We start from the raw sequence: 163,297 nt of genomic DNA, 5'->3' as shown, positions 1-163,297 counted from the left end.
TAGCTATAAAAGGAATCCGTCACCGAAATGACGGGGTTGTGCATCATGCACTGGCTTTTAACACACTGTTGAGTTCTCAAGAAACGGACGCGTACTCCCCAGAACCTCAGGAAGGCGCACACTTCACGTTCCGATCTTACCAGGCTTGCGATCCCGTGTCAATCTCGATCTCGCTGGTCCTGGCGCCCCGTCTCCGGGGCAACCCTCGTAACTTACCGTGGCATCATGGCCGTGTCGAATCAACCGATTTTCCGGTGATTCGAACGCGCCCACGACGACTCGAACCTGGGCACGACGAGGCGCCTTGGCCGAGTGTTGTTCTCAAGGGGCTTGCCCGAGGCCCGTCCGCCTGTCCGGCGTCCGGCTCACTCCCGGGCGATGTGAAAGATTAGGTCGCCATCCGCGACTCGTCAAATCGCCCTGGAGCGGGCAGGTCAACGGGTAGGTCAACGGGCAGCCGCGAGTGCGCGCACCTGGGCCGCCGAGGTGAACAGCTCCGCCGCCATCCCCGCCTCACGCGCCGCCGCCACGTTCGCCGCGTTGTCGTCGATGAACAGCACCCGCGACGGTTCGACCCCCATCCGCGCCGCGCAGATCTCGTACGCCCGCGGGTCCGGCTTGGCCACCCCGATCCGGCAGGAGAACGTCAGCGCCGCGAACCTCGCGAGCCACCGCCCGTGCCCGGACTCCCACACCGGCACCAGGTCCTCGACGATGTTGGACAGCAGCCCCAGCGTGCGCCCCTCGTCTGCCAGCTCGCACACCACCTCCACCATCTCCTCGTCCACCACGCTCCAACTGGCCACGTCCGCCCGCACGAGCGCCGGCACGTCGGCGAGCCGGACGCCGAGGCGGGCGGCGACCGCGGCCCAGTAGCCGGCCGCGTCCTGGCCGGCGTCGTAGGGGGGCCGACAGGCCCAGTACGCCTCCCAGAACCCCTTTTCCGGCACCCCGGCCAGTTCCACGAGGCGCCGCCGCGCCTCCTCCGTCTGGTTACGGGCGATGACTCCGTACAAATCGAAAACGATCACATCGGGCATACCGCCGAGCCTATGCGCGTATCCTGCCCCGGTGTCCCAAGTCGCCACCCTCGCCCCTCCTGTCCCACCGGCGGTGCGTTCGCGCCGGTGGAGCCCCTGGTTGGCGGCGCCCGCCGTCTTTCTGGCCACCCTCACCGGGTCCGGCTCGGCGTCACTGAACGGCGACGAGCTCGCGACGCTGAGCGCCGCGTCACGATCCGTGCCGGGCCTTTGGGCGCTGGCTCACAACATCGACGGGCACTTCCTGCCGTACTACCTGTTCATGCAGCTGTGGGTGCAGGCGGGCACGGCGGAGCTGTGGCTCAGGCTGCCGTCCGCGCTGGCGATCGGGGTGGCCGCGTGGTTCCTCGCCGACCTGGGGCGCCGGCTGCACGGCGTCCCGGCCGGGCTGACGGCCGCGACGGTCTTCGCGGTGCTGCCGACGGTGTCCTTCTACGGCGCGTACGCCCGGTCGTACGCCTTCGCCGCGGCGGCGGTGACGCTCTCGTTCTGGGCGCTGCACCGGGCGGCGCGGGGGCACGGCTGGGTGCTGTACGGGGTGTCGGTGGCGCTGGTGTCGTGCACCCACCTGTTCGCGGTGCTGGCCCTGCCCGCGCACCTGCCGGTGCTGCTCTCGCTGGTCCCCCGCCGCACGCTGCTGCTGCGGGCGGCTCCCGCGCTGGCCGCGGGAGCGGTGCCGGCGCTCGTGCTGGGGCTGGTGGGGTACGGCGCGCGGCACGCGATCAGCTGGATCCCGCAGAAGGGTCCGGAGGTGCTGCTGAAGTTCCCGCTGATGACGACGGGCGTGACGGCCACAGGCGTGATCCTGCTCGCGGTGGCGACGGCCGGCGCGGCGCTGCTGTTCGCCCGGGACACGGACGGCCGGCCGTGGGCCGGGGCGCTGGCGGGCTGGGTGGTGCTGCCGCCGCTGCTGCTGCTCGCCGTGTCGCACCTCGTCACACCGGCCTACGTGGACCGCTACCTGTTCGTGACCACGCCGGGTGCGGCGCTGCTCGCCGGGATCGCCGCGGCGAGCGTGCCGGGGACCGTGGCGCGGGCCGCGGCGGGCTGTCTGCTCGTGGTCGCCACGCTCGTCCCCGGGCTCACCCGGCACGCCGAGCTGCGGGCGCACAACGGGCGGTTCGAGGACTTCCCCGGCGCGGTGCGGCAGGTACGCGCGCAGGCCGGCGACGCGATCGTGTTCGGGCAGAGCTCGGTTCGGGCGGGCTTCCACTACTACGCCCCGGCCGGCGGGCCGGACGACGTGCTGCTGCTGGACCGTGCTCCGCAGCCGCGCGGATTCGGATTCGCGGAACGCACCGACGTCGCGGCGATGCTGGCCGACCGTCGACGGGTCTGGCTGGTGTGGCGCGGCACCAAGGCGACGGGGTCGCGCCTGCCGCGGGTGCGGGCCGTCAGGGAGGCCGGGTTCGAGCAGGTCAGGTCGTGGCACTCGGCCGAGCTGCCCGGCCTCACCGTCGCATTGTACGCCCGGCCCTGATCGGTCGTCGGCCCGCCGGGGCCTCAGCCCGGCCCGGGCCTCGGCCCGCCGTGACATGCCGGCGTGGGCGGACCGAAGGAGCCGCCCACGCCGCCGCCGGGCAAGGTCAGCCGATCTCGACGCCGCCGATCGCCTTCTTGCCGCGCCTCAGCACCATGAACCGGCCGTGCAGCAGGTCGTCGGCCGTCGGCACGTAGGCCTCGTCGGTGATCTTGACGTTGTTGAGGTAGGCGCCGCCCTCCTTGACCGCGCGGCGGGCCGCCGACTTGGACTCCACCAGCCCGCTGTCGGCCAGCAGGTCGACGTACGGGACGCCCAGCGCGGGCACCGTCGCCCTGGGCACCTCGGCGAGGGCGGCCTCCAGCGTCGCGGCGGGCAGCTCTTCCAGCGAGCCCTGCCCGAACAGCGCCTTGGACGCCGCCACCACCGCCGCCAGCTCGGCCTCGCCGTGCACCAGGGTGGTCATGTCCTCGGCCAGCGCCCGCTGCGCCTCGCGGGCGAACGGCCGGTCGGCGACGGCCTTCTCCAGCGCCTCGACTTCCTCGCGCGAGCGGAACGTGAAGACCTTGAGGAAGCGCACCACATCGCGGTCGTCAGCGTTCAGCCAGTACTGGTAGAACGCGTACGGCGAGGTCAACGAGCCGTCGAGCCACACCGCGCCGCCGGCGGTCTTGCCGAACTTGGTGCCGTCGGCCTTGGTGATCAGCTTGCCGGTGAGGGCGTGCACGTGGGCGCCCTCGACGCGGCGGATCAGGTCGACGCCCGCGGTGATGTTGCCCCACTGGTCGCTGCCACCGAGCTGCAGCGTGCACCCGTGGCGCCGGTAGAGCTCGAGGTAGTCGTTGGCCTGCAGGATCTGGTAGCTGAACTCCGTGTAGCTCAGCCCCTCACCGCCCAGGCGGGCCGAGACTGACTCGCGGGCCAGCATCCGGTTGACCGGGAAGTGCTTGCCGACGTCGCGCAGGAAGTCGATGGCGGTCAGCTCGGCGGTCCAGTCGAGGTTGCTGACCAGCGTCGCGGAGGTGGGACCGGCCTCGAAGGACAGGAACTTCTCCACCTGCACCCGGATCCTGGCCACCCACTCGGCGACGACGTCGGAGGTGTTGAGCACCCGCTCGGTGCTGCGGCCGCTCGGATCGCCGATGAGCCCGGTGGCGCCGCCGACGAGCCCGATCGGCCGGTGGCCGGCGCGCTGGAAGCGGGTCAGGATCAGCAACGTGGCGAGGTTTCCGACATGCAGCGACGGCGCCGTCGGGTCGAAGCCCGCATAGACCGTGATCGGGCCCTCCGACAGCGCCTTGCGCAGGGCGTCGACGTCGGTGGTCTGCGCGAGGACGTCGCGCCATTCGAGCTCATCGAGAATGTCGGTCACGGTGCCGGCTTTCCAGTAGGTGTCGGATGTTCACAGCGTGCCCGATCGCGCAGGAAGACCGCCACTTGGATAGTCTCGATCCCCATGTGGAGGGTCCGTCGCGAGCCGGCCGTTTTCAAGATTTTAGGGGCTCTGGTCTGTGCGGGTCTCGCCGTCCACTGGTACGTCGGCGGTGACGTGCGCGGCGTCATCCTGGCGGTCCCCGCAGCGGTGCTGGTCGGCGCGATGGGGCTGCGCGACCTGCTCGTGCCGGTGCGGCTGACGGCCGACGAGAGCGGCATCACCGTGGTGCACGGCTACGCCGGCCGGCGGCACGTCCCGTGGGAGCGGATCGAGGACGTCAAGGTGGACGTCCGCAGGCGGTGGGGGCTGCGCAGCGAGATGCTGGAGATCGACACGGGCGACCACCTGCACATCTTCAGCGCTCACGACCTGGGTGCATCGCCCACGGAGGTGGCCGCCGAGCTGCGCCGGCGCGGCACGTGAGGCCGGTACGGCGAGACGGTCGGGTCGCCGTCGATCCAGAACCGCCAGGGGATCTCCTTGGCCGCCGAGATGCCGGTGCGCGGGCCCGACCTGATCAGCTCGGGTTCGGGCGGGCTGCCCGCCAGCACGACGGCCCCGGCCGACCAGGCGGCCCCCGCTGACAGACGGCTCTCCACCGTGAAAGCAGGCGGGTCGTCCATGGCGACGGCGTCGATGCCGTTGTGCTCGCGGGCCAGGCCGAGCGCCGTCGCCAGCCGGGCGGGACCGCGGGCGAGGTCACGGTCGGCCATCCGCCGGGGAGCCCGCGCCGCCGAGCCGCCGGAGCCCTGACCGTCACCCGACCCGGCGTTCGGTTCAGCGTCCGGTTCAGCGTCCGACCCGGCGGGGGCGGCGCCGGCGGAGCGGCGCAGGCGGGCGAGGTCGTGGCCGCCGACGATCTCGCCGGCGCGCAGCAGCACCGCCGACCCGTGGTCCTCGGGCAGGCACACCAGGTTGGCGCAGAAGTGCATGCCGTAGGTGAAGTACACGTACAGGTGACCCGGCGGCCCGAACATCACCGCGTTGCGCGGTGTCCGGCCGCGGTAGGTGTGGGCGGCCGGGTCCTCGCCCGGCCCGCCGTACGCCTCGACCTCCGTGAGCCGCACCGCCACGGCGCCGTCCGGGCCACCGTGCACGAGGACGCGCCCGAGCAGGTCGGGCGCCACCTCGTGGGACGGCCGGTCAAAGAACGAGCGCGGCAGCGGCGCGGTGGTCAGGAGCCCGCCGCCCATGCCGCCTGGGCGTCGACGGACTCGCGCAGCGCGGCGAGCTGGTCGCGCACCCGGTCGGGGGCGGTGCCGCCGTGCGCCTTGCGCGCGGCGAGCGCGCCGGCCACGTTGAGCACGTCGCGGACGTCGGGCGTGAGGTGCTCCGACACCTTGGCGAGCTCATCGTCGGTCAGCTCGCCGAGGTCGCGTTCGTTGACCTGGCACCACACCACCAGGTGGCCGACGGCCTCGTGCGCCTCGCGGAACGGCACGCCCCGCCGGACCAGCAGCTCGGCCAGGTCGGTGGCGAGCGCGAACCCGTCGGGGGCCGACGCCTCCAGCCGGGCGGTGTTGACCCGCATGGTCGCGACCAGCCCGGCCATCGCGGGCAGGACGAGCAGCAGCGTGTCGACGGCGTCGAACACCGGCTCCTTGTCCTCCTGCAGGTCGCGGTTGTAGGTGAGCGGCAGGCCCTTCAGCGTCGTCAGCAGCGCCATCAGGTTGCCGATGAGCCGCCCGGACTTGCCGCGGGCCAGCTCGGCCACGTCGGGGTTCTTCTTCTGCGGCATGATCGACGAGCCGGTGGAGTAGGCGTCGTCCATCTCGATCCAGCGGAACTCCTGCGAGGCCCAGAGCACGATCTCCTCGCCGAGCCGCGACAGGTGCACCCCGATCATCGCCGCGTCGAACAGGAACTCGGCGGCGAAGTCGCGGTCGGCGACGGCGTCCATCGAGTTGGGGGCCGCGCTGTCGAAGCCCAGCTCCGCGGCCACGGCCTGCGGGTCGAGCGGCAGCGACGAGCCGGCCAGCGCGCCGGAGCCGAGCGGTGAGACGGCGGCGCGCCTGTCCCAGTCGGTGAGCCGGTCGATGTCGCGGGCGAAGGCGTGCACGTGGGCGAGGAGCTGGTGGCCGAAGGACACCGGCTGCGCGTGCTGCAGGTGGGTCATGCCGGGCGCGGCCGTGTCGGCGTGCCGCTCGGCCTGCTCCATCAGCGCCGTCTCCAGCTCGACCAGCCGGGAGACGATCGTGCGCGCGTGGTCGCGCAGGTAGAGGCGCAGGTCGGTGGCGATCTGGTCGTTGCGGCTGCGCCCGGCGCGCAACTTGCCGCCGAGCGAGCCGAGCCGCTCCAGCAGGCCGCGCTCCAGCGCCGTGTGCACGTCCTCGTCGGCGACCGTCGGCCGGAACTCGCCCGCCTTGCAGGCCCGCTCCAGGTCGTCCAGCGCGCCGATCATGCGCTCCAGTTCGCCGGGCGTCAGCAGGCCGGCCCGGTGCAGCACGCGGGCGTGCGCCCGGGAGGCCGCCAGGTCGTACGGCACCAGCCGCCAGTCGAAGTGCACGCTCACCGACAGCCTCGTCAGCGCGTCGGACGGGCCTCCCTCGAAACGTGCGCCCCACAACCGCATCGGCTTGCCCTCACTCACCGTTCATCTCCTTTTCGTCAAGATCTCGTAACCGCGTGCGCGACCCTGGTGCACCTCACCCGTGCTTCGCGTCCCGGGCAGCAGCGATCTTGGAAGGAAGGCTGAAGAGCTGGACGAAGCCCCTGGCCAGGGACTGGTCGAAGGTGTCGCCGGTGTCGTAGGTGGCCAGCGAGAAATCGTACAGGGACTCCTGGGACCGCCGCCCGGTGACCACGGCGCGGCCGCCGTGCAGCGTCATCCGGATGTCGCCGGACACGTGCCGCTGGGCGTCGTCGATGAAGGCGTCGAGCGCGTCCTTCAGCGGCGAGAACCACAGGCCGTCGTAGACCAGTTCGCTCCAGCGCTGGTCGACGCCGCGCTTGAAGCGGGCCAGGTCGCGTTCGACGGTGACGTTCTCCAGCTCCATGTGGGCGGTGATCAGGGCGATGGCGGCGGGCGCCTCGTACACCTCGCGCGACTTGATGCCGACCAGCCGGTCCTCGACCAGGTCGATCCGGCCGACGCCCTGCGCGCCGGCGCGCCGGTTGAGCTCGGCGATCATCTGGTACGGGGTGAGCGACCGGCCGTCGATCCCGACGGGGACGCCCCGCTCGAAGGTGATGACGAGCTCGTCGGGGTCGCGCGGCACGGCCGGGTCGGCGGTGTAGGCGTAGACGTCCTCGGAGGGCCCGTTCCAGATGTCCTCCAGGAAGCCGGTCTCGACGGCGCGGCCCCACAGGTTCTGGTCGATGGAGAACGGGTTCTGCTTGCTGGTCTCGATGGGCAGCCCGGTCCGCTCGGCGAAGTCGATGGCCTTGTCGCGGGTCCAGGCGAAGTCGCGGGCCGGCGCTACGACGCGCAGGTCGGGTGCGAGCGCGGCCAGGCCGGCCTCGAAGCGGACCTGGTCGTTGCCCTTGCCGGTGCAGCCGTGGGAGACGACCGTGCCGCCGAACCGCTTGGCCGCGGAGACGAGGTGCCTGGCGATGAGCGGCCGCGACAGCGACGACAGCAGCGGGTAGCGGTCCATGTAGAGGGCGTTGGCGCGCAGCGCGGGCACGCAGAAGTCGGCGGCGAACTCCTCCTTGGCGTCCACGACGACCGACTCGACCGCGCCGCAGTCCAGGGCGCGCTTCCGGATGGCTTCCAGGTCCTCGCCGCCCTGGCCGAGGTCCACCGCGACGGCGATGACCTCGGCGTCCATCTGCTCGGCCAGGAACGGGATGGCGACGGAGGTGTCGAGGCCCCCGGAGAACGCGAGGACTACTCTCTCGGACATCGTGCTGGACCTTTCCTTGGCGGCTCGTGTCAGCTTCGCCGGTCGGCGGCCTTCAGCAGGGCTTCGGCGAGCGCCTGGCCGCCCTGCGGGTCGCGGCTGATCACGAGGATCGTGTCGTCCCCGGCGACGGTGCCGAGGATGGCCTCCCAGTCGGCGTGGTCGATGGCGGAGGCGAGGAACTGGGCGGCGCCCGGCGGGGTGCGGACGATGACCAGGTTGGCCGAGGCCTCGGCGGAGACGAGGAGTTCTTCGGCGATGCGGTGCAGTCGTGCCGCGGGCGTCTCGCCGGTGCCGAGGCGGGCCAGCGGGATGCGGCCGCCGCCCTCGCCGGGCAGGGCGTAGACGAGGGAGCCGTCCTCGGCGCGCAGCTTGAGCGCGCCGAGCTCGTCGAGGTCACGTGACAGGGTGGCCTGGGTGACCTCGACGCCGCTCTCGGCCAGGAGCTTGGCCAGCTCGGGCTGGGAGCGCACGGGCTGGCGCTGCAGCAGATCGGTGATCTTCGCCTGGCGCGCGACCTTGGTCATCGGGATCGTCATGCCGTGCCCACCAGCCAGTGCAGGAGCGCCTTCTGGGCGTGCAGGCGGTTCTCCGCCTGGTCCCACACGGCGCTGGCGGGCCCGTCGAGCACGTCGGCGGTGATCTCGTAGCCGCGGTAGGCGGGCAGGCAGTGCAGCACGATCGCGTCGTCGGCGGCCAGGCCGAGCAGCTCGGCGTTGACCTGGTAGGGCATGAGGGCGGCGACGCGCTCCTCCTTGCCGTCCTGGCCCATCGACACCCAGGTGTCCGTGGCGACGACGTGCGCGCCGGCGACGGCGGCGGCCGGGTCGGACACCGCCACGACGGACCCGCCGGTCTCGGCGGCGATGGCGGCGGCCCGGTCGAGGACGACGGCGTCCGGCTGGTAGCCGGCGGGCGCGCCGATGCGCACGTGCATGCCGGCGGTGGCGCAGCCGAGCAGGTAGGAGTGGGCCATGTTGTTGGCGCCGTCGCCGAGGTAGGCCAGCGTCAGCCCGGCGGTGCGGCCGAGGCGTTCGCGGACGGTCTGCAGGTCGGCGAGGATCTGGCAGGGGTGGAACTCGTCGGTGAGCGCGTTGACGACGGGCACGTGGGACGCCGAGGCCATCGCCTCGATGCGCGCCTGGCCGGAGGTGCGCCAGACGATCGCGGCGACCTGGCGTTCGAGGACGCGGGCGGTGTCCTCGATCGGTTCGCCGCGGCCCATCTGGGAGGAGCCACCGTCGATGACGAGCGGCAGCCCGCCGAGCTCGCCCACACCGACGGCGAAGGACACGCGGGTACGGGTGGACGGCTTGTCGAACAGCAGGGCGACGGTCCGCGGCCCGGCGAGGGGGCGGTAGCCGAACCGGTCCTTCTTCATGGCCTCGGCCAGGTCGAGGACCTCCGTCTGCTCGGCGGGAGTGAGGTCGTCGTCCCTCAGGAAGTGTCTCACCGGCTCGCCTCCGTCAGGATCGCGGGGAACGCGGCCACCAGCGCGTCGATCTCCTCGTCCGTCACCACGAGCGGCGGGGCCAGCCGGACGGCGTCGGGTTGCAGGGCGTTGACCAGGAAGCCCGCGCGGGCGGCGGCCTCCTGGACGCGGCCGGAGACCGGCTGGGTCAGCACGGTGGCGAGCCACAGGCCGCGGCCGCGCACGCCCTTGAGCAGCGGGTGGTCCACCGCTTGCAGGCCGGTGCGCAGCCGGTGGGCGACCCGCTTGACGTGGTCGAGGTCGACGTGGTCGAGGACGGCCAGGGCGGCGGCGCAGGAGATCGGGTTGCCGCCGAAGGTGGAGCCGTGGTCACCCTTGGCGAACAGGGTGCCTGCCTCGCCGAAGCCGACGCAGGCGCCGATCGGCAGGCCGCCGCCGAGCCCCTTGGCGAGGGTGAGGATGTCGGGGACGAAGCCGTCGGCCTGGTGGGCGAACCAGTGGCCGGTCCGGCCGATCGCCGACTGGATCTCGTCGGCGACGAGCAGCGCGCCGGTGGCGTCGCAGATCTCGCGGGCGGCGGCCAGGTAGCCGTCGGGCGGCGGGACGACGCCGGCCTCGCCCTGGGTGGGCTCCAGGAACACCGCGATGCAGTCGCCGGTGACGGCCTCCTTGAGCGCGCCCGCGTCGCCGTACGGGACGAAGCGGACATCCACCGGGAAGGGCCCGAACTTGTCGCGGATGGACTGCTTGCCGGTCAGCGACAGGGCGCCGATGGTGCGGCCGTGGAAGCCGTTCTCGGCGGCGACGAAGTAGCTGCGGCCCTCGCGCCGACCGTAGGTGAGCGCGAGCTTGTAGGCGGCCTCGTTGGCCTCGGTGCCGGAGTTGGCGAAGAAGACGCGGCCGGGGGCGCCGAGCAGGCCGAGCAGGCGCTCGGCGAGCAGCACCTCGGGCTCGTGCAGGAACAGGTTGCTGGTGTGGGCGATCGTGGCGGCCTGGCGGGAGACCGCCTCGACCAGCGCGGGGTGGGCGTGGCCGAGGGAGCTGACGGCGATGCCGCCGATGAAGTCGAGGTAGGCGTTGCCGTCGACGTCCCACACGCGGGTGCCCTCGCCGCGGGCCAGCGCGACCGGGGGCACTCCGTAGTTGGGCATGAAGGCCCGCTCGAACCTGTCGTACAGGCTCGGCTGGTCACTCATCGGGCATCACCATGGTTCCGATTCCTTCGTCGGTGAAGATCTCCAGCAGCAGCGCGTGGCGCACCCGCCCGTCGAGCACGTGGGCCCGCGGAACGCCGCCGCGCACCGCTGTCAGGCATGCCCCCATTTTGGGGACCATACCGCTGGACAGGGTGGGCATGAGGGTTTCGAGCTCGGTGGCGGCCAGTTCGTCGATCACGTCGGTGTCGTCGGGCCAGTTGGCGTACAGGCCCTCGACGTCGGTGAGGATGACGAGCTTGTGGGCGCGCAGCGCGACGGCCAGCGCGGCGGCCGCGGTGTCGGCGTTCACGTTGTAGATCTCTCCGTCGGCGCCGCGGGCGACGCTGGAGACGACGGGGATGCGGCCGTCGCCGAGCAGGGCCTCGACGGCGCCGGGCTCGACCTTGACGATCTCGCCGACCTGGCCGATGTCGACGGGCTCGCCGTCGACGACCGCGTGCGTGCGCTCGGCGGTGAACAGGTGGGCGTCCTCGCCGGACAGGCCGACGGCGAACGGGCCGTGCCGGTTGATCAGGCCGACGACGTCGCGGTTGACCTGGCCGACGAGCACCATCCTGACGATCCGCATGGCCTCGGGCGTGGTGACCCGCAGGCCGGCGGTGAAGGTGGACTCGATGCCCAGCCGGTCGAGGTGCTCGCTGATCTGCGGGCCGCCGCCGTGCACGACGACCGGGCGCAGGCCGGCGTGGCGCAGGAAGACGACGTCCTCGGCGAAGCCCTCCTTCAGGGACTCCTCGGTCATCGCGTTGCCGCCGTACTTGATGACGACGGTCGCGCCGTGGAAGCGGGTCAGCCAGGGCAGCGCCTCGATGAGAGTGCTCGCCTTGGCGTGCGCGCCGTTGGCCCTCATGACGAGTACGCCGAGTTCTCGTGCACGTAGGCGGCGGTCAGGTCGGTCGTGTGGACCGTCGCGGTGTGGGTGCCGGCCGCCAGGTCGATGGTGATCGTGACGTCGCGGGGACGCATGTCGACCTTGTCGCGGTCGTCGCCGACCGCGCCGCCGCGGCAGACCCAGATGCCGTTGATGGCGACGTTGAGCCGGTCGGGCTCGAAGACGGCGTCGGTGGTGCCGGCGGCGGCCAGCACGCGGCCCCAGTTGGGGTCCTCGCCGTGGATGGCGCACTTGAGCAGGTTGGACCGGGAGACGGCGCGGCCCACGGTGACCGCGTCGTCCTCGCTGGCGGCGCCGACCACCTCGATCGCGATGGCCTTGCTGGCGCCCTCGGCGTCGACGAGCAGCTGGCGGGCCAGGTCGGCGCAGACCTCGGTGACCTTCTGCTCGAACTCGGCCAGGTCGGGCGTGACGCCGGCGGCGCCGCTGGCGAGCAGCAGCACGGTGTCGTTGGTGGACATGCAGCCGTCGGTGTCGAGCCGGTCGAAGGTCACGGCGGTGGCCCGGCGCAGCACGGTGTCGAGCTGCTCGGCGGTCAGGTCGGCGTCGGTGGTGACCACGCAGAGCATGGTGGCCAGCCCCGGGGCGAGCATGCCGGCGCCCTTGGCCATGCCGCCCACCATGTAGCCGTCGGCCCGCTTGAAGGAGATCTTGGAGACGGTGTCGGTGGTGCGGATGGCGTCGGCGGCGGCGAGGCCGCCGTCGCGGGAGAGCTGCGCGGCGGCCTGCTCGACGCCGGGCAGCAGGGCGTCCATCGGCAGTCGCTCGCCGATCAGGCCGGTGGAGCAGACGGCGACCTCGCCGGCGGAGTCGTCGATGACCTCGGCGACCTTCTCGGCGGTGGCGTGAGTGTCCTGGAAGCCTTCGGGGCCGGTGCAGGCGTTGGCACCGCCGGAGTTGAGGACGACGGCCCGCACGCGGCCGCCACGCAGCACCTGCTGCGACCACAGGACGGGCGCGGCCTTGACGCGGTTGGCGGTGAAGACGCCGGCCGCGGCGCGGCTCGGCCCGTCGTTGACGACGAGGGCCAGGTCGCGGGCGGCGCCGGGCTTGATGCCGGCGGCGATGCCCGCGGCCCGGAAGCCGAGGGGGGCGGTCACACTCATGGGGCCACTCCAGTCGTGGGAAGTCCGAGCTCTTCCGGCAGGCCGAGGGCGAGGTTGGCGCTCTGGATCGCGCCTCCGGCCGTGCCCTTGGTGAGGTTGTCGATGGCGATGACGGCGACCAGGCGGCCGGCGCGCTCGTCGAGCGTCACCTGCAGCGCGGCGGTGTTGGCGCCGTAGGTCATCGCGGTGGCGGGCCAGACGCCCTCGGGCAGCAGCCGCGCGAACGGCTCGGTGGCCAGCGCGCTCTCGTACGCCTCGCGGACGGCGGCCCTGGTCAGGCCGGGGGCGGCGGGGGCCGTGCAGGTGGCGAGGATGCCGCGGCTCATCGGGGCGAGCGTGGGGGTGAACGACACCCGCACCGGCGTGCCGGCGGCGGCCGTGAGTCCCTGCTCCATCTCGGGGGTGTGCCGGTGGACGCCGCCGACGCCGTAGGCGCCGACCGAGCCCATGACCTCGCTGCCGAGCAGGCTGGTCTTGGGCGACTTGCCGGCGCCGCTGGTGCCGCTGGCGGCGACCACGACCACGTCGGGCTCGGCCAGGCCGGCGGCGAACGCGGGGGCGAGGGCGAGCAGGACGGAGGTCGGGTAGCAGCCGGGGACGGCGATCCGCCGGGCGGACTTGAGCAGCTCGCGCTGGCCGGGCAGCTCGGGCAGGCCGTACGGCCAGGTGCCGGCGTGCTCGCCGCCGTAGAACTCCTGCCAGGCGGCGGGGTCGGCGAGCCGGTGGTCGGCGCCGCAGTCGACGACGAGCGTGTCGTCGCCGAGGGCGGCGGCGACCGCCGCGGAGTGGCCGTGCGGCAGGGCGAGGAAGACGACGTCGTGCCCGGCGAGCGTCTCGGGGGTGGTCTCCTGGATGCGGCGGCCGGCCAGGGCGGGCAGGTGGGGCTGGTGGGCGCCGAGCGGGCTGCCGGCGCTGGAGGCCGCGGTCAGCGCGCCGATCTCGAACTCGGGGTGGGCGAGCAGCAGCCTGAGCAGCTCCCCTCCCGCGTAGCCGCTGGCTCCGGCGACCGCCGCCCTCATCACAGGACCCCCTGTATGTTCATGCACGATAACTCATGGTTTTGCTATGAAGAGATGATGCACGGCCCGGGATGGATATGCAAGCCGGGCACGCCCAGGTGTGGTCTGGCGCACATACTTACCGGTCGGTACTGTGAGGAGCCGGATCAGCCGTCCACCTGCGGGAGTCTGCGCATGACCGTGACGCATGCCGAGGTACAGGCCCGGCTCACCGGGCCCGGTGAGCTGTTCGAGATGGAGGAGATCGGCGACACCGGGATCCGCACCTGGAAGCACGCCCCCGTCCACTTCCGGGCCCTGCTGGAGATGAGCCGGTACCACGGGGAGAAGGTCTTCCTCGTCTACGAGGACGAGCACATCACGTTCGAGGAACACTTCCGGCGGGCGGCGACGCTGGCCCGCCGGCTGGTGGAGGACTACGGCGTGGCCAAGGGCGACCGGGTCGTGGTGGCGATGCGCAACTACCCCGAATGGGTGGTCGCCTTCTCTGCCGCGCTCGCGGCGGGCGCCGTGGCCGTGCCGCTGAACGCCTGGTGGACCGAGCCGGAACTGGCCTACGGCGTCACCGACTCGGGGGCCAAGGTGCTGATCGCGGACGGCGAGCGGGCCGCGAAGCTGGCGGCCACCGGCGTCCCGCTGATCGTGACCAGGGGCGAGCCGCCCGCGGGCGCGCGCTCGCTCGACGAGGTGCTGGGCGAGGTGCGCGCCGACGTGACGTTGCCCGAGGTGGAGCTGCTGCCCGAGGACCCGGCCACGATCTTCTACACCTCCGGCACCACCGGCCGGCCCAAGGGCGCGCTGGGCAGCCACCGCAACGCCGGACAGTCGCCCATGACGGTGGCCTACGGGCTGCTGCGGGCGGTGGCGCTGGCGGGCCGGGACGTCGCCGCGGCGGTCGGCGTGCGGCGGGTGACGCTGCTGGCCGTGCCGCTGTTCCACGTGACGGGCTGCTTCTCCGCGCTGACCACGACGATGTTCACCGGCGGCGGGCTGGTGCTCATGTACAAGTGGGACCCGGAGCGGGCGCTGCGGCTGATCGAGCGCGAGAAGGTCACCACGATGATCGGCGTGCCGACCAACGCCTGGCAGCTCATGTCGCACCCGGACTTCGGCCGGTACGACCTGTCGTCGTTGACCACGCTCGGCTACGGCGGCGCGCCGGCCCCGCCGAGACTGCTGGAGCGGATCAACGAGAACCTGCCGAACCGGGCGCCGTCCAACGGCTACGGCATGACCGAGACGACCGCGCTGGCCATCGGCAACGGCGGCCCCGACTACGACGCCAGGCCGGACAGCATCGGGCTGCCGTCGGCCGTGGTGGACGTGCGGGTGGTGGACCCGGCCGGCGACGAGCTGCCGGCGGGCGAGGTGGGCGAGCTGTGCGTACGCGGCCCGAACGTCATCCTCGGCTACTGGAACCGGCCGGAGGAGACGGCGCAGACGTTCGTGGGCGGCTGGCTGCACACCGGCGACCTGGCGCGGATCGACGAGGACGGGTTCGTCTACATCGTCGACCGAGCCAAGGACATGGTGATCAGGGGCGGCGAGAACGTCTACTGCGCCGAGGTCGAGGCCGCGCTGTTCGAGCATCCGGCGGTGGACGACGCCGCGGTGATCGGCGTGCCGCACGACGAGCTCGGCGAGGAGGTGGGGGCGGTCCTGTGCCTGGCGCCGGGGTCGTCGGTGACGGCCGGTGAGCTGCGGGAGTTCCTGTCGGGTCGGATCGCGGCGTTCAAGATCCCGGCGCACGTGTGGTTCCGGGAGGGCGAGCTGCCGCGCAACCCGGGAGGCAAGATCCTCAAGACGCGGCTGCGGCGGGAGATCCTCGGCCCCTGAGCGCGAAGAGGCCGCCGGTCCCCCGGCGGCCTCTCTTCTGACCTCTATATGGAATATATCGTTCCGTTCCGCTATGCTTTTCTTGAACAGAGCGATCCGTTCCGTATCTGGAGGAACCCGTGACCGCAGTACTCGAGGCGCCCGCCCCGGCCGCCGCCCCCGTCCGGCGCCGCTGGCTGGGCCTGGCCGCCGTGCTGGCCGCGACGCTGATGAACCTGCTCGACTCCACCGTCGTGAGCGTCGGCGGCCCCGCCATCCAGGCCGACCTCGGCGGCGGCTACGCCAGCCTGCAGTGGATCGCGGCCGGCTACACTCTCGCCCTGGCCATCGGCCTGCTGGTCGGCGGCCGGCTCGGCGACATGTACGGGCGGCGCCGCATGCTGCTCCTGGGCACCGCCGCCTTCGTCGCCGCCTCGCTGGCCTGCGCGCTGTCGCCCACGCCGGAGGCGCTCATCGTGGCAAGGGTCCTGCAGGGACTGGCCGGGGCGGTGATGATCCCGCAGGGGTTCGGGCTGATCCGTGACCTGTTCCCGCCGGCCGAGGTCGGCAAGGCGTTCGGCGCGTTCGGCCCCGCCATCGGGCTGGCCACGATCCTCGGGCCGATCGTGGCGGGGCTGCTGGTCGAGGCCGACCTGTTCGGCACCGGCTGGCGCATGATCTTCCTGATCAACCTGCCGCTGGGCGCGTTCGCGCTGCTCGCGGGGGTCAAGGCGCTGCCCGCCGTACCGGCTGCCGTGCCCTCCTCCCGGCTCGACCTGGGCGGCGGCCTGCTGGCCGGGGTGGCGATCCTGCTGCTGGTCCACCCGCTGGTGCAGGGCCGCGAGCTGGGCTGGCCCACGTGGTCGCTGATGATGGCCGCCGCGTCGCTGCCGATGTTCGCCGGCTTCGCCCTGCACCAGGTGCGGCGCGCCCGCCGCGGCGCGGCCACGCTGGTCGAGCCGAGCGTGTTCGGCAAGCGCTCCTACACCTCGGGGACCGTGCTGGTGGTCGTGTTCTTCGCCGCGGTCTGCGGATTCTCGCTGGCGATCGGGATGTTCCTCCAGCTCGGGCTGGGCTACGGGGCGCTGCGGGCCAGCCTGACGATGACGGCCTTCGCGGTGGGCGCGTTCCTCGGCACCGGATTCGCCGCGGCCAGGACGGCCGCGCTCGGCCGGACCATCCTGCACCTCGGCCTGGGGCTCCTGGCGGCCGGCGTGCTGGCCTTCCACCTCGTCCTCGGCTGGACGGGCAGCGCGGTCGGCCCGTGGGACCTGGTGCTCCCGCTGCTGCTGGGCGGGGCCGGCATGGGCATGATCTTCGTGCCGCTGTTCGGCATCATCATGGGCGACGTGGAGGAGCACGAGGTGGGCTCGGCGGCAGGCGTGCTGGAGAGCATCCAGCAGCTCGGCGCCTCGCTCGGCTTCGCCGTCCTCGGCACGGTGTTCTTCGGCCGGCTCGGCTCCCCCGTCCCGGGGGCGGCCGTGGCGCGGGCGGTGGACGCCGCCCAGGCCGTCTCACTGATCACGCTGGGGCTGGTCGCGGTGGCGTTCGCGCTCGGCTTCCTGCTCCCGAGGCGGGGCCGCCACTGAGCTCCTCCCCCTCGTGTCCCCGGCGGGTTCCGTCCCGCCGGGGACACGCCCGTCTCATCCGGGATGCAGGGTCGCCTCGCCGGTGACGGACACGGCGGCCTCCTCGCCCGGCCGGACCCCGGCGGGCCCCGGCACCCGGACCGCCACCGGCTCGTCCAGGCCGGGCACGGCCACGCGGACCATCGCGTCATGCCCGTAGAAGCGGACGTCCACCACCCTGCCGGGCGTGCCCGCGCCGCCCAGCACGAGCTGCTCGGGCCGCAGCACGACGACGCCACCGCGCCCCCGGCGGTCGCCGACCAGGGGAACGCGGCCGAGGGGGGTGGCGGCCGCGCCGTCCTCGACCGTGGCCGGCAGGAACACCGCCTCGCCGACGAACCCCGCCACCCACAGGTCGGCCGGCCGCCGGTAGACCTCCTCGGGCGTGCCGCACTGGGCGACCCGGCCCTGCCTGAGCACGGCGACCAGGTCGGCCGTCGACAGCGCCTCCTGCTGGTCGTGGGTCACCAGCAGGCCGGTTGCGCCCGTGGCGCGCAGCGCGGCGCGCACGTCGGCCCGCACCTCCGCCCGCAGGGCGCTGTCGAGGGCGTTGAACGGTTCGTCGAGCAGCACCAGGTCCGGGGCGGGCGCCAGCGCGCGGGCGACGGCGACGCGCTGCTGCTGGCCGCCGGACAGCTCGTGCGGCATCCGCTCGCCGTAGCCGGGCAGCCCGACCAGCTCCAGCAGCTCCCCGGTACGGCGGCGCCGCTCCGCGCGTGCCGTACCGGTGAGGCCGAACGCCACGTTGCCCGCGACGCTCAGGTGCGGGAACAGTGCCCCCTCCTGCGGGACGACGCCGACCCGGCGCCGCTCCGGCGGCAGGTGCGCCCCCGGCCGGCACAGGACGCGCCCGCCGAGCTCCACGGTGCCGGCGTCGGCGCGCAGGAACCCCGCCACCACGCGCAGCAACGTGGTCTTGCCGCAGCCCGACGGGCCCAGCACGGCGGCCAGCAGGCCGGACGGCACGGCGAGGTCCAGGCCGTCGAGCACCCGCACCGGCGGCTCGTAGCAGACGACCAGCCCGCCGATCCTCAGGTCGGTCATGCGCGCCGCCTTCCGAGCAGGTACGCCGGGACGGCCGCGATGAGGATCAGCACGGCCGCGTACGGGGCGGCCGCGGCGTAGGAGGCCGTGGTCGTCTCGGCCCACAGCCGGGTGGCCAGCGTGTCCACGCCGGTGGGCCGCAGGAGCAGCGTGGCGGGCAGTTCCTTCATGCACACCACGAACGTCAGGGCGGCCCCGGCCGCGATGCCGGGCGCGGCGAGCGGCACGGTGACCCGGCGCAGCGCCCGCAACGGGGAGTCGCCGAGCGAGCGGGCCACGTCCTCCAGGACCGGCGGCGACTGGAGGACGGCGGCGCGGGTGGCGGCCACGGCGACCGGCAGGAACAGCACCGCGTAGCAGAGCACCAACAGCGGCGGCTCCTGGTAGAGCGGGCCGGCGTAGCGCACCGCGAGGAACACCATGGCCAGCGCCACGGTGATGCCGGGCACCGCGTGCCCCGCGTACGCGGCCTGCTCCAGCAGGTGCGCGACGCGGCCGCGGTGGCGGGCGGCGAGGATGCCGACGGGCAGCGCGCAGGCCACGGTCAGCGCCGCGCCCGCGGCTGCCACGGCGACGGTCGCGCCGGCCGTCTCCAGCAGCCGGCCGGGCTCCCAGGCCCCCGACCTGCCGGCGGTCAGCCAGTAGCCGAGCGTGGCCAGCGGGAAGCCGACGCCCGCCGCGGCCACCGCCGAGCACCAGCCGAGCGCCGCCCAGCGCAGGCCGCCGAGCCGGGCCGCGGAGGCGGGCCTGGCGCTGCCCCCTCCGGTGCGGGCATGGCCGGCCCGGCCGCGGGTGCGGGCCTCGGCCCACACCAGCAGCACGGTCATCGCCACCAGCACGCAGCCGAGCGCGGCGGCCGGGGTCCGGTCGAAGCTCGCCCGGTAGGAGGTGAAGATCGCCCCGGTGAACGTCTCGTACCGCATGATGGAGACGGCGCCGAAGTCCGACAGCACGTAGAGCGCCACGAGCAGCCCGCCGCCCGCCGCCGCGGGCCGCAGCTGCGGCAGCGTGACCCGCCGGAACGTGCCCAGCGGGCCGTGCCCGAGCGAGCGGGCCGCCTCCTCCTGCGCGGGGTCGGCTCCGCGCAGGGCCGCCGCCACCGGCAGGTAGACGTACGGGTAGCTGACCAGCGTCAGGGCGAGCGCGGCGCCGGCGAACCCGGCGAGGCCCGGCTCGGTGGAGATCCAGGCGAACGCGGCGACGTAGCTGGGCACGGCGAGCGGCAGCGTGGCGAGCACGGACCAGGCCGGGGCGCCCGGCAGCGCGGTCCGCACGGTCAGCCAGGCCAGCGAGACCCCGATCAGCAGGCAGGCGGCGACGACCACGGCGGCCAGGCCCAGGCTGCGGGCGAGCAGTTCGAGGGTGCGGCCGGTGGCGACGATCCGCCAGGCGTGGGCGGGGCCGTGCTCGAGCGCCCGGACGCCGAGGTAGACCAGCGGCAGCAGGGCGAGGGCCGCCGCGGCGGCGGCCCAGCCGACCAGGAGCGGCGACGGCCGGCCCGTGGCCGCGGGAGAGGATCTGGTGACGGACACCTCGGGTCAGACCATCCCGGTTTCCTGGAGCATCGCCAGCGTCTCCCGGAGTGAGCTGAGCTTGCCGAGGTCGATCTTCGGCGCGCCGAGGGACTCCAGCGGCGGCAGCCCCTCGACTTTGCTGGTCACGCCGGCGGCCAGCGGGTACTCCTTGGTCTGGTCGGCGAAGTAGGTCTGCGCCTCGGCCGAGAGCAGGTAGTCGACCGCCTTGCGGGCGGCGGCCGACTGGTCGGAGCCCTTGACGACGCCGACGCCGGCGACGTTGACGAGCGCGCCGGGGTCGCCCTTGGCCGGGAAGTGCAGCTTGGCGGTCATGTTGGCGGCGCCGACCTCGGCGGCCTTCTCGAACCAGTAGTAGTGGTTGATCAGGCCGAGGGCGATCTCGCCGGAGTCGACGGCGTCGAGGATCGCGCCGTTCTTCTCGTACGCCTTCGGCTCGTTGGCCTTGAAGTCCTCCAGCCACCGGCGGGTGGCCTCGTCTCCGTCCAGGACCCGCATGCCGGTGACGAACGCCTGGAAGGAGGCGTTCGTCGGGGCGTAGCCCACCTTGCCGCGCCACTGCGGCCCGGTCAGGTCACGCACGCTGTCGGGCGCCTTCGTGGTCAGGTCGGGGTTGTAGGCGATGACGCGGGCCCGGCCCGACAGCCCGACCCAGGTGCCGTCCTCGGCGCGGTAGGGCCGGGCGACCCGGTCGAGGGACTCCTGCGGCAGCGGCTCCAGGCGGCCCTGCTGGGCGAGGGCGCCGAGCGCCCCGGCGTCCTGCGACAGGAACAGGTCGGCCCGGGTGCTGTCGCCCTCTTCCAGCAGTTGGGCGGCCAGTTCGGCGCTGTCGCCGTAGCGGACCTCGACCTCGCCGCCTGTGGACCGTTCCAGGTTTCGCAGCAGCGGGGCGATGAGCGTTTCGTCGCGTCCGGAGTAGACGACGAGCGGGGATTCCCGCCGGGCGGCCGCGGCCGCCGAGCCGGGAGCGGCCGCACGATCCTGGTCGCCGCACGCGGCCAGGACGGGGGCGAGGAGCGTGGCGACGGCGATCGCGGCGAAGCGGCTGGCGGTGGTACCCATGACGTGCCTTTCCGGGCTCTGCGAACACTCGAAGATTAGGTGTGCCTTACCTAAGCTTATGGATGATGCCCGACGTGAAGCTTCAGACACTTTGTAACGATTTGCCGGATTTTCGCTGGAGCTTCGCCCGTAGTGAAGTGCCTTGCCACCCGGCGTGCCGATCGGGCTCACTGGACGCATGCGGATCTTGGTGTTGGGCGGCACCCGGTTCATCGGCCGGCGGGTGGTGGAGGCGCTCACCGCGCGGGGCGACGAGGTGCTCGTGGTGCACCGCGGGCAGAGCGAGCCCGACGACGGCCCCGCCTGCGCCCACCTGCACGCCGACCGGCGCCACTTCGCCGCGGTGGCCGGGCGGGTCCGCGCGTTCGCCCCCGACGCGGTGGTCGACACCTACGCGCTCACCAGTCGCGACGTGGAGTCGGTGCTGCCCCACCTGCCCGACGTCCATCTCGTGGTGCTGTCCAGCGTGGACGTCTACCAGGCCTTCGAGGCGCTGCTCACAGGTGACCGCACGCCCGTGCCGGTGCCGTTCACCGAGGTCGCGCCGCTGCGCCGGTCCCGCCACCTCTACCGGGGCAAGGGCATCGGCCTCGACGACTACGACAAGCTGGACGTCGAGCCCGGCTACCTGGCGCGCGGCGGCACCGCGCTCCGGCTCGCGATGATCTACGGCCCGCACGACCCGCAGCGGCGCGAGGAGCCCGTGCTGCGGCGCGTGCGAGCCGGCCGCGAGCGGATCCCCGTCGGGCCGGGGGCCGCGCTGGTGACCCGGCTGCACGTGGACGACACGGCCGCCGCCGTGCTCGCCGCGCTCGACCGGCCCGAGGCGGCCGCCGGCCAGGCGTTCAACATCGGCGAGACCACGACCTACAGCCTGCACGGGTGGATGCGGCTGATCCTTGACGCGGCGGGGCACGCCGCCGAGCTCGTCCCGGTGGCCGACGAGGTGCTGCCCGCCGACCTGGCCCTGACCGGCGCGACCGTCCCGCACGTGCTGGCGAGCAGCCGCAAGGCGGCTGACCTGCTCGGCTTCCGGCCCCGCGACCCGGCGGCCGCCATCGCCGACTCGGTCCGCTGGCACCTGGCCCATCCCCCGGCCGGCGCCGTCCCCGACTTCGCCGAGGACGACCGCGCCCTCGGCGAAGTCGCCGGCTGAAGGACCGGCCGCTCAGCCGGCCGTGAAGAGCGCGTTGACCTGCTGGTTGGCGGTGGTCAGCGCGGTCCGGGCGTCCTTGCGGCCCAGCCAGACCTCCTCCAGCGCGCTGCCCACGATCTGGTTGATCTCGTCGCCGTGGTCGCTGACCGGCAGCAGGAACGTTCCGTCCGGCGCCTCCGCCTCCTCGACGAAGACCTTCGCGTCCCAGCCCTTGTCCGCGTACGCCTTCAGCGCGCGCTCGGAGGAGGACGCCACCGCGGGGAAGACGACCGCGTTGTCCGCCACGATGTCCTGGCAGGCCGGCGAGCCCAGGTACTTCACCCACTGCCACGCGGCCTCGGGGTGCTTGGTGCCGGAGTAGATGACGTCGGCCAGGCCGTTGAAGGCGGACTTGCGGCCCTGCGGCCCCGCGGGCAGCGGCGCGAACGCGAACTTCTGCTCCGTGGAGCCCAGGTACGTCCTGATCATCCAGGAGCCGGTCATGCCGAGCGCGCCCTTCCCCGAGTTCAGCACCGCGTCGATGCCGAGCGAGCCGGCCTTGTCGTACGGCGGTGCGTAGCCCTTGTCGATGAGCCGGCGGAACCAGGCCACGGTCTCGGCCAGCTTGGGGCTGTCGTAGGAGTAGCGGGTGCCGAACGGGTTCTTGTCGATGTAGCCGAACCCGTTGGAGACGGCGAGGTTGCCCCAGCTGTTCTGGCCCAGCGAGCCGTCGTTCAGCTCCGGCACGATGCCGTGCACGGCGACCCTGGTCTTGTCGAAGCCGGGCTCGTCGCCGCGCCTGCCTTCGCGGTCGACGGTGAGGCGGGCGATGGCCTTCTCGAAGGTGCCGCCGTCGGCGGGGTTCCAGGTCAGCTTCGACAGGTCCACGCCGGCCTTCTCGGCCAGCTCGGTGTTGTAGACGACGGCCATGGTGTCCCAGTCCTTGGGCAAGCCGTACCGTTTGCCGTCCTTGACCCACGGCTCGGCCAGGCCGGGCCGGTAGCCGGACAGGTCGACCTTGTCGGCCCTCACCATGGGGTCGATGTCGAGGAGCTGGCCGTTCTTGACGAACTGCGGGTAGTAGGAGGCCTGCATGGTGATCACGTCGGGGGCCTCGCCGGAGACCATCTGCGTGGTGAGGTTCTGCCAGTACTGGTCCCAGGCGTTCTGCGTGATCTTGATGGTCACGCCGGGGTTGGCCTGCTGGAAGGCGTCGGCGCACTGCTGGTAGGCGCCCTGCTGGACGTCGTCCCACAGCGCGTAGGTGAGCGTGACCGCGCCGTCACCCGGCCGGTCGCCGCCGTTGCCGCACGCCGTGGCCAGCAGCGCGAGAGCCAGGGCCGCACATGCCGTTGTTCTCATCGTCAACCCTTCATGCCGGAGAACTGGATGGAGTCCACGAGGCGGCGGCCGAAGAAGACCACCAGCAGCAGGACCGGGAGGACCGACAGCGCCGAGCCGGCCATCAGCCCGGTCCAGTCGGGAGCGGTGTTGGGCGACTGCTTGAGGAAGATGCCGAGCGCCGCGGTCAGCACCCGGGTCTCCTCGCCCGGGGCCACGAGCAGCGGCCACAGGTAGTCGTTCCACGTCCACACCGCGGTGGTCAGGGCCAGCGTCAGCAGCGGCCCCTTGGTCATGGGGAGCACCACGCGCCAGAAGACGGTCCCCTTGCCGGCGCCGTCGATGAGCGCGGCCTGCTCCACCTCGCGCGGGACGCCCAGGAAGAACTGCCGCAGGAAGAAGACCGCGAACGGCGACATGAGCAGGCTCGGCGCGACCAGGCCGGGGATGGTGTTGAGCCAGCCGAGCTCCTTGACCAGGACGAAGTTGGGCAGCAGCGTGAAGATGGGCGGGACCATCAGCGCGGCGACGAACAGCCCGAACAGCATGTCCCGGCCTCGGAAACGCAGCCGGGCGAAGGCGTAGCCGGCCATCGCGCAGCACAGCGTCTGCACGACCGTGACGAGCCCGGTGTAGATGACGGAGTTGCCCAGGTAGCGGAAGAAGTCGAGGTCGGCTCCCGAGCCGCCGGCCGCCCGCGCCTCCTCGCGGGTGGTCAGGCCGAGGACCCGCTCGAAGTTGACCAGGGTGGGGTTCGTCGGCACCAGCGCGGCGCTGTCGCCGACCAGTTCACGGCCCGGGGTGGCGGCCGTGCGCAGCATCCAGTAGAGCGGGAACAGGGAGATCACGAGGGCCAGGGCGAGGCCCAGCCAGGCGAGCTTTCTCATGCGGGTCCTCTCATGCGAGGTCCGAGGCCGAGGCGCGCAGCAGGCGCATCTGGACGAAGGTCAGCACGCCGAGGATGAGCAGCAGGCTCAGCGCCAGCGCCGAGGCGTAGCCCATCTTGAAATGGGTGAACGCCTGCTCGTAGATGTAGTAGTAGACGACCCGGGTGGCGTTGGCGGGGCGTCCCATGGTGGTGACGGCGACGGTGTCGAAGAGCTGGAACGAGCCGATCAGCGACACCACCAGGACGAACGCCAGGATGGGACGCATCAGGGGCAGCGTGATGCGGAAGAAGGTGCGGACCTCGCCCGAGCCGTCCAGCGCGGCCGCCTCGTAGACCTGCGGCGGCACCAGCAGCATCCCCGCGTACAGCAGCAGGGCCGTGTAGCCGGTTCCGCTCCACGACGTGATCGCCGCCACGCTGGGCAGGGCCAGGTCGGGCGAGGTGAGGAAGCCCTGGTTGTCGAGACCGGCGGCGACCAGCAGGTGGTTGACGAATCCGAGGTTGGCGTCCAGCAACCACATCCACAGCAGGCCGGTGGTCACGCTGGGCACCAGCCAGGGCACCAGCAGCAGCGACCGGATCACCAGCGAACGGGTGAGCCGGTGCAGCAGCGCCGCGAGGCCGAGGCCGAGGATCATCTGCATGCCGATGTTCATGACCACGTACCCGCCGGTGACCTTGAGCGAGTTCCAGAACAGCGGGTCGCGGGCCAGCTTGGCGTAGTTGTCCAGGCCGACGAACGACGGCTCCGACAGCAGGTTCCAGTCGGTCAGCGAGTACCAGGCGCCGCGCAGCGCCGGATACAGGTAGAACACGGCGAAGCCGAGCAGCACGGGCGCGAGGAACGCCAGCGCGATCCGGCCGTCTCCGCGCGGCCTGGCGCCGACCTCGCGGCTGACCGCCGGCCGGGTGAGCGTCACCGTCATGGGCTGATCCGTTCGGCCGAACGTGGCAGCATCGCCGGACCTCCTGGGCCACTGGTGCGGAATGTTGGAGCCCATCATGGCGACTTACGAAAGCTTGTCAATACCTTCGAAGCACTTCCCGTCTGGGCCTGGGGATTGTCCAAGATCCCTGGGCCACCTGGGGAGATAAACGAAAGTATTGACAAGTTATTGAAGGTGCTGGGACCGTCCTTCCCATGGCCTTCACAGACCTCGACCTGCTCGTCGTGGGCGACGCCAACCCGGACGTGATCCTGGCGGGTGCGCCCCGGGCGCCCGCCTTCGGACAGCGCGAAGAGCTCGTGGACGCGGGACACCTGGTGCTCGGCGGCTCCGGGGCGATCACCGCCCACGGAGCGGCCCGGCTCGGGCTGCGCACCGCCTTCGTCGGACGGGTGGGCGACGACGCGGCCGGCAGGTTCGTGCTCGACGCGCTCACCCGCGCCGGCGTGGACGTGTCCGCCTGCGTGACCGACCCCGGCGCGCCGACCGCGCTCACCGTCATCCTCACCACGGGGCACGACACCGCGCAGGGCGGCGGCGGCCCCGGCCGGGCGATCCTCACCGCGCCCGGGTGCCTGGACCGGCTCGTCGCCGGGGACGTGCCGCCGGCGCTCCTGCGGAGGGCGCGGCACGTCCACGTCTCGTCGTACTTCCTGCAGCCGCTGCTCGCCGCGGAACTGCCCGGCCTGTACGCGGCTGCGCGGTCGGCCGGGGCGACCACGTCCCTGGACACCAACGACGACCCGTCGGGCCGCTGGCAGGGCCTGGACGAGGTGCTGCCGCTGACCGACGTCCTGCTCCCCAACGACCGGGAGGCCCTCGCCCTGGCCGGGACCGACGACCTGGAGCGCGCGGTCCGCGACCTGGCCGCCCGCGGCACCACCCCGGTGGTGAAGTGCGGCCGGGACGGCGCGCTCACCGTGGAGGGCGGCACGCCGGTCCGCGTGCCCGCCGTCCCCGCCCGGGTCGCCGACACCGTCGGCGCGGGCGACAGCTTCAACGCCGGCCTGCTGGCGGCCCGCCTGCGCGGGCTGGGGACACGGCGCAGCCTGGAGATCGCCGTGGCCTGCGGCACGCTCTCCACCCGAGCCGCGGGGGGTACAGCGGCACAGCCGACCTGGGAGGAAGCCACCGCATGAGACCACCGAAGATCACCTTCATCGGCGCGGGAAGCGTCGTGTTCACCCAGGGCCTGCTCGCCGACCTGCTGGCCTATCCCGAGCTGGGCGCGGTCCGCGTCGCCCTGCACGACATCGACCCCGAACGGCTGGAGGTCGCCGAGGCGGCCGCCCACCGGATCGCCGCCGCCCGCGGCGCGCGGCCCGAGATCACCGCGACCCTCGACCGCAGGGCCGCCCTGGACGGCGCCGACTTCGTCATCAACATGATCCAGGTCGGCGGGCACGACTCCACCGTCACCGACTTCGCCATCCCCGCCCGCTACGGCCTGCGCCAGACGATCGCCGACACCATCGGCGTGGGCGGCGTCTTCCGGGCGCTGCGCACCTTCCCCGCGCTGGACGCGCTGGCCGCCGACATGGCCGCCGTCTGCCCGGACGCGCTGCTGCTCAACTACACCAACCCGATGGCCATGAACGTCTGGTACCTGGCCGGCAAGGTGCGCAACGTGGTGGGGCTGTGCCACTCGGTCTACTGGACCATGCGCGGGCTGGCCGACCTGGTGGGCGTGCCGTACCAGGAGGTCACCTACCTCGCCGCGGGGGTCAACCACCAGGCGTGGGTGCTGCGCTTCGAACGTGACGGCGAGAACCTCTACCCCCGGCTCGACGCGGCCATCGCCCGCGAGCCGGAGCTGCGCCGCCGGGTGCGGGTGGAGATGTACCGGCGGCTGGGCAGCTACCCGACCGAGACCAGCGAGCACTCGGCCGAATACCTCCCCTGGCTGCTGCGCCACGACGCCGAGATCGACCGGCTGCGGATCCCCGTCGACGCCTACGTGGGCATCAGCGCGGACAACGTGCGCGCCTACGAGCGGACCCGGCAGGCCGTGCGCGACAGCGCCGAGCTGGCCATCGCCGGCACCGACGAGTACGCCCCCCAGATCATCCACAGCATGGTCACCGGCACGCCCCGCGTCGTCTACGGCAACGTCGTCAACGACGGGCTGATCGCCGGCCTGCCCGCCGGATGCGTGGTCGAGGTGCCCTGCGCGGTGGACTCCTCAGGCGTCCGGCCCACCCGCGTCGGGGCGCTGCCGCCCCAGCTCGCCGGGTTGAACCGGGCCTACGTCAACGTCAACGAGCTGGTCGTGCGCGCCGCCGTCGAGGGGCGGCCCGAGCACGTGCGGCACGCGCTCATGCTGGACCCCAACACCTCCGCCACGCTGTCGCTCGACTCCATCTGGCGGCTGTGCGACGACCTGGTGCGCGCCCACGGGGACCTCCTCCCCGAGCCGCTCCGCGTCACGCTGGCCGGCTGACCCGCGCGCCGCCGCCCGCCCGCTGCCTGGCGGCGATCTCCACCCGCAGCCCCCGCTCGCGCAGCAGCCGCACCGTCTCCGGATCGGCCGACTCGCCGGTGATGAGCAGGTCCACCTCCGGCAGCCCGCAGACGGGCGCCATCTCGATCCTGCCGAGCTTGGAGGAGTCGGCCACCACGATCCGCCGCGCGGCGGCGCGCAGCATGCGCTGCTTCATCTCGGCGTCGGGCAGGTTGACGTTCGTGACGCCCGCCTCGGGGTGGACGCCGCCGCAGCCGAGGAAGACCGTGTGGGCCCGGATGCCCTCCAGCATCCGGCCGCCCAGCGGGTCGACCAGCGAGTGCTGCTGGCGGCGCAGGCTGCCCCCGGTCACCACCACGGCGAACCTCGGCAGGGCCGGCTCCAGCTCCAGCGCCGTGCGCAGGCCGTTGGTGAACACCGTCACCTCCGTCAGCTCGGGGCGGGCCACGAGCTCCCTGGCCACGTACGCGGTCGTCGTGCCCGCCCCCATCAGCACGCTCTCCCCGGAGCCGACCAGCCGCGCGGCGGCCCGGGCGATGAGCGCCTTCTCCACCGCCGCCGCGCCCAGCGACAGCTCGAACGACGGCTCGCCCTTCGGCGGCGGTCCCGCCGCCACCGCGCCGCCGCGCACCCGGCGGACCTTGCCCTGCTCCTCCAGCGCGTCCAGGTCGGCCCGGACCGTCACCGTCGAGACGCCGAACACCTCGGCCAGCTCCGCCACCCGGGCGAACTCCTGCTCCACGAGGACGCCGAGCATCCGCTCCCGCCGCACCTCGGTCGGCATGGACTCACTCATCCGCGGATCGCCTCCGGCAGCAACTCGCCGTGCGCCTCGATCAGCTCGTCGCAGAGCGCCTCGATCGCGGGCAGCGGCAGAGTCGCCGCCGTGTTCGGGTCGAGCATCGCCGCATGGTAGACGTGCCTGCGGTCGCCGTCGAGCACCGCCCGCACGGTCAGCTCGACGACGTTGAGGAACGTCCGGTTCAGCGCCGCGAGCTGGATCGGCAGCTCGCCGACCGGCCGTGGATGGATGCCGTCGGCGTCGACGAGGGCCGGGACCTCCACGCAGCAGCCGGCCGGGAGGTTGCCGATCAGGCCGTCGTTGCGGACGTTGACGTAGACCTCCTTCTCCTGGCCGGTCAGGACGGCGAGGATGGCCGCCGCGGCGGGCTCCTGGTGCTGCCAGCGCACCAGCAGCGACCGCCCGGCCGACAGCGCGCGACGGGTCTCCTCGTAGTGGTGCATGCTCTTGCCGACCCGGCGCAGATACTCCTCCACCGGCACGCCCAGGCGCGTGGTCTCCTCGGCGTGCGGCAGGAACCACGGGACGTACTCCGCCGCGTGCTCGCTCGACTGGGTCGGGAAGTAGCCGAACCGGCGGTACATCTCCACGCGCACGTGCCGCGCCAGGTCCGGATCGGCCGCCAGGAGCGCGTCCAGCTCCGGGTACAGGGACCGCCCGTCGGCCTCGAACCGCAGCACGAACGACTGGTGGTTGAGCCCGGCGCTGAGGAAGCCGATCTCGTCCACCCCGCGGCCCACCAGGTCGGCGAGGTAGGTGTGCGTGTCGCACACGGCATGACACACCCCGACGAACCGGTCGAAGCCGGTGGCCTCCTGCACGGCCCAGCCCGTCATCGCCATGGGGTCGCTGCAGTTGAGCAGCCAGGCCCCCGGGCACAGCTCGGCCAGCTCGCGGCCCAGCTCGACGAAGTAGGGGATGGTCCGCAGGCCCCGGAAGATGCCCCCGATGCCGATCGTGTCGCCGATCGTCTGGCGCAGGCCGTACCGGTGCGGGATCTCGAAGTCGCGCAGGGTCGCCTGGAACCCGCCCACGTCCACCTGGCTGACCACGAAGTCGGCGCCGTCGAGCGCGCGCCGCCGGTCCAGGCACACCGTGATCGCCGCCGCGGAGCCCGCCTCGGCGTCGAGCGACCGCACCAGCGCCTCGACCGTCGCGAGCACGGCCGGGTCGGTGTCGTGCAGCACGATCTCCAGGCCGCCGCGCAGCCCGGGTTCGAGCAGCAGGTCGGACGCCACCCTGCGGGTCAGGTCGACGTCGCCGGCCCCGATGAAGACGATCCGCGACATCCCACCTCCAGCCTCGTCCGCGCACGAGGCGCGCGGGCATCATAACCCTTCACCGGCGAGAACCCCTCTCCCGTACGACGGGCCCGGCGGCTCGGCATTACCTGGCGCGTAATCGCGCGCCCTATGCCCGCGCTGGCATCGTTCGAGGTGTCGGAACACGACCTCGAAGGAGCCGAACATGACCGCCTTGACCGTCACCGCAGATCGGACCAAGTTCCTGCGCCTCGCGCTTGCCGCCGACGCCGTCGTCACGGGGGTCAACGGGCTGGCCTACCTTGCCGCCGCCGGGCTGCTCAGCGACCTGCTCGGGCCCGGCACGGGCCTGCTGCGGGGAGTCGGCGTCTTCCTCCTCGGTTACGGGCTGGCGGTCGGGTTCCTGGCGAGCCGGCCCGTCATCAGCGCCGCCGGCACCAAGGCGGTGATCGCGCTGAACGTCGTCTGGGCCGTGGCCAGCGTCGCCGTCGTGGTGACGGGGGCCGCCGCGTTCACGACGGTCGGCGCGGTGTGGGCGATCCTCCAGGCGCTGGTGGTCCTCGTGTTCGCCGAGCTGCAGGTCATGGGCCTGCGCAGGGCCCGCTGAACCGGCCGCCGGGCACACCTGGCTCGCCCGGCGGGTGCCCGCTCACCGTCGAAGTGGCCCCCGGGATCCCGGGGGCCGCTCTCATGCGGGCAGCTCGGTCACGGCGCCCGCACACCCCGCCGGTACGTCAGCGGCCCTCACGGCGGGCGAACGCCCGCAGGGCCTGCGCGTCCGAGTAGGTGTGGCGCACGTACTCGGTCACCCACTCCTCGATCCCGTCGAAGCCGCTCTCGGCGATCAGCCGCCCCGCGACCAGGTCAGCGTCCAGCGGGGTGCGGCGCAGGGTGACCGCCCCCGTGCCGCCGTCCAGCAGCGCCCAGTGCGCGCCCGCCGTGCCGTACGGCATCCCGACCGAACCCGGGTTGACCACCAGGACCCGGTCCGCCAGCCGTACGAACGGCATGTGCGTGTTGCCCAGCACGACCGTGTCGGCCCGCTCTCCGGCCAGCACCTCGGCCCAGCGCTCCAGCGAGCTGTCCACGAGCACCATCTCGTCGTCGGAACGCGGCGTGGCGTGCACGAACAGGGCCGTGCCCAGCCGGCCGAGCTCCAGCTCGCGCCGCTGCGGCAGCCCGCCGAGCAGCTCCACCTGGTCGGGGCGCAGCCGCTCCGCCGCCCACGCCGACACCGCGATCTCCCCCTGCTTGCCCGCGGCCAGCTCCACGAGCTCCCGGTCGGCGTTGCCGTTGACCCACAGCGCCCGCTCCCCCAGCGACACCAGCAGGTCGAGCGTCTCGACCGGCTGCGGCCCGGCCGCCATGTCACCGGTGAGCACGATCAGGTCGGCGGCGGCCACGTCGGGCTCGGCCAGGACAGCCTCCAGGGCGGGCAGGACTCCGTGGATGTCGGACAGCACGGCGATGCGCATGCCACCACCCTGCCCCCGGCCGCCTGCCGACGGGCCCGTGTTCGCGGGGGACGAACAGGACCTACTCGCTCTCCCGCCACCCGTCGTACCGCTCCACCAGCGCGTCCACCTCGGCCAGCCGCCCCAGGTCGAGCCCCTCGGCCACGACGAGCCACTGGGCGTCCTCGGCGTCGTCCTCCCCCGCCAGCGTCTCCCGCACCACGCGCGGCACCCCGGCCTCCGGGAACAACTCGCCCAGGACCTCCGCCACCTCCTCGGCGTCGTCCCGCTCGGCGAACACGAGTAGCTGCCTCATGACATGGCATTCTGCCGCACCCGGCACGAACTGAACGTGCTGAGCGGTTCACCGGCCGTGAACGCGGTAGGTTGCTAGCGTTGGACCATGACGGCAGAAGCGGTGAGTCTAGAGATGGCGACACCTTCGCTCCCCGACTGGGTCTTCCCGCCCCCCGAGGGCTTCCGGGCCGAAGACCTCGATCACATTCCGGATCTGCCTGCGCACACAGAGTTGATTGATGGAAGCTTGGTCTTCGTGAGCCCTCAGCGAGACTTCCACACCTCGATGCTGTTCCTCCTGCACACCGAGCTACGCCGCTCGGTTCCCGAGGGGTATCGGGTCCGCAGGGAGATGAGCGTCAGGCTCGGTCCCAAACAGCGGCCTGAGCCGGATCTCATCATCGTCCCGCAGGCCGTCGTCCGGCTCGACGCCACCTACTACGAGGGCGAGGACGTGCTGCTCGCTGTGGAAGTCGTCTCCCCCGACTCGGAGGAGCGCGACCGCAGGCGCAAGCCGTCGCTCTACGCCGAAGCCGGCATCCGCCACTACTGGCGAGTGGAGACCGAGTCCGGCAGGCCGGTCGTCTACGTCTACGAACTCGACCCGGCCACCCGCGGGTACGCACCCACCGGCATCTACCACGACCGGCTCAAGGTGAGCGTGCCGTTCGACATCGACATCGACCTCACCGAGATCGACGAGGTGTGATCCACAGCAAGGGCCCCGGTACGCCGTATCGGGGCCCTGCTCATGGCAGGGCTTCTGCCGCACCCGGCACGAACCGAACGTGCTGAGCGGTTCACCGGCCGTGAACGCGGTAGGTTGCTAGCGTTGGACCATGACGGCAGAAGCGGTGAGTCTAGAGATGGCGACACCTTCGCTCCCCGACTGGGTCTTCCCGCCCCCCGAGGGCTTCAGGGCCGAAGACCTCGATCACATTCCGGATCTGCCTGCGCACACAGAGTTGATTGATGGAAGCTTGGTCTTCGTGAGCCCCCAAGCCTCCTTCCACACCCTCGCCGTGGATCTCCTCGTGGCCGGTCTCCGCCGGATCATCCCCGGCAGCCTGCGCGTCCGCCGGGAGATGAGCGTCATCCTCGACACCGACCAGCGGCCCGAACCTGACATCTGCGTCATCGCCGGCGGCGCGGACCGCGGACCGGAGCAGACGTTCTACCGGGCGCAGGAGGTCGTGCTCCTTGTCGAGGTCGTGTCACCGGAGTCCAGGATCCGCGATCGGGAGCGCAAGCCCACTCTCTACGCCAGAGCCGGGATCCCGCACTTCTGGCGAGTGGAGAACGAGGCCGGCAGGCCGGTCGTCTACGTCTACGAACTCGACCCGGCCACCCGCGGGTACGCACCCACCGGCATCTACCACGACCGGCTCAAGGTGAGCGTGCCGTTCGACATCGACATCGACCTCACCGAGATCGACGCCCTCTGAGGCACGACGAAGGCCCGGTACGGCGTACCGGGCCTTCGTCGTGCGTGGTCAGGCGCCGCGCAGGTGCGCCCCCACCCGGTCGGCCGCCATCGCCACGGCGGCGTCGCGGGCGGCGGTGGTCTCCTCCACCGTCAGCGTCCGGTCCTGGGCGCGGAAGCGCAGCGTGTAGGCGAGCGACTTGTTGCCCTCGCCCGCCTGCTCGCCCGCGTACACGTCGAACAGCCGCACCGACTCCAGCAGGCCGCCCGCCCCGTCGCGCAGCGCCGCCTCCACGTCGGCCACCGGCGTGAAGTCGGGCACGATCAGCGCCACGTCCTGCGTCGCCACCGGGTAGGCCGACACCTGCGGCGCCTGGACCGGGCCCGGCACGGCCGGCTCCAACCGGGACAGCTCCAGCTCCATCGCCGAGGTGCGCGGCGGCAGCCCGTACGCCTCGACGACGCGGGGGTGCAACTCACCGGCGTGGCCGACCAGCGTGTCACCGGCGTAGAGGGCCGCGCAGCGGCCCGGATGCCACGGCTCGTGCTGGTCGGCGACGACCGACAGCTCGACCCCGGCCTCGTCGGCGACGATCCGGGCCGCCTGCACGGCGTCGGCCCAGCACTCCTGGCGTCCGCCGCCCCACCAGCCGGACCGGTCGAACTCGCCGGCCAGCACGACCGCCACGCGGTGCGGCTGGTCGGGCAGCGCCGCCGCGACCGAGGCCAGTTCGTCGGCGGTCGGCCTGCGCTGCACGCCGAGCACCGGAGCGGTGGGGGGCGCGCCCTCGCGCGGGCGGTAGACGGCGCCCGACTCGAACACCGCCACGTCGGTGAAGCCGCGCCCGACGTTGCGCACCAGGGTCTTGAGCAGCCCCGGCAGCAGCGTGGTGCGCATCAGCGGCTCGTCGTCGGCCAGCGGGTTGACCAGCCGGACGGCGCGGCGGCGCGCGTCGTCCGCGGGCAGCTGCAGGTGGTCGAAGTCGGTGTCGCTGACGAACGGGTAGGCCAGCACCTCGACGTAGCCGGCCGCGGCCAGCGCCCGGCCGACCCGCCGGCGCAGCCGCTGCCCCTCGGTCAGCCCTGCTCCGGCCGGCGCCGCGGGCAGGATCGACGGCAGCCGGTCGTAGCCCTCCAGCCGGATGACCTCCTCGGCGAGGTCGTTGGGGTCGGTGAGGTCGGGCCGCCAGGACGGCGGCGTCACCGTGATCATGTCGTCGCCGGTGACGGCCAGCTTGGCCGCCAGTTCGCCGCCGGTCACCACGCCGGTCGGGTCGACGCCGCCGCGGCGCACGGCCGGGTCGTCGCCGTCGGTGACGGTGCAGCCGATCTGCTCCAGCCGCCGTACGACGCTCTCCTTGGCGTAGGTGACGCCGGCGACGGCGCCGGGGTGACCGGCCGGCATCGCGATGCGGGCCGGCCGCACGTCGGTCTCGGCGTGGGTGACGCCCGGCTGGACGCTCGCGCCGCCCAGCTCGGCCAGCAGTTGCACGGCCCGCCAGGAGGCGACGAGCGGCAGCTCGCGGTCGACGCCGCGCTCGAACCGCTTGGACGCCTCCGACACGAGCCGGTGCCGGCGGGACTCGCGGGAGATGCCGGTGGCCGAGAAGTGGGCCGCCTCGATGACGATGTCGGTCGAGGCGTCGGAGATCTCGGTCTCCAGGCCGCCCATGGTGCCCGCCATGGAGATGGGCCCCGACTCGTCGGTGATGAGGATGTCGTCGGGGTCGAGGTCGCGTACGACGTGGTCGAGCGTCTCCAGCCGCTCGCCCGGCCGCGCCCGGCGCACGACGATCTCTCCGGTCAGCTTGGCCCGGTCGAAGGCGTGCAGCGGCTGGCCGAGCTCCAGCATCAGGTAGTTGGTGACGTCGACGGCCAGTGACACCGGCCGCATGCCGGCCCTGGCCAGCCGTACGCGCATCCACAGCGGGCTCTGCGCGGCCGGGTCGAAGCCGCGGACCTCGCGCAGCACGAACCGGTCGCACGCGGTCGGGTCGGCGATCGACGCCGGCCACGCCTGCTCGGTCTCGGCGGGCAGCTCGACGTCGGCGGGGTCGCGGAACGGCACGCCGAACGCGACGGCCGCCTCGCGGGCCACGCCCCGGATGGACAGGGCGTAGCCGACGTCGGGCGTGATCTCGAGTTCGAGGACGTCGTCGCGCAGCCCGAGCAGGTCGGCGACGTCGGCGCCGATCGGGGTGTCGGGCGGCAGCACCATGATGCCGGCGTGCTCGTCGGTCAGCCCCAGCTCGCGCTCGGAGCAGATCATGCCCTCGGACATGCGCCCGTACGTCTTGCGGGCGCCCACCTCGAAACCGCCGGGCAGCACGCCGCCCGGCAGCACGACCGGCACCCGGTCGCCGACGGCGAAGTTTGTGGCGCCGCAGACGATCTCACGTGGCGTAGCCTCGCCCACCTCGACCTTGCAGTGCCTGATCGGCTTCTTGAAGCCGGTGAGCTCCTCGATCTCGAGCACTTCGCCGACGACGACGTTCTTGACGTCGTGACCGTAGGAAGTGATCGACTCCAGCTTGAGCCGGGCGGCCGTGAGCTTGTCGGCCACCTCCTGCGCCGTGACCGCGGGGAGATCGACGTACTCCCGCAGCCAGGAGAGCGGGACCTTCATCAGATCTCCATTCCGAACGGAAGGGTGAAGCGGATGTCACCCTCGACCATGTCGCGCATGTCCTCGACGTTGTGGCGGAACATCAGCGTCCGCTCGATGCCCATGCCGAACGCGAACCCGGAGTACTTCGACGGGTCCACCCCGCAGGCGACGAGCACGCGCGGGTTGACCATGCCGCAGCCGCCCCACTCGATCCAGCCCTCGGACTTGCAGGTGCGGCACGGCGGGTTGCCCGGCACGGCGGAGGAGCCGCGGCAGACGAAGCACTTGAGGTCCATCTCGGCCGACGGCTCGGTGAAGGGGAAGTAGTTGGGCCGGAACCGGGTGGTGATGCCCTCGCCGAACATCACCTCGGCGAACCGGTCGAGCGTGCCCTTGAGGTGGGCCATCGTCAGGCCCTCGTCGATGGCCAGCCCCTCGACCTGGTGGAAGACCGGGGTGTGGGTGGCGTCGAGCTCGTCGGTGCGGAAGACCTTGCCGGGCGAGATGACGTAGCAGGGCACGCCGCGCTCCAGCAGGGCCCGCACCTGAACGGGCGAGGTCTGGGTGCGCAGCACCATGCCCGAGTCGGCCGAGCCGACGAAGAAGGTGTCGTGGTCGGAGCGGGCCGGGTGGTCGGTGGCGATGTTGAGCGCGTCGAAGTTGAACCATTCGCCTTCGAGCTCGGGCCCTTCCGCCACCTCGTAGCCCATCGCGACGAAGGTGTCGGCGATGCGCTCCTGCATGGTCGTCAGCGGGTGGCGCGCGCCGCGCGGCCGGCGGTCCCACGGCAGGGTGACGTCGACGGTCTCCTCGACGAGGACGCGCGCGTCACGCTCGGCCTCCAGTTCGGCCTGCCTGGCGGTGAGGGCCTCGTTGATGGCCTTGCGGGTCGCGCCGACCCGTTTGCCGGCCTCGGCGCGGGCCGCGGGGGGCAGCGCGCCGATCTCGCGGTTGGCCAGCGCGATGGGCGAGCGGTCGCCGGCGTGGGCCAGGCGGGCCTGCTTGAGTGCGTCGAGGCTGCCGGCCGACTTGATCGCATCGAGGGCTTCGGCCTCCATGCGGGACACCTCGTCGGCTTGCAACGGTGTGACCTCGACGGGGTCGTAGTCAGACAAGAGTGAGCTCCGTATCCAGGGCTTGAGCGGTCAAGAGTCTAACGGGGGCGCCCACCGGCCGACTCGCTCGTGATGCCGCGGGCGTCAGGCGAAGTCGGGCGTGCCGGTGGGCACGGTAAATCGGAACTCCGCGCCGCCCTCGGGCGCCCGCTGCACGGCGATCGTGCCGCCGTGCGCCTCGACCAGGCCCTTGACGATGAACAGGCCCAGCCCGGTGCCGCCGCGCCTGCGGCTGTTGCCCCGCCAGAACTGCCGGAAGACGCGCGGGGCCAGCTCGGGCGCGATGCCCTCGCCCTCGTCGCGCACCGACACGGCTAACCCCCACCCGACGGACTCGATGTCGATCGTCACGGTGCCGCGCCCGTGCCGCACCGCGTTCTCCACCAGGTTACCGAGAATCTGGTCGATCTTGTCCTGGTCGAGCCACATCTCGGGCAGATCGTCGCCGGCGAGGAGCCGGAAGCGGTCCTCGGGCTCGCCCGCGGCGACCCGGCCGGCGATGATCCTGCGGGTCCTGGCGGGCACGTCGACGACCTGGCGGTGCAGCTCCAGCCGCCCGGACTCGATGCGTGAGACGTCGAGCAGCTCGGTGATCAGCCGGGTGACCCGGTCGGCGTCGTTGTTGACCGTCTCCAGCATGACACGCTTCTGCTCGTCGGTGAAGCGGGTCCACTTGGCGAGCAGCGTCGCGGTGAAGCCCTTGACGCTGGTCAGCGGCGAGCGCAGCTCGTGGGCGACGGTGGAGACCAGGTCGGCGCGGCTGCGCTCCAGCCGGGCGCGGGCGCCGCCGTCGCGCAGCGTGATGGCGACCCGGACGACGTCGCCGCACCGGGCGGGCTCGCGCACCAGGCGGGCGGCGACATGCAACTCCTGGCCCGCGGGCAGGTGGAGCGGCCGCTCGGGCACCCTGCTGCGGGTGCGCAGGCCGCCCCGCGGGTCGAGGCCCTTCCACCATTCGCGGCCGTCGTGGTCGCGGAAGGGGAACACCTCGTCCATGTCGCCGCCGACGGCACGCTCGGGGGTGACGCCGGTCAGCCGGGCGGCGGCCCGGTTGACGGCGAGCACCCGGCCGTGGCCGTCGGTCACGATGAGCCCGTCGGGAAGGTCGTCGATGGCGATCGTGCACGCGGGCGAGACCGCTGGACCACCCGTGTCTGCGCCCTGCACGACCTCGCCTCCTCCGCCTACAAGGCCGACAATAGCGGGTTTCCCGGCGCCTGGGGGACTCGCCGAACGCCTCCCTATGGGTCCTGACGGGTCCCACCTGCGGGCGCGGCCGATCATGACGGGCGGGCGTGGACTCAGGGCAGCCGCTGTGCTCTGGCGGAGGAGTAGAGGCACACGGCGGCGGCGGTCGCCAGGTTGAGGCTCTCGGCCTGCCCGTAGATAGGGACCCGGACCACGTCGTCGGCCTCCGCGAGGACGTCCTCCGGCAGGCCCCACGCCTCGTTGCCGAAGATCCACGCGGTGGGCCCGGACAGGTCGACGTCGTCGAGCGTGTGCTTGCCCGCGCCGTCGGCGGCCAGCACGCGCAGCCCGCGTTCCCTGAGGTGGCGCACCGTCGCGCTCACCGGCGCGCCGATGACGACAGGCAGGTGGAAGAGGCTGCCGGCGCTGGCGCGCACGCACTTGCCGTTGTACGGGTCGACGGAGGCGTCGGTGAACACCACGGCGTCCGCGCCGGCGGCGTCGGCGGTGCGCAGGACGGTGCCGGCGTTGCCCGGGTCGCGCACGTGGGCGAGGATCGCGACCAGGCGCGGCTCGGCGGGCAGGGCCTCCTGCAGCGGCACGTGGACGAGCCGGCAGACGGCCAGCAGGCCCTGTGGGGTGACGGTCTGCGACAGCTCGGCCATCACCTCGCCGCTGACCCGGTGCACGGGCAGGTCGCGGGCGGCGGCCTCGCCGACGATCTCGGGGTGCCGCTGTTCGGCCTCGGCGGTGGCGAACAGCTCCACCATCACGCGGTCGAGCCGGAGCGCCTCACGCACCGCCTGCGGGCCCTCGGCCAGGAACTTGCGGTCCTGCTCGCGGAAGGCGCGCTTGGTCAGCCGCCGGGCGGCCTTGACCCTCGGCGACCTGACGTTGGTCAGCTCGGATCCCGCCATGCGTCCCCCTGCCTGCCGTACCGACTGGAAAAGCCCTGTTAGATGAAAAAAGGGCCCACCCTGAGGTGGGCCCTCCGTCTAGAGCCCTGCCGGGCCCGTCACACGCCTCAGCTCGCGGCCGGGGCGTTCACGTTCGCCGGCAGCGCCTTCTTGGCGGCCTCGACGAGCGTGGCGAAGGTCTGGCTGTCGTTGACCGCCAGATCGGCGAGGATCTTGCGGTCGACCTCGACGCCCGCCAGGCGCAGACCCTGGATCAGGCGGTTGTAGGTCATGCCGTTCTGGCGGGCCGCAGCGTTGATGCGCTGGATCCACAGACGGCGGAACGCGCCCTTACGGTCCTTGCGGTCCCGATAGGCGTACGTCATCGAGTGGAGCATCTGCTCCTTGGCCTTGCGGTAGAGCCGTGACCGCTGGCCACGGTAACCGGTTGCCCGCTCGAGGACGACCTTGCGCTTCTTCTTGGCGTTGAGCGCCCGCTTCACGCGTGCCATGTTTCTTCTCCCCGGGGGTTCGCGCTACTTGGCGAGCAGCTTCTTGATCTTCTTGGTGTCGGCGTCGGAAAGGACGACCTCGTTCTTGAGACGGCGCGTCAGCGTGGACGACTTCCACTCGTTGTAGTGCGCGCGGTTGGCACGGCGACGCTTGATCTTGCCAGAACCGGTCAGCCGGAACCGCTTCTTCGCACCGCTGTGCGTCTTCATCTTCGGCATGTCCGCCGTCTCTCCTCAATTCGGTCGTGCCGGTGGCCGGGCCGGTGCTGGCCGACCCGGTCGCGGCGTCTTCGTCTGCTGGTGGCCGTTCGGGGTGCGCTGTAAGGCTAACCCCTACGGGGGGTCACGCTTCCTGTGTGGAAGGTTCCTCGCTGCCACGCTGGGCCTTGGCCGCTGCCTTCTCGGCCTTGGCCTCCGCCTTCTTCTTGTGCGGACCGATCACCATGATCATGTTACGGCCGTCCTGCTTGGGCTGGGACTCCACGAAGCCGAGCTCCTGGACGTCCTCGGCCAGCCGCTGCAGCAGCCGGAAGCCGAGCTCCGGACGGGACTGCTCGCGGCCACGGAACATGATCGTGACTTTGACCTTGTCCCCCGCCTTGAGGAACCGCACCACGTGACCCTTCTTGGTCTCGTAGTCGTGCGGGTCGATCTTCGGCCGGAGCTTGATCTCCTTGATGATCGTGTGCGCCTGATTCTTGCGCGCCTCGCGCGCCTTCATCGCGGACTCGTACTTGAACTTGCCGTAGTCCATGAGCTTGCACACGGGCGGTCGAGCCGTGGCCGCGACCTCGACGAGGTCGAGGTCGGCCTCCTGGGCCAGCTTGAGGGCATCGTGAATCGAGACGATGCCGACCTGCTCGCCGTTCGGGCCCACGAGGCGAACCTCGGGAACTCGGATACGCTCGTTGATGCGGGGCTCAGTGCTGATGGGGCCTCCTAGGTTTGCGATCCCTACGTGCTCGTCGTGCCGGGGAACTTTACGCGAAACGCGAAAAGCCCCGCACGTCGCGCATGCGGGGCCACTGAGCTCTTCGGCGTCGTGGCCTCAAGCTCCCCGGAGTAGTCCGGCGTGATCCTGGACCCGGCCACCTCGCGGCGACCCGGGTGGGAGGGAGACCTCCGCTTGCGCGTCCAGCAAACATGCCGGACCGATCAGAGAGCTACATTACCACAACCACGAACGATGCTCGAATCTTCCCTCCCGGCCCTCGCCTGGGCGACTAGACTGTGGACGATCCAGCCTAGTCTGTCTAGACAGGAGAGTGCCGAGTGACGACGTGGCAGTTGCAGGAAGCCAAGCAGCGCTTCAGCGAAGTGGTGCGCCGGGCCCACGACGAGGGCCCCCAGATCGTGACGCGCCATGGCGAGGACGTCGCGGTGATCCTCGACATGGCGGAGTATCGCCGGATCAAGGGACAGGAACCCGACTTCAAGGAGTTCCTCCTCAGCGCGCCCGATTGGGACGACGACCTCGAGTTTCCCCGGAGCAAGGACCTGCCCCGCGAAGTGGACCTGGGCTGGTGAGCGTCGGCTACCTTCTCGACACCAACGTCGTCTCCGAGGTCCGCAAGCGGAACGGCGATCTCCGGGTGAAGGCCTGGATCGACGCCTCGCTCGGCCCGACCCTGCACGTGAGTGCGATGACCATCGGCGAGATCCGGTACGGCATCGAGCTGCGCAGACAACGTGATCCCCGTCAGGCACTCGTCCTCGAGCGGTGGCTGGCCAGGCTCTACGAGTCGTTCCGGGACCACATCGTCCCGATCTCCTCCGAGATCGCGGAGGAGTGGGGGCGGCTCAACGTCATCCGTCCGATGCCCGCCGTCGACGGGCTGCTGGCCGCCACGGCGAAGGTGCACGGCTGGAGCGTGGTCACCCGCAACGTCAAGGACTTCGCCGGAACCGGCGCCACCGTGATCAACCCGTTCGAGTGGCCCGGGTGAGCAGCTCGGCCTCGCCGGCCGCGCGCATGGCCGCCACCGGCACGTCGGCGCGGCCCGTCATGAGCTCCACCTGCCGGACCGCCTGGTGGAGCAGCATCGCGAAGCCGCTCACGACCGTGCCCCCGGCTTCCCGTACGGCCGAGGCGGCCCGGGTGGGCCAGGGCGAGTAGACCACGTCGAACAGTGCGGGAACCCCCGCCAGCAGGTCCGCGTGGGCGTCGGCCGCGCCGCCGGGCAGCGTGGAGACGACCAGGTCCACCTGGAGCCGGGCGGTGAGCTTGTCGAGCGTCTCCACCTCGAGCGCCACGCCGAGCCGTTCGGCCACCGCCACCGTCTCCCCCGCGCGGGCCGGGTCGCGGACGAGCAGCGTGGCTCCGTGCACTCCGAGGCCGCGCAGCGCGGCGAGCGTGGAGGCGGCGGTGGCGCCGCCGCCGAGCACGGTCGCCGTCCGGGGCGCGGGCACCCCCGCCTCGGTGAGCGCCTGCTCGATGCCGTAAACGTCGGTGTTGTGGCCGTGCGCGGCGCCGTCGCGGAACACCACCGTGTTGGCGCCGCCCACCTCCAGCGCCAGGTCGGAGACCGTGTCGAGGAGCGGCAGGACGGCCCGCTTGAGCGGCATCGTCAGTGACAGGCCCGCCCAGGCGTCGTCCGGCTCGCCGTCGTCGCCCGGCCGCCCGCGCCGGACCGGCCGCAGAGCGCGCAGCGTGCCGGGCAGCGACGCCTCGTCGCACTCGACGGCCTCGTAACTCCACCCGGCCAGGCCCATCGCCGCGTAGGCGGCGCGGTGCAGGCAGGGTGACAGCGAATGCCCGATCGGCGCCCCCATGACCGCGGCCCGCATGATCACCTGCTCCCTTCGACTGGCAGCACCCTACCGCCGCCGGCTCCCGGACCGGCCACCCGGCCGCCGGTCGCGGTCACCGACCGTCCCGCACCCCGGCCGCGGCAAGGCCACCCGGGACTCCGCCCCACGGTCGCGAGCCGGGGCCGCCCTCCGGAGCCCCGGCCGCCTCGCTCAGCCGCCGTTCTTGCGGTACTCCGCCAGCAGGGCCTGCCGTTCGGCCTCGGTGGTGGCGAACTTGGTGACGTTGCTGTTGGGGTCGGTGGCGACGAAGTACAGCCAGGGCCCCCTGGCGGGCTTGAGCGCCGCCTCCAGCGCGTGCTGGCCCGGGTTGGTGATGGGCCCCGGCGGCAGACCCGGCCACTTGTACGTGTTGTACTTCGACGGCGTCTCAAGCTCCTCGTGGGTCGCCGCCGTGCCGTACTTGCCGAGCGCGTACATGACCGTGCTGTCCATCTCCAGCTTCATCGCCGGCTCGCGGTTGAGCCGGTTGTAGATGACCCGGGCGATCTTCGGCATGTCCTCGTGCCGGCCGGCCTCGGCCTGGATGATGCTCGCGATGATCACCATCTCGCGGGCCGTGTAGCCGAGCTTCTTCGCGCCCTCCTCGAGCTCGACCTTGTCGGCCGTCTCGTGGAACCGCTCCACCATCGAGGCCAGGATGTCGGCCGGCGTGGTCTTCGGCTGCACGTCGTACGTGGACGGGAACGCGTACCCCTCCAGCCTGTTCCCGGCGTAGCGGGGCAGGTCGAGCGCGCGGACGTTCTTCGCGGCCGCCTCGAACTCCTTGACCGGCTTGCCCGTCTCCTCGGCGAGCTTGGCGAGGGTGTCGGACAGGCGTAGCCCCTCCTGGAGAGTCACCCGGCTCAGCATCCGGTTGTTCGCGTCGAGCCGGGTCACGGCGGCGGCGGCTGACATGCGCTTGCGCATCGTGTACTGGCCGGGCTGCAGGCTGTTGCTCTTGCCCGCGCTCTCCAGCGCGTTGGTGAACGCCCTGGCGCTGGCCACGACCCCCTGCCGTTCGAGCTCGACCGCCACCTCGGAGGCGATCTGGCCGTCCTTGATCTCTATGATCACCTCGCCCTCGCCCTGACCGGTGAAGTCGTCGGGGACGAGGGCGCCGCTGAGCCACTGGTAGCCGAAGTAGCCACCGCCGCCCAGGATGCCGACGAGGATGATCAGGGCGAGGACCGGCGCGATGAAGCCGCCCCGGTTGCGCCGCTTGCGCCGCCTGCGGCTGCCGCGTCTGCCGGAACCTCTGGAGCGCCTACCACGACCCTCGTCGTCTTCGGCGCCGAGCAGGAAATCCATATCGAGCTCGCTCATGGGTGCGCTGGCCAATCTCCCGGCGCCGGCCGTCCGGCGTCAAGCGGACGGACCGAACCGTTCGGGATCACCGGGGGGAACGGGGGGATCCGCCGGACATGCTCGCACGTCCGGGGAAGTTCACTCGGGGTAGCCATGTTCGGGGACGGCGAGGGGAGGGCCGGCGCCCCGGCGCGCGGGCCGGGGCGCGGGCCGGGGCCGGGGATCTCGCGGATCCCCCGCGGGGTGGAGGGCGTCCCAGCGAGCATCAGTTCGTCCCGAGGTTCTGGTGCGACTCTTCCCGGTATCTCACGAACTCGCTCTCTTTGTCGGTGAATTTGGTGATTCTATGCGCGGGATCAGTTGTGACAAACCAGCACCAATCCCCCTTCGCCGGTCGTAGTGCCGCCATCAGTGCCTTCCGGCCGGGGTTCGAGATCGGCGCCGGCGGCAGACCCGCGCGCGCATAGGTGTTGTACGGCGAGCGGACCCGCAGATCCCTCGCGGTGATCCGTGGGGTCCGCCTGCCGACCGCGTAGGCGACGGTCGCGTCCATCTGCAGGGGCATCCCGCGCCTGAGCCTGTTGTAGACCACTCTGGCGATCTTCGGGTAATCGGCGTCCCGGCCGCCCTCCACCTGCGCGATGCTGGCCACGGTGACGGCCTCCAGCGGCGTCAGGCGCACCCGCGCCGCGCGGGCCTCCAGGTCCAGTCGCCGGGCGACCTCGCCGTACCGCTCCACCATCGCGGCGAGCACGTCCACGGCCGTGGCGTCGGGCTCCACCTCGTACGTGGCGGGGAAGAGGAATCCCTCGATCCCGCGGGCGTACGCAGGAAGCCCGACGAGTTCGGGTTCGACCGCCCGCAGCGCTCTGAGCGGCAGGCCGGCCTGGGCGGCGATGCGCCGCAGCACCTCGTCCGCGCGCATCCCCTCGGCCACCGTGACCCGTCTGACGACCCGGGACGCCGGAGCGAGCAGCAGGTCGAGCGCGGCCTCGGCGGCCATGCCGGCGCGCAGCCGGTAGTGGCCCGGCCTGAGCTCGTGCGACACGGCCCGCGCCTCGGCGGCGTCGACGAACGAGCGGGCGCTCGCCACCACGCCGCTGCCGGCCAGGATCTCGCCGATGTCACCCGCGGTGGCGCCGGGCCGGATCCGGACGGTCACGGCGCCGGTGCCGGGGCCCTCGTGGTCCTCCGGGTCGAGGCGGGGCTTGAGCACGGCGTACGCGCCGGTGCCGAGCGCGAGCGCCGAGGCGGCGATGCCCGCCGTGAGGGCCACGCCTCTGCGGGTCGGCACGGGCGTCGCCCGGTCGGACCGGGCCCTCCCGGACTCGGCGCCGCCGCGGTCGAGGTCTCCGGATGCGCGCGCCGCCGGTGCGGGCGCGGCGGGACCAGGGTGGCGCGGCGTCATGAGGCCGGTCCGCCGGCCGCCGCGGAGGGCGGGTCGACGGGCCTGCCTGGAGGTCTGTCCGTGGCGCGTTCGGCGTCGAGCGCGTCCTGGAGCAGGACGACCGCGGCCGCCTGGTCGACGACCCCGCGCTGCTTCCTGGCGCGTACGCCGCTGGCCCGCAAGCTCTGCTGGGCGGCGACCGTGGTCAGCCGTTCGTCGAACAGCCGGACCGGGGTGGGGTCGAGCCGGGCGGCCAGCTCGGTGGCGAAGGCGCGAGCCAGCGCGGCGGCCTGCCCCTCGCGGCCCGACAGCGAGGTGGGCAGCCCCACCACGACCTCGATCGCCTCGTGCTCCGCCACGATCGCGGCGATGCGGTCGAGGTCGCCCTTGCCGCGCCTGACGGTCTCGACCGGCGTGGCCAGCAGCCCGGAAGGGTCACTGCGGGCCACGCCGACACGTACGGAACCGACGTCCACGCCGATCCGTGAACCGAACCGCATGTCAGCCGAGCTGTCCCTCGATGGCCTGCTCGACGAGCCGCAGCGCGTCGCCGATCGCCTCGGGCCGGCTGCCGCCGCCCTGCGCGACGTCGTCCTTGCCGCCACCGCCACCCCCCAGCGCCTTGGCGGCGACGCCGACCAGTCGCCCGGCCTTGAGCCCCCGCTCGCGTCCCGCCTCGTTGACCGCGGCAACGACCACGGGTCGGTCGGAGGGGACGCCGGCGATCACGATGACCGCAGGCCGGTCGGCCGGGAACCTGCCACGCACATCCAGGGCGAGCTTACGCAGGTCGTCGGCTCCGGTGCCATCAGGCGCGCGGTGTGTCACCACGGAGACGCCCTGCAGGTCACGAGCCTGCGAGGCCAGCTCGCCGGCCACCTGGAGCACCTGGGCGGAGCGGAGCTTCTCCAGGTCCTTCTCGGCGGTGCGCAGCCGGGTGACGATGCCCTCGATGCGCTCGGGCAGCTCCTCGCGGCGGGCCTTGAGCTGCTCGGTGAGCTGGGCGACGAGCACGCTCTCCCGCGCCAGGAAGCGGAAGGCGTCGATGCCGACCAGCGCCTCGACGCGGCGCACGCCCGCGCCGACCGACTGCTCACCGAGCACCTTGACCAGGCCGAGCTGGCCGGAGCTGTGGACGTGGGTGCCGCCGCACAGCTCGCGGGAGTAGTCGCCGATCTCCACGACGCGGACCTCGTCGCCGTACTTCTCGCCGAACATGGCCAGCGCGCCCATCGCCCGGGCCTCCGCCTGGGAGGTGTGGAAGGCGTTGACCTTCAGGTCGTTGATGAGCACGGCGTTGACCTCGTCCTCGACGTCGCGCAGCACGCTCGGCGGGACCGCTCCCGCCGAGGTGAAGTCGAAGCGGAAGCGGCCGGGCGAGTTCTCGGAGCCCGCCTGCGCGGCCGTCTCGCCGAGGGCGTTCTTGAAGCCGCGGTGCACGAGGTGGGTGGCGCTGTGGCTGCGCGAGATGGCGCGGCGGCGCTCCACGTCGATCTCCGCCTGCGCCTCGTCGCCGACCCGCACCTCGCCGGTGCGGACCTTGCCGCGGTGCACGACCAGGCCGGCGATCGGCGACTGCACGTCGACGATCTCGACCTCGGCGCCGGCGGTGCGGACGACGCCCTGGTCGGCGAGCTGGCCGCCGCCCTCGGCGTAGAAGGGGGTGCGGCCGAGCACGATCTCGACGGTCGAGCCGGCGCCCGCGGCCGGGACGGTCGCGCCGTCGACGAGGATGCCGACGACCGTGGTCTCGGCCTCGGTCTGGTCGTAGCCGAGGAACTCGACCCTGCCGGCCTTCTCGAGCAGCTGCCCGAAGACGGACACGTCGGCGTTGCCGGTCTTCTTCGCCGCGGCGTCGGCCTTGGCCCGCTCCCGCTGCTCCTTCATCAGCCGGCGGAAGCCCTCCTCGTCGACCTGCAGCCCCTGCTCGGCGGCCATCTCCAGGGTCAGGTCGATGGGGAAGCCGTAGGTGTCGTGCAGCTGGAACGCCTGGTCGCCGGAGATCGACGTGCCGGACCTGCGCTTGGTCTCCTCGACGGCCACGTCGAAGATCGCGGTGCCGGTGCGCAGCGTGCCGAGGAACGACGCCTCCTCGGCGTCGATGACCGCGTGGATCTGCGGGGCGTCCGTCTTCAGCTCGGGGTACTGCTCCCCCATGACGTCGATCGCGACACCGGTCAGCTCGTGCATGTAGCGCTCGTCGCCGGAGCCGAGCAGGCGCAGGTTGCGGACGCTGCGGCGCAGGATACGGCGCAGGACGTAGCCGCGGCCCTCGTTGCCGGGCATGACGCCGTCGGCCACCAGCATGGTGCCGGTGCGGACGTGGTCGGCGACGACGCGCAGGCTCACGTCGGCGCGGGCGTCGCGGCCGTAACGGGTCTTGGTGAGCTCGGCCGCCCGGTCGAGGATCTTGTAGGTGGTGTCGATCTCGTAGATGTTGTCGACGCCCTGCAGGATGGCCGCCATGCGCTCCAGGCCCATGCCGGTGTCGATGTTCTTGCTGGGCAGCTCGCCCGCGATGTCGAAATCGACCTTGCTGCGGACCGCGCTGAGCTGGTACTGCATGAACACGAGGTTCCAGACCTCGAGGTAGCGGTCCTCGTCGGCGACCGGACCGCCCTCCTTGCCGTACTCGGGGCCGCGGTCGTAGTAGATCTCCGAGCAGGGGCCGCCGGGGCCGGGCACGCCCATGTGCCAGTAGTTGTCCTCCAGGCCGCGGCGCTGGATGCGCTCGGCGGGCAGACCGACCTTGTCGTGCCAGATGCCGAACGCCTCGTCGTCGTCGTGGTAGACGGTCGCCCAGAGCCGGTCCTCGGGGAAGCCGAAACCTCCGTCGGCCTCGGACCTGGTGAGCAGCTCCCAGGCGAACGGGATCACCTCGGCCTTGAAGTAGTCGCCGATGGAGAAGTTGCCGAGCATCTGGAAGAACGTGGCGTGCCGGGTGGTCTTGCCCACCTCGTCGATGTCGGGGGTGCGCACGCACTTCTGGGCGGTGGCCAGCCGGGACGCCGGAGGCTTGCGCTGCCCCAGGAAGTACGGCTTGAACGGCACCATACCCGCGTTGACCAGGAGTAGCGTGGGGTCCTCAGCGATCAGGCTGGCCGAGGGCACTACTTTGTGCCCACGCTCCTCGAAGAAGCGCAGGAAGCGGCGGGCGATCTCTGCCGACTCCATGGCGGCCATCCTTTGCGTTAGTCGTTGTGGTCAGAGTCGCCGAGCCCGAAGCGGGCCCGCAACTCGATTTCGCGATCGGCCGCTTCGCCGAGCGCGTCGGAAGTAAAGTCTCTCACCTGCGCGAGCATGCCCGCCGCGCCGCTGACGGTCCGGCGCGCCATGTGGTTGGGGTGCAGGGCCTGCAGCCTGCGCATCACCCACAGGGTGATGCACGCGCCGAGCGACAGGTAGAACAGGCGTCTGATCACGGCCGCCGCCCGATGCCGGGCGTCGGGCGGGTGCGGCGGGCCTCGATGGCCCGGCGTACGCCGTAGCCGAGGGACGACACCTTGATCAGCGGCCCGGTGAAGATCGTCTGGGTGACGGCGCTCAGCTTGGCCGCGTGGCCGCTGATCTGCTTGACGTCCTTGGTGATGGCCTCGACGGCGACGAGTTGCCTGTTGGTCTCGTTGACCGTGACGCTCACGTCGTCGAGCAGCGGCGCCACGCGGCTGCTTAGGTCGGAGACCGCCTTGGTGGTCTCGGTCAGCAGCCTGGTGAGCCTGACGAGAACCATGACCAGCACGCAGACCAGGACTATCCAGCCCGTGGCCGCGATCAGCCCGGCGACCTCTCCAGCGGTAAGCATGCGCTCATCTCCCTCGTACGCTGCGCCGGAACGGCATGAACCCTATCGTGTCCGGGGACTCAGGTTAGTGGGGACGAAGATCTTGATCTGGCCGCCACGTCGGGGCGGCCTTGTTTCGCCGGGTCGAAGTGCCCCCAGCGGGCCCCCTCGAACCTCGATCCGGCCTCATCGGTCCGACGCCGTCGATCGGCCTGCCGGCCTTGCGGGTCAGCCGGCCGGGAGGCGGGCGAAGGCGCGTACGGGAGCCCGCCGGGCCCCCGCCAGGCGTGGCGGCACGGCGGTGAGCAGCGCGCCGGTCGGCGGCAGCCGGTCGAGCCCCGTGAGCCCCTCCACGACGGGGATGCCCGCGTTCAGGAGGATCCGCCGGGCAGGCCGGGCGCCCTCGGGTGCACCGTCGGGTGCGCCGTCGGAGGCGTTCTCGGGTGCGCCGTCGGGTGCGCCGTCGGAGGCGTTCTCGGGTGCGCCGTCGAGTGCGTCCGCGTCGGTGCCGGCCAGGGCGGCGCCGCGTTCCACCAGCCAGGTCGCGGCCTCGGGCGTGAGCGGGTTGCCGTGCCGCGCCCCCGTGTGCAGCAGGACGGCGGCACCGCGCACGTCGAAGGCGGCCAGCGCGCCGACGCCGACCGGCAGCGGCCCGGCGCCCGCCACCCGCACCACCACGACGGGCAGATCGGCGACGCCGGCCAGGCTCAGCGCGGCCACATCCGCGGGCGTCTCGATCGAGGTGGTGCCCGCGGAGGGCGCCCGGTCGAGTTCGACCAGCGGCCCGGTCCGGCCGGGCGGCGGGACGCTGCGGTCGGACGGGCCGCCCCTGGTGCCCTTGTGCGGCTCGGCGAAGACGCGGACGCCGGACAGGCGGACCTCGTCGGTCATCAGCAGGCCCAGCGAGGCGACGAAGAGGGCGGCGATCTCGTCCTCGCCGCAGTCGGGTGACGGCAGGTCGACGCGGAACCCGTGGACGATCAGGTCGCCGCCGTTGCCGAAGGTGATGGCCGCGTCGAACGAGGCGCGGTAGGCGACGGCCGCGTCGGGCGGTGCCGTGGCAGGAGTGTCGCCCGCGGCGTCTCGTCCGGGGTGATCGGAGGGTGGCCGGGCGGCGTTCATGGAGCGCTCCTTCGCGTGGGGTCGAGGCCCCGTGGTGTGCCGGTCACGTGCCGCGCAGGAAGTCGCGGATGCGGGCCCAGCGGTCGGCGACCGGGGCCTCGGCGCCGTGAGTGGTCGGCTCGTAGTAGCGACGCTGCCGGATCTGGTCGGGGGCGTAGTCCTGGCGGACCAGTCCGTGGTCGAAGTCGTGCGGGTACTTGTAGCCCTCGCCGTGACCGAGCTTGGCCGCGCCCGGGTAGTGGGCGTCGCGCAGGTGGCCGGGCACCTGGCCGATGAGGCCGCGCCGTACGTCGCCGACGGCCGCGCCGATGGCCTTGACGACGGCGTTGGACTTGGGGGCCAGGGCGCAGTGGATGACGGCGTGGGCGAGGTTGATCTGGGCTTCGGGCAGGCCGATGAGCTGCACCGCCTGGGCGACGGCCACGGCCGTCTGCAGGCAGGTGGGGTCGGCGAGGCCGACGTCCTCGGAGGCGAAGATGACGATGCGGCGCGCGATGAAGCGCGGGTCCTCGCCGGCTTCGATCATGCGGGCGAGGTAGTGCAGGGCGGCGTCGGCGTCGGAGCCGCGCATCGCCTTGATGAACGCGCTGATCACGTCGTAGTGCTGGTCGCCCTGCCGGTCGTAGCGGACGGCCGCCTTGTCGACGGCCTTCTCCACCACCTCGACGGTGATGTCGTCGGCCAGCAGCGCCGCGGCCTCCAGGTAGGTCAGGGAACGGCGCGCGTCGCCGCCGGCGAGCCGGACGAGGTGGTCGAGGGCCTGCGGGGCCAGGGTGGCGCGGCCGCCGAGCCCGCGCTCGTCGCCGACGGCGCGCTGCAGCACCTCGCGGATGTCGTCGTCGGACAGCGACTCCAGCGTCAGCAGCAGCGAGCGTGACAGCAGCGGCGAGATGACCGAGAAGAACGGGTTTTCCGTCGTGGCGCCGATGAAGGTGACCCAGCGGTTCTCGACGGCCGGCAGCAGCGCGTCCTGCTGCGCCTTGTTGAAGCGGTGCACCTCGTCGACGAACAGCACGGTCTGGCGGCCGGTCATGCCAAGCTCGCGGCGGGCGGCGTCGATGGCGGCGCGCACGTCCTTGACCCCGGCGGAGACGGCCGAGACCTCGACGAAGCGCCGTTTGGTGACGCCGGCGACGACGTAGGCGAGCGTGGTCTTGCCGGTGCCCGGCGGTCCCCACAGGAAGAGCGACATCGGCGCCTCGCTCTCCACGAGGCGCCGCAGCGGCGTGCCGGGGCCGAGCAGGTGTCGCTGGCCGACGACCTCGTCGAGGCCGCGGGGACGCATCCGCACGGCGAGGGGTTGCGGCGTGGCCTCCTGCGCCGCCGAATCGAACAGGCTCTCCACAACGCGAGATTACAGGGTGGGCCGCGCCGGGCGGTCCACCGCGGGCGGGGGCACCCGTCTGTGGTGCTGCCGGACGGCTACTCCCACACGGCTCTGGCTCCCGAGTCGCCGGCCTGGAAGACGTAGTAGGCGGCCACGAGCGCCAGGACCACGGTGAGCGCCGACAGGGCGACGGTGGTCGCGCGGCCGAACCGGTCGCCGCCCGAACCACCCGAACCACCCGAACCGCCCGAACCGCCTGTGCCGTCCGAGCCGCCGGTGCCGGGTGTGACGGCGGTGCGGCCTTCCGCGGCGCGGGCCGGGGTGGTGGCGAGAACCAGCAGCAGCGCGCTGACGCCGAGCCCGAGGGTGGACAGCAGCAGCGGGTTGGCGAAGCCCTGGTGGGCGGCGATCATCGTGGCCAGTTCGCCCTCGGCGGTGGCGAAGCGGGCCGCCTTGAGGCTCTCGCCGCTCTGTCTGGCGGCGAAGACGGCGGCCGGGCTGCCCACCGCGAGCAGCGCCACGGCCCAGCCGAGCCGCGGGCGCAGGCGTGGCAGTGCCGCGTACGCCACGGACAGCAGGGCGAGCAGCGGCGTCAGGACGACGGCGAAGTGCACGATCAGGGGGTGGGCGGGCAGGCCGAGGACTTGGTCGAACACCGGGGAACTCCTTAGTACGTCTTTCAACTACAAGTTCCAGCACCCTATGATTCCCGCGTCGCCCGCAACAGTGACCGTTTCCCGTCACTTACGTCTTCCACATTCCAGGGCCGGTAGCATTCGCGGAGTTGTTCGGTCATGTGTAGGCAAAACTGGAGGACATACCGGTGAGCGGCGAGGACCGCCAGAGCCAGCTGGCGCGGGAGCACAAGGAGCGGCAGGCGCGGCGCGCGGCTGAGCAGTCCGCCAAGGCGAAGCGGAACACCTTCATCGGCGCCGGCGTGGCCGTCGTCGTGGTGGCGGGGGGCATCTACGCCGCCACCACGCTGGTGGGCGGGGAGACGAAGGCGCCCGTGGCGGCCAAGAGCACGCCGTCGGCCTCCCCTTCGACGTCGGCCCCGGCGGTGCTGCCGACGGAGACGCCGACGAAGAAGGCGGGCCCGGTGACCTGCACGTACAAGCGGGGTCCCCAGGACGTGCCGATCAAGTACGTGGGCATGCCGGGCCGCAAGCCCAACATGAAGCTGTCGAAGATGACGATCACCACGAACCACGGTGACATCGTCATCGACGTGGACCCCGCCGCCACGCCGTGCTCGGTCAACTCGATGGCGTTCCTGGCCAAGAAGGGCTTCTACGAGAACACCAAGTGTCACCGGCTGGCGATGCCCGAGACCGAGGGCGTCCACATCCTGCAGTGCGGCGACCCGAAGGCCAAGGCCGACGGCAAGAACCCGACCGACGGCCAGGGCACCGCCGGCTACGCCATCCCCGACGAGAATATCGGCGTCATCCCCTACTCCCGGGGCGTGGTGATGCTGACCCAGCCGGCGGGCGCGACGAACCAGAGCAGCAGCCAGTTCGCCATCTCGCTGTCGGACGAGAACGCGCAGATCCAGGACCCGTACACGGTGCTCGGCGTCGTCACCTCCGGGCTGGAGATCATCGACAAGGTGGCCGCCGACGGCGTCATCGTCAACAAGGACGACGCCATGACCGGCCAGGGCGCCACCGCGCCGAAGAACCCCATCATCATCAAGAAGGTCACGCTGCGCTGAGCGTGTCCCCAGCGGCGCGGCCGCCCTCCGGTAGGCAACCGGGGAGGCGGCCGCGCCGTTTCGCGTCCCGTACGGCCGACGCCCCGCCTCTCCGGGCCGGAGGGACGGGGCGTCGGCGTGCGGCGGGGAGGGCTACTCCTTGGGCTGGGCGTCGACGCCCGCCTCCTTGCGCTGCTCTCCGGTGATCGGCGTCGGCGCGCCGGTCAGCGGGTCGAAGCCGGAGGCCGTCTTCGGGAAGGCGATGACGTCGCGGATGGAGTCGCCGCCGGACAGCAGCATGCAGATGCGGTCCCAGCCGTAGGCGATGCCGCCGTGCGGGGGCGGCCCGTACTTGAACGCCTCCAGCAGGAAGCCGAACTTGCTCTCGGCCTCCTCCTTGGAGATGCCGAGCACGTCGAAGACGCGCTGCTGCATCTCGGCCCGGTGGATACGGATGGAGCCGCCGCCGATCTCCATGCCGTTGCAGACCATGTCGTAGGCGTAGGCCAGCGCCTCGCCGGGGTGGTCCTGGAAGTTCTCGGCCCACTCGGGCTTGGGGCCGGTGAACGGGTGGTGCACGGCCGTCCAGCCGCCCTCGCCGTCCTCCTCGAACATCGGCGCGTCGACCACCCACAGGAACGACCACTGCGACTCGTCGATGAGCCCGCAGCGGCGGCCGATCTCCAGCCGGGCCGCGCCCAGCAGGTCACGGGCGGCGCTGCGGCCGCCGGCCGCGAAGAAGACGGCGTCGCCCGGCTCGGCCTTGACGGCCTCGGCCAGGCCGGCCAGCTCCCGCTCCGACAGGTTCTTGGCGACCGGGCCGCCGAGCGTGCCGTCGGGCTGCACGAGCACGTACGCCAGACCCTTGGCGCCGCGCGAGCGGGCCCACTCCTGCCAGCCGTCGAGCTCCTTGCGGGTCTGCGACGCGCCGCCCGGCATGACGACCGCGCCCACGTAGTCGGCCTGGAAGACGCGGAAGGAGGTGCCGGCGAAGTAGTCGGTCATCTCGACGAGCTCCTGGCCGAAGCGCAGGTCGGGCTTGTCGGAGCCGTAGCGGGCCATCGCCTCGGCGTAGGTCATGCGCGGCAGCGGCATCGGGATCTCGTAGCCGAGGATCTCGCGCCAGAGCCGGCCCACGAGCTTCTCGCCGACCGCGATGACGTCCTCCTGATCGACGAAGGACATCTCGACGTCGATCTGGGTGAACTCGGGCTGCCGGTCGGCCCGCAGGTCCTCGTCGCGGTAGCACTTGGCGAGCTGGTAGTAGCGCTCCAGCCCGGCCACCTGCAGGAGCTGCTTGAACAGCTGCGGCGACTGGGGCAGGGCGTACCAGTTGCCGGGCTGCAGCCGCACCGGCACGAGGAAGTCGCGGGCGCCCTCGGGCGTGGAGCGGGTCAGCGTCGGCGTCTCGACGTAGACGAAGCCGAGCTCGTTCATCGTCTCGTTGGCCAGGTAGGTGGCCTTGGAGCGGACGCGCATCGCGTGGGCCACCTGCTGGCGGCGGATGTCGAGGTAGCGGTACTTCAGCCGGGCCTCCTCGGAGACGCCGACGTTGCCCTCGATCGGGAACGGCAGCGGCGCCGACTCGCTGAGCACCTCGACCTGCTCGGCGACGACCTCGATGGCGCCGGTCGGCAGGTCGGGGTTCTCGTTGCCCTCGGGGCGCACCCGCACCTGGCCGACGACCTTCACGCAGTATTCGGCGCGCAGGTCGTGGGCGTGGTCCTCCTCGCGGAAGACCACCTGCGCCGAGCCGGAGGCGTCGCGCAGGTCGATGAAGACGACGCCGCCGTGGTCACGGCGCCGTGCCACCCATCCCGCGAGCGTCACCTGCTGCCCGGCGTGCTCCTCGCGGAGCGACCCGGCCGTATGCGTGCGAATCACTGCACTTTCCCTTTCAGAACGTCGACGACCTGGGCCAGCGGCACCTCGGTCTGCTCAGCGGTGGTCAGGTCTTTCAGCTGGACGGCACGCGCGGCCAGGTCGCGCTCGCCGAGGATGAGCGCGAAGCGGGCGCCGGAGCGGTCGGCCCCCTTCATCGCGCCTTTGAGCCCCTTGCCGCCGAAGGCCATGTCGGCGGCGACGCCGGCCGCCCGCAGCTCGCTCAGGAGCTTGAACATGGCCCGCGCCGCCTCCTCGCCCAGCGCCACACCGTACACCTCGCAGCGGGGCGGGATCTCCAGGGCGATGCTCTCCCGTTCCAGGGCGATGACGGTGCGGTCGAGCCCGAGCCCGAAGCCGATGCCCGGGAGCGGCGGCCCGCCGATGGCCTCGGAGAGCCCGTCGTAGCGGCCGCCGCCGCCGATGCCGGACTGCGCGCCCAGGAGCGGGTGGTCGAACTCGAAGGTGGTGCGGGTGTAGTAGTCGAGCCCCCGTACGAGCCGGGGGGCGTCCTCCCAGGGGATGCCGAGGTCGGCCAGGAACTGCTTGACCCGGTCGTGGTAGGCCTTGCAGTCGGCGCAGAGGTGGTCGCCGATGAGCGGCGCCCCGTCGAGCTGCGCGCGCACCTCGGGACGCTTGTCGTCGAGCACGCGCAGCGGGTTGACCTCGATGCGGGCCCTGGTGGCCGCGTCGAGGTCGAGCGCGCGCAGGAACTCCTGCAGGCGGGTCCGGTAGATCGGGCGGCACTCCGTGCAGCCGAGCGAGTTGAGCAGCAGCCGCACCTGGGTGAGGCCGATCGTGGCGTACCACTGCCAGGCCAGCGCGATGGTCTCGGCGTCGACCGCTGGGTCCTCGCTGCCGACGGCTTCCAGATCGAGCTGGTAGAACTGCCGGTAACGGCCTTCCTGCGGCGCCTCGGCGCGGAACACCGGCCCGTCGGTCCAGACCTTCACCGGCAGCTGGCCGCGGTGCAGGCCGTACTCCAGGACCGCGCGCAGCACGCCGGCGGTGAACTCCGGGCGCAGGGTCAGCGACCGGCCGCCCCGGTCGGTGAAGGTGTACATCTCCTTGCTCACGACGTCGGTGGACTCACCCACCCCGCGGGCGAAGAGCTGGGTGTCCTCGAAGACCGCGGTCTCCAGGCGGGCGTATCCCGCGCGCCTGGCCGTCTCGGCGAACGCCCCGCGTATCGCGGAGAACGTCGAGGCCTGCGGCGGCACGTATTCCTTGACGCCTTTGGGTGCTTGGAAGTTCATCAGATTCCTCGTGTGGGACCGGCGTGCGGCGCGGCCTCCTTGAGATAGGGATTGGTGGCGCGCTCGTGGCCGATCGTGGTCTGCGGTCCGTGGCCGGGCAGGACGACCGTATCGTCCGGCAGCGGCAGGCACTTGGAGGCGAGGCTGCGCAGGATCGTCGGGTAGTCGCCGCCCGGCAGGTCGGTGCGGCCGATGGAGCCGGCGAACAGCAGGTCGCCCGCGAACATGATCTGCTCGCCGGGCAGCCGGAAGCTCACCGACCCCCTGGTATGCCCCGGTGTGTGGTCGACCACGAGGTCCAGGCCGGCGAGCGGCAGCGCCGCCCCGTCGGCCAGCTCCCTGACGTCGTCGGGCTCGCTGAGCGTGATGCCGCCGAACAGCTCGGCGCCCGTGGCCCCCCAGCCGGCCGCCGGGTCGGACAGCAGATGGCGGTCGTCGGGGTGGATCCAGGCCGGGATGTCACGCGCGCCGCACACGGGCGCCACCGACCAGACGTGGTCGAGGTGGCCGTGCGTGAGCAGGACCGCGACGGGCTTGAGCCGGTGCTCGCGCAGCAGCTCGTCGACCCCGGCTGCGGCGTCCTGACCAGGGTCGACGATCACGCACTCCTCGCCCGCCGCGGGCGCGATGACGTAACAATTGGTCTGGAAGGCCCCTGCGGGGAAGCCTGCGATGAGCATCTGCCTCAGCTGATCTCGTCAAAAAAGCCAATGGGAATGTAACCGAAGGGTACCGGTGCGGGTCGCCGGGCTGCGAATCATTACCCATGGGCCGATACGATTCGCCCACCTCAGTCGATTCACTATGGGAGGCAAAGCGGTGGCCACGGGGAAGGACCGGCAGAAGCAGCTGGCACGCGAGCACCACGAGCGGCAGTTGCAGCGCCGCCTGGAGCGCGAGCAGCAGGCGAGGCGCACCGCGATCATCGGCTCCACGGTGGGGGTCGTGGTCGTGGTGGGTGGCATCGTGGCCGCGGTCGCGCTGCTCGGCGGCGACCCGCAGACCGACGCCGCGGCCTCGCCGTCCGCGTCGGCGTCGGCGCAGGACACCTCGGCCCCCTCGGCCTCGCCCGCCGCGGGCCCCAAGCCGTACGACGCCAAGACCGGCACGTGCGACTACGTCGCCGACCCGACGGGCGGCACGGTCAAGGACGTGGGCATGCCGCCGAAGAAGGCCGACACGAAGCCCGCGACGAAGACCATGACGCTGTCCACCAACCTGGGCGACATCGAGGTCGAGCTCGACAACGCCAAGGCGCCGTGCACCGTCAACTCCCTGCAGTTCCTGGCCAAGAAGGACTACTACGACGGCAGCAAGTGCCACCGGCTGGGCAGCGACCAGTTCCCGATGCTGCAGTGCGGCGACCCGACGGCCAAGGCCGACGGCAAGAACCCGACCGACGGGCAGGGCGGCCCCGGCTACGTGATGGCCGAGGAGAACCTCCAGGGCGCCACCTACAAGCGCGGCGTGATGGCGATGGCCAAGACGCAGGCCCCGGGCAGCACCGGCAGCCAGTTCTTCCTGGTGTACGGCGACATCGGTCTCACGCCCGACTACACACCGGTGGGTACGATCACGAAGGGACTCGACATCCTGGACAAGGTGAACAAGGCGGGCGTCATGGCAGGCTCGGGCGGGGACGGCACCGGGGCTCCCAAGGAGACGGTCGAAATCAAAGACGTGACAATCGCTGGCAAGAGCTGACGTAATTCAACTAGGGACGCCACGTCCCGAAGGGTCTGATGGAAAGTGCAGGAGGACACGGTGAGCACCGACCCGTGGGGCCGGGTAGACGACGACGGCACCGTCTACGTGCGTACGGCTGAGGGAGAGCGCGCCGTCGGCTCCTGGCAGGCCGGTGAACCCGAGGAAGCGCTGGCATACTTCCATCGCAAGTACGACGAGCTGGCCGGCCAGGTGCAGTTGCTGGAGCAGCGGGTCAGGGGCACCGACCTGGCCCCGGCGCAGGCCGAGGCCGGCATCGTCAAGCTGCGCGAGGCCGTCGCCGACGCCCACGCCGTCGGTGACCTGGCCGCGCTGACGGCCCGCCTCGACGGGCTGTCGGAGCTGGTCGCGCACCGCCGCGAGGAGGTCAAGGCCGCCCGCGAGCAGGCCCGCGCCGAGGCCAAGGCCGTCAAGGAGCGCATCGTCGCCGAGGCCGAGCGCATCGCCGACGAGACCACGCACTGGAAGTCCGGCGGCGAGCGGCTGCGCCAGCTCGTCGAGGAGTGGAAGGCCGCCGACCGCATCGACCGGGTCACCGAGGCGCAGCTGTGGAAGCGGCTGTCGGCCGCCCGCACCGCGTTCGCCAAGCGGCGCAAGGTCTACTTCGCCGGCCTGGACGAGCAGCGCGAGGGGGTGCGGGCCGCCAAGGAGCAGATCGTCGCCGAGGCGGAGGCCATCGCCGACTCCACCGACTGGGGCGGCACGGCCGCCGTCTACCGCGAGCTCATGCAGCGCTGGAAGAGCGCCGGGCGGGCCTCGCGCGAGGTCGAGGACGCGCTGTGGACACGTTTCAAGGCCGCCCAGGACCAGTTCTTCCAGGCGAGGTCGGCGGTGTTCGCCGAGCGTGACGCCTCGCTCGCGGCCAACGCCGACGTCAAGGAGCAGTTGCTGGCCGAGGCCGAGAAGATCCTGCCGGTCACCGACGTGCGTGCCGCCCGTGCCGCGCTGCGCCACCTCGTGGAGCGGTGGGAGGCGGCCGGGCCGGTGCCTCGCGAGCAGCGCGACCGCCTGGAGGGCGGGCTGCGGCGGGTGGACGACGCCGTCCGCAAGGCCGAGGAGGCCGAGTGGAAGCGCTCCAACCCGGAGGCGCGCGCCCGGGCGCAGAGCACGGTCGACCAGCTCCGCACCTCGATCGAGCAGTTGGAGAAGCGGCTGGCCAAGGCGCAGGCGGCCGGCCGGGCCAAGGACGTCAAGGAGGCCGAGGAGGCGCTGACCGCGCGCCGCTCGTGGCTGGAGGAGGCCGAGCGCACGCTCGCCGAGTTCAGCCCACGCCAGGGCCGCTGAGGGCTCGCGCGGGCGACGGGGGGCGCCCGCGGACGCGCTCGGCCGCTCACGTGCCGCGCGGGCCGGGCGAGGGTGCGGCAGACGGCCGTGCCGTCCGTGACGGCGGCCCGCCCTGCGCGGGTCAGCGGGCGTCTTCCTGGAAGCCCCCGGCCTCGTACGGCGGGTGGCGCATTCCCCGGCCGTGCCGTGACACGCCGTGACATGTGACAGGCCGTGCCGTGACAGGGGGAAGCAGGATCAGGTGGCGCCGCTGACGCGGTAGACGTCGAAGACGCCCTGGATGTTGCGAACGGCCTTCAGCACGTGGCCGAGGTGCTTGGGGTCACCCATCTCGAAGGTGAACCTGCTGATCGCGACCCGGTCGCGGGAGGTGGTGACCGACGCGCTCAGGATGTTGACGTGCTGGTCGGACAGCGTCCGCGTGACGTCGGACAGCAGGCGGGGCCGGTCGAGCGCCTCGACCTGGATGGCCACGAGGAACACCGAGTCGTCGCCGGGCGACCAGCTCACCTCCACCAGCCGGTCGGGCTGCGACTTGAGCTGCTGGACGTTGGTGCAGTCGGCGCGGTGCACCGACACGCCGTGGCCGCGGGTCACGAAGCCGACGATCTCGTCGCCCGGGACCGGCGTGCAGCACTTGGACAGGCGCACCCACACGTCGGCGTCGCCCGCAACGACCACGCCCGGCCCGCCGCCCCGGGGACGGCCCTGCAGGCGCGTCGGGACCGACGTCTCGGCGATGTCCTCCTCGGCGCTCTCGACGCCGCCGATGGAGGCCACGAGCTTCTGCACGACCGTCTGCGCGGCGACGTGCCCCTCCCCCACGGCCGCGTACAGGGCCGACACGTCGGGGTAGTGCAGGTCGCGGGCGAGCGCCAGCAGCGACTCGCCGGACATCAGCCGCTGCAGCGGCAGGCCCTGCTTGCGCATGGCGCGGCCGATGGCCTCCTTGCCCGCCTCGATCGCGGTCTCGCGGCGCTCCTTGGAGAACCACTGCCGGATCTTGTTGCGGGCCCGGCCGGACTTGACGAACTTGAGCCAGTCGCGGGACGGCCCGGCGTCGGGCGACTTGGAGGTGAAGATCTCGACCGTGTCGCCGTTGCCGAGCCGCGACTCCAGCGGCACCAGCCGGCCGTTGACCCGGGCGCCGATGCAGCGGTGACCGACCTCGGTGTGCACGGCGTAGGCGAAGTCGACCGGCGTCGCGCCCTCGGGCAGCGCCACGACCTGACCGCGCGGGGTGAAGACGTAGACCTCCGACACCGACAGGTCGAAGCGCAGCGACTCCAGGAACTCGCCCGGGTCGGACGTCTCCTTCTGCCAGTCGAGCAGCTGGCGCAGCCAGGCCATGTCGCTGCCCGGCTTGACCTTGCCCTGCGGGCCCGGGGAGCCGACCTCCTCCTTGTACTTCCAGTGGGCGGCCACGCCGTACTCGGCCCGGTGGTGCATCGCGTGCGTGCGGATCTGCAGCTCCACCGGCTTGCCCTCGGGGCCGATGACCGTGGTGTGCAGCGACTGGTACATGTTGAACTTGGGCATCGCGATGTAGTCCTTGAACCTGCCGGGCACGGGGTTCCATCGCGCGTGGATCGTTCCGAGGGCCGCGTAGCAGTCGCGCACGCTGTCGACGAGGACCCGGATGCCCACCAGGTCGTAGATGTCGTCGAAGGCCACGTCGCGGGCGATCATCTTCTGGTAGACGGAGTAGTAGTGCTTGGGCCGGCCCTTGACCACGGCGCGGATCTTCGCCTCGCGCAGGTCGCCGGAGACCTTCTCGATGACCTCCTGCAGGAACAGGTCGCGGCGGGGGGCCCGCTCCGACACCATGCGCGCGATCTCGTCGTAGCGCTTGGGGTAGAGCATGGCGAAGGCCAGGTCCTCGAGCTCCCACTTGATGGTGTTCATGCCCAGGCGGTGGGCGAGCGGCGCGAAGATCTCCAGCGTCTCGCGGGACTTCTGGTGCCGCTTGTGCTCGGGCAGGTAGCGCATCGTGCGCATGTTGTGCAGCCGGTCGGCCAGCTTGATGATCAGCACCCGGATGTCGCGCGACATCGCGACGACCATCTTGCGCACGGTCTCGGCCTGCGCGGCGTCGCCGAACTTGACCTTGTCGAGCTTGGTGACGCCGTCGACCAGCGAGCCGATCGTGTCGCCGAAGTCGGCGCGCAGCTCGTCGAGGCCGTAGGAGGTGTCCTCGACGGTGTCGTGCAGCAGCGCCGCGCACAGCGTCTCGTCGTCGGTGCCCAGCTCGGCCAGGATCGTCGCCACGGCCAGCGGGTGGGTGATGTAGGGGTCGCCGGACTTGCGCTTCTGGTCGCGGTGGTGGTGCGCGGCGACCTCGTACGCGCGCTCGATCAGGCGCAGGTCGGCCTTGGGGTGGGTGGCGCGAACGGTCCGGAACAGCGGTTCCAGCACCGGGTTCATGGCCCCACCCCCAAATCGCCGTCGACGCGCCGTGGGAGCGCCGCCGGCAGGCTCGGCGCCGCCGGCGTCGGTCACGTCGGGCACGACCACTTCACGGGGCACACAGACTCCTCATGTTCGAGTCCAGGTCCCCCAGTGTATCCAGGTGCGAAACCTGGCCCGCCGTGGGTCCGGCTCAGACGATCACAAGGGAGCGGACGTCCACTCCCGGCAGGCGCTCGCGTCCCTTGAGGAAGGCCAGCTCCATCAGGATGCCGAGGCCGATCACCTCGGCTCCGGCCCTGCGGACGAGCTCCACGGTCGCCTCGGCCGTGCCGCCCGTGGCCAGGACGTCGTCGACGATGAGCACCCGGTCGCCCTCGGCGAAGGCGTCGCGGTGCACCTCGATGGTCGCGGAGCCGTACTCCAGATCGTAGGACTCCGCGAACGTTTCGGAGGGCAGTTTGCCCTTTTTCCGTACCGGCACGAATCCGGCGCCGGCCCGGTAGGCCACGGGGGCGGCCAGGATGAAGCCGCGCGCCTCGATGCCGACGATCTTGTCGACGGGTTCGCTGCCGGCCAGCGCGTCCACCACGGCCGCGAACGCCGTGTGGTCGGCCAGCAGCGGGCTGATGTCCTTGAACAGCACGCCGGGCTTGGGGTAGTCGGGCACGTCCCTGATCCGGTCGAGGATCAGGGCGCTGAGGTCACTGCTTGTCACGGCACTCCTTCGGGGAGGTTGCGGGGCGCGGACGCGCGGCGGGGGCGGCCCGGCCCGGACCGCCCCCGCCCTGCGACGCGCTGGTGGCCGGTGTCAGCCCTTGGCCACGGCGGCGCTCTTGGCGCCCTTGCCGCTCTGCGAGGCCAGGCGCTTGGCGATGGCCTGGTACTTCGGCTCCCGCTCCTTGAGGGTGACCAGCAGCGGCGTGGCCACGCACAGCGAGGAGTAGGTGCCGACGATCATGCCGACGAACAGCGACAGCGACAGGTCCTTCAGCGTGCCCGCGCCGAGCACGGTCGTGCCGATGAACAGGATCGCCGCCACGGGCAGGATCGCGACCAGCGAGGTGTTGAGCGACCGGATCAGCGTGTGGTTGAGCGCGTTGTTGGCCGCCATCGAGTAGGTCTGCTTGGACGTCGTGCCCAGCTTGGCCGTCACTTCCTTGATCATGTCGAACACCACGACCGCGTCGTAGAGCGAGTAGCCGAGGATGGTCAGGAAGCCCAGCAGGGTCGCCGGGGTGACCTCGAACCCGGACCAGGCGTAGACGCCCGCGGTGATGACGAGGTCGTGGAGCAGCGCGACGATCGCGGCCAGCGCCATCTTCGGCTCGAACGCCATCGACAGGTAGAGGATGATCGCGAGCATGAAGACGCCCAGGCCGATCCACGCCTTCTGCGACACCTCACCGCCCCAGGACGCGCCGATCGACTGGACGTCGACCTGGCTGACCGGGACGTTGTAGTCCTTGGCGATGGAGTTCTGGACGGCGAGGCTGGTGCTCTCGGGCAGGGTCTCGGTGGTGACCCGCCAGCGGTCACCGGCCGTCTGCACGATCGGCTGGTGCACGCCCTGGTCGCGGAAGCCCTCACGGACCTGCTCGATGGTGGCGGTCGGCGCCTTGAACGAGAAGACCGACCCGCCCTTGAACTCGACGCCGAGGTTGAGCCCGTTGATCAACAGGCCGGCGAGGGAGATGACCAGCAGGAAGCCGGACAGGCCGTACCAGAGCTTCCACTTGCCGACGAAGTCGACGTCGATCTCGCCTCGGTAGAGGCGACGCCCCAGTCCCATGTCAGGCCTCCTGCGGGGTGGTCGGGCGGCTCGGGCCGGTCGGCTGGACGCTCATGCGTTCGGCGTCGATGCCGGACAGCGGGTGTCCCTTGGCGAAGAACTTCAGCCTCGCCAGCAGCGCGATGAACGGCTTGGTGAACATGAACACCACCACGATGTCGATCAGCGTGGTCAGGCCCATGGCGAACGCGAACCCGGCCACACCGCCCACCGCGAGGGCGTACAGCACGACCGCGGCGATGAACATGACGGCGTCGGCGATCAGGATGGTGCGCCGGGCGCGAACCCAGGCCACCTCGACGGCCGCACGGAGCGTGCGCCGTCCCTCCTTCATCTCGTCACGGATGCGCTCGAAGTACACGATGAAGGAGTCGGCGGTGATGCCGATCGAGACCACCAGGCCGATGATGTGCGGCAGCGACAGCCGGAAGCCGGCGTTGTGACCGAGCACGACGACGGCCAGGTAGGTCAGGATCGAGGCGACGACGAGGCTCAGCACGGCCACGACACCCAGGCCGCGGTAGTAGAGCAGGCAGTAGACGACCACGAGCGCGAGGCCGATGACGCCGGAGATCAGACCGCCCATGAGCTGGTCCTGGCCCAGCGTGGAGGAGACGGTGTCGATCGAGCTGCGCTCGAACTTCAGCGGCAGCGCGCCGTACTTGAGCTGCTCGGCCAGGTCGGTGGCGCTCTTCTGGTTGAAGCCGCCGGTGATCTCGGCCCGGCCGCCCGGGATCGGGCTGATGATGTTGGGAGCGGTGATCACGACGCCGTCGAGGACGACGGCGACCTTGTTGCGCGGCTCCGGCGAGTTGAAGGCGGCCGAGGTGAGCTTGCTCCACTCGCCCGCGCCCTTGCTCTTGAAGTCGAGCTGGACGACCCACTCGGTGCTGCCCTGGCGCACGCCGGCCGAGGCGGTGTCGATGTCGGTGCCGACGACCTTGGCGACGTCGAGGACGTACTTGAAGCTGCCGTCGCTCTCGCACCCGGCGAACTGCTTGTTGGGGTCGTCCTGGACGCCCTGGCCGCGGTTCTTCGGGTCGGCGCAGTCGAGGCTGTTGAACTGCTTGAGCACCGCCGGGTCGATGCCCTGGGTGTTGATGCCGGAGTCCTGCTGCGGCTGCGTGGCCGTCGGGCTCGGGGCGGGGGTCGCCTTGGCGTCCTGGCCCCGCTTCTGGCCCGTCGGCTGGTCCTCGGGCTGCTGCTTGGGATCCTGCTGCTTGGGGTCCTGCTGCTTGGGGTCCTGCTGCTGGGCGTCCTGCCGGGCGCGGGTGGCCGTCGGCGTGGGGTCGGGCGCCTGCGCGGTCAGCGCCGACGACAGGGCCTTGCCCGTCGGAGAGGCGCTGGGAGTGCCCGCGGCGGGTGATCGGGGGCTTGAGGGCTCCGACCTGGCCGACTTCGACGGCGAGGCCGTCGGCTCAGGTGACGCCGAAGCCGACGGAGCCGCGCTGGGCGTCGCGGGCTGCGTGGTGAGCTCCTGCGGGAGCTGCGTGGCCTCCATGGCGAGCACCTGGCGGAAGCGCAGCTCCGCCGTGGTCGCGACCAGCTTGATGGCCTCGCTCTGCCCGACGCCCGGGATGGAGATGATGATGTTGTCGCCGGACTTGGCGACCTCCGCGTCGGAGATGCCGGTGCCGTTGACCCGGTCGCGGATGATGTTGACCGCGCGGTCCAGGATCTCCTCGGGGGGAGCCGCACCGTTCTGGGTCACGGGTGAGAGTGTCACCGTCGTGCCGCCGGCGAGGTCGAGTCCCAGCTTCGGCGTGAACGCCTTCTGCAGGAACATCGTCCCGCCCAGGGCGAGGATGAGCGCCAGGAGCAGCAGGAGCGTGCGCCCCGGCTTACTGTGGCTGCTGGTCGGTCGGGCCACTGGTCGTCTGTTCTTTCGGATAGAGGTTGGTCGCGGAGTCTGGTCAGGGCTTCCTGGTGTCGTGTCCGTCGTTGCGCTCCGCGGTGTCGTCGTCCTTGCTCGCGTCCGCGGTCTCGTCGGCGTCGGCGTCGGCCACGGAGTCGGCCACGGAGTCGGCCACGGAGTCGGCCACGGGGTCGGCCACGGGGTCGGCCACGGGGTCGGCCACGGGGTCGGCCACGGGGTCGGCCACGGGGTCGGCCACGGGGTCGGCCACGGCGTCGCCGGGCGTCACCACGCGGCCGATGGCGGCCTTCACCCAGCGGGTCTCGACGCCGGGGGCGACCTCGAGGACCACGTCCTCGTTGTCGACGGCGACCACGGTGGCGAACAGGCCGGTCGTGGTCATCACCCGGGCGCCGGGAGAGAGGCTGTTCTGCATCTTGACCGCCTCCTGCTGCCGCTTGCGCTGCGGGCGAATCAGCAGGAAGTAGAACACCACCACCAGAAGAATCAGCGGCAGGATACTTCCGAGTTGCTCCATGAGAGGCGACCTTCCATAGTCGTTCAAGAGGTTGACACCGGCCTCGCGCCGGAAATTCCACGCGTAGCGTCGGGGCCGCGCCGCTCAGCCCATCAGCCTACACAGCCAGCCAAGCCACGGAGTGTAGGCGCTTGTTGCGAAACGCGGCAACGAGGCAGCGTTTCGGCGCGCGGAGAAGTTCCCTATTCGAAACGGTTGCAACCGATCTGTAATCAGTCGAAAAGCGCGGCTCCGAACGCGTCGGGGGGCGGGGTCATCCCGAGGTGGTGCCAGGCCGCCGCCGTGGCGACCCGGCCGCGCGGGGTCCTGGCCAGCAGTCCCTGCCTGACCAGGAACGGCTCGGCGACCACCTCGACCGTCTCCGGCTCCTCCCCCACGGCCACCGCGAGCGTCGACAGGCCCACCGGCCCGCCCCCGAACTTGCGCAGCAGCACGCCGAGCACCGCCCGGTCGAGCCGGTCCAGCCCTTCGGCGTCCACCTCGTACAGGTCGAGGGCCGCGGAGGCGATGTCGTGGTCGATGACGCCGTCGGCGCGGACGTCGGCGAAGTCGCGTACGCGGCGCAGCAGCCGGTTGGCGATGCGCGGGGTGCCGCGCGAACGCCGGGCGATCTCGTGGCCGCCCTCGGCCGGCAGTGTCAGGCCGAGCAGCCTGGCCGACCGCTGCAGCACCTGCTCCAGCTCCGCCACCTCGTAGAAGTCCATGTGGGCGGTGAAGCCGAACCGGTCGCGCAGCGGCGCGGGCAGCAGCCCGGCGCGCGTGGTGGCGCCGACGAGGGTGAACGGCGCGATGTCGAGCGGGATGGCGGTGGCGCCGGGGCCCTTGCCGACGACGATGTCGACCCGGAAGTCCTCCATGGCGAGGTACAGCATCTCCTCGGCCGGACGCGCCATCCGGTGGATCTCGTCGATGAACAGCACCTCGCCCTCGGCGAGGGTGGACAGGATGGCCGCGAGGTCGCCGGCCCGTTCGAGCGCGGGACCCGAGGTGATGCGCAGCGGGGCGTTCAGCTCGGCTGCGATGATCATGGCCAGGGTGGTCTTGCCGAGCCCGGGCGAGCCGCTCATCAGCACGTGGTCGGGCGGGCGGTTGCGCCGCACGGCGCTCTCCAGCACCAGCGACAGCTGCTCGCGCACCCGGCCCTGGCCGATGAAGTCGCTCAGCCGCTTGGGCCGCAGCGCCGCCTCGATCTGCAGCTCGTCGCCCTCGGCGTCGGGGGACACCAGGTCCCGCTCCAGGCTCACGTCTCGTCCTTCCGCGTCGTCCTGCCGGCGTCTTGCGCAGGGTCTGTCGGGGCGCCTGTCCGGCTGTCGGTCCGGGCACGTGTCGGGGCGCGTGTGGGAGCGCCCGGCGGGGCGGTCATCGGACGCTGAGTGAGCGCAGGGCCGACTTGAGGAGGGCGGCCACCCGCAGGGGCCGGCCGGCCGCCAGGTCGGCCTCGGCCTCGTGCTCCACGGCGGCGACGGCCTCGTCGGCGTCCTTGGCGGAGTAGCCGAGGCCCACGAGGCCCGAGTGCACCTGGTCGCGCCAGAGCGCCGTCCCGCGGTCGCCGTTGAGCGCGGCGTCGACGGCCTCGGCGGGGGTGCCGAGGCGGTCCTTGAGCTCCAGGACGATGCGCTGGGCGCCTTTCTGGCCGATGCCGGGCACCTTGGTGAGTGCCTTGAGGTCTGCGGCGGCCACGGCGACGCGCAGCGCGTGGGGGGTGTGCACGGCGAGCATGGCCAGCGCCAGCTTGGGGCCCACCCCGCTGGCGGTCTGCAGCAGTTCGAAGACGGCCCGCTCGTCGTCGGTGGCGAACCCGTACAGGGTGAGGGACTCCTCGCGGACCACGAGCGACGTGGCCAGGCGCGTCTCCTCGCCGACCTTGAGCGTGGCGAGCGTGCCGGGGGTGCAGTGGGTGAGGATGCCGACCCCGCCGACCTCGATCACCGCGCCGTCGGGGGCGACGGCCGCGACCCTCCCGGCCACCGAAGCGATCACAGCGTCATGTCCTTCCGGGTGAGCGGTGCTGCCACAGTGTCACGTCCCTTCGGTGCGATGCCGTCGCGGCGTGGCCGTCCCAGCCTGGCACGACTCCGGCGGGCGATGCGACCACGGCGTCACGGGCTTCCGGGAGTCCGGGCCCCGTCGCCGGGCGGTCCCGCCGCGTCCCGGGGGGTGCGGGCCGGGCCGCCGGGCGCGACGGTCCGGGAGCGCGCCTTCGCGGCGGCGACGGCCTGGGCGAGGCGGTGCTGCGGGCCGCCCCGCCAGACGTGGCAGATGGCCAGCGCGAGGGCGTCGGCGGCGTCGGCGGGCCTGGGCATCTCGGTGAGGCGCAGCAGGCGCGTCACCATGGCGCCGATCTGCTTCTTGTCGGCGGTGCCGCTGCCGGTGATGGCGGCCTTGACCTCCGACGGGGTGTGCAGGGCGACGGGCAGGCCGCGCCTGGCGGCGCACAGGACGGCGATGCCGGCGGCCTGCGCGGTGCCCATGACGGTGCGGACGTTGTGCTGGCTGAAGACCCGTTCGACGGCCACGGCGTCGGGGCGCACCTCGTCGAGCCAGTGTTCGATGCCGGCCTCGATGCCCACCAGCCGGGCGCCCAGCTCCTCGTCGGCCCCCGTGCGGACCACGCCGACGGCTACCAGCGACAGCGGCGCGCCCGGGCGGCCCTCGACCGCGCCCACTCCGCACCGGGTCAGCCCCGGATCGACGCCCAGCACCCGCACTCGCCCGCCTCCGCCCCGGCATACAGCCACGCCGAACATGTGTTCGGCACGAGACTCTACCCCTGCCGATGGGGCCCGCGCATCGCGAAACGCCCGCCGCCGTGCCGGCCGGCCGTACCGCCGGTGCTAGAAGCCGTACCGCCGGTGCTAGAAGTAGTCCAGCATGTACGGCCGGGCGGTGAAGGCCGAGTCGAGGGCCTCGTCGTGGCGGTCGTCCCCCGACAGGAGGCCGCTGAGGCGCAGGGTGGCCGTGGGGATGCCGGCGTACAGGGCCGACAAGCCGTTGATCGCGAGCCTGGGGCCTTCGGAGGGGCCGGCCGTCGGCAGGGCCCCGACATCGGCCCCCGGGCCGTCAGCGGCCGGTGTGACGGCCTCCAGAAGGGTCGCGGCACCCTCTCCGCCGGAGACCCGGAGTCGCCAGCGGCCGGTGTTGCCGGGCCGCAGGGGGTCATCCACCGTGACCGTCGCGTCGAGGGCGACCCCCGCCGGGTAGCCCCTGCGCGCCACGGCCGCGGCCAGGTCCACCACCCGGAACATCCAGCGGACGTCGGTGGCCTTCTCCTTGGAACGTTCGCGGGTCAGCCAGAGCACCGGGTCGTCGGGCGCGACGGGGGCGGTGACGTGCTGGGCGATCGAGGAGGAGGAGCCGACCAGCGACCACAGCGCGCGGGCGGTCGGCGCGGAGCCGGCGACGAGGTTGACGACGCGGATGTCCTCGCCGTCCCACCGGTAGACGACGTAGCCGTCCTCGGCCAGGTAGAGGAAGTCGTCCTCCTCGGCCAGCCACAGCGCCCAGGTGCGCTCGTCCCACGAGACGGGGCCGCTGGCGCGGGCCGCGCCGTGCGCGCGGTGCAGGACGGAGACGACCTCGGCGGCGTCGGCGGGGCCCATCCGGCGCAGCTTCACCGGCTCGGAGGGGCGGATGGAGCGCAGCGCCTCGGCGCGCAGGGTCATCAGTCGCTGGGCGCCCGCGTGCTCGTAGCCCGCCGCGCGGTAGATGGGGGTGGTGGCCGGGTACAGCGCCGAGACGGCGTCACCCAGCTCGGCGGCCCGGTCGACGACGGCGCGCATGAGCCGGCTGCCGACGCCCTTGCCGCGGTCCTCGGGGTTGACCGTGACCCCGGCGATCCCGGCCATCGGCTGCGGCCTGCCGTGCCACCACTGGGTGAACGCCCGGACGCGGGCGCTGGCGGCCAGGCGGTCGCCGTCGAGGACGCCGAGGTAGCGGCCCTCGGCCATCACCGGGGGCACCGCCCGTCGCCATCTGTCGGCGTCCGCGGCGGAGACGGGGCCGAACGACCGCCTGCGCAGGTCGAGGACGGCGTCGATGTCGTCGGGGTTCAGGTCGCGAATCTCCACAGTCGGACAACCCTACGCGGGCGTCGTCGGGATCGGCGAACGACCCTCGTCCCCCACCGTGAGCGTCAGCCGGTCGAGGTAGCGGAACTGGGCGGCGACCACGGCGAGCAGGGCGATCGCCATGACGGGCAGCGGGGTGGTCAGGGCGACGTCGGCCGCGGCCCTGCCGAACTGGGTGAGCTGGAGCAGCTGGGCGACGGGGGCGGTGGCCAGTCCGCGGTCGTGGGTGACCAGCAGGGGCCACAGCACGTCCTGGGCGTTCACCAGGGTGACCGCGCCGGTCAGGACTCCGGCCATGGGCAGCGACGGCAGGACCACCCCGCCGAGGAGGTCGCGGTCGGTCCGTTCGGCCAGCCCCTTGCACAGCAGGGTGAGCACGAACAGCGCCGGGACGCTGAGGAGGAACGGCTGGACGAGCACGAGGAAGGTGTCGAGGAGGCGCATGCCTCGGAAGTTGCTCCAGCCGGCGACGCTGAGCGGGCCGACGCCCACGAACAGCCAGGGGGCGAACGGCAGCAGCAGCCACTCGCTGCGGCGGCCGAGCGGGCGCAGGGCTCCGATGCCGAGGGCGGCGAGGTAGGCGGTGCCCACGGAGACCACGGCGCCGGCGAGGGCGGGCACCCACGTGTTGACCTGGGTGCGCGGCCCGGTGCCCGCGGGCGCGGCGGGCTCGGTGAGGGCGGACAGCCATGGCCAGGTGAGCACCAGGGTGACCGCGACGGCGGCCACCAGGGCGGCCACGCCCGCCGCGACCGCCACCGGCGAGCCGCCCTTCGCGCCGCCGCCGGGCCGCGGAGTGATCGACAGGCGCATGCGGCTCGTCACCGCGACGACCGTGGCGGCGACTCCGAGGACTCCGAGGAGGAGCCCGGTGACCGTGGCCGCCGCGGCGCCCAGGCCGGGCTGGGCGGCGACGAACCCGTAGTCGTACTGCAGGCCGGCCGCCGTCCGGGTGGCGCCGCGCGGGCCGCCGCGGGTCAGCGCGACACCGAGGGTGAACGCCTGCAGCCCCGCGGCCGGCATCGCGAGCACGACGACGCCCGCCACCGCCAGGACGGCCCGGCCGGGGGTGCCGCCGCGCAGCGCCGGCAGGAACGCCGTCACAGCCAGCGCGCACACCACGCCGAACGTCGCCGCGGCGACGATGAGCCGCAGCGCGCCGGGCGCCGTGGCGGGGTCGTCCAGCGATCTGACCAGCGAGACCACGCCCGACTCGGCGGGCCGCAGCCCGCGCAGCCACGAGGCGGCCACGGCCGTGGGCGAGAACACGATCAGCGACAGCCACAGGACGACGACGCCCGTCCGGCGGACGAGCCCGCCCGCCCGGTCGAGGGCCAGGGCCAGCAGCGGGCCGGCGACCAGCGCCACGAGCAGCGGGAGGAGCACCAGGGACAGCGAGAAGCCCAGCGCGGCCCCGTACGGGCCGCCCGCGCCGAGGAGGCGGTCGTAGTTGTCGAGACCCGCGGGGGTGCTGGGCGTCAGGGCCCCGCCCGATTCGAAGCTGAGCAGGACCGTCTGGACGCTGGGAAGCACCAGGGAGATCAGCATGCCCACGAAGGCGGGCATGAGGAGCAGCCAGCCGAGCGCGGGGGACGGGGGTCGAGGAGGGATGGGGGAGATCACGTCGCCCGACCCTACGCGGCCCGCCGCCGCCCTGCCACGGAACAACCGTCTGTCGCCGCGGCGTGTCGCGTCAGGCGTCGAGCTTCTCCATGATCTCGTCGGAGACGTCGAAGTTGGCGTAGACGTTCTGCACGTCGTCGCTGTCCTCCAGGGCCTCGACGAGCCGGAACACCTTGCGGGCGCCCTCCTCGTCGAGCGCCACGCTCATCGTGGGCAGGAAGCTGGACTCGGCGGAGTCGTAGTCGATGCCCGCCTCCTGCAGCGCCTTGCGCACCGGCACCAGGTCGCCGGCCTCGCAGACGACCTCGAAGCCGTCGCCGAGGTCGTTGACCTCCTCGGCGCCCGCGTCGAGGACGGCCATGAGCACGGTGTCCTCGTCGAGGCCGTTCTTCGGCACGATGACGACGCCCTTGCGGTTGAACATGTAGGACACCGAGCCGGGGTCGGCCAGCGAGCCGCCGTTGCGGGTCAGCGCGACGCGCACCTCTGAGGCGGCGCGGTTGCGGTTGTCGGTGAGGCACTCGATGAGCACGGCGACGCCGCCGGGCCCGTAGCCCTCGTACATGATGGTCTGGTATTCGGCGCCGCCGGCCTCCAGGCCGCCGCCCCGCTTGCGCGCCCGCTCGATGTTGTCGTTGGGCACGGAGTTCTTCTTGGCCTTGTAGATGGCGTCGAAGAGGGTCGGGTTGGCATCGGGGTCGGGGCCACCGGTCCTGGCCGCCACTTCGATGTTCTTGATGAGCTTCGCGAACAACTTGCCGCGCTTGGCGTCGAGCGCGGCCTTCTTGTGCTTCGTCGTCGCCCATTTGGAGTGGCCGGACATTACCTAGAGCTCCCTCAGCATGTCTACGAAGTAACGGTGCACGCGCGTGTCCCCGGTCAGCTCGGGGTGGAACGACGTCGCGAGCAGTGGCCCCTGGCGGACCGCGACGATCCTATCCCCCGGCTCGGCCCTGCCCAGCACGTCGACGTCCGCGCCGACGGACTCGACCCACGGGGCGCGGATGAACACGGCGTGCACCCGCTCTCCGGCGAAGTCGAGGTCGGCCTCGAAGGAGTCGACCTGGCGGCCGAAGGCGTTGCGCCTGACGACCATGTCGATGCCGCCGATGGTCTGCTGGCCCTCGATGCCGTCCTCGATCCGGTCGGCCAGCATGATCATGCCGGCGCAGGAGCCGTAGGCGGGCATGCCCTCCTTGACGCGCATGCGCAGCGGCTGGAGCAGCTCGAAGGTCTCGGCGAGCTTCCACATGGTGGTCGACTCGCCGCCGGGGACGACCAGCCCGTCGACCGCCTCCAGCTCGGCCGGGCGGCGCACGGGGATGGCCGTCGCGCCCGCCTCCCGGAGCATGCGCACGTGCTCGCGCACGTCTCCCTGGAGTGCGAGTACACCGATCGTGGGCACGGTGGTCCTTCCGTTCTGGTGCCGGGGTCGCCGACCATTCAACACCAGAACGGCGTGGTGTCTTCCGTCAGGTGCCCGCGTGCCTCGGAAGCGGACGTCAGGGGCGTTCGGTCTCCAGGCGGACGGTGTCCTCGGCCGTGACGCCGGGCAGGGCGCGCAGCGCGGGGTCGAGCGGGCGCAGGTAGGTCTGCTGGACGCCCGGCACGCGGTCCTCGACCACGTACGTGGCCCGGGTGTGGACGCCGGAGCCGGGCACGCGCACCTGGGGCACCACCTTGAAGTCGGCGGTGAGCCGGTCACGGTCGATGGTCGTCAGGACGTAGCCGCGCTGGTTGTTGTAGAACCTCAGGTGCGGGTTGATCTTGAGGAAGGGGTGTGTCGCCGGGTCGGAGTCGGCGCCGTCGCCGCCCGTCGAGATGGACGTGGTGACCAGCTCGGAGCCGACCGTGGGGCCCGTCGGGTCGTCGTAGTCGAGCTTGAGGTCGGCCGCCCAGTGGGCGTGCACGTCGCCGGTGAGCACGACGGGGTTGCGCACGCCGGCGTCGAGCCAGCCCTGGGTGATGCGGCGGCGGGAGGCGGCGTAGCCGTCCCAGGCGTCCTGGCTGGTGACCTTGGCGGGTCCGGCGTTGTTGTCGCGCTGGGCGAAGAACACCTGCTGGCCGAGGATGTCCCACTGGGCGCGGGAGTGGCGGAAGCCGTCGAGCAGCCACGCCTCCTGCTCGGCGCCGGTGATCGAGCGGGCCGGGTCGACGGCGGCGGGGCAGTCGCGGTAGCCGTCGCCGCAGCCCTGGTCGTCGCGGTACTGGCGGGTGTCGAGCATGTGGAAGGTGGCCATCCTGCCCCACCGGACGCGCCGGTAGAGCTGCATGTCGATGCCGCGCGGGATGGAGGTGCGACGCAGCGGCATGTTCTCGTAGTAGGCGCGGAAGGCGGCCTCGCGGCGGGACAGGAAGCCTGGCTGCGGCACCTCGGGCTTCTCGGGCACCTCGTCGGCCCAGTTGTTGTCGAGTTCGTGGTCGTCCCAGACGACCAGCCACGGCGCGGCGGCGTGCGCGGCCTGCAGGTCGGGGTCGGTCTTGTACTGGGCGTGGCGCTGGCGGTAGCCGGCGAGGGTCTCGGTCTCGGGACCTTCGTGGTGGCGGACGTTGCCGCCGGGGATGGTGTAGGTGTCCCGGGTGTACTCGTACTGGTAGTCGCCGAGGTGGAGCACCAGGTCGGGGTGGTCCTCGGCGAGCCTGCGGTAGGAGGTGAAGTGGCCGTGCTCGTACTGGGCGCAGGAGACGAAGGCCATCGACAGCGCCCCGCCGTACGACAGGGGGTGCGGCGCGGTCCTGGCGCGGCCGAGGGGCGACAGGTACGGGCCGACGCGGAAGCGGTACCAGTAGTCGCGGTCGGAGCTGAGGTCGTCCACCTCGACGTGCACGCTGTGGCCCCACTCGGGGGCGGCGACGGCCATGCCGGCGCGGACCACGCGGCGGGCGCGCTCGTCGGCGTACACCTGCCACTGGACGGCGAACGGGTGCCGCGGCATGCCGCCGAGGCCGTCCTCGGCGAGGGGTTGCTGGGCGAGCCGCGTCCACAGCACGAAGCCGCCGTGGTCGGGGTCGCCGGAGGCGACGCCGAGGGTGAAGGGGTCGGCGCGCAGGCCGCGCGAGGCGAGGTCGCGCGCGGTCTCGGTGGTGGTGGCGTCGGGGGTGGGATCGGCGTGTGCCGCGGTGGCGGGCAGGGCCGCGGCGGCGCCGGCGGTCAGCCCGGTGACGAGGAAGTGCCGCCGGTTCAACTGGGACATGGGGGGCTCCTGGGGCGAGGGGTTCGTCCCGTAGCTTGACGGAGCTCCATGACAGATCGGTGAACATCATTCGACACGAAAAAGGCGACATCCTTGGTGGATGTCGCCCTTGTCGGTGTTTCTCGCCAGAAGGCGGGGTGCCGGCCAGGAGGCGGGCCGGCTACCAGCCGCGCTCGGCCAGGCGGTGCGGCTGCGGGATCTCGTCGACGTTGATGCCGACCATGGCCTCGCCCAGGCCGCGGGAGACCTTGGCGATGACGTCGGGGTCGTCGTGGAACGTGGTGGCCTTGACGATGGCGGCGGCCCGCTTGGCCGGGTCGCCCGACTTGAAGATGCCCGAGCCGACGAAGACGCCCTCGGCGCCGAGCTGCATCATCATCGCGGCGTCGGCCGGGGTGGCGATGCCGCCGGCGGTGAAGAGCACGACGGGCAGCTTGCCGGTCCTGGCGACCTCGGCCACCAGCTCGTACGGCGCCTGCAGCTCCTTGGCCGCGACGTACAGCTCGTCCTCGGGCAGGGAGGCGAGGCGCTTGAGCTCGCCGCGGATGGTGCGCATGTGCGTGACGGCGTTGGAGACGTCGCCGGTGCCGGCCTCGCCCTTGGAGCGGATCATGGCCGCGCCCTCGGTGATGCGGCGCAGGGCCTCGCCGAGGTTGGTGGCGCCGCACACGAACGGCACGGTGAACTGCCACTTGTCGATGTGGTTGGCGTAGTCGGCCGGGGTGAGCACCTCGGACTCGTCGACGTAGTCGACGCCGAGCGACTGCAGCACCCGGGCCTCGACGAAGTGGCCGATGCGGGCCTTGGCCATGACGGGGATCGAGACGGCGTTGACGATCCCGTCGATCATGTCGGGGTCGCTCATCCGGGAGACGCCGCCCTGCGCGCGGATGTCCGCGGGGACGCGCTCCAGCGCCATGACGGCGACGGCGCCGGCGTCTTCGGCGATCTTGGCCTGCTCGGGGGTGACGACGTCCATGATGACGCCGCCCTTGAGCATCTCGGCCATGCCGCGCTTGACACGGGCCGTTCCGGTGACGGCGCCCGGCGCGGGGGCGGTGGTGGACGGGGCTTCGGGCGTGCTGCTGGACACGGTCTTCCTCACGAACTCATCGGTCGAGTCCGCCGCACCCGCGCACCGTCCCGTGGCGGACGCCGTCGCGTCGCACGAGCGGGTGGCCGGTCCGGCTGCCTCTCCTCCGGCATGCTGTCAGTTACCAACCCCATGGTAGGTCCTGAGCGACCTCGTCCCTGACATACCACGATGTCATGATTTCCTGGGGTTTTTGTACGTCACGGTGTGACGGGCGTACGGCTGGCGAGCGCCACCCAGACCTGGCCGGGCGCGAAGTTCATCGGTTCGCCGCCCGCGGTGGTGAACGTCGTGCCGCCCTCCTCCGACTTGCGCTCCCAGCGGGCCTTGTAGGCCTTGCCGTCGCGCAGCACGATCGCCGAGCCCTTGCCGACGGTGCGCACGAGCGGCGTGTAGCTCTGGTTCTTGTCGTGGAACTGGGACCGCTCGGTCCTGGTGTACTGCACCACGATGGTGGGCGCGCCGAGCTGGCCGCCCTCGGCCGCCATGTTCTTCTTGCCGTCCTGCCAGATGAGCCACTGCTTCTTCGCCTCCGACCAGGCGAAGGTGAAGCGCGCGGCGGGCCACCTGACCGTGTACGACCTGCGCTCGACGCCGCCCTCGGCCGGGGCCTCACCGAAGGTGAAGCCGATGTCCTTGGCCTTGCTCGCCTTGGGCGCCTTGGCCAGGAGCTGCTTGGTGTCGGCGAACAGGTTGTACGGGGCGACACGGCCCGGCTGGCGGAAGTAGGCGCCCGGCGCCCGGCTGTCGGAGACGTCGAACAGCGACGCCTGCGCGATGAACGGCAGCATCTTGGTCTGCGCGCCGGAGTAGGCGAAGGCCGGCTTGCCGAACTGGGGGGCGAGGTGCAGGTCGGAGATGCGGGCGCTGCGGACCGGGCCGATCTTGGCCGGGATCCTGGACGAGAAGACCGCGATCAGCCGGGTCAGGCCGGCCTCGACCTGGGTGACGTAGACGATGTCCGCGCTCTTGAGGCCGAGCTGCGGCTTGCCCGCCGCGGTGTTCTCGATCTTGGCGGTGAGCACCGGCCTGAGCGGCGCCCCCGGCTTGCCGGTGAACGGGTGGGGCTCGCCCGCCGGCGTCTCCTCGGCCGGCGGGGTGGGCGCCGCGGTCGCGGCCTGCGGAGCCTGGCCGGCGGCCGGCTCGTCCGACGAGCACGCCGCCGCGGGCAGCAGCACGGACGCTCCGGCCAGCGTCACGGCGATCATCCGGGGTAGGCGCACCTGCACAACTCCTCCGCATTTAGCCCAGAAACGGAAGAAGCTTACCGGCCTGACCAAATCAGGTCATTCAGATGCCATGGCCGCCGGTGGATCGTCGTCGATCTCGAAGAAGCTCGGGAACTCCGTGTGACCGGCCAGCCGAAGCGTGCGGGCCAGCCAGCGCCGCTGCGCCGTCCGGGTGACCCCGACGGCGTTGTTGTAGAAGCGGCGGGAGTAGACGACCTTGGCCACCGCCGTGTCCAGCTCCTCCAGCAGGTCCTCGCCGCCCGGCGCCTCGGCCAGCTTCTCGCGGAAGCGCTCCTGGTCCACGGCGGCGCGCAGGGCGCGCGACAGGTCGCTCTCGGCGTGCTCGCGCTCCTCCGGCCCGGCCATCCTCGCCTCGTGGGCCGCCGCGGCGAGGAACAGGGAGGTCGCCGGGTCGAGCAGGCGGGAGCCGGCCAGTTCGAGGACCACGGCCCTGCGCCGCATCAGGGCGGCCTCCAGCGACTCGCGGGCCAGCTCCAGCCGGATGTGCAGCCGGTCCAGCCGGCCGGCGCGCCACGAGACGTACACGGCCAGGAGCACCATGACGATGCCCACGACCAGGATGATCAGGGTGGACGTCACCGAGCCCCCTCCGGCCGCGCCCTGCCACCGTGCGTCACAGGTCCTCCTCCACCCGGCCGGCGCCGCCGGCGGTCACCGTCTCGTAGACCCGGACCACGTCGCGCGCCACCGTCGACCAGTCGTACTTGCGGACCGCCACCAGCGCCTCCTCGGCCAGCTTGGCCCGCCGGTCGGGCGCGTCGAGCAGCGCGGCCGCCTCGCGCGCCAGCGAGGCGGCGTCGCCGTTGGCGAACAGCGCGCCGGCCTGGCCGTCGCCGAGCACCTTGCGGAAGGCGGGGATGTCGCTGGCCAGCACGGTCGCGCCGGAGGCCATGGCCTCGGCGAGCACGATGCCGAAGCTCTCGCCGCGGGTGTTGGGCGCGCAGAAGACGTCGACCGAGTGGTAGGCGCGGATCTTGTCGGCCTCGCTCACCATGCCGAGCACGGTGACCCGGTCGTGCAGCTCCCTGGGCACCCGGTCGTAGACGTCCTTGGCGTCACCGGGACCGGCGATCAGCAGTTTGAGGCCGGGCCGGTCGGGGCCGAGCCGGGCGAAGGCGTCGAGCAGGATGGGCAGGCCCTTGCGCTCCTCGTCCATGCGGCCGAGGAAGCCGAGCGTCGCGCCGTCGGGCCCCCAGCCGTCGAGCGGCTCGGCCTCGGTGTAACGGGCCACGGTCACCCCGTTGGGGATGAGCACGGTGTCGCCGCCGAACTGCTCGACCAGGCTCTTGCGCGCGGCGTCGGAGACGGCGATGCGCCCGCTCAGCTTCTCCAGGGCGCTGCGCAGCAGCGGCTCGGCGACGGCGATGGCCCGCGAGCGCACCCACGAGGCGTGGAAGGTCGCCACGATCGGGCCCCTGGCCGCCCAGCAGGCGAGCACGCCCAGGCTCGGCACCAGCGGCTCGTGGATGTGCAGCACCTCGAAGTGGCCGTCGCGCACCCAGCGCCGCACGCGGGCCGCCGACAGGAAGCCGAACGACATGCGCGCCACCGACCCGTTGTACGGCACGGGCACGGCCCGGCCGGCCCCCACCACGTACGGGGGCAGCTCGTCGTCGTCGGCCGCCGGCGCGATCACGGACACGTCGTGGCCCTGGGCCATCAGCGCCTGGGCCAGGTCGTCGATGTGCTGCTTGACCCCGCCGGGCATGTCCCAGGAGTAGGGGCAGACGATGCCGACCTTCATCGGGGCAGGTCCTCCAGCCACAGCCGCTGCAGCATGTGCCAGTCGTCGGGGTGCTCGGTGATGCCCTTCTCGAAGACGCGGCTCAGGCTCTGCGCCATGGCGGCCACCTTCTCCTGCCGGCTGCCCGCCTCGGGCACCGGGATCTCCTCGTGGATCTCGATGCCCCAGTCGTCGCCCGCGAAGTAGACGGTCGCGGGCAGCAGGGCCGCGCCGGTCTGCACGGCGAGCAGCGGGGGGCCGGCCGGCATCTTCGTCCGGGCGCCGAAGAAGTCGACCTCGACGCCGCCGCGGGTCAGGTCGCGCTCGGCGGGCAGGCAGACGACCCCGCCCCGCCGTACGCGCATGGCGAGGGCGGCGAAGGTGTGCCCGTCGCCGCCGGTGAGCGGCAGCACCTCCATGCCGAGCCCTTGGCGGAAGGCGACGTAGCGGCGGAAGAGCGCCTCCGGCCGCAGGCGCTCGGCGACGGTGGCGAACGGGTGGCCGACGGCGACCAGCCAGGCGCCGGCGGCGTCCCAGTTGCCCATGTGCGGCAGGGCCAGCACCACTCCCCTGCCTGCGGCGACGGTGTCGTGGATCAGCTCGGCGCCGCGCACCCGGGTGCGTCGGACGATCTCTTCCGGCTGCAGCGACGGCAGCCGGAATACCTCCTCGAAGTAGCGGAAGTAGGACCGCATGCCCGCCCTGGACAGCGCGCGCAGCTCCGCCGAGCCGGGGTCGAGGCCGGTCACCCGGGCCAGGTTGGACTCCAGGCGGCGCACCGACTTGCCGCGCCGGGCCCACACCCGGTCGGCGCCCAGGCGGAAGGCCCCGCGGGTGAGCCGGGGCGGCAGCAGGGGCACCAGCTTCCAGCCCGCCGCGAAACCCGCGGCGACCACGCGATCGGTGACGGACGGCTTGTCGCTCATCGCTCCCTCGTCTGCCGGTGGACATGGACCACGCGTTGCACCACCGTGACGGCGCTGGCCGCCGCGAGCAGCCACATGCCCGCCGGCAGCACGTACGGCACGCCGAGCCCGGCGAGGAAGGTGGCCACCAGCACCACGACCAGCCGCTCGGGCCGCTCGGCCAGGCCCACGTCGCAGGTGAGCCCGAGCCCCTCGGCCCTGGCCTTGGCGTAGGACACCACGGCGCCCGCCACCAGGCAGAACATCGCGACCGCGGCCATCAGCACATCGTCACGGGAGATGAAGTAAAGGATAAGCCCGGCGAAGATCGCCGCGTCGGCGACCCGGTCGAGCGTGGAGTCGAGGAACGCCCCCCAGGTGCTGCCGCCCTTGCCGCCGAGGCGGGCGACCACCCCGTCGAGCAGGTCGAACAGCACGAACACCGTGATGACGACGACGCCCGTGGTCAGCAGCCCGAGAGGGAAGAAGATCAGGGCCGACACGACGGTGCCGAGGGTGCCGACGGCCGTGACGGCGTTGGGGCCGATTCCGTGGCGGACCAGGGCCCTGCCAAGCGGGGTGAGTATCCGGGTCATGGCCGGGCGCAGGAGTTTGAGCATCGCGGTCCGATCGTAGGCCATCCCGCGCCCGGCGACTTTCTTTGCCTCCGCCCCCTTGTGATATCCGCCACACGGGTATTTGGTGAACACACCGCGTCCATGCGGTGTCCACGTGGACCTGTGCACTTTTGTACGGATTCGTGTGGGTTCATCTGGGTCCTGTGCGGGCCTGTGCACCCTCCGCGCGGGCGCGGCGCTGGAACCTCAACCTGTCCCACGAGGAGCGGAGGCGTTGTGGCGGAGAAGAACCCCGGTGGGGCCTTGGGAGCCGCGGGCAGGGCGCCGGCGGCCGACAGGGCGGATGCGATACGCAATGTCGTGCTGGTCGGCCATTCGGGAGCGGGCAAGACCACCCTCGTCGAGCACCTGCTGGCCGCCACCGGAACCGTCCAGCGGCCGGGGCGGGTGGAGGACGGCAACACGGTCAGTGACTTCGACGAGGTCGAGGTACGCCAGCAGCGGTCGGTCAACCTCGCGCTGGCCCCCCTGACGTACAACGACATCAAGATCAACCTTCTGGACACCCCCGGTTACGCCGACTTCGTGGGCGACCTGCGCGCCGGGCTGCGCGCCGCCGACGCCGCCCTGTTCGTCGTGTCGGCCGTGGAGGGCGTCGACGGGCTCACCCAGTTGCTCTGGGAGGAGTGCGCCCAGGTCGGCATGCCCCGCGCCGTCGTCATCACGAAGATCGACCACCAGCGGGCCGACTTCGACGAGGTGCTCGACGCCTGCCAGGCCGCCTTCGGCGACGGCGTGGCCCCCCTCTACCTGCCCGTCGTCACCAACGGCAACGTCAACGGCCTCATCGGGCTGCTGTCGCAGAAGTTCTTCAACTACGCCACCGGCACCCGGACGGAGAAGGAGCCGGGAGCCGAGTACGAGGCGCGCATCGAGGAGTACCGCGGAACCCTCATCGAGGGGATCATCCAGGAGAGCGAGGACGAGTCGCTCATGGACCGCTACCTCCAGGGCGACCCGATCGACACCAAGGTGCTCATCGACGACCTGGAGAAGGCGGTGGCGCGCGGCAGCTTCTACCCGGTGCTGTGCACCAGCACCGGCCACGGCCACGGCATCGGCATGCTGGAGCTGCTGGAGCTGGTCACCCAGGGCTTCCCGTCGCCGCTCGAACACCCCATGCCCGAGATCACCACCCTCGACGGCAAGCCCGTCGGCGGCATCGCCTGCGACCCCGACGGCCCGCTGGTCGCCGAGGTCGTCAAGACCACCAGCGACCCCTACGTGGGCCGCATCAGCCTGGTCCGCGTGTTCTCCGGGACACTGCGCCCCGACATGACCGTGCACGTCTCCGGGCACGGTCTGGCCGACCGCGGCCACGAGGACCACGACGTCGACGAGCGCATCGGCACCCTCACCTGCCCGCTCGGCAAGCAGCAGCGGCCCATCGCCAAGGGCGTTGCGGGCGACATCCTGGCGGTGGCCAAGCTGTCGCGCGCCGAGACGGGCGACACCCTGTCGGAGGTGGACCGGCCGCTGCTGATGACGTCCTGGACCATGCCCGACCCGCTGCTGCCGGTGGCGATCCGGGCCAGGTCCAAGGCCGACGAGGACAAGCTGTCGCAGGCGCTGGCCCGGCTGGTGGCCGAGGACCCGACGCTGCGCCTGGAGAACAACGCCGAGACCCGCCAGCTCGTCCTGTGGTGCATGGGCGAGGCCCACACCGACGTGCTGCTCGACCGGCTCGCCAAGCGCCACGGCGTCGAGGTCGAACGGATCGAGCTGCGGGTGCCGCTGCGGGAGACGTTCGGCGGCACGTGCCAGGCGATGGGCCGCAACGTCAAGCAGACCGGCGGGCACGGCCAGTACGCCATCTGCCACATCGAGGTCGAGCCGCTGCCGTCCGGCGGCGGCTTCGAGTTCGTGGACAAGATCGTCGGCGGGGTGGTGCCCCGCCAGTTCATCCCGTCCGTCGAGAAGGGCGTGCGGGCCCAGATGGAGCGCGGCGTGGTCGCCGGCTACCCGATGGTCGACGTCCGGGTGACGCTCTACGACGGCAAGGCCCACTCGGTCGACTCCTCCGACATGGCCTTCCAGATCGCCGGCCAGCTCGCGCTCAAGGAGGCCGCGGGCAAGGTGCCCACGTTGCTGCTGGAGCCGGTGGACGAGCTGTCGGTGCTGGTGGCCGACGAGTACGTGGGCTCGGTGATGTCCGACCTTTCGTCGCGGCGCGGGCGAGTGCTCGGCACCGAGCCGGTGGGCACCGGCCGCACCCTGGTCAAGGCCGAGGCCCCCCAACTGGAGCTCACGAGGTACGCCATCGACCTGCGGTCCATGTCGCACGGCACCGGCTCCTTCCAGCGCTCGTTCCTGCGCTACGAGCCGCTGCCGCCGCACCTGGCGGGCAAGCTGGCGGGCAAGCTGGCGGCCGCCGGATGACATCCCGGGGTGCCGGGGGCCACCCCCGGCACCCCGGTCAACTTCCCGCAAAGGATCACGAACCGATTTCTTTCTTCTGGTCAGAGCACGTCAGGGGCGGTGTCACACTGGGGGCACTATGCGAACCGGACGCCCTCTGATCGCCGCCGCCACCCTGGCCGTCCTCACCACCGGTGCCGCCTTCCTGTTCGGCCCCGGAGGCGCTGAGACGCCCGCCTCGGGATCCACGACCACGAAGTCCGCCACACCCGCGGCCGCCCCCGCGGAGTGCGTCGCCGACGCGCGCTACCCCAAGCGGCAGCTACGCGGTGTCTGGATCGCCACGGTCAAGAACATCGACTGGCCCTCGCGCACCGGCCTCGCCGTCGAGCGGCAGCGGGCCGAGTACGTCAAGATCCTCGACGCGGCCGTCAAGCGGCGGCTCAACGCCGTCTTCGTGCAGGTCCGCCCGGCCTCCGACGCGCTCTACAAGTCGTCGCTGGAGCCGTGGTCGGAGTATCTGACCGGCACGCCGGGCAAGGACCCCGGCTGGGACCCGCTGCCGTTCCTCGTCGCCGAGGCGCACAAGCGGGGGCTGGAGTTCCACGCCTGGTTCAACCCCTACCGCGCCGCCCACGACACCGACCTGTCGCGGCTGCCCGCCTCCCACCCGGCGCGGCGCAACCCGGGCTGGATCGTCCGCTACGGCGACCGGATCTACTACAACCCGGGCCTGCCGCAGGTGCGCGAGCACGTCACCAAGGTGGTCACCGACGTGGTGCAGCGCTACGACGTCGACGGCGTCCACTTCGACGACTACTTCTACCCCTACCCCGAGCCCGGCCGCACGTTCGACGACCGGGCCGCCTTCGCCAGATACGGCAAGGGCAAGAGCCTGGCCGCCTGGCGGCGCTCCAACGTCAACACGCTGATCGCCCAGGTCGACAAGGCCGTCCACGCGGCCAAGGGGCACGTCAAGTTCGGCGTCAGCCCGTTCGGCATCTGGCGCAACGAGGCCCAGGACCCGACCGGCTCGGCCACCTCGGGCATGTCCGCCTACGACGCCATCCACGCCGACGCCCGCGCCTGGATCAAGGCCGGCACGGTCGACTACGTGATGCCGCAGCTCTACTGGCCGCGCGGGTTCCGGGCCGCCGACTACCGCGCGCTGGCGCCGTGGTGGGCCCGCGAGGTCAAGGGCAGCGACGTCCACCTCTACATCGGCCAGGCCCTCTACCGGGTCGGCGCCACCGACGACCGGGCGTGGACCAAGGCGGGCGAGCTGTCCGCCCACCTGACGCTCAACCGCAGGCACGACCAGATCGACGGTGACGTCTACTTCAGCGCCAAGAACCTGGTGGCCAACCCGCTGGGCTCCATGGACCGCGTCGTCAAGGAGCACTACTCCCGTCCGGCGCTCCTTCCGCTGATGAAGGACCTCGGCGGCTCCGCCCCGCCCGTGCCCGCCGGGGTGAAGGCCGACGGCACGAAGCTGACCTGGAACGCCACGCCGGGCGCCCGCTCGTACGCGGTCTACCGGCTGCCGAAGGCGGGCGCGGACGACTGCCACACCACGGACGCCCGCGACCTGGTGGCGGTCGTCTCCAGCCCGTCGTTCGGCGCCGCGTCGCCGGGCACCTACCTGGTGACCGCCCTCGACCGACTGCACCACGAGAGCAAGGCCGCCACCGTCAAGGTCGGCTGACCGCCCGGCCGGTCCAGGCAGGCGGAGCGGTCAGTCCCAGGCGTCGGCGAGCAGGGCGCGGGTGTCGCGCAGGAGCTGCGGCAGCACCTTCGTCCGCGCCACCACCGGCATGAAGTTGGTGTCGCCTCCCCACCGGGGCACCACGTGCTGGTGCCCCGGTGGGGAGGCGATGCCGGCGCCGGCCACCTGGCCGAGGTTCATGCCGACGTTGAAGCCCTGCGCGCCGCTCGCCTTGCGCAGCGCCCGCAGCGAGCGCTGGGTGAACTCACCCAGCTCCGTCAGCTCGGCCTGGTCGAGCTCGTCGTAGCCGGACACGTGCCGGTAGGGGACGACCATGAGGTGGCCGGAGTTGTAGGGATAGAGGTTGAGCACGGCGTAGACGTGCTCGCCCCGGGCCACGATCAGGCCGTCCTCGTCGCTCATGCGGGGGATGGCGTCGAACGGGCAACCGTCGTCGGGTCCGGTGCCGGTCGGCTTGCCCTCACCCTTGATGTAGGCCATGCGATGCGGGGTCCACAGCCGCTGGAAGTCGTCGGGCTCCCCTGCTCCTGCCTGATCGTGCATATCTAGCAGCATAGAGCCGGGTGCCGGCCGGGACGACGGCGAGCGCGGGCCGCTCCCCACGGTCGCCTGGGTGGAAAACCTGCCCCAACTTTCACCCGGCACGGCCCGGCGAGATCCCGGCCCCGCGCCGCCTGCGGTGCAGCATGGCAGCGAGGTCTGCGGCACCGGGGGGCGCGATGGCAGCGGTTCAGGGGGAGACGGCGGCCCTGCTGGAGGAGGCGGCCGCGCGCCGCGCCGGGCCAGGCCGGGCGCTCGTGGCGGACGCCCGCCTGGTCGTGGACGCGGCGCTCGACATGGCGGCGCGGTTCCGGCGCGGCGGCAGGCTGCTCGCCTTCGGAGCCGGCTCGTCCGCGGCGGACGCGGGCCACCTGGCGGTCGAGTTCACCCATCCGGTGATCGTCGGCAAGCGGGCCCTACCGGCGATCTCGCTGGCCAACGACGCCTCGGCGGTGAGCGGCATCGCGGTGTCCCGCGGCTATGGCGCCGTCTTCAGCACGCAACTGCGGATGCTCGGCCGGGCGGAGGACATCGCCGTCGGGTTCGCCGTCGGGGGCCGGTGCGGCGACGTGCTGGGCGCGTTCGCGGCGGCCCGGCAGCTCGGCATGCTGACGGTCGCCCTGGTGGACGGAGCTCCGATGGACGGCGCTCCGGTGGACGGCGCCCCGCCGGACGAGACGCTCATGGACGGCGCCCTGCCGGACGAGACGCTCGTGGACGGGACGCTCGTGGACGGGACGCTCGTGGACCATGTGCTCGACGCGCGGTCCGGCGACCCCCGGATCGCCGGCGAGGCGCACATGACGACTTACCACCTGCTGTGGGAGCTGGTCCACGTCTTCCTCGACGACCCCGGCCCGCTCGACCGGCCGGGGTCGCCGGGCGGGCCGGCCGCGGCCGGTTGCGCGGCCGACGCCACCTGCGTCACCTGCGCGGACACGGCGGTCCCGGTGTACGTCACCGAGCTGCGGCCGGGCGGTCTCGCCCTGGTCGACACGGGCGGCGGCACCGAGGAGATCAGCGTGGCGCTGGTCGAGGCGCGGGTCGGCGACACCGTCCTGGCGCACGCCGGGGAGGCCATCGCGGTGCTCGGCGGTGACGCCTCGTGACCGGCGTCCGCTACCCGTTCGCGGCGCCGGACGGAGACACGACCCGCGAGGAGCTCGTCCGCTCCACCGCGGCGAAGGCCGCGGAGAGCGCCGAGCTGCGGCTGCGGGTGCTCGACGGGCTGGGCCCGGCGCTGGCCGCCTGCGCGCGGGCGATGGCGGCCGCGTTCCGGGCCGGCGGCACGCTGCTGACGTTCGGCAACGGCGGCAGCAGCACCGACGCGCAGGCGGTGGCCCAGCTCTTCCTGACGCCCGGCCGGGGCGGACGGCGGCTGCCGGCGATCTCGCTGACCGGCGACTCGGCGCTGCTGACGGCCCTGGCCAACGACGTGCACTTCGACGTGGTCTTCGCCCGGCAGCTGGCCGCCCTCGGCCGGCGCGGCGACATCGCCGTGGCCCTGTCGACGAGCGGCGGCTCGGCCAACGTCCTGCTGGGACTGGAAGCGGCCCGGCGCGCGGGCATGGTGACCGTGGGGTTCGCCGGTTCGGGCGGCGGGCGGATGGCCGCGGACGCGCTGGCCGACCACCTCTTCGTCGTCCCGTCGTCGTCGGTGCACCGGGTCCAGGAGGCGCAGGCCACGCTCTGCCACGTGCTGTGGGAGCTGGTGCAGCGCGCCATGGACGGGGCGGCATCTGACGGGGCGGCACCGGGCGGGGCGGGACCGAGGGGAACGGGCGGGGTATGATCGGGCCGGTCCGGTCGCTGATCCGGGTCGAGGGGATCGTCCAGGGCGTCGGCTTCCGTCCGTTCGTGCACGCGCTGGCCGCCCGGTACGGCCTGACCGGGCTGGTCGGCAACGACGCCGGCGGGGTGTTCATCGAGGCGGAGGGCCCGGCGGCCGCGGTCGGCGCGCTGGTGGAGGCGGTCCGGCACCGGGCGCCCGCGCTGGCCGTCGTCGAACGGGTCAGCGTGACGCCGGTGCCGCCGACGGGCGCCCGCGGGTTCGAGATCGTGCCCAGCGTGGCCGGCCCGGCGACGCGGGCCCTGGTCCCCGCCGACGTCGCGACGTGCGCGGACTGCCTGGCGGAGCTGTTCGACCCGGCCGACCGCCGCCACCTGTACCCGTTCGTCAACTGTACGAACTGCGGGCCCCGGTTCACCATCGTCACGGCCGTGCCGTACGACAGGGCCGTGACCACGATGGCCGGGTTCGCCATGTGCGCCGCGTGCGAGCGGGAGTACCGCGACCCGCGCGACCGGCGCTTCCACGCCCAGCCGACCTGCTGCCCGGACTGCGGCCCGGCGCTCTCGCTGACCACGGCGGCGGGCGCGAGAGTGCCCGGTGATCCCGTCACGGAGGCGGCCGCGCTGCTCGCGGGCGGGGCCGTGCTGGCGGTCAAGGGCCTCGGCGGCTACCACCTGGCCGTCGACGCGGCCGACGAGACGGCCGTCGCCACGCTGCGGGCCCGCAAGGGGCGGCCGGACAAGGCGTTCGCCGTGCTGGCCGCGGACCTGCCGGCCGTCCGGGAGCTGTGCGAGGCCGGCGAGGCCGCGGCCCGGCTGCTGACCGGCCCGCGCGCGCCCATCGTGCTGCTGCCCCGTCGCGCCGGCGCGCCGGTCGCGCCGTCGGTGGCGCCCGGCAGCGGCGAGCTGGGCGTGCTGCTGCCGTACACGCCGCTGCACCACCTGCTCGCCCGCCGCCTCGCCCGGCCGTACGTGCTGACCAGCGGCAACGTGTCCGACGAGCCGATCGTGTACGAGGACGCCGACGCGCCGGCGCGGCTGGGCGGCATCGCCGACGCCTTCCTGTCCCACGACCGGCCGATCCGGGCGCCCGCCGACGACTCCGTGGTGCGGATGTTCCGCGGCGCGGCGCTGCCCGTCCGGCGGGCCCGCGGGTACGCGCCCGAGCCGTTCACGCTGCCGTGGCCCGTCCCCCGCCCGGTGCTCGCCTGCGGCGCGGCGCAGAAGAGCACGTTCTGCCTGGCCGGGGGACGGCACGCCGTCGTCTCGCAGCACTTCGGCGACCTGGAGAGCTACCGGACGCTACGCGCGTTCACCACGGAGATCGACCGCTGGCGGCGGCTGTTCGGCATCGACCCCGTCGTCGTCGCGCACGACCCGCATCCGGAGTACCTGTCGACGAAGTACGCCCTCGCGCTCGACGGCGTGGAGCCGGTCGCCGTGCAGCACCACCACGCCCACCTCGCCTCGTGCCTGGCCGACAACGGGGAGCCGGGGCCGGTCATCGGGGTCGCGTTCGACGGGACGGGCTACGGCGCCGACGGCACGATCTGGGGCGGCGAGCTGCTGGTGGCGGACCTGGCGGGGTTCGACCGGGCCGGGCATCTGGAACAGGTGCGGATGCCGGGCGGCGGCACGGCCATCCGCCAGCCGTGGCGGATGGCGGCCGCCTACCTGCACGCCGCGTCGGTGCCCGCCGACGGGCTCGGCGTGGCCCGCCGCAACGCCGCCGCCTGGGCGGCCGTGTCCGCGCTCGCCGCGGCCGGCGGCCCGGCCGCGCCCGTCACGTCGAGTGCCGGGCGGCTGTTCGACGCGGTGGCGGCGCTGCTCGGCGTCCGCGACACGGTGACGTACGAGGGGCAGGCCGCGATGGGGCTGGAGCTGCTGGCGGACCGGGACGTCGGCGACGGCTACCCGGTGGCCGTGACCGGGCCGTGGCCGGTCGTGATCCGGGGCACCGACCTGGTGCGGGCCGTGGCCGACGACCTGCGGCGGGGTGTGCGGCGCGGGGTGGTCGCCGCGCGGTTCCACCACGGGCTGGCCGGTGCGGTCGCGGCGGCGGTCCGCCTGGCCGCCGAGGCCACGGGGCTCGGCACGGTGGCCCTGTCCGGCGGCGTGTTCGTCAACACGGTGCTGCTGGGCGGGGTGACCGACCGGCTGGTCCGTGACGGGTTCCGGGTGCTGACGCACCGGCGCGTCCCGTGCAACGACGGCGGGATCAGCCTCGGTCAGGCGGTCGTCGCGGCCGCCCGGGGCTGATCCCGCGGGAGCGGGATCAGCAGAAGGGGGTCAGCAGATGCGCGGCAACGGGTCGCCGACGAGCACGTCGACGATGCGGGTGCCGCCGAACGCGGTGCGCAGCAGGACGAGTCCCGGGGGGTCGTCGCGTACCGTGCCGATGATGGACGCGCCCGTGCCGAGCGGGTGCCGGCGCAGCGCCTCCAGCGCCCGGCCGGCGTGCGCGCCGTCCACGACCGCGACGAACCGGCCCTCGCAGGCCACGTACAGCGGGTCGATGCCGAGCAGCTCGCACACGCCCGTCACCTCGGGTCGCACCGGCAGGGCCTTCTCCTCGACCACCACGGCCACGCGGGAGGCCGCCGCGACCTCGTTGAGTATGGTCGCCACCCCGCCCCGCGTGGCGTCGCGCAGCGCCCTGACGTGTCCGGGCAGGGCGTCCAGCAGGGCGGAGACGATGCCGTGCAGCGGGGCCGTGTCGGACACGACGGGGCATTCGAGGTCGAACTCGCCGCGCGCCACCATGATCGCGGCCCCGTGGTCACCGATCGGGCCGGACACGATGACGGCGTCCCCGGGCCGCGCGCCGGAGGCGGACAGCTCCACGTGCCGCTCCACGACACCGACCCCCGTGGTGGTGACGTAGCAGCCGTCGGCCTTGCCGCGTTGCACCACCTTGGTGTCGCCGGTGACGATCGACACGCCGGCGGCGGCCGCCGCCGTGGCCATCGAGGCGGCGATCCGCCGCAGGTCGGCGACGGGGAACCCCTCCTCCAGGATGAATCCGGCGGCCAGGAACGCGGGCCGCGCGCCGCACATCGCCAGGTCGTTGACGGTCCCGTTGACGGCCAGGTCGCCGATGTCCCCGCCGGGGAAGAACAGCGGGGAGACCACGAACGAGTCGGTGGTGAACGCCGCCCGCGTGTCGCCGAGCGGCAGCGTCGCCCCGTCCTCCAGCGGGGCGAGCAGCGGGTTGCCGAACGCCTCCAGGAAGACCGCCTGGATCAGCGTCTGCGTGGCCCTGCCGCCCGAGCCGTGCGCGAGCGTGATCCGCTCCTCCTTGACGACCGCCCTGCGGCGCCGGGCCCGGTCGATGCGGTCGAGGACCTGCTCCTCGCGGGTGCGGTGCGGGCTGCCCGGAGCGCCCCGGTCCGCCTGGTCCGCCGCGGGTTCGGACGTCATGATCGGGTCGCCTCCTTCACGCGTTCGCGGCTGAACCGGCCGAAGTTGTAGTAGGCGGCGCAGGCCCCTTCGGAGGAGACCATGCAGGTGCCGATCGGCGTCTCCGGCGTGCAGGCCGTGCCGAACACCTTGCACTCCCACGGCTTGAGCACGCCCTTGAGCACCTCGCCGCACTGGCACGCCTTGGGGTCGGCGACCCGGACCCCCGGCAGGTCGAAGATCCGCTCAGCGTCGAACTCCGCGTACGCCTCGGCCAGGCCGAGCGCCGAGCGGGAGATGAAGCCGAGGCCGCGCCACTCGAAGTGCGCCCGCAGCCGCATGACCGTGCCGATGGCCGTCATGGCCGTGCGGTTGCCGTGCCACGGCACCACCCGCGCGTACTGGTTGGCGACCTCGGCGCGGCCCTCGGCGAGCTGGCAGAGCAGCATGTGGACCGACTGGAGGACGTCCAGCGGCTCGAACCCGGCGACCACGAGCGGTTTGCCGTAGTCGCGGGCGATGAACGCGTACGGTTCGCAGCCGATCACGGCCGAGACGTGGCCGGGGCCGATGAAGCCGTCCAGCCGCTGGTCGGGCGAGTCAAGGATGGCCTTGATCGCCGGGATGATGAGGACGTGGTTGCAGAAGACGGAGAAGTTCCGGACGCCTTCGGCGGCCGCGCGCAGCACGGTCATCGCCGTGGAGGGGGCGGTGGTCTCGAAGCCGATGGCCATGAACACCACCCGGCGCTCCGGGTTCGCCTTGGCGATCTTCAGCGCGTCGAGCGGCGAGTACACCATCCGGATGTCGGCTCCCGCGGCCTTGGCGTCGAGGAACGACCCCTGCCCGCCGGGCACGCGCATCATGTCGCCGAACGACGTCATGATCACGTCGGGCTGGGAGGCGATGTAGATCGCGTCGTCCACCCGGCCCATCGGGATCACGCACACCGGGCATCCCGGGCCGTGGACGAGGGTCACCGCCTCGGGGAGATGGTCCTCCAGCCCGTGCTTGTAGATGGTGTGGGTGTGCCCCCCGCACACTTCCATGAACGTGTAGCGGCGGCCCGGCTCGCACCGGGCGGCGATGTCGGCGGCCAGCGCGCGGGCCCTGCCGCCGTCGCGGTACTCATCGACGAACCGCACGGGTCCCCCTCATGTGATGTCCGATCCCCTGAGCGCGTCGAGCTCGTCGTCGTAGGCGGTGCCGAGCCCCTCCAGGTAGTCGAGGACGGCCTGCGCCTCCGACTCGGAGATCTTCGACAGGGCGAATCCCACGTGGACCAGCACCCAGTCGCCGACTCCGAGGTCCTCCTCCGTCAGCAGCGCCACGTTGATCCTGCGGCGTACGCCGCCGACGTCGACGACCGCCAGGTCGGGGTTGTCCGCGTCGGCCGCGACCAGCTCACCGGGGATGCCCAGGCACATCGGCCTGCTCCTGCCCGAAGTCGATCGATTCGAGGACCAGTTCGTCGCCGCCGGAGACGTCCACGTCCGCGCTGCCGCACCGCTGGCAGACGGCGAGCAGGTCCAGGGACTCGCTGCGGCCGCCGCAGGAGTGGCAGGCGACGGTGAGGGGTGTGACGACCAGCTCGACTGCGGCGTCCTGTGCCGGGGTGCCCGCCGCGGCGAGCGCGAAGGCCTGCTCGAACGCCTCGCCGACGACGGCGTGGCGGGTGCCGACGCGCACCCGCGCGCCGGTGATCTTCCGGCCGGCGGCTCGCTGCCCGATCAGCTCGACCAGGCCTTCGCACATTCCGATCTCATGCATGCGGTGCTACATCCGTTTCATCGTCAGGTACCGGCGGATCTCCGGCCACTGGTGGACAATGACCGCTACCAGTCCGCAGGTCACGATCAGCCCTGCCACGTGCGACTTCCTCATGCCATGTCACCTCATTCCGTCTTCCGGGGCGGTGCGCCTGGCCCGGCGCTTTCCGCAATCATGTCCATCACCAGGCGGACGGCTTGGGCGGTCGCGGCGCGGACGGGTTCGCTCAGCTCGACCAGGACGTCCTCGTCGGCGCCGCCGGTCAGCACCGTGGCCGGCTCGCAGCACACGACGATCACCCGGTCCGGGACCCGGCCCAGTTCCCTGGCCAGCCGCAGCACCCGAACCGGGTCCATGCCGTGGGTCTCCACGGTGGGGACGCCGAGGCCGGCGGCGCCGTCCGGGGTGTCGGCCTCCAGCACGGTGAGCGTGCCGGGCGGCTCCCCCCGCGGCGCGGCGTCGACGAGGATGGCCAGGTCGTAGTCGCGCTGCAGGGCGTAGACGAGGTCCATGCCGCGGATGCCGAAGTCGGTCACGTCCACCCCGGCGGGCTGCCGCGTCTCGGCGAGCCGGCGGACCACCTCGACGCCGAAGCCGTCGTCGCCGAGGAAGATGTTGCCGAGCCCGGCTACGAGGACGCGGGGGCCGGCGGCCGGGTCCAGCGGTTCGATCTCCTCCGCCGTGTAGAAGAACCGGTGTCCGGGCATGCGGGCCTCGCCCAGGTCGCGGCCCGGGTCCTCGTCGAGGATGACCGCGACGTGCAAGGCCCCCTCGTCGTCCTGCTCGATCGACTCGACGACGGCGGTCCGTCCGTCGAGGAGGAGGTCCAGGGCGTCGGCCCGGCCGGCGGACGGGCGCAGCCGGACCCGGCTGCCCGCGCGCACCGGCACGCCGCCCGCGACCACCTCCTCGGGGCCACGCGCCTCCATCCGCGTCCAGAAGTCCGCTCCCGCGGGTCCGAGCTGGTGCACAGGTGTCCAGGGGGCCCACGCGTCGGAGCCGGGTCGTTCCATCGGAGGGCTGAGCTCCATCATGTCGTCAGCCTTCGTGTCGTCAGCCTTCGTGTCGTCAGCCTTCGTGTCGTCGGCCTGCTCCATGCGGTGGGCCTCGTTCATCCGGCGGGACTCCTTCATGCGGTCGGCTCGGTGCGGGCCGGCGGCCGCGCGCGGGCCGGCTCCGGGCGTAGGACGCCGTGCAGGCGCATGAGCTGCTCGGCGGTGAGCGCGTCGCAGCGGTCGAGGATCTCCCGGCCGCGCGGGTCGCCGTCGCGGATCTCGCGCTTCTCCTCGTCGCTCAGCGCGAGCACGCTCAGGGTGAGCAACTGGTCGATCTCCGTCGCGTCGAAGAGGTCGCCGGGGCTCTCCGGCGAGACGCGCGGGTGGTCGTACAGGATGATCGGCGCTGACAGCATCGTGTGCCGCTCGCCCTCCGGTCCGGCCAGCACCGGCCAGGTGCCCACGTTGCGGCAGCCGGCCGCGGCGGCGCGCAGCCGCTCCGGCGGGTCCATGAGCGAGACGAACCGGCCGCCCGTCGTGTGCAGCACGCTGTGCGCGGCGACGAACGTGCGCCGCATCGCCTCGGCGCGGACGTCGCCGTGCCAGGGGGTGGTGTTGACCACCCGCACCGTGAGCCGCAGGACGCCCGGCTCCGCCTCCTCCGCCCGCACGTCGACGTGGCCGCGCAGCGCCTGCCGGGAGCGGAGCACGGCGCCGGCCGGCCGCCCGGCGGCGTCGGCCAGCCGTTCGGTCTCCTCCTCGGCGGGGACGTCCACCGGGATCCGGTGCGCCGGCCCGAGCAGCGCGCCGAGGCGGAGGCCGCACGCGGCCACCTCCCGTTCGACGGCCTCCTCGCGCGGCAGGAAGCGCCGCTCCCCCACCGTCAGCTCGGGCACCTTGTCGAGGCGGTCTCCGTCACGGCGGGCGATCTCGCTCGTGACGAGGTGCAGGAAGCGCACGCGCACGTCCACGGTGTCGGCCGGGCCCGCCTCGACGAGGCACTGGGTCTGCATGACCCACGGGTTGCCCTCGTGGGCCCTGCCGTAGGGTTCGGGGTGCACGCCGCCGATCGTCCAGCGGTGCTGGTTCTTGAGTGCGGACCGGCGGTACGGCCACAGCAGGTAGCCCTCGTACAGCACGGCCCGCGCGATCCGGCGCAGCTCGTCCATCAGCCGCCGGCCTCCTTCAGCAGTCTGTCCACCACGTCGTCCCAGCCGAGCAGGACGTGGCGGGTCCGGTAGGCGTGCAGCCGGTCGAACGTGGCGCGGTCCAGCCGCAGCCACGCGCCGCCCGGGAAGTGCCGGTCCATCAGGTCCTTCCACACCGCCACCGGCATGCGGAAGTCCGCCTCGGTGTCCCACGGGATGCGGGTGACGCGCAGCCGGCCGTCGGCCAGGTACCAGGTGGTGCCGCTGAAGAGGAACTCCAGCGGCACCTCGCCGCCGGTGAGACCGTGGAAGTACGAGGCCACCGCCACCTCGAAGTCGTAGGTGCACGGCACCCGGACGGTCGCCGCGGCCTGCTCGCCGAAGGCGGGCACCTGCGTGACGGTCTGCGCCCACAGCAGGCTGCGCAGGTTCCTGTCCCACGCCTCGGGCCCGCCGAACAGCCCGGCGAGCCGCAGCCGGCTCCGCTCGTCGTAGGCGCGGCGGGCGGCCGAGACGCGGATCTGGGTGTCGAGGGTGAGCGAACGCACCTCGGGACCGTCCGGGTTGGCGATGTTGAGCGTGAACTCCAGGGTCGGCACGGCCGCGTACTCCGCCGCCCGCGCCTCCTCGACCGTGATCCGCAGGGCCGGCGGGCCGGCCGTCGTCGAGTCGTCCACGGGATCAGGCCGGTGACAGGTTGGGCATGTCGGGGTCGATCGGGTCGCGGTCGGCGGCGTTGACGCCGGTGGAGCGCGCGGCGGTCGACCGCGCATCGGGCAGGTGACCGGCCTGCTTGTCGTAGTTGCCACACGCGTTGCCCTCGTTGACGCCTTTGACGTGGGAGGGCGCGTCCGGGCGCACGTGGCGTCTGCCGGTCTTGATGTGGTCGCCGTCCTTCTTGGCCATGGTGGATCCCCTCAGGTGCGCAACGGGTGGTCGGCCGAGGTCGCGGTGGTGGACCTGCGGCGCAGCTCGGTGAAGAAGCCGGTGATGTCGTTCCAGACGTCGGGCCCGCCGGCGAGTCCCTTCCAGCGGGTCCGCAGCAGGCCGACGAGCGTGTAGCAGTCGTCGACGGGGACGATCCAGTGCTCGCGGGCGGCGCCGGTCCGGTTCACCAGGAGGGCCTCGACGTCCGGGGCGAGCCCCCGCAGCACCGGGTTGTCCTGTTCCAGGCGCCGCCAGGTCTCCTCCGCGAGCGGCGACTCGACGGGCCCGGCCGGGCTGGGGTAGAACAGCGCCGTCCGGCCCGCCGCCGAGTCGCGCAGCGCGAACGCCATCCGGACCGGGATGTGCAGGTCCGCCCAGGTGGCGTCGTCGAGGACGAAGTCCTTCAGGAACCACCGGTCGTCGGGCACCAGGCGGTGGCGTCCGCCGCCCGCGGCGGCGTGGTCGAACAGCAGGGCGCAGGCGCGGCAGGCGCAGCGCAGCTCGCGGTCTGCCAGGTCGAGCAGGTGCCGGTGCGCCGCGCCGGCGGGCGCGCCGCACAGCTCGCACGCCTCGCCGGCCGCGTCCGCTGTGCCGGGACCTGCCGGGCCTCCCGGGCGTTCGCGGCGGGCGATGAGCCTGCGCAGCGTGCTGCCGGCGATCCCGTCCCTGCCCCCGCCCGTGCGGACCGGTCTCACGCCGGTGTCCCGGGACGGTCACCGGTGGGGGCCCGGAGCAGGCTCTCGACCGGGATCACGACCGGCGGCGGCGTCTGCTCCACCACGTCGATCTCGACCCGTTCGATCTCCGGCGCGGCACGCCGTACCGCCTCCTCCAGGACCGAGGACAGCGCCGCCGCCGAGGAGCCGCAGCCCCCGCGACGGAGCCGCAGCCGCAGCCGGGCCAGGTCGCCCTCGACGGCCACGAGCTCCGCGACCGCCCCGCCGAGCCGCGCCCGCAGGGCCGGCAGCGCGCGTTCGATCCGGGTGGGCGCGTCCAGCGGGTGCAGGTCGTGCAGCAACAGCAGGTGCGCGACCAGATCGTCGGCGGCGATCCGCTCGGCCAGCCGTTCGCCGCCCGCCGGGTCCGCCGCCGAGACCTGGGCCATGATCCTCGCCAGCACCTCCCCGTACAGGTCGAGCAGCGCCTCGGCGAGCTCCACGGCGTGGCCGTCGGCGGCCCCGTCGAGCAGGGCCTCGACCCTGCGCACCCGTTCGGTCACATCACGGTCGTCCATGGCCGCCTACCCCGAGACGCTCGTGCCGAGGGTGGGCGAGTGCACCTGCTTGAGCACCTTCCCGCCGCCGAGGTACATGTGGACGCCGCACGGCAGGCACGGGTCGAAGCTGCGCACGGTGCGCATGATGTCGATGCCCTTGAACGTCTCGGGGCCGTTCTCCTCGAAGATGGGCAGGCCCTGCACGGCGTCCTCGTACGGCCCCGGCGTGCCGTAGGCGTCGCGCGGGCTCGCGTTCCACGGGGTCGGCGGGTACGGGTGATAGTTGGCGATCTTGCCTTTGCGGATCACCAGGTGGTGCGACAGGACGCCGCGGACCGCCTCGTGGAAGCCGACCCCGATCGCCTCGTCGGGCACCTCGAAGTCGGTGAAGACCTTGGTGCGCCCGGCCCGGACCTCGCCGAGCGCCTGCTCGACGAAGTGGAAGGCCATCGCCGCCGCGTAGGCGACGAAGTACATGCGCGCCCGGTTGCGCTCGATCGTGTTGGCCCACCTGGGGATCTGCCACTCGAACTGCATGTCGGGGAAGGCGGCGCTCTTGGGCAGGTTGATCTGGACGCTGTGCCCGGTGGACCGGACGGTGCCGGTGTCGACGAGCCCGGCCAGCGCCGTGGTCCAGAGCCGGGCCAGCGGCCCGCCGCCCGTGTCGAGGGCGAGGTAGTCGGCGGTGCGCTCGTCGTACCAGCGGGGGCTCATCACCCAGCTGTAGTTGCCGCCGTCCAGGTCGCGCTTCTGTGGTCTGGGCAGCGTCGTCTGGTTCCACGGGTGGCGCTGGTCGACCGGGTTGCCGAGCGGGTCGTGCGTGACGAAGGTCTCCTCACCCTGCCAGTCGTCGTAGTAGGAGCTGCCCAGCAGGATGCGGATGCCGAGGTTGATGTCCACCAGGCTCGTGGTGCGCAGCTCGCCGTCCAGGACGATGCCCGGCGTGACGAACATCCGCCGGCCCCACTCGTTCATCGTGCGGTAGTCGTAGTCGACCACGCCCGGGTCCTGGAACGCCCCCCAGCAGCCCAGCATCACCCGCCGCCGGCCGACCTCCTCGTAGCCGGGCAGCGCCTCGTAGAAGAAGTCGAACACGTCGTCGTTCATCGGCACGGCGCGCTTGATGAAGTCGACGGTGCGCAGCAGGCGGACCAGGTAGTCGGTGAACACCTGGGGGGTGGCCACGGTGCCGACTCCGCCCGGGTAGAGGGTGGACGGGTGCACATGCCGGCCCTCCATCAGGCAGCACATCTCCCGGGTGAGCCGGCTGACCTGCAGGGCCTCGCGGTAGACCGCGCCGGTGAACGGGTTGAAGGCGCGCATGATGTCGGCGATGGTCCGGTAGCCGTGGATGTCTCCCCGCGGCGCCTCGGTCGTCTCGGCGCGGCGCAGCAGGCTGGGGTTGGTCTCCTTGACCATCTGCTCGCAGTAGTCGACGAAGACGAGATTGTCCTGGAAGAGCGTGTGGTCGAACATGTACTCGGCGGCCTCGCCGAGGTTGATGATCCACTCGCCCAGCGGCGGCGTCTTGACCCCGTAGGCCATGTTCTGCGCGTAGATGGAGCAGACGGCGTGGTTGTCACCGCAGATGCCGCAGATCCGGCTGGTGATGAAGTGGGAGTCGCGCGGGTCCTTGCCCTTCATGAACACGCTGTAGCCGCGGAACAGCGACGAGGTGCTCTTGCACTCCACGACCTCGTTGTTCTTAAAATCGATCTTGGTGTAGATGCCCAGGTTGCCGATGATCCTGGTGATCGGGTCCCAGGACATCTCGACGAGCTGGCGCGTCTCCTGCTCCTGCGGTGATCGGATGGTCACGTCGGCGATCCCCCTTCTAGGCCCGCCAGCGGGGGTCGTATCCGCTGGTGAGTTTCGCGCCCCGGTGGCGCCACTTCGGCTCGGTGTTGACCGTCTTGTTGGTGATGGCGCGCAGGCGCCGGACGAGCCCGCCGTAGACGGACGTCATGCCCGCGGACAGGGACCCGCCGGGCGGCTCGTCCATGAACGGCATGAACTTGTCGGGGAAGCCGGGCATCGTGCAGCCGATGCAGATGCCGCCCACGTTGGGGCAGCCGCCGATGCCGGCCATCCAGCCGCGCTTGGTGACGTTGCAGTTGACGACCGGCCCCCAGCAGCCGATCTTGACCTGGCACTTCGGGGAGTTGTAGTCGTGGGCGAAGTCGCCCTGCTCGTAGTAGCCGGCCCGGTCGCATCCCTCGTGCACGGTCTTGCCGAACAGCCAGGTGGGTCGCAGTTGCCTGTCGAGCGGGATCATCGGGGCGAGGCCGGCCGCCTGGTAGAGCAGCCAGGTCAGCGTCTCCATGAAGTTGTCGGGCTGGACGGGGCAGCCGGGCACGTTGACGATGGGCAGGCCGCCGGCGGAGCGGAAGTCCGCGCCGAGGTAGTCGGCCAGTCCCATGCAGCCGGTCGGGTTGCCGGCCATGGCGTGGATGCCGCCGTAGGTGGCGCAGGTGCCCGCCGCGACGACCGCCCACGCGCCGGGCGCGAGCCGGTCGATCCACTGGTTGACCGTGATGGGCTGGCCGGTCGCCGGGTCGTTGCCCATCGACGTCCAGAAGCCCTCGCCGTTGATGTTCTCGTTGGGGATGGACCCCTCCACGACGAAGATGTACGGTCCCAGGCTGCCCTCGGCCGCCCGGTGGAAGGCCGCCATGAACTCGCCGCCCACCTCGGTGGCCAGGACCTTGTTGTGCAGGTGCACCTTCGGCAGGCCCGGCACGAGCCCGAGCAGGACCTCCTCGATGCTCGGCAGCATGGCGGCCGTGACGGAGACGGTGTCGCCGTCGCAGCTCATGCCTTCGGACGTCCACAGGATGTGCACCTCGTCCAGCCCGGTTTCCGGCTTGGCTGTGCTCATGGCCTTCGCCCCCTTGTCGGCCTGGCATCGCCTCGGCGTCACCACGGCGGGACGGACGGACCCGTCACTCGGTAGTGAGCCGACTACTCTCCGTAAGAGGTACCGCCTTCGCGAAGGCCGCAAACCACCCGAACGACACCGTGGGAGATCGCCGGCGCCGTCTAGGGTGGGGGCATGCTCGAACCCATGCCCGAGGACTGGCGGCGGGCCCTCGCCGTCGTCGCACACCCCGACGATCTGGAGTACGGCTGCGCGGCGGCCGTGGCCGCGTGGACCGACGCGGGACGGGAGGTGTCCTACCTGCTCGCCACGCGCGGAGAGGCGGGGATCGACACCCTGCATCCCGAGAAGGCGGCGCCGGTGCGCGAGCGCGAACAGCGGGCCAGTGCCGCCGCGGTGGGCGTGTCGAGCGTGGAGTTCCTCGACCACGCCGACGGAGTGATCGAGTACGGCCCGCGGCTGCGGCGGGAGATCGCCGCGGCCGTCCGCAGGCACCGGCCGGAGCTGCTGATCACCCTGAACTTCGACGACACCTGGCCCGGCGGCGTCGCCTGGAACACCCCCGACCACAAGGCCGTCGGCCGGGCCACGCTCGACGCCGCGGCCGACGCGGGCAACCGGTGGATCTTCCCCGGCGTCGGCGGCGAGCCGTGGGACGGGGTGCGCTGGGTGGCCGTGGCCGCCGCCCCCTCCCCCACCCACGCGGTGGACGTCACCGCGGGGCTGGAACGGGGGGTGCGCTCACTGCTGGAGCACCGCGCCTACATCGAGGCCCTCACCGACGAGGACCCGGAGGCGTACGCGCGGTCGTTCGTCGAGAGCTCGGTCCGCCAGGAGGAGGGCCCGTTCGGCGACCGCCCGACCGTCACCTTCCGCCTCTACACCCGCTGACGCGGCTCTCCCGGCCGCGCCGCCGGCCCGCGGCGGGCCGGCGGCGCTCAGCCGGGACGGTCAGACCTGGATGCGGCGTTCGACCGCGTCGACGATCTCGGCGACGGCCTCGTCCACCGGGACGCCGTTCTTCTGCTCGCCGCTGCGGTAGCGGAACGACACCGCGCCGCCCGCGATGTCGTCGTCTCCCGCCAGCAGCATGAACGGCACCTTGGCCCGCTGGGCGTTGCGGATCTTCTTCTGCATCCTGTCGTCGGCCGTGTCGACCTCGACCCGGATGCCCCGCTCGCGCAGCCGCTTGGCGACGTCCAGCAGGTAGGGCGCGTGGGCGTCGGCGATCGGGATGCCGACGACCTGCACCGGGGCCAGCCACGGAGGGAAGGCGCCGGCGTAGTGCTCGGTGAGCACGCCGAGGAACCGCTCGATCGAGCCGAACAGCGCCCGGTGGATCATGACGGGCGTCTGACGGCTGCCGTCGGCGGCCTGGTACTCGAGCTCGAACCGCTTGGGCTGGTTGAGGTCGAGCTGGATGGTGGACAGCTGCCAGGTGCGGCCGATCGCGTCCTTGGCCTGCACCGAGATCTTGGGGCCGTAGAAGGCGGCGCCGCCCGGGTCGTCGACCAGTTCGAGCCCCGACTCCTCGGCCGTCTGGCGCAGCGCCTCGGTGGCCTCGTCCCAGTCGGCCGGGTCGCCGATGAACTTGTCGGAGTCGTCACGGGTGGACAGCTCCAGGTAGAACTCCGACAGGCCGAAGTCGCGCAGCACGCTGAGCACGAACGTGAGCAGGCTCTTGATCTCGCCGGCCATCTGCTCGCGGGTGCAGTAGATGTGGGAGTCGTCCTGCGTCATGCCGCGCACCCGGGTCAGGCCGTGCACGACGCCCGACTTCTCGTAGCGGTAGACGGAGCCGAACTCGCACAGCCGCAGCGGCAGCTCCCGGTAGGACCGCCCCCGCGCCCGGAAGATCAGGTTGTGCATCGGGCAGTTCATCGGCTTGACGCGGTATTCGACGCCCTCCAGCTCGAAGGGCGGGAACATGTCGTCGGCGTACCACGGCAGGTGGCCGGAGGTCTCGAACAGCTGCGACTTGGTGATGTGCGGGGTGTTGACGAACTCGTAGCCCGCCTCGCCCTGCCGCCTGCGCATGTAGTCTTCCATCTCCTTGCGGATGATCCCGCCCTTGGGATGGAAGACCGGCAGCCCGCTGCCCAGCTCGGGCGGGAAGCTGAACAGGTCCAGCTCCGCGCCGAGCTTGCGGTGGTCGCGCTTCTCCGCCTCCTCCAGCAGCTTGAGGTATTCGTCCTGCTTGTCGCGTGACTCCCACGCGGTGCCGTAGATGCGCTGGAGCTGCGGGTTCTTCTCGCTGCCGCGCCAGTAGGCGCCGCCGGAGCGCATGAGCTTGAACGCGGGGATGGACCGGGTGGACGGCACGTGCGGGCCGCGGCACAGGTCCTTCCACCGCAGCTCCCCGCTCTTGGGGTCGAGGTTGTCGTAGATGGTCAGCTCGCCCGCGCCGACCTCGACCGACTCCTCGGCGGCGGCGCCGCCCTTGAGCCCGATCAGCTCCAGCTTGTACGGCTCGCCGGCCAGCTCCGCACGGGCCTGCTCGTCGGTGACGGGACGGCGGGCGAACAGTTGCCCCTGCTTGACGATCTCGCGCATGCGCTTCTCGACGCGCTTGAGGTCGTCGGGCTGGAACGCCTGGGCGACGTCGAAGTCGTAGTAGAAGCCGTTGTGGACGGGCGGGCCGATGCCCAGCTTCGCCTCCGGGAACAGCTCCTGCACCGCCTGGGCCATGACGTGGGCGGTGGAGTGGCGGACGATCGCGCGCCCCTCCTCGCTGGAGATGTCGATCGGCTCGACCACGTCGCCGTCGGCGAGCGGGTGGGCCAGGTCGCGCGGCTCGCCGTTGACCCGGGCGGCGATGACGGTGCGGCCGTCGGCCTCAAGCGCGTCACCGGCCGTCGTGCCGGCCGCGACCACACGCTCGGCTCCGGCGAGGGTGATGCGTAGCTCGGCTGACACGGTTGCTCCCTGTGGGTCGGTGTGGCGGGTGTGGTGGATGCGCCGGCCGGTGGCCGCCCCTGCGGCCCGTTCGCCGGTGAACATCGATGCTATCGCGGGTCGAAGCCCAGCCTCGTCAGCCCTTGACGACTGCCGAGAAAGATGTTCCGGTCGAGCGGTTTGTGATCGTACTGGTGGATCGTCCACTCGCGCCACGGGCCGGGGGTCGCCGGGCTCCCCCGGGGCCGGTCCGGGTCGGCGATCCACAGCGGATGGTCGCCGAGCCCGGCGCAGTGACCGCCGCGCGCGAACGCCGGGAAGGTGTAGATGATCGGCCGGATGCCGGCGTGCCGCTCGACGTGGCGGCACCACCGGCGGGCGTGCCGGGCGACCCTCTCCGGACGCAGCCCGTCGTTGGTCTCCAGGTCGAGCGCGACCAGATCGCCGCGGCGCAACCCGCCCGCCTCCTTGAGCACGCGCAGGAAGTGGTGGGCCTGCTCGGCCGCGTCGCCCTTGGGACGGGCGAAGTGGTAGGCGCCGCAGACGATCCAGTTCTCCCGCATGCCCTCCCAGTTGCGGGCGAAGTACTTGTCGGTGAAGTCGCCGCCCTCGGTCGCCTTGGCGAACGCGAAGGCGACCCCGGCGCGGGCGTGCCCGGCCCAGTCGACCTTGCCCTGCCAGTTGGACACGTCGATGCCTTGCAGCAAGCGTTTCACCTTGCGGGAGTTTATTCGGATGTCTCCCGATCAGGCCCCCGACGCGCCGGGCCGCCCCAGGTCAGAGCAGGGTGCGGAGAAGGTCCCTGGTGCGGTCGCGGCCGGAGTAGAGGGCGGCCCCGAAGTCGGTCACACCGGTCTCGGCCAGCTCCTCGATCTGCGCGCGGACGCTCGCCTCGTCGCCGACGATCGCCACGTCGCCGGGCCCGGCCGCGCCCTCCCGGTCGAGCATCGCCCGGTAGGAGGGGAGCTGGCCGTACACGGCGAAGATCTCCTCGGCGCGGGCCCGGGCGGCGCCGGGGTCGTCGGTGACGCACACCGGCAGCATGCAGACGATGCGCGGCCGGTCACGGCCGGCCTCCTCGGCCGCGGCGGCGAGGGCGGGCGCGACGTGCTCGGCGACGGTCCTGGGGCCGGTCATCCAGAGCACGGTGCCGGCGGCGCGGGAGCCGGCCAGCTTCAGCATGCGCGGGGCCAGCGCGGCGACGAGCACGGGCAGGCCGGCGCCGGGCGTGGTCAGCCGGATGTCGGCCTTGAGCGTCTCGCCCTGGTAGCTGACCTGCTCGCCGCGCACCGCGGGCAGCAGGATGTCGAGGTACTCGGCCATGTGCCGCGCGGGACGCTCGAAGCTGTAGCCGTACATGTCCTCGATGACGAGCCGGTGCGACAGGCCGATGCCGAGCGCCAGCCGGCCGTCGAGGGCGGCGTTGGCGGTCATGGCCTGCTGGGCGAGCGCGGCGGGGTGGCGCGGGTAGGTGGGCACGACGGCGGTGCCCAGCTCGATGCCCGGCGTCGCGGCGCCGGCGACGGCCAGGGCGGTGATGGCGTCGAGGCCGAAGATGTGGGACAGCCAGGCGGAGGCGAAGCCGTCCGCGTGCGCGGAGGCGATCGCGTCGGCCAGATCGCGCAGTGGCTCGGGACCGGAGGGTTCGTTGAGCAGCAATCCGATGCGCATGTATACCGAACTCCATTCTGGTTCGTGTCGGCGCGAGTCTAGCCGGAGGCGGCGTTTGCGGCGTTTGTAAGGTGGATTCCATGAGCCACGACCGCGCAGGACAGCCCGCCCAGCCCGCCGACCTGGTGGACGTCGCCCGGCTGGTGACGGCCTACTACAGCCTGCACCCGGATCCGGACGAGGTGGCGCAACGCGTGGCGTTCGGCACGTCGGGGCATCGCGGCTCGTCCCTGGCGACGGCGTTCAACGAGGACCACATCCTGGCCACCACCCAGGCGATCTGCGAGTACCGCGCGCAGCAGGGCGTCGACGGGCCGCTGTTCCTGGGCATCGACACGCACGCGCTGTCCGAGCCGGCCCGCGTGTCGGCGCTGGAGGTGCTGGCGGCCAACGAGGTGGCCGTGCTGATCGACTCCCGCGACGGCTACACGCCGACGCCGGCCGTCTCGCACGCGATCCTCGGCCACAACCGGGGCCGCTCCGCGGGCCTGGCCGACGGCGTCGTGATCACACCGTCGCACAATTCTCCGGGCGACGGCGGTTTCAAGTACAACCCGCCGCACGGCGGCCCCGCCGGCACCGACGCCACGTCCTGGATCCAGGACCGGGCCAACGCGCTGCTGGCCGCCGGGCTGAAGGGCGTGCGCCGGGTGCCCTACGCGAGGGCCGTGCGGGAGGCGGGCCGCCACGACTTCCTCGGCTCGTACGTGGACGACCTGCCGAACGTGGTGGACCTCGACGCCGTCCGCGCGGCCGGGGTGCGCATCGGGGCCGACCCGCTGGGCGGGGCCAGCGTGGCCTACTGGGGGGAGATCGCCGAGCGTCACCGGCTCGACCTCACCGTGGTCAACCCGCTGGTGGACCCGACGTGGCGGTTCATGACACTCGACTGGGACGGCAGGATCCGGATGGACTGCTCGTCGCCGTACGCGATGGCCTCCCTGGTCGCGGGCCGCGACCGCTTCGACGTCTCCACCGGCAACGACGCCGACGCCGACCGGCATGGCATCGTCACGCCCGACGGCGGGCTGATGAACCCCAACCACTACCTCGCCGTGGCCATCTCCTACCTCTACGCCCACCGCGACGGCTGGCCGGCCGACGCCGGGGTGGGCAAGACGATGGTGAGCAGCGGCGTGATCGACCGGGTCGCCGGGGCGCTGGGGAGGCGGCTGTACGAGGTGCCGGTCGGGTTCAAGTGGTTCGTGCCGGGGCTGCTCGACGGGTCGCTCGGCTTTGGCGGCGAGGAGAGCGCCGGGGCGTCGTTCCTGCGCCGCGACGGCTCGGTGTGGACGACCGACAAGGACGGCATCATCCTGGCGCTGCTCGCCTCGGAGATCCTCGCCGTCACGGGCAGGTCGCCGAGCGCCCATTACCGCGAGCTGACCGAGCGGTTCGGCGAGCCCGCCTACGCCCGGGTGGACGCCCCGGCCACGCGCGAGGAGAAGGCGGTGCTCGGCAGGCTGGCGGCCGACCAGGTGACGGCGACCAGCCTGGCCGGCGAGCCGATCACGTCGGTACTGACGGCCGCGCCCGGCAACGGCGCCAAGCTGGGCGGGGTGAAGGTCTCGACCGAGAGCGCGTGGTTCGCGGCCCGCCCGTCGGGCACCGAGGACGTCTACAAGATCTACGCAGAGTCGTTCCGGGGCCCCGACCATCTGGCCAAGGTGCAGGAGGAGGCCCGAGCGCTGGTGTCGTCGGCTCTGGGGTGACACCTGCGGAAATTGGGGCTGGAGCGGCTGTTTGGCGTACAAGCTGGCGACATTCTGCGATGATCTGTCGAATCCCCCTGGAGTTTGAGCCTCACGGATAGTGACAGATGCCGACATTCGAGGAAATCGCCACCTTCGTCACGGACAAGCCGGCCGCCACGGCGGTCATCGCGCTGCTCGGCCTGGTCGCGCTCGCCCTGGCGTTCCTGCTGCTCAGGATCGTCTGGCGGGCCGTCTGCTTCCTGTGGCGCCGCTACGTCACCCCCCGCCCCGTCGAGGACGTCCTGACCATCGTGGCCGCGTCCATCGCGACCGCCGTCTCGGCCCAGGGCATGTGGCTGTTCTCCGGTGACGTGCTCGGCCTGGATGGGCCGCTGCGGCTGCTGCTGTTCGCCTTCATCGAGGTCGCCATCATCACCTCGGCCGTACGGGCCCGCCGCAACATGCGGGAGAACTTCTCCGCCGGCATCGACGGCATCGCCGTGTGGGCGCTGACCTGCCTGACGGCGGTCCTGTCCAGCATGGACGCGCGCAGCCTGCCCGAGGCCGTCTTCCGGCTCGCGGCCCCGCTGGTCGCCGCCTGGCTGTGGGAGCGCGGCATGGCCATCGAACGGCACCGCATCCGCGGCACCGGCCGGATCAACTGGCGGCTCACCCCCGAGCGGCTGCTCGTCCGGGTGGGCCTCGCCGAGGTGAGCGACCGCACCGCCAGCGAGGTCGACGCGCACCGCAGGCTGACCCGCGTGGCGCTGGCCGCCAAGAAGGCCAAGGCGCTTCGCGAGCAGGGCGCGCCCGAGCGGAAGGTGCGGGCCGCGCTCGCCAAGCTGGACAAGGCCATGGACCAGGCCGTGGAGCACACCGGCCTGGCCGTCGACCCGGCCCGCCAGGAGGCGCTGCTGGCGCAGATCGCCGCGCTGTACAACACCTCCGCGCTCATCGACGCCGACCCGCGCGTGCCGTGGGAGCCGCACGCCGACCACCACCCCGTCCCGGCGCGCCCGGAACTGCCGCCCGCGCTGGCCGAACTGGTGGCCGAGGACGACGACGACGCCGAGGTGCTCGACACCACCCCGCAGGTCGTCGACACCGCCCAGCGGGCCGCGCTGATGCGGGCCGCCCGCGCCTACTGGGACCGGCAGATCTCCAGAGGCATCGTGCCGCGCACCGTGGACATCGCCCAGGAGATCGGCATCTCGCTGGCCACGGCCCGCCAGTATCGTGCCCTGTGGAAGCTGGAGCCCGAGGCGCACGCGCTCATCGAGGCCCTGTTCCAGCAGCACGGCATCGTCGACACCGGCGCCTTCCCCGCCATCAACGCCGACGGGCGGGTGCTGACCAAGTCCTAGGCGCGGGCGGAGGGCCGCAGGTGAAAGAGCGCACACTCGAACGGGTCAGGAAACTGCTGGCCAAGGCCGAACGCACCGACAACGACCACGAGCGGACGACGTTCATGGCGGCGGCCTCGGCGTTGATGGCCAAGCACGGCATCGACTCCCTCGACCCGGCCGGCCCCCGCCACCAGCCCGGTGACCGGGTCGTGACCCTGCCGCCGCCCTGGGCGCGGGAGAAGGCCCGCCTGGTGAGCCTGGTCGCGCAGGCGCTGCGCTGCCGCCCACTGCTGCTCGGGCGCGGCGACGGGGGACAGCGGGTGCACGTCTTCGGGTTCGCCGCCGACCTGGAACGTGCCGACGTGCTGGCGACGTCCCTGCTGCTGCAGATGGCCTCCGGGCTCGCCCGGGTGCGTCCGCCGTTAGAGGCGGGCGGCGGCGCGGCGCGGGCCTACCGGCGCTCGTGGCTGCTCGGGTTCACCGACGAGGTGTACCGGCTGCTGCGCGAGGCCGAGGAGCGGGCCGTGGCCGAGGCTCCCGTGACGGGCACCGCGCTCGTGCTGGCCGACCGGCGGGCCGAGGTGGACCAGGCGGTGGCGGCCCGCTACCCGCGCATCCGGCTCAGCGTGCCCCGCACCAGCGGCACCGGCTACCACGACGGCGCCGAGGCGGGCCGGCGCGCCGACCTCGGCCGCACCGGCGTCCCCGGAGGCCCCGCCGCGCAGTTGTCCCCCATCGGCGGCGGCCCGCCCCGGTGAGCTTCCGCCGGGCACGGCGCCCGTCCAGCGCCACGCCCGTCCAGAGCCACGCCCTCCCAGTCACGGCGTCCAGCCACGCCCGTCCAGAGCCACGGCGTCCAGAGCGGCGTCTGGCCGGCCTCCAGCTAGGGTGGCGGCATGCAGACGCGCTGGCTCGCCCTGGTGGGCCACTCCCCGGCCACCGCGGCCGTGGGCGCCGAACTGGTGGCCCGCTGGTCGGAGCCGCACCGCCGCTACCACACGATCACCCACCTGACCGCCGTCCTGGACGCCATCGACGAGCTGTACACCGGCACCCCCGTCCTGGCGGACGGAGGACCCGGAGCGGGCGGGCAGGCACAGGTGGGTGGCGGCGACCCGGTGGCGGTGCGGTTGGCGGCCTGGTTCCACGACGCCGTCTACGACGGGAGGCCGGGGTGGGACGAGGAACGCAGCGCGTGGCTGGCGCTCGCCCGGCTGCCCCGCTGCGGGGTGCCGCCGGTGCGGGTCGCCGAGGTGGCCCGGCTCGTCCGGCTGACGGCCGCGCACGACGGGCTGGCCTCCGGCGACGCCGGCGGGGCGGTGCTGTGCGACGCCGACCTGGCGGTGCTGGGCGGCGACGGGTACGCCGACTACGCCGCCCGGGTGCGCGAGGAGTACGCGCACGTCCCCGACCACCTGTTCCGCCAGGGCCGGGCCGCCGTGTTGCGCAGGCTGTTGGCCACGCCGCGCCTGTACCGGACCTCGCGGGCGTACGAGCTGTGGGAGGCACGGGCACGGGCCAGCATGAGCGCCGAGCTGGCCCTCCTCACGGCGCCCGCGCCGGGTCCCGCCGGCTGACACCCGTTCGCCTCAACCACCGGCTGATCCCCGTCCGCCCCGGCCGAAGGCGCGAGGCCGGCGGCGCCCCGCGGCAACACAGATCAGCGCGACTTGCGATGGCGGAGGCCGGCGGCGATGAGGCGGCGCAGAAGCTCTCGTGAGCCGACCGCCTGCGCTCCCAGGGAGACGGCCAGCGCGTGGACGGTCTCCGGGACGTCGTAGTGGTCGCGGTCGAACGCCCGCCCCGGCACGCCGAGCCGCCCGGCGAAGGAGTGCAGCTCGTCCAGGGAGTGGTCGCTGACCAGGTGCGACCACATGAGGCCGCGCGGCCCGGGCCAGTTCGGAGGGTCGATGAGCACCGTCACGGGCTCCAGGGTAGGACCCTGCCGCGCACCTCCAGCTCGCCGAGGTCGGACACCACCACGTCGGCGCCCCGTTCGCCCAGCTCGCCGGCGCGCAGGGCAGGGCCGGACGGTCCGGGCCGGGCGACGGCGATGACCAGCCCGAACCCGCCCTTGCGGCCCGCCTCGACCCCGGGCAGCGCGGCGTCGATCACGGCCGATTCGGCGGCCGGGGTGTTCAGCCGGCGGGCCGCCTCCAGGAACAGGGCGGGGTCGGGTCTGCCGGGCAGGTTCATCAGGGCGGCGTCGCCACCGTCGACCACCAGGTCGAACAGGTGGATCACGCCCGCCGAGGCGACGAGCTTGCGGCCGTGCAGACTGGCGGAGACGGCGGCGGTGCGCGCGCCCCGGCGGCGCAGCTCGTGCAGCAGCGCGACAGTCGACGGGAAGGCGGCCACGCCGTACTTGTCCACCTGCGCGACGAACAGCCGGTCCTTCGCGGCGCCCAGCCCGTGAACGGTGGGCGAGCCTGGTTCGTCGTCGGGCGCGCCTTCGGGCAACTGGATGCCGCGCGAGGCCAGGAACGTGCGGACGCCGTCGAGACGAGGCCGCCCCTCGACGTGGCACAGGTAGTCGGCTTCGATGTCGAAGGGGGCCGAGCGGCCGCGCAGGAACACGTCGAAGACGTGCTTCCAGGCGGCCGCGTGGCCGCGAGCGGTGTCGGTGACCACACCGTCGGTGTCGAACACGACGGCGCTGATCGTGGTCAGGTCGATGACGGGTGAGTTCACACTTGTGAACGTAACCCCATCACCACGCGACGGGTAGCTTCTCCACGCCGTAGACGATGGCGAGCTTCCGGAACGGCACCTCCCCCGCCACGCGCAGGCCGGGGAAGCGGCGCAGCAGCGCCGGGAAGGCGATGCGCATCTCCATCTGGGCCAGCGGCGCGCCGATGCACCGGTGGATGCCGTGGCCGAACGCCAAATGGGAGCCGGCCGTGTCGCGGTAGGGCTTGACCTCGTTCATGTCGCCGCCGAGGTGGGGGTCGCGGTTGGCGGCGGACAGCGAGCAGAGGACCATCTCGCCCTTCTTGACAGGCTGGCCCTGCAGCTCCATGTCCTCGCGAGCGAAGCGGGGGAAAGCCACCTGCACGACCGACATGTAGCGCAGCAGCTCCTCGACGACCTGCACGACGTAGCCGTCGACCTCACGCACCTTGGCGGCCTGCTCGGGGTTTTCCAGCAGCCACAGCGTGCCGAGGGCGAGCATGCTGGTGCTGGTGTCGTGGCCGCCGGTCAGCATGCCGTCGGCCATGCTGGCCAGGGTGCGGTCGTCGAGCTCGTCGCCGTGCTCGCGCAGGAGCTGCCCGAGCAGGCCCTCGCCGGGGTCGAGGCGCTCGCGGGCGACGAGGTCGGTGAGGTAGGTCATGGCGTCGTTGATGGCCTGCAGCGACGCCTCGGGCCCGGCGGTGAAGTCGAACCGGTCGGTGCTCATCTTGAGGAAGCCGGCACGCTCCTCGTACGGCACGCCGAGCAGTTCGCAGACGACGAGCGACGGGATGGGCAGCGCGAACGACTCCACCAGGTCGGCCGGGGAGCCCTGGGCCTCCATCCTGTCGAGGTGCTCCTCGACCATGGCCTCGATGCGGGGCTCCAGCCGGCGCAGGCGGCGCATGGTGAACTCCGGCGTCAGGTACTTGCGCAGCCGGGTGTGCTCCGGCGGATCGCGGAAGCCCAGCCCGCCGGGGTCTTCCTGGGTGGAGCCCAGGCCGATCACGTTGCCGAAGTCGTTGCTGAAACGATCGTGGTCGCCGAGCACGTTGCGCACGTCGTTGTAGCGCGTCACGAGGTAGACCGTCTGACCCCCGGGGATCTCCATGGGGAAGACCGGCTGCTCGGTCTGGATGCGGGCCAGCTCCGCGACCGGGTCGAAGCCCTCACGCATGAACTGGACGAGGGGGAACTCTGAGTCTGACATCGAAATCCGTCCTGCTGGGATGCTCGGGGTTGTATCCCTGATCGATCGTCCCATCTCGAGGGGTCGGTCTTCATCAGACCTCGGGCCGACTTTCCGCCTCGTACCTGAGGACCCCCTTGGCAGGGCGACGGCGCCCTCCTAGAGTTCCAATGCAATGGCACATACTACTGAGGGCTTGGAGGCCGCCGGGTGATCACCGCAACCTACACGATCCCGGGCATGCGGGTACGCGACCACGTCGAGGAGGTGCCGCTCGACTGGTCACGGCCCGGCGGCGAGACCATCTCGGTGTTCGCCCGCGAGCTGGTGGACCCCGTACGCGACCGGGAGGACCTGCCGTGCCTGCTCTACCTGCAGGGCGGACCCGGCGGCAAAGGACCGAGGCCGGTCGGCACGACCGGCTGGCTCGGCCAGGCACTGCGCACCCACCGGGTGGTCCTGCTGGACCAGCGCGGCACCGGCCGCAGTTCGCGCGTCGACGGGCGCCGGATGGCGGCGCTCGGGGCGCGGGAAGGGGCCGAACTGCTGGCGCACTTCCGCGCCGACTCCATCGTGGCCGACGCCGAGCACCTGCGCCGAACCGTCTTCGGCGGGCGCCGCTGGGCGACGCTCGGGCAGAGCTTCGGCGGGTTCATCACGCTGACGTACCTGTCGCGGGCGCCGGAGGGGCTCAGCGAGTGCTACGTCACCGGCGGCCTGCCCGCGCTGGAGCCGGACGCCGCGGAGGTCTACCGGCGGACGTACCCGCGGGTCGCCGCCAAGAACGCGGCGTTCTACCGCCGCTACCCGCACCACGAGGAGGGGGTCGCCCGGCTGGCCGACCGGCTGGCCGCAGGCGACGTGCTGCTCCCGGACGGCGACCCGCTGACCGTGCGGCGGCTGCAGACGCTCGGCATCGACTTCGGCATGAAGCCCGGCTACGAGCGCATGCACTGGCTGCTCGACGAGGCGATGGACGGTGGGCAGGTCACGGAGACGTTCCTGCACCAGGTGCTGGCCCGCACCTCCTTCGCCGACAACCCGCTCTTCGCGGCGCTGCAGGAGAGCATCTACGGCTCCGGGCCCGGCGCCACCGGCTGGGCGGCCCAGCGGGAGCACGTTCGCCATCCGCGCTTCGTCGAGACGGCCCGGCCGCTGCTGTTCACCGGGGAGATGATGTACCCGTGGATGTTCGAGGAGATCCGCGCGCTGCGCCCCTTCCGGCCGGCCGTGGAGCTGCTCGCCGAGCGGGTCGACTGGCCGCCGCTGTACGACCCGGAGCGGCTGGCCGGCAACGAGGTGCCGCTGGCGGCGGCCGTCTACTTCGACGACATGTACGTCGACTCCGGCTTGCAGCTCGACACGGCGGCCCGGGTCGGCAACGCCCAGGCGTGGGTGACCAACGAGTACGAGCACGACGGCGTCGGGGATGACCGCGTCTTCACCCGGCTGACCGAGATGGTCCGCGAGCTCGGCGGCGGCGTGCGCGACTAGGTTCCGCGCACGGCCGGCGGCGGAGTACGGGGGACAAGCGGATTCTTCCGATCACGCAGGGGCGTGGATCAAGGAAATAGCATCTTGAGCCAAGATCGACAAGATATCCATCCGATGTCTGGGCGGGGCTGAGGTGTCAGCCCACCGGGCACATGCCGGCCAGCGCGTCGTCCATGGCGGCGCGGGGCGTCTCGGTCGCCAGCTCGCGGAGCTGGTCGGCGAAGGCGACGGCCTGCTCGGGCGTGAGCCGCGGCTCGGGGCCGACGTAGAAGACGACGATCTCGCCGAGCGGCGAGCGGATCGCGGTGAACGGTAGTGACGGGGAGATGACCATGATGGTCATCATCATGCCGTGCCGCACCGACAAAATCCCGGGGTTTTCCCCTGTCGGCCGGCGCGGCGCCGGCGATCCGGCGAGGCCGTAGCCGGGAACGCGGGATGTTCCGGACGTTACGGGCTGGACGAGCGGCCGGGCGCCACCCCGGCCGGACGAATGGCCGGGCGCCGCCCCGGTCGGACGGGACAACCGGGATCACCATCGGGCCGAGACGGAAGAAGGCCGCCCCTCGCATGGAGGGACGGCCTGTGAGCTGGTGGGCGATACTGGGATCGAACCAGTGACCTCTTCGGTGTGAACGAAGCGCTCTCCCGCTGAGCTAATCGCCCGCCCTGTGCGGCTCCTTGCGGCGCCGACGGGAAAACCATACCGCACTCTGGCACCTGCTGGCGAAGTGAGCGGCGTCGAGGGAACGATTCGGGGGAATGGATGTGGTTGCCCGTCGGCATGACGGGTCGGTGGCATACCATCGTCGTGTTCCGGAAGGGGCCGATCGTGATCCTTTCTCCAGAAACGTTCATGGCGGCTTCCCCGAGACCGGTTCCGGAGCACGCAAAACCCTCGCAAATACGACCCAATTGATCCCCGTTTGACCAGATAGATGCCCGAATGTCCATCTGTGATGTGTGTTACAGAAGGCCTCGAGGGCGGAATCTTTCCTACAGGTTTCTTCGTTCCGCGTGATAGCTCAGGACGAAGTCCGTACCGAGCAGCGAAAGCCCCGAAGAGGGGACCTACGACGAAAAGGTTTGGCTGACGATGCACAGCACCACCGTCTCCGCCGAGCTTGGCCTTCGGCTTGTGGTCCCCGACCGTACGACCGTCCCCCTGCTCGCCGGGCTGAGTTTCACGGCCGACGACCCGTACGCCATCCGCATGGCCTTCCACGTGGGGAACGACGAGCCGGTCGAGTGGATCTTCGCCCGCGAGCTCCTGACCGTGGGCATCGTGCGGCGCGTCGGTGACGGCGACGTGCAGGTGTGGCCGGCCCGCGCCGACGGCGAGCGCACGCTCCACATCAGCCTGACGTCCCCGTTCGGTCAGGCCTTGTTCGAGGTCCCGCTGGCCCCGCTCACCGAGTTCCTGCACCGGACGTACGAGAAGGTGCCCGCCGGACGCGAGACCGACTTCATGGACCTCGACGCCGAGCTGACCAACATGCTCTGGCCGTCCTGACGGCCGTTCAGGACGGGACCCTCTCCAACGCCCGGCGCATCCGGGCGATTTCGATGCTCTGCCCCGCGTAGACGTCGCGCGCCATGCGGCGCATGGATTCGTCACGGCCGGCGGCGAGCTGCTCCCGGGCCATCTTCAGGGCGCCCTCGTGATGTCTGATCATGAGAGTGAGGAAGCTCCGGTCGAACGCCGCCCCCCGGGTCGCGCGCAGCGTGTTCATCTCCGCCTGCGTGGCCATCCCATAGCCGCCGGAGCCGTGCTCGTGACCACCCGGCACCGGGCGCCCCACGGCCGACAGCCACGACGACATCAGCCTGATCTCGGGCCGCTGCGCCACCGCGATCTGCTCGGCGAACCTCCTGACCGCGGGTGTGGTCGTCCGCCCGGCGACCAGCCCGGTCATCTCCAGGGCCTGGCGGTGGTGCGGGATCATGCCCTCGGCGAAGCGCACGTCGGCCGCCGCGGGCTCGGGTGACGGCCGCCCGATGCGCTCACCCGGCGTGGCCGTGCGGGCCGGAGCCCCGGGCCCGTCAGGGACGAGCACCGGCGCGTCACCCGTGATCGCGGACGGCTCCTCGGCCTTCTCGGAGCAGCCGGCCAGCGCGAAAATCACCGCAACTGTGACAAAGAGCGTGCACGGTCGGGATCGTACTGGCATAGCTTCCATACTGGGCCCACGAGAAGAGAGGTGCGCGCGTGATCTCTGCCAAGGTACGGGGGGTGGTGTTGTGCGCGGCTCTCCTGCTGGTGTCCGCGTGCGGAGGCGGCGGGGCGCCCGCGACGTCGTCGCCGCGGGCCGCCGGGACGCCCAGCGGCCCGGCGAGCGGCCCGGCGAGCGGCACAGCCGCCGGCACGGCCGGCCCCGGCGACTCCGGGGACGTGCGGACCAGCGACAACGTCAGGCTCGTCACGAACGTGCCCCGGGCGGCCCCGCTCGACGGCAACGACGACTGGAACACCGACCTGGCGTTCCAGGGCGACTACGCGTTCGTGGGCAACTTCGGCGGGTTCACGATCTACGACATCAGCGACCCCACCCGCCCCCGAACGGTCAGCCAGGTCTCCTGCCCCGCGCAGCAGAACGACGTCTCCGTCCACGGCGACCTGCTGATCCTGTCGATCGACGAGCCGCGCAGCGATGAGAAGTGCTCCTCGACCACCGGCCGGCGGGCCTGGGAGGGGCTGCGCATCTTCGACATCAGCGACAAGAAGAGCCCGAAGTACGTGTCGGCGGTGCGGACGGAGTGCGGCTCGCACACCCACACGATGGTGCCCAAGGGCGACAGCCTGTACGTGTACGTCTCCTCCCCCGGCCCCGAGCCCGACTCGGCGACGTGCCCGGCGCCGCACGAGGTCATCCAGGTCGTCGAGATCCCGGTCAAGGACCCCGAGTCCGCGAAGGTGGTGTCCAGCCCGGACATCTTCCCCGAGCGGCAGAAGGACACCGGCGGCTGCCACGACGTGACCGCCTACCCGGAGAAGAACCTCGCAGCGGCGGCCTGCTTCGGCGACGGCGTGCTGCTCGACATCGCCGACCCGGTCAGGCCCAAGGTCCTGCAGCAGATCCGTGACGAGGAGAACTTCCAGATCTGGCACTCGGCGACGTTCAACAACGACGCCACGAAGGTCGTCTTCGGCGACGAGCTGGGCGGCGGCATGATGCCGACCTGCAACAGCCAGACGCCCGCCACCAAGGGCGCGAACGCGATCTACGACATCGTGGACGGCAAGCTGGAGCGCCGCGGCTACTTCAAGATCTCGCGCAAGCAGGAGCAGAGCGAGAACTGCGTCGCCCACAACGGCTCGCTGATCCCGGTCGCGGGCAAGGACGTCATGGTCCAGGCCTGGTACCAGGGCGGCGTGTCGGTCTGGGACTTCACCGACTCGTCGGCGCCCGAGGAGATCGGCTACTTCGAGCGCGGGCCGTTCGAGCGGGAGGGCATCGCCGGGTCCTGGTCGGCGTACTACTACAACGGCTACATCTACTCCAGCGACATCCAGAAGGGGCTGGACGTCATCGCCATCGACGACCCGCTGACGGATCCCGCGAAGCGGGTGCGGATGGACGAGTTCAACGTGCAGACGCAGCGGGCCTACTGAGGCGGCCGCTACCGGGCCGCGGAGATCGTCCCGTCGCGCCAGGCCCGGTAGCGGGTCTGCCAGGTGGAGGTCAGCACGGTGCCCTCGATGGGGTACTTCCAGCTCAGCAGGAACATCGTCGGCCGGCCGTCGGCGTCCAGTTCGGTCTTCCAGGTGAGCGTGGTCCTGGCCAGCTCCTCCTCCGTCCACCCTCCCGCGATCTTCATGAGCTCGTCGCGCATCGCCTGATGGCTCTCCGTGGCCCGCAGCGCGCCGCTGTAGGTCCTTTTCGAGCGGCGGGGCACCGGGGTGAGTGCGACGAGTTCGGTGAGCGTCGCCACCGACGCCATGAGGGCGATATGCCCGGCGTGGTCGAGGAGTTCGCCCGGCTCCCCGCTGATCTTCCTGCCCCGCTGGTAGTAGCCGGGGTTCTCGCCGTTCTGGATGACGGTGACCTCGCCCTGCCGGCCGCTGACGCGCGGCGCGCTGATCGACAGTTCGAGGTTCACGGCCGATGCGGCCGTGGGTGTGCTCGCGTCGTAGGCGAGCCGGCCGGTGGCCTCGGCGGTGAACTCGCTCTGGTCGAGGCCGCCCTCGTAGTCGAGGTCGGCCATCGGCGTGGCGGCGAGCGCGCTCTGGATCGCCGCCATGAGCGCCAGCCGCTCGGCGGCGGGGGGTGACGTCCCGGTCTCCGGCGCGGGGCCGGTGGCCGGTGTCCCGGTGGCGGGTGTTCCGGTGGAGGGCCGGGCCGTGCCGGGTTCCCCGGTAGGAGCGGCGTCCGAGGGGGGGCCGGTGCGTCCGGCAGGGGTGCCGTGGGCCGACCGCCAGAGCAGGGTGCCGCCCGCGGCCGCCACGGCGAGGGTCGCCGCGGCGCCGCCGATCAGCATCCGCCTGCGGGACAGGGGCCGCGTCGGTACCTCGGCCAGCGCACCGTCCGCGCGCAGCACAGGGTCCACGCCGAGCGCAGGAGCCTCGCCGAGGAGTTCGAGCAGCACGTCGCGGGCAGTCGGCCGGGCCGCCGGGGCCTTGGCCAGGCAGCGCGCGACGACGCCGCGCAACGGCCCGGGCAGCGCTCCCAGGTCGGGTTCGGCGTGGATGATCCGGTGGATCACCGCCCCGATCGTGTCGCCGCCGAACGGGGCCCGCCCGGTGGCGGCGAACACCATCGTCGACCCCCAGGCGAACACGTCGGCCGGCGGGCCGGACGGGCCGTCGCCGAACTGCTCGGGCGCCATGTACGGCGGCGTGCCGGCCAGGCCGCTGCGGGTGGTGACGTCGGCGAGCCGGGCGATGCCGAAGTCGATGACGCGCGGCCCGTCGGGGCCCATCAGCACGTTGCCGGGTTTGAAGTCGCGGTGCACGACCCCGGCGCGGTGGATGGCGGTGAGCGCGGTCGCCGTGCCGACGGCCAGCCTCGTCAGCGCCGCGCCGCCCAGCGGGGCGATCGCCGCCAGCGGCGGGCCGTCGATGAACTCGCTCACCACGTACGGCGGGTCGTGGTCGAGGTCGGCGGCGATCAGCCGGGCGGTGCAGAACTCGTCCACCTGGCGGGCTGCGGCCAGCTCACGGTCGAACGACCGGTCGATGACGCCTGTCATGACCTTGATGGCGACCCGCTCCCCGGCGGGGGTCTCCCCGAGGTAGACGATCCCCTGGCCGCCCTGCCCGAGCCTGCCGACGACCCGGTGGACGCCTAACCGCTCCGGGTCTCCCTTCCGGAGCGCGCCCGTGACCACCCGACCTCACCTCACACAAAACGTACGGAAACATCCGGGACGTACGGAAACATCCGGGACGTCTGGAAGAAGCCGGAGCGGCTCAGGGGTCGAGGTCGGCGGCCGAGCGCTCGGCGAAGACCCGCATGGCCTCGGCGGTGACGGGGCCGGGTGCGGCCGGCAGTTCGCGGTCGTCGACGAGCCGGATCGGCTGGACGTCGCGGGTGGTGGAGGTGAGGAACGCCTCCTCGGCCTCGTACAGGGCCGACAGGGGGACGTCGGCCTCCTCGCCGCCGCACCACTCCAGCACCAGCGCCCGCGTGACGCCGGCCAGGCAGCCGGAGGCCAGCGTCGGGGTGATCAGCCGACCGTCGCGCACGATGAACACGTTGGAGCCGGTGCCCTCGCACAGGTCGCCGGCGAGGTTGCCGAAGAGGGCCTCGCCGCCGCCGCGCGCCTTGGCGTAGGCGAGGGCCTTGGCGTTGTCTCCGTAGGAGGTGCTCTTGACGCCGGCCAGCGCGCCGCGCTCGTTGCGCGGCCACGGGACGACGGTGACGGCGGCGGCGGCGGGGAACGGCTTCTGCTCGTCCACGATCACGACGGAGGTCGTCCCCTGGTCGCCGCGGTCGGAGCCGAGCGGGCCCGGGCCGCTGGTGTAGGTGATGCGGATGCGGCCGAGCGGCCAGTCCGGCGCGGCGGCCAGCAGCTTCTCGACGCCCTCGGCGATGGCGCCGACGTCCGGCTCGGGCAGGTCCATGCGCCGGGCGGAGAGCCTGAGCCGGTCGAGGTGGCGGGTGAGGGCGAACGAGCGGCCGCGCACGATCTTGACGGTCTCGAACACGCCGTCGCCGACCATCAACCCGTGGTCGAACACCGAGACCACGGCCTGCGGGGGGTCGAGCAGCTCCCCGTTGACCCAGACAGGGATGTTCATTCAGATGCCTCCTGTGGATGCCAGTGAGATGAGCCTGGACGCTTTCAGCTCGGTCTCGAGCCACTCACGCCGCGGGTCGCTGCCCCAGGTGATGCCCGCTCCCGTGCCGAACCGGATCTCCTCGGCGGAGATCTGGAATGTACGGATGCCCACGGCCAGCGCCGCCCTGCGACGGTCGGCGTCGACCCAGCCCACAGCCCCACAGTAAGGCCCGCGGGGCTCGGGTTCGAGTTCGTTGATGATGCGCAGCGCCGACGACTTGGGGGCGCCGGTGACCGATCCCGGGGGGAACGTCGCCGCGAACAGCTCGGCCCAGCCCGCCTCGGGCAGCAGCCTGGCGCGCACGGTGGACACGAGGTGCACCAGGCCGGGGTGCTCCTCGACGGCGCACAGCGCGGGCACCTCGACGGAGCCGACCTCGGCGACCCGGCCGAGGTCGTTGCGGACCAGGTCGACGATCATGACGTTCTCGGCGTAGTCCTTCTCCAGCAGGTCGGCGGCGGTGACGCCGGTGCCCTTGATGGGCCGGGACTCGATCACGTCGCCGTCGCGCGACAGGTAGAGCTCGGGCGACGCCGACACCACGGCCATGCCGGGCACCCGGACGACGGCGGCGTACGGGGCGGGGTTGCCCTCGGCCAGCCGGGCGGCCAGGGCGAGCGGGTCGGCGTCGGGCGGCACGGGCGCGGACAGCACCCGGCACAGGTTGGCCTGGTAGACCTCGCCCTGCTCGATGTAGGCGCGGATGGCGCGCACGCCCCGCTCGTAGGCGGGCCGGTCGAGGGAGCTGCGCCACTCGTGCGGGCGGGGGCCCCGCCACGGTCCGGCCGGGGCGGGCAGGGGGGCGGGCCGTACGTGCTCGAAGCGCGCGCACGTCACCTTGCCCTCGAAGTCGACGACCACGGCCCACCAGCCCTGTCCGTCGAGGGCGGACAGGTCGGTGGTGAGGTCGCGCAGGCCCGTGGCGAGAAGCCGGCCTACGTGGGCGTAGCCGTCGTGCACGCCTGCCATTCTCCCAGCAGCCGGACGAGCTCCAGCGCGGCGGGCAGCGGGGTGGGCGGCAGGGCCGCGTACACGGTGCGTGCGGGCGCGGTCCCGCGCAGCGGCCGCAGCACCACTCCGGCGGGCACGGCCCGCGCCGCCAGCCCGGGCACGAGCGTCACTCCGAGCCCGGCGGCGACGAAGCCGAACTTGCCCGACCACTCCGCCACGCGCAGCCCGCCGCGCGGGGTGAACCCGGCGGCGGCGCAGGCGGCGGACAGCAGTGTCGGCTGCCCGCGCGGCGCGGCCTCGATCCAGCTCTCCGCCGCCAGGTCGCGCAGCCGGACGCTCTCCTCTGCGGCCAGCCGGTGGGCGGCGGGCAGCGCCACCAGCAGCCGGTCCTCGCCGAGCCGGACCAGATGGTCGGCCTCGGCGGGCAGGCCGGCCGGGTAGTCGCTGATCACGGCGACGTCCAGCGCGCCGGCGCGGAGCCGTTCGACCAGGTGGCCGGTCAGCCCTTCGACCAGCCGCAGCCCGACGTCCGGCCGCGCCGCGGCGAACCTGCTGAGCGCGCCGGGCACCAGGTCCACGTTGGCGGTGGCGAACGCGCCGACGCGCAGCGTGCCGCCGCTGCCGCGGTGGATGGCGGCCAGCTCCTCCCCTGCGCGGTCGAGCCGGTCGAGCACGGCGACGGCGTGCCGGTGCAGTGCCAGCCCGGCGGGGGTCAGCCGCACCCCGCGGGCCAGCCGCTCGAACAGCGGTCCGCCGGCGGCGCGCTCCAGGGCGGCGACGCGCCGGGAGACTGCCGACTGGGTGTAGCCGAGCAGTTCGGCGGCGGCGGTGAAGGAGCCGCTCCTGGCGACCTCGTCGAACAGGCGGAGCGCACCGGTGTCGAGGGCATGCGTGTCAGTCATGGCTGGTATGTAATCTAGTCGGTGGTGGAATCTCTCGGGGTGGGCTTCACTGCTCGCATGACGACATACGAGGGACAGATCGCATTTCTCGGGCAGGGCCGCATGGGCGTGCCCATGGCCCGGCGGCTGGCGGAGAGCGGGCACCGGGTGACGGTGTGGCGGCGTGGCGCGGGCCTTTCGGTGGCCGAGGCGGTGGCCGGGGCCGACCTGGTGATCACCATGCTGCGCGACCCGGCCGCGGTGCGCGAGGTGCTGGCGGCGGCGCTGCCCGGGCTGCGCGCCGGGGCGACGGTGGTGGAGATGTCCACCGTCGGGCCGGAGGCCGTGGCGGGGCTGCGCGCGCTGCTGCCCGGCTCCGTCGGCCTGGTGGACGCCCCCGTGCTGGGCAGTGTGGGGCCGGCCGCCGAGGGCACGCTCACCGTCCTGGCGGGGGGCCTGTCCGGTCCCGGCGTCGACGGCGCGGGGTGCCGGGCGGTGCTCGGGGTGTTCGGCGCCGTCCGGGAGGCGGGGCCGCTGGGCGCGGGCGCGGCGCTGAAACTCGCCGTCATGAGCGCGCTCGTCCCGGCCCAGGTGCTGCTGGCGGAGACGTTCGCGTACGGCGAGGCGCACGGCGTGCCGCGTGCCGCGCTGGCGGACGTGCTGGCGGCCACCCCGCTGGGCGGGCTCGCCGAGCGGCTGCGGGTCCCCGCCGGGCGGACCGGGTACGCGCTCGGCCTGGCCGCCAAGGACCTGTCCCTGGCCGCCTGGGACGGCGCGTCACTGGCCACGGCCGCCCGCAGGCGGCTGCAGGAGGCGGAGGCGGCCGGTCTCGGCGACCGGGACCTGACGGCGATCGCCGCGCACCTGTCCGCCGAGCCGCCGGTCCGCCGTGGGCGGGCGGTGCCGCTGAACCTGCCGACCGTGCCCGCCACGAACGGCATGTACTCGCACGCGGTGCGGGCCGGCGACACGCTGTACGTCTCCGGTCAGGCCGCCCTCGACGAGCGGGGCGCCGTGGTGGGCGAGGGCGACATGACGGCGCAGGCAGAGCACGTCTTCCGGTGCCTGTCGCGCATCCTCGCCGACCAGGGCGCCGGGTTCGAGGACGTCACGTTCGTCAGGACGTACCTGACGGACATGGACCTGCGCGCGGAGTACGGCGCGGTGCGCCGCGCGTACATCACCGGCACGCCGCCGGCCAGCACCACCGTGGAGGTGCCCCGGCTGTTCATGCCGGGGCTGCTGCTGGAGGTGGACCTCGTCGTCGCCCTGCCCTGACCGGCGACCGCGCTGATCAGGCGAGCGGGCCGGTGACGGCCTCCACGGCGGCCACCACGGAGCCGTCCGCCACCAGGCGGACCGCCGACTCGATCTCCGGCGCCAGGAAGCGGTCGGGGCCGGGCCCCGGCACCGTCTCGCGCAGCGCCCGCACCACCGCGGCCGTGGCCGGGGCGGGGGTGAGCGGCGCGCGCAGGTCGATCGCGCGGGCCGCGGTGAGGACCTCGACGGCGAGCACGCGGGTGAGCCCGTCGACGGACCTGCGCAGCTTGCGCGCCGCCGACCAGCCCATCGAGACGTGGTCCTCCTGCATGGCGGAGCTGGGGATCGAGTCGACGCTGGCGGGCACGGCCAGGCGCTTCAGCTCGGAGACGACGGCCGCCTGGGTGTACTGAGCGATCATGTGGCCGGAGTCGACGCCCGGGTCGTCGGCCAGGAACGCGGGCAGGCCGTGGTTGCGGGCCACGTCGAGGAAGCGGTCGGTGCGGCGCTCCGACATCGAGGCCAGGTCCGCGGCCACGATCGCGAGGAAGTCGAGCACGTACGCCACGGGCGCGCCGTGGAAGTTGCCGTTGGACTCCACGCGGCCGTCGGCGAGGACGGCCGGGTTGTCGACGGCGCTGGCCAGCTCCCAGGTGGCGACGTTGGCGGCGTGCGCGATCGTGTCGCGCGCCGCCCCTGCCACCTGCGGGGCGCAGCGCAGGGAGTAGGCGTCCTGGACCCGGGTGCAGGAGCCCGGGTCGCGGTGACTGTCCATGATCCCGGAGCCGGCCAGGATTCTCGTCATGTTGGCCGCGGCGAGGGCCTGGCCGGGCTGCGGGCGCAGCGCCTGCAGCTCGGGGGCGAAGACGCGGTCGGTGCCGAGGAGCGCCTCGACGCTCATCGCGGCGCTGATGTCGGCCGTGCGGACGAGCCTCGTCAGGTCGGCGATGGCGAGGATCAGCATGCCGAGCATGCCGTCGGTGCCGTTGATGAGCGCCAGGCCCTCCTTGGCGGCCAGTTCGACGGGCTCGACGCCGGCCTGCTTGAGCGCCTCGGCGGCCGAGGTGAGCCGGCCCGAGCCGTCGCGGACGACACCCTCGCCCATGAGGGTGAGCGCGACGTGCGCGAGCGGCGCGAGGTCGCCGGAGCAGCCGAGGCTGCCGAACTCGTGCACCACCGGCGTGATCCCGGCGCTGATGAGCGCGGCGAGGGTCTTGGCCGTGGTCGGCCGGATGCCGGTGTGGCCGGTGGCGAGCGTGTGCAGGCGCAGCAGCATGAGGGCGCGCACGACCTCCTGCTCCACCTCCGGGCCGCTGCCCGCCGCGTGGGATCGGACGAGGGAGCGCTGGAGCTGGGCGCGCAGCGCGGGGTCGATGTGCCGGGTGGCGAGCGCGCCGAACCCGGTGGAGACGCCGTAGGCGGGGGTGGGGCTCTCGGCCAGCTCGTCCACCCGCTGCCGGGCGGCCGCGATCGCCGCGACGGCGTCGTCGGTGAGCTGGACGGCGGCGCCGAGCCGGGCCACCCGGATGACGTCGTCGAAGGTCAGGGGCTCGGGGCCGACGTTCACGACTCCGTTGTCGCGCATGGTGCTCTCTCTCGCTAAGTAACCGGCGTATGCGATGTTAGCTCCTTACCGGAGAACAGCGTGGCCAGCCCTCCCCTGCCCTCCTCGGTCAGGGTCACCGCCCTCGGCACCGGTCCTTCGACGTACCAGCCGAGGTCCAGCAGGGCGCCCGTCACCGCCGCGCCGAGCGCCCCGCCGAGGTGGGCCCTGCGCTCGGTCCAGTCGAGGCACTCGGGGGCGAAGCGCCGCCTGGCGCGCCGCGCCGCCGCCACGTCGACGCCGAGCCGCGCCAGCAGCCGCTCCCCCGCGGGCGTGACCTCCTCGCCGTCGAGGTGGCCTTCCCCGCGCAGCCGGTCCAGCAGGCCGACGCCGGCCCGCCCGGCCAGGTGGTCGTAGCAGGTGCGGGCCTCCTCCAGCAGGCGCGCCTGCCGGGACTGGCGCAGCGACCGTACGGGCGGGCGGGTGCCGACCCTGGCCAGCACCTCCAGCACCTCGGCGACCTCGTGCCCGGCCAGCCGGTAGTAGCGGTGCCTGCCCTGCCGTACGACGTCGACGAGCCGCCCGTCGAGCAGGCGGGACAGGTGGGCGCTGGCGGTGGCGGCGCTGACCCCGGCCAGCCTGGCGAGCTCGCCCGCGGCGAGCGCCCGGCCGCCGAGCAGGGCCGTCAGGATCGCGGCTCTGGTGGGGTCGGCGATCAGCGCCGCCACCGGTGCGATGTCGGCGTCGCGTGCGACGTGCTCGGCTGCCATGGCTCCGACCCTAACCCGTGGACGTTTCGGGCCGTGTCGAAGCGTGCCGCCCTGACCCGCGCTCCTCCGGTTTGGGGACTCGGCCGAGATTCGCTAGAGTTCTCTCGTCACCGCATCAAGCGGCGGCGACGCGGAAGTGGCTCAGTGGTAGAGCATCACCTTGCCAAGGTGAGGGTCGCGGGTTCGAATCCCGTCTTCCGCTCGGAGCTTCCGGCTCGGTGGAGTGGCCGAGAGGCGAGGCAGCGGCCTGCAAAGCCGTCTACACGGGTTCGAATCCCGTCTCCACCTCGGCGAGGACGATTAGCTCAGCGGGAGAGCGCTTCCCTGACACGGAAGAGGTCACTGGTTCAATCCCAGTATCGTCCACCATCCGAAAGGCCCCGGCCCCTGGCCGGGGCCTTTCGTCGTTCCCGGGCGGGCGATAATCGTTGGCTTTCTGTCGGTGGCGAATGCTAGAAAACGAGTTCGACAAGCATTCGACCCGACGTCAGGGAGCCCGCCTGTGACCGCCAGCAGTTCGGAGTTCTCCGTGTCCGGGCAGCGCCATGATCGGCGGGGCCCGGTGCGCTGGCTCTGGTCGCACATGCGCCGCCATCCCGTGCATCTGGCGGGCTTCCTCGGCGGGTCGCTGGTGATGGTCGTGCTCAACGCCATGGTGCCCGATCTGACCGGCGACGCGTTCGACGCCGTCCTGGGTGAGCGCGGCGACCCGGTCGCGGCGCTCGGGCTCGTCGCGCTCGCGCTGCTGGCCATCGTGCTGGCGCGAGGTGTCTTCGACCTGGTCGCCCGCCTGTCCAGCGAGGTCCTGGCCAAGCGGCTGGAGCGCGACGCCCGCGACGAGCTCTACGTGAGCCTGCTCGGCAAGAGCCAGACCTTCCACAACCGCCAGCGGGTCGGCGACCTGATGGCCCGGGCCGCCAACGACATCCGGCAGCTCTCCATCATGATCACTCCTGGGATCGACCTGATCGTCGACTCGGGGCTGACCGGGCTCGTGCCGCTGTTCTTCATCGGCGCGATCGACCCGCGGCTGCTGCTCGTGCCCGGCGTGTTCGCGGTCGTGTTCGCCGCCGCCCTGTGGCAGTACATGCGCCGGCTCAACCCGGTGGCGAGCCGGATGCGCGAGGAGTTCGGCGACCTCAATGCCGGCCTCAACCAGGCCGTGCGCGGCATCGAAGTGATCAAGGTGACCGCGCAGGAGGCGCAGGAGCGGCAGCGGTTCCGCACCCTGGCCCGCCGCTACCGCGACTCCTTCGCCCGCAACGGCCTGGTCCAGGCCCGCTACCTGCCCACGCTGCTGTTCTCCCTCACCATGGCGGCGGCGCTGTGGCACGGCCTCCACCTGCACGGCACGGGCGTGATCACCGTGGGCGAGCTGGTGTCGTTCATGGGCCTCATGGGCATGCTCGGGTTCCCGGCCCAGATGTCCATCTTCACGTTCTCACTGGTGCAGATCGGCATCGTCTCCTCGCGCCGCATCCTCGCCCTCATGACGTCCGACGACGAGTTGGAGCAGCGGCCGGACGGCCGCACCGCCCCGATCAGGGGCGAGATCGTCTTCGACGACGTCACGTTCGGCTACGAGGGCGGCGAGCCGGTGCTCCGCGGCGTGTCGTTCACCGTGCGCCCCGGTGAGACCGTCGCGATCGTCGGCGAGACGGGCTCCGGCAAGAGCACGCTGACCAAGCTGGTCCCCCGCATCTACGACGTCACCTCGGGCCGGATCCTGGTCGACGGCGTCGACGTGCGCGAGTGGCGGCTCGACTCACTGCGCTCGCAGATCTCCACCATCGAGCAGGACATCGTGCTGTTCTCCCGCACGGTGGCCGAGAACATCGCGTTCAGCCTCGGCCAGCGGGCCGACCGCGAGGCCGTGGTGCGGGCGGCGGAGGACGCGCAGGCGGCCGAGTTCATCGCCGAGCTGGCAGACGGCTACGACACCGTCATCGGCGAGCGGGGCGTCACCCTGTCGGGTGGGCAGCGCCAGCGGCTGGCCATCGCACGGGCGCTGCTGACCGACCCGGCGATCCTCGTGCTGGACGACTCCACCAGCGCCATCGACTCGGCCACCGAGGACCTCATCCAGCAGGCGATCGGCCGCATCCTCGACGGGCGCACCACGCTGCTGATCACCCACCGGCTGTCGCAGATCCGGTGGGCGGACAAGGTGCTGCTGCTGCGGCGCGGCGAGCTGGTCGACTGCGGCACGCACGACGAGCTGATCGCGCGCAGCCCCCTCTACCGGCGGATCTTCTCCCACTACGACGAGGTGGACCTGGACGGCTCGGACGGCGATCCAGGGGGCGACGGCAGGATCGCGGCCGCGGCGGGCGGGCGCGCGGGCGAGCAGGGAGGGGTGGCCTGATGGGCTTCATCATGGACGGTCTCGACGCCGAGGACTACGACCGCACCTACAGCGACCGTGCCCTGCTGCGCCGGATCATGTCCTACTTCCGGCCCAAGCTCCGCGTCATGGCCCTGGTCGCCGTCATGATCGTGCTGGGCTCCGTCAGCCAGGCCGCCCTGCCGTTCCTGGGCAGCCTGGCGGTCGACGCCCTCCAGCAGGGCACGATCGCCGACGTGGGCCCGCAGGTCACCCTGGGGATGCTGCTGGCCGGGGCGCTCGGGTGGGGCTTCAACTTCATCCGGCAGTGGCAGAGCGCGCGCGTCACCGGAGACGTCGTCCTCCGGCTCCGGGAGGACGCGTTCGACGCGGTCCTGGAGCGTGACCTGTCGTTCTACGACGAGACGCCCTCCGGCAAGATCGTCAGCCGGGTGACGTCCGACACCGACGACTTCGCCACGGTGTCCACGCTCACGATGGACCTGATCAGCCAGGTGCTGATGGTGGGCCTCGTGACCGGGCTGCTCTTCCTGCGCAGCGCCGAGCTGGCCCTGCTCACCCTGCTCATGGTGCCCGTCATCGTGGGCATCGCGCTGCTGTTCCGGCGGATCGCCCGCACCAGCACGCGCCGGGCCCAGCGGTCGCTCAGCCGGGTCAACGCCAACCTGCAGGAGACCATGGGCGGCATCACCGTGGCCAAGAACTTCCGCCAGGAGCGGCAGGTGTACGACGAGTTCCGGCCGATCAACCAGCAGAGCTACCGGGTGACACTCGGGCAGGGCTTCGTCTTCTCGTCCATCTTCCCCGTGCTCTTCCTGGTGGCGGGGCTGGCGACCGTGGCGCTGGTGCAGCTCGGCGGCGCGCGGGTGCTCGGCGGCAGCCTGTCGGCCGGCGACTGGTTCCTCTTCCTGCAGGGCGTGGCGCTCTTCTGGTTCCCGCTGACGTCCATCGCCGCGTTCTGGTCGCAGTTCCAGCAGGGTCTGTCGGCCTCCGAGCGAGTCTTCGCGCTGATCGACGCCCCGCCCAGGGTCGTGCAGACCGACCCGCAGCCGGTGGGCAGGCTGGCGGGACGGATCGAGTTCCGGCAGGTGACCTTCGGCTACGTCCCGGGCAGTCCCGTGCTGCGCGACTTCGACCTGGTCATCGAGGCCGGCGAGACCGTGGCGCTGGTCGGCCACACCGGGGCCGGCAAGTCGACGCTCAGCAAGTTGATCACCCGGTTCTACGAGTTCCAGGAAGGCCGGCTGCTCATCGACGGCTGCGACATCCGCACCCTCGACCTGTCCGGCTACCGCCGGCAGATCGGCGCCGTGCCGCAGGTGCCGTTCCTGTTCAGCGGCACGGTCGCCGACAACATCCGCTACCCCCGGCCGGAGGCCACCCACGAGGAGGTGCTCGCCGCGGCCGCGGCGGTCGGCGGCGGCGACTGGGTCGACGCCCTGCCCGACGGCCTGCGCACCGACGTGGGCGAGCACGGCCGCGCCCTGTCCATGGGCCAGCGTCAGCTCGTGGCGCTGGCCCGGCTGCTCGTCCAGGACCCGGCGATCGTGGTGCTGGACGAGGCCACCGCCAGCGTCGACCCGCTGACCGAGGCGCAGATCCAGGAAGGGCTCGACGTGGTGCTGGCGGGCCGCACCTCGATCGTCATCGCCCACCGCCTGTCCACGATCGAGCACGTCGACCGCATTCTCGTGCTCGACCACGGCCGTGTCGTCGAGGAAGGCGACCATCCGACCCTGCTGGCCCGCGGAGGCCGCTACTGCCAGGTGTACAACACCTACTTCCGCCACCAGTCCCCGCACTACCGCGCCGGCTCCGGCTTCGTCGCCGTCGGCGGAACCTGACCGCTTCCGCAGCCTGGCGAAGGGCAAGCCCTGCCCTGAGTCCGACCGGTTTTCCACCGCATGAGTCCCAGGGAAGGCGCACAGGTGAACGACCTGCTGGACATAGCCGACGCGCTCGATCGCCGACGAGGGTCGCCGGTTCGGTGCCGGCAGCCGGAGAGGTGGTCATCCTGTATCCAGTTCGGCGCGGAAGCGGCGGGCCCGGGTGCGCAGGGCCGCGAGGTCACCGCCGTGGGGAGCGTCACCCGTCAAGGGGGAGCCGACGCCCACCGCCAGCGCCCCCGCGTCGAGGTAGGCGCGCACCTGGTGCGCGGCGACACCGCCGACCGGCACCAGCGGCACGGAGGGAAACGGGTCGCGGAGCGCGGCCAGATAGGGCGGGCCGCCGAGGGAGGCCGGGAAGACCTTCACCGCCGCCGCGCCCGCCTGGGCGGCGTTCCACAGCTCGGTGGGCGTCAGCGCGCCGATCAGGGCGGGCACGCCGCGGGACACCGCCCGCGTGGCCCCCTCGCTCAACGCGGGCGTCACCACGAACGCCGCCCCGGCCGCCACGGCCTCGTCCGCGTCAACGGCTGTCAGGACGGTCCCCGCGCCGAGGACGACGTCGGAGCCCAGCTCCGCGTGAATCCTGGCGATGACCGCCGGCGCGTCGGCACCGCTCAGCGACACCTCCAGGACGTCGATCCCTTCCTCCACGAGCACGTGCGCGGTGCGCACCGCCGCCTCCGGGTCGCGGCCGCGCACGATGGCCAGCAGCCGCCTGCCGCCGAGCACCTCGATCAGGTCCATGCTCAACACCTCGTCTCACCTGCTGTCCGGGACGGAATCACCGCACTACCCCCGGCGCCACCGGTGGGTCTCGCGGTGTCCGGGCCGCTCCTCGCTTCGTGGTCACCATTCGGCCATGGAGCCGTCCTCGTGGCGCCATACCGGGTTGCGCCACGCGTGCGGGTGACGGTCGGCCCTCCGTACGGCCTGCTCGTCGACCTCGACGCCGAGGCCCGGTGCGGACGTGCGGTGGGCGTGGCCCGCGGCGAAGGTGAACGGGGCAGGGTCGATCACGTAGTCGAGGAACTCGGTGTCGCCGTTGTAGTGGATGCCGATGCTCTGCTCCTGGATGAGGAAGTTGGGCGTGGCGAAGCCGACCTGCAGGCTGGCGGCCAGGGCGATGGGACCGAGTGGGCAGTGCGGGGCGAGCTGCACGTCGAACGTCTCGGCCAGCGAGGCGATCCGCCGCACCTCGGAGATGCCGCCGGCGTGTGAGAGGTCGGGCTGCGCCACGGCCAGGCCGGAGGTGAGGGCGGGCAGGAAGTCGCCGCGGGAGTAGAGACGTTCGCCGAGCGCGATCGGCACCTCCGTCGCGGCGGTGAGGTCGGGGAGCCGGTGCAGAAAGCCGGGTGCCAGCGGCTCCTCGACGAACATGGGGTGCAGCTCCGCCACCGCCGCCACGATCCGCCGGGCGTCGGCGACGCCGGCCCGGCCGTGCAGGTCGATCGCGAAGTCTCGGCCTGGCCCGAGGACGGACCGGGCGACCTCGGCCCGGGCGACCACGGCCGCCAGGTCGGAGCTGGTGAGCGAGCGGGGCAGCAGTCCTGAGCCGTTCATCTTGACCGCGGTGAACCCGGCCTCGACCTGCTTGCCGATCTCTTCGCGCAGCTCGCCCGGGTCGTCGCCGCCGACCCAGGCGTAGACCCGGATCCGGTCGCGTACGGGGCCGCCGAGCAGTTCGTGCACCGGGGCCCCGTAGTGCTTTCCCGCGATGTCCCACAGGGCTTGGTCCAGTCCGGCGACCGCACTCGACAGGACGGGGCCGCCCCGGTAGAACCCGCCCTTGGTGAGCACCTGCCAGTGGTCCTCGATGCGGAGGGCGTCCTGGCCGATGAGGTATTCGGCCAACACCTCGACGGCCGTGCGGACGACCTCGGCCCGCCCTTCGACGACGGGCTCGCCCCACCCGACCACCCCGTCGTCCGTCTCCACGCGGCAGAACAGCCACCGCGGTGGGACCAGGAACGTCTCGATCCTGGCGATCTTCACAGCAGGCCCGCCACGTCACGCCAGGCCTTCTCCAGCAGCTCCCGCATGGCCGACTCGGCGGCCCCGGCGTCGCCCCGGGCGATGGCCTCCAGGACCGCGAGATGGCTGGGCACCGGGTCGTCGCTGCCGCTGGAGGCATGGACGAGCCTGTCGCGTCCGGCGAGCCCCGCCCCCATGACGACGTCCATGCGGACGAGCAGCTCGTTGCCCCCCGCCGCCAGCAGCGCGCGGTGGAAGTCGAGGTCGGCCGCGACCGGGTCGCTGCCCTCCCTCATCCGGTCGAGTGCGCGGCGCAGGTCGTCGAGCTGCCGCGGGGTGCGGCGCCGGGCGGCCAGCCGGGCGACGGACGGCTCCACGATGGACCTCAGTTCGTGCAGGTCGTGCAGGAAACCGGGGTCGGGGTGGCCGGCGAACTTCCACCTGATGACGTCGCCGTCGAGGAGGTTCCAGTCGGCGCGGGGGCGTACGTGGGTGCCGAGCTTCGGCCGGGCCTCGATGAGGCCCTTGGCGGTCAGCACCTTCATCGCCTCGCGGAGGGCGGTGGAGCTGACGCCGAGCCGTTCCTGCAGGGCGACGACGTCGAGGGCGTCGCCCTCCTCGTACTCACCACCGAAGATCATCGCGGCGATCGCCTCGACCGTCTGCCCGTGCAGGCCGCGTCCGCTGTAGGCCGCCATCACGCCGAGTCCTTCACGACACTCCAGCCGCCGTCGACCACCAGGCAGGCGCCCGTGATGTACGACGCCTCGGGGGAGGCGAGGAACGCGATGGCCGAGGCCACCTCGTCGGGGGTGCCGAACCGGTCGAGCACGGTCGCCCGGACGCTGTCCGCGCGGCCCTCTTCGTCGACCCGGTCCCAGGCCGGCGTCATGATCGGACCAGGGATGACGCAGTTGACGCGTACGGCGGGACCGTACTCGACGGCGAGCTGCCGGGTGAGGGCGGTCAGCCCGCCCTTGGCCGCCGCATAGGCGGGGTGGCCGGGCAGGCCCACGAGGGCGTGGACCGACGAGGTGACCACCATGGCGCCGCCGGTGACGGCCAGCGCGGGCAGCAGCTTGCGGGCGGCCAGGAAGGTGGCGGTGAGGTTGACCCCGAGCTGCCGGTTCCACGACTCGACCGTCGTCTCGTGGGCGGGCGCCACCTGCGCGAGGGCGGCGTTGCTCACGATCACGTCGATGGGTCCCCAGGCGGCCACCCGGTCCCAGGTCTCCTCGGCCGAGACGTCGCCCTGGAGGTGGTCGATGCGCGCCGCGACCCCTCCGGGGGACGGCACGGGTGCATCGCCCTGGAGGTGGCCGACGCGCGCCACCGCCCCTCCGGCGGATGGCTCCGCTACGTCGCCCGCCCGCCCCGAGGACGGATCGGGTGGGGCGGTGGTGCGGCTGTCGGCGGCGGGTGACGGCGGGGCGAGGTCGACGACCAGGACGGTGGCGCCCTCGGCGGCCAGGCGGCGGGCCGTGGCCGCGCCGATGCCCGACGCGCCGCCCGTCACGACGGCGCGCATGCCGGTGAAGCGGCCGCTCACGCGCCCTCCACGGGGTCGTGGCGGAGCGGCAGGACCGCGACGTCGAGCGGTGCGAGGTCGGCGCCGGCCGCGTGGACGGGGTGGTCGTTGTGGTTGAGCAGGAACAGGTGGGAGCCGCGGCGGACGGCCTCCACCCCGGCGGGCAGGCCCGCGGCGACGGGGGCGACGCCCGCCAGCCGGAGGGTGTCGGCGACGAGGTCGCGCATGGCCCGCTCGTCGGGCCGGGTGCCGAGGTAGGTGGCGGTGCCGGCGCCGAACGCGTGCCGGGTCACGGCGGGCAGGCCCGCCAGCGGCCCGCCGGTGTAGGCGGCGAGCACCTCGGCGCCCTCGGGCACGATGTGGTCGGCCCACAGGTCGGCGTCGCCGCCGGAGCTGAGCCCGGCCCGCTCGCCGTCGCTGAGCGGCCAGAACTCCTCCACCCGCAGCCCGAGCAGCTCGCGGAAGGCGCCCGGGTAGCCGCCGAGCCTGATCCGGTCGCACTCGTCGGCGATGCCGCTGAAGAACGACATGAGCAGGTGGCCGCCGCCCGCGACGTAGCGCCGCAGGCCGTCGGCGGCCGCGTCGGTGCACAGGTAGAGGTTGGGGACGACGACCAGCTTGTACGCCGACAGGTCGGCCTCGGGCGGGACCACGTCGACGGTGACGTTGGCGTGCCACAGCGGCGCGTAGTGGGCGCGCACCCGCTCGGGGATCTTCAGCTCGCCCGGCCGGGCGTCCAGTTCGAGGGCCCACCAGTTGGCGTAGTCGTGGACGATGGCCACCTCGGCGGGCACCCGGCCGCCGGCCACGCCGGACAGGGTGGCCAGTTCGGCGCCGAGCGCGGCGGCCTCGCGGAAGATCCGGTTGTCGGAGCCGCCGTGGGAGACGACGGCGGAGTGGAACTTCTCCGCCCCGCCGGCCGAGGCCCGCCACTGGAAGTACATGACCGCGTCGGCGCCGCGCGCCACCGCCTGGTGGCTCCACAGCCGGTTGAGGCCGGACCGCTTGGGACGGTTGGGCGGGCGGTAGCTGATGGCGCTGGTGGCGGTCTCCATCATCATGTAGGGCCGGCCGCCGCCGAGGGAACGCATCTGGTCGTGGAAGAAGGCGGCGTCGATGTGGGCCGCGGGGTCCTTCGGCTCGGGGTAGATGTCGAGTGCCACGATGTCGAAGTCGCCGGCCCAGGAGGCGTAGTCGGCGACCGGCTCCCACATGCCCATGATGTTGGTGGTGATGGGCACGTCGGGGGTGAGCTCCTGGAGCGCGGCGCGTTCGGCGCGGTAGCAGGCCAGCAGCGCGTCGGAGCTGAAGCGGCGCCAGTCGAGCTCCTGGGCGGGGTTGCGCAGGGTGGGCGCGGTGCGTGGCGGCAGCACGTCGGCCCAGTCGGTGACGCGCTGGCTCCAGAACGTGGTGGACCAGGCGGCGTTGAGGGCGTCGAGGTCGCCGTAGCGGTCGCGCAGCCAGTCGCGGAAGTCGTCCGCGGAGATGTCGCAGTAGCACTCCTGGACATGGCAGCCGTACTCGTTGCCGACGTGCCACAGTTTGAGCGCCGGGTGGGCGCCGTAGCGCTTGGCCATCTGGACGGCCAGGCTCACGGCCGCCTCGCGGTAGACGGGCGAGCTGGGGCAGTAGTGCTGGCGGGAGCCGGGTGACAGGCGCACGCCGTCGCGGTTGACCGGGAGCGTCTCGGGGTGGCGGCGGGACAGCCACGACGGCGGGGAGGCGGTGCCGGTGGCCAGGGAGACGTCGATGCCGGCTTCGCCGAGCAGGTCCATGACCTCGTCGAGCCAGCCGAAGTCGTGCCGGCCCGGCTCCGGCTCGACGGTGGCCCAGGAGAAGATGCCCAGCGTGACGATGGTGACCCCGGCCTCGCGCATGAGGCGGATGTCGTCGCGCCAGACTTCGGGCGACCACTGTTCGGGGTTGTAGTCGGCGCCGAAGCCGAGCCGGCTGCTCAGGACGTTCATCCTTTGACGCTCCCTGCGGTGAGCCCCGCTCGCCAGAAACGCTGGAGCGAGGCCATGGTGAGGACGAGGAGGAGTGCGGACACCGCCGCGCCCGTGACCGTCAGCTCGAAGAAGGCCGGGTCACGGAACGTCTGGGAGTTCCACAGCGCCAGGCCGAGCGTGACGGGGTAGAGCTGTTGGTCCGACAGCATGACCAGGGGCAGGAAGTAATTGTTCCAGATGCCGATGAACTGGAACAGGAAGATCGTCACCAGTGCCGGGCTCATGATTTTCAGGGCGATGGCGAAGAAGATGCGGTACTCGCCCGCCCCGTCGAGCCGGGCCGACTCGAGCAGCGCGTCGGGGATGGCGGCGTGGGCCTGGATGCGGGCGAGGTAGACGCCGAACGGGCTGACCATGCTGGGCAGCAGCACCGACCAGAAGGTGCCGGTCATGCCCACCTCGCTGAAGATCAGGTAGGTGGGCAGGGCGAGCACCGTGGACGGCACGAGCACCCCGGCGAGCACGAGGTTGAACAGCGCCTCCCGGCCGCGGAAGGGGTACTTCGCCATCGCGTAGCCCGCGCCCGCCGACAGCAGGGTGGCCACCAGCGCGCCGAGCCCGGCGTACAGGAAGCTGTTGAGTATCCAGCGGCCGAACAGGCCGTCACCGGTGCCGAACAGGCGGTCGAGGTTGGCGCCGAGCTGCGGGTCGGGCGACCAGAGGCCGAACGTGCCGAACAGGTCGGAGGTGCTCTTGGTGGCGGCGATGAGCACCCAGACGACCGGCAGCAGGAAGTAGCCGGCGGCCGCGAACAGCAGCGCGAGCACCACCACCGTGGCCGGACGGATGCGGTTCACCACGCCCTGTTCCCCTTCCGGTTGACCAGCCGCAGGAAGCCGAACGAGATCACGAACGCCATGATCGCGATGAGCGTTGCCTCGGCCGAGGCGAGATGGATGTTGGCCTGACCGAAGGCCTGGTTGTAGGCCGCGAGGTTGGGCGTGTAGTCGCTGTTGATGGCCGTGGTGAGCGGTTTGAGGATGAGCGGCTCGACGAACAGTTGCAGCGTGCCGATGAGGGTGAAGACCGTGATGAGGATGAGCGGCGCCCGCACCAGCGGGATCTTGACGTGCCAGGCGATGCGTGTCTCGCTCGCCCCGTCGACCCGGGCGGCCTCGTACAGCTCCTGCGGGATGGCCTGCAGCCCGGCGATGAGGACCAGCATGTTGTAGCCGGCGAACTGCCAGGTGGAGATGTTGGCGATGGCCAGCAGGATCGTGTCGGGGCCGAGGAAGTCGTGCGGCAGCCCGGCCGCGGCGAGCACGTCGATGAGGGGGCTGGTCTGCGGCACGTAGAGGAAGCCCCACAGCAGCGAGGCGATCACGCCGGGCACGCCGTACGGCAGGAAGAACGAGACGCGGAAGAACGCCCGGAAGCGGGCCCGCGCCGAGTCGAGCAGCAGCGCCAGCGCCAGGGCGCAGACCACCATGGTCGGCACCTCGATGAGGCTGAACAGCAGCACCCGGCCGATGCTCGTCAGGAAGGCGGCGTCGGTCAGCGCGGTGACGTAGTTGTCGAGGCCGGCGAACTCCAGCACCGGCTCGGTCAGGCCGAGGCCGCTGCTGGTGAGCCGGAAGAAGCTCTGGTGGATCGCGTAGCCGATCGGCGCGAGGAAGAACAGCGCGAAGGCCACGAAGAACGGCGCGACGAAGACGGCCACGTGCGCGCGGGGCCGGCGGGGGCGCCGCGGGGCGGCGCCCGCCCTGGCCGGTGTCGTCGGGGTCCGCTGCAGCACCCCCGCCATCGTCAGCCTCCCGTCACGACGTTGAGGCCCTTGGCCTTGAGCTGCTCGACCATGGCCTGCTGGGTCTTGGCGAAGGCGTCGGCGAGCGTGCCCTGGCCCTGGACGGCGGCCTTGGCGTTGTCGGTCAGCGTGGCGTAGAGGGCGTCGCTCACCGGCGGCCAGCGCCAGTCCATGGTCACGGCCGCGTCTGACTCCTTGAAGACGTCCCAGATGTTCTGGCCACCGTAGAAGGGGAAGACGGTGTCGTCCTTCTGCAGGTTGGGGATCTGGCTGGTGTCCTTGATGGACGGCCAGCCGTAGCCCGCCGACAGCAGTGTGTTGACGCTTCGCGGGTCGCTGTTGAGCCAGACGGCGAACTCGGTGGCCGCCGCGGGGTGCTCGGTGCCCTTGAGTATCGCCGAGGCCGAGCCGCCGCCCCAGCTCGCCGAGGTGAACGTCGCGGCGCCGGGCCACTGCGGCATCGGCGCGACCGCCCACTTGCCGGAGGTGTCGGGGGCGTTGCCGCGGATGATCGCATCACCCCAGGAGCCGCCGATCCAGCCTGCGATGCTGCCGGTCTGCAGGTCCTTGTACCAGGCGTTGGACATGTCCGCCTCGGTCTTGAGCAGCTTGTCGTCCAGCAACTTCTGCCAGAAGCCGGCCATCCTGCGGGTGTCGGGGTTGTCGATCGTCACCTTCCAGGCGTCGCCCTCGGTGCCGAACCACTGCTGGCCGGCCTGCTGGGCCAGCGAGATCATCCACGGCGCCTGGTTGGCGGCGAAGGTGGAGATGTAGGCGTCCTTGTCCTTCTTGCGGATGGTGGCGGCGGCCGCGGCGAAGTCGTCCCACGTCTTGGGCGCCTCGATGCCCCACTTGTCGAACAGGTCCTTGCGGTAGTAGAAACCCATCGGGCCGCTGGCCTGCGGGATCGAGTAGACCTTGCCGCCGAAGACGCCGGTCTGCCACTGCCAGTCGACGAACGTGGCCGCGTCGTCGCGGGCGTGCTCGGTCACGTCCTCCAGGGCGCCGTTGACGAGGAACGAGGGCAGCGAGTCGTAGCCGACCTGGGCCACGTCGGGCGCGTTGCCGGCCTTGACCGCGGCGAGCATCTTGGCGTAGCCGCCGTCGGGGCCGGGGGTGATGGTCTCCAGCTTGACCTTGATGCCGGGGTGGGCGGCGTTGAACTGGTCGACGGCCTTCTGGATGTCGGGCACCCACGACCAGAACGTGAGCTCGACCGGCTGGGCCGGGTCACCGCCCGCCGCGGGGCCGGACTGGCCGCCGCCTCCGCCGCACGCCGCGGCGAGGCCGATCGCGGCGGCCGCGGCCACCGCCCTGGCCACCCGGGGAAGCTTGGATCCCATGCTGACTCCCTTCCGACGGAACGCACGACCTCGCGTTCCGGCTGGTGAGAGACATTATTGGTATTTTATTAATATTGCAATGCCGTTACCCGAGCGTTGCGGGGCGGGGGCTCCAGGCGCGCGACACGCCCGATTGGGCCTCCTGGCGATCCAAGATCGCGCTTACGCTGACGGCAGCCCCGTTCCCCTCCACGGACGTCCCCGAGGAGCAGCCCATGACCGCGCTCGACCGACGATCCTTCCTCGGCGGCACCCTGGCGACCGGCCTGGCGAGCAGCCTGGCGACCGGCCTGGCCGTGCAGACGCTGGGCGCCCACGCCGCCTGGGCCGACGCCGGCCGCAGGCCGTCCCGCCCGGGAGAGGCGGGCTACGGCGCGCTGCGCCGCGTCGCGTCGCGCAACACCGGTGAAGAGCTGCTGGCCCTGCCGGCCGGCTTCTCCTACACCGTGCTCGGGCGCACGGGCACGCCCATGTCCGACGGGGTGCCGACACCCATCGCGCACGACGGCATGGCCGCCTTCCCCGGCACCCGTCGCCACACCGTCCGGCTCGTACGCAACCACGAGGTGCGCACGGCCCCCGGCTCGCCGACCGGCCGGGTGCACGTGCCCGGCTCGACCCGCTACGACGAGCTGGGCGTCGGCGGCACCACCACGCTGGAGGTGGACCTGCGCAGCGGCGAGGTGGTGCGGCACTTCGTCAGCCTCAACGGCACGATCGTCAACTGCGCCGGCGGCATGATGCTGCACCGGCGCGGCTGGCTGACCTGCGAGGAGACCACGGCCGGGCCGGCGCAGGGCTGGCGGCGCAAGCACGGCTACGTCTTCGCGGTGCCGCTGCGCGGCCCCGAGCCGGGCAGGCCGGCCGCGTCGATGCCGCTCACCGCGATGGGCCGCTTCTCGCACGAGGCCGTCGCCGTCGATCCGCGCACGGGTTACGTGTACGAGACGGAGGACGACGCGGGCCGGCCCGACGGCTTCTACCGGTTCCGGCCGCGCGATCCGCACGACCTGTCCGCCGGCGGCGTGCTGGAGATGCTCAAGGTCAGGGGTGTCGACGGCTACGACTGCCGCGAGGGCCAGACGATGGGCGCGCGGCTGCCGGTGGAGTGGGTGCGGATCGACGACCCCGACCCCGATCTGGAGGGCGGCGCCCCGACCTGCGCCCGGCAGGGCCTGGCGAAGGGCGCGGCGACGTTCAACCGCCTGGAGGGCTGCTGGTACGGCGACGGCGGCGTGTTCTTCAACTCCACCAGCGGCGGCGACGCCAAGAACGGCGACGCGCCCGGCGCCGACGGCTACCGGGAGGGCTACGGGCAGGTCTGGCGCTACGTTCCCGGCCGCCGCGACGGCGGCACCCTGGTGCTGGTGTACGAGTCGCCGGGGCGCAAGGAGCTCGACTCGCCCGACAACCTGACGTTCACGCCGCGCGGCGGCATCGTGCTGTGCGAGGACGACGCCGGCTCCGCCGACGCGGATCCGCACCCGCTGGCCCCGGGGCTGGTCAACGTCAACCGCCTGATCGGGCTCGACCCGCGGCGGGGCGAGCCGTTCGAGTTCGCGGTGAACGTCGCCGACGACAGCGAGTTCGCGGGGGCGTGTTTCAGCCCGGACGGCTCCACCCTGTTCGTCAACCAGCTCGGCTCGACGGCCGCCCTCGACCCGCCCGGGCGGACGTACGCCATCCGCGGGCCGTGGCAGCGGGGACCGCTGTAAGCCTCGCGGTAAAGATTTACCTTCGCGAAAGCCCAGGTGGAGGGCGGGAAAGCAACACTTAAACCAGACAAAACGCCCAAATCAGTCAAACAGCCATCAATTTTCCGGCAGGCTGGGGCGCATGCATGACCGGAAAGCTCCTCTGCTGCTCGGCGCCGGCGCCCTGGCGCTGATCACGGGCCTCGCGGCGCCCGCACATGCCCGGACCGCCACGCCGCAGGTCCCCTCCGTGGCGGCCCCCGCCGTCCTGCCCGCCGATTCCGCCGCGTCCCGGGCCGTCATCGATCCTCCCAGGGTGTACGGGAAGGCCGCCATCCTGGTGGACGCCGAGACCGGCGCCGTCCGCTTCCGCGAGGCCGAGAACCGGCGCATGCCGATCGCCAGCCTCACCAAGACCATGACCGCCTACCTCGTGCTCAAGTCCGCCAAGCCGGGCGACCTGGTCGAGGTCAGGCCCGAGGACGTGCGCTACGCCCGCGCGGGCGGCGGCACCACCGCCTACCTGCGCGCCGGCGACCGGCTCCCGGTCAAGGACATGCTGTACGCGCTGATGCTGCCGTCCGGCGCCGACGCCGCCCACGCGCTGGCCCGGACCTACGGCCCCGGGGTGAGCGGGTTCGTGGCCAAGATGAACGCCACGGCCAGGCAGCTCGGCATGAACGACACCTCCTACGTCAACGCCGACGGCCTGCCGATGCCGGGCAGCGACGGCTACTCGACCGCCAGGGACCAGGCGGTGCTCGGCGTCCAGGCACTGCGCGACCCGCTGCTTCGCCAGGTGACGAGCACCCGCCGCCACACGGCCGCCCGGACGGCCACGCACCGCTCCTACACCTGGTCGAACACCAACAAGCTGCTCGGCAGCCCCGGCGCGGTCGGCCTGAAGACCGGGTTCACCCGCGCGGCCGGGTTCAGCCTGGCGTTCGCGGGCGAGCGCGCCGGCCGGCTGCTGGTGGGCGTGCTGCTCGGCGAGTCGGTCTCCAGCCGCCGCTTCGACACGGCCCGCGCACTCCTCGACTGGGGCGGCCGCGTAGGGGTCTGAGCCCGCCCGGGACGCGACCGGCCGGTCGATCATGGGTAGCATGCGGGCCAGGAACGGAGCCTGACATGCGAGTGATCATCTTCGGCGCCACCGGCATGGTCGGGCAGGGCGTGCTGCGCGAGTGCCTGCTCGACGAGCGTGTCGAGCGGGTGCTCACGGTCGGCCGGACACCCGTCGGCCGGTCACATCCCAAGCTGCGCGAGATCGTGCACGCCGACCTGCTCGACCTGGCCCCGCTGGAGGCCGAGCTGGCCGGCTACGACGCCTGTTTCTTCTGCCTCGGCGTCTCCTCGGCCGGCATGGGCGAGCAGGACTACCGGCGGATCACCTACGACGTCACGCTGGCGGCGGGCGCCACGCTGGCCCGGCTGAGCCCCGGCTCCACGTTCGTGTACGTCTCGGGGGCGGGCACCGACGCGCGCGGCCGGGCGATGTGGGCCAGGGTCAAGGGCGCCACCGAGAACGCGCTGCTGGCGCTGCCGCTGGAGGCGTACATGTTCCGGCCCGGCTACATCCAGCCGCTGCACGGGATCACCTCGCGGACCAGGTGGTACCGGCTGGCGTACGTGGTGACGGTGCCGCTCTACCCCGTGCTGCGGCGGCTGTTCCCGTCGGCGGTGACCACGACCGAGCGGATCGGGCAGGCCATGATCGCGATCGCGGAGCACGGGGCGCCCGAGCGGGTGCTCGGGCCGGCCGCCATCAACGCCGCCGCGGGCGGACCCACACACCCCCGATAAGGCCCCGCGCGGCCAGCTGCGCGGTGAAGCTGCGGTGAAGCTGTGGAATAAAGGAGACGCGATCAACGCTGGAGTGGCTGTTCAACTTTCAATAGTCAGGGATGGTGACCAAAGATGCAGTTCGGAATCTTCAGCGTCGGGGACGTGACCACCGACCCCACCACGGGCCGGACCCCCAGCGAGGGCGAGCGCATCAAGGCCATGGTGACGATCGCGCTCAAGGCCGAAGAGGTCGGGCTCGACGTGTTCGCGACCGGCGAGCACCACAACCCGCCGTTCGTCCCCTCCTCCCCCACCACCATGCTCGGCTACATCGCCGCCCGGACCGAGCGGCTCATCCTGTCGACGGCCACCACGCTGATCACGACCAACGACCCGGTCAAGATCGCCGAGGACTACGCCATGCTCCAGCACCTGGCCGACGGCCGGGTGGACCTCATCCTGGGCCGGGGCAACACCGGGCCCGTCTACCCGTGGTTCGGGCAGGACATCCGGCAGGGCATCCCGCTCGCCGTCGAGAACTACGCGCTGCTGCACAAGCTGTGGCGCGAGGACGTCGTCGACTGGGAGGGCCGCTTCCGCACGCCGCTGCAGGGCTTCACCGCCACGCCGCGCCCGCTGGACGGGGTGCCGCCGTTCGTCTGGCACGGCTCCATCCGCAGCCCGGAGATCGCCGAGCAGGCCGCCTACTACGGTGACGGGTTCTTCGCCAACAACATCTTCTGGCCGAAGGAGCACTTCATCCGGCTCATCACCCTCTACCGGCAGCGGTACGCCCACTACGGGCACGGCACGCCCGAGCAGGCGATCGTGGGCCTGGGCGGTCAGGTGTTCATGCGCAGGAACTCCCAGGACGCCGTCCGCGAGTTCCGCCCGTACTTCGACAACGCGCCCGTCTACGGCCACGGCCCCTCGCTGGAGGACTTCATGACCGAGACGCCGCTCACCGTCGGCAGCCCGCAGCAGGTGATCGACCGGACGCTGACCTTCCGCGAGCACTTCGGCGACTACCAGCGCCAGCTGTTCCTCATGGACCACGCCGGGCTGCCGCTGAAGACGGTGCTGGAGCAGCTCGACATCCTGGGCGAGGAGGTCGTCCCCGTGCTGCGCCGGGAGTTCGCCAAGGACCGCCCCGCCGCAGTGCCTGACGGCCCCACCCACGCCGCCCGTACGGCGGAGCCCTCCGCAGCCTGAGACCCGCAGCCTGAGATCCGCAGCCTGAGATCCGCAGCCTGAGACCGAAGAGGAGATCATCCATGAAGCTCGTCGCCGTGTCGGCGGGGCTCGGCCGGCCGTCCTCCACCCGACTGCTCGCCGACCGTCTCGTCCAGGCCGCGCGCGCCCGCCTGGAGGAGACCCAGCCCGTCGAGGTGCGGGTGATCGAGCTGCGCGACCTCGCCACCGACATCGCGCACGCCCTGGTGACCGGGTTCCCGAACGCCCGGCTGCGGGAGGCGGTCGACGCGGTCACCGGCGCCGACGGCCTCATCGCGGTCACCCCGGTGTTCACCGCCTCCTACAGCGGCCTGTTCAAGTCGTTCGTGGACGTCCTCGAACCCGACGCGTTGACCGGCACTCCCGTGCTGGTCGCGGCGACCGGCGGCACGGCCCGGCACTCCCTGGTGCTGGAGCACGCGATGCGCCCGCTGTTCGCCTACCTGCGGGCCGTGGTGGTTCCGACGGCCGTGTACGCGGCGTCGGAGGACTGGGGCGGCGGCGACACCTCCACCGAGGGCCTCGCCGGGCGGATCGAGCGGGCGGGCGGCGAGCTGGCCGGCCTCATGACGGGCCAGGCCGCCGCCCGGCGCCGGCCGGCCGGCCCCGCCGACGAGGTAGCGGCGGTCATGCCGTTCGAGGAGCAGCTGGCCGCTCTCCGGCCGTGAATATGGCTTCATCCGCATTCGCCCCACGGCGGGCGTTCGAGAGGCGTACCGTTCGTTAGGAAAGCTTCCTAACGAACGGAGCACCCATGTCGCAGGCGGCCGTCGCCTTCCTCGCCCTCACCCTGTCGCTGACGGGCCAGGCGCCCACGGACCTCACCGACCCACACAAGAAGGACATCGCCCAACGGCTGGTGTCCAGCGCGGAGAACTCCACGCTCGACTGGAAGGCGCAGTACGGCTACATCGAGGACATCAAGGACGGCCGCGGGTACACGGCCGGCATCATCGGGTTCTGCTCCGGCACGGGCGACATGCTCGCCCTCGTGGAGCTGTACACCGCACGCAGACCGGGCAACGTGCTGGCCGCCTACCTGCCGGCCCTGCGCGAGGTCAACGGCACGGCCTCCCACAAGGGCCTGGACCCGCACTTCACCCGCGACTGGAAGCAGGCCGCGAAGGACCCCGCCTTCCGGCAGGCGCAGAACGACGAGCGCGACCGCGTCCTGTTCGACCCCGCGGTCAGGCAGGCCAAGAAGGACGGGCTGCGGGCCCTCGGCCAGTTCGCCTACTACGACGCCCTGGTCATGCACGGTCCCGGCGGCGACCGGCTGAGCTTCGGCGGCATCCGGAAGTCGGCCCTCGCCAAGGCCAAGCCCCCGGCGCGCGGCGGGAACGAGACCACGTACCTCGACGCGTTCCTCGACGCCCGCAAGGCGGCCATGAAGGCCGAGCAGGCGCACGAGGACACCAGCCGCGTGGACACCGCGCAGCGGGTCTTTCTCAGGAAGGGCAACCTCGACCTCGACCCGCCGCTGACCTGGAAGGTCTACGGCGACAGCTACACCATCAAGAAATGACGCGACGTCCGGTCCCGGGCCCGTTCCGAGCGGCCGTGCGCGACAACTCCGTGCACCGTGGCCACGCTTTCGGCGCGGCGGAACACACCCCGGAAAAGGCGCACCCCGGAAAAGGCGCATCCCGGAAAAGGCGCGTCCCGACGAAAGCGCATACGGCGCCCCGCTCGCCGGCCCGGAACACCGTATTGCTTTTCTTCGGGAAGACGTTCAGTCCACCCGGTAGGTGACGTAGTAGCAGGAGCTCTCGACGTCCGACTTGGCGAGCTTCGCGATTTGCCCGACGCCCCGCTCGTCCTCGCGAATGGTGATGGAGCCCAGCAGGTCGTCGCTGGAGACGCCGTCGTGGTCCCAGAGCGAGATGTTCTGCGAATGCGACACCGGCACCGACAGGCCCGGCGCCCTCGACTGGTCGGCCTGCATGTCGACGGTGGAGTGACCCGGAGGCCAGACGGACTGGTCCAGGTCACCGCTGGTATCCATGGTGATGTACAGGTTGTCGGGGTCGGAGCGGGCGCTGTCCATGGCCGCGACCACGCCGGGGAACCGTCTGACGAAGCTGCTCAGCGGCTCCGAGCCGAGCTGGCTCTCCGTGACGACGGAGGCGAGGTCGCCGAGCGCCTGGTTGGCGCCGGCGTCGGTGCCCGTGGCGTGCCGGACACAGTAGATCTCCTGAATTGTCGCGGTAGCGGTCATCGAAATCTCCCCGAATTCCGTGGCGCATGAAAGGCACGCGCAGGCGAGAGCGGCGGGCTGCTTCCGAAGCCGGCGCCACCGTGTTCACGACCATTCCGCCGGCCGTGAACATCCGAAAAGTGCTTCCCTTGTCCACGCTCCGGTATTTTCTCCGCAGCGCGAAAGGCCTGCACCTGAAACGAGGACGTCGTATGGCGGAAGAATGACCCCGGCATGACGGCCGCCCCGCCTTCCTCCGGGGTCACCGATCCCGGCTTGAGGAAGGCTCGACGGTGACGGACACCCGGACGTGGGCCGGCACGCTCAGCTCGACCACGGCCCGCAGCCAGTGCAGGTCCACCTCCGCCCCGGCGGGGACCCGGACGGCCGCCTCTGCCGGGCCCGTCCCCGGCAGCGGGCCGCCCGGCGACGAGGACCAGGCGCAGCCGCCGCTGTCGACCACCTCGGCCGTGACACCCGCCACGACGCGCAGCAGCGCGGCCACCGCCTCCAGGGCGCCGCGGCCCTGGTGCAGCCGGAAGGCGCCGGCCACCAGGGCGCGCCGCTCCTTCTCGCTCATCCGCTCGCCGAGACCGACGGCGAGCCAGCCGGCCAGCCAGGGCAGCATGTCCTCGGGCGTCAGACGAGGGTCGAGGTAGGCGTCCAGGCAGTCCAGCGTCGTGAGGACCGGTGCGAGGGTCGCGTCAAGGGCCTCGGTCAGCCGCCGTACGAACTCGTCCCCCGCGAGCAGGTCGGGCAGCGCCTCGCTGATGGGATGGGAGGAGGTCAGACCGGGGATCGCGAGCCGCACTCTTCAGTCCTCCACCCTGATCTGGTGATCGTAGGAGAACGGCAGCGCGTCCGGCTCCAGGAGGACCTGCTGAGCGGGGGCGCCCCGGTGCCCGGTGACCGGGTCGGCCTCGAACAGCAGCACCTTGTCGACGAGGTCGACGCCCGGCAGCCGCTGGAGCAGGGCGTGCACCTCTCCCGACTGCACGGCACGGCCGAACGGCCAGCCCGTGCCGTCCTGGCCTCCGGTGACGGGGTGGATGTAGGCGTACAGGGCGGCCAGCGCCTGGGCGCGCAGCGTCTCCGGCACGGTGTCCCGTCGAGGCCGCAGGACCGCGACGACGGTCACCCCCTGGTAGTAGGGCGGCTGCACGAGGACCCGGGCCCCGATGCAACGCCGTTCGTCGAGATACGCGCTGATGCGCGCCAGCATCTCGTCGGGCGGGGTCAGCCGCTCGAAGCTCATCGTGGCGCCCTCCACATGCGGCACGACCAGCACCCGCACCGCGTCGCCGGCCGTTCCCCCTTCCCGGGCGACGGGCACGCAGCGGATGCGGGCCGCCTGGGGAGCCGCCTCCCTGGCGAGCAGTTCGTAGTCCTCGGCGGTCACGGCCCGATCCCTGGTACGCAGGAACAGCGGGGCGCGGGCGATCGCGTTGGCCACCGGTTCGGGATCGACCCCGCCGGCCGCCGGCCGCCGGTTGGTGACCGAGCCGACGAACGGCACGGGGTCGCGTTGCACGCACAGCACCCCACGGGCGACGTTGCCCCGGCGCCCGCCGCCCGTGCGGTAGCGCGGCACCTTGACCAGCGCGCCCCGTTCCGGCACCGCACCGTAGTGGCGCAGCGAACCGTCCCGCAGGCGTACGGCGGGCCCGAAGACGATCTCGCCCGTGGCCCGGTCCACGGTGATGTGGCGGTCATCGGGACGGGAGTCGGCGAACGAGGGCACCTCGGTCCACTGCTGCCCGTCCACGTCGACCACGAGCCTGTCGGCCGAGGCCACGATCGGCGGCCGGCGCACGGCGATCCGCTGGCCGGGCACGCCTTCCGCCGTGCCCAGCACCTCGCCGTCCACGAAATCGGTGTGGGAGGCACCCACCGTGCCGCCGATGGTGCACGCCCGGGCGGAGACGATGCGCGGTGTCGCCGTGTACGAGGGCCGTCCCGCCCGGGGAGCGGTCAACCGGCACCGGATCCAGCCGGCCCGTTGCTCGGCGTGGACGGACATCGCGTGATCGTCCGGGACGAGGACCACCACGTCGCCGTCCGCGGTGAAGCCGCCGGTGGTGTCCCGGTCGACCTCGCAGCCGTGCCAGCCCTCGCCGTTCCAGTACTGCCACTCGACCGGCGGATGCCGCGGATCCGCGCCGGCCCCGGCCTCGCAGGCGAGCCTGAACAGCACGACACAGCCCGGCACGGCGGCCGACAGCCCGAAGTAGACGGCGTCACCGGGCCGGGGCACGGCCGAGAAGCAGTCGACGCCCTCGCACTCGTCGAGCTCGCCGGTCCTGTCGGCGGCCGGCGAGCGGCCGGTGCCGGTGGCCACCTTCCGCAGCTCGCACGGCACCATCGTCAGGTCCTCCTCCGTGGTGAAGACCACGGGTTCGGACTCGTGCTCCGCTCTGCCCGCCACCTGCGTCCCGGCCGGGACGGTGACGGGGTGGTCGCGGGCGGCCGACAGGCGGAAGGTGAGCTCGCAGCGCGCTGCGGTCGGCGGGAACAGCCGCACGCCGATGAGGTCGAGGAAGCGGATGTGGTGCAGGTCGGTCACCCGGTTCACCCGGTAGATCAACTGGTCGACCATGTACGCGAACGCCTCGATGAGTGTGATGCCGGGATCGGAGACGTTGTGGTCGGTCCATTCGGGGCACCGCTGCTGCACCAGGCGCCGGGCCTCGTCGACAAGGTCCTGGAAGCGGCGGTCGTCGAGATTGGGAGCGGGCAGCGCCATCACGATCCTCCGTGCGCCGGAATGACATAGAAGGGGAAGACGAGATTGCGGGGGTCGTTGCCGCCACGCGGCACGAAGGTGATGTCGATGAGGAGCACACCCTCGTGCATCCGGCCGAATCCCACCCGGACGTCGATCAGGTCGATGCGGGGCTCCCAGCGCTCCAGCGCCGCGCGCACGCTCTGGGTGAGCGCACCGGCGGTGGCGGCGTCCGCGGGGGCGAAGACGAGGTCGTGGATCGCGCAGCCGAACTCCGGCCGCATCGGGCGCTCGCCGGGGGCCGTGCCGAGGATCAGCCGGATGCTCTGCCCGATCTCGTGCTCGCCGCGCGCGAGAGCGATGGAGCCGGTCGGGTCCACCCGCACAGGGAAGGCCCAGCCGGAGCCGACGAAGTCCATGGCCGTCCTCATCCTCCGATCACCACGGTCGGGCAGCCAACGATGATCATGGCGCCGCAACCGGCGCGGTCGCCGACCCTCGCCGCCGGCAGCCCGCCGACGAGGACGCTCGTGCTGCCGGGCCCGGCCAGCGGGGTGGGCGGGTGCGGAGTCACGGGCGAGGGGAAGGAGCAGGCGTGCATGGTGGTGAGGGTCGCCGCGGGCATCCCGCCGATGAGGACGGTCGGGACCCCGGGCCCGCTGACGACTCCGGGGTGATCGGTGAGGTCGCCCACCCTCGCCGCGGGCGGCATCAGTTGATCCTCACCTGGGTGCCGCGGACGACCACGTCGGCCTGGCCGGTGACGGCCACCCTGGCCCCGTCGAGTTCGAGCGGGCCCGCCCCCGCGTCCACCTTGACGCCCGCGGCGCTCTTCAGCGTCAGGCGGCCGGCGCTCTTCAGGGTGAGGGGTCCGGAACCGGCGTCCACGACGACGCCGGCCGCACCGCTGATCGCGATCGTGCCCGCCTTGTCGTCGAGCCGGACGGTGAGCCGCCCGTCGCCGGTGGCGATCAGGACGCCGCCGGCTCCGGTGGCGGCGTCGAGAAGTTCGAGCCGGTGACCGTTCCGGGACACGAGCGCGCGGGCGTTCGCCTGGCCGCTGAGGTCGTCGATGAGCGGGACGGCGAGGCTCGGCGGGGCGTCCTGCCCGTTGAAGAGCCCGCCGAGCACGTACGGGTGGTCGAAGTCACCGTTCTCGAACCCGACGAGCACCTCGTCACCGACCTCGGGCGGCATCAGCGCGCCCCGGCCGGCGCCCGCGCCGGGTTGCGCGACGCGGGCCCACCCGCTGGTGAAGTCGGCGCTCAGCCAGGGCATGCTGAGCCGTACGCGCCCCTTGCCGTCAGGGTCCCTGACGTCGCTCACCACCGCGGGCACCAGCCCGGCGCCCGCGGGCGGCTGCGGGCCGTTACCGAGCGCGTAGAGGGAGCGGTCCTGCCGGGCCGAGACGGTGATCGCCGTCGTGTAGCCGCCGGTGGCGGAGAACTCGTGACGAGCGCTTGAGAGCGTGTAGGTCCCCGCGAACGGCTCTCCCACCTCCGCGAGTGTCACCACCGCACCCGCCCGCAGCAGCGGATCGCCCCTGACCAGCCCCTCCAGCTCGGCGGCCGCTCCCCCGAGGTCGGCGGCCAGCGTCCGGGCCGCCGCGTCGGCGTCGGCCTGGGTCCGGTGCCGGCTGTCGCCCGACAGGAACGCGGGCGCGGTGAAGCATTCTCCCAGCGCGACGGGGTCGGCGCCGGGGACCGCCGACTCGACGGCCCCCGGCGTGGCGGTGGCGGTGATCGGCTGCTTGCCGTCGGCGTCCCAGCCGCGCACCTCAAGAGCGGGCGTCTGGGCCTGCGCGGTGACGGTCGCGCGCAGGGCGAGCAGAGCGTCGCCGAGCGCCAGAGCGCGGCCGGGCTCCGGTGTTCCGGGAGCTTCGGGCAGGCGGAACGACAGCGTGCCGTCGGTGACGCTCACGTGTGCCCCCGTACGGCGGGCCAGCCGTGACAGGAAGTCCCAGTCGCTGACCCCGTCCTGGTTGATCTGGGCGCCGGGCCGGCCCCTCGGTCCGGGTGGCGGGTCGATCCGTCCCACCCGCAGTCCGGCCCGTACGGCCACCTTGCGCACGATGTCCGCCACCGACATATCCGGATATGTCACTACCCGTCGCCCGCGAAGCAGGCGGTGGGCCTCGTCGAGGCCCCGTACCTCGGTGAAGGTTCCGTCGAGGTCGGCGTCCAGGCCGACCGAGATCACCTCGCCGCACATCAGCGGCTCGGGGCCACCCGGCGCGGAGGTCATGACGCTGAGCCGCACCTTCGCGCCGATGCCGAGCCGGCCGTGCTCCAGCACCACGTTGTGGTCGTCGCGAAAACGCAGCAGGAACATGTCCAGCAGGTTCGCGTTGCTCTCGACCCAGCCCGAGGCGAGCAGCGCCGCGACGTCCGGCGGCAGCGGGGAACCCGCCACTTCCACCAGCAGGCCGCTGGTGAACAGTTCAGCGGGCATCGGCCAACTCCTCCCGCGCCGGGACGATCAGCCGCGTGCCGTGCCGCAGCCGCATGGGGTCGTCGATGCCGTTCACGCGCGCCAGGGCGCGCCAGAGGTTCGGGTCCCCGTACGCGCGATAGGCGACGGCGGCCAGGCTGTCGCCCGCCACGACGACGTGCACGTCGTGCGTGCCGACCCCGCCGGAGGTGGGGTTCTGCCGGGGCGGGACGCCGGCGATCTCCTCCAACGTCACCGAGCAGAGCGCCCTGACGGGCAGCCCGCCCGGCGTGAACAGCGTGAACGTCGCGGTGACGTCACGGACGAAGGCGGTGAACCCGCTCAGCACGCCCCAGCGCAGCACCACCCAGGGCGGGCACGGCTTGGCGTTGGCGAGCGTGCCGTCCGTCGGCACCACGCAGGTGAACAGCTTCTCCACGGCCTTGACGACCTTGTCGTCCATGGTGTCGGTGGCATCGAAGAACATCTCCAGCGTCAACCGGCACGGGTCGGGGCCCTGGAACTCCGGGACTCCGCTTCGGCGGGTGTTGCGCTGCGGGCTGCGCCGCCACTGGGCGCTCTTGGTGAAGCGCAGCTCCCTGGGATTGAAGTGGAACTCGATCGTGTCGAACGCGGCGCCCGGCCTGGCGGTGCAGCCGCCGTTCGGCGGGTTCAGCAGCTCCAGGTGGGCGCGCGTGAGACTGGGCGGCGGCCCCTGGGAACCGGACGCGGCCGAGGCGGCGAAAGCGATGGGCGCCGACACCGCTCAGCCACCCCACCCTGCGCCGAAGAACCCGTGATGGGCCAGCTCGACCGTCTCCATGGCCGCCTCAGGCGTCGCGGCGTCGAAGCTCGGCCCGATCCAGCGCACCGGTACGACGTCCCGCAGCCCCCATCCGGCGATCAGCGTGCCTTCGAGCGTGCGGGCCTCGATGGTGGCCGTGCTGCGCCTCGTGCCGTGCTCCAGGGCGGCGAACCACCGGGTGAGATCCTTGCTGGCCGCCGTGACCGGGCGAGACAGGCGCACGTTCGAGTATCTGACGCGGGTGGGCAGCTGCCAGACGTAGCCGTTGTTGCCGCCCTCCTCGCGCTGCTCCATCACGACCTCGCAACCGAGCCCCGTACAGCTGTCGAACGTTCCGAGGTCCTGGCCGTCGATCTTGAGGATGAAGCACACCGCGACGGCGACGTCCTGGGAAACCATCGTGTCCTCCCTAGTACCTCAGGTCGGTGAGCTCGCCCCGGCGTTCGCGTTCGAGCCGGAGCTCGGCCCGGAGCCGGCGCAGCAGCGGGGCGTACAGCCGGTCCAGCAGCGCGGCGGTGGGTTCGGCCCGCGCGCGGCTCGCGTCGCCGGTGGGGAGCCGGTCCTCCGGGGCCCGGTCCGTGCCTGCCGGAGCGACGGTCGGGCAGGGCGGCTCGGGGGTGTCCGACCGTGGCGTGCCGCCCGCGGCTCCCGTGTCCGGCGGGGCGCCGGTGGCGCACCGGAGGGGGCCGGGATCGGGCCGGAGGGGCTCGGGCCGGAGGGGGTCGGGCCGGAGGCGCACGTGGGCGGGCCGGAGGTGCACGTGGGCGGGTGGCCTCTCGGGCGGGAAGCCCGACACCTGCTCGGCGGCCTGGAGCGGGCCCGCCGACCCGTCGAAGCCCCACGTGGGTGTCGGACTGTCACAGGCGGGCCGTGGTGTCGTGGGCCGGCCTTCCGGACGCGGAGCTCGTCGCGGCGAAGGACTGGGGACAGGGCCCGGTCCGCGGCCGCCGTGGGCGGGCGGCGTGGGGCCGCGAGCTCCCACCAAGGCGGCGACCCGCACCGGGAACGCACCGGGCGCGGCAGCCGGCATCGCGCCCGGCACGGCGGCCACCGGGGCGACGGGCTCCTTCGGCTCCGGCGACGGCTCCGGTGCCGCGCAGGTGGGCCTGACCTCGCCGGAAGGGGCGGAATCCCCGATGGCGGGCATGCCGGGGCGTGGCCGGCGAGCCGCTCGGTCGCGCCTCGCCGCGAGGCCCGCCGCGATGCTCGCCGAGATGCCCGCCGCCATACCCGCCGCCATACCCGCCGCCGCCGCGCCAGGCCCGGGCCGCCGCACCGGCCGGGTCGCCCGGACCTCCAGCGGGCCTGGCTCCAGGACCGGCTCGCACAGGGTGAGTTCCCGGGCCTCGACGGGCTCGGGCCGCGGGTCAGGTGTGGGTCGGACGGCGGACGGCGCGGGCGGCGCCGGAGCGGGCCGGCCCACCACCGCGTCCGGCATGACGCGCAAGTGCACCACTCCGGCCGGGGCGACGGCCGTGACCACGTGACCGAGCCGGGCGAGGAAGGCGAAGTCGCGCCACGTCGCCAGCGACTCGGTGAAAGCCGCGGACACGGTGGTCGGGTGGCTGGTCAAGGTCGCGTCCATCGGCGGCAGCAGGCGCCATTCGGCGCGCAGCGCGTACGGCGTCCGGCGGCCCGGGACGCGCCGCCGCCACGGCCGTCTCACGGCCCGCCCCCGGCGTCACGCCACCGGGCGTTGAGCGCGGCGATCTCGGCGAGGTAGCGTCGCCGTTCGGGATGTTCCAGGTCGAGGATGTCGTCGTGCGACCAGTGGAAGTGGTACGCGACGTAAGCGATCTCGGCGTGCAGCCGCTCCGGCGCGTACGTCACGATTCCCCCAGGCGGCTGCCGGGAAGGCCGGACATGTCCACCGCGAACTCGTGGCCGCAGCCCGGGCAGCCCACGTTGGCGCGCGTGTGCCCCTCGCTGTTGACCCTGCGGTACAGATCCTGAAGGAAGGCGAGGTCACCGGCGAAGAGGTTCTCGATGACGCCGGGATGGACGTCGGTGATGCCGCCCAGGCGGGTCACCACCCGGCCGAGAAGGACGACCGTGAGGTAGGCGGGGTTCTCCCTGACCCGGTCGTCGCGCAGGGGGACGAGTTCGTCCCGCGCCGTCGCGAGGCGCATGACGCCGTCCCGGTGCACCGCGCCGTGCTCGTCCACGTAGCCGCGTGGCAGTTCGAAGGCGAACTTCGTGCCGAACGACGGCCGCTCGGCGCCTCTGGCCGCACCGGGCAGGACGGAGGAGGTGGGCGGACCGGCCACCGCCGCCGTCCGGCGCATGATCACTCGACCTCCATCTGCTCGTAGGTGATGACGAGCCGTTCGGTCAGTACGCTCGTGTCACCCGCCTTGAGCGCGCCGATCTCCAGACTCTTGGGCCAGGCGTTGATCAGCTTGTAACGCTTGATCGGGTTGTTCTCGAAGTCGTAGACGATGATCGCCCCGCCCTTGCGAGCGTTGGACATCCGGCCGAAGTGCGCCTCCTTGGCCCACTTCTCGAAGCTGTTGTCGGCGGTCAGGCCGCGTGTGAGGGTGACCTCGCCGGCCTTGGGACGGCCGGGCAGCTTCTTGACGACGTACTTGCCGTCGGCGGTGTTCTGCTTCAGTTCGATGACGTCCTGCTCCATCTTGAGCCCGGACACCTCGCTGATCTGCTTGATGACGATGCCGTCGACCTCCAGGCCGAACGAGTGGCCGACGGAGGTGTCGAGGTCCGGAAGTGCCATGTGCGTTCTCCTGTGCTATTCGGTGACCAGGCTGATACCGCCCGAGACCTGGGCGAGCCGGAAGATGACGAACTCGGCGGGCTTGACGGGGGCGACCCCGATCTCGCAGACGACCATGCCCTGGTCGATGCTCTCGGCGGGATTGGTCTCGCGGTCACACTTCACGTAGAACGCCTCGTCAGGGGTCAGTCCGAACAGCGCGCCCTTGCGCCACTCCATGACGAGGAACGCGGCGATGGTGCGGCGGATCCTGGCCCACAGCGCGTCGTCGTTCGGCTCGAAGACGACCCACTGGGTGCCGTCGAGGATCGACTCCTCCAGGTAGTTGAAGAGCCTGCGGACGTTCAGGTAGCGCCAGTTGGAGTCGCCTGACAGCGTGCGGGCGCCCCAGACGCGCACGCCTCGCCCGGGGAACACCCGGACGCAGTTGACGCCGACCGGGTTCAGGTCGGCCTGCTCGTTCTTGGTGATCTGCGTCTCCAGCGAGACGGCCCCGCGGACCACCTCGTTGGCGGGCGCCTTGTGCACTCCGCGCGTGGAGTCGTTGCGGGCCCACACCCCGGCCAGGTGGCCGCTCGGGGGGATGAGCCTGGCCGTGTTGGCGGCCGGGTCGAAGACCTCGATCCACGGGTAGTAGAGGGTGGCGTACATGCTGCTGTAGTCGCTGTCCTCCCGCCACTGCCGGACCTGCTGCACCGACATGCCCGGCGGCGTGTCCAGGATGGCCATCCGGTCGCGCATCCGCTCACAGTGGTCGATGATCGCCTGCTGGACGACCTTGACGCCCTTCGCGTCGATGGCGCCCCGCTGGAAGGCCCCCATGAGGTCGGGCACGGCCACCATCGTCACCTGGTCGACGGCTTCCAGACCGCCGAATCCGGTGCGTTCGGCCACGTCGCCGACGTAGTCCTCCGTCGCCACCTGGGCAGGCGCCGGCACCAGCGCCGTGGCGGGGGCGGGCTTCAGGGTCACGGACTGCGGGGTGGTGACGGTGACCTCGTCGGCCACGAGCTGCAGCGTGATCAGGGACGACTGGTTGGACACGACCGTCAAGACGTTGCCCTTGCCGCGCTTCGTCGTGACGTTCTCGAACCGCTCCTCGACCTTGCCGTCGCGCTTGACCGTGAGGGTGAAGCGGTCGTCCGGCGCCGGCTGCTCTCCCTCCTGCGGCTCGGCCTTCGAGAGCTCCACCGTGAGCTCGGGTGCGAGCCCGTCCTCCGCCGGGAGCTCTTTGGGCAGGACGCGGAAGGCACCGAGTTTCGCCTGCGGCCCCGGCGCCGGCCCGGCGGAGCCGTTGGCCCCGATGCGCACGATGTAGCACGTGCCGCCACCGTTCAGGAAATATCCATACACGGCGTGTGGGAGCACACATCCAGGAGAGAAGTCCCCGAACTCCTTGGCGAACTGGCTCCAGCTCGTCACCATGGTGGGGCTGTTGAACGGCCCTTTGCCGGTGAACCCCACGAACGCCGCGACGGAGGTGCCGACCCCCTCTATGGGGCGTGCGCCGGCCTCCACCTCTTCGACGTACACACCCGGTGACCTGTACTCGGGCATCGCCCCTCCTCGATACTGCGGCTGTGTCGAGTCTTCCCACGGGCGGGTCCGCGCATCTGCTCCATCGGGCAGCCGTGAGGACACGAACGGCTGCCTCTTCGTACGGCGGGCCGCGGAGGGCGGATCACGACGGCGGTGGGAGGAGCAAGGCGTCGATCACGTACAGCGTGGCGTTGCTCGTCTGGATCGGGCGGCACAGCACCCTGGCGCCGTTCACCCTCAGTCTGCCGCCCCGGGTACGAGCCCGCAGGGCGCCTCCCTGGAGCGTGGTCAGCGGCCGGGTGTCCAGGTCCGCGGGCGTCATCCGCCCGTACGCCACGTTGTAGCTGAGAACGTCGGGGTCGTGACTCAGCCGGTCGTCGGCGAGATGGGAGAAGGCCCTGTTCACCGGGGCGAACACGGTGATGTCCGGGCGGCTGTCCAGTGCCTCGGCGAGCCCGGCACGATAGAGGGCGGCCGTGAACCGCGACAGCCCGGGAAGCGAGGAGAGCGCATCGGTCACCGGCCTTGCGGCCACGAGGTCGCGTGCCGGCGTGTCCGTGCCCAGAGCCTGCTCACAGGCCGAGGTGCCCGTCTCGGGCTCGACCCGCTCGCGCGGCCGGTGCGGTGGCGTGATCGGCCAGTGCGGCGTGGTCGTGCGGGGCCAGGGCGACCCGCCGCCGGGCGTCCTGCCGTCCTCCTTGTTCGGGTCCGGCGTCGGACCGCCATCGGTCGTCGGGCCGCCATCGGTCGTCGCACCGTCCTCGCCCGGCACCTCGCCCGGCACCTCGGGCGGCACCTGCCTGGGCGGGACGGACGGTTCGGCGGACGGCGTCCGCGCGACCGCCCGAGGCGAGGCCCGGGCCACGGGGACGGGCCCGCTCGGCGTGGTGACGGCGCACCCGGCGGTCAGGACGCAGGCCGTCGCGACGGACGCGATCAGGGCGTTGTCTCTCATCCGTTCCTCTCCCCCGCGGGCATGAGCCCGCTGCGCTGCGCGCCGCCACCGCGACGCGGTCCGATCAGCCGCCGGTCCCGGGGACGACCAGGTAACCGAAGTCCGGAGGGAGGTAGGAGATCCGGTTGCTGAACCACTCGACGGTGAACGAGCCTCGCTTCTCGCCCACCACGCAGACGTCGGCCAGCGGAACGCGGGCCAGGCGGGGGTGGGCCGCCTCGATCGTGAGGAGCACCACCGCGTCATCGTCGGCCAGCGGGCTTTCGATCTGCAGGGGCTCGTCGGACGCGGTCTTGGCCGTGGCCGTCTCCACGCCGGCCTCCCCGGAGCCGCCCGGGTCGACGACGAGCCAGTTGAAGCCGACGTCCATCGGCGCGGCCGACCGGTCGAGCGTGGCGACGGAGAAGCCACCGTCGCGCTTGTCGTTGACGCGGATGTTGGCCAGGCTGTGGTCCGCCGGCCCGTCGAGCTCCACGGTGAGCAGCACCACGGAGCCGGGATGGGCCGAAGGCGCCTCGACCTCCATCTCGCCGGTTCCTTCCCCGAGGACCGCGGAGCCCGCCTCGTACGTCAGCTCGCCGATCCTGCCCGTGGGCCGGTGCACGACGAGGTAGCCGAAACTCATGCCCTGGACGCCGTTGCCGCCGATGGGCCGGACGGTGAAACCGCGCTCGTTCCGGCCGGTCACGCCCACGGGCGCCACCGGCTGCAGGTGGCGCGTGTGCGCCTGCCCGGCCTCAAGGTCCTGTTCGGGTGCCACGCCGGGCAACTCGGGAGTGAGGAAGATCCTGGCATCGGCGCCGAGGCGGGGCAGGCGCACCGACGCGACCCCGTCGTCCAGCACGCCGTGCCCCGCCGTGTAGGTCGCGCCGGGCGGCGGCTGGCCGCGGTCTCGGAGCAGGGCGACGGCGAGGGCCGCCACGGCGAGCACCGCCACCACGCCGGCCAGGGCCTTCCACGCCGAGAAGGCGAGCACCGGGAGGATCACCCGCGTACCGCGGGTCTCCTGCGCCGGGACGCCGTCGCGCGGCTCGGCCACCACCTCGAAGGGGATCTCGTGGGGCGCACCGGTCAGCGGTGGCTGAGCCGTGATCCGCAGGGGCAGCGTGGTGCGTCCTGGCGGGACGTCGAGCCGGGTCGTCGGCAGGGTGAAGTTCAGGCCGTCCTCGGCGGCGGTGACGGTCAGGCTCACCTCCCTGGGCCTGTTGCCCCGGTTGATCAGCATGAGCAGATGCTTGGTCGCCCAGCGTCCGCGCGAGAGCCGCGGGGCGATCTCGACGACCAGGTCGTCGAAGCCGCCGATCTCCAGCCGGCCCTCCGCCTCGGCGGACACTCCGCTGTTGACCGAGGAGTGCGCGGACACGGTGAAGCGGGCCGGCCCCGCGGGCACCTCGGACGAACGCCCCGGGGCGAATGTGATCACGCAGGTCGCCGTGTCTCCCGGCGGGATGACGGCCTCGGCGGGCTCGGTCCGGGCGTAGGGCGCGGCCTGCCCGCTGACCTCGAAGCCGACCCGCTCGACGCGGGTACCTCGGTTGCGCACGGTCAAGGCGACCGACACCCGCTCGCCCGGCATGACGAACACGAGACGGGCCGGCAGGTCGACGTCGAGCTCGGCGTGCTGCCGGGGCTCCGGCTCCTGGGCGGGCTCCGGCAGGCGGATGTCCTCGGGCCGGCGCCGTTCCCAGGCGAGGTAGGCGCCGCACCCGGCGCAGAACTCGGCTTCGTCGGAGTTGCGGTGGCCGCAGGTCTCGCAGATGAGGCTCATCTCGTCCGTCTCTCCGTGGCCGCCGCGCCGGCGTCCCCATGTCGGCCGCTGTGGAGGGACAGCGGTTCGGTGACCGGTGGCGCCGCGGGGATCGCCGGCGCCGCCATCAGGGGGGCGGTGACCACGACGTCCAGGGCGGGCCTGAGCACCCCGCCGAAGGAGCCACCCAGCGTGGCGCGGAGCGTGCCATCGTCCGGCCCGGGCGCCGCCACCCCGAGCGTGACCGGGAGCCGCAGGTCCGCGAGCGATCCGGTGAGCCGGTCGGCCGGCGGCGACTCACAGGCGAGCAGGGTCCCGAGCAGCGCGGAGAGGAGTCCGTGCTCCACCTCCGGCTCGTCGGCCCACACCGTGAGGTGGTAGGACAGCCGGACATAGCGGGGTGGCAGGTGCCGGGCGGAGACCGCGCCGCTGGGGGCGTACTCGTTCAGCACGCCGTGCTGGCGCCTGCGCAGGTCCTCGCGGATGTCGTACAGGTAGACGCTCACGGCGGGCCCGCCGAGGGAGGCCGCCCACTCCGGAGTGGGGGCGGTCAGGACGATCTCGACGCCGGGGTCCCCGGCCGCCTCCCTGATCAGCCCGCAGAGGAGATCGTCGGCTTCGTTGATCATGCGGGGTCGCGTCCTCACAGCAGCCCGTTGCGCAGGGCGTAGGCGACCGCGTGCGTCCGGTTGCGCAGGTTGAGCCGAGTGGTGACGTCGTGCAGCACCGTCTTCACGGTGCGCTGGGAGTACGACAGGGCGTCGGCGATCTCCGCGGTGTCGTACCCGTCGGCGATCAACCGCAGCACCTGGGCCTCCCGGTCGGTCAGACCGGTGAAGTTCAGCCCGCGTGGCGTCAGCAGGCTGCCCTGAACCATGCTGACCTGGGAGAGCAGCTTGCCGAGCAGATCGGGCGGCATGCTGCCGGCGCCGTCGGCGGCGGCTTCGATCACCGAGCGGAGCCGTTCGGGCGTGGCCTCGCCGCGCCGGACCACCGCGGAGACGCCGATCTCGACGACGGCCAGCAGGCCGGTGTCGTCGACGTGCCCGGCGACCATGACCAGGCGCAGGTCGCCGCGGTCGCGCAGGCCGCGCAGCACGCTCCGGGTCTCGGCGCAGACCGTGTCGGTCACGACGAGCGCCACCCGGGCCTCACCGGCCTGCTCCGCCTCCACGATCCGGATCTCGGGCTGCTGCCTGAGCTGGCTCAGGACGCCGGCGCGTGAGATCGGGTCGTGCGCCCGGACCAGGACCGGGATGCGATCCATCCGGTCTCCCGCGGGACGACCCGAGCCATGGCGAACAACTCTCACCGAGCGTGGCTTCCCGGGCACATGTCTGGCTATAGTCCGCGCCGCGTCATCAAACCCTCATGCCGGTCCGGCGGGCTGACGGGCGCCGGGGCCGTCCGGCGGCCCGCGAAGCGCTCCCCGGGGGCGCGGTGACCGCGCCCCCGGGGCGGACGTCGTCCCTGCGAGGGCGGACGCCGTCCCTAGCGGAGGAAGGCGGCTGCCACGCCGGCGTCCACCGGGATGTGCAGGCCGGTCGTGTGCGACAGCTCGCCGCCCGTCAGGGCGAACACCGCGGCCGCCACGTGCTCCGGCAGCACCTCCCGCTTGAGCAGCGTGCGCTGGGCGTAGAACTCGCCGAGCCGCTCCTCCTCGACCCCGTACACGGCCGCGCGGTTGGCGCCCCAGCCGGAGGCGAAGATGCCGGAGCCGCGCACGACGCCGTCGGGGTTGATGCCGTTGACGCGGACGCCGTGGCCGCCCAGCTCGGCCGCGAGCAGCCGTACCTGGTGGGCCTGGTCGGCCTTGGCGGCGCCGTAGGCGACGTTGTTGGGGCCGGCGAAGACGGCGTTCTTGGAGGAGATGTAGACGATGTCGCCGCCCATCGCCTGGTCGATGAGCACGCGGGCGGCCTCGCGGGAGACGAGGAAGGAGCCGCGGGCCATCACGTCGTGCTGCAGGTCCCAGTCGGCGAGCGTGGTCTCCAGCAGGGACCGCGACAGCGACAGGCCGGCGTTGTTGACCACCAGGTCGACGCCGCCGAAGGCGAGGACCGCCTGCCGTACGGCCTCGGCGACCTGCTCCTCGGAGGTGACGTCCATCTCGGCGGCGATCGCGACGTCCTCGGCGCGCAGCGCCCTGCCGCCGAGCTCGGCGGCGACCTTGCCTGCGGCGGCGGCGTCGCGGTCGGCGACGACCACGCACGCGCCCTCGGCGGCCAGCTTGCGCGCGGTGGCCGCGCCGATGCCGGAGCCGCCGCCGGTGACCAGGGCGACCCGCCCGGCCAGCGGCTTGGGCGCGGGCATGCGCCGCAGCTTGGCCTCCTCCAGCTCCCAGTACTCGATGCGGAACTTCTCCGACTCCGGGATCGGCCGGTAGCTGGACAGCGCCTCGGCGCCGCGCATGACGTTGACGGCGTTGACGTAGAACTCACCGGCCACCCGCGCGGTCTGCTTGTCCTTGCCGAAGCTGAACATGCCGACGCCGGGCACGAGCACGATCGCCGGGTCCGCGCCGCGCATCGGCGGCGAGTCGGGGGTGGCGTGCCGGTCGTAGTAGGCGGCGTACTCCTCGCGGTAGGCGGCGTGCAGCTCCCGCAGCCGGGCCACGGCCTCCTCCAGCGGCGCGTCCGGTGCCAGGTCCAGCACGAGCGGGGCGACCTTGGTGCGCAGGAAGTGGTCAGGGCAGGACGTGCCGAGCGCGGCCAGGCGCGGGTGCTCGGCGCGGGCGAGGAAGTCGAGGACCTCCGGCGCGTCGGTGTAGTGGCCGACCTGGCGGGCGTCGGTGCTGGCCAGGCCGCGGATCACCGGGAACAGCTCGGCGGCGCGGTGCCGCCGGACGCCCTCGGGCAGCGGCTCGTGGATCACGGGGCCGAACGGGTCGGGCCGGCCGTGCTCGGCGATGTACCGCTCGGCGGTGCGGATGATCTCCAGCGAGTTGGCCTGGCACTCCTCGCTCGTCGCCCCCCAGGCGGTGATGCCGTGGCCGCCCAGGATGCAGCCGATGGCCTGGGGGTTGGCCGCCTTGATGGCGGAGATGTCCAGCCCGAGCTGGAAGCCGGGGCGCCGCCAGGGCACCCACACGACCCGGTCGCCGAAGATCCGCTCGGTCAGGGCGGGGCCGTCGGCGGCGGTGGCGATGGCGATGCCGGAGTCGGGGTGGAGATGGTCGACGTGGGCGGCGTCGACGAGGCCGTGCATGGCGGTGTCGATGGACGGCGCGGCGCCGCCCTTGCCGTGCAGGCAGTAGTCGAACGCGGCGACCATCTCGTCCTCGCGCTCCTCGCCCGGGTAGACGCCGGTCAGGGCGCGCAGCCGGTCGAGGCGGAGCACGGCGAGGCCGCCGGCGGTGAGGGTGCCGAGGTCGCCGCCGGAGCCCTTCACCCACATCAGCTCGACGTCGTCGCCCGTCACCGGGTCGGTCGCGGCGGCCTTGGCGGAGGTGTTGCCGCCCGCGTAGTTGGTGTTGCGCGGGTCGGCGCCCAGCGCGTGCGATCGGTCCAGCAGTTCCTGTACGGCCTGCGGTCTTGCGGCTTGCATCAGGCTCCCCATCCTGCCTGCGCGCCACCGACCCGCTCGGTGGCGATCCTGTCGAAGTAGCCGGACCTGGCGTAGGCGGCCATCGGGTCCGGGTCGAGCCCCATCTCCTCGCGCAGCCCGGCGAGCAGGGGGCGGACGTCGGTGTTGTAGGCGTCCATGAACACGGCGTTGGCGCCGAGCACGTCGCCCGCGCGCTGGGCGGCGGCCAGCGCGTCGCGGTCCACGAGCAGCGCCTTGGCGGTGGCCTCCTGGACGTTCAGCACCGACCGGATCTGGCCGGGGATCTTGGGCTCGATGTTGTGGCACTGGTCGAGCATGAACGCCGTGTCCTCGGTGTACCCGCCGCCCCTGATCACCTCGTACATGATCCGGAAGAGCTGGAACGGGTCGGCCGCGCCCACCATGAGGTCGTCGTCGGCGTAGAAGCGCGAGTTGAAGTCGAACCCGCCGAGCTTCCCCTCGCGCAGCAGGAACGCCACGATGAACTCGATGTTCGTGCCGGGCGCGTGGTGCCCGGTGTCGACCACGACCTGCGCCTTGGGCCCGAGCTTGAGGCAGTGGGCGTAGGCGGTGCCCCAGTCGGGCAGGTCGGTGGTGTAGAAGGCCGGCTCGAACAGCTTGTACTCCAGCAGGAACCGCTGGTCGTCGCCGAGCCGCTGGTAGACGGCGGCCAGCGCCTCGGCCAGCCGGTCCTGCCGCGCGCGGATGTCGTCCTGGCCGGGGTAGTTGGTGCCGTCGGAGAACCACAGTTTGAGGGTGTCGGACCCGGTCTGGTCCATGATGTCCACGCATTCGAGCAGGTGGGCCAGCGCCTTCTTGCGGACCGCCGCGTCGGGGTGGGTCACGCTGCCGAGCATGTAGTCGTCGTCCTGGAAGACGTTGGAGTTGATCGCGCCGATGCGGACGCCGTGCTCGGCGGCGTGCCTGGCCAGGTCGGCGTAGTCGTCGACCTTGTCCCACGGGATGTGCAGCGCGACGGTCGGCGCGACGCCGGTGAAGCGGTGCACCTGCGCGGCGTCGGCCAGCTTCTCGTACGGGTCGCGCGGCACGCCTTTCTGCGGGAACACCTTGAACCTGGTGCCCGAGTTGCCGTAGGCCCAGGACGGCGTCTCGATGCGCTGCCGCCGGAGCTCCTGCTTGATCACGTTCGTCCCCGATTCAGTCAATGTGGAACACTTCCTCCAGCGTGGGGAAGCCCTCGTCGGGCCGTCCCGCCTCGAAGAACGGCGCCATCTCGGCCTGCCATCTGTCGTTGACGTCCGTCTCGGCCATCCGCCGCTGGGCGGCCTCGAAGTCGTCGGTCTCCAGGTAGCCGACGAGCAGGCCGTCCTCGCGCAGGAACAGGGAGTAGTTGCCCCAGCCCGCCGCGCGCAGGGCCTCGATCATGTCGGGCCACACGGCCCGGTGGCGTTCGCGGTACTCGTCAAGGCGCTCGGTGCGTACTTTCAGCAGGAAGCACACGCGTTGCATGGCGACCTTTCCTCGCTTCGGTCACTGGACGATCTTCGGTGGGGTGGGCCCGGCGCCGCCGCCGGGAGGACGGACACCGGCGGGCGGGCGATCGGAGGGGCTCCGAAGGGCTTGCCGACGTGTGCGAGGGCGCGGGTGGGGTGCCCCTCATCCGACCTCCGTGCGACAAACGTTTTAACAGACTGTTCCCGGAATCTAGGCGCTCCGGCCTGCGGACGTCAATGGGGCCGCTGCGCGTATGGCGGGATTGTGATTGATACGTTTTAATCGTAGGATGCGATTCACCGCTGTGGACCTGGGCGCTTCGAGCGGGCGGGTGATGACCGCCGACATCACGGACGAGAAGGTCGAGCTGACCGAGGCGCACCGCTTCGCCAACCGGCCGGTGCGCGTGGCGGGCACCCTGCACTGGGACGTGCTCGGCCTGTACCGGGAGATCCTCGACGGGCTGCGCCGCGCGGGCCCCGCCGAGTCGATCGGCATCGACTCCTGGGCCGTGGACTACGGGCTGCTCGACCACGACGGCAGACTGATCGGCAACCCGGTGCACTACCGCGACGGCCGCACGGCGACCCTGACCGAGCGGGTGGACCCCTACGAGGTGACCGGGCTGCAGTTCCTGCCGTTCAACACCGTCAACCAGCTCCTGTGCGACAGCCGCGACGGGCTGCTCGGTCGCGCCGCGACCCTGCTGATGATCCCCGACCTGCTCGCCTACTGGCTGACCGGCGACCTCGGGGCCGAGCGCACCAACGCCTCGACGACCGGCCTGTACGACGTGACGCGCCGCGACTGGGCGTGGGACCTCGTCGACCGGCTCGGCCTGCCCCGCCACGTCCTGGCGCCCATCACCGACGGGCCGGCCGGGCCGCTGCGCCCCGACGTGGCCGAGGAGACCGGCTACGGCACCACGGTGACGCGGGTCGCCTCGCACGACACCGCCTCCGCCGTGGTGGCCGTGCCCGCCGCCACGCCCGCCTTCGCCTACATCTCCTGCGGCACCTGGTCGCTGGTCGGCGTGGAACTGCCCGCCCCGGTGCTCACCGAGGAGAGCCGGCTGGCGAACTTCACCAACGAGGCGGGCATCGACGGCACCACCCGCTACCTGCGCAACGTCATGGGCCTGTGGATCCTGCAGGAGTGCCTGCGCGTCTGGGACTCCCCCGACCTGGAGCCCCTGCTGGCCGAGGCCGAGCGGACCCGGATCGACACCGTCATCGACCCGGACGACCCGTCGTTCCTGCCGCCCGGCGACATGCCCGCCCGGATCGCCGCCTACTGCGCCCGCACCGGGCAGCCCGCCCCGGAGAACCCGGCGCAGGCCGTACGATGCATCCTGCAGAGCCTCGCTCTCGCCTACCAGCGGGCCGTCGCCGACGCCACCCGGCTGAGCGGGCGGCAGGTCGAGGTCGTGCACCTGGTCGGCGGCGGGTCACGCAACGAGCTGCTGTGCCGGCTGACGGCCGACGCGACAGGGCTGCCGGTGGTCGCCGGGCCCGTCGAGGCGACCGCCCTCGGCAACGCGCTCGTGCAGGCGCGGGCGCGCGGCCTGGTCGGCGACCTGGCGCAGATGCGGGATCTGGTACGGCGGAGCGCTGACGTGCGCACCTACGAACCACGGGAACGGCAATGGGGACAGTGAGCATCAAGGACGTCGCGGCCAGGGCCGGGGTGTCCCCCGGCACCGTGTCCAACGTGCTCAACCGCCCCGAGAAGGTGGCCGGCGACACCCGCGCCCGCGTCGAGGCGGCGATCAAGGACCTCGGGTTCGTCAGGCACGGCTCGGCCTCCACGCTGCGCGCCGGGCACAGCCGCACCGTCGGCCTGTCGGTCATTGACATCGGCAACCCGTTCTTCACCGACGTGGCGGCCGGCGTGGAGGACGTGGCCAGCGAACGGGGCTACGCCGTCATCCTGGGCAACTCCGCCGGCAGCCGGCTGAAGGAGGAGCGCAACCTGCTCGTGTTCGCCGAGCAGCGGGTGCGCGGCGTGCTCATCACGCCGTCCGACGAGGACGCCGCCCGGCTCGACCGGCTGCGCGAACGCGGCATCAGCGTGGTGCTGGTCGACCATCCCGCCGAGCAGTCCGGCCAGTGCGCGGTGGCCGTCAACGACGTGACCGGCGGCGCCATGGCGGTCACCCACCTGCTGGGCGGCGGGGTCGACCGCCTCGGCTACGTCGCCGGCCCGGCCACCATCCGGCAGTGCCAGGACCGGCGGCGCGGCGCCGAGCAGGCACTCGCCGCCGCCGGCCGCGACCCCGGCGGCCTCGTCGAGATCGCGATGCCGGCGATGACGGCCAGAGCCGGCCAGCAGGCCGCCGAGAAGCTGCTCGCCGACGGCTCGCTGCCGGACGCGCTGTTCTGCGCCAACGACCTGCTCGCGCTCGGCATGCTGCGGGGCCTGCTGCAGGCGGGGGTGCGGGTGCCCGACGACGTCTCGCTGATCGGGTACGACGACATCGACTTCGCCTCGGCCTCCACCGTGTCGCTGTCGTCGGTGCGCCAGCCGACGTACAAGCTGGGGCGGGTCGCCACCGAGCTGCTGCTGGACGAGTGCGACAACCCCGACACGCACGCGCACCAGCAGATCATGTTCCAGCCCGATCTCGTCGTGCGGGAGTCCACGCGGTAGGTTGTGGCCCTAACCGGATGACAGGGGTCGGCGACGATGTCCAACAGTGTCCGTCACGTGCTCGGGCTGGCCGCCGG

Annotated in this window: 156 protein-coding genes and 4 tRNA genes (1 of these 160 cut by a window edge); 43 read left to right on the top strand and 117 right to left on the bottom strand. The window is 72.3% G+C overall.

Translation table 11 applies throughout. The features are described from left to right. Nucleotides 1-446: 446 nt before the first annotated feature. A complete protein-coding gene (locus ACGF0J_RS06885) occupies nucleotides 447-1,040 on the bottom strand; it encodes an HAD-IA family hydrolase (RefSeq protein WP_393142703.1) in 594 nt (197 codons plus the stop codon). Nucleotides 1,041-1,071: 31 nt separating this feature from the next. Here ACGF0J_RS06885 and ACGF0J_RS06880 point away from each other — a divergent pair, with 31 nt between their 5' ends. Next, entirely contained in the window at nucleotides 1,072-2,520 is a 1,449-nt protein-coding gene (locus ACGF0J_RS06880; protein WP_393142701.1) for a glycosyltransferase family 39 protein, read from the top strand. 106 nt (nucleotides 2,521-2,626) lie between these two features. Here ACGF0J_RS06880 and tyrS read toward each other — a convergent pair whose 3' ends face one another. Then, nucleotides 2,627-3,892, bottom strand: a complete 1,266-nt coding sequence (gene tyrS / locus ACGF0J_RS06875) for a tyrosine--tRNA ligase (RefSeq protein ID WP_393142699.1) — start codon at nucleotides 3,890-3,892, stop codon at nucleotides 2,627-2,629. A gap of 84 nt (nucleotides 3,893-3,976) precedes the next feature. Here tyrS and ACGF0J_RS06870 point away from each other — a divergent pair, with 84 nt between their 5' ends. After that, nucleotides 3,977-4,378: a PH domain-containing protein gene (locus ACGF0J_RS06870; protein WP_393142697.1), complete on the top strand. Its 402-nt coding sequence runs from the start codon at nucleotides 3,977-3,979 to the stop codon at nucleotides 4,376-4,378. On the opposite strand, the gene ACGF0J_RS06865 is transcribed toward ACGF0J_RS06870, so the two are convergent. The 9 genes from ACGF0J_RS06865 to argC all read right to left on the bottom strand — a co-directional run bounded on the left by ACGF0J_RS06865 (nucleotide 4,318) and on the right by argC (nucleotide 13,463). After that, nucleotides 4,318-5,148, bottom strand: a complete 831-nt coding sequence (locus tag ACGF0J_RS06865; RefSeq protein WP_393142695.1) for a DNA-3-methyladenine glycosylase — start codon at nucleotides 5,146-5,148, stop codon at nucleotides 4,318-4,320. The two genes, ACGF0J_RS06870 and ACGF0J_RS06865, sit on opposite strands and share 61 nt — an antisense overlap. Continuing rightward, nucleotides 5,130-6,527 (bottom strand): argininosuccinate lyase, encoded by a 1,398-nt coding sequence (gene argH, locus ACGF0J_RS06860; RefSeq protein ID WP_393142731.1) that lies wholly within the window; start codon nucleotides 6,525-6,527, stop codon nucleotides 5,130-5,132. Before argH ends, ACGF0J_RS06865 begins: the two co-directional genes overlap by 19 nt. A 73-nt stretch (nucleotides 6,528-6,600) precedes the next feature. After that, complete coding sequence (locus tag ACGF0J_RS06855) at nucleotides 6,601-7,800, bottom strand: argininosuccinate synthase (RefSeq protein ID WP_393142693.1); 1,200 nt, start codon at nucleotides 7,798-7,800, stop codon at nucleotides 6,601-6,603. A 29-nt stretch (nucleotides 7,801-7,829) separates the two neighbouring features. Further along, nucleotides 7,830-8,336 (bottom strand): arginine repressor, encoded by a 507-nt coding sequence (locus ACGF0J_RS06850; RefSeq protein ID WP_393142691.1) that lies wholly within the window; start codon nucleotides 8,334-8,336, stop codon nucleotides 7,830-7,832. Further along, a complete protein-coding gene (gene argF / locus ACGF0J_RS06845; RefSeq protein ID WP_393142689.1) occupies nucleotides 8,333-9,250 on the bottom strand; it encodes an ornithine carbamoyltransferase in 918 nt (305 codons plus the stop codon). The genes ACGF0J_RS06850 and argF overlap by 4 nt, the downstream gene beginning before the upstream one ends. Next, nucleotides 9,247-10,425 (bottom strand): acetylornithine transaminase, encoded by a 1,179-nt coding sequence (locus ACGF0J_RS06840; RefSeq protein ID WP_393142687.1) that lies wholly within the window; start codon nucleotides 10,423-10,425, stop codon nucleotides 9,247-9,249. Before ACGF0J_RS06840 ends, argF begins: the two co-directional genes overlap by 4 nt. Next, nucleotides 10,418-11,296: an acetylglutamate kinase gene (gene argB / locus ACGF0J_RS06835; protein WP_393142685.1), complete on the bottom strand. Its 879-nt coding sequence runs from the start codon at nucleotides 11,294-11,296 to the stop codon at nucleotides 10,418-10,420. Before argB ends, ACGF0J_RS06840 begins: the two co-directional genes overlap by 8 nt. After that, nucleotides 11,293-12,444 (bottom strand): bifunctional glutamate N-acetyltransferase/amino-acid acetyltransferase ArgJ, encoded by a 1,152-nt coding sequence (gene argJ, locus ACGF0J_RS06830; protein WP_393142683.1) that lies wholly within the window; start codon nucleotides 12,442-12,444, stop codon nucleotides 11,293-11,295. Before argJ ends, argB begins: the two co-directional genes overlap by 4 nt. Then, a complete protein-coding gene (argC, locus tag ACGF0J_RS06825; RefSeq protein WP_393142681.1) occupies nucleotides 12,441-13,463 on the bottom strand; it encodes an N-acetyl-gamma-glutamyl-phosphate reductase in 1,023 nt (340 codons plus the stop codon). Before argC ends, argJ begins: the two co-directional genes overlap by 4 nt. Nucleotides 13,464-13,637: 174 nt before the next feature. Here argC and ACGF0J_RS06820 point away from each other — a divergent pair, with 174 nt between their 5' ends. Further along, entirely contained in the window at nucleotides 13,638-15,299 is a 1,662-nt protein-coding gene (locus ACGF0J_RS06820) for a class I adenylate-forming enzyme family protein (RefSeq protein ID WP_393142679.1), read from the top strand. 119 nt (nucleotides 15,300-15,418) lie between these two features. Then, on the top strand, nucleotides 15,419-16,867 hold the full coding sequence (locus ACGF0J_RS06815; protein WP_393142677.1) for an MFS transporter: 1,449 nt from the start codon (nucleotides 15,419-15,421) through the stop codon (nucleotides 16,865-16,867). A 54-nt stretch (nucleotides 16,868-16,921) separates the two neighbouring features. Here the strand turns inward: ACGF0J_RS06815 and ACGF0J_RS06810 are convergent, their stop codons facing one another. From ACGF0J_RS06810 to ACGF0J_RS06800, 3 genes are read right to left on the bottom strand one after another with little or no spacing between them, the layout of a single operon-like run. Then, on the bottom strand, nucleotides 16,922-17,950 hold the full coding sequence (locus ACGF0J_RS06810) for an ABC transporter ATP-binding protein (RefSeq protein ID WP_393142675.1): 1,029 nt from the start codon (nucleotides 17,948-17,950) through the stop codon (nucleotides 16,922-16,924). Beyond that, the gene (locus tag ACGF0J_RS06805) at nucleotides 17,947-19,482 is read right to left on the bottom strand and encodes an ABC transporter permease (RefSeq protein ID WP_393142673.1); all 1,536 of its coding nucleotides are present in this window, start codon (nucleotides 19,480-19,482) and stop codon (nucleotides 17,947-17,949) included. The genes ACGF0J_RS06810 and ACGF0J_RS06805 overlap by 4 nt, the downstream gene beginning before the upstream one ends. A gap of 6 nt (nucleotides 19,483-19,488) precedes the next feature. Beyond that, on the bottom strand, nucleotides 19,489-20,544 hold the full coding sequence (locus ACGF0J_RS06800; RefSeq protein WP_393142671.1) for an iron ABC transporter substrate-binding protein: 1,056 nt from the start codon (nucleotides 20,542-20,544) through the stop codon (nucleotides 19,489-19,491). Nucleotides 20,545-20,722: 178 nt separating this feature from the next. On the opposite strand from ACGF0J_RS06800, the gene ACGF0J_RS06795 reads away from it, so the two are divergent. Beyond that, a complete protein-coding gene (locus ACGF0J_RS06795) occupies nucleotides 20,723-21,700 on the top strand; it encodes an NAD-dependent epimerase/dehydratase family protein (RefSeq protein ID WP_393142669.1) in 978 nt (325 codons plus the stop codon). Between the two features lie 12 nt (nucleotides 21,701-21,712). Here ACGF0J_RS06795 and ACGF0J_RS06790 read toward each other — a convergent pair whose 3' ends face one another. From ACGF0J_RS06790 to ACGF0J_RS06780, 3 genes are read right to left on the bottom strand one after another with little or no spacing between them, the layout of a single operon-like run. Next, entirely contained in the window at nucleotides 21,713-23,041 is a 1,329-nt protein-coding gene (locus ACGF0J_RS06790; protein WP_393142667.1) for an ABC transporter substrate-binding protein, read from the bottom strand. A gap of 2 nt (nucleotides 23,042-23,043) precedes the next feature. Further along, nucleotides 23,044-23,907 (bottom strand): carbohydrate ABC transporter permease, encoded by an 864-nt coding sequence (locus tag ACGF0J_RS06785; RefSeq protein WP_393142665.1) that lies wholly within the window; start codon nucleotides 23,905-23,907, stop codon nucleotides 23,044-23,046. Nucleotides 23,908-23,917: 10 nt separating this feature from the next. Next, complete coding sequence (locus tag ACGF0J_RS06780; RefSeq protein WP_393142663.1) at nucleotides 23,918-24,835, bottom strand: carbohydrate ABC transporter permease; 918 nt, start codon at nucleotides 24,833-24,835, stop codon at nucleotides 23,918-23,920. Between the two features lie 215 nt (nucleotides 24,836-25,050). Here ACGF0J_RS06780 and ACGF0J_RS06775 point away from each other — a divergent pair, with 215 nt between their 5' ends. Together ACGF0J_RS06775 and ACGF0J_RS06770 are read left to right on the top strand one after the other, a co-directional pair. Next, entirely contained in the window at nucleotides 25,051-25,995 is a 945-nt protein-coding gene (locus ACGF0J_RS06775) for a carbohydrate kinase family protein (protein WP_393142661.1), read from the top strand. Continuing rightward, nucleotides 25,992-27,296, top strand: coding sequence for an alpha-glucosidase/alpha-galactosidase (locus ACGF0J_RS06770; protein ID WP_393142659.1), 1,305 nt, complete (start codon nucleotides 25,992-25,994; stop codon nucleotides 27,294-27,296). The genes ACGF0J_RS06775 and ACGF0J_RS06770 overlap by 4 nt, the downstream gene beginning before the upstream one ends. On the opposite strand, the gene ACGF0J_RS06765 is transcribed toward ACGF0J_RS06770, so the two are convergent. Further along, on the bottom strand, nucleotides 27,280-28,113 hold the full coding sequence (locus ACGF0J_RS06765) for a DeoR/GlpR family DNA-binding transcription regulator (RefSeq protein WP_393142657.1): 834 nt from the start codon (nucleotides 28,111-28,113) through the stop codon (nucleotides 27,280-27,282). The two genes, ACGF0J_RS06770 and ACGF0J_RS06765, sit on opposite strands and share 17 nt — an antisense overlap. Further along, complete coding sequence (gene melA / locus ACGF0J_RS06760; protein WP_393142655.1) at nucleotides 28,110-29,408, bottom strand: alpha-galactosidase; 1,299 nt, start codon at nucleotides 29,406-29,408, stop codon at nucleotides 28,110-28,112. The genes ACGF0J_RS06765 and melA overlap by 4 nt, the downstream gene beginning before the upstream one ends. A gap of 178 nt (nucleotides 29,409-29,586) precedes the next feature. Here melA and ACGF0J_RS06755 point away from each other — a divergent pair, with 178 nt between their 5' ends. After that, a complete protein-coding gene (locus ACGF0J_RS06755; protein WP_393142653.1) occupies nucleotides 29,587-29,988 on the top strand; it encodes a hypothetical protein in 402 nt (133 codons plus the stop codon). A gap of 127 nt (nucleotides 29,989-30,115) precedes the next feature. Here ACGF0J_RS06755 and ACGF0J_RS06750 read toward each other — a convergent pair whose 3' ends face one another. Both ACGF0J_RS06750 and ACGF0J_RS06745 read right to left on the bottom strand, forming a co-directional pair. Continuing rightward, nucleotides 30,116-30,856, bottom strand: coding sequence for a metallophosphoesterase family protein (locus tag ACGF0J_RS06750; RefSeq protein WP_393142651.1), 741 nt, complete (start codon nucleotides 30,854-30,856; stop codon nucleotides 30,116-30,118). Between the two features lie 61 nt (nucleotides 30,857-30,917). Continuing rightward, entirely contained in the window at nucleotides 30,918-31,151 is a 234-nt protein-coding gene (locus ACGF0J_RS06745) for a hypothetical protein (RefSeq protein WP_393142649.1), read from the bottom strand. A gap of 87 nt (nucleotides 31,152-31,238) precedes the next feature. On the opposite strand from ACGF0J_RS06745, the gene ACGF0J_RS06740 reads away from it, so the two are divergent. Both ACGF0J_RS06740 and ACGF0J_RS06735 read left to right on the top strand, forming a co-directional pair. After that, nucleotides 31,239-31,841, top strand: a complete 603-nt coding sequence (locus ACGF0J_RS06740; RefSeq protein ID WP_393142647.1) for a Uma2 family endonuclease — start codon at nucleotides 31,239-31,241, stop codon at nucleotides 31,839-31,841. A 130-nt stretch (nucleotides 31,842-31,971) separates the two neighbouring features. Next, on the top strand, nucleotides 31,972-32,577 hold the full coding sequence (locus tag ACGF0J_RS06735; RefSeq protein WP_393142645.1) for a Uma2 family endonuclease: 606 nt from the start codon (nucleotides 31,972-31,974) through the stop codon (nucleotides 32,575-32,577). A gap of 48 nt (nucleotides 32,578-32,625) precedes the next feature. On the opposite strand, the gene ACGF0J_RS06730 is transcribed toward ACGF0J_RS06735, so the two are convergent. The 7 genes from ACGF0J_RS06730 to infC form a co-directional block, all read right to left on the bottom strand. Beyond that, the gene (locus ACGF0J_RS06730) at nucleotides 32,626-35,181 is read right to left on the bottom strand and encodes a phenylalanine--tRNA ligase subunit beta (RefSeq protein WP_393142643.1); all 2,556 of its coding nucleotides are present in this window, start codon (nucleotides 35,179-35,181) and stop codon (nucleotides 32,626-32,628) included. Then, nucleotides 35,181-36,221, bottom strand: coding sequence for a phenylalanine--tRNA ligase subunit alpha (gene pheS, locus ACGF0J_RS06725; protein ID WP_393142729.1), 1,041 nt, complete (start codon nucleotides 36,219-36,221; stop codon nucleotides 35,181-35,183). Before pheS ends, ACGF0J_RS06730 begins: the two co-directional genes overlap by 1 nt. A 141-nt stretch (nucleotides 36,222-36,362) precedes the next feature. Beyond that, complete coding sequence (locus tag ACGF0J_RS06720) at nucleotides 36,363-37,445, bottom strand: ATP-binding protein (protein WP_393142641.1); 1,083 nt, start codon at nucleotides 37,443-37,445, stop codon at nucleotides 36,363-36,365. Nucleotides 37,446-37,579: 134 nt separating this feature from the next. Next, the gene (locus tag ACGF0J_RS06715) at nucleotides 37,580-38,383 is read right to left on the bottom strand and encodes a TrmH family RNA methyltransferase (protein ID WP_393142639.1); all 804 of its coding nucleotides are present in this window, start codon (nucleotides 38,381-38,383) and stop codon (nucleotides 37,580-37,582) included. A gap of 107 nt (nucleotides 38,384-38,490) precedes the next feature. After that, nucleotides 38,491-38,874, bottom strand: coding sequence for a 50S ribosomal protein L20 (gene rplT, locus ACGF0J_RS06710; RefSeq protein WP_101785231.1), 384 nt, complete (start codon nucleotides 38,872-38,874; stop codon nucleotides 38,491-38,493). 24 nt (nucleotides 38,875-38,898) lie between these two features. Beyond that, a complete protein-coding gene (rpmI, locus tag ACGF0J_RS06705; protein ID WP_026215152.1) occupies nucleotides 38,899-39,093 on the bottom strand; it encodes a 50S ribosomal protein L35 in 195 nt (64 codons plus the stop codon). 124 nt (nucleotides 39,094-39,217) lie between these two features. Further along, nucleotides 39,218-39,805: a translation initiation factor IF-3 gene (gene infC / locus ACGF0J_RS06700; RefSeq protein WP_393142727.1), complete on the bottom strand. Its 588-nt coding sequence runs from the start codon at nucleotides 39,803-39,805 to the stop codon at nucleotides 39,218-39,220. Nucleotides 39,806-40,146: 341 nt separating this feature from the next. Here infC and ACGF0J_RS06695 point away from each other — a divergent pair, with 341 nt between their 5' ends. Both ACGF0J_RS06695 and ACGF0J_RS06690 read left to right on the top strand, forming a co-directional pair. Continuing rightward, nucleotides 40,147-40,401 carry a type II toxin-antitoxin system Phd/YefM family antitoxin gene (locus ACGF0J_RS06695; protein ID WP_393142637.1) on the top strand — a complete coding sequence of 85 codons (255 nt, stop codon included), beginning with the start codon at nucleotides 40,147-40,149 and terminating at the stop codon, nucleotides 40,399-40,401. Further along, the gene (locus ACGF0J_RS06690; protein WP_393142635.1) at nucleotides 40,398-40,820 is read left to right on the top strand and encodes a type II toxin-antitoxin system VapC family toxin; all 423 of its coding nucleotides are present in this window, start codon (nucleotides 40,398-40,400) and stop codon (nucleotides 40,818-40,820) included. The genes ACGF0J_RS06695 and ACGF0J_RS06690 overlap by 4 nt, the downstream gene beginning before the upstream one ends. Here ACGF0J_RS06690 and ACGF0J_RS06685 read toward each other — a convergent pair. The 10 genes from ACGF0J_RS06685 to ACGF0J_RS06640 form a co-directional block, all read right to left on the bottom strand. After that, complete coding sequence (locus ACGF0J_RS06685; protein WP_393142633.1) at nucleotides 40,795-41,661, bottom strand: shikimate dehydrogenase; 867 nt, start codon at nucleotides 41,659-41,661, stop codon at nucleotides 40,795-40,797. The two genes, ACGF0J_RS06690 and ACGF0J_RS06685, sit on opposite strands and share 26 nt — an antisense overlap. Nucleotides 41,662-41,835: 174 nt before the next feature. After that, nucleotides 41,836-42,987, bottom strand: a complete 1,152-nt coding sequence (gene mltG, locus ACGF0J_RS06680) for an endolytic transglycosylase MltG (RefSeq protein ID WP_393142631.1) — start codon at nucleotides 42,985-42,987, stop codon at nucleotides 41,836-41,838. Nucleotides 42,988-43,234: 247 nt separating this feature from the next. Next, complete coding sequence (gene mltG / locus ACGF0J_RS06675) at nucleotides 43,235-44,263, bottom strand: endolytic transglycosylase MltG (RefSeq protein WP_393142629.1); 1,029 nt, start codon at nucleotides 44,261-44,263, stop codon at nucleotides 43,235-43,237. Between the two features lie 110 nt (nucleotides 44,264-44,373). After that, complete coding sequence (ruvX, locus tag ACGF0J_RS06670; RefSeq protein ID WP_393142627.1) at nucleotides 44,374-44,856, bottom strand: Holliday junction resolvase RuvX; 483 nt, start codon at nucleotides 44,854-44,856, stop codon at nucleotides 44,374-44,376. Between the two features lies 1 nt (nucleotide 44,857). Beyond that, on the bottom strand, nucleotides 44,858-47,530 hold the full coding sequence (gene alaS, locus ACGF0J_RS06665; protein WP_393142625.1) for an alanine--tRNA ligase: 2,673 nt from the start codon (nucleotides 47,528-47,530) through the stop codon (nucleotides 44,858-44,860). A gap of 17 nt (nucleotides 47,531-47,547) precedes the next feature. Further along, entirely contained in the window at nucleotides 47,548-47,778 is a 231-nt protein-coding gene (locus tag ACGF0J_RS06660) for a hypothetical protein (RefSeq protein WP_393142623.1), read from the bottom strand. Then, nucleotides 47,775-48,158 (bottom strand): DUF948 domain-containing protein, encoded by a 384-nt coding sequence (locus ACGF0J_RS06655; RefSeq protein WP_393142621.1) that lies wholly within the window; start codon nucleotides 48,156-48,158, stop codon nucleotides 47,775-47,777. The genes ACGF0J_RS06660 and ACGF0J_RS06655 overlap by 4 nt, the downstream gene beginning before the upstream one ends. Nucleotides 48,159-48,365: 207 nt before the next feature. Continuing rightward, nucleotides 48,366-49,259 carry a hypothetical protein gene (locus tag ACGF0J_RS06650; protein WP_393142619.1) on the bottom strand — a complete coding sequence of 298 codons (894 nt, stop codon included), beginning with the start codon at nucleotides 49,257-49,259 and terminating at the stop codon, nucleotides 48,366-48,368. Between the two features lie 43 nt (nucleotides 49,260-49,302). After that, nucleotides 49,303-50,604 (bottom strand): replication-associated recombination protein A, encoded by a 1,302-nt coding sequence (locus ACGF0J_RS06645; protein ID WP_393142617.1) that lies wholly within the window; start codon nucleotides 50,602-50,604, stop codon nucleotides 49,303-49,305. A 77-nt stretch (nucleotides 50,605-50,681) separates the two neighbouring features. Beyond that, entirely contained in the window at nucleotides 50,682-51,242 is a 561-nt protein-coding gene (locus tag ACGF0J_RS06640; protein WP_393142615.1) for a hypothetical protein, read from the bottom strand. 167 nt (nucleotides 51,243-51,409) lie between these two features. On the opposite strand from ACGF0J_RS06640, the gene ACGF0J_RS06635 reads away from it, so the two are divergent. Continuing rightward, nucleotides 51,410-52,300 carry a peptidylprolyl isomerase gene (locus tag ACGF0J_RS06635; protein ID WP_393142613.1) on the top strand — a complete coding sequence of 297 codons (891 nt, stop codon included), beginning with the start codon at nucleotides 51,410-51,412 and terminating at the stop codon, nucleotides 52,298-52,300. A 132-nt stretch (nucleotides 52,301-52,432) separates the two neighbouring features. Here ACGF0J_RS06635 and aspS read toward each other — a convergent pair whose 3' ends face one another. From aspS to ACGF0J_RS06620, 3 genes are read right to left on the bottom strand one after another with little or no spacing between them, the layout of a single operon-like run. Beyond that, nucleotides 52,433-54,163, bottom strand: coding sequence for an aspartate--tRNA ligase (gene aspS / locus ACGF0J_RS06630; RefSeq protein WP_393142611.1), 1,731 nt, complete (start codon nucleotides 54,161-54,163; stop codon nucleotides 52,433-52,435). Beyond that, on the bottom strand, nucleotides 54,160-55,416 hold the full coding sequence (gene hisS, locus ACGF0J_RS06625; protein WP_393142609.1) for a histidine--tRNA ligase: 1,257 nt from the start codon (nucleotides 55,414-55,416) through the stop codon (nucleotides 54,160-54,162). The genes aspS and hisS overlap by 4 nt, the downstream gene beginning before the upstream one ends. Next, nucleotides 55,416-56,096 (bottom strand): MBL fold metallo-hydrolase, encoded by a 681-nt coding sequence (locus ACGF0J_RS06620; RefSeq protein ID WP_393142607.1) that lies wholly within the window; start codon nucleotides 56,094-56,096, stop codon nucleotides 55,416-55,418. The genes hisS and ACGF0J_RS06620 overlap by 1 nt, the downstream gene beginning before the upstream one ends. 139 nt (nucleotides 56,097-56,235) lie before the next feature. Between ACGF0J_RS06620 and ACGF0J_RS06615 the strand changes: the two genes are divergently transcribed. Both ACGF0J_RS06615 and ACGF0J_RS06610 read left to right on the top strand, forming a co-directional pair. Continuing rightward, nucleotides 56,236-57,120, top strand: coding sequence for a peptidylprolyl isomerase (locus ACGF0J_RS06615; RefSeq protein WP_393142605.1), 885 nt, complete (start codon nucleotides 56,236-56,238; stop codon nucleotides 57,118-57,120). A 60-nt stretch (nucleotides 57,121-57,180) separates the two neighbouring features. Continuing rightward, nucleotides 57,181-58,425 (top strand): DUF349 domain-containing protein, encoded by a 1,245-nt coding sequence (locus ACGF0J_RS06610; RefSeq protein WP_393142603.1) that lies wholly within the window; start codon nucleotides 57,181-57,183, stop codon nucleotides 58,423-58,425. A 237-nt stretch (nucleotides 58,426-58,662) separates the two neighbouring features. Here ACGF0J_RS06610 and ACGF0J_RS06605 read toward each other — a convergent pair whose 3' ends face one another. The 19 genes from ACGF0J_RS06605 to pgsA all read right to left on the bottom strand — a co-directional run bounded on the left by ACGF0J_RS06605 (nucleotide 58,663) and on the right by pgsA (nucleotide 79,491). Then, complete coding sequence (locus ACGF0J_RS06605; RefSeq protein WP_393142601.1) at nucleotides 58,663-60,849, bottom strand: RelA/SpoT family protein; 2,187 nt, start codon at nucleotides 60,847-60,849, stop codon at nucleotides 58,663-58,665. A gap of 175 nt (nucleotides 60,850-61,024) precedes the next feature. After that, nucleotides 61,025-61,549, bottom strand: coding sequence for an adenine phosphoribosyltransferase (locus ACGF0J_RS06600; protein WP_393142599.1), 525 nt, complete (start codon nucleotides 61,547-61,549; stop codon nucleotides 61,025-61,027). A 93-nt stretch (nucleotides 61,550-61,642) separates the two neighbouring features. After that, nucleotides 61,643-62,623 (bottom strand): protein translocase subunit SecF, encoded by a 981-nt coding sequence (gene secF / locus ACGF0J_RS06595; RefSeq protein ID WP_393142597.1) that lies wholly within the window; start codon nucleotides 62,621-62,623, stop codon nucleotides 61,643-61,645. Nucleotide 62,624: 1 nt separating this feature from the next. Beyond that, nucleotides 62,625-64,409 (bottom strand): protein translocase subunit SecD, encoded by a 1,785-nt coding sequence (gene secD / locus ACGF0J_RS06590; protein ID WP_393142725.1) that lies wholly within the window; start codon nucleotides 64,407-64,409, stop codon nucleotides 62,625-62,627. A gap of 127 nt (nucleotides 64,410-64,536) precedes the next feature. Continuing rightward, a complete protein-coding gene (gene yajC, locus ACGF0J_RS06585; RefSeq protein WP_393142595.1) occupies nucleotides 64,537-65,016 on the bottom strand; it encodes a preprotein translocase subunit YajC in 480 nt (159 codons plus the stop codon). Between the two features lie 212 nt (nucleotides 65,017-65,228). Continuing rightward, on the bottom strand, nucleotides 65,229-66,260 hold the full coding sequence (ruvB, locus tag ACGF0J_RS06580) for a Holliday junction branch migration DNA helicase RuvB (protein WP_393142593.1): 1,032 nt from the start codon (nucleotides 66,258-66,260) through the stop codon (nucleotides 65,229-65,231). A gap of 115 nt (nucleotides 66,261-66,375) precedes the next feature. After that, entirely contained in the window at nucleotides 66,376-66,996 is a 621-nt protein-coding gene (ruvA, locus tag ACGF0J_RS06575) for a Holliday junction branch migration protein RuvA (RefSeq protein ID WP_393142591.1), read from the bottom strand. A gap of 119 nt (nucleotides 66,997-67,115) precedes the next feature. Beyond that, nucleotides 67,116-67,724, bottom strand: a complete 609-nt coding sequence (gene ruvC / locus ACGF0J_RS06570) for a crossover junction endodeoxyribonuclease RuvC (RefSeq protein ID WP_393142589.1) — start codon at nucleotides 67,722-67,724, stop codon at nucleotides 67,116-67,118. A 147-nt stretch (nucleotides 67,725-67,871) separates the two neighbouring features. Then, nucleotides 67,872-69,083: an enhanced intracellular survival protein Eis gene (eis, locus tag ACGF0J_RS06565; protein ID WP_393142587.1), complete on the bottom strand. Its 1,212-nt coding sequence runs from the start codon at nucleotides 69,081-69,083 to the stop codon at nucleotides 67,872-67,874. A 12-nt stretch (nucleotides 69,084-69,095) separates the two neighbouring features. Beyond that, nucleotides 69,096-70,706, bottom strand: a complete 1,611-nt coding sequence (locus ACGF0J_RS06560) for a hypothetical protein (protein WP_393142585.1) — start codon at nucleotides 70,704-70,706, stop codon at nucleotides 69,096-69,098. 70 nt (nucleotides 70,707-70,776) lie between these two features. Continuing rightward, nucleotides 70,777-71,529 carry a YebC/PmpR family DNA-binding transcriptional regulator gene (locus ACGF0J_RS06555; RefSeq protein WP_393142583.1) on the bottom strand — a complete coding sequence of 251 codons (753 nt, stop codon included), beginning with the start codon at nucleotides 71,527-71,529 and terminating at the stop codon, nucleotides 70,777-70,779. Between the two features lie 3 nt (nucleotides 71,530-71,532). Continuing rightward, complete coding sequence (pdxT, locus tag ACGF0J_RS06550; protein ID WP_393142581.1) at nucleotides 71,533-72,111, bottom strand: pyridoxal 5'-phosphate synthase glutaminase subunit PdxT; 579 nt, start codon at nucleotides 72,109-72,111, stop codon at nucleotides 71,533-71,535. A 97-nt stretch (nucleotides 72,112-72,208) separates the two neighbouring features. Beyond that, entirely contained in the window at nucleotides 72,209-73,900 is a 1,692-nt protein-coding gene (locus ACGF0J_RS06545) for an alkaline phosphatase D family protein (protein ID WP_393142579.1), read from the bottom strand. 160 nt (nucleotides 73,901-74,060) lie between these two features. Beyond that, entirely contained in the window at nucleotides 74,061-74,993 is a 933-nt protein-coding gene (pdxS, locus tag ACGF0J_RS06540; RefSeq protein WP_393142723.1) for a pyridoxal 5'-phosphate synthase lyase subunit PdxS, read from the bottom strand. Nucleotides 74,994-75,193: 200 nt separating this feature from the next. Continuing rightward, a complete protein-coding gene (locus tag ACGF0J_RS06535) occupies nucleotides 75,194-76,216 on the bottom strand; it encodes a DUF3048 domain-containing protein (protein WP_393142577.1) in 1,023 nt (340 codons plus the stop codon). A gap of 63 nt (nucleotides 76,217-76,279) precedes the next feature. After that, nucleotides 76,280-76,822, bottom strand: a complete 543-nt coding sequence (locus ACGF0J_RS06530; RefSeq protein WP_393142575.1) for a hypothetical protein — start codon at nucleotides 76,820-76,822, stop codon at nucleotides 76,280-76,282. Between the two features lie 34 nt (nucleotides 76,823-76,856). Then, nucleotides 76,857-77,987: a glycosyltransferase family 4 protein gene (locus ACGF0J_RS06525; RefSeq protein ID WP_393142573.1), complete on the bottom strand. Its 1,131-nt coding sequence runs from the start codon at nucleotides 77,985-77,987 to the stop codon at nucleotides 76,857-76,859. Beyond that, nucleotides 77,984-78,892 (bottom strand): phosphatidylinositol mannoside acyltransferase, encoded by a 909-nt coding sequence (locus ACGF0J_RS06520; protein WP_393142571.1) that lies wholly within the window; start codon nucleotides 78,890-78,892, stop codon nucleotides 77,984-77,986. Before ACGF0J_RS06520 ends, ACGF0J_RS06525 begins: the two co-directional genes overlap by 4 nt. Beyond that, entirely contained in the window at nucleotides 78,889-79,491 is a 603-nt protein-coding gene (gene pgsA / locus ACGF0J_RS06515) for a phosphatidylinositol phosphate synthase (RefSeq protein WP_393142569.1), read from the bottom strand. Before pgsA ends, ACGF0J_RS06520 begins: the two co-directional genes overlap by 4 nt. A 234-nt stretch (nucleotides 79,492-79,725) precedes the next feature. Here pgsA and ACGF0J_RS06510 point away from each other — a divergent pair, with 234 nt between their 5' ends. Both ACGF0J_RS06510 and ACGF0J_RS06505 read left to right on the top strand, forming a co-directional pair. Then, on the top strand, nucleotides 79,726-81,888 hold the full coding sequence (locus ACGF0J_RS06510; RefSeq protein ID WP_393142567.1) for an elongation factor G-like protein EF-G2: 2,163 nt from the start codon (nucleotides 79,726-79,728) through the stop codon (nucleotides 81,886-81,888). Between the two features lie 118 nt (nucleotides 81,889-82,006). Then, a complete protein-coding gene (locus tag ACGF0J_RS06505) occupies nucleotides 82,007-83,572 on the top strand; it encodes a glycoside hydrolase family 10 protein (protein WP_393142565.1) in 1,566 nt (521 codons plus the stop codon). A 30-nt stretch (nucleotides 83,573-83,602) separates the two neighbouring features. Here ACGF0J_RS06505 and ACGF0J_RS06500 read toward each other — a convergent pair whose 3' ends face one another. Next, nucleotides 83,603-84,136, bottom strand: a complete 534-nt coding sequence (locus ACGF0J_RS06500) for an HIT family protein (RefSeq protein ID WP_393142563.1) — start codon at nucleotides 84,134-84,136, stop codon at nucleotides 83,603-83,605. A 176-nt stretch (nucleotides 84,137-84,312) separates the two neighbouring features. Here ACGF0J_RS06500 and ACGF0J_RS06495 point away from each other — a divergent pair, with 176 nt between their 5' ends. From ACGF0J_RS06495 to hypF, 3 genes are read left to right on the top strand one after another with little or no spacing between them, the layout of a single operon-like run. After that, nucleotides 84,313-85,242 carry an SIS domain-containing protein gene (locus tag ACGF0J_RS06495; protein WP_393142561.1) on the top strand — a complete coding sequence of 310 codons (930 nt, stop codon included), beginning with the start codon at nucleotides 84,313-84,315 and terminating at the stop codon, nucleotides 85,240-85,242. Beyond that, the gene (locus ACGF0J_RS06490; protein WP_393142559.1) at nucleotides 85,239-85,925 is read left to right on the top strand and encodes an SIS domain-containing protein; all 687 of its coding nucleotides are present in this window, start codon (nucleotides 85,239-85,241) and stop codon (nucleotides 85,923-85,925) included. The genes ACGF0J_RS06495 and ACGF0J_RS06490 overlap by 4 nt, the downstream gene beginning before the upstream one ends. After that, on the top strand, nucleotides 85,922-88,183 hold the full coding sequence (gene hypF, locus ACGF0J_RS06485; protein WP_393142557.1) for a carbamoyltransferase HypF: 2,262 nt from the start codon (nucleotides 85,922-85,924) through the stop codon (nucleotides 88,181-88,183). Before ACGF0J_RS06490 ends, hypF begins: the two co-directional genes overlap by 4 nt. 30 nt (nucleotides 88,184-88,213) lie before the next feature. On the opposite strand, the gene hypE is transcribed toward hypF, so the two are convergent. The 13 genes from hypE to ACGF0J_RS06420 are packed head-to-tail and all read right to left on the bottom strand — an operon-like array spanning nucleotide 88,214 to nucleotide 98,257. Continuing rightward, on the bottom strand, nucleotides 88,214-89,344 hold the full coding sequence (gene hypE, locus ACGF0J_RS06480; protein WP_393142555.1) for a hydrogenase expression/formation protein HypE: 1,131 nt from the start codon (nucleotides 89,342-89,344) through the stop codon (nucleotides 88,214-88,216). Continuing rightward, nucleotides 89,341-90,468 carry a hydrogenase formation protein HypD gene (gene hypD / locus ACGF0J_RS06475; RefSeq protein WP_393142553.1) on the bottom strand — a complete coding sequence of 376 codons (1,128 nt, stop codon included), beginning with the start codon at nucleotides 90,466-90,468 and terminating at the stop codon, nucleotides 89,341-89,343. The genes hypE and hypD overlap by 4 nt, the downstream gene beginning before the upstream one ends. 9 nt (nucleotides 90,469-90,477) lie before the next feature. Next, the gene (locus ACGF0J_RS06470) at nucleotides 90,478-90,750 is read right to left on the bottom strand and encodes a HypC/HybG/HupF family hydrogenase formation chaperone (RefSeq protein ID WP_393142551.1); all 273 of its coding nucleotides are present in this window, start codon (nucleotides 90,748-90,750) and stop codon (nucleotides 90,478-90,480) included. Then, nucleotides 90,728-91,093: a hydrogenase maturation nickel metallochaperone HypA gene (locus ACGF0J_RS06465; protein ID WP_393142549.1), complete on the bottom strand. Its 366-nt coding sequence runs from the start codon at nucleotides 91,091-91,093 to the stop codon at nucleotides 90,728-90,730. The genes ACGF0J_RS06470 and ACGF0J_RS06465 overlap by 23 nt, the downstream gene beginning before the upstream one ends. Before the next feature lie 6 nt (nucleotides 91,094-91,099). Then, nucleotides 91,100-91,207, bottom strand: a complete 108-nt coding sequence (locus tag ACGF0J_RS06460; protein ID WP_393142547.1) for a DUF6893 family small protein — start codon at nucleotides 91,205-91,207, stop codon at nucleotides 91,100-91,102. An 11-nt stretch (nucleotides 91,208-91,218) separates the two neighbouring features. Next, nucleotides 91,219-92,208: a hydrogenase maturation protease gene (locus tag ACGF0J_RS06455; RefSeq protein WP_393142545.1), complete on the bottom strand. Its 990-nt coding sequence runs from the start codon at nucleotides 92,206-92,208 to the stop codon at nucleotides 91,219-91,221. Between the two features lie 14 nt (nucleotides 92,209-92,222). Then, the gene (locus tag ACGF0J_RS06450) at nucleotides 92,223-93,257 is read right to left on the bottom strand and encodes a hypothetical protein (protein ID WP_393142543.1); all 1,035 of its coding nucleotides are present in this window, start codon (nucleotides 93,255-93,257) and stop codon (nucleotides 92,223-92,225) included. Then, entirely contained in the window at nucleotides 93,257-93,913 is a 657-nt protein-coding gene (locus ACGF0J_RS06445) for a DUF6084 family protein (protein WP_393142541.1), read from the bottom strand. Before ACGF0J_RS06445 ends, ACGF0J_RS06450 begins: the two co-directional genes overlap by 1 nt. A gap of 4 nt (nucleotides 93,914-93,917) precedes the next feature. Next, entirely contained in the window at nucleotides 93,918-94,142 is a 225-nt protein-coding gene (locus ACGF0J_RS06440; protein ID WP_393142539.1) for a hypothetical protein, read from the bottom strand. Between the two features lie 11 nt (nucleotides 94,143-94,153). After that, on the bottom strand, nucleotides 94,154-94,858 hold the full coding sequence (locus ACGF0J_RS06435; RefSeq protein WP_393142537.1) for a DUF5947 family protein: 705 nt from the start codon (nucleotides 94,856-94,858) through the stop codon (nucleotides 94,154-94,156). Next, nucleotides 94,855-95,397, bottom strand: a complete 543-nt coding sequence (locus ACGF0J_RS06430) for a NifU family protein (RefSeq protein ID WP_393142535.1) — start codon at nucleotides 95,395-95,397, stop codon at nucleotides 94,855-94,857. Before ACGF0J_RS06430 ends, ACGF0J_RS06435 begins: the two co-directional genes overlap by 4 nt. A 6-nt stretch (nucleotides 95,398-95,403) precedes the next feature. Continuing rightward, nucleotides 95,404-97,197: a nickel-dependent hydrogenase large subunit gene (locus tag ACGF0J_RS06425; RefSeq protein WP_393142533.1), complete on the bottom strand. Its 1,794-nt coding sequence runs from the start codon at nucleotides 97,195-97,197 to the stop codon at nucleotides 95,404-95,406. Nucleotides 97,198-97,213: 16 nt separating this feature from the next. Beyond that, nucleotides 97,214-98,257 carry a hydrogenase expression protein HypE gene (locus tag ACGF0J_RS06420; RefSeq protein WP_393142531.1) on the bottom strand — a complete coding sequence of 348 codons (1,044 nt, stop codon included), beginning with the start codon at nucleotides 98,255-98,257 and terminating at the stop codon, nucleotides 97,214-97,216. A gap of 174 nt (nucleotides 98,258-98,431) precedes the next feature. Here ACGF0J_RS06420 and ACGF0J_RS06415 point away from each other — a divergent pair, with 174 nt between their 5' ends. Beyond that, nucleotides 98,432-99,148, top strand: coding sequence for a PIG-L deacetylase family protein (locus ACGF0J_RS06415; protein WP_393142529.1), 717 nt, complete (start codon nucleotides 98,432-98,434; stop codon nucleotides 99,146-99,148). Between the two features lie 60 nt (nucleotides 99,149-99,208). On the opposite strand, the gene thrS is transcribed toward ACGF0J_RS06415, so the two are convergent. From thrS to ACGF0J_RS06400, 3 genes are all read right to left on the bottom strand, one after another. After that, on the bottom strand, nucleotides 99,209-101,173 hold the full coding sequence (gene thrS, locus ACGF0J_RS06410; RefSeq protein WP_393142527.1) for a threonine--tRNA ligase: 1,965 nt from the start codon (nucleotides 101,171-101,173) through the stop codon (nucleotides 99,209-99,211). Between the two features lie 89 nt (nucleotides 101,174-101,262). Then, nucleotides 101,263-101,859, bottom strand: a complete 597-nt coding sequence (locus tag ACGF0J_RS06405; protein WP_393142525.1) for a glycoside hydrolase family 25 protein — start codon at nucleotides 101,857-101,859, stop codon at nucleotides 101,263-101,265. 70 nt (nucleotides 101,860-101,929) lie between these two features. Further along, nucleotides 101,930-102,823: a TIGR03564 family F420-dependent LLM class oxidoreductase gene (locus tag ACGF0J_RS06400; RefSeq protein ID WP_393142523.1), complete on the bottom strand. Its 894-nt coding sequence runs from the start codon at nucleotides 102,821-102,823 to the stop codon at nucleotides 101,930-101,932. Nucleotides 102,824-102,903: 80 nt separating this feature from the next. On the opposite strand from ACGF0J_RS06400, the gene pgm reads away from it, so the two are divergent. The 4 genes from pgm (at nucleotide 102,904) to ACGF0J_RS06380 (ending at nucleotide 107,440) form a co-directional block, all read left to right on the top strand. Beyond that, nucleotides 102,904-104,535 (top strand): phosphoglucomutase (alpha-D-glucose-1,6-bisphosphate-dependent), encoded by a 1,632-nt coding sequence (pgm, locus tag ACGF0J_RS06395; protein ID WP_393142521.1) that lies wholly within the window; start codon nucleotides 102,904-102,906, stop codon nucleotides 104,533-104,535. Nucleotides 104,536-104,642: 107 nt separating this feature from the next. Next, the gene (locus ACGF0J_RS06390) at nucleotides 104,643-105,881 is read left to right on the top strand and encodes a hypothetical protein (RefSeq protein ID WP_393142519.1); all 1,239 of its coding nucleotides are present in this window, start codon (nucleotides 104,643-104,645) and stop codon (nucleotides 105,879-105,881) included. A gap of 20 nt (nucleotides 105,882-105,901) precedes the next feature. Then, nucleotides 105,902-106,621, top strand: coding sequence for a DUF2786 domain-containing protein (locus tag ACGF0J_RS06385; protein WP_393142517.1), 720 nt, complete (start codon nucleotides 105,902-105,904; stop codon nucleotides 106,619-106,621). Between the two features lie 138 nt (nucleotides 106,622-106,759). Continuing rightward, nucleotides 106,760-107,440: a metal-dependent phosphohydrolase gene (locus ACGF0J_RS06380; protein ID WP_393142515.1), complete on the top strand. Its 681-nt coding sequence runs from the start codon at nucleotides 106,760-106,762 to the stop codon at nucleotides 107,438-107,440. A gap of 83 nt (nucleotides 107,441-107,523) precedes the next feature. Here the strand turns inward: ACGF0J_RS06380 and ACGF0J_RS06375 are convergent, their stop codons facing one another. Genes ACGF0J_RS06375 through ACGF0J_RS06365 form a run of 3 tightly spaced genes read right to left on the bottom strand, consistent with a single transcriptional unit; the run spans nucleotide 107,524 to nucleotide 109,743 of the window. After that, nucleotides 107,524-107,787 carry a DUF4031 domain-containing protein gene (locus ACGF0J_RS06375; protein ID WP_393142513.1) on the bottom strand — a complete coding sequence of 88 codons (264 nt, stop codon included), beginning with the start codon at nucleotides 107,785-107,787 and terminating at the stop codon, nucleotides 107,524-107,526. Next, on the bottom strand, nucleotides 107,784-108,554 hold the full coding sequence (locus ACGF0J_RS06370) for an HAD family hydrolase (protein WP_393142511.1): 771 nt from the start codon (nucleotides 108,552-108,554) through the stop codon (nucleotides 107,784-107,786). Before ACGF0J_RS06370 ends, ACGF0J_RS06375 begins: the two co-directional genes overlap by 4 nt. A 19-nt stretch (nucleotides 108,555-108,573) precedes the next feature. Further along, on the bottom strand, nucleotides 108,574-109,743 hold the full coding sequence (locus ACGF0J_RS06365) for a cytochrome P450 (protein ID WP_393142509.1): 1,170 nt from the start codon (nucleotides 109,741-109,743) through the stop codon (nucleotides 108,574-108,576). A 189-nt stretch (nucleotides 109,744-109,932) separates the two neighbouring features. On the opposite strand from ACGF0J_RS06365, the gene ACGF0J_RS06360 reads away from it, so the two are divergent. Further along, complete coding sequence (locus ACGF0J_RS06360; protein WP_393142507.1) at nucleotides 109,933-111,216, top strand: alpha/beta fold hydrolase; 1,284 nt, start codon at nucleotides 109,933-109,935, stop codon at nucleotides 111,214-111,216. Between the two features lie 136 nt (nucleotides 111,217-111,352). Here the strand turns inward: ACGF0J_RS06360 and ACGF0J_RS06355 are convergent, their stop codons facing one another. Next, entirely contained in the window at nucleotides 111,353-111,565 is a 213-nt protein-coding gene (locus ACGF0J_RS06355) for a hypothetical protein (protein ID WP_393142505.1), read from the bottom strand. Between the two features lie 242 nt (nucleotides 111,566-111,807). Next, nucleotides 111,808-111,882, bottom strand: a tRNA-Val gene (locus tag ACGF0J_RS06350). 430 nt (nucleotides 111,883-112,312) lie between these two features. Between ACGF0J_RS06350 and ACGF0J_RS06345 the strand changes: the two genes are divergently transcribed. Continuing rightward, complete coding sequence (locus ACGF0J_RS06345) at nucleotides 112,313-112,729, top strand: SsgA family sporulation/cell division regulator (protein WP_393142503.1); 417 nt, start codon at nucleotides 112,313-112,315, stop codon at nucleotides 112,727-112,729. A gap of 7 nt (nucleotides 112,730-112,736) precedes the next feature. On the opposite strand, the gene ACGF0J_RS06340 is transcribed toward ACGF0J_RS06345, so the two are convergent. Beyond that, on the bottom strand, nucleotides 112,737-113,342 hold the full coding sequence (locus ACGF0J_RS06340; protein ID WP_393142501.1) for a DUF305 domain-containing protein: 606 nt from the start codon (nucleotides 113,340-113,342) through the stop codon (nucleotides 112,737-112,739). Between the two features lie 83 nt (nucleotides 113,343-113,425). Between ACGF0J_RS06340 and ACGF0J_RS06335 the strand changes: the two genes are divergently transcribed. Next, nucleotides 113,426-114,829 carry a hypothetical protein gene (locus tag ACGF0J_RS06335; protein WP_393142499.1) on the top strand — a complete coding sequence of 468 codons (1,404 nt, stop codon included), beginning with the start codon at nucleotides 113,426-113,428 and terminating at the stop codon, nucleotides 114,827-114,829. An 8-nt stretch (nucleotides 114,830-114,837) separates the two neighbouring features. Here ACGF0J_RS06335 and ACGF0J_RS06330 read toward each other — a convergent pair whose 3' ends face one another. The 4 genes from ACGF0J_RS06330 to ACGF0J_RS06315 all read right to left on the bottom strand — a co-directional run bounded on the left by ACGF0J_RS06330 (nucleotide 114,838) and on the right by ACGF0J_RS06315 (nucleotide 119,352). Further along, nucleotides 114,838-116,544 (bottom strand): protein kinase, encoded by a 1,707-nt coding sequence (locus ACGF0J_RS06330; RefSeq protein WP_393142497.1) that lies wholly within the window; start codon nucleotides 116,542-116,544, stop codon nucleotides 114,838-114,840. Between the two features lie 82 nt (nucleotides 116,545-116,626). Next, entirely contained in the window at nucleotides 116,627-117,457 is an 831-nt protein-coding gene (locus ACGF0J_RS06325; RefSeq protein WP_393142495.1) for an aminotransferase class IV, read from the bottom strand. After that, nucleotides 117,458-118,459: a chorismate-binding protein gene (locus ACGF0J_RS06320; RefSeq protein WP_393142493.1), complete on the bottom strand. Its 1,002-nt coding sequence runs from the start codon at nucleotides 118,457-118,459 to the stop codon at nucleotides 117,458-117,460. Continuing rightward, nucleotides 118,435-119,352, bottom strand: a complete 918-nt coding sequence (locus ACGF0J_RS06315; protein WP_393142491.1) for a LysR family transcriptional regulator — start codon at nucleotides 119,350-119,352, stop codon at nucleotides 118,435-118,437. The genes ACGF0J_RS06320 and ACGF0J_RS06315 overlap by 25 nt, the downstream gene beginning before the upstream one ends. Nucleotides 119,353-119,409: 57 nt before the next feature. Between ACGF0J_RS06315 and ACGF0J_RS06310 the strand changes: the two genes are divergently transcribed. After that, nucleotides 119,410-120,609: a Rid family hydrolase gene (locus ACGF0J_RS06310; protein ID WP_393142489.1), complete on the top strand. Its 1,200-nt coding sequence runs from the start codon at nucleotides 119,410-119,412 to the stop codon at nucleotides 120,607-120,609. Nucleotides 120,610-120,625: 16 nt separating this feature from the next. Here the strand turns inward: ACGF0J_RS06310 and hutH are convergent, their stop codons facing one another. Both hutH and ACGF0J_RS06300 read right to left on the bottom strand, forming a co-directional pair. Beyond that, the gene (gene hutH, locus ACGF0J_RS06305) at nucleotides 120,626-122,176 is read right to left on the bottom strand and encodes a histidine ammonia-lyase (protein WP_393142487.1); all 1,551 of its coding nucleotides are present in this window, start codon (nucleotides 122,174-122,176) and stop codon (nucleotides 120,626-120,628) included. A 14-nt stretch (nucleotides 122,177-122,190) separates the two neighbouring features. Further along, nucleotides 122,191-122,904 (bottom strand): ArsR/SmtB family transcription factor, encoded by a 714-nt coding sequence (locus ACGF0J_RS06300; protein ID WP_393142485.1) that lies wholly within the window; start codon nucleotides 122,902-122,904, stop codon nucleotides 122,191-122,193. Nucleotides 122,905-123,034: 130 nt separating this feature from the next. On the opposite strand from ACGF0J_RS06300, the gene ACGF0J_RS06295 reads away from it, so the two are divergent. The 5 genes from ACGF0J_RS06295 (at nucleotide 123,035) to ACGF0J_RS06275 (ending at nucleotide 127,092) form a co-directional block, all read left to right on the top strand. Beyond that, nucleotides 123,035-123,106, top strand: a tRNA-Gly gene (locus tag ACGF0J_RS06295). Nucleotides 123,107-123,121: 15 nt separating this feature from the next. After that, nucleotides 123,122-123,192 (top strand) — tRNA-Cys (locus ACGF0J_RS06290). Between the two features lie 6 nt (nucleotides 123,193-123,198). After that, nucleotides 123,199-123,273, top strand: a tRNA-Val gene (locus ACGF0J_RS06285). A 133-nt stretch (nucleotides 123,274-123,406) separates the two neighbouring features. Then, nucleotides 123,407-125,269, top strand: a complete 1,863-nt coding sequence (locus tag ACGF0J_RS06280; protein WP_393142483.1) for an ABC transporter ATP-binding protein — start codon at nucleotides 123,407-123,409, stop codon at nucleotides 125,267-125,269. Further along, nucleotides 125,269-127,092, top strand: coding sequence for an ABC transporter ATP-binding protein (locus tag ACGF0J_RS06275; protein WP_393142480.1), 1,824 nt, complete (start codon nucleotides 125,269-125,271; stop codon nucleotides 127,090-127,092). Before ACGF0J_RS06280 ends, ACGF0J_RS06275 begins: the two co-directional genes overlap by 1 nt. Nucleotides 127,093-127,257: 165 nt before the next feature. Here the strand turns inward: ACGF0J_RS06275 and ACGF0J_RS06270 are convergent, their stop codons facing one another. The 8 genes from ACGF0J_RS06270 to ACGF0J_RS06235 all read right to left on the bottom strand — a co-directional run bounded on the left by ACGF0J_RS06270 (nucleotide 127,258) and on the right by ACGF0J_RS06235 (nucleotide 135,732). Then, nucleotides 127,258-127,881 (bottom strand): bifunctional 4-hydroxy-2-oxoglutarate aldolase/2-dehydro-3-deoxy-phosphogluconate aldolase, encoded by a 624-nt coding sequence (locus ACGF0J_RS06270; protein ID WP_393142478.1) that lies wholly within the window; start codon nucleotides 127,879-127,881, stop codon nucleotides 127,258-127,260. 102 nt (nucleotides 127,882-127,983) lie between these two features. Then, nucleotides 127,984-129,129, bottom strand: coding sequence for a galactonate dehydratase (dgoD, locus tag ACGF0J_RS06265; RefSeq protein ID WP_393142476.1), 1,146 nt, complete (start codon nucleotides 129,127-129,129; stop codon nucleotides 127,984-127,986). Beyond that, entirely contained in the window at nucleotides 129,126-129,806 is a 681-nt protein-coding gene (locus ACGF0J_RS06260) for a FadR/GntR family transcriptional regulator (protein ID WP_393142721.1), read from the bottom strand. Before ACGF0J_RS06260 ends, dgoD begins: the two co-directional genes overlap by 4 nt. Then, a complete protein-coding gene (locus tag ACGF0J_RS06255; RefSeq protein WP_393142473.1) occupies nucleotides 129,806-130,657 on the bottom strand; it encodes an SDR family NAD(P)-dependent oxidoreductase in 852 nt (283 codons plus the stop codon). The genes ACGF0J_RS06260 and ACGF0J_RS06255 overlap by 1 nt, the downstream gene beginning before the upstream one ends. Continuing rightward, a complete protein-coding gene (locus tag ACGF0J_RS06250) occupies nucleotides 130,654-132,603 on the bottom strand; it encodes a beta-galactosidase (protein ID WP_393142471.1) in 1,950 nt (649 codons plus the stop codon). The genes ACGF0J_RS06255 and ACGF0J_RS06250 overlap by 4 nt, the downstream gene beginning before the upstream one ends. After that, entirely contained in the window at nucleotides 132,600-133,445 is an 846-nt protein-coding gene (locus ACGF0J_RS06245; protein WP_393142468.1) for a carbohydrate ABC transporter permease, read from the bottom strand. The genes ACGF0J_RS06250 and ACGF0J_RS06245 overlap by 4 nt, the downstream gene beginning before the upstream one ends. After that, nucleotides 133,439-134,389, bottom strand: a complete 951-nt coding sequence (locus ACGF0J_RS06240) for a carbohydrate ABC transporter permease (protein ID WP_393142466.1) — start codon at nucleotides 134,387-134,389, stop codon at nucleotides 133,439-133,441. Before ACGF0J_RS06240 ends, ACGF0J_RS06245 begins: the two co-directional genes overlap by 7 nt. Nucleotides 134,390-134,391: 2 nt before the next feature. After that, nucleotides 134,392-135,732: an ABC transporter substrate-binding protein gene (locus ACGF0J_RS06235; RefSeq protein ID WP_393142464.1), complete on the bottom strand. Its 1,341-nt coding sequence runs from the start codon at nucleotides 135,730-135,732 to the stop codon at nucleotides 134,392-134,394. A gap of 215 nt (nucleotides 135,733-135,947) precedes the next feature. On the opposite strand from ACGF0J_RS06235, the gene ACGF0J_RS06230 reads away from it, so the two are divergent. The 6 genes from ACGF0J_RS06230 to ACGF0J_RS06205 all read left to right on the top strand — a co-directional run bounded on the left by ACGF0J_RS06230 (nucleotide 135,948) and on the right by ACGF0J_RS06205 (nucleotide 141,969). Continuing rightward, on the top strand, nucleotides 135,948-137,447 hold the full coding sequence (locus ACGF0J_RS06230; RefSeq protein ID WP_393142462.1) for an alkaline phosphatase PhoX: 1,500 nt from the start codon (nucleotides 135,948-135,950) through the stop codon (nucleotides 137,445-137,447). A 121-nt stretch (nucleotides 137,448-137,568) separates the two neighbouring features. After that, nucleotides 137,569-138,489, top strand: a complete 921-nt coding sequence (locus ACGF0J_RS06225; RefSeq protein WP_393142460.1) for a D-alanyl-D-alanine carboxypeptidase family protein — start codon at nucleotides 137,569-137,571, stop codon at nucleotides 138,487-138,489. Nucleotides 138,490-138,554: 65 nt separating this feature from the next. Beyond that, nucleotides 138,555-139,229 carry an NAD-dependent epimerase/dehydratase family protein gene (locus ACGF0J_RS06220; protein WP_393142458.1) on the top strand — a complete coding sequence of 225 codons (675 nt, stop codon included), beginning with the start codon at nucleotides 138,555-138,557 and terminating at the stop codon, nucleotides 139,227-139,229. A 114-nt stretch (nucleotides 139,230-139,343) separates the two neighbouring features. Then, on the top strand, nucleotides 139,344-140,423 hold the full coding sequence (locus ACGF0J_RS06215; protein ID WP_393142456.1) for an LLM class flavin-dependent oxidoreductase: 1,080 nt from the start codon (nucleotides 139,344-139,346) through the stop codon (nucleotides 140,421-140,423). A 62-nt stretch (nucleotides 140,424-140,485) separates the two neighbouring features. After that, nucleotides 140,486-141,112, top strand: coding sequence for an FMN reductase (locus ACGF0J_RS06210; RefSeq protein ID WP_393142454.1), 627 nt, complete (start codon nucleotides 140,486-140,488; stop codon nucleotides 141,110-141,112). Between the two features lie 86 nt (nucleotides 141,113-141,198). Next, a complete protein-coding gene (locus ACGF0J_RS06205) occupies nucleotides 141,199-141,969 on the top strand; it encodes a chitosanase (protein WP_393142452.1) in 771 nt (256 codons plus the stop codon). 207 nt (nucleotides 141,970-142,176) lie between these two features. Here ACGF0J_RS06205 and ACGF0J_RS06200 read toward each other — a convergent pair whose 3' ends face one another. The 20 genes from ACGF0J_RS06200 to ACGF0J_RS06105 all read right to left on the bottom strand — a co-directional run bounded on the left by ACGF0J_RS06200 (nucleotide 142,177) and on the right by ACGF0J_RS06105 (nucleotide 160,586). Further along, entirely contained in the window at nucleotides 142,177-142,662 is a 486-nt protein-coding gene (locus ACGF0J_RS06200) for a hypothetical protein (RefSeq protein ID WP_393142450.1), read from the bottom strand. Nucleotides 142,663-142,903: 241 nt separating this feature from the next. Beyond that, complete coding sequence (locus ACGF0J_RS06195) at nucleotides 142,904-143,452, bottom strand: phage tail protein (protein WP_393142448.1); 549 nt, start codon at nucleotides 143,450-143,452, stop codon at nucleotides 142,904-142,906. A gap of 3 nt (nucleotides 143,453-143,455) precedes the next feature. Next, nucleotides 143,456-145,384 carry a putative baseplate assembly protein gene (locus ACGF0J_RS06190; protein WP_393142446.1) on the bottom strand — a complete coding sequence of 643 codons (1,929 nt, stop codon included), beginning with the start codon at nucleotides 145,382-145,384 and terminating at the stop codon, nucleotides 143,456-143,458. Then, on the bottom strand, nucleotides 145,384-145,794 hold the full coding sequence (locus tag ACGF0J_RS06185) for a GPW/gp25 family protein (protein ID WP_393142444.1): 411 nt from the start codon (nucleotides 145,792-145,794) through the stop codon (nucleotides 145,384-145,386). Before ACGF0J_RS06185 ends, ACGF0J_RS06190 begins: the two co-directional genes overlap by 1 nt. Beyond that, nucleotides 145,791-146,075, bottom strand: coding sequence for a PAAR domain-containing protein (locus ACGF0J_RS06180; RefSeq protein WP_393142442.1), 285 nt, complete (start codon nucleotides 146,073-146,075; stop codon nucleotides 145,791-145,793). Before ACGF0J_RS06180 ends, ACGF0J_RS06185 begins: the two co-directional genes overlap by 4 nt. After that, complete coding sequence (locus ACGF0J_RS06175; protein WP_393142440.1) at nucleotides 146,075-147,814, bottom strand: VgrG-related protein; 1,740 nt, start codon at nucleotides 147,812-147,814, stop codon at nucleotides 146,075-146,077. Before ACGF0J_RS06175 ends, ACGF0J_RS06180 begins: the two co-directional genes overlap by 1 nt. Beyond that, nucleotides 147,804-148,556 (bottom strand): LysM peptidoglycan-binding domain-containing protein, encoded by a 753-nt coding sequence (locus tag ACGF0J_RS06170; RefSeq protein ID WP_393142437.1) that lies wholly within the window; start codon nucleotides 148,554-148,556, stop codon nucleotides 147,804-147,806. The genes ACGF0J_RS06175 and ACGF0J_RS06170 overlap by 11 nt, the downstream gene beginning before the upstream one ends. 3 nt (nucleotides 148,557-148,559) lie before the next feature. Then, nucleotides 148,560-148,997, bottom strand: a complete 438-nt coding sequence (locus ACGF0J_RS06165; protein ID WP_393142435.1) for a phage tail protein — start codon at nucleotides 148,995-148,997, stop codon at nucleotides 148,560-148,562. A 10-nt stretch (nucleotides 148,998-149,007) separates the two neighbouring features. Continuing rightward, complete coding sequence (locus ACGF0J_RS06160) at nucleotides 149,008-150,264, bottom strand: hypothetical protein (RefSeq protein WP_393142433.1); 1,257 nt, start codon at nucleotides 150,262-150,264, stop codon at nucleotides 149,008-149,010. Continuing rightward, on the bottom strand, nucleotides 150,261-150,428 hold the full coding sequence (locus ACGF0J_RS06155; RefSeq protein WP_393142431.1) for a DUF6760 family protein: 168 nt from the start codon (nucleotides 150,426-150,428) through the stop codon (nucleotides 150,261-150,263). The genes ACGF0J_RS06160 and ACGF0J_RS06155 overlap by 4 nt, the downstream gene beginning before the upstream one ends. After that, complete coding sequence (locus ACGF0J_RS06150; protein ID WP_393142429.1) at nucleotides 150,425-150,889, bottom strand: hypothetical protein; 465 nt, start codon at nucleotides 150,887-150,889, stop codon at nucleotides 150,425-150,427. Before ACGF0J_RS06150 ends, ACGF0J_RS06155 begins: the two co-directional genes overlap by 4 nt. Then, nucleotides 150,886-151,329: a phage tail protein gene (locus ACGF0J_RS06145; RefSeq protein ID WP_393142427.1), complete on the bottom strand. Its 444-nt coding sequence runs from the start codon at nucleotides 151,327-151,329 to the stop codon at nucleotides 150,886-150,888. Before ACGF0J_RS06145 ends, ACGF0J_RS06150 begins: the two co-directional genes overlap by 4 nt. Nucleotides 151,330-151,344: 15 nt before the next feature. Further along, complete coding sequence (locus ACGF0J_RS06140) at nucleotides 151,345-152,886, bottom strand: phage tail sheath family protein (protein WP_393142425.1); 1,542 nt, start codon at nucleotides 152,884-152,886, stop codon at nucleotides 151,345-151,347. Nucleotides 152,887-153,010: 124 nt separating this feature from the next. Next, nucleotides 153,011-153,823, bottom strand: coding sequence for a fasciclin domain-containing protein (locus ACGF0J_RS06135; protein ID WP_393142423.1), 813 nt, complete (start codon nucleotides 153,821-153,823; stop codon nucleotides 153,011-153,013). Nucleotides 153,824-153,887: 64 nt separating this feature from the next. Next, the gene (locus tag ACGF0J_RS06130) at nucleotides 153,888-155,591 is read right to left on the bottom strand and encodes a hypothetical protein (protein WP_393142421.1); all 1,704 of its coding nucleotides are present in this window, start codon (nucleotides 155,589-155,591) and stop codon (nucleotides 153,888-153,890) included. After that, nucleotides 155,588-156,199 (bottom strand): Pvc16 family protein, encoded by a 612-nt coding sequence (locus ACGF0J_RS06125; RefSeq protein ID WP_393142419.1) that lies wholly within the window; start codon nucleotides 156,197-156,199, stop codon nucleotides 155,588-155,590. The genes ACGF0J_RS06130 and ACGF0J_RS06125 overlap by 4 nt, the downstream gene beginning before the upstream one ends. A 14-nt stretch (nucleotides 156,200-156,213) precedes the next feature. Continuing rightward, entirely contained in the window at nucleotides 156,214-156,837 is a 624-nt protein-coding gene (locus ACGF0J_RS06120) for a LuxR C-terminal-related transcriptional regulator (protein WP_393142417.1), read from the bottom strand. A 224-nt stretch (nucleotides 156,838-157,061) separates the two neighbouring features. After that, entirely contained in the window at nucleotides 157,062-159,116 is a 2,055-nt protein-coding gene (locus ACGF0J_RS06115; RefSeq protein WP_393142415.1) for a bifunctional aldolase/short-chain dehydrogenase, read from the bottom strand. Continuing rightward, nucleotides 159,116-160,261, bottom strand: coding sequence for an L-rhamnose isomerase (gene rhaI, locus ACGF0J_RS06110; protein WP_393142413.1), 1,146 nt, complete (start codon nucleotides 160,259-160,261; stop codon nucleotides 159,116-159,118). The genes ACGF0J_RS06115 and rhaI overlap by 1 nt, the downstream gene beginning before the upstream one ends. Before the next feature lie 13 nt (nucleotides 160,262-160,274). After that, nucleotides 160,275-160,586 carry an L-rhamnose mutarotase gene (locus tag ACGF0J_RS06105; RefSeq protein WP_393142411.1) on the bottom strand — a complete coding sequence of 104 codons (312 nt, stop codon included), beginning with the start codon at nucleotides 160,584-160,586 and terminating at the stop codon, nucleotides 160,275-160,277. 274 nt (nucleotides 160,587-160,860) lie between these two features. Between ACGF0J_RS06105 and ACGF0J_RS06100 the strand changes: the two genes are divergently transcribed. The 3 genes in view from ACGF0J_RS06100 to ACGF0J_RS06090 are tightly spaced (at most 36 nt apart) and all read left to right on the top strand, a layout consistent with a single transcriptional unit that may run on beyond the window. Beyond that, the gene (locus tag ACGF0J_RS06100; protein ID WP_393142409.1) at nucleotides 160,861-162,228 is read left to right on the top strand and encodes a rhamnulokinase family protein; all 1,368 of its coding nucleotides are present in this window, start codon (nucleotides 160,861-160,863) and stop codon (nucleotides 162,226-162,228) included. Next, nucleotides 162,216-163,220: a LacI family DNA-binding transcriptional regulator gene (locus tag ACGF0J_RS06095; RefSeq protein WP_393142407.1), complete on the top strand. Its 1,005-nt coding sequence runs from the start codon at nucleotides 162,216-162,218 to the stop codon at nucleotides 163,218-163,220. Before ACGF0J_RS06100 ends, ACGF0J_RS06095 begins: the two co-directional genes overlap by 13 nt. A gap of 36 nt (nucleotides 163,221-163,256) precedes the next feature. Continuing rightward, nucleotides 163,257-163,297 carry the 5' end (the start) of a hypothetical protein gene (locus tag ACGF0J_RS06090; protein ID WP_393142405.1) on the top strand. 580 nt of this gene lie beyond the right edge of the window, so only the first 41 of its 621 coding nucleotides appear in the window; its start codon is at nucleotides 163,257-163,259; its stop codon lies off the right edge, out of view.

It is taken from the genome of Nonomuraea sp. NPDC047897 (genome assembly GCF_043204415.1).
In the GTDB taxonomy this organism is placed as follows: Bacteria; Actinomycetota; Actinomycetes; order Streptosporangiales; family Streptosporangiaceae; genus Nonomuraea.
This window is presented reverse-complemented; position numbering and strand designations above follow the sequence as displayed.

Bases quoted from the DNA above. Each gene is read 5' to 3' on its own strand.
- ACGF0J_RS06730 (WP_393142643.1), bottom strand. From the start codon at position 35,181: ATGAAGGTCCCGCTCTCCTGGCTGCGGGAGTACGTCGATCTCCCCGCG.
- ACGF0J_RS06745 (WP_393142649.1), bottom strand. From the start codon at position 31,151: ATGAGGCAGCTACTCGTGTTCGCCGAGCGGGACGACGCCGAGGAGGTG.
- ACGF0J_RS06430 (WP_393142535.1), bottom strand. From the start codon at position 95,397: ATGGACGACCGTGATGTGACCGAACGGGTGCGCAGGGTCGAGGCCCTG.
- ACGF0J_RS06115 (WP_393142415.1), bottom strand. From the start codon at position 159,116: ATGCAAGCCGCAAGACCGCAGGCCGTACAGGAACTGCTGGACCGATCG.
- ACGF0J_RS06785 (WP_393142665.1), bottom strand. From the start codon at position 23,907: ATGAGAAAGCTCGCCTGGCTGGGCCTCGCCCTGGCCCTCGTGATCTCC.
- ACGF0J_RS06365 (WP_393142509.1), bottom strand. From the start codon at position 109,743: ATGTCAGACTCAGAGTTCCCCCTCGTCCAGTTCATGCGTGAGGGCTTC.
- ACGF0J_RS06230 (WP_393142462.1), top strand. From the start codon at position 135,948: ATGACCGCGCTCGACCGACGATCCTTCCTCGGCGGCACCCTGGCGACC.
- ACGF0J_RS06525 (WP_393142573.1), bottom strand. From the start codon at position 77,987: ATGAAGGTCGGCATCGTCTGCCCCTACTCCTGGGACATGCCCGGCGGG.
- ACGF0J_RS06650 (WP_393142619.1), bottom strand. From the start codon at position 49,259: ATGAACGCCGCCCGGCCACCCTCCGATCACCCCGGACGAGACGCCGCG.
- pgsA (WP_393142569.1), bottom strand. From the start codon at position 79,491: ATGCTCAAACTCCTGCGCCCGGCCATGACCCGGATACTCACCCCGCTT.
- argB (WP_393142685.1), bottom strand. From the start codon at position 11,296: ATGAGGGCCAACGGCGCGCACGCCAAGGCGAGCACTCTCATCGAGGCG.
- secD (WP_393142725.1), bottom strand. From the start codon at position 64,409: ATGTTCCTGCAGAAGGCGTTCACGCCGAAGCTGGGACTCGACCTCGCC.
- alaS (WP_393142625.1), bottom strand. From the start codon at position 47,530: ATGGAGTCGGCAGAGATCGCCCGCCGCTTCCTGCGCTTCTTCGAGGAG.
- ACGF0J_RS06415 (WP_393142529.1), top strand. From the start codon at position 98,432: ATGCTCGAACCCATGCCCGAGGACTGGCGGCGGGCCCTCGCCGTCGTC.
- ACGF0J_RS06100 (WP_393142409.1), top strand. From the start codon at position 160,861: ATGCGATTCACCGCTGTGGACCTGGGCGCTTCGAGCGGGCGGGTGATG.
- melA (WP_393142655.1), bottom strand. From the start codon at position 29,408: ATGTCGCGGATCGTCTTCATCGGGGCCGGCGACGTCGACCTGACCCGC.
- ACGF0J_RS06780 (WP_393142663.1), bottom strand. From the start codon at position 24,835: ATGACGGTGACGCTCACCCGGCCGGCGGTCAGCCGCGAGGTCGGCGCC.
- ACGF0J_RS06775 (WP_393142661.1), top strand. From the start codon at position 25,051: ATGGCCTTCACAGACCTCGACCTGCTCGTCGTGGGCGACGCCAACCCG.
- ACGF0J_RS06420 (WP_393142531.1), bottom strand. From the start codon at position 98,257: ATGAGCACAGCCAAGCCGGAAACCGGGCTGGACGAGGTGCACATCCTG.
- ACGF0J_RS06855 (WP_393142693.1), bottom strand. From the start codon at position 7,800: ATGTCCGAGAGAGTAGTCCTCGCGTTCTCCGGGGGCCTCGACACCTCC.
- ACGF0J_RS06345 (WP_393142503.1), top strand. From the start codon at position 112,313: ATGCACAGCACCACCGTCTCCGCCGAGCTTGGCCTTCGGCTTGTGGTC.
- ACGF0J_RS06355 (WP_393142505.1), bottom strand. From the start codon at position 111,565: ATGATGATGACCATCATGGTCATCTCCCCGTCACTACCGTTCACCGCG.
- ACGF0J_RS06130 (WP_393142421.1), bottom strand. From the start codon at position 155,591: ATGAGCCTCATCTGCGAGACCTGCGGCCACCGCAACTCCGACGAAGCC.
- ACGF0J_RS06200 (WP_393142450.1), bottom strand. From the start codon at position 142,662: ATGACCGCTACCGCGACAATTCAGGAGATCTACTGTGTCCGGCACGCC.
- ACGF0J_RS06465 (WP_393142549.1), bottom strand. From the start codon at position 91,093: ATGCATGAGATCGGAATGTGCGAAGGCCTGGTCGAGCTGATCGGGCAG.
- argC (WP_393142681.1), bottom strand. From the start codon at position 13,463: ATGAGGGCGGCGGTCGCCGGAGCCAGCGGCTACGCGGGAGGGGAGCTG.
- ACGF0J_RS06175 (WP_393142440.1), bottom strand. From the start codon at position 147,814: ATGCCCGCTGAACTGTTCACCAGCGGCCTGCTGGTGGAAGTGGCGGGT.
- ACGF0J_RS06300 (WP_393142485.1), bottom strand. From the start codon at position 122,904: ATGGCAGCCGAGCACGTCGCACGCGACGCCGACATCGCACCGGTGGCG.
- ACGF0J_RS06455 (WP_393142545.1), bottom strand. From the start codon at position 92,208: ATGAACGAGGCCCACCGCATGGAGCAGGCCGACGACACGAAGGCTGAC.
- pgm (WP_393142521.1), top strand. From the start codon at position 102,904: ATGAGCCACGACCGCGCAGGACAGCCCGCCCAGCCCGCCGACCTGGTG.
- ACGF0J_RS06180 (WP_393142442.1), bottom strand. From the start codon at position 146,075: ATGCCGCCCGCGGCGAGGGTGGGCGACCTCACCGATCACCCCGGAGTC.
- yajC (WP_393142595.1), bottom strand. From the start codon at position 65,016: ATGGAGCAACTCGGAAGTATCCTGCCGCTGATTCTTCTGGTGGTGGTG.
- ACGF0J_RS06500 (WP_393142563.1), bottom strand. From the start codon at position 84,136: ATGCACGATCAGGCAGGAGCAGGGGAGCCCGACGACTTCCAGCGGCTG.
- ACGF0J_RS06715 (WP_393142639.1), bottom strand. From the start codon at position 38,383: ATGGCGGGATCCGAGCTGACCAACGTCAGGTCGCCGAGGGTCAAGGCC.
- ACGF0J_RS06400 (WP_393142523.1), bottom strand. From the start codon at position 102,823: ATGCGCATCGGATTGCTGCTCAACGAACCCTCCGGTCCCGAGCCACTG.
- argJ (WP_393142683.1), bottom strand. From the start codon at position 12,444: ATGAGTGTGACCGCCCCCCTCGGCTTCCGGGCCGCGGGCATCGCCGCC.
- ACGF0J_RS06215 (WP_393142456.1), top strand. From the start codon at position 139,344: ATGCAGTTCGGAATCTTCAGCGTCGGGGACGTGACCACCGACCCCACC.
- ACGF0J_RS06270 (WP_393142478.1), bottom strand. From the start codon at position 127,881: ATGGACCTGATCGAGGTGCTCGGCGGCAGGCGGCTGCTGGCCATCGTG.
- ACGF0J_RS06545 (WP_393142579.1), bottom strand. From the start codon at position 73,900: ATGTCCCAGTTGAACCGGCGGCACTTCCTCGTCACCGGGCTGACCGCC.
- ACGF0J_RS06140 (WP_393142425.1), bottom strand. From the start codon at position 152,886: ATGCCCGAGTACAGGTCACCGGGTGTGTACGTCGAAGAGGTGGAGGCC.
- ACGF0J_RS06470 (WP_393142551.1), bottom strand. From the start codon at position 90,750: ATGTGCCTGGGCATCCCCGGTGAGCTGGTCGCGGCCGACGCGGACAAC.
- hypE (WP_393142555.1), bottom strand. From the start codon at position 89,344: ATGACGTCCGAACCCGCGGCGGACCAGGCGGACCGGGGCGCTCCGGGC.
- ACGF0J_RS06820 (WP_393142679.1), top strand. From the start codon at position 13,638: ATGACCGTGACGCATGCCGAGGTACAGGCCCGGCTCACCGGGCCCGGT.
- ACGF0J_RS06125 (WP_393142419.1), bottom strand. From the start codon at position 156,199: ATGATCAACGAAGCCGACGATCTCCTCTGCGGGCTGATCAGGGAGGCG.
- ACGF0J_RS06850 (WP_393142691.1), bottom strand. From the start codon at position 8,336: ATGACGATCCCGATGACCAAGGTCGCGCGCCAGGCGAAGATCACCGAT.
- ACGF0J_RS06240 (WP_393142466.1), bottom strand. From the start codon at position 134,389: ATGGCGGGGGTGCTGCAGCGGACCCCGACGACACCGGCCAGGGCGGGC.
- rplT (WP_101785231.1), bottom strand. From the start codon at position 38,874: ATGGCACGCGTGAAGCGGGCGCTCAACGCCAAGAAGAAGCGCAAGGTC.
- ACGF0J_RS06190 (WP_393142446.1), bottom strand. From the start codon at position 145,384: ATGGCGCTGCCCGCTCCCAATCTCGACGACCGCCGCTTCCAGGACCTT.
- hypF (WP_393142557.1), top strand. From the start codon at position 85,922: ATGATCGGGCCGGTCCGGTCGCTGATCCGGGTCGAGGGGATCGTCCAG.
- ACGF0J_RS06505 (WP_393142565.1), top strand. From the start codon at position 82,007: ATGCGAACCGGACGCCCTCTGATCGCCGCCGCCACCCTGGCCGTCCTC.
- secF (WP_393142597.1), bottom strand. From the start codon at position 62,623: ATGGGACTGGGGCGTCGCCTCTACCGAGGCGAGATCGACGTCGACTTC.
- ACGF0J_RS06205 (WP_393142452.1), top strand. From the start codon at position 141,199: ATGTCGCAGGCGGCCGTCGCCTTCCTCGCCCTCACCCTGTCGCTGACG.
- ACGF0J_RS06135 (WP_393142423.1), bottom strand. From the start codon at position 153,823: ATGAGAGACAACGCCCTGATCGCGTCCGTCGCGACGGCCTGCGTCCTG.
- ACGF0J_RS06440 (WP_393142539.1), bottom strand. From the start codon at position 94,142: ATGGCCAAGAAGGACGGCGACCACATCAAGACCGGCAGACGCCACGTG.
- ACGF0J_RS06765 (WP_393142657.1), bottom strand. From the start codon at position 28,113: ATGAGTGAGTCCATGCCGACCGAGGTGCGGCGGGAGCGGATGCTCGGC.
- ACGF0J_RS06325 (WP_393142495.1), bottom strand. From the start codon at position 117,457: ATGAACATCCCTGTCTGGGTCAACGGGGAGCTGCTCGACCCCCCGCAG.
- ACGF0J_RS06795 (WP_393142669.1), top strand. From the start codon at position 20,723: ATGCGGATCTTGGTGTTGGGCGGCACCCGGTTCATCGGCCGGCGGGTG.
- ACGF0J_RS06275 (WP_393142480.1), top strand. From the start codon at position 125,269: ATGGGCTTCATCATGGACGGTCTCGACGCCGAGGACTACGACCGCACC.
- ACGF0J_RS06870 (WP_393142697.1), top strand. From the start codon at position 3,977: ATGTGGAGGGTCCGTCGCGAGCCGGCCGTTTTCAAGATTTTAGGGGCT.
- hisS (WP_393142609.1), bottom strand. From the start codon at position 55,416: ATGAACTTCCAAGCACCCAAAGGCGTCAAGGAATACGTGCCGCCGCAG.
- ACGF0J_RS06605 (WP_393142601.1), bottom strand. From the start codon at position 60,849: ATGAACCCGGTGCTGGAACCGCTGTTCCGGACCGTTCGCGCCACCCAC.
- ACGF0J_RS06390 (WP_393142519.1), top strand. From the start codon at position 104,643: ATGCCGACATTCGAGGAAATCGCCACCTTCGTCACGGACAAGCCGGCC.
- pheS (WP_393142729.1), bottom strand. From the start codon at position 36,221: ATGGAGGCCGAAGCCCTCGATGCGATCAAGTCGGCCGGCAGCCTCGAC.
- ACGF0J_RS06450 (WP_393142543.1), bottom strand. From the start codon at position 93,257: ATGGACGAGCTGCGCCGGATCGCGCGGGCCGTGCTGTACGAGGGCTAC.
- ACGF0J_RS06740 (WP_393142647.1), top strand. From the start codon at position 31,239: ATGACGGCAGAAGCGGTGAGTCTAGAGATGGCGACACCTTCGCTCCCC.
- ACGF0J_RS06840 (WP_393142687.1), bottom strand. From the start codon at position 10,425: ATGAGTGACCAGCCGAGCCTGTACGACAGGTTCGAGCGGGCCTTCATG.
- ACGF0J_RS06380 (WP_393142515.1), top strand. From the start codon at position 106,760: ATGCAGACGCGCTGGCTCGCCCTGGTGGGCCACTCCCCGGCCACCGCG.
- ACGF0J_RS06790 (WP_393142667.1), bottom strand. From the start codon at position 23,041: ATGAGAACAACGGCATGTGCGGCCCTGGCTCTCGCGCTGCTGGCCACG.
- ACGF0J_RS06885 (WP_393142703.1), bottom strand. From the start codon at position 1,040: ATGCCCGATGTGATCGTTTTCGATTTGTACGGAGTCATCGCCCGTAAC.
- ACGF0J_RS06165 (WP_393142435.1), bottom strand. From the start codon at position 148,997: ATGGTTTCCCAGGACGTCGCCGTCGCGGTGTGCTTCATCCTCAAGATC.
- ACGF0J_RS06770 (WP_393142659.1), top strand. From the start codon at position 25,992: ATGAGACCACCGAAGATCACCTTCATCGGCGCGGGAAGCGTCGTGTTC.
- hutH (WP_393142487.1), bottom strand. From the start codon at position 122,176: ATGCGCGACAACGGAGTCGTGAACGTCGGCCCCGAGCCCCTGACCTTC.
- ACGF0J_RS06210 (WP_393142454.1), top strand. From the start codon at position 140,486: ATGAAGCTCGTCGCCGTGTCGGCGGGGCTCGGCCGGCCGTCCTCCACC.
- ACGF0J_RS06225 (WP_393142460.1), top strand. From the start codon at position 137,569: ATGCATGACCGGAAAGCTCCTCTGCTGCTCGGCGCCGGCGCCCTGGCG.
- ACGF0J_RS06145 (WP_393142427.1), bottom strand. From the start codon at position 151,329: ATGGCACTTCCGGACCTCGACACCTCCGTCGGCCACTCGTTCGGCCTG.
- ACGF0J_RS06120 (WP_393142417.1), bottom strand. From the start codon at position 156,837: ATGGATCGCATCCCGGTCCTGGTCCGGGCGCACGACCCGATCTCACGC.
- ACGF0J_RS06620 (WP_393142607.1), bottom strand. From the start codon at position 56,096: ATGCTCATCGCAGGCTTCCCCGCAGGGGCCTTCCAGACCAATTGTTAC.
- ACGF0J_RS06865 (WP_393142695.1), bottom strand. From the start codon at position 5,148: ATGGGCGGCGGGCTCCTGACCACCGCGCCGCTGCCGCGCTCGTTCTTT.
- ACGF0J_RS06800 (WP_393142671.1), bottom strand. From the start codon at position 20,544: ATGGGTACCACCGCCAGCCGCTTCGCCGCGATCGCCGTCGCCACGCTC.
- ACGF0J_RS06185 (WP_393142444.1), bottom strand. From the start codon at position 145,794: ATGAGGACGGCCATGGACTTCGTCGGCTCCGGCTGGGCCTTCCCTGTG.
- ACGF0J_RS06220 (WP_393142458.1), top strand. From the start codon at position 138,555: ATGCGAGTGATCATCTTCGGCGCCACCGGCATGGTCGGGCAGGGCGTG.
- ACGF0J_RS06810 (WP_393142675.1), bottom strand. From the start codon at position 17,950: ATGACCGACCTGAGGATCGGCGGGCTGGTCGTCTGCTACGAGCCGCCG.
- rpmI (WP_026215152.1), bottom strand. From the start codon at position 39,093: ATGCCGAAGATGAAGACGCACAGCGGTGCGAAGAAGCGGTTCCGGCTG.
- ACGF0J_RS06250 (WP_393142471.1), bottom strand. From the start codon at position 132,603: ATGAACGTCCTGAGCAGCCGGCTCGGCTTCGGCGCCGACTACAACCCC.
- ACGF0J_RS06310 (WP_393142489.1), top strand. From the start codon at position 119,410: ATGACGACATACGAGGGACAGATCGCATTTCTCGGGCAGGGCCGCATG.
- ruvX (WP_393142627.1), bottom strand. From the start codon at position 44,856: ATGCGGTTCGGTTCACGGATCGGCGTGGACGTCGGTTCCGTACGTGTC.
- mltG (WP_393142631.1), bottom strand. From the start codon at position 42,987: ATGAGCGAGCTCGATATGGATTTCCTGCTCGGCGCCGAAGACGACGAG.
- ACGF0J_RS06095 (WP_393142407.1), top strand. From the start codon at position 162,216: ATGGGGACAGTGAGCATCAAGGACGTCGCGGCCAGGGCCGGGGTGTCC.
- ACGF0J_RS06105 (WP_393142411.1), bottom strand. From the start codon at position 160,586: ATGCAACGCGTGTGCTTCCTGCTGAAAGTACGCACCGAGCGCCTTGAC.
- ACGF0J_RS06655 (WP_393142621.1), bottom strand. From the start codon at position 48,158: ATGCTTACCGCTGGAGAGGTCGCCGGGCTGATCGCGGCCACGGGCTGG.
- ACGF0J_RS06260 (WP_393142721.1), bottom strand. From the start codon at position 129,806: ATGGCGGCCTACAGCGGACGCGGCCTGCACGGGCAGACGGTCGAGGCG.
- ACGF0J_RS06520 (WP_393142571.1), bottom strand. From the start codon at position 78,892: ATGAGCGACAAGCCGTCCGTCACCGATCGCGTGGTCGCCGCGGGTTTC.
- ACGF0J_RS06685 (WP_393142633.1), bottom strand. From the start codon at position 41,661: ATGCGGGCCGCGGTCATGGGGGCGCCGATCGGGCATTCGCTGTCACCC.
- ACGF0J_RS06755 (WP_393142653.1), top strand. From the start codon at position 29,587: ATGACCGCCTTGACCGTCACCGCAGATCGGACCAAGTTCCTGCGCCTC.
- ACGF0J_RS06235 (WP_393142464.1), bottom strand. From the start codon at position 135,732: ATGGGATCCAAGCTTCCCCGGGTGGCCAGGGCGGTGGCCGCGGCCGCC.
- ACGF0J_RS06495 (WP_393142561.1), top strand. From the start codon at position 84,313: ATGGCAGCGGTTCAGGGGGAGACGGCGGCCCTGCTGGAGGAGGCGGCC.
- ACGF0J_RS06750 (WP_393142651.1), bottom strand. From the start codon at position 30,856: ATGCGCATCGCCGTGCTGTCCGACATCCACGGAGTCCTGCCCGCCCTG.
- ACGF0J_RS06555 (WP_393142583.1), bottom strand. From the start codon at position 71,529: ATGTCCGGCCACTCCAAATGGGCGACGACGAAGCACAAGAAGGCCGCG.
- ACGF0J_RS06460 (WP_393142547.1), bottom strand. From the start codon at position 91,207: ATGAGGAAGTCGCACGTGGCAGGGCTGATCGTGACCTGCGGACTGGTA.
- ACGF0J_RS06315 (WP_393142491.1), bottom strand. From the start codon at position 119,352: ATGACTGACACGCATGCCCTCGACACCGGTGCGCTCCGCCTGTTCGAC.
- ACGF0J_RS06735 (WP_393142645.1), top strand. From the start codon at position 31,972: ATGACGGCAGAAGCGGTGAGTCTAGAGATGGCGACACCTTCGCTCCCC.
- argH (WP_393142731.1), bottom strand. From the start codon at position 6,527: ATGCGGTTGTGGGGCGCACGTTTCGAGGGAGGCCCGTCCGACGCGCTG.